The sequence below is a fragment of the Corynebacterium durum genome (assembly GCF_030408675.1).
Classification (GTDB): Bacteria; Actinomycetota; Actinomycetes; order Mycobacteriales; family Mycobacteriaceae; genus Corynebacterium; species Corynebacterium durum.
On sequence record NZ_CP047200.1, the window covers coordinates 2,017,479 to 2,248,164 of the forward strand.

Annotated in this window: 191 protein-coding genes, 7 tRNA genes, 1 pseudogene and 1 CRISPR repeat array (1 of these 200 running past the window's edge); of the genes and pseudogenes, 83 read left to right on the forward strand and 116 right to left on the reverse strand. The window is 57.7% G+C overall.

The features are described from left to right. Positions 1 to 154: 154 nt before the first annotated feature. The 3 genes from aceE (at position 155) to CDUR_RS09405 (ending at position 3,808) form a co-directional block, all read left to right on the forward strand. Positions 155 to 2,893: a pyruvate dehydrogenase (acetyl-transferring), homodimeric type gene (gene aceE, locus CDUR_RS09395; protein ID WP_179418003.1), complete on the forward strand. Its 2,739-nt coding sequence runs from the start codon at positions 155 to 157 to the stop codon at positions 2,891 to 2,893. A 71-nt stretch (positions 2,894 to 2,964) separates the two neighbouring features. Further along, entirely contained in the window at positions 2,965 to 3,558 is a 594-nt protein-coding gene (locus CDUR_RS09400; protein WP_040360199.1) for a LiaF domain-containing protein, read from the forward strand. Next, positions 3,551 to 3,808 (forward strand): acyl carrier protein, encoded by a 258-nt coding sequence (locus CDUR_RS09405; protein ID WP_179418004.1) that lies wholly within the window; start codon positions 3,551 to 3,553, stop codon positions 3,806 to 3,808. Before CDUR_RS09400 ends, CDUR_RS09405 begins: the two co-directional genes overlap by 8 nt. Before the next feature lie 9 nt (positions 3,809 to 3,817). Here the strand turns inward: CDUR_RS09405 and CDUR_RS09410 are convergent, their stop codons facing one another. Continuing rightward, on the reverse strand, positions 3,818 to 4,153 hold the full coding sequence (locus tag CDUR_RS09410; RefSeq protein WP_051033984.1) for a hypothetical protein: 336 nt from the start codon (positions 4,151 to 4,153) through the stop codon (positions 3,818 to 3,820). Positions 4,154 to 4,400: 247 nt separating this feature from the next. Then, on the reverse strand, positions 4,401 to 5,222 hold the full coding sequence (locus tag CDUR_RS09415) for a serine hydrolase domain-containing protein (RefSeq protein ID WP_179418005.1): 822 nt from the start codon (positions 5,220 to 5,222) through the stop codon (positions 4,401 to 4,403). 57 nt (positions 5,223 to 5,279) lie between these two features. Between CDUR_RS09415 and CDUR_RS09420 the strand changes: the two genes are divergently transcribed. Beyond that, positions 5,280 to 6,482, forward strand: a complete 1,203-nt coding sequence (locus CDUR_RS09420) for an alpha/beta fold hydrolase (protein ID WP_179418006.1) — start codon at positions 5,280 to 5,282, stop codon at positions 6,480 to 6,482. Here the strand turns inward: CDUR_RS09420 and CDUR_RS12935 are convergent. From CDUR_RS12935 to CDUR_RS09445, 6 genes and pseudogenes are all read right to left on the reverse strand, one after another. Further along, positions 6,463 to 6,822 carry an STAS domain-containing protein gene (locus CDUR_RS12935; protein WP_325064671.1) on the reverse strand — a complete coding sequence of 120 codons (360 nt, stop codon included), beginning with the start codon at positions 6,820 to 6,822 and terminating at the stop codon, positions 6,463 to 6,465. The two genes, CDUR_RS09420 and CDUR_RS12935, sit on opposite strands and share 20 nt — an antisense overlap. Continuing rightward, a pseudogene (gene glsA / locus CDUR_RS09425) lies at positions 6,820 to 7,725 on the reverse strand (glutaminase A); the annotation flags it as partial. The pseudogene glsA and the gene CDUR_RS12935, both read right to left, overlap by 3 nt. A 77-nt stretch (positions 7,726 to 7,802) precedes the next feature. Continuing rightward, positions 7,803 to 8,207 (reverse strand): DUF5360 family protein, encoded by a 405-nt coding sequence (locus CDUR_RS09430; protein ID WP_179418007.1) that lies wholly within the window; start codon positions 8,205 to 8,207, stop codon positions 7,803 to 7,805. A gap of 116 nt (positions 8,208 to 8,323) precedes the next feature. Beyond that, on the reverse strand, positions 8,324 to 9,616 hold the full coding sequence (locus CDUR_RS09435; protein WP_179418008.1) for a dicarboxylate/amino acid:cation symporter: 1,293 nt from the start codon (positions 9,614 to 9,616) through the stop codon (positions 8,324 to 8,326). A gap of 83 nt (positions 9,617 to 9,699) precedes the next feature. Beyond that, on the reverse strand, positions 9,700 to 10,377 hold the full coding sequence (locus CDUR_RS09440) for a trimeric intracellular cation channel family protein (protein WP_179418009.1): 678 nt from the start codon (positions 10,375 to 10,377) through the stop codon (positions 9,700 to 9,702). A gap of 67 nt (positions 10,378 to 10,444) precedes the next feature. Next, positions 10,445 to 11,842 (reverse strand): LssY C-terminal domain-containing protein, encoded by a 1,398-nt coding sequence (locus CDUR_RS09445; RefSeq protein ID WP_179418010.1) that lies wholly within the window; start codon positions 11,840 to 11,842, stop codon positions 10,445 to 10,447. Between the two features lie 45 nt (positions 11,843 to 11,887). Between CDUR_RS09445 and CDUR_RS09450 the strand changes: the two genes are divergently transcribed. The 4 genes from CDUR_RS09450 to CDUR_RS09465 all read left to right on the forward strand — a co-directional run bounded on the left by CDUR_RS09450 (position 11,888) and on the right by CDUR_RS09465 (position 16,521). Then, positions 11,888 to 12,343 carry a hypothetical protein gene (locus tag CDUR_RS09450; protein ID WP_179418011.1) on the forward strand — a complete coding sequence of 152 codons (456 nt, stop codon included), beginning with the start codon at positions 11,888 to 11,890 and terminating at the stop codon, positions 12,341 to 12,343. Between the two features lie 193 nt (positions 12,344 to 12,536). Next, on the forward strand, positions 12,537 to 14,606 hold the full coding sequence (locus CDUR_RS09455) for a ligand-binding sensor domain-containing protein (RefSeq protein ID WP_179418012.1): 2,070 nt from the start codon (positions 12,537 to 12,539) through the stop codon (positions 14,604 to 14,606). A gap of 222 nt (positions 14,607 to 14,828) precedes the next feature. After that, positions 14,829 to 15,983 (forward strand): ATP-binding protein, encoded by a 1,155-nt coding sequence (locus CDUR_RS09460; protein ID WP_179418013.1) that lies wholly within the window; start codon positions 14,829 to 14,831, stop codon positions 15,981 to 15,983. Between the two features lie 43 nt (positions 15,984 to 16,026). After that, complete coding sequence (locus CDUR_RS09465; RefSeq protein WP_179418014.1) at positions 16,027 to 16,521, forward strand: GtrA family protein; 495 nt, start codon at positions 16,027 to 16,029, stop codon at positions 16,519 to 16,521. Between the two features lie 26 nt (positions 16,522 to 16,547). Here CDUR_RS09465 and CDUR_RS09470 read toward each other — a convergent pair whose 3' ends face one another. The 4 genes from CDUR_RS09470 to CDUR_RS09485 form a co-directional block, all read right to left on the reverse strand. Continuing rightward, positions 16,548 to 17,471: a trypsin-like serine peptidase gene (locus CDUR_RS09470; protein ID WP_155862225.1), complete on the reverse strand. Its 924-nt coding sequence runs from the start codon at positions 17,469 to 17,471 to the stop codon at positions 16,548 to 16,550. Between the two features lie 242 nt (positions 17,472 to 17,713). Then, positions 17,714 to 18,439, reverse strand: a complete 726-nt coding sequence (locus CDUR_RS09475; RefSeq protein WP_179418015.1) for a hypothetical protein — start codon at positions 18,437 to 18,439, stop codon at positions 17,714 to 17,716. A 91-nt stretch (positions 18,440 to 18,530) separates the two neighbouring features. Then, positions 18,531 to 19,448 (reverse strand): virulence RhuM family protein/type II toxin-antitoxin system death-on-curing family toxin, encoded by a 918-nt coding sequence (locus CDUR_RS09480; RefSeq protein ID WP_179418016.1) that lies wholly within the window; start codon positions 19,446 to 19,448, stop codon positions 18,531 to 18,533. 264 nt (positions 19,449 to 19,712) lie between these two features. After that, a tRNA-Asn gene (locus CDUR_RS09485) sits at positions 19,713 to 19,785 on the reverse strand. Between the two features lie 132 nt (positions 19,786 to 19,917). Between CDUR_RS09485 and CDUR_RS09490 the strand changes: the two genes are divergently transcribed. The 4 genes from CDUR_RS09490 (at position 19,918) to CDUR_RS09505 (ending at position 22,242) form a co-directional block, all read left to right on the forward strand. Further along, positions 19,918 to 19,994: transfer RNA gene (locus CDUR_RS09490), tRNA-Ile, on the forward strand. Between the two features lie 482 nt (positions 19,995 to 20,476). Further along, positions 20,477 to 21,046 (forward strand): dihydrofolate reductase family protein, encoded by a 570-nt coding sequence (locus CDUR_RS09495; protein WP_179418017.1) that lies wholly within the window; start codon positions 20,477 to 20,479, stop codon positions 21,044 to 21,046. 420 nt (positions 21,047 to 21,466) lie between these two features. Then, a complete protein-coding gene (locus CDUR_RS09500) occupies positions 21,467 to 21,913 on the forward strand; it encodes a putative immunity protein (RefSeq protein WP_179418018.1) in 447 nt (148 codons plus the stop codon). A gap of 86 nt (positions 21,914 to 21,999) precedes the next feature. Beyond that, positions 22,000 to 22,242 carry a hypothetical protein gene (locus tag CDUR_RS09505; RefSeq protein WP_179418019.1) on the forward strand — a complete coding sequence of 81 codons (243 nt, stop codon included), beginning with the start codon at positions 22,000 to 22,002 and terminating at the stop codon, positions 22,240 to 22,242. A gap of 26 nt (positions 22,243 to 22,268) precedes the next feature. Here the strand turns inward: CDUR_RS09505 and dnaG are convergent, their stop codons facing one another. Beyond that, the gene (gene dnaG, locus CDUR_RS09510; RefSeq protein ID WP_179418020.1) at positions 22,269 to 24,194 is read right to left on the reverse strand and encodes a DNA primase; all 1,926 of its coding nucleotides are present in this window, start codon (positions 24,192 to 24,194) and stop codon (positions 22,269 to 22,271) included. A gap of 38 nt (positions 24,195 to 24,232) precedes the next feature. On the opposite strand from dnaG, the gene CDUR_RS09515 reads away from it, so the two are divergent. Beyond that, positions 24,233 to 24,781, forward strand: a complete 549-nt coding sequence (locus CDUR_RS09515; RefSeq protein WP_233452932.1) for a guanyl-specific ribonuclease — start codon at positions 24,233 to 24,235, stop codon at positions 24,779 to 24,781. Here the strand turns inward: CDUR_RS09515 and CDUR_RS09520 are convergent, their stop codons facing one another. The 6 genes from CDUR_RS09520 to CDUR_RS09545 all read right to left on the reverse strand — a co-directional run bounded on the left by CDUR_RS09520 (position 24,782) and on the right by CDUR_RS09545 (position 30,367). Further along, positions 24,782 to 25,429: a nitroreductase gene (locus tag CDUR_RS09520; RefSeq protein ID WP_179418022.1), complete on the reverse strand. Its 648-nt coding sequence runs from the start codon at positions 25,427 to 25,429 to the stop codon at positions 24,782 to 24,784. A gap of 523 nt (positions 25,430 to 25,952) precedes the next feature. Then, positions 25,953 to 26,396: a MarR family winged helix-turn-helix transcriptional regulator gene (locus CDUR_RS09525; RefSeq protein ID WP_179418023.1), complete on the reverse strand. Its 444-nt coding sequence runs from the start codon at positions 26,394 to 26,396 to the stop codon at positions 25,953 to 25,955. Between the two features lie 6 nt (positions 26,397 to 26,402). Next, positions 26,403 to 26,762: an ArsR/SmtB family transcription factor gene (locus tag CDUR_RS09530; RefSeq protein WP_179418024.1), complete on the reverse strand. Its 360-nt coding sequence runs from the start codon at positions 26,760 to 26,762 to the stop codon at positions 26,403 to 26,405. Positions 26,763 to 26,771: 9 nt separating this feature from the next. Further along, on the reverse strand, positions 26,772 to 28,067 hold the full coding sequence (locus CDUR_RS09535) for an MFS transporter (RefSeq protein ID WP_179418025.1): 1,296 nt from the start codon (positions 28,065 to 28,067) through the stop codon (positions 26,772 to 26,774). 407 nt (positions 28,068 to 28,474) lie between these two features. After that, entirely contained in the window at positions 28,475 to 29,716 is a 1,242-nt protein-coding gene (locus CDUR_RS09540; RefSeq protein WP_179418026.1) for a deoxyguanosinetriphosphate triphosphohydrolase, read from the reverse strand. Continuing rightward, entirely contained in the window at positions 29,717 to 30,367 is a 651-nt protein-coding gene (locus CDUR_RS09545) for a YdcF family protein (RefSeq protein WP_179418027.1), read from the reverse strand. It lies immediately after the preceding gene. Between the two features lie 26 nt (positions 30,368 to 30,393). Here CDUR_RS09545 and CDUR_RS09550 point away from each other — a divergent pair, with 26 nt between their 5' ends. Further along, positions 30,394 to 32,445: a TPM domain-containing protein gene (locus CDUR_RS09550; RefSeq protein WP_179418028.1), complete on the forward strand. Its 2,052-nt coding sequence runs from the start codon at positions 30,394 to 30,396 to the stop codon at positions 32,443 to 32,445. Between the two features lie 61 nt (positions 32,446 to 32,506). Here the strand turns inward: CDUR_RS09550 and CDUR_RS09555 are convergent, their stop codons facing one another. The 6 genes from CDUR_RS09555 to CDUR_RS09580 form a co-directional block, all read right to left on the reverse strand. Further along, the gene (locus tag CDUR_RS09555) at positions 32,507 to 35,365 is read right to left on the reverse strand and encodes an SNF2-related protein (RefSeq protein WP_290207389.1); all 2,859 of its coding nucleotides are present in this window, start codon (positions 35,363 to 35,365) and stop codon (positions 32,507 to 32,509) included. 3 nt (positions 35,366 to 35,368) lie between these two features. After that, the gene (locus CDUR_RS09560; protein ID WP_179418029.1) at positions 35,369 to 38,335 is read right to left on the reverse strand and encodes a restriction endonuclease; all 2,967 of its coding nucleotides are present in this window, start codon (positions 38,333 to 38,335) and stop codon (positions 35,369 to 35,371) included. 16 nt (positions 38,336 to 38,351) lie between these two features. After that, positions 38,352 to 40,229, reverse strand: a complete 1,878-nt coding sequence (locus tag CDUR_RS09565) for a site-specific DNA-methyltransferase (protein ID WP_179418030.1) — start codon at positions 40,227 to 40,229, stop codon at positions 38,352 to 38,354. Positions 40,230 to 40,420: 191 nt separating this feature from the next. Then, on the reverse strand, positions 40,421 to 40,969 hold the full coding sequence (locus CDUR_RS09570) for a hypothetical protein (protein WP_233452933.1): 549 nt from the start codon (positions 40,967 to 40,969) through the stop codon (positions 40,421 to 40,423). Next, entirely contained in the window at positions 40,970 to 41,533 is a 564-nt protein-coding gene (locus tag CDUR_RS09575) for a hypothetical protein (protein WP_179418031.1), read from the reverse strand. It abuts the gene before it with no gap. Positions 41,534 to 41,569: 36 nt separating this feature from the next. Further along, positions 41,570 to 42,955, reverse strand: a complete 1,386-nt coding sequence (locus CDUR_RS09580; RefSeq protein ID WP_006064045.1) for a glycine--tRNA ligase — start codon at positions 42,953 to 42,955, stop codon at positions 41,570 to 41,572. A 295-nt stretch (positions 42,956 to 43,250) separates the two neighbouring features. Between CDUR_RS09580 and CDUR_RS09585 the strand changes: the two genes are divergently transcribed. After that, a complete protein-coding gene (locus CDUR_RS09585) occupies positions 43,251 to 43,679 on the forward strand; it encodes a Fur family transcriptional regulator (RefSeq protein ID WP_006064047.1) in 429 nt (142 codons plus the stop codon). A 549-nt stretch (positions 43,680 to 44,228) separates the two neighbouring features. On the opposite strand, the gene CDUR_RS09590 is transcribed toward CDUR_RS09585, so the two are convergent. From CDUR_RS09590 to hrcA, 10 genes are all read right to left on the reverse strand, one after another. Then, complete coding sequence (locus CDUR_RS09590) at positions 44,229 to 45,353, reverse strand: VIT1/CCC1 transporter family protein (RefSeq protein ID WP_179418032.1); 1,125 nt, start codon at positions 45,351 to 45,353, stop codon at positions 44,229 to 44,231. Then, positions 45,354 to 46,091: an isoprenyl transferase gene (locus tag CDUR_RS09595; RefSeq protein ID WP_179418033.1), complete on the reverse strand. Its 738-nt coding sequence runs from the start codon at positions 46,089 to 46,091 to the stop codon at positions 45,354 to 45,356. Continuing rightward, positions 46,088 to 46,870, reverse strand: a complete 783-nt coding sequence (gene recO, locus CDUR_RS09600) for a DNA repair protein RecO (RefSeq protein ID WP_179418034.1) — start codon at positions 46,868 to 46,870, stop codon at positions 46,088 to 46,090. Before recO ends, CDUR_RS09595 begins: the two co-directional genes overlap by 4 nt. Next, positions 46,871 to 47,785 (reverse strand): GTPase Era, encoded by a 915-nt coding sequence (era, locus tag CDUR_RS09605; RefSeq protein WP_179418035.1) that lies wholly within the window; start codon positions 47,783 to 47,785, stop codon positions 46,871 to 46,873. A 10-nt stretch (positions 47,786 to 47,795) separates the two neighbouring features. After that, complete coding sequence (locus CDUR_RS09610; RefSeq protein ID WP_179418036.1) at positions 47,796 to 49,112, reverse strand: hemolysin family protein; 1,317 nt, start codon at positions 49,110 to 49,112, stop codon at positions 47,796 to 47,798. Beyond that, complete coding sequence (gene ybeY / locus CDUR_RS09615; protein WP_179418037.1) at positions 49,113 to 49,772, reverse strand: rRNA maturation RNase YbeY; 660 nt, start codon at positions 49,770 to 49,772, stop codon at positions 49,113 to 49,115. Continuing rightward, positions 49,772 to 50,773 carry a PhoH family protein gene (locus tag CDUR_RS09620; RefSeq protein ID WP_179418038.1) on the reverse strand — a complete coding sequence of 334 codons (1,002 nt, stop codon included), beginning with the start codon at positions 50,771 to 50,773 and terminating at the stop codon, positions 49,772 to 49,774. The genes ybeY and CDUR_RS09620 overlap by 1 nt, the downstream gene beginning before the upstream one ends. 48 nt (positions 50,774 to 50,821) lie before the next feature. Further along, entirely contained in the window at positions 50,822 to 51,571 is a 750-nt protein-coding gene (locus tag CDUR_RS09625; protein ID WP_179418039.1) for a 16S rRNA (uracil(1498)-N(3))-methyltransferase, read from the reverse strand. Position 51,572: 1 nt separating this feature from the next. After that, positions 51,573 to 52,706, reverse strand: a complete 1,134-nt coding sequence (dnaJ, locus tag CDUR_RS09630) for a molecular chaperone DnaJ (protein WP_006064059.1) — start codon at positions 52,704 to 52,706, stop codon at positions 51,573 to 51,575. Between the two features lie 73 nt (positions 52,707 to 52,779). Further along, positions 52,780 to 53,796 carry a heat-inducible transcriptional repressor HrcA gene (gene hrcA / locus CDUR_RS09635; protein WP_179418040.1) on the reverse strand — a complete coding sequence of 339 codons (1,017 nt, stop codon included), beginning with the start codon at positions 53,794 to 53,796 and terminating at the stop codon, positions 52,780 to 52,782. Positions 53,797 to 53,954: 158 nt separating this feature from the next. Between hrcA and CDUR_RS09640 the strand changes: the two genes are divergently transcribed. Then, a complete protein-coding gene (locus tag CDUR_RS09640) occupies positions 53,955 to 54,758 on the forward strand; it encodes a class I SAM-dependent methyltransferase (RefSeq protein ID WP_179418041.1) in 804 nt (267 codons plus the stop codon). A gap of 154 nt (positions 54,759 to 54,912) precedes the next feature. On the opposite strand, the gene CDUR_RS09645 is transcribed toward CDUR_RS09640, so the two are convergent. The 5 genes from CDUR_RS09645 to CDUR_RS09665 form a co-directional block, all read right to left on the reverse strand. Beyond that, positions 54,913 to 55,734 (reverse strand): hypothetical protein, encoded by an 822-nt coding sequence (locus tag CDUR_RS09645; RefSeq protein WP_179418042.1) that lies wholly within the window; start codon positions 55,732 to 55,734, stop codon positions 54,913 to 54,915. After that, on the reverse strand, positions 55,734 to 56,423 hold the full coding sequence (locus tag CDUR_RS09650) for a hypothetical protein (protein ID WP_179418043.1): 690 nt from the start codon (positions 56,421 to 56,423) through the stop codon (positions 55,734 to 55,736). The genes CDUR_RS09645 and CDUR_RS09650 overlap by 1 nt, the downstream gene beginning before the upstream one ends. Before the next feature lie 817 nt (positions 56,424 to 57,240). After that, positions 57,241 to 58,386, reverse strand: coding sequence for a radical SAM family heme chaperone HemW (hemW, locus tag CDUR_RS09655; RefSeq protein ID WP_218865436.1), 1,146 nt, complete (start codon positions 58,384 to 58,386; stop codon positions 57,241 to 57,243). Then, a complete protein-coding gene (locus CDUR_RS09660; protein WP_006064069.1) occupies positions 58,383 to 59,096 on the reverse strand; it encodes a hypothetical protein in 714 nt (237 codons plus the stop codon). Before CDUR_RS09660 ends, hemW begins: the two co-directional genes overlap by 4 nt. A 165-nt stretch (positions 59,097 to 59,261) precedes the next feature. Beyond that, positions 59,262 to 61,109, reverse strand: a complete 1,848-nt coding sequence (locus CDUR_RS09665; protein WP_179418044.1) for an AMP-dependent synthetase/ligase — start codon at positions 61,107 to 61,109, stop codon at positions 59,262 to 59,264. Between the two features lie 119 nt (positions 61,110 to 61,228). Between CDUR_RS09665 and CDUR_RS09670 the strand changes: the two genes are divergently transcribed. Further along, positions 61,229 to 63,403 (forward strand): 4-alpha-glucanotransferase, encoded by a 2,175-nt coding sequence (locus CDUR_RS09670; protein WP_179418045.1) that lies wholly within the window; start codon positions 61,229 to 61,231, stop codon positions 63,401 to 63,403. A gap of 534 nt (positions 63,404 to 63,937) precedes the next feature. Here CDUR_RS09670 and CDUR_RS09675 read toward each other — a convergent pair. Together CDUR_RS09675 and CDUR_RS09680 are read right to left on the reverse strand one after the other, a co-directional pair. Next, positions 63,938 to 64,246 (reverse strand): hypothetical protein, encoded by a 309-nt coding sequence (locus CDUR_RS09675; RefSeq protein WP_179417161.1) that lies wholly within the window; start codon positions 64,244 to 64,246, stop codon positions 63,938 to 63,940. Between the two features lie 10 nt (positions 64,247 to 64,256). Further along, positions 64,257 to 66,302, reverse strand: a complete 2,046-nt coding sequence (locus CDUR_RS09680; RefSeq protein WP_179418046.1) for a M3 family metallopeptidase — start codon at positions 66,300 to 66,302, stop codon at positions 64,257 to 64,259. A gap of 38 nt (positions 66,303 to 66,340) precedes the next feature. On the opposite strand from CDUR_RS09680, the gene CDUR_RS09685 reads away from it, so the two are divergent. From CDUR_RS09685 to CDUR_RS09695, 3 genes are all read left to right on the forward strand, one after another. Beyond that, the gene (locus CDUR_RS09685; protein WP_179418047.1) at positions 66,341 to 67,432 is read left to right on the forward strand and encodes a carboxylesterase family protein; all 1,092 of its coding nucleotides are present in this window, start codon (positions 66,341 to 66,343) and stop codon (positions 67,430 to 67,432) included. 212 nt (positions 67,433 to 67,644) lie between these two features. Continuing rightward, complete coding sequence (treS, locus tag CDUR_RS09690; protein ID WP_179419102.1) at positions 67,645 to 69,327, forward strand: maltose alpha-D-glucosyltransferase; 1,683 nt, start codon at positions 67,645 to 67,647, stop codon at positions 69,325 to 69,327. Then, positions 69,276 to 70,409, forward strand: coding sequence for a phosphotransferase (locus tag CDUR_RS09695; protein WP_290207416.1), 1,134 nt, complete (start codon positions 69,276 to 69,278; stop codon positions 70,407 to 70,409). The genes treS and CDUR_RS09695 overlap by 52 nt, the downstream gene beginning before the upstream one ends. Here the strand turns inward: CDUR_RS09695 and idi are convergent. After that, positions 70,398 to 70,955, reverse strand: a complete 558-nt coding sequence (idi, locus tag CDUR_RS09700) for an isopentenyl-diphosphate Delta-isomerase (RefSeq protein WP_179418048.1) — start codon at positions 70,953 to 70,955, stop codon at positions 70,398 to 70,400. The two genes, CDUR_RS09695 and idi, sit on opposite strands and share 12 nt — an antisense overlap. 36 nt (positions 70,956 to 70,991) lie before the next feature. Between idi and CDUR_RS09705 the strand changes: the two genes are divergently transcribed. Genes CDUR_RS09705 through crtI form a run of 3 tightly spaced genes read left to right on the forward strand, consistent with a single transcriptional unit; the run spans position 70,992 to position 74,532 of the window. Then, a complete protein-coding gene (locus CDUR_RS09705) occupies positions 70,992 to 72,056 on the forward strand; it encodes a polyprenyl synthetase family protein (protein WP_179418049.1) in 1,065 nt (354 codons plus the stop codon). Further along, positions 72,046 to 72,930 carry a phytoene/squalene synthase family protein gene (locus tag CDUR_RS09710; protein WP_233452934.1) on the forward strand — a complete coding sequence of 295 codons (885 nt, stop codon included), beginning with the start codon at positions 72,046 to 72,048 and terminating at the stop codon, positions 72,928 to 72,930. The genes CDUR_RS09705 and CDUR_RS09710 overlap by 11 nt, the downstream gene beginning before the upstream one ends. 12 nt (positions 72,931 to 72,942) lie before the next feature. Further along, entirely contained in the window at positions 72,943 to 74,532 is a 1,590-nt protein-coding gene (gene crtI, locus CDUR_RS09715; RefSeq protein WP_179418051.1) for a phytoene desaturase family protein, read from the forward strand. On the opposite strand, the gene CDUR_RS09720 is transcribed toward crtI, so the two are convergent. After that, positions 74,533 to 75,066: a hypothetical protein gene (locus CDUR_RS09720; protein WP_179418052.1), complete on the reverse strand. Its 534-nt coding sequence runs from the start codon at positions 75,064 to 75,066 to the stop codon at positions 74,533 to 74,535. A 67-nt stretch (positions 75,067 to 75,133) separates the two neighbouring features. Between CDUR_RS09720 and CDUR_RS09725 the strand changes: the two genes are divergently transcribed. Next, positions 75,134 to 76,258 carry a MalY/PatB family protein gene (locus CDUR_RS09725; RefSeq protein ID WP_179418053.1) on the forward strand — a complete coding sequence of 375 codons (1,125 nt, stop codon included), beginning with the start codon at positions 75,134 to 75,136 and terminating at the stop codon, positions 76,256 to 76,258. Between the two features lie 2 nt (positions 76,259 to 76,260). On the opposite strand, the gene CDUR_RS09730 is transcribed toward CDUR_RS09725, so the two are convergent. After that, positions 76,261 to 77,172, reverse strand: coding sequence for a hypothetical protein (locus tag CDUR_RS09730; protein ID WP_179418054.1), 912 nt, complete (start codon positions 77,170 to 77,172; stop codon positions 76,261 to 76,263). 59 nt (positions 77,173 to 77,231) lie between these two features. Here CDUR_RS09730 and brnQ point away from each other — a divergent pair, with 59 nt between their 5' ends. After that, the gene (gene brnQ, locus CDUR_RS09735) at positions 77,232 to 78,605 is read left to right on the forward strand and encodes a branched-chain amino acid transport system II carrier protein (RefSeq protein ID WP_179418055.1); all 1,374 of its coding nucleotides are present in this window, start codon (positions 77,232 to 77,234) and stop codon (positions 78,603 to 78,605) included. Between the two features lie 18 nt (positions 78,606 to 78,623). Here brnQ and CDUR_RS09740 read toward each other — a convergent pair whose 3' ends face one another. Next, positions 78,624 to 79,181: a hypothetical protein gene (locus CDUR_RS09740; protein WP_179418056.1), complete on the reverse strand. Its 558-nt coding sequence runs from the start codon at positions 79,179 to 79,181 to the stop codon at positions 78,624 to 78,626. A 16-nt stretch (positions 79,182 to 79,197) separates the two neighbouring features. Beyond that, complete coding sequence (locus CDUR_RS09745; RefSeq protein WP_179419104.1) at positions 79,198 to 80,427, reverse strand: alpha/beta fold hydrolase; 1,230 nt, start codon at positions 80,425 to 80,427, stop codon at positions 79,198 to 79,200. A gap of 185 nt (positions 80,428 to 80,612) precedes the next feature. On the opposite strand from CDUR_RS09745, the gene thrC reads away from it, so the two are divergent. After that, on the forward strand, positions 80,613 to 82,037 hold the full coding sequence (thrC, locus tag CDUR_RS09750; protein WP_179418057.1) for a threonine synthase: 1,425 nt from the start codon (positions 80,613 to 80,615) through the stop codon (positions 82,035 to 82,037). Here thrC and CDUR_RS09755 read toward each other — a convergent pair. Beyond that, on the reverse strand, positions 82,012 to 82,917 hold the full coding sequence (locus CDUR_RS09755; RefSeq protein ID WP_179418058.1) for an ADP-ribosylglycohydrolase family protein: 906 nt from the start codon (positions 82,915 to 82,917) through the stop codon (positions 82,012 to 82,014). The two genes, thrC and CDUR_RS09755, sit on opposite strands and share 26 nt — an antisense overlap. Before the next feature lie 24 nt (positions 82,918 to 82,941). Between CDUR_RS09755 and CDUR_RS09760 the strand changes: the two genes are divergently transcribed. Beyond that, positions 82,942 to 83,103: an antitoxin gene (locus tag CDUR_RS09760; protein ID WP_179418059.1), complete on the forward strand. Its 162-nt coding sequence runs from the start codon at positions 82,942 to 82,944 to the stop codon at positions 83,101 to 83,103. A gap of 30 nt (positions 83,104 to 83,133) precedes the next feature. Here CDUR_RS09760 and CDUR_RS09765 read toward each other — a convergent pair whose 3' ends face one another. Beyond that, entirely contained in the window at positions 83,134 to 83,646 is a 513-nt protein-coding gene (locus CDUR_RS09765; protein ID WP_179418060.1) for a hypothetical protein, read from the reverse strand. Between the two features lie 121 nt (positions 83,647 to 83,767). Here CDUR_RS09765 and CDUR_RS09770 point away from each other — a divergent pair, with 121 nt between their 5' ends. From CDUR_RS09770 to CDUR_RS09800, 6 genes are all read left to right on the forward strand, one after another. Beyond that, positions 83,768 to 84,955, forward strand: a complete 1,188-nt coding sequence (locus CDUR_RS09770; protein ID WP_179418061.1) for a DUF418 domain-containing protein — start codon at positions 83,768 to 83,770, stop codon at positions 84,953 to 84,955. 203 nt (positions 84,956 to 85,158) lie between these two features. Further along, entirely contained in the window at positions 85,159 to 85,917 is a 759-nt protein-coding gene (locus CDUR_RS09775) for a PTS sugar transporter subunit IIAB (RefSeq protein WP_179418062.1), read from the forward strand. Between the two features lie 8 nt (positions 85,918 to 85,925). After that, positions 85,926 to 87,488 (forward strand): PTS ascorbate transporter subunit IIC, encoded by a 1,563-nt coding sequence (gene ulaA, locus CDUR_RS09780; RefSeq protein ID WP_179418063.1) that lies wholly within the window; start codon positions 85,926 to 85,928, stop codon positions 87,486 to 87,488. Positions 87,489 to 88,219: 731 nt separating this feature from the next. Next, positions 88,220 to 92,167, forward strand: coding sequence for a Pls/PosA family non-ribosomal peptide synthetase (locus CDUR_RS09785; protein WP_179418064.1), 3,948 nt, complete (start codon positions 88,220 to 88,222; stop codon positions 92,165 to 92,167). 15 nt (positions 92,168 to 92,182) lie between these two features. Further along, positions 92,183 to 93,850 carry a heparan-alpha-glucosaminide N-acetyltransferase domain-containing protein gene (locus tag CDUR_RS09790; RefSeq protein WP_179418065.1) on the forward strand — a complete coding sequence of 556 codons (1,668 nt, stop codon included), beginning with the start codon at positions 92,183 to 92,185 and terminating at the stop codon, positions 93,848 to 93,850. A gap of 504 nt (positions 93,851 to 94,354) precedes the next feature. Continuing rightward, positions 94,355 to 96,049, forward strand: coding sequence for a pentapeptide repeat-containing protein (locus CDUR_RS09800; RefSeq protein WP_179418066.1), 1,695 nt, complete (start codon positions 94,355 to 94,357; stop codon positions 96,047 to 96,049). A gap of 120 nt (positions 96,050 to 96,169) precedes the next feature. Here the strand turns inward: CDUR_RS09800 and CDUR_RS09805 are convergent, their stop codons facing one another. Beyond that, the gene (locus tag CDUR_RS09805; RefSeq protein WP_179418067.1) at positions 96,170 to 97,027 is read right to left on the reverse strand and encodes a hypothetical protein; all 858 of its coding nucleotides are present in this window, start codon (positions 97,025 to 97,027) and stop codon (positions 96,170 to 96,172) included. A gap of 236 nt (positions 97,028 to 97,263) precedes the next feature. Here CDUR_RS09805 and CDUR_RS09810 point away from each other — a divergent pair, with 236 nt between their 5' ends. From CDUR_RS09810 to CDUR_RS09825, 4 genes are all read left to right on the forward strand, one after another. Next, positions 97,264 to 98,004: a hypothetical protein gene (locus CDUR_RS09810; protein ID WP_179418068.1), complete on the forward strand. Its 741-nt coding sequence runs from the start codon at positions 97,264 to 97,266 to the stop codon at positions 98,002 to 98,004. Then, positions 98,001 to 98,780: a hypothetical protein gene (locus CDUR_RS09815; RefSeq protein WP_179418069.1), complete on the forward strand. Its 780-nt coding sequence runs from the start codon at positions 98,001 to 98,003 to the stop codon at positions 98,778 to 98,780. Before CDUR_RS09810 ends, CDUR_RS09815 begins: the two co-directional genes overlap by 4 nt. Before the next feature lie 438 nt (positions 98,781 to 99,218). Further along, the gene (locus CDUR_RS09820) at positions 99,219 to 99,899 is read left to right on the forward strand and encodes a hypothetical protein (RefSeq protein WP_179418070.1); all 681 of its coding nucleotides are present in this window, start codon (positions 99,219 to 99,221) and stop codon (positions 99,897 to 99,899) included. Positions 99,900 to 100,087: 188 nt separating this feature from the next. Next, positions 100,088 to 101,869, forward strand: a complete 1,782-nt coding sequence (locus CDUR_RS09825; RefSeq protein ID WP_179418071.1) for a hypothetical protein — start codon at positions 100,088 to 100,090, stop codon at positions 101,867 to 101,869. A 76-nt stretch (positions 101,870 to 101,945) separates the two neighbouring features. Here the strand turns inward: CDUR_RS09825 and CDUR_RS09830 are convergent, their stop codons facing one another. Next, on the reverse strand, positions 101,946 to 102,473 hold the full coding sequence (locus CDUR_RS09830) for a hypothetical protein (RefSeq protein WP_179418072.1): 528 nt from the start codon (positions 102,471 to 102,473) through the stop codon (positions 101,946 to 101,948). A gap of 796 nt (positions 102,474 to 103,269) precedes the next feature. Between CDUR_RS09830 and CDUR_RS09835 the strand changes: the two genes are divergently transcribed. From CDUR_RS09835 to CDUR_RS09855, 5 genes are all read left to right on the forward strand, one after another. After that, the gene (locus CDUR_RS09835; RefSeq protein ID WP_179419105.1) at positions 103,270 to 104,442 is read left to right on the forward strand and encodes an alpha/beta hydrolase; all 1,173 of its coding nucleotides are present in this window, start codon (positions 103,270 to 103,272) and stop codon (positions 104,440 to 104,442) included. An 83-nt stretch (positions 104,443 to 104,525) separates the two neighbouring features. After that, a complete protein-coding gene (locus CDUR_RS09840; protein WP_179418073.1) occupies positions 104,526 to 105,278 on the forward strand; it encodes a cyclase family protein in 753 nt (250 codons plus the stop codon). A 9-nt stretch (positions 105,279 to 105,287) separates the two neighbouring features. Continuing rightward, positions 105,288 to 105,695 carry a carboxymuconolactone decarboxylase family protein gene (locus tag CDUR_RS09845; RefSeq protein WP_179418074.1) on the forward strand — a complete coding sequence of 136 codons (408 nt, stop codon included), beginning with the start codon at positions 105,288 to 105,290 and terminating at the stop codon, positions 105,693 to 105,695. Between the two features lie 10 nt (positions 105,696 to 105,705). Beyond that, entirely contained in the window at positions 105,706 to 106,473 is a 768-nt protein-coding gene (locus CDUR_RS09850; protein ID WP_179418075.1) for an SDR family NAD(P)-dependent oxidoreductase, read from the forward strand. A 211-nt stretch (positions 106,474 to 106,684) separates the two neighbouring features. Next, on the forward strand, positions 106,685 to 107,434 hold the full coding sequence (locus tag CDUR_RS09855; RefSeq protein ID WP_179418076.1) for a DUF6882 domain-containing protein: 750 nt from the start codon (positions 106,685 to 106,687) through the stop codon (positions 107,432 to 107,434). Positions 107,435 to 107,477: 43 nt separating this feature from the next. On the opposite strand, the gene CDUR_RS09860 is transcribed toward CDUR_RS09855, so the two are convergent. The 3 genes from CDUR_RS09860 to CDUR_RS09870 all read right to left on the reverse strand — a co-directional run bounded on the left by CDUR_RS09860 (position 107,478) and on the right by CDUR_RS09870 (position 113,771). Further along, positions 107,478 to 108,320: a hypothetical protein gene (locus CDUR_RS09860; RefSeq protein ID WP_290207437.1), complete on the reverse strand. Its 843-nt coding sequence runs from the start codon at positions 108,318 to 108,320 to the stop codon at positions 107,478 to 107,480. A gap of 89 nt (positions 108,321 to 108,409) precedes the next feature. Further along, complete coding sequence (locus CDUR_RS09865; protein ID WP_179418078.1) at positions 108,410 to 109,153, reverse strand: DUF4178 domain-containing protein; 744 nt, start codon at positions 109,151 to 109,153, stop codon at positions 108,410 to 108,412. Positions 109,154 to 109,271: 118 nt separating this feature from the next. Next, the gene (locus CDUR_RS09870) at positions 109,272 to 113,771 is read right to left on the reverse strand and encodes a PDDEXK-like endonuclease domain-containing protein (RefSeq protein WP_179418079.1); all 4,500 of its coding nucleotides are present in this window, start codon (positions 113,769 to 113,771) and stop codon (positions 109,272 to 109,274) included. Between the two features lie 165 nt (positions 113,772 to 113,936). Here CDUR_RS09870 and CDUR_RS09875 point away from each other — a divergent pair, with 165 nt between their 5' ends. Further along, positions 113,937 to 114,152: a hypothetical protein gene (locus CDUR_RS09875; RefSeq protein WP_179418080.1), complete on the forward strand. Its 216-nt coding sequence runs from the start codon at positions 113,937 to 113,939 to the stop codon at positions 114,150 to 114,152. Positions 114,153 to 115,189: 1,037 nt separating this feature from the next. Here CDUR_RS09875 and CDUR_RS09880 read toward each other — a convergent pair. Both CDUR_RS09880 and lepA read right to left on the reverse strand, forming a co-directional pair. Then, on the reverse strand, positions 115,190 to 116,953 hold the full coding sequence (locus tag CDUR_RS09880) for an AAA family ATPase (RefSeq protein ID WP_179418082.1): 1,764 nt from the start codon (positions 116,951 to 116,953) through the stop codon (positions 115,190 to 115,192). Between the two features lie 5 nt (positions 116,954 to 116,958). Then, entirely contained in the window at positions 116,959 to 118,833 is a 1,875-nt protein-coding gene (lepA, locus tag CDUR_RS09885) for a translation elongation factor 4 (RefSeq protein ID WP_006064123.1), read from the reverse strand. Positions 118,834 to 118,875: 42 nt separating this feature from the next. Between lepA and CDUR_RS09890 the strand changes: the two genes are divergently transcribed. The 3 genes from CDUR_RS09890 (at position 118,876) to CDUR_RS09900 (ending at position 121,107) form a co-directional block, all read left to right on the forward strand. Next, a complete protein-coding gene (locus tag CDUR_RS09890; protein WP_179418083.1) occupies positions 118,876 to 119,457 on the forward strand; it encodes a type II toxin-antitoxin system PemK/MazF family toxin in 582 nt (193 codons plus the stop codon). Between the two features lie 131 nt (positions 119,458 to 119,588). Beyond that, on the forward strand, positions 119,589 to 119,852 hold the full coding sequence (rpsT, locus tag CDUR_RS09895) for a 30S ribosomal protein S20 (protein ID WP_006064125.1): 264 nt from the start codon (positions 119,589 to 119,591) through the stop codon (positions 119,850 to 119,852). An 859-nt stretch (positions 119,853 to 120,711) separates the two neighbouring features. After that, positions 120,712 to 121,107, forward strand: a complete 396-nt coding sequence (locus CDUR_RS09900) for a putative endonuclease domain-containing protein (protein ID WP_290207442.1) — start codon at positions 120,712 to 120,714, stop codon at positions 121,105 to 121,107. Between the two features lie 123 nt (positions 121,108 to 121,230). Here the strand turns inward: CDUR_RS09900 and holA are convergent, their stop codons facing one another. The 11 genes from holA to CDUR_RS09955 form a co-directional block, all read right to left on the reverse strand. After that, positions 121,231 to 122,190 (reverse strand): DNA polymerase III subunit delta, encoded by a 960-nt coding sequence (gene holA / locus CDUR_RS09905; RefSeq protein WP_179418085.1) that lies wholly within the window; start codon positions 122,188 to 122,190, stop codon positions 121,231 to 121,233. 56 nt (positions 122,191 to 122,246) lie between these two features. After that, complete coding sequence (locus CDUR_RS09910) at positions 122,247 to 123,875, reverse strand: ComEC/Rec2 family competence protein (RefSeq protein ID WP_179418086.1); 1,629 nt, start codon at positions 123,873 to 123,875, stop codon at positions 122,247 to 122,249. After that, positions 123,872 to 124,537 (reverse strand): ComEA family DNA-binding protein, encoded by a 666-nt coding sequence (locus tag CDUR_RS09915; RefSeq protein WP_179418087.1) that lies wholly within the window; start codon positions 124,535 to 124,537, stop codon positions 123,872 to 123,874. The genes CDUR_RS09910 and CDUR_RS09915 overlap by 4 nt, the downstream gene beginning before the upstream one ends. Before the next feature lie 67 nt (positions 124,538 to 124,604). Continuing rightward, the gene (locus CDUR_RS09920; RefSeq protein WP_179418088.1) at positions 124,605 to 125,420 is read right to left on the reverse strand and encodes a DegV family protein; all 816 of its coding nucleotides are present in this window, start codon (positions 125,418 to 125,420) and stop codon (positions 124,605 to 124,607) included. Positions 125,421 to 125,448: 28 nt separating this feature from the next. Next, positions 125,449 to 126,165, reverse strand: coding sequence for a histidine phosphatase family protein (locus CDUR_RS09925; protein WP_179418089.1), 717 nt, complete (start codon positions 126,163 to 126,165; stop codon positions 125,449 to 125,451). Then, a complete protein-coding gene (gene rsfS / locus CDUR_RS09930) occupies positions 126,162 to 126,629 on the reverse strand; it encodes a ribosome silencing factor (RefSeq protein ID WP_006064133.1) in 468 nt (155 codons plus the stop codon). Before rsfS ends, CDUR_RS09925 begins: the two co-directional genes overlap by 4 nt. A 37-nt stretch (positions 126,630 to 126,666) precedes the next feature. After that, entirely contained in the window at positions 126,667 to 127,263 is a 597-nt protein-coding gene (nadD, locus tag CDUR_RS09935; RefSeq protein WP_179418090.1) for a nicotinate-nucleotide adenylyltransferase, read from the reverse strand. Beyond that, positions 127,260 to 128,555 (reverse strand): glutamate-5-semialdehyde dehydrogenase, encoded by a 1,296-nt coding sequence (locus tag CDUR_RS09940; RefSeq protein ID WP_179418091.1) that lies wholly within the window; start codon positions 128,553 to 128,555, stop codon positions 127,260 to 127,262. Before CDUR_RS09940 ends, nadD begins: the two co-directional genes overlap by 4 nt. A 174-nt stretch (positions 128,556 to 128,729) precedes the next feature. After that, positions 128,730 to 129,827 (reverse strand): glutamate 5-kinase, encoded by a 1,098-nt coding sequence (gene proB / locus CDUR_RS09945; protein WP_179419106.1) that lies wholly within the window; start codon positions 129,825 to 129,827, stop codon positions 128,730 to 128,732. 50 nt (positions 129,828 to 129,877) lie between these two features. Next, positions 129,878 to 131,407: a GTPase ObgE gene (obgE, locus tag CDUR_RS09950; RefSeq protein WP_179418092.1), complete on the reverse strand. Its 1,530-nt coding sequence runs from the start codon at positions 131,405 to 131,407 to the stop codon at positions 129,878 to 129,880. A 178-nt stretch (positions 131,408 to 131,585) separates the two neighbouring features. After that, on the reverse strand, positions 131,586 to 131,876 hold the full coding sequence (locus tag CDUR_RS09955) for a hypothetical protein (RefSeq protein ID WP_179418093.1): 291 nt from the start codon (positions 131,874 to 131,876) through the stop codon (positions 131,586 to 131,588). A gap of 248 nt (positions 131,877 to 132,124) precedes the next feature. On the opposite strand from CDUR_RS09955, the gene CDUR_RS09960 reads away from it, so the two are divergent. The 6 genes from CDUR_RS09960 to rbsD are packed head-to-tail and all read left to right on the forward strand — an operon-like array spanning position 132,125 to position 137,983. Next, positions 132,125 to 133,156: a LacI family DNA-binding transcriptional regulator gene (locus tag CDUR_RS09960; RefSeq protein WP_273114069.1), complete on the forward strand. Its 1,032-nt coding sequence runs from the start codon at positions 132,125 to 132,127 to the stop codon at positions 133,154 to 133,156. 2 nt (positions 133,157 to 133,158) lie between these two features. Continuing rightward, positions 133,159 to 134,736, forward strand: coding sequence for a sugar ABC transporter ATP-binding protein (locus CDUR_RS09965; protein WP_179418094.1), 1,578 nt, complete (start codon positions 133,159 to 133,161; stop codon positions 134,734 to 134,736). 16 nt (positions 134,737 to 134,752) lie between these two features. After that, positions 134,753 to 135,724 carry an ABC transporter permease gene (locus CDUR_RS09970; protein WP_179418095.1) on the forward strand — a complete coding sequence of 324 codons (972 nt, stop codon included), beginning with the start codon at positions 134,753 to 134,755 and terminating at the stop codon, positions 135,722 to 135,724. 30 nt (positions 135,725 to 135,754) lie between these two features. Continuing rightward, complete coding sequence (locus tag CDUR_RS09975) at positions 135,755 to 136,708, forward strand: D-ribose ABC transporter substrate-binding protein (RefSeq protein WP_179418096.1); 954 nt, start codon at positions 135,755 to 135,757, stop codon at positions 136,706 to 136,708. Further along, a complete protein-coding gene (locus tag CDUR_RS09980) occupies positions 136,705 to 137,607 on the forward strand; it encodes a ribokinase (RefSeq protein WP_179418097.1) in 903 nt (300 codons plus the stop codon). The genes CDUR_RS09975 and CDUR_RS09980 overlap by 4 nt, the downstream gene beginning before the upstream one ends. A 4-nt stretch (positions 137,608 to 137,611) precedes the next feature. After that, positions 137,612 to 137,983, forward strand: coding sequence for a D-ribose pyranase (gene rbsD / locus CDUR_RS09985; protein WP_179418098.1), 372 nt, complete (start codon positions 137,612 to 137,614; stop codon positions 137,981 to 137,983). A 139-nt stretch (positions 137,984 to 138,122) separates the two neighbouring features. Here the strand turns inward: rbsD and CDUR_RS09990 are convergent, their stop codons facing one another. Next, positions 138,123 to 139,001, reverse strand: coding sequence for a ketopantoate reductase family protein (locus CDUR_RS09990; RefSeq protein WP_179418099.1), 879 nt, complete (start codon positions 138,999 to 139,001; stop codon positions 138,123 to 138,125). Positions 139,002 to 139,312: 311 nt separating this feature from the next. On the opposite strand from CDUR_RS09990, the gene CDUR_RS09995 reads away from it, so the two are divergent. Next, positions 139,313 to 139,987, forward strand: a complete 675-nt coding sequence (locus CDUR_RS09995) for a GPP34 family phosphoprotein (RefSeq protein WP_179418100.1) — start codon at positions 139,313 to 139,315, stop codon at positions 139,985 to 139,987. A gap of 28 nt (positions 139,988 to 140,015) precedes the next feature. On the opposite strand, the gene CDUR_RS10000 is transcribed toward CDUR_RS09995, so the two are convergent. The 8 genes from CDUR_RS10000 to CDUR_RS10035 all read right to left on the reverse strand — a co-directional run bounded on the left by CDUR_RS10000 (position 140,016) and on the right by CDUR_RS10035 (position 147,348). Then, complete coding sequence (locus CDUR_RS10000) at positions 140,016 to 141,578, reverse strand: alpha/beta fold hydrolase (protein WP_179418101.1); 1,563 nt, start codon at positions 141,576 to 141,578, stop codon at positions 140,016 to 140,018. A gap of 25 nt (positions 141,579 to 141,603) precedes the next feature. Continuing rightward, a complete protein-coding gene (locus tag CDUR_RS10005) occupies positions 141,604 to 141,957 on the reverse strand; it encodes a hypothetical protein (RefSeq protein ID WP_179418102.1) in 354 nt (117 codons plus the stop codon). Positions 141,958 to 142,482: 525 nt separating this feature from the next. Further along, positions 142,483 to 142,896 carry a hypothetical protein gene (locus CDUR_RS10010; RefSeq protein ID WP_179418103.1) on the reverse strand — a complete coding sequence of 138 codons (414 nt, stop codon included), beginning with the start codon at positions 142,894 to 142,896 and terminating at the stop codon, positions 142,483 to 142,485. Positions 142,897 to 142,898: 2 nt separating this feature from the next. Continuing rightward, a complete protein-coding gene (locus CDUR_RS10015; RefSeq protein WP_179418104.1) occupies positions 142,899 to 143,390 on the reverse strand; it encodes a hypothetical protein in 492 nt (163 codons plus the stop codon). Beyond that, complete coding sequence (locus CDUR_RS10020; protein WP_006064163.1) at positions 143,377 to 143,625, reverse strand: helix-turn-helix transcriptional regulator; 249 nt, start codon at positions 143,623 to 143,625, stop codon at positions 143,377 to 143,379. Before CDUR_RS10020 ends, CDUR_RS10015 begins: the two co-directional genes overlap by 14 nt. Before the next feature lie 237 nt (positions 143,626 to 143,862). Beyond that, positions 143,863 to 144,129, reverse strand: a complete 267-nt coding sequence (gene rpmA / locus CDUR_RS10025; protein WP_006064164.1) for a 50S ribosomal protein L27 — start codon at positions 144,127 to 144,129, stop codon at positions 143,863 to 143,865. Between the two features lie 42 nt (positions 144,130 to 144,171). Continuing rightward, positions 144,172 to 144,477, reverse strand: coding sequence for a 50S ribosomal protein L21 (gene rplU / locus CDUR_RS10030; protein WP_006064165.1), 306 nt, complete (start codon positions 144,475 to 144,477; stop codon positions 144,172 to 144,174). A 168-nt stretch (positions 144,478 to 144,645) separates the two neighbouring features. Next, the gene (locus CDUR_RS10035; RefSeq protein WP_179418105.1) at positions 144,646 to 147,348 is read right to left on the reverse strand and encodes a translation initiation factor IF-2 N-terminal domain-containing protein; all 2,703 of its coding nucleotides are present in this window, start codon (positions 147,346 to 147,348) and stop codon (positions 144,646 to 144,648) included. A gap of 252 nt (positions 147,349 to 147,600) precedes the next feature. Between CDUR_RS10035 and CDUR_RS10040 the strand changes: the two genes are divergently transcribed. Then, the gene (locus tag CDUR_RS10040; protein ID WP_179418106.1) at positions 147,601 to 148,221 is read left to right on the forward strand and encodes a hypothetical protein; all 621 of its coding nucleotides are present in this window, start codon (positions 147,601 to 147,603) and stop codon (positions 148,219 to 148,221) included. A gap of 158 nt (positions 148,222 to 148,379) precedes the next feature. Here CDUR_RS10040 and CDUR_RS10045 read toward each other — a convergent pair whose 3' ends face one another. From CDUR_RS10045 to CDUR_RS10070, 6 genes are all read right to left on the reverse strand, one after another. After that, entirely contained in the window at positions 148,380 to 152,855 is a 4,476-nt protein-coding gene (locus tag CDUR_RS10045; protein WP_179418107.1) for a DUF5979 domain-containing protein, read from the reverse strand. 690 nt (positions 152,856 to 153,545) lie between these two features. Next, positions 153,546 to 153,956 (reverse strand): nucleoside-diphosphate kinase, encoded by a 411-nt coding sequence (ndk, locus tag CDUR_RS10050; protein ID WP_179418108.1) that lies wholly within the window; start codon positions 153,954 to 153,956, stop codon positions 153,546 to 153,548. Positions 153,957 to 153,979: 23 nt separating this feature from the next. Further along, positions 153,980 to 154,456: a DUF4233 domain-containing protein gene (locus tag CDUR_RS10055; RefSeq protein ID WP_179418109.1), complete on the reverse strand. Its 477-nt coding sequence runs from the start codon at positions 154,454 to 154,456 to the stop codon at positions 153,980 to 153,982. Then, a complete protein-coding gene (gene folC, locus CDUR_RS10060; protein WP_218865439.1) occupies positions 154,453 to 155,931 on the reverse strand; it encodes a bifunctional tetrahydrofolate synthase/dihydrofolate synthase in 1,479 nt (492 codons plus the stop codon). Before folC ends, CDUR_RS10055 begins: the two co-directional genes overlap by 4 nt. Positions 155,932 to 155,935: 4 nt before the next feature. Beyond that, positions 155,936 to 158,635, reverse strand: a complete 2,700-nt coding sequence (locus CDUR_RS10065) for a valine--tRNA ligase (RefSeq protein ID WP_179418110.1) — start codon at positions 158,633 to 158,635, stop codon at positions 155,936 to 155,938. 81 nt (positions 158,636 to 158,716) lie between these two features. After that, complete coding sequence (locus tag CDUR_RS10070; protein ID WP_179418111.1) at positions 158,717 to 159,697, reverse strand: malate dehydrogenase; 981 nt, start codon at positions 159,695 to 159,697, stop codon at positions 158,717 to 158,719. A 715-nt stretch (positions 159,698 to 160,412) separates the two neighbouring features. Between CDUR_RS10070 and CDUR_RS10075 the strand changes: the two genes are divergently transcribed. Next, on the forward strand, positions 160,413 to 161,168 hold the full coding sequence (locus CDUR_RS10075) for a TetR/AcrR family transcriptional regulator (RefSeq protein WP_179418112.1): 756 nt from the start codon (positions 160,413 to 160,415) through the stop codon (positions 161,166 to 161,168). 68 nt (positions 161,169 to 161,236) lie between these two features. On the opposite strand, the gene clpX is transcribed toward CDUR_RS10075, so the two are convergent. The 6 genes from clpX to CDUR_RS10105 form a co-directional block, all read right to left on the reverse strand. Further along, positions 161,237 to 162,511 carry an ATP-dependent Clp protease ATP-binding subunit ClpX gene (gene clpX, locus CDUR_RS10080; protein ID WP_179418113.1) on the reverse strand — a complete coding sequence of 425 codons (1,275 nt, stop codon included), beginning with the start codon at positions 162,509 to 162,511 and terminating at the stop codon, positions 161,237 to 161,239. Positions 162,512 to 162,785: 274 nt separating this feature from the next. Next, positions 162,786 to 163,406, reverse strand: a complete 621-nt coding sequence (locus tag CDUR_RS10085) for an ATP-dependent Clp protease proteolytic subunit (RefSeq protein WP_040360448.1) — start codon at positions 163,404 to 163,406, stop codon at positions 162,786 to 162,788. A 47-nt stretch (positions 163,407 to 163,453) separates the two neighbouring features. Then, on the reverse strand, positions 163,454 to 164,044 hold the full coding sequence (locus CDUR_RS10090) for an ATP-dependent Clp protease proteolytic subunit (RefSeq protein ID WP_179418114.1): 591 nt from the start codon (positions 164,042 to 164,044) through the stop codon (positions 163,454 to 163,456). Positions 164,045 to 164,275: 231 nt separating this feature from the next. Continuing rightward, positions 164,276 to 165,628, reverse strand: coding sequence for a trigger factor (tig, locus tag CDUR_RS10095; RefSeq protein WP_179418115.1), 1,353 nt, complete (start codon positions 165,626 to 165,628; stop codon positions 164,276 to 164,278). A gap of 71 nt (positions 165,629 to 165,699) precedes the next feature. After that, positions 165,700 to 165,773: transfer RNA gene (locus CDUR_RS10100), tRNA-Pro, on the reverse strand. Between the two features lie 1,479 nt (positions 165,774 to 167,252). Next, positions 167,253 to 167,327: transfer RNA gene (locus tag CDUR_RS10105), tRNA-Gly, on the reverse strand. A 573-nt stretch (positions 167,328 to 167,900) separates the two neighbouring features. On the opposite strand from CDUR_RS10105, the gene CDUR_RS10110 reads away from it, so the two are divergent. Further along, positions 167,901 to 168,134 carry a helix-turn-helix transcriptional regulator gene (locus CDUR_RS10110; protein WP_006064186.1) on the forward strand — a complete coding sequence of 78 codons (234 nt, stop codon included), beginning with the start codon at positions 167,901 to 167,903 and terminating at the stop codon, positions 168,132 to 168,134. Between the two features lie 229 nt (positions 168,135 to 168,363). Next, positions 168,364 to 169,158, forward strand: a complete 795-nt coding sequence (locus CDUR_RS10115; protein ID WP_179418116.1) for a DUF1542 domain-containing protein — start codon at positions 168,364 to 168,366, stop codon at positions 169,156 to 169,158. 46 nt (positions 169,159 to 169,204) lie between these two features. Here CDUR_RS10115 and CDUR_RS10120 read toward each other — a convergent pair whose 3' ends face one another. Then, the gene (locus CDUR_RS10120) at positions 169,205 to 169,675 is read right to left on the reverse strand and encodes a ribose-5-phosphate isomerase (protein ID WP_179418117.1); all 471 of its coding nucleotides are present in this window, start codon (positions 169,673 to 169,675) and stop codon (positions 169,205 to 169,207) included. A 177-nt stretch (positions 169,676 to 169,852) separates the two neighbouring features. Here CDUR_RS10120 and CDUR_RS10125 point away from each other — a divergent pair, with 177 nt between their 5' ends. Both CDUR_RS10125 and CDUR_RS10130 read left to right on the forward strand, forming a co-directional pair. Continuing rightward, positions 169,853 to 171,001: a TIGR04053 family radical SAM/SPASM domain-containing protein gene (locus CDUR_RS10125; protein ID WP_179418118.1), complete on the forward strand. Its 1,149-nt coding sequence runs from the start codon at positions 169,853 to 169,855 to the stop codon at positions 170,999 to 171,001. Positions 171,002 to 171,120: 119 nt separating this feature from the next. After that, positions 171,121 to 171,888, forward strand: coding sequence for an HNH endonuclease family protein (locus CDUR_RS10130; protein ID WP_325064664.1), 768 nt, complete (start codon positions 171,121 to 171,123; stop codon positions 171,886 to 171,888). Here the strand turns inward: CDUR_RS10130 and CDUR_RS10135 are convergent. Beyond that, a complete protein-coding gene (locus CDUR_RS10135; protein ID WP_179418119.1) occupies positions 171,885 to 172,505 on the reverse strand; it encodes a mycothiol-dependent nitroreductase Rv2466c family protein in 621 nt (206 codons plus the stop codon). The two genes, CDUR_RS10130 and CDUR_RS10135, sit on opposite strands and share 4 nt — an antisense overlap. 128 nt (positions 172,506 to 172,633) lie before the next feature. Between CDUR_RS10135 and pepN the strand changes: the two genes are divergently transcribed. Next, complete coding sequence (gene pepN, locus CDUR_RS10140; RefSeq protein WP_179418120.1) at positions 172,634 to 175,249, forward strand: aminopeptidase N; 2,616 nt, start codon at positions 172,634 to 172,636, stop codon at positions 175,247 to 175,249. A gap of 26 nt (positions 175,250 to 175,275) precedes the next feature. On the opposite strand, the gene CDUR_RS10145 is transcribed toward pepN, so the two are convergent. Then, entirely contained in the window at positions 175,276 to 176,274 is a 999-nt protein-coding gene (locus tag CDUR_RS10145) for an acyl-CoA thioester hydrolase/BAAT C-terminal domain-containing protein (protein WP_179418121.1), read from the reverse strand. A gap of 602 nt (positions 176,275 to 176,876) precedes the next feature. On the opposite strand from CDUR_RS10145, the gene CDUR_RS10150 reads away from it, so the two are divergent. The 6 genes from CDUR_RS10150 to CDUR_RS10175 all read left to right on the forward strand — a co-directional run bounded on the left by CDUR_RS10150 (position 176,877) and on the right by CDUR_RS10175 (position 183,309). Further along, the gene (locus CDUR_RS10150) at positions 176,877 to 177,425 is read left to right on the forward strand and encodes a lipoprotein LpqH (protein WP_179418122.1); all 549 of its coding nucleotides are present in this window, start codon (positions 176,877 to 176,879) and stop codon (positions 177,423 to 177,425) included. Between the two features lie 222 nt (positions 177,426 to 177,647). Next, positions 177,648 to 178,034: a hypothetical protein gene (locus tag CDUR_RS10155; protein ID WP_179418123.1), complete on the forward strand. Its 387-nt coding sequence runs from the start codon at positions 177,648 to 177,650 to the stop codon at positions 178,032 to 178,034. A 25-nt stretch (positions 178,035 to 178,059) separates the two neighbouring features. Next, positions 178,060 to 179,565 (forward strand): sensor histidine kinase, encoded by a 1,506-nt coding sequence (locus CDUR_RS10160; RefSeq protein WP_006064199.1) that lies wholly within the window; start codon positions 178,060 to 178,062, stop codon positions 179,563 to 179,565. 33 nt (positions 179,566 to 179,598) lie between these two features. Continuing rightward, complete coding sequence (locus CDUR_RS10165; protein WP_179418124.1) at positions 179,599 to 180,258, forward strand: response regulator transcription factor; 660 nt, start codon at positions 179,599 to 179,601, stop codon at positions 180,256 to 180,258. Between the two features lie 6 nt (positions 180,259 to 180,264). Further along, positions 180,265 to 182,037 (forward strand): SLC13 family permease, encoded by a 1,773-nt coding sequence (locus tag CDUR_RS10170; protein WP_233452937.1) that lies wholly within the window; start codon positions 180,265 to 180,267, stop codon positions 182,035 to 182,037. 48 nt (positions 182,038 to 182,085) lie between these two features. Next, positions 182,086 to 183,309 carry a glycerate kinase family protein gene (locus CDUR_RS10175; RefSeq protein ID WP_179418125.1) on the forward strand — a complete coding sequence of 408 codons (1,224 nt, stop codon included), beginning with the start codon at positions 182,086 to 182,088 and terminating at the stop codon, positions 183,307 to 183,309. A gap of 1 nt (position 183,310) precedes the next feature. Here CDUR_RS10175 and hutI read toward each other — a convergent pair whose 3' ends face one another. The 4 genes from hutI to CDUR_RS10195 form a co-directional block, all read right to left on the reverse strand. Continuing rightward, positions 183,311 to 184,498 (reverse strand): imidazolonepropionase, encoded by a 1,188-nt coding sequence (gene hutI, locus CDUR_RS10180; RefSeq protein WP_006064203.1) that lies wholly within the window; start codon positions 184,496 to 184,498, stop codon positions 183,311 to 183,313. A 4-nt stretch (positions 184,499 to 184,502) separates the two neighbouring features. Next, on the reverse strand, positions 184,503 to 186,182 hold the full coding sequence (hutU, locus tag CDUR_RS10185) for a urocanate hydratase (protein WP_179419111.1): 1,680 nt from the start codon (positions 186,180 to 186,182) through the stop codon (positions 184,503 to 184,505). A 265-nt stretch (positions 186,183 to 186,447) separates the two neighbouring features. Continuing rightward, positions 186,448 to 187,992, reverse strand: coding sequence for a histidine ammonia-lyase (gene hutH, locus CDUR_RS10190; RefSeq protein WP_006064205.1), 1,545 nt, complete (start codon positions 187,990 to 187,992; stop codon positions 186,448 to 186,450). 104 nt (positions 187,993 to 188,096) lie between these two features. Further along, the gene (locus tag CDUR_RS10195; RefSeq protein ID WP_179418126.1) at positions 188,097 to 188,831 is read right to left on the reverse strand and encodes an IclR family transcriptional regulator; all 735 of its coding nucleotides are present in this window, start codon (positions 188,829 to 188,831) and stop codon (positions 188,097 to 188,099) included. A 33-nt stretch (positions 188,832 to 188,864) separates the two neighbouring features. Here CDUR_RS10195 and hutG point away from each other — a divergent pair, with 33 nt between their 5' ends. Together hutG and CDUR_RS10205 are read left to right on the forward strand one after the other, a co-directional pair. Next, positions 188,865 to 189,782 (forward strand): formimidoylglutamase, encoded by a 918-nt coding sequence (gene hutG / locus CDUR_RS10200; protein ID WP_179418127.1) that lies wholly within the window; start codon positions 188,865 to 188,867, stop codon positions 189,780 to 189,782. Positions 189,783 to 190,131: 349 nt separating this feature from the next. Further along, the gene (locus tag CDUR_RS10205) at positions 190,132 to 190,527 is read left to right on the forward strand and encodes a globin (RefSeq protein WP_006064208.1); all 396 of its coding nucleotides are present in this window, start codon (positions 190,132 to 190,134) and stop codon (positions 190,525 to 190,527) included. 6 nt (positions 190,528 to 190,533) lie between these two features. On the opposite strand, the gene CDUR_RS10210 is transcribed toward CDUR_RS10205, so the two are convergent. From CDUR_RS10210 to CDUR_RS10235, 6 genes are all read right to left on the reverse strand, one after another. Continuing rightward, complete coding sequence (locus CDUR_RS10210) at positions 190,534 to 192,135, reverse strand: TIGR04028 family ABC transporter substrate-binding protein (protein ID WP_179418128.1); 1,602 nt, start codon at positions 192,133 to 192,135, stop codon at positions 190,534 to 190,536. Positions 192,136 to 192,203: 68 nt separating this feature from the next. After that, positions 192,204 to 193,352: a cystathionine gamma-synthase gene (locus CDUR_RS10215; RefSeq protein ID WP_179418129.1), complete on the reverse strand. Its 1,149-nt coding sequence runs from the start codon at positions 193,350 to 193,352 to the stop codon at positions 192,204 to 192,206. Between the two features lie 43 nt (positions 193,353 to 193,395). Continuing rightward, the gene (locus CDUR_RS10220) at positions 193,396 to 194,052 is read right to left on the reverse strand and encodes a DUF8185 domain-containing protein (RefSeq protein WP_179418130.1); all 657 of its coding nucleotides are present in this window, start codon (positions 194,050 to 194,052) and stop codon (positions 193,396 to 193,398) included. Between the two features lie 2 nt (positions 194,053 to 194,054). Then, entirely contained in the window at positions 194,055 to 194,522 is a 468-nt protein-coding gene (locus tag CDUR_RS10225) for an acyl-CoA thioesterase (RefSeq protein ID WP_179418131.1), read from the reverse strand. 570 nt (positions 194,523 to 195,092) lie between these two features. Then, complete coding sequence (gene ettA / locus CDUR_RS10230) at positions 195,093 to 196,763, reverse strand: energy-dependent translational throttle protein EttA (protein WP_040360249.1); 1,671 nt, start codon at positions 196,761 to 196,763, stop codon at positions 195,093 to 195,095. A 107-nt stretch (positions 196,764 to 196,870) separates the two neighbouring features. Beyond that, positions 196,871 to 197,383, reverse strand: a complete 513-nt coding sequence (locus tag CDUR_RS10235) for a single-stranded DNA-binding protein (RefSeq protein WP_179418132.1) — start codon at positions 197,381 to 197,383, stop codon at positions 196,871 to 196,873. Between CDUR_RS10235 and CDUR_RS10240 the strand changes: the two genes are divergently transcribed. Then, positions 197,382 to 197,528 carry a hypothetical protein gene (locus CDUR_RS10240; RefSeq protein WP_179418133.1) on the forward strand — a complete coding sequence of 49 codons (147 nt, stop codon included), beginning with the start codon at positions 197,382 to 197,384 and terminating at the stop codon, positions 197,526 to 197,528. The genes CDUR_RS10235 and CDUR_RS10240 overlap by 2 nt on opposite strands. Before the next feature lie 87 nt (positions 197,529 to 197,615). Here the strand turns inward: CDUR_RS10240 and CDUR_RS10245 are convergent, their stop codons facing one another. Then, on the reverse strand, positions 197,616 to 199,838 hold the full coding sequence (locus tag CDUR_RS10245; protein ID WP_179418134.1) for a bifunctional copper resistance protein CopD/cytochrome c oxidase assembly protein: 2,223 nt from the start codon (positions 199,836 to 199,838) through the stop codon (positions 197,616 to 197,618). 146 nt (positions 199,839 to 199,984) lie between these two features. Between CDUR_RS10245 and CDUR_RS10250 the strand changes: the two genes are divergently transcribed. Next, positions 199,985 to 200,058: transfer RNA gene (locus CDUR_RS10250), tRNA-Arg, on the forward strand. Positions 200,059 to 200,893: 835 nt separating this feature from the next. Beyond that, positions 200,894 to 202,088: a CRISPR direct-repeat array (repeat unit 36 nt; unit sequence GCCTCAATGAAAGTCTTCCGCATAAGCGGAAGAGAC). A gap of 187 nt (positions 202,089 to 202,275) precedes the next feature. Here the strand turns inward: CDUR_RS10250 and cas2 are convergent. The 8 genes from cas2 to CDUR_RS10290 form a co-directional block, all read right to left on the reverse strand. Beyond that, entirely contained in the window at positions 202,276 to 202,578 is a 303-nt protein-coding gene (gene cas2, locus CDUR_RS10255) for a CRISPR-associated endonuclease Cas2 (RefSeq protein WP_179418135.1), read from the reverse strand. After that, a complete protein-coding gene (gene cas1 / locus CDUR_RS10260; RefSeq protein WP_179418136.1) occupies positions 202,575 to 204,179 on the reverse strand; it encodes a CRISPR-associated endonuclease Cas1 in 1,605 nt (534 codons plus the stop codon). The genes cas2 and cas1 overlap by 4 nt, the downstream gene beginning before the upstream one ends. Then, positions 204,176 to 205,243 carry an aldehyde dehydrogenase gene (locus CDUR_RS10265; protein ID WP_233452938.1) on the reverse strand — a complete coding sequence of 356 codons (1,068 nt, stop codon included), beginning with the start codon at positions 205,241 to 205,243 and terminating at the stop codon, positions 204,176 to 204,178. The genes cas1 and CDUR_RS10265 overlap by 4 nt, the downstream gene beginning before the upstream one ends. Then, positions 205,240 to 207,999 carry a type I-G CRISPR-associated helicase/endonuclease Cas3g gene (gene cas3g / locus CDUR_RS10270; RefSeq protein ID WP_179418137.1) on the reverse strand — a complete coding sequence of 920 codons (2,760 nt, stop codon included), beginning with the start codon at positions 207,997 to 207,999 and terminating at the stop codon, positions 205,240 to 205,242. The genes CDUR_RS10265 and cas3g overlap by 4 nt, the downstream gene beginning before the upstream one ends. After that, positions 207,989 to 209,554, reverse strand: coding sequence for a type I-G CRISPR-associated protein Csb2 (gene csb2 / locus CDUR_RS10275; RefSeq protein WP_179418138.1), 1,566 nt, complete (start codon positions 209,552 to 209,554; stop codon positions 207,989 to 207,991). Before csb2 ends, cas3g begins: the two co-directional genes overlap by 11 nt. Before the next feature lie 2 nt (positions 209,555 to 209,556). After that, positions 209,557 to 210,768 (reverse strand): type I-G CRISPR-associated RAMP protein Csb1/Cas7g, encoded by a 1,212-nt coding sequence (cas7g, locus tag CDUR_RS10280; protein WP_179418139.1) that lies wholly within the window; start codon positions 210,766 to 210,768, stop codon positions 209,557 to 209,559. 1,450 nt (positions 210,769 to 212,218) lie between these two features. Then, positions 212,219 to 212,638, reverse strand: coding sequence for an excalibur calcium-binding domain-containing protein (locus tag CDUR_RS10285; RefSeq protein WP_290207494.1), 420 nt, complete (start codon positions 212,636 to 212,638; stop codon positions 212,219 to 212,221). Positions 212,639 to 212,668: 30 nt separating this feature from the next. Continuing rightward, positions 212,669 to 213,391, reverse strand: coding sequence for an excalibur calcium-binding domain-containing protein (locus tag CDUR_RS10290; RefSeq protein WP_233452939.1), 723 nt, complete (start codon positions 213,389 to 213,391; stop codon positions 212,669 to 212,671). Positions 213,392 to 213,679: 288 nt separating this feature from the next. Here CDUR_RS10290 and cmrA point away from each other — a divergent pair, with 288 nt between their 5' ends. The 4 genes from cmrA (at position 213,680) to CDUR_RS10310 (ending at position 216,570) form a co-directional block, all read left to right on the forward strand. Beyond that, positions 213,680 to 214,480: a mycolate reductase gene (cmrA, locus tag CDUR_RS10295; protein WP_179418140.1), complete on the forward strand. Its 801-nt coding sequence runs from the start codon at positions 213,680 to 213,682 to the stop codon at positions 214,478 to 214,480. A gap of 21 nt (positions 214,481 to 214,501) precedes the next feature. Beyond that, positions 214,502 to 215,125, forward strand: a complete 624-nt coding sequence (orn, locus tag CDUR_RS10300; protein WP_233452940.1) for an oligoribonuclease — start codon at positions 214,502 to 214,504, stop codon at positions 215,123 to 215,125. Between the two features lie 48 nt (positions 215,126 to 215,173). After that, positions 215,174 to 215,249 (forward strand) — tRNA-His (locus tag CDUR_RS10305). Between the two features lie 331 nt (positions 215,250 to 215,580). After that, positions 215,581 to 216,570, forward strand: a complete 990-nt coding sequence (locus CDUR_RS10310; protein WP_179418142.1) for a hypothetical protein — start codon at positions 215,581 to 215,583, stop codon at positions 216,568 to 216,570. 12 nt (positions 216,571 to 216,582) lie between these two features. Here CDUR_RS10310 and CDUR_RS10315 read toward each other — a convergent pair whose 3' ends face one another. Further along, a complete protein-coding gene (locus tag CDUR_RS10315) occupies positions 216,583 to 217,758 on the reverse strand; it encodes an alpha/beta hydrolase-fold protein (RefSeq protein WP_179418143.1) in 1,176 nt (391 codons plus the stop codon). A gap of 33 nt (positions 217,759 to 217,791) precedes the next feature. On the opposite strand from CDUR_RS10315, the gene CDUR_RS10320 reads away from it, so the two are divergent. Together CDUR_RS10320 and CDUR_RS10325 are read left to right on the forward strand one after the other, a co-directional pair. Next, positions 217,792 to 218,724 carry an alpha/beta hydrolase gene (locus tag CDUR_RS10320; protein WP_040359605.1) on the forward strand — a complete coding sequence of 311 codons (933 nt, stop codon included), beginning with the start codon at positions 217,792 to 217,794 and terminating at the stop codon, positions 218,722 to 218,724. A gap of 65 nt (positions 218,725 to 218,789) precedes the next feature. Then, positions 218,790 to 220,244 carry a peptide MFS transporter gene (locus CDUR_RS10325; protein ID WP_179418144.1) on the forward strand — a complete coding sequence of 485 codons (1,455 nt, stop codon included), beginning with the start codon at positions 218,790 to 218,792 and terminating at the stop codon, positions 220,242 to 220,244. A 114-nt stretch (positions 220,245 to 220,358) separates the two neighbouring features. On the opposite strand, the gene CDUR_RS10330 is transcribed toward CDUR_RS10325, so the two are convergent. After that, positions 220,359 to 221,555 carry a L,D-transpeptidase gene (locus tag CDUR_RS10330; protein WP_179418145.1) on the reverse strand — a complete coding sequence of 399 codons (1,197 nt, stop codon included), beginning with the start codon at positions 221,553 to 221,555 and terminating at the stop codon, positions 220,359 to 220,361. 185 nt (positions 221,556 to 221,740) lie between these two features. On the opposite strand from CDUR_RS10330, the gene CDUR_RS10335 reads away from it, so the two are divergent. After that, a tRNA-Lys gene (locus CDUR_RS10335) sits at positions 221,741 to 221,813 on the forward strand. Between the two features lie 59 nt (positions 221,814 to 221,872). After that, positions 221,873 to 222,436 carry a nicotinamidase gene (locus CDUR_RS10340; RefSeq protein ID WP_179418146.1) on the forward strand — a complete coding sequence of 188 codons (564 nt, stop codon included), beginning with the start codon at positions 221,873 to 221,875 and terminating at the stop codon, positions 222,434 to 222,436. On the opposite strand, the gene CDUR_RS10345 is transcribed toward CDUR_RS10340, so the two are convergent. Further along, positions 222,433 to 222,708, reverse strand: a complete 276-nt coding sequence (locus CDUR_RS10345) for a DUF3618 domain-containing protein (protein WP_179418147.1) — start codon at positions 222,706 to 222,708, stop codon at positions 222,433 to 222,435. The two genes, CDUR_RS10340 and CDUR_RS10345, sit on opposite strands and share 4 nt — an antisense overlap. Before the next feature lie 104 nt (positions 222,709 to 222,812). Between CDUR_RS10345 and bcp the strand changes: the two genes are divergently transcribed. Further along, positions 222,813 to 223,286 (forward strand): thioredoxin-dependent thiol peroxidase, encoded by a 474-nt coding sequence (gene bcp / locus CDUR_RS10350; protein ID WP_179418148.1) that lies wholly within the window; start codon positions 222,813 to 222,815, stop codon positions 223,284 to 223,286. Between the two features lie 7 nt (positions 223,287 to 223,293). Then, complete coding sequence (locus tag CDUR_RS10355) at positions 223,294 to 223,932, forward strand: TetR/AcrR family transcriptional regulator (RefSeq protein WP_006063105.1); 639 nt, start codon at positions 223,294 to 223,296, stop codon at positions 223,930 to 223,932. A gap of 189 nt (positions 223,933 to 224,121) precedes the next feature. Here CDUR_RS10355 and acpS read toward each other — a convergent pair whose 3' ends face one another. Then, a complete protein-coding gene (gene acpS / locus CDUR_RS10360) occupies positions 224,122 to 224,547 on the reverse strand; it encodes a holo-ACP synthase AcpS (RefSeq protein ID WP_179418149.1) in 426 nt (141 codons plus the stop codon). 65 nt (positions 224,548 to 224,612) lie between these two features. On the opposite strand from acpS, the gene CDUR_RS10365 reads away from it, so the two are divergent. From CDUR_RS10365 to CDUR_RS10375, 3 genes are read left to right on the forward strand one after another with little or no spacing between them, the layout of a single operon-like run. After that, positions 224,613 to 225,074 carry a hypothetical protein gene (locus CDUR_RS10365; RefSeq protein ID WP_179418150.1) on the forward strand — a complete coding sequence of 154 codons (462 nt, stop codon included), beginning with the start codon at positions 224,613 to 224,615 and terminating at the stop codon, positions 225,072 to 225,074. A 50-nt stretch (positions 225,075 to 225,124) separates the two neighbouring features. Continuing rightward, positions 225,125 to 225,586, forward strand: coding sequence for a hypothetical protein (locus CDUR_RS10370; protein WP_179418151.1), 462 nt, complete (start codon positions 225,125 to 225,127; stop codon positions 225,584 to 225,586). After that, on the forward strand, positions 225,583 to 225,894 hold the full coding sequence (locus CDUR_RS10375) for a winged helix-turn-helix domain-containing protein (RefSeq protein WP_179418152.1): 312 nt from the start codon (positions 225,583 to 225,585) through the stop codon (positions 225,892 to 225,894). The genes CDUR_RS10370 and CDUR_RS10375 overlap by 4 nt, the downstream gene beginning before the upstream one ends. On the opposite strand, the gene CDUR_RS10380 is transcribed toward CDUR_RS10375, so the two are convergent. Both CDUR_RS10380 and CDUR_RS10385 read right to left on the reverse strand, forming a co-directional pair. Then, positions 225,891 to 227,258, reverse strand: coding sequence for an Ig-like domain-containing protein (locus tag CDUR_RS10380; RefSeq protein ID WP_179418153.1), 1,368 nt, complete (start codon positions 227,256 to 227,258; stop codon positions 225,891 to 225,893). The two genes, CDUR_RS10375 and CDUR_RS10380, sit on opposite strands and share 4 nt — an antisense overlap. Before the next feature lie 454 nt (positions 227,259 to 227,712). Beyond that, on the reverse strand, positions 227,713 to 230,686 hold the 3' portion of the coding sequence (locus tag CDUR_RS10385; RefSeq protein WP_179418154.1) for a DUF5979 domain-containing protein. Its footprint extends 440 nt past the window's final position; only the last 2,974 of its 3,414 coding nucleotides appear in the window; its start codon lies off the right edge, out of view — the gene reads right to left on this strand; its stop codon occupies positions 227,713 to 227,715.

The window sequence follows — 230,686 nt, forward strand, 5'->3', positions numbered from 1 at the left end:
TGCACCCCCTTATGTCCGCCCAAAACAACGCTTTGTGAGAGGAAAAATAAGCATTAAAACCTCTGTGCCCGTATTGTGTTGTATAGACCAGTGCGGCTTTCCATCAACCTGGAAAAGACGCATCGACAGGAATATTCCTACAGGAGGATTTAGGATGGCTGACCAAAAACTGGGTGGCTCGCCAAACGATGACAGCAATTTCGCGCTCATTCGTGACGGCGTTGCGTCGTACCTTAACGACGTTGATCCGGAGGAGACCGCCGAGTGGATGGAATCCCTTGACGGGCTGCTTGCCGAAGCAACACCGGATCGCGCCCGCTTCTTAATGTTGCGCATGCTTGAGCGTGCTACTGCCAAGCGTGTCGCATTGCCGCCTTTGACCTCCACCGACTATGTGAACACCATTCCTACGTCTATGGAACCCGATTTCCCGGGCGATGAGGAACTGGAAAAGCGCTACCGCCGGTGGATGCGATGGAACGCGGCCATCATGGTGCACCGCGCGCAGCGCCCCGAAATTGGCGTTGGTGGACACATCTCCACCTATGCGTCCTCTGCGCCGTTGTATGAAGTCGGCTTTAACCACTTTTTCCGCGGCAAGGACCACCCAGGTGGCGGCGACCAGGTGTTTTTCCAGGGTCACGCCTCACCCGGCATGTACGCCCGCGCATTCCTAGAGGGCCGACTCACGGAAGACGACCTTGATGGCTTCCGCCAGGAAGTATCCCGCCCGCAGGGCGGTATGCCGTCTTATCCGCACCCCCACGGCATGCCCGAATTCTGGGAGTTCCCCACCGTGTCTATGGGACTCGGTCCTATGGATGCCATTTACCAGGCCCGGTTTAACCGCTACCTGCACAACCGTGGCATCAAGGACACCTCTCAGCAGCACGTGTGGGCGTTCCTTGGCGACGGCGAAATGGATGAGCCGGAATCCCGCGGCCTAATCCAGATGGCTGCCCTGCACAACCTGGACAACCTGACGTTTGTGATCAACTGCAACCTGCAGCGCCTTGACGGCCCGGTGCGTGGCAACACCAAGATCATTCAGGAATTGGAGTCCTTCTTCCGCGGAGCAGGCTGGTCTGTGATCAAGGTCGTCTGGGGCCGCGAATGGGATGAGCTGTTCGAAAAGGACAAGGACGGCGCCCTGGTCAACTTGATGAACACCACGCATGATGGTGATTTCCAGACCTTCCGCGCCAACGACGGTGCCTACGTGCGCGAGTTCTTCTTCAACCGCGACGAGAAGACAAAGAAGCTCGTCGAGGACATGACCGACGAGGAAATTTGGAAGCTCAAGCGCGGTGGCCACGATTACCGCAAGATCTACGCCGCTTTCAAGCGTGCAATGGAGACCAAAGACCGCCCCACCGTCATTTTGGCCCACACCATTAAGGGCTACGGCTTGGGCCACAACTTTGAGGGCCGCAATGCAACCCACCAGATGAAGAAGCTCACCCTGGAGGACTTGAAGCACTTCCGTGACCGTCAGGGAATTCCGATCAGCGATGCTGAACTCGAGAAAGATCCTTACCTCCCGCCGTATTACAACCCCGGCCCCGACTCGCCGGAAATCAAGTACATGCTGGAGCGTCGCAAAGAGCTTGGCGGTTTCCTCCCAGAGCGCCGGACCAACTACGAGCCCCTCACCGTGCCGGACGTAGGCACCATGAAACCGCTGCTCAAGGGGTCTGGCAAGCAGAAGGTGGCTACCACCATGGCCGTGGTACGTACCTTCAAAGAACTCATGCGGGACAAGGAACTATCAAAGCGCCTCGTACCGATCATTCCTGACGAAGCTCGCACGTTCGGTATGGACTCCTGGTTCCCCACGTTGAAGATCTACAACCCGCACGGCCAGAACTACACGCCGGTAGATAATGACTTGATGCTGTCCTACCGCGAAGCCGTCGATGGACAGATCATGCATGAAGGCATCAATGAGGCTGGTTCTGTGGCATCGTTCATCGCCGCTGGTACCTCCTACGCCACCCAGGGCGTCGCCATGATCCCGCTGTACATCTTCTACTCCATGTTCGGTTTCCAGCGCACTGGTGATTCCATCTGGGCAGCAGGTGACCAGATGACACGCGGTTTCCTTTTGGGCGCAACAGCCGGACGCACGACGCTCACAGGCGAAGGCTTGCAGCACATGGATGGACATTCCCCTCTCCTCGCAGGCACCAACCCCGCCGTGGTGTCCTACGACCCCGCATTTGCCTACGAGGTCGCACACCTCATCCGCGAGGGCATTGACCGCATGTATGGACCTGGTCGTGGCGAGAACGTGATGTACTACCTCACCATCTACAACGAGCCCACGCCTCAGCCCGCACAACCGGAGAACCTGGATGTTGAAGGTCTGCACAAGGGCATCTACCTGTACTCGCCCGCAGAGAGCGGCGGACACCAGGCATCCATCCTTGCCTCCGGTATTGGCATGCAGGCAGCACTGCAGGCACGCGATATACTTGCCGAGGAGTACGGCGTTCACGCCAACATCTTCTCCGTGACATCGTGGAATGAGCTCGCCCGCGACGGTCAGCGTCACGATTTGGCGCAGCTCCGCGAACCTGCGGCACAGATTGCCGAACCGTTCGTCGCCCAGAAACTTTCTGGAGTTTCCGGTCCGTTTGTGGCTGTGTCTGACTTTGCTACTGCGTTGCCAGAGCAGATCCGCAAGTGGGTTCCAGGCGACTACACCACTCTTGGTGCAGACGGTTTCGGTTTCTCCGACACCCGCCCCGCCGCACGCCGCTACTTCAACATCGACGCCGAATCGGTCGTTGTAGCTGTGCTGTCCGCCCTGGCCCGCGAGGGCAAACTTGATATTTCAGTGGCTGACGACGCCGCGAAGAAGTACAAGCTCACCGACCCAACCTCTGTATAAGAATCAGGGTTTTATTCCCCCTTTCCCACCGGAAAGGGGGATTTTTTATGAATCTGGGTAGATTTATTACTATGACGTCTCCGGTTCCATTTCAAGACAAAAGAGAATACGCCCAGGCACAACTCACCCAGGCTGTGGGCGATGGTCGACTGGACCTTGGCCGATTTTCTGACCTTGTGGGCACAGTGTGGGAAACCGACGATATTGCCACCATTGACCGCATTACCCGTGAAGTAGCTGTGGTGCCGAACTCGTCGGTGGAACAAACTGTGCAGACAGCACCTGCTACTCCGCCGACAGACATACCAACACGACTGGTAGCCATCTTTGGCACCCATAAACGGAAGGGTAGATTCCGCCTGCCCGGCATGGCGCAAGCATTGTGCATATTTGGCGATGTGACGCTGGATTTGAGTGAAGCTTCGCTCACCGCACCCGAAACGCTTGTGGACGTGACGTGCATATTCGGCACGATTAAGGTGATTGTTCCCCCAGGTGTGATGGTGGAATCCCAGGTGGCTTCGGTGTTCGGTGAGGATAAAGTAACTATCTCCGAAACGACCATCCCCAATGGTCCGCGCATCACACTGCGCGGTGCGAATATCTTTGGCACGGTGAAAGCCAAGAATCCCGGCAAGTCATGGTTTACTAAGTTTTATGGGTGAACAGCATAAAGCCACCGAGCAGGGACCAAATGCTGCGGTGGCTCAAATTATTGCTAAAGCTGCGGGCGTCGAGGCGGAGGATATTGGCCCTGAGAAACGCCTCGTCGAAGATCTAGGGATTGACTCGCTCACAGCTATCACGCTTGCGGTGCAGCTTGAGCAGAGCACGAAAGTGCGCATTGAGGAGTCCGACGCGCAGATGTTCCGCACTGTTGACGATATCTACGCTTTCCTCAGCTCACGCCCCTAGAGACACGCTTTAGAAACGGCGTACTGTCGCGGTGAAGCCTTGCTCGTAGGCGAACTTGGCCAGCGCATGCTCCAATTCTTCCAGCTCGGCAGGGTGCGCCGACAGGGTTTGACGGCAGGACACAGTACCTGGGTTGGAGCGGGAGCGACGCCACTGGGTGAACCATTCGGCGCTGAGAGCGTCAATGGCGGCGTAGTCGCGGGTATCTTCAGAGGGCGCGGGGCTGGGCAAATACTCCACAAACAACTGCTCAACATCCAGGCGGAAGCGCTTAGGCATGTCGGAGATGTCAATGATTCCCCAGACGAGGTTCGGGGTACGCGGTGTCAAAGTTTGTTGGGTCACGGTGGTCCTCAAAGAGTAAAGGCAGCACTGACACACCATTTTTGCGCATTGCTCATACAAGTACCCCTCTGGATAAGGTACTTATATAACACAGCCAAAAACACAGTGGTGTGTAAGACGAGGTTCGTCTTCCCCAACGGCCTCGCGGTACTGCACAGTTTCCAGCACAACACGCCCCCAAGGCAACCCTCAACCTCTACTTGACACCCCCATTTATTAAACCTCAACTTTAGATTGAGGCCCCGACTTAACCCTCGTTCATGCGCCTCCAGATCGCATCATTCGTCTCAGACCACAATGGTTTTGCCCACGTCCCAAAAGCATAATCCGTGAGCACCGCCATAGCGCGCATGCTAGGCCGATGAACCCACAAAAAAGTCCCTGACTGCCCAAAATGGCCAATCGTGTCCGGGGGTAATAGGGTGCCTGTCCAATGCTCCCTCGACGCCCCCTTCGAGCCTTTTACCTCAAAGCCCAGGCCCCATGGACAGGGCTTAAACATGCCATAACCAGGGACAATACCGGAAAGATCCGGAAACTGAACACTGGCAGCATCGGCAACGGTCTGGGCGTCGAGAAGCGTGGGCTGTAATACCTCAGCGACAAAAAGAAGCAGGTCATGAACGGTAGAGGTGGCGCCGTGCCCCGCCGAGCCGTAAAGGTTCGTGTCGCGCATGCCCAGCGGATCAAAGACGGCTTCTCGCAGGTAATCGGGGAAATCGATGCCGGATTCCTCGCCAATGGCGTCAGCAAGAATCTCAAAGCCGGCCGAAGAATAGATCCGCCTCTCCCCCGGCGCGCGTTCAGGCTCGCGGGAGGCAAACCCCACCCCGCTGGCGTGCGCGAGCAAGTGCCGAACAGTCGACCCCGCAGGCCCCAACGGCGTATCCAGATCAAACACGCCTTCTTCAACCGCGACCAACACCCCATAGGCGACAATCGGCTTGGTCACGGACGCCAGCTCAAACACGCGGTGAACATCACCCGTCGTTGACGTGTTAGCCCCGTTCACCACACCCGCCGCAACATTATGCGCAGGCCATTGCTGCAATGCATCAAGTTCATTCATGGTTACATGCTAATCGCTGCTAGATTGCGGTTTACCAACAACCCGAAAGGTAGCACCATGCCTTCTCGCCGAGTTATAAGCGTGTGCATCTGCGCCCTCCTTCTGCCAGTTACCGCCATCACCGTGCCCACCGCCGCCAATGCCCAGAGTCGCGGGGCAGTTCAAGACACCCGACCACTTCACACATTTGTGGACAACACTCCCTTCGACCTGAGTGATGCCACATGGTTCGCCTATGACACTCGCGACAGCTTCGGTCGTGATATTAGCGCAACAGCTACTCTTTTCCGTGCGACACGCCCGTGGGATAACACCAGCGAAAGACCTGTGGTGATTATCACACCCTTTACCCAGGGTGGCGACGACCCCTGCGCCTTCTCCCATACCATCACCCAGGGCACCCACATTGACCCCACCAATCCCGGCGAAAGTGCCGTGGCGTCCCAGTACTACGCCATCCACTCCATGCTCGAACAAGGCTGGGATGTGGTGGTGCCGGACCACCCGGGCCTGGGCACCCCCGACCAGCACTCTTACATGGACAACGTCGCCTCTGGGCAGGCGCTTCTCGACGCCGCGACTGCGGGACTTTCCCTCCTCGACAGACCCCACGCTCCCATCGCCCTCACTGGGCATTCCCAAGGCGCAGGGGCCAGCGCCTGGGCGGCCGAAAACGCACCGCACTACGCCCCGAAGCTCAACATCAAAGCTGCGGCGCTATCCGCGCCGCCCTACAACCTCCCCCACCTGGCACAGGACGTAGACGGGAAACAAGAAGTGGGCATGCTCTTCATGGCCGTGAACACGCTCTCCCGGCAGTACCCTGCAGTCCAAGCCGAGATAGATCGCGTGTTCACCCCAGAGGGCAAGGCCCTGCTCGCTAAGGCTGACACGATGTGTGTGCCCGCCATGTTCGCCGTAATTGGCAAACACAACACTCGGGACCTCACCACCACCGGCGAATCAGTCTTCGACCTGGTCAATCGTCTCCCCGACGTGCAAAAAGAAATACAACGGCAGCGCATCGGGTTGCGGGCTCCTCAGGTCCCAGTGCTCATGATCTATCACCAGTCCGACCCTCTCGTCTCATGGGAAGACAGCCGCGCTCTCGGGGAAAACTGGCAGCGCGAGGGCGGGACTGTGCGGTTTGTGGACTATCCCCGCAACCCCGTGGCTGACACCCTAAAATCAGCACATAGCGAAACCGCACTCACGCCAGTCCCTGACATCGTGGCGTTCTTTAAACAGGAATTTCATTAAGACTACGCACCACCGTGACATGGCCGCCGCCACCAGGATCCGGGTTGGGCACCACATCCTCGGGATCAATCAGGTAGGCGGTATAGCCATTCAGAGACAACCGCCGAATAACCTCCATTAGCATCCGGTACGCCACCGGATTCAGCGAATGCACGCGGCTGACATCAATGGCCACGCTGGGTTCCTCCGCGACGGTACTCACAATTTCACGGATAAGCCGCTCAGCGCCAGCAAAACGAATATCGCCCTGCAGCTCCACAACCCGGATGCCACCCGTCACCCTATTGGACCGGACAACCGCCTGAGACACCGGCGGCATCTCCATCAGATGCAAATCCATGTCCTCCGAAATCCGCTCAAACAGTGCGATACCACGAACGCTGTTGCCGTGGGCGTCGAGACGCGGTGAAAACGTGGCCAGCCCCACCTGACTAGGCAGGACGCCAATCAAGCCTCCAGCCACACCGCTCTTTGCTGGGATGCCCACCTGGGTGGCTCAGTCCCCAGCGGAGTCATACATGCCGCAGGTAGACATGACAGTCACCACCTGACGAATCACCTCCGGCGGCACAACCTGCTCTCCCGTCACCGGATTCAACCCCTGATTAGCCAACGTCACCGCCATGACAGCCAAATCCCGGGCAGACACCAATAACGCGCACTGCTTGGTGTACCCCTCCACCACGGCAATCGGATTCTCTTGCACAATATCGTAGCTACGCAGCATATAGGCGATGGCAATATTACGGTACGCGTGGTCCATCTCCGAGGTGTACACCGCCTCATCCACCTCAAGCCTACGGCCAGCAAAAGCCGACAACCCAGACATCACGCGCTCAAAACGCTCCTCCGGGGTCGAGTCTGGCCTACCCACCAGCGAATGTATCGTAATCGCGCCAGCATTAATCATCGGATTGCGAGGTTGGCCCGTATTCCCCTCCAACGACAACTCGTTAAACGCCTCACCCGACGGCTCCACATCTACCTTGAAAAGCATGTCATCAAAACCACGATCCGCCAACGCGAGCGCATACACAAAAGGCTTAGAGATGGACTGGATAGAAAACTGATGGTCAACATCGCCCACCCCATACACCTGACCATCCAGAGTGGCGAACACAGCGGCCAGACGATCCGGGTCAGCGGTTGCCAGCTGTGGAATATAGCTGGCAAGCTCCCCGGACTGATCCAACCGCACCGTCTCAAGGACTTCTTCAAGATAATCAGGAATAGGCGATTTCATGCACTCTGTGTATCACACCGCCAGGATGCGTTGTGGCAGGTTGGGTTGGGCGCTTCTACTGCCCTACCGCACCGCTTCTACTGTGCCGCTGGTTTCATGCGCTCACAGACCATGCCAGCAAAAACAACAAGCGGCACAATCATGAGCAGCGCGTTACTTCCCCACCAGAATGGCTCAAAATCGCCATAGAACGCCCAAAAAGATATCGCCATAAAACCCGCACAGAACGTTAACGTCAACCCAAGCACCAGCACGATATCGCCTGCCACGACATTACGCTTTATCAAAAATGCACCAACAAAGACCGTCAAGGCAGCAGCAACATCCAGCGGGAAGAAAGACCAGTTCCAGGCCTGGATGACTTGGTTACTGTAATCGCGAAAGCGCATGCTTTCGGGAAATACATCCGTGATGACCAGGCACCAATAGAGGAGCAATCCGGCGTCAACCACAACAAGCAAAGACTTAGAAAAACTTTTCATCGGTGCGCCCTTCCTGTGACGTTCTCTAGGCGTTATACAGAAAGATACTATCGTGGGGCGTGAGTAAGGACTGGGGATTTTGAAGCAAGAACAGCTGAAAACCCAGTCACCCACATCTACGACACCAGCGCCGGTTCTTTCTTGGGTGCGGCGAAAGTGTCCGTTTCCAGGATGCCCTCGCGCTTGGACACAACCAGCGGAATGAGTGCCTGACCGGTGACGTTCACGGCTGTGCGCCCCATATCCACAATCGGCTCCACTGCCAGCAATAAGCCGACGCCTTCCAGCGGAAGCCCCAGGGTGGACAGCGTGAGTGTGAGCATCACGGTCGCACCGGTGGTGCCGGCCGTCGCTGCGGAACCAATCACAGAGACAAACACAATGAGCAGGTAGTCGGTGATGTTCAAGTCAACACCGTAGAACTGCGCCACGAAAATCGCCGCCACCGCCGGGTAGACGGCAGCGCAGCCATCCATTTTGGTGGTGGCACCCAGCGGCACAGCAAAGGACGCATAGGAGCGTGGCACGCCGAGTTCCTTCTCTGCGGTCTGCTCGGTCACCGGCATCACACCCATGGAGGAACGGGTAACAAATCCCAGGGAAGTGACGGGCCATATTTTGCGGAAGAATTGCGTAATGCTCAGGCCGTTAAATTTCAGCACCAGCGGGTAGATCACGCCGATGACCAGCGCCAAGCCGATGTAGATGGCGATGACAAACTTGCCCAGGCTCCCCAGTGATCCCCACCCGTATTCGGCCACGGCATGGGCGATGAGAGCTGCGGTACCGATCGGCGCGAGTCGGATAATCCACCACAGCACCTTCTGGATAATCGCCAGGAAGGATTCAGCAAACGCCAGCACCGGATCGGCGGGCTTACCTACCTTGATCGCTGCGATACCAAAGGCAATGGACATGAGCAGTAGCTGAAGAACGTTAAAGCTCGGGGTCGCGGCCAGCGCACCCTCTGAGGACTCCTTCAGGCTGACACTCAGGCCCAGAATGTTGTCGGGAACCAATCCCTGCAGGAAGGCCCACCACGAGCCGACGGTGGAGGGTGCCTTGGCCGCCGCGGCGTCGACACCCGCGCCCACTCCCGGGTTAATGATCAAGCCGACAACGATGCCGGCAGAAACGGATGCCAGCGCGGTAATGGCGAACCAGAGGAGGGTTTGCCAGGCGAGGCGGGCGGCGTTGGTGACTTGGCGCAGATTGGCGATGGAGGTAACAACGGCGGTGACCACCAGCGGGGGAACCAGCAGTTTGAGCAGGCTCACGTAGGCCGAACCAACCTCATCAACACCAACCGCAAGCCAGCTACCTTCGCCGAGATTGCGCGCCACCAACCCCAGCACCAAACCAACAATCAGGCCATAAATGACCTGCGCACCAAAACTACGCAGCTTCATTGCGTTCCTTCTTTCACGTATTTTTTATTCAACGAGCGAAGCATACATAGAAAGATCGGTACATACAAAATAGACTACCCAGTCTAGGGTTGTTTTCCTTTCCCCGCTTTTCGATGCCGCCGGGCTTGCTCCTGCTCGATAACCGTCGGCAGCACCCACCCCCGCCAATACGCCAGAATGGCAAAACCCGCACCTAAGGTTGTGGCAGCGATCATGCCCACGGCATCGTGACCTGCGGCGTGAAAACCCACCATGATCGCTGAACTGAAAATCGCCGGGGTGGCGTACAGCGTATTACCGCCGAAAATTGATGGAATGCTTCCCGTCGCGATGTCGCGAATCATGCCACCGCCCACCGCCGTTAACATGCCCATAAACATCGCCGATGCCCACGGCATGCCGTAGGTGAGCGCCTTCGTGGTGCCGGTTACCGCCCATACGCCCAAAATAATCGCATCCCCATGCACCCGAAACAGCTCCCAGGCGCGCCCTTTCAAATGGATCACCATGGCCAACAACCCACCCAAAATAGCCATGCCCATATACATCGGCTCCGCAATGGCGGCGGGAGTGCCACGCTGCATCAACGTGTCGCGAAGCATGCCCCCACCCAGCGCCGAAAACAACGCCAAAAAGGCAAAACCAATAATGTCGAAATTGCGCTGTCGGGCTATCGATCCCCCAATCGCGCCATTCAACACAACACCAATCAAATCCAACGTCTGATACAACGCCAGGATTGTGGGATCAACAGTGGCCATACCAGCAATCCGACCACGACACCACGGTGCTGCACAAGACAGGTACACCCAGAGTTCACGCAGGGTTCTAGTACTGCCCGTGCACCAGCGTCCTCCTGCGGTACACCCACTGCTGCACGGACGTACTAGACAAAGCCAGCAACGCCAGGATATTCAGCGGCAATGTGTCTTTGAACAGCACATACTGGATATCGGAAGGGTTGGTACTGATCAAGTGCCTATCGCTAAACACTTCCAGCAACACAAACGCCATGAGAATCAGCCGCGTGCGGTTACTGCCCTTCCAGGTGAACCAGCATCCCACGAGCAACACCGCGTTGGGAATCGCTGCAACCACGGCAGCCCATGCCCATGGGAACGGCATCGTTCCTTCGAAAAAACCGACCGCCGATACCACGTCATTGCGAAAGCTGAACAACGCCAACAACACGACGCACGCAACACCTGCAGTCAAGGTAACCGGCCGATGCAGGACAGGGACGTAATTATCATCCACGGCATCCGGGTCAATTTTCACCGGGCCACCCGGCTCTTTGCGCGAATAACCGTACGCGGCGCGCTCCACGCCCTCTGGAATAACAAGATTTGGCGAAAGCGCCACGGCGTCGAGGTCCACAATCGGCAAATGACCGTCCGTGGCCACACGGTCCCCACCACCATTACGCGAGTGATAACCAGTGGAGAAATTCTCCACTATAGTCACCTTTGCCTCCGGGTTAGCATGTTGCAGGGAATGCACAATGTAATCACGTTCAATATCAATATTTGCGTCGATTTTGTGCGTCACCTGCAGCGTAAACAGTGACAACCCCACCGAACGGTCGTAGGTGCCAGCCGCAATCCAATCCACACGCTTACCACCAGGCAAAAGCCAGCCATCCGGGCAGCGCCACAACCGTACATGGTGGCGCTGGGAGGCGTTATCCTCCACCTCTTGTTGATAGGCCAAGCATTGAACACGGCCAAACACCAACAACGGACTCACCGGTGCCGCAGGGTAACTACGACGAAACAGCGAACTGACAATAATTCCCCACGACGATGTGAATGTCACATCGTCAGCGAGCGTCCATCCCGCCTTTGTCATGGCCTGATGAACTTCCTTCGCGGTGCCGTCAAACGCCAAGTTAATGGGATCACCCAACAAACCATCCGAGGTGCGGGCGCGCCCAATGAAATAGCCCGGCACATAAATCTGCGTCAGCATCATATGCACGCGCGGAAGCACCAAATACGCAGTAACGACCCAAAACGGAATCAGCAACAAAAGGTGCTGCCAGTCAATCCGCCATGATGCGGTAAGCAGAAGCAACGCCAGCCACCCGGCAAGCAGAGTGGCAATAAGGAAAAAAGCGGCGTTAAGAATAATCGACGCCCGTGGTCTACGCACCTGGTCTTCACGAACCTTCGGCGACACATGAATATACTGCGGTTTGGTCCTCCAGTTCCGGCGAAATCTGACCATGCCCGCCAGTCTAACGATGCGACGAGGTTGGGTACGGTAGGTCACATGAGCAACCGTCGCAGAAACACATCCCAGACCGCCACATTTGTGCGCATTGGCGGCCAAGAAGCAGGCGGCCTGCTCCTTGGAGCCAAAGGCGCGGGTGCCGCAGCTGGCTCCTGGATTCTTTTGGTTGCGCTGCTGGTGGCGTGCCTATTTTTCAACTGGCTGGCCATCCTGCCCGTACTCATCCTTATCGGCGGCGCAATCATCGCGGCAGGCCGACACACGTGGGCTAGCATCCTGACCATCATGCTTCTAGCCCTTCTCGGGTTCAGTAGCGGCCTGTTCTTCTGGTGGTCTTATTATGTGCGTATCGACGCCGCACGCACCAACGAACCCACGCCCGTCGCCGCCGATTGGAATCTGGTCAGCCTTGCAATCTTTGGGGCATGCCTCGCAGGCATGTATGGCATTGGCGTCTGGGGGCGCCGCAGAAAGCAGCAGCACAACCGCGTATAGAAATAATGCTTTCATTAGGTCGCACATTCGCGTATAGTTGAGGTATCAACATAATAAGGTGCTACCTAAACGATGTGACGCCGGTGGTGGAGGCGCTGCATGGGTTTTCGGGGCGTCGTCACGCGCGCGAGAGGCAACAATGAAGCGAATCAGGGCAATTCTGGCAACCGCACTACTGGGGCTCGGGGGAATAATGACTGCACCCGCAGTGCAGGCGCTGACCATCACACATACGGAAGAGAAAATCGATCTTGGTGCGGCACCGCTCCCCAACACCACAACACTGGGCACCACCGTTAACGGTGCCGGAACACCCATCGGAGTGGTGGTCAGTGGCGGCGCGGGTGGCGTACTCAACATCATCGACCTAAAAACTAGGGCTAACATAGCCAGCCACGTGCTTGACGACTCCGCACGAGACGCCGGTGAAGAAGTCCACGCCTGGGGGTATGTGACGCTTTCCAACGGGCACGTTATGATCGCGACCAGCAACGCAGGGCTTTATGATGTTGACCCGCAGAACTACCAGGTGAAGAAACTGTCTTCTGACGATCAGCCTGGGTACAAAACCAACAAAATCAAAGAAAACGGGAAGTTCTTCTGGGACATCACCAAAGACGACAACGACAAGGTTTACATCGCGAGCTTCAGCAACAATACGGGCGCGGGCGGCCGCGTATTCACCTACGACGGCAAAGCAACCGGCGACAAATGGGGCGACCTCCTTGGGCAAATCTCCCCAGACCAAACCACCGCACGCAGCGTTGCCTACGACAATGGCACCCTCTACATCGGGATGGGACAAACCCGGCCCGAAATCATCGCCGTGAACACCAAAAACCCCAGCGAGAAGCGCACCGTTCCGCTTGAAAATAGTGCCGTTAATGGGGCGCACGAAATCCTCTACCTCGAAGCGCTTGACGGTCGGCTGTACTCCACGGTGGATAGCAAAGACGCATGCAATAGCACCGGGACCTGCGTGATTGATGCAGCAACCGGGAAGGTGAGCGACACGCTCCAGACCTGGAGCAGCCGGACAATCAAACGTGCAGGAGAAAAATCCAAGGTCTACTACATCTACAACTCTGGAAGCAAAGGCGGCATACTCCGCGAATACGACCCCGGCACCAAGTCCACCAAGGATCTGAACCCCAACGGTCAACTTGCGCCTAGGCTCGGGCGCAACAGCTGGGCCACCGACAATGTTCTGCTCACCAACGACATGAACAGCGGTGCCATGACGGTGTACGACTCTGGAAATGTGAGCAACGTCCCCGCAGGCACCCTCAAGGGCAGTGAACGCGGAATTCAAACCCTGACTACCGGCCCAGACGGCAACATTTACGGTGGGTTCTACATGAGCGGAACCCAGATGCTGAAAATCACCACCAGCGGCACTCCCAAGGCCGAGCTGCTTAACGACATGCCTACTGGCCAAGTCGAGGGCTTTGCCAACGTGGGAAACAAGCTCGTGGCAGGCATCTACCCTAGTGCCCGGCTCAGCGTCTTCGATCCTGGGAGCGGTCAGTGGACTGTGCAAGATAAGGCAGTTGATTCAGCTCTTCCCGAAGGCACACGTGAACAAGACAGGCCCTACACCATGACCGCCATCGACAATAACCGCGTCGCTGTCGGCACAGTGCCTAATAAAGACAAAGTTGGCGGGGCATTGGTTATCTTTAATCCACAAACTGGAGCATTTGAAGACAACCCCATTGTCATGAATGACAGCGGACCCGCCGAACTCCGCAACCTTTCCCCCGTGTCCATGGCCTACCGTGACGACAAACTCTACGTGGGAACCTCCATTCGTGGCGGCCTTGGCGTCCAACCAAAAGCCTCCGAAGCAAAGCTTTTCGTCTACAACGTGAAAAGCAAGCAGATCGAAAAAGTAGCCACCATCCCCGGAACCCCCACCGCTATCAACGCTCTCACCTTCGACGACAGTGGCAAACTCTATGGCGTTGCAGGAAAACACATCCATGAGTTCAATCCCACCACTTTGGAAAGTGTACGAAGCTCTGACGACGTAATAACGCCAGATGCCAACCGCAGCCAGTTGCACTACAAAGACGGGATTCTCTACACCGCGACCGGAAACAAAGTTCTAGCCGTCAACGCGGGTGACTTTAAGGATCGGGCCGAACTAGTGTCAACGGATCCGAATAAGGAAGCAAACCCTGACTCACTGACATTGGACAAGGATGGCAACCTCTACTACTCCAAGCGACCAAACATTTACAAGATCACAGTAACTAAGTAGGTTGCACCTCCTCCTTGGGCAGTTGGTGCCCCTGGTGAATGCACATCACGACGCCGCTCACAGGTCGATTAGTCGTACGACCTGGTGATGTGCATTCACCAGGGGCACTAGCTGTTGGGAGGGCATCACTGTAGGTTTTATCGGAAATATCGGGTTTATCGGGCGACAAGCTATTTATCGGAAATATCGACTTTATCGAAGCGCGGGCGGTATCCTGCAGGCATGGACGACGTACGTAGGAACCCATTCCGCCCAGCTTTTGGCATCGCACCACGCGTATGGGCAGGCCGATCCACGATCATGGACACATACGCAGCATCGCTCCATTCCTTCGCCGGCAATCAAGCACGGACATTAGTGATCAGCGGACTTCGAGGAATTGGCAAAACCGCGCTAGTCAATGAGCTGGAAGAGCTCGCCCGCCAGCAAGGATGGGTTACTCTCCGTGCACACTCCACCGACAAAGATCCCATCGCCACGCTTGTTGAAAGTACAATCCCCACGGTCATTCATGAGCAATCTCCACCTGCAAAACGCACAATCACTGGCGCGACCATCGCAGGCATTGGCGCAATACAAACCACTGTGAATGACGATCCCCGTCCTACCCCAACGCTGAACAGCCAACTACGGAAACTCGCTGGACTACTGCAGCCACACGGGACAGGAATAGTGATCTCTATTGATGAGGTCCAACACGCCAATCCTGACGACCTAGCTATCATTGCGACGGCCTACCAGGACCTCATCAGGGACGGCATCGACATCAGCTTTATTGTGGCCGGGCTCAGTCACGGCGTCGATAATCTGCTGCAGCACCCCGGAACAACCTTCATCAGGCGTGGCGTGAGAGTCGAACTACAGCCATTAAGTTTTGACGAGGCGCGTGACCTGCTCATCACAACCGCTGATGAATCCGCCGTAACAATGGACCCGGCCGCCGCCGCTAACGCAGCCAACTTCGCCCAGGGGCATCCCTACCTTGTGCAGCTCATCGGCTCCTTATCTTGGGCAAAAGCCCGCAGCGCACACGCCACGCAGATACGTGACGAACACATTGAAGAGACGAAGGCAACAGCAATCAACTCGCTTGGCTTGCAGGTACACCAACCGGAACTCACATACTTAACCCAGTCCGAAACACGCTTTGTTGAGGCAATGGCCGAAGCCATGGGCGAAAACAACCACGCTGACATCGCCGACATTGCACGCATCCTAGGTAAGCCTGTGACGTCAATGTCGGATGTGCGCTCCAGGCTCCTCCGCAAAGAAGTCATTGACGCGTCAGGGCGCGGAGAAGTGCGGTTTCGGCTCCCCTACTTCAAGGAATACCTACGCCTGCCGGACAGCAGTTATCCGTTTAAGCAGATGCCCTGAGCTGGGATGTGAGGAAAACGAGGCGTCGATACGCGGGGGTTCCATGTATGATCATGTCTGGAAAAGTGAGCGACAGAAAGCGGTTGAGGTGCAGTTTCGTAACTTGCTAAAAAAAGGCATCAACTTCACTCTTGTTGGTGTTGTCGGCGCGATTTTCGACTACGGGACGCGGTTCATCCTGCTGCATTTCGGTGTTCCGGCGTTTATCGCTCGCGGGTCCAGCTACATCGTGGGCAGCACCGTAGCCTACTATCTCAACAGCTTTTTCACCTTCAAGGGTGACCGTTCCGCTGCGGAGAAGACTCGGGCCACCATCTCCTACATTGTGTGCTTCTGTACCGCCGTGTTCGTGGATATGATTGTGCGACACACCATGGCCGATGTGCCGCAAGTACTGACTATCTCCTGGGTGATCTCCCAAGCTGCGGCAACAATCCTGAACTTCAGCATCCAAAACCTGTGGGTGTTCCGGGCTGCGAATACGGACGGTAAACAAGCGGAGCCTCGGAATACAGAAGAGACCGAACGTACACACTAGGCCGCAGGAGCGTTACCAGGATTGCGCTATCGCGATTGCGCCAGATCCTCTGCAGAACGGTTAGTGATATTTGCCAACACATTGAAAATGTTGTGCGTTATGCGCGTTGACACCGCCGATTGTGCATTGCCACCATAGTGAATGCCATAAATAGTTCCCCGTTCATCCAGCACTGACGAACCTGAATTGCCATAGTAGGTGTCCGTGTCGTGGTAGAACAAGCCGCGTTCCTCGCTGAAGATTCGACCGTGACCAACCCACATCGTGTTCTTCTCTTTATCCACCGGATAGCCGATAATCGTGGTTGACTTTCCATAGAGGGATTCATTGTCGGCGGACTTCATGCCAAACCAACCAGCCTTATTGCCCAAAGGCTGATCCAACTTCGCCACAGCCCAATCGCGTTCAATGTCCTGTTCAGAACGCTTATTCTCATCCATCCACACTTGGGTGACATTGGCGGTGCCGAACGGTTTAGAATCGCCGTTCTGACCTGGGCTGAACGTCATGTCCGTGAACTTATCACTCAAACAATGCCCTGACGTGACAACAGAATCAGGACCAATCAACGAACCAGTGCAGGACACGCGTTTCCCCGATTCCAGGGTAAACGTGAGAGTACCGACCCACCGGTAGGGGTATTGAGTGGCGTCCTTCACCTCATAGCGATCATCCGTGCCAATGACATCTTCATTATTTTCCTGATCACCGAAATTCGGGCGAGTCTCAGAATAACCCGGATCAACCAGCAAATCAGGTGCGCTCAACGGGTTTTCTCGATCCTGCTTACCATTCACCATTTTGTAACCAATGGGGGTGATGAGCTGACGAGTCTGCGGTGCAGCCTCTGCGACAGGGGCAGTGACTGTTGAAATAGGGGTCACAGCAGAAACAAAAAGCGCAAGCGTGCCGACACACGACAACATACATCGGAGAGTCTTATTTTTCACGTTCCTATCTTAGATCGGCAAAACTACAAAGTGAACAATTATGAAAATTTTTACATAAATGCAGGTCACCACAAGAACATGCACAAAGTATCATAATCGATAATTGTTTAGGTTGGCGACTTAGGTAGCAAAATGCGTATCGACGCCGCGATGGAACGCATTTCAGGAAAAGTTACTGTGGCGGCAAGGTATTTGTCAGGTGTGGGGGTATTGTGAGGTTTGTTGTGTGGAGTGGGGTGGGACTAAGAACGCACCTCATGGATACGAAATGGGGACGAATTAAACGGCCCCAGACGCGCGCGGATATATGTGAAGGCGGGTTGAGGAATCGCGACATGAGCCTCCCCCAATCGTTGATGCAGAAGCCAGCGATAAGAAAAGCCAACAGACACTGTTGCGTTGGGAATGCCCGAGTTGGGTTGCTGGAATCTGCTTGTCGGAAGCGTGATTGTACTACGTCCCCAGGATGTGTGGGCTACGTCCTCATCAATCCGCACATACGGCCGTGTAAAAACAGAATGAAACGGCCACGCAATAACCGACGGGCGGAGATCGCAGGTGATCGGCGTGACTGGTGTGTCAGTGCTGTGCTGTTCAGAAGGCTTGTTAGGGGTAGTCATTGGCTGCGCCGATTCCGAGCAAGCATCCCCTCGGGTTACCAACACCGATAAGAAAGCACACGCCGCCGCCCCAGACGATAACGTTTGTATGTGTTGTCCAAATAACAGCGACCACGCAATAAGTGCCGCAGCAAGCCCAACGAAAATCCAGGTCCATATGGTTGGCTCATGTGAAGCAAAGCCGCTTGCGTGACGAACCTCGATGATTGTGCCAAGCACCAAATCCAAAGCACCCACTGCGAACAGGATGACAACAAGTACGCTGCTTCCTTGTTTAGCCATATGCAAACTCGCCCACGCCATGAGCGCTGCACCTGCGGCGACTAGGACGATGGAAAACCTGGGCATACATTTATTCAACCCCACACCTATCCATCATAGGAACCGTCCGACGGAAAACAGATGCGTGGGGCCTGGGTAAGCCATCAACGCATTGCCGCTATGCGGTGTTAATCATGCGTTGTATCAGCGCTACCATGAGATCCTTTTCCTGCGGACTACTCATGGCGACCATCAAGGTCATTGCTGCTAATGCATTGTTGGACACCCTTGCCGTGCCGTCGGCTTGATACAACGCTGCGTTACGATCCAGAAACTCTACAAAAAGCGCCGCTGCGCTTCGTTTATTCCCGTCTGCAAGTGGGTGATCCTTCACCACAAGATACAGCAGATTAGCAGCTTTCTCCTCCAGGGTGGGGTACAAATCTTGTCCAGCAAAACTCTGATAGATCGTTGCCACTACCGATTGCAGTCCATCGTCGTTCTCTACGCCGAGTAGTGTGTCGTCGGGGAATTCCTCGCGCAAACGAGCGATGATTGCCTGAGCGTCCTCATGCCCAAGCTCCCAAAGTGGCGATCGCCCCTCAGATTGCTGGGTAATAACTCCGTCGTCGTAGTCTCTAAGAAGCCGCAAACTTGGGAGATAGTAAGTTAACACTTCCCCAAGTCCAACCTCACTTTCAAGACGGTTTTGATTGACGCTGCATTTCTGCACCAGGCGTTCCCGCAAAAGTTTAGCCGCCCAGATACGAAACTGCGTGATCGTGATCGAGTTGACCCGATAGCCCACAGAGATGATGGCGTCAAGGTTGTAGTGTGTGACCAGCCGATTGACCTGCCTCTTACCTTCTTGACGAACCTGTCGGAAATCCCGACAGGTTGTCTCTTTTTCCAGCTCTCCCTCAGCATAGATGTGCCCCAGCTGCTCAACGATGTTCGTGCGAGATGTCTCAAACAACGCTGCCATCTGCCGCTGGCTCAGCCACACCGTCTCACTTTCCACACGTACATCGATACCTGCCTGACCCTCAACAGGCCGATAGATGATGATCGACTTCTCCGTCTCTTTTTCACTCATAGCGCCATAGTGGCACAATACAAATAGAAAAGAAATGATTTTAAACGTCTAATTCGATTACCTGTTTTATTTGGAGTAAAACTTTATTTTCACTAAAAGAAAAAGCGAAAAAGCTATCGCAAAGCTAAAAATAGCACCGCCCAGACCCCACCCAGCATCACCCCACGGAAGCCAGAGACACCACATGGGCGCACTAACAGCAGTGGCGGGGCGTCGATAAGCAGAAACAAAAACAACCCCATGGCTTCTGCCTGGGGCTTCCTGCTCCCCCAACTGGACTCGAACCAGTAACCCTTCGATTAACAGTCGAATGCTCTGCCAATTGAGCTATGGGGGAATGTGTTGCTAGCAACGAGAAGTAACTATATTCCGGAAGCGAAGACAAGGCAAATCAGCAGGTCACAGCGGATGAAGCGGGCGGATAGGGGTAGGTTGTGAATCATGCGCCACAATGTGCTTAAATGTTTTCGGGCCTATAGCTCAGTCGGTTAGAGCCGCGGACTCATAATCCGTTGGTCGCGGGTTCGAGCCCCGCTGGGCCCACCACAGTATGCGCATGAAGCACCCCATCAATCTTCTTATGACTGGTGGGGATGTTTTATGTGAGCAACCCACACGATAGTTGTGTGGGACCTTGGGGGCCTATGTGCGCCCCACACAACTCACCGGACAACCTGTCAAGCGCTAGACGACGGCCCTACCGACTCACCGCCGCCGGAAGTTGCCATTGGAGTGGCGGGAAATATGTACTACTGGTGAGCATTCAGGCAAAATCTTCAAGCAGCAAGGTGGGTGTTAACACACAGCACGATAAGACAAGGAGACACATCCCTAGAGCTTGTGAATGAGCACATAAACAAAGATTACCAAAATCACTTAATACAAGTAAGATAATTTCGTTGACGCTTTATCGTTCTACGTGGCAAAACTAACAACATAAAGAGCGTCAGCCGGTAGCATGAATCTGCCTTCATTAGTAGGATAAATTTTGTTTCTTTCCTCTAACTGTATGAACATGGAGATACATAATGCGCAATTTAACGTACTACGTAGCCACAAGCCTCGATGGGAAAATCGCCAGTCCACAGGGTGATTGGGCAGACTTCCTGAGCGAAGGCGACCACATGAACGTCATCCTCACCGAGTTTGGTGACGCAATTCCAACTCACGTACATGCCCAGATAGGGACATCACCCTCCAATACCCTCTTTGACACCGTCATCATGGGATGGAACACCTACACGCCTGCGCTTGACGTTGGCATTACGAGCCCTTATCAGCATCTTCGTCAGATTGTTGTGTCACATAAATCACATGATCTACCAGCTGATCTGGAGCTAACCCACGACCCAGTCACCACAGTTAAAGATTTAAAGGATCAACCCGGTAAAGACATCTGGTTGGCGGGTGGAGGATTGTTGGCCAGCTCCCTTCTTCCACTTATTGATCGATTGATTCTTAAAATCAATCCGGTTGTTTTTGCAGCAGGTATCCCCCTGTTCGCAGGTGCAGACTATATGCCAACACAATTCGCTTTGACAGAACTCCGCACTTTTTCATCCGGCGTAGTCATTGCCGAATACTCTCGACAGAACTAGTTTGCCCAAAATCTGCGACGCAGGTTCAGAGCGTCGCCGATTTTGCAGCAACTTTACACACATCAATGTCGGCCATAAAAGACGCTATGCGTCGTTATCTTTGAGCCGCTTAACTATACTAGCTGGATCTTCAATTTCGCTAGTATTAATGTAAAGATTAGCAGAATCAACATCGTTTGATTTTAAGGGGAGAAACTCTCGCGAAAGTCACTGGTACTGCATGCGCATTTACCATTTTCAAAAATCGCCACAGGAGCATTTATCTCCGTAGCAGAATGTCCCCACACGTCAATCCGATCACTCCGCTACCTCTACTTTTCACTTCACAACGCGGTATATTTAACATCGCTAGATAATTGCCGCTAGATAGTTGCCGCAGACTTTCAAACACACTAAAGCGTTCAAAGATAAAACCTGCTCATGACCCCCACACCAGACGTACCAGCGACCTCAAATCCCGATCCCACCGACCTCACCCTGTCTGAAGAACACCGCAAGGAGCTAATCGGCTGGGCCGCACGCTGCGTCGCACGCCTGCTTCCGATCTTTCACCAGCACCGTCCTGCTGACCAACGCCTTGATGAAGCTCTTGCCGCCGTCGAAAAGTTCCAAGACAACACGTTTTCGGTTGGTCAGATGCGCACCCTCGCGTTCGGTTGCCACGCCGCAGCACGCGATTGCACAAACGCCCAGGCTAAAGCTGTTGCACGGGCTTGCGGTCAGGCGATTGCCATTGCGCACATGGGTGGTCACGCCCGCAATCTTGCGCGGTACACGCGCCAGGCATTGGCCGATCCGTCGGAGGAGTTGGCCTGGCAGCGCGAACAGCTTCCCTCTCACCTGCAGGACTACGTCTACCGCACTTAAACCGCTTATCGACGCCCCGCACAGTGCCGTGCATTTCGGTAAAGTAGCGGGTGCTAGGTTACGCGTTAGGAAGCGAAAGAAGTCCCATGATCCAATTTGTTGTAGGTGCTGCCGCTGGTTATGTGCTGGGCACGAAGGCAGGCCGGAGGCGTTTTGAGCAGATCAAGAAGGGCTACAACTTGGCGGTGCACTCGAAAGCTTCCCAGGCAGCGTTACAGGCTACTCGCAAGGCGATTGCCAATAAGTTGGATCCGCAGCCACGCATGAAGGAAGTAAAGAATTTGAACCGTGGGGACGGTTCAACGGTGCTGGAACCGGATGAGGACTAGCCCGTCACATCCTCCTCATACAGCACTTACCCCTTAAACGCCCGGTCAAGAAGCTCCCGGCGCGCGGCTTCCAATGCCACGAGGTCGGCAAACAGGGAGTTGTAGGTGGCTTCGTCGTCGGAGGGCCGCATGCGCTGGAGTTGACCTTTGAGCTGGGCGATGTGGTTGCCCACACGGACTTCCTGAAGCCGAGAGAGCACACTGTCGGCGTAACGCGGGAGATCCTCAAGTTCGCAGTGAATGTCTTCCACGGCTAGTTCGGAGACCAGGGAGCGCCCCACAAGGTCGGGTAGTTCACCGGCCACGCTGCTAATCCAGTCGACACCTTCGTTGGCGTTGTCGCACCCTCCAGCGGCGGCGATGGCGACACGCACGGCGTTGTAGGCGGGATGCGTGAAGCAATCATCGGCGAGTCCGTCAAAGTAGGAGCCCGCGATGTCGGGGTACTGTAGCGCGATTTTCAGGCTTTCGCGCTCGGGCCAGAGCCGAGGATTACGGCGGTCGGGCAGCACAAGAGTCGCATCAGGATTCACGCCAGTACCGCCAGCGCCCATACCGCCACCCGCGCTAGCAGCACTATCGAAACGCCGGGCACGACGTGGTTGCTGTTGCGTACGCGGGCGTCGAGAAGCGGTGCGAACCTGGGCGAGGACCTCGGCGGGGTCGGCCCACCCAATCCATCCGGCGAGCTGGCGGGCGTACTCGTTGCGGAGGGTCTGGTCGTGGATGTCAGCGACGATGGGCACGGCGCGGCGCAGCGCCTGGAGGCGACCCTCCACGGAGTCGAGGGGGAAGTCGGCGATCATGGCGCGAACAACAAATTCGAACATGGGCACGCGTCGAGCGACGAGGTCGCGGACGGCGGCATCGCCATGCGCAAGACGCAGGTCGCAGGGGTCCATGCCTGCGGGGGCGACGGACACGTAGGACTGGCCGGTGAACTGCTGATCGCCGTCAAAGGCGCGCATGGCGGCTTTCTGACCAGCCTCGTCACCGTCGAAGGTGTAGATGAGTTCGCCGCGGAAGTAGTTGTCGTCGAGCATGAGCCTGCGCAGAAGTTGCAGGTGCTCCTCACCGAAGGCGGTTCCACAGGCGGCGACAGCGGTGGTCACCCCGGCGGCATGCATGGCCATGACGTCGGTGTACCCCTCCACCACCACAGCCTGATGACCAGCGGCGATGTCCTTTTTGGCGCGGTCCAGCCCGAACAGCACTTTCGACTTTTTATACAGCAGCGTATCGGGCGTGTTCATGTATTTGCCCATGTTGTCGTCATCGAAAAGCTTTCGCGCGCCGAACCCAATCACATCACCCGCGAGATTTTTGATGGGCCACAGCAGACGCCGATGAAACTGGTCGATGGGCCCGCGACGACCCATTTTTGCCAACCCCGCCGCATTAAGTTCCTCGTAGCTGAATCCCTTACGCAGCAGGTGTTTGGTCAGAGTGTCCCACCCCTCGGGCGCATAACCGCAACCGAACTGGTGTGCATGATCGGCCGAAAAACCACGCTCGGTGAGGAAGTTCCGCGCAGCCTCAGCCCCCGGGGTTTCCAGCTGCGCACGGAAAAACTCGTGGGCGGCCTTATTCGCGGCAACCAGCCGCTTCCTGGTTCCGGGTTCCTCCCTGCGGCCCGGTCCCCCACCTTCATAGTTAATGCGGTAGCCAATCTTCTCGGCGCAAATCTCCACCGCCTCTGGGAAGGAAATATGCTCCATTTTCATCAAAAAACTGAACACATCGCCGCCCTCCCCGGAGGAGAAGCAGTGAAAGTAGCCACGGTTGGGCCGCACATGAAATGATGGTGTCTTCTCGTCCTTAAACGGGGACAGCCCCTTCAACGAATCCACGCCAGCGGGCTTGAGCTGCACATACTCACCCACGATGTCTTCGATCGGGGTGCGTTCGCGAATCGCAGCAATATCGCTTTCGGGGATGCGTCCTTTGGCCATGTTCCCTACCTTAGTGCTCGCATGAAAAGATGTTCCACATGAAGAAAAAAACGCTGGCCGCGCAGGTGATCGGCCTCCTCTGCGCCGCCATCGCTGTGTGGACCGGGATCAACGTTTCCAACGATTCCGGGGACTCCACCGCTTCCTCCACGTCCGCAGCCTCGAACGCCGCGCGCTTATCGACGTCCTCCACATCAGCGTCCCCTTCCAGCTCCCGCGCTTCGGGGGGTTCTGGTTCTGGGAAGTCTGGCGGTTCTGGGAGTGGGGGTTCTGGGAGCGCCGGCCTTCCGAGTTGCCCACTTAATTCCCTGCCCACCGAAGCCGACGAGGTAGCCCACGATATCCTCGCGGGCGGCCCCTTCGATCACCCCGACGAAGACGGCAGTCATTTTGGCAACTACCAGCGCATACTCCCCCGCAAGAACAGCAACTTCTACCGCGAATACACGGTGGAAACCCCGGGCGTCGGCCACCGAGGCGCGCGTCGCATTGTGGTGGGCGGCGGCAGCGACACCGACCCGGACGTGTGGTACTACACCGACGACCACTACGAAAGCTTCTGCGAAATCCCCGATGCGGAAAAGTGACTATTCCTTTATCACCAGAATCTGATCAATTGCGGCGCGACCACTTATGTAGTTGTTAATGCGGTCCTGGCTTGGGTATCCGAGGGCGATGCCCGCTACCAGCGCTTCTTCATCAGGAACTCCCATGATTGGCCGCACCACCTGCGGATACTTGACAATTTCATACGCTGGAATTGACCCAATCCCCTTGTTTGCCGCGCTGAATAACAACGACTGCGAAAACGCGCCAAGATCATACAGCGACCAGGGAATAATCTGATTCGGGATGGTCAGGTACACCAGGGCGGCGGCATTGAAGAGACGCCGCTGCGCCAACGCGAAATCGGGCAGATCATCGCCCATATAGCTCTGAATGTCTTGCATGAGCGCGGCCATATTATGTTGCGGGCCTGTTCCCCATTCCGAGCGGCTGCGCACCGGAAGTTCCGATGCTCCAGGCTCCTCATTGCTAGACAGTTCCGCATGTTGACGCTTGATGGCAGCCAGCGTCTCTCCGGTTGCGATGTATACCTTCCACGGTTGCGAGTTTGCCCACGACGGCGTGCGCTGTGCCTGTCGCACAATATCCATGAGCACATCTTTGCTGATAGGTTCAGTCGTGAAATCCCTGGCTGAGCGGCGCTTTGCGATTACCTCATCGAAGTCCATGGTTTCCTTCCTGCGGTTATTGTATGTACATACATATTGTAGCTAGATACGCACATGCGCGCACCTCGCCTCAATCCACCAGCTTCAGCCACACCACTCTGGCGATAATCACAACAAGCCAGAACCGCACACGACAAAGCGCACCACTGAAGCAACAAACGGTGCGCCTATGGGCCGTCCTGCAAAATGTGCTTATGCTCAAGCTCAAAAACACCCCGTTTTGCGACCTGAAGATAAGCAAACTTTTACCCCTGCCATATAGGTCCATCCCCAGGTACACAAACACCCCATTTTCGAACCCAGCGGTAGACCTACTTCTGCGCAAACGTTTGCACTAACGCTGTTCAAGGCTGCCACAAACGCCGCGCTCTACCAAACTGCACGTTTAACCAAGAAAAAGCGGCAGTTTGATAGACCACAAGGAGTCAACACCCAGCCGCGCTCTATCAAACTGCCCACCCCTGCAAAGTTTGTATACCGTCAAGCCCGAAAACACCCCTTTTCGGACCGGAGCGTATACAAACTACACAATCCTCTTCCCCACCTGCATAAACGCCTCCCGAATATGTGCGCCATCCAACCCTGGACATTCCCCAGACTCAGACTCAGACACCTCACTCAAAAGCCTCTCTACCTCTGCCCCGAACGCCTCACTAGCGAAATCAAGCAATTCCTGTCCCTTATCGGTGATCACGGCGAAGACGCCCCGGCCGTCGTGGGGGCAGGTGTCCCGCAGGGACAGTCCTTTTGCCTCCAACCTCCCCAAAAGCCTGGTCACAGAGCTTTGATTGAGTCCGACTTTCGCAGCGAGGTCGTTGACTCGCAGTTCGCGCGTCGGGGATTCCGCCAGGTACATCAGCGCCCAGTATTCAGTCAGGCCCACGCCGTGGTGCGTGGTGAGCCATTTGCCCAGGCGGGCGTCGATAAGCGAGGCGAATACCGACACCTCGGCCCATTTCTTCTCCATCACCGACTACTCGTGCGCCGGCTCGCCGGTCATTTGATGGTCGGCGTGGTTCAGTGATTCGAACACCAATCGGGTGAGGTGGCCGTCGTCAACGCGGTAGATGACGCTACGCCCCACCCGGCGCGTCTGCACCAGGCCACCGAGCCGCAGCTTGGCCAAATGCTGGCTGACCACGGTGCGCGCCACACCAGTGACCTCCACCAGTTCAGTGACGTTGCGTTCCCGTTCCGACAGCAGCCACAGAATGTGCAGGCGCGTTGGCTCTGCAAGAAGTTTCAGCGTGCCAGTGGCGGAGTCGAAAATCCCAGATTCCGCATCAATATCATGGACGAACGATGGTTCGGTGGACTGGGGCTGGGCGCTCATAATGTAAAACTATACATCCTTATCTACATGCACCGACGGCCACACATTCGCCGCCGCGATCAGGGCGAACCCAGCGATCAGCGCCAGCAGCAACGACGTCCACCCCAACCCAAGCGCCGCACCACACCATCCTGCCAGCGGATATGTGAGCATGTAGCACGCGTGCGAGAGGGAAAACTGCGCGGCGAACACTGATCCAAGTTCCTCGTCAGCCACGTTGCGGCGAATCACCTGTCCCATCGGGGTCGCGAGTGCAGACATCGACATCCCCAGCACAAACCACAGTGAGATGAACACGGGCCAGGTGGGCGCGGCGTCGATAAGCAGGAAAAGCCCCAGCAAACCCGCAACGGCGCCGCCCGCGCCGCCGAACAGCGTCACATGCAAACGCAGGTGCGGAATAAGCAGCGCCATCACAATCGACCCAGCCCCGCACGCACCGAGCAGCACCGCCACATCAGATTCGGAACGCCCCAGCTGCCCGCGCACCAGCACCACCGTGTTCACCAGCACCAGCGCCGTCGGCGCAGCCAGCGCAAGATTCAACGCCAGCACCCCACGCAGCTCTGGGAGGCGCAGCATCGTCACCATGCCTTCCCGCACACGTCGCGACACACTTTCCCGCTTATCGACGCCCAGACTCCCCGAGCCTGCAACCATCGTCGCCGACCCCACGAAGCCCACCGCCGCAACGGCAAATACCTGGCCACGGGACGCAAACGACAACAGCATCGCGGCCAACACGGGACTCAAAATCTGCTCAAGATCATAAGCAATGCGCGACAAAGACAAGGCCGAGGTGTACTCGTTTTGGTTATTAATGATGCGCGGAATCAGCGCCTGGAACGTGGGAGTAAACGTCGCGGCAGCCATCTGCAGAACCGCCACCGCCACGTACACCTGCGCCTCCGAGGTGATAAACGGCAAACTACACCCCACCGCTATGCGAATGATGTCGCTGCCCACCAGCACAGCCTTCACCGGGAAGCGAGCAAAAAATGCCGACAACCACGGGCCCGCACACACATAAATCAGAATCTTGATCGTGAGCGCCATCGACACCACCGCGCCCGCGCGGTCGCCCGCTATATCGAAGGCGAGAAGCCCAAGGCCAACGTTTAATAGGCCCGTTGCCGTCAACGCCAACACGTGGGCGGTGAAAAGGCGCCTGTAGATGGAGTTTTTCAGCGGGGTGAGAAGGGTAGTTTTTGTTTCTTGCGAGGTGTGCGTCTGGGTACTTGGTGTGTGTGATTGTGGCGTGTGCGTGGTCATCTGCGCCTCGGTTTCGCGGCCCGTGCGTTTCATGCGGTTTATATTGCTTATGTGCGTAAGTGTGCACTTATGTGATGATTGTAGGCTTACCTTCAATGTCACACAAGGGGCGGGCGCATGGCAGGGGTGCATACTACGTGCTGGGGTTTCGCGATAATTGCAACACACCCTGCGAAGTGTGCTTATACTCAAGCACGACAACGGGGTGTTTTGCGGCTTGGAGATAAGCACACTTCACGATTGTCATCTAGGTCCACCGCGAGGCACGAAAACAGGGCGTTTCCGTACCTGGCAGTAGACCTTTTTCTATGCAAATCTTTGCACTAACGTTGTTCAATGCCCGCCCTGCAAAATGTGCTTACGCCCAAGCCCAAAAACACCCCGTTTTGCGGCTTGAAGATAAGCATATTTCACGCAACCCCAGCAGCAGTCTTCCCCGCTCACCCCAGCAGCAGGTCGCCGCAGTCGCGGGCGAGCCGTTCGAGGCGGGATTCCGTCATGGAGGCGATTTGGTCGATGATCACGCGCTGGCGCTGAGCATCGGTGTCGGCGGAGATGTACCAGTCGCTAAACATGGGGTCGAGCGAACCCGGCGCGCCAAGCGTGAGGTAGTCGTAGACTCGGTAAATGCGGTCGCGTTGCCGGTCTTGGCGTTTTTGATGGAGCGGGTTGTCCATGACGTAGAGAACGGCAATTGTCTTGAGCAGTTGCACCTCGGCGGCAGCCTCAGCCGGAACAACCAAACCACCTCCACCGGCGGCTTTGGTCGCTGCGATGGTTCCGCCGACGTAGCGTCCAACAAGCTCGGACGTCATGGTTTTCAGCGCGGCGAGTGAACGGAAACTGCCGTCGTAGTCGGCGGCGGCCGCAACAACGGGAAGTTGGCGGAGTCGTCCTGCGGCTTCGACGAGCAGGTCGGCAGAACCGCCGAAGGCGCGTTGCCCTTTTTCGGCGAGCGCGGCGAGTTCGACAAGATCCCACAGCACACTGAGGCTGACGCGCCCAGAAAGTATGCCGTCTTCGACGTCGTGGACGGAGTACGCAATGTCGTCGGAGGCATCCATGACCTGGGCTTCCACGCTGACACCCGCAGGCATCGAAGAACCATCCAGTATCCAATCAAGTATGTGCTGGTCTTCAACATAAGCCCCGTATTTCGTGCGCTCCACCCCATCGGAACCAACTTTCGGCCAGGGGTATTTGCTGGCTGCTCGGAGCGCGGCACGGGTGAGGTTGAGCCCGAAGGATTCGTCCTCGTCGGAGATGATTTTGGGTTCGAGGCGGCTGAGTATTCGCAGGGTTTGGGCGTTGCCTTCGAAGCCGCCGCATTGGTCGGCAAGCATGTTCAGGGCTACTTCCCCGTTGTGCCCGTAGGGCGGGTGCCCGATGTCGTGGCTGAGTGCCGCGAGTTCGGCGAGGTCGGGGTCAACCCCGATGCCGCTGCCAATGCCACGCGCAATTTGGGCGACTTCGAGGGAGTGCGTGAGTCGTGTTCGGGGGGTGTCGCCGTCGCGGGGACCTACGACCTGGGTTTTGTCGGCGAGGCGTCGTAAAGCGGCGGAGTGGAGGACGCGGGCGCGGTCGCGGTTGAAGGCTCCCCGGCCGTCGGGGTTGTCGTATTGGCTTTGTTTGAGTGGTTCGGGGTAGCGTCGCTCCACGTCTTTGTCCGTGTAGTGGCGCATTTACGTGTCCTTTCTGCGGAGCGCGTCGTGGCGGGCTTTTCGGGAGGGCCGGAGGGTTTCGGCGATGGTTCGGAGTTGGTTTTCCGCCCATTCAGCCCACCGCACATTGATGAGTCTGAGGTCAAGGACGACCAGGCCGGAGCATTCGTGCAGGACTGTCCATAGCCATCGCTTGCCTATTTTACGGGTCGGCGCGTAAGGGGTCGGCGAGGGCCGCGCGTCCAGGCCCAGGCGACGGGCGATGCTGGTGGCGCGGAGGCTGTGGTTGGGGTCGGTAATCACCAGCACCCGCCCCGAGTTGTGTTGGGCCACCGCGCTTATCGACGCCCAGCTGTCCGAGCCCTCCTCCACCGCAACGATGGCGTCCTCCCGCACGCCGCGTTCTATCAGGTAGCGCTTCCCGACGGCCGCCTCAGTAAACGCATCACCAGGGAGTTTCCCGCCGCAGGTGAATACTCTCTGCCCTGGTTGCCAGATTTCTGCCGCATGGTCGAGGCGCGCCGCAAATTGCCGCGACGGGACGCCGTTGTATTGTGCCGTGCCGAGGATGAGCAGGGCGTCGATAAGCGAGGGATCGTTGCGGACACGGCGGGCGGAGTAGCCGAGGACGCGCGCGGGGTAGCTGAGCACCACGAGCAGGAGAATCTTCATGCTAACAACGATATAATGTGGCAGTTATGAACCGACTTCGTCTTGTCGCTGTCAGTGCCCTCATCGCGTGCGCGCCGCTTGCCGCTGGGCCGTGGATCGCTGAACCGGTGGCGGTCGCGCAGGCCCCCGCCACCTACACGGACGTGGTGACCGACAACGCCGGAGTGCTGAGCGAAGCGGAGAAGGGCAAGCTAGTCGAGGCAATCCAGGACGTGCAGCGGAAAGAACAGCGCAAAATCTATGTGGTGTTCACCGAGGATTTCGGGGGTCTGTCTGGCGAGGAATGGGCCAAGCAGGCGAAACAGCGCAACGACGGCCGCAACGTGCTGGTGTACGGCGTGGCGGTGAAGAGTCGGGACTACGGCTTGGCTTACGGCGCGGACTGGGACAGCGATGCCGACGACATGAAGAAAGCCGCCTACAACAAGCTCGTGGAATCGGACTACTACGGGTCGGCAATGGCGCTGGTGGACGCGTCGAGTACGTCATCTGGCTCTAATGCCGCGTGGCTCGGCGGCGGGGCTGCTGCCGTAGTGGCAACCGGTGCTGGGCTAGCAGCGTATTCCCGGCGCAAGCGCACCAGGCAAACCGCCTCAATGACAGCTGATGCGCGGGCCATCAACCCGAAAGATACTGGTAGTTTGACGGCGCTGCCGATTGACGTGCTGGAAAAGCTCTCGCAGGAGGAGCTGGTGTCCACGGATGAGTCGATACGCAAGGCCCGCGCCGAACTCGACCTGGCCACCGCCGAATTCGGAGCGGAACGCACCCGCAGCTTCGTGCGCGCACTCAACCACTCCACCACTACCCTGCAACGCGCCTTCGGCATCCGCGCACAACTCGACGACACCATCCCCGAATCCGAGGAGGAGCGGCGCGCCATGTTGGTGGACATTGTGTCCAGCTGCGGGCAGGCCGACGACGCTCTGGATGCCGAGGCTGAGAACTTTGCTACACTCCGCGACGTGCTGATCAACGCCGACAGCAACCTGGCCAAGCTCACCCAGACCATGGTTGACCTGCGCGGACGACTCCCCCAGGCCGAACAAACCTTGGATCGTCTGCGGGGCGAGCACCCGGCGAGCATGCTCACCAGCATCGCCGACAACACCCAGTTGGCTTCGGAGCATTTGGAACACGCCGACACCGCGCTGAACGACGCACGCGCACTCACCGCCCAGCCTGCGGGCCAGCAAGGCGGACTTGTTGAAGCCCTCCAAGCTGCCGAAAAATCCACCCACGAAGCCGACAAACTGCTGGCGGGCATCGAACACGCGGAAGAAAACATCCGCATGGCGCAGTCCAACCTGTCCGCGCTGGTCACGGAGGTGGAGCAGGAAATTGCAGAGGCTGGGTCGTTGCGAGCGCGCGGGCAGGAACACGGCACCCAGGCCGACTGGGCATCACTCGACGATGCCGTTACCGCAGCCCAGGCCGCATTATCGACGGCGCGGGATAAAGGTGGGGACGATCCGCTTGGAGCCTACACCGCTCTTGCCGATGCGGATGCCGTGCTGGACGTAGAGTTGGATAAGGTGCGTGAATCCTCCGCTGACCAGGAGCGACGTTTGCAGATCCTGGACAATGCCATGGCCGCAGCGCAATCCCGTATTACCGCTGCTGAGGACCTGATTTCCACGCGCGGGCGGGTTATTGGATCGGCGGCGCGCACCCAGCTTGCCGAGGCACAACGACGCTTCGCTTCCGCGCAGAATCAGCGCACGCGTGATACTGGTGCTGCTGTGGCTGATGCTCAGGCAGCCTCCCAGGCTGCGCAAAACGCCCTGAACTACGCGGAAAACGACATCCGCGACTACCAGAATCGCCAACGCGGTAATGGTTCCGGCTCCGGTGGGACTGGGTCGTTTATTGCGGGCATGGTGGTTAATGAGATTCTGAACGGCGGCCACCGTGGCTACGGCGGCGGGTTCGGAGGGGGATTCGGCGGATTTGGGGGCGGGTTTGGCGGAGGCTTCGGTGGGGGTGGCGGTTTTGGTGGCGGCGGCGGCTTTGGTGGCGGCGGCGGCTTTGGTGGAAGCGGTGGCAGCGGAGGTGGGTTTACTGGTGGGAAGTTTTAGGGGGTGAGCTAAAACAATCAAGAGGTTTTCTCACCAACATGCAGGTTAGACGACCTCACTATTAGCGAACTTCCCAGTTGATAGTGAATAGTTCATTGGTAGATTGTTCTGCTTCGAGGGCTTGTGCGGCATTGTCGAGGTAGGTGTCTGATTCATCGCGGAGTTTGTCGCGCTCGCGGCGGTACTCGTCGTCGGCCTCCTCAGCTCGGCGTTTCCACTGGCGTGCTTCGCGGGTGAGTTTGAGTTGTTCGGCGGTACTGGAGGCTTTGCGTGCAGCCTTGGTAGCGGTGGATTCTTTGGCGTGGAAGTCTCGAATCTTCGCATCAAACGTAGCTTTAAGGTCGAGACGCGCAGCCTCAATGAGGGCTTCTTGTTGCAGGTAGAAGGTAGCGTTACGATCTTGCACATCTATGGCAATGTGACTTCGTAGAGCATCAATCGCTTCGCTGAAACCGTCGGTACTCACAGCTTCTGGCACCACGTCAATACAAGTGAGGTCAAAAAGGTCACGGATCTGCTCGTGATCCATGGGCGTGCCGTCTTCAAAGAAACCCGCAAGCAACAAGTAGGTCTCACGTAGGTTCTGGTTACCAGCTTGCATGGTAAACGTGGCTTCGTGAACAGTGAGCCGACCACTCTTCTTGCGTAGTCGCTTCGAGACGGCAGTGGCACGCACTGAGTCCTTGATCTGGAATGTGAGTCGAGCTGGGGGCGTCTTGTGCATTTTCGCAGAGCTGATCACCCATTGGCACAAGTCGCTGGCATACCGGTACTGGTGGGCACCTTTGCGTGGTTCAGCCTTGAAAAAATACTCCCCAATGGCGATGCCCGGTATGGGAGGCTGAGTGAGCGTGAACTGTGTAGCGGTGTCGTTGAAGGTAGCTAAGTCGGCTAGCTCGTAGCGCGTGAGGGCAATGAGAAGCCGCTCGAAGGCGTTGAGAACCACGCCAGTTTGGGCGTCATAGGACTTGAGTTTGTCGCGGACCTTCGGGTCTAGGTTGTCGAAGACCTTCTTCCGGGTTCCTTTCATCTCACGCGTAATCTGCGCCGCATAGCGCGCCTCAAGCTCGGTAAACGCGGCATCAATCTGCTCGGCGGTAGTACATCGATCCAGGATCGCGGCAATGTTCTTTTCAAAATCCAGACCGTCTTCGATCTGTCCCAGAACCTCATCAGAGGATCCAAAAACAGAAGTAAACAACTGGAATTTCTCAGTGAGAAGCTGTAGGATGCGCTCTTCAGCCAGGTTGCCTTTGTTGGAAAAATTCACGACGACGACATTGTGCTTCTGCCCAAACCGATGGACACGCCCTATGCGCTGCTCCACGCGTTGAGGATTCCACGGCAGATCGTAGTTGACCAGCATGGAACAGAACTGAAGGTTGATGCCTTCTGCGGCCGCTTCGGTGGCAATCATGAGTCGCCCACGCTGACGGAACTCATCAACTAAAGCTTTGCGCCGGTCAGCTGCAGGGATACCGGTGACGATGTCGCCACCTTTGTTTTCCTCCAGCCATTCCCGATAGATCGCGTTGGCTTCAGCAGAGTCATTGGTGCCGTTGAATAGCACCAGCCCCTCACCCCAACCCGCGTCACACAGGGATTGGGCGAGGTAGTTCTGGGTGACAGTCGAGTCGGTGAAAATAATCGCCTTCTCAGGTGCGCCTATCTCGCGCAGTTTCGCAAAGCCTTGCTCAAGAGCATCAACAAGCTTGACGGCTTTCTGATTGACGGTGATTGAGCGCGCCAGCGCAGCATAGTCACGAAGTTCCTGCACCTCAGCCAGCATCTCAGCGCGCTCACCACCCTCTACAACCTCCGTCGAAGCGAGTGTGTTGTCAGCTTCCTCGCGCTCCTCACTGGTCAAATCGCGATCTGCAATGAACGCACCTGCGTCGTTACGGCGTTTACCACTGCGGGTCTCGGCCTCTAGACGGTTCGCAATGCTCTCTAACGTGGAAGCCACCGCATAAGAAGACGAACCAAGACGTTTACGAAGAATGAGGGCAGACAGATGACGTTGAGACTTTGCGAACGCCCACAGAAACGGCCGCTGCAAGTAGGAATTGATGAACTCATAGAGCTGGACCTCATCCTCACTGGGTGTGAAGGCAATGGTCAGTGGCATTCGAGTGGTAAAGCGAATGTACTTATTTGCATCTTTACGCAGTGTTCGCTTCGCAATCCGCGCAACCCTAGCTGCCAGGTCATCATTGCCCACCCCCTCGGGGTTGTTGATGTAGCGTTCTTTGAATGTCTCCAGGGAGCGGAAATAGTCGGGGGCAAACACACTCACAAGTCCGAAAAGTTCCTCAAGGCGGTTTTGCAACGGAGTGGCTGTGAGCATAACGGTTTTTGTAGCAACACGACAGATTCTTGCAATGTTTGCGGCAATTTTCGCCTGCCCTGTCCAGTAGGAGCGCAGCCGGTGTGCCTCATCACACACCACCAAATCCCATGGGCGCGTGAGATTAAGGTGTTGAGAATTGGCAAACTCATAAGAACAGATGAGGATTTGCTCGTGTGCACCCGAGCTGGTGAGTTCATCAAGACTCCCACGTTCGAGCAAAGACGCGGGAAGAGCGAATTTCTCGTTGAGTTCCTGCCTCCACTGCTGGCGCAAAGACGACGGTGCGATGATTAAAATACGGCGTTTGCGTTCAGCCCAATACTGACTGATCACAATGCCGGCCTCAATAGTTTTCCCAAGGCCTACCTCGTCAGCCAAAATCACCCCGGAAGTAAACGGGGTCTGTAAAGCAAATAAAGCGGCGTCAACCTGGTGAGGCTTGGGTTCCACCTGCGCATCAAATAACAACCCAGCTAGGCGGCCAACGTGGTCGGAAGCGTAGGAACGTTCAAGTTCATGAGCGTAGAACTTGGCCTGATAATCGCTGAGCAAACCAGCATTCACCTCCACGTTTTAGATACCCCACTGTTCGGGCGCGCTGACTTTGTAGTCCACACCAATGGCTTGAAAATGCTTGATTGCAGCTTCGATTTTCGCGTTTTCACTTGGGCGGCGTTTGTTCGAATCTAGGCTGCTCTTGGTTTCACGGATCAGGTAGAGGTGTTCGGTTCCGTCTTCGATCTTGATGATCGCCCAATCCGGGTTGTAGTCACCCACCGGGGTGGGGATACGGAACTTGTCGGGCAGTTTCATAAACAGTTTGATATCTTCCCGCCCATCCAGGTACTGAGCGAACTGCCGCTCCACTGCGGAGTCCAACACGAGGTAGTCGAAGTCGGTTTTCTCCGTGTGCGTGACCTTGTAGAGCTGATCGATGAATCTGTCTTTTTCTTCCAAGCCATCAGCCTGCAACTCGCGCAACTCATAGATGGAGCCTCCGATAGCTTCGTACTGGATTCCGTCAATGAGAACTTGGGCGAGTTCAGTCTCAATACAGGAGGAGACCATTTTGATGAAGTCGTTCGGGTTGCCCAAAAACTCCGATAGTTTCCCACTGCCTAGCAGGATGTCGATGATCGTCTTGCGAGTCAGGGATGTTGCTTCTTGGAGTTGGTTGACGATATCCGGCAACGGGTAAGAATCAGTGAGCTGGTGGTCACGGGTTCCCAGGACAGAGCCTTTCGCGCCACCACGGGTGATCTCCACGCCGGTACGTGTGAGCTGGATTCGGATCGGATCGACGCGCGGTGCATGCTGGATACGGTTCACACAATTCGCTACTAGAACATCACGGTCAAAGCAAACCCGGTAGGTAGTGCGCTGGGTTATCTTTTCCCAGAACGCTTCAAACTCAGGTGTGGCATACACCTGCTTGTTGAAGGTACGGGCTACGCGCTTGCGTTTAGGTTTGACCACGGCCTCAATCTTGCAGCTATCAACAATCTTAATTATGTCATCCTCATAGCCTGCATACTGAACAGGTAAACCAACGGTGAAACCAAGTTGCTCAGGAACCCAGGTGCCCATGACTTCACCGGAATCGTTGATATAGCCACGCTCACGCAAGCACTCCCAGATCTCACCTGAACGCCGCGAACCCAGCCTAGATTCCTGACCGTCTTCCATGATAGGCAGGTGGGCAAACTCAGTATGGCGCACGAACCCAATCGCCACACCCGCCTGCTTGTACTCATCTTGCAGTGCAGCAGCAAACGCTTGATATGATTCGTTGGCCACCACCGTCAGTTGTGCAAGCCCACGGTCTGAGACCCGCTCACCATCTTGGTTGACGGGCAGGCGCAGACCACGTCCGATCGTTTGGCGGCGTTCAGTGACTGAGGTCATGTCACGCAACGTGCAGATCTGGAACACGTTTGGGTTATCCCACCCCTCACGCAGAGCAGAATGGGAAAAGATGAACCGAACCGGCTCATCCATGCTCAACAGCCTGGCTTTATCCCGCATGATCAACTCGTAGGCGTCGTCATCAGCCTTCGTCTTACCCGACGAATCCTTAAACTTCATCGGTGCCCCCTTACCTTTGACCTTCATCTGAGCAAAATAACCAGACCGCACTTGAAGCGGGTCACGAGACAAGAATCGCTCAGCATCAGGGAACTTCGCCAACTCCTCCCGGTAGAGCTCATCAAACCAGGCGACAAAATCCCCATTTGCATCAAAATTATTCAATCCAGTACCCAGGTAAGAAGCAACCTTGTCGATAAAGAAAAGAGAAAGAACTTTAATGCCGCAGGCATGAACTTGAAGTTCTTTGCGGATATGCTCGCGGATTGTCTCCCGAATCATCTCCCTGAAGACAGCATCCTGGTTGGAGCCGATCTCTTCACCAACACGCAAGATCCCGTAGTTTGAGAGTTCGATCTGCTCAGGTTGCACACTGATTTCATTAATGCGCCAGTTGCCTTCATAGGCAGGGTTTCCGCCTGAGACGCGCTCCAGATCGTCCCCTTGTGAGACCTTCACCTTGCGCTTGGCATAGGAGCCGTCCTTCTTTCGGCATACCAACTCCAATTTCGCACTAAAAGATGGTTCCCTGCGCACCTCCAACAGTTTCACATACGGCTTAGCGGCGCTACCAAGTTCCTGAGCGTCAGAAACCACGATGGTTTTAACTAGACCTAAGTTGTGAGCATCCAAAGGGTCGAGGCGATACACCACATTACGAGTGGTGCGGTGAGTCGCTGAGTAACGCAACGTACACAACGGGTCCAAGTCTGCAACCGCTGATTGTGCAAGCAGAGACTCCATGTTCTGAGGCTCATCCATGATGACAATCGGACGCGTTGCACGAAGATAGTCCAGTGGACGTAAGCCTGCAAGCTTATCTCGACTCTGGTGCATGATGCGCGTGTTCTTATCCCCACGCAGGGAATCAATCGTCATCACCAAGAATTGCAAGCTCGTGGCAACGGCAAAGTCACGCACCTCTTCAGCCCGCTCACCCGAATACACTGTGGCATCCATGTTGATTTCTGGGTACAAGTGTCGGAAGTGCTCGCGCATCAAGTTGATAGAGGTTTTTACACCTTCACGGATCGCAACTGACGGCACCAAGATAATAAACTTGGTGAACCGGTAACGCTTTACCAACTCGAATGCAGTACGCAGGTAGACGTAGGTTTTGCCGGTACCAGTTTCCATTTCAATGTCGAACTGCAGCCCATCAACCAACTCGTCCGTGACCTCCAGACCATTGCGGTCTTGGACACGGCGGAGATTAGACAAGATCGTGTCCTCATCCAACACCAGATTATTTCCTACAGCGCCGATTTCGGTCGCAATGTCAAACTCGCGTTGACCGGAAAATTCATACTGATCGATCAAAGACGGCTGAGCAGGAAGCAGCCTGAACGAAGTCACTAACTGATCCGCATCCACTGGCTGGCTATCGAAGAGATCAGTGACTGCTTCAATCGCTGACGTCTGATAGGGCTGGTGGGGATCAAACTGAAAACGCATCGAAACCTATACCCCCTTACGCGGTCCACAAGTCCACGCCGTGAGTACGACATTCTTGTACTAGGTTTGTCTTTAGCTCGTCGTCGCCCTGGAAGGCATCTTCTAGGATGACAAGGCGTTCAGGTTCGAGAACGACAAGCGCTCGCAGCTGCTCGAGTGTGGGCTTAGTGTGTTCATCGAGGTAAGCCATAACTAAGCCGTCCAAAACATTGAAGACATGTAAGCCAGCCACGTCCACGCCCGTGACCTGTTCCGTGAGGGAAAAACCAAGTTTCAGCAGAATCTCAGTTAGCAAGGCCTCTGGGCGAGCATGGTCGTCGGCCGACTCGTGCATCTGCGTAAACAAATCAGAAAGTTCATCTGCGTCCAAAGAAGAGTCAGCACGCCACTTGGTGAAATTCGTATCCACCAGCTTGTAGGCACGGAAACCCACATCCAAAGCCTTTGAGCATCCATCCAGCTTCGTTGCTTCTTCCTGAAGAATCTTGGTTCCAGCACGTCGAATGCGCTCACGGGAAATATCCGCGATTGTTTCAAATCCCTGCTCGCGCGCCACAGACCCTGCCGGAGTTGGCTCCGGCAATTGAACAGATATACAGCGCCGATTGCCGCCGTCTTCAGAATTAAGCTGCATGATAGCGTCGGCGGTGGTGCCGGAGCCAGCGAAGAAGTCGAGGACAAGATTGTCATTATTGGGGGAAGTCAGCACTTGCAATAATCGTTTGATCAGACGTGTCGGCTTAGGTGTCTCAAAAATCGCTGTTGTATGGAACAATGCTCGAATCTCTTTTCGAGCTTCATCATTATGACCGGCAAACTCATGCGTCCACCAGGTACTGGGAACAGTCCCCTGCTGCACTTCGCTTAAGTATCTCTTTAATTGCGGTGCTCCAGTACCATTCTTACCCCAGTAGATACGTTTTTCATCGATATAGCGTCGGAGAGTTTCTTCAGAGAACGCCCAACATCGTCCAGTTGGCGGGTTATAAATTTCACCCGTATTGGGGTTAGTTATCGGGAAGTCATTTGCAGCGTTATATGTGCGCACTGAGAGATTATCCGTACGGTAGGGCCCTCGACCATCTCCATCATTATGCTTGTAAGGCTTATTATTCTCAGCCGTGCGCGGAAATAAACCACGCACAAATGCGTCTGACCGGCTGAATAAAATAATAAAATCATGCATGTCTGAGAAGCGTTTCGCATCATTGGCTGGAGCATATTTCTTCTGCCAACAAATGTTTGCATAGAACATATCGGACGAAAAAACTTCTTCCATCATCATGAGTAGTCGAGGCAACTCATCATCATCGATACTGACAGCAATAACCCCATCCTCCCGCAGTAAATTCCTCGCCAACTTAAGCCGCGGATACATCATGTTAAGCCAGTTCGAGTGGAAGCGGCCTACCGACTCGGTGTTGGTGGAGAGTTTGCCATCGCCGTCACGCTGGCCAGTGATGTCCAAATAGGTGCCAATCGGGTCAGCATAGTCGTCTTCGTAGACGAAGTCATTGCCTGTGTTATACGGCGGATCAATATAAATCATCTTGATCTTGCCGTAGTAATGCTTCTGAAGGATCTTCAGGACTTCCAAATTGTCCCCCTCAATGACCACGTTCTGCGTGTTCTCCCAGTCCACGGAGTTTTCATGGTCAGGCGCGAGTGTTGCGGTGGTAGGAGTCTGGGCTGCCGTGATCGCTTGCGATTTACCTGGCCAGAACAAGCCAAAACGCTCACCCCCCGCAGCGTCTTCACCGAGGAGCGTTTGCAGAGCAGCAACGTCAATTTTGCCATCGGCAATCACTTCAGGAAAAAGTGAGGCAAGCTTCTGCGCAACTTCACTCTGGAAGTTAGGTGAGGTAGCGGGCACTTCGTTCATTTGATCACTCATTATCTTCAATTCTGTTTGGATTACTGGCTAGGATTGGAACGTTTTCTAGGCGTGGAGAATTGTCAGTTAGGGAGATACCTCCCGCAGGCCAGCCCTATTATCATAACCTCAAAGATGCCTTTTGAAGGAAGATTGCCACTAGTTCTCACCGACGTCCCCACGCGTGTAGACCTCGTCAACAGTAATCTCCCCTACCCCCTCATCTCCATCTGCGGCATATCCACCAATACACAGCACCAGGTCAAAAACACCACGTCAATCAGCGGCAACCCCTCCCCCTCTGGCAGCTGCACTAAAGAAACACACAGTTCCCTAGCACCAGGCTCAACAACCCCCACCTCCACATCGCCACGCATAATCACCCTCCCCTTGCGCCACGGCGACACCCGCCGCAGCTCATAGCTCCGCCCTGCGCAGTCCCCCACCAGCGTGGATACCGTGAGACCGGGCTGGGTGAGGGTGAATACTTCTCCGCCAGACGTGGTACCACGGCACCGGAAGCGCACGGTGCGGGTGAGACGTTCGATGAGCAGGCTTTCCTCGTCGCCGATATAGATCACGTCGGAAAGCACGTGCGCGAGCTGCGTCCCGCCATCCCCCGCACCAACACCATCAGCCCCAACACCACCCAAACCAGAATCCCCCACACCGGAATCACCACCGCAACCCTGTGCACCTGCGGCGGCGGTCGCGGCGTCGAGAAGCGTGTTTCCGCGCCACACCAACTGCTGAGAGTCCATTTAGATGAAGAAGTACCAGATGATAAACGGGGTCATGGCGGCCAGGGTCATGGTGAGAACCCAGGTGGTGCTCACCAGTTTTTCCTCCAGCGTGAGGCGCGCGATCCAGGCGACAAAGGCGGCTTCGACGGGCGTGAGCTGGGCGTCGGGCTCCATTTCTACGATCACGTGCCGTACGCCGTGGTTGGCACCGCTGAACTGGCCGAGTTTGGTGCCGTCTTGGTCCTCGATAACCCAGTCGGATTTGGCCTCGTTTACCATGCGCAGGGAGCGCTGCCCCAGGTCAAGCATGATTTCGTCGGAGCGGCTGAAGCGCTGCTTGTTGGGGTGCGCGCTAAACGACGCCCCATTCGGCCGGTCCGCTTTCGCCCCACCCTTGCCGTTAAACACCAGGTCAATTTTCTCCGGCGAGTCGCCCTCAAGGGTGGCGAATTGCACGTCGGGTGAGGCGGAGGTGTCGTACACGAAGGTGGCGATGACCTGCCCCTCCGGGTCGCCCAGGTGCAGTTTCATGGACGTGACTTTGCCTTGGGAGTCACGGGCACCCCACACAAGGTTCTCCATTGCGACAATTCCCCTTCTTTTCTTGCAGCCGGTTCTTTAGCAGCCGATCAGGCGTTGCGCGAGGTAAGCCTGCAGCTCCGACAGCGAAATACGTTCCTGTGCCATAGTATCGCGCTCGCGTACAGTCACGGCATTGTCTTCGAGGGTGTCAAAGTCCACAGTCACACAGAATGGGGTGCCGATCTCATCCTGACGACGGTACCTACGCCCAATCGCCCCCGACGTGTCATAGTCAACACTCCAGAATTGCCGCAACTCCGCCGCCACTTTCTCCGCCACCGGCGTCAGCGTTTCCTTCTTGCTCAGCGGCAGCACCGCCACCTTCACCGGGGCCAGGCGGCGATCCAGCTTCAGGACCACACGCTTATCGACGCCCCCCTTCGCATTCGGCGCTTCATCCTCATGGTAGGCATCCACCAGGAACGCCATCAGGGAGCGACCCAGGCCCGCAGCCGGTTCAATCACATATGGAATCCAGCGCTCATTGGAATCCTGATCAAAATACGACAAATCCTCGCCCGACCCCTTCGCGTGGGTGGACAAATCAAAATCGGTGCGGTTAGCGATACCCTCCAGCTCACCCCACTGGCCATTAGCAAAATGGAAGGCATACTCAATATCCACAGTGCGCTTGGAGTAGTGGGACAGCTTCTCCTGCGGGTGCTCGTACAAACGCAGATTATCCGGGTTAATCCCCAAATCCACGTACCAGTTGAAGCGCTGGTCAATCCAGTACTGGTGCCACTCCTCATCCGTGCCGGGCTTGACGAAAAACTCCATTTCCATCTGCTCAAACTCACGGGTGCGGAAAATGAAGTTACCCGGCGTGATCTCGTTGCGGAAGGACTTGCCAATCTGCGCAATGCCAAACGGCGGTTTCATGCGAGCTGTGGTCATCACGTTCTTGAAGTTGACGAAAATACCCTGCGCAGTCTCTGGGCGGAGATAATGCAGGCCCTCCTCATCATCCACTGGGCCGAGGAAGGTTTTCAACATGCCGGAAAACTCTTTCGGCTCCGTCCAGTTGCCTGGCTGTCCCGTCTCAGGGTCGTTGATGTCCGCAAGGCCATTTGCTGGCGGGTGGCCGTGCTTCTCCTCATATGCCTCCAGCAAATGATCCGCGCGGTACCGCTTGTGCGTGTGCAGCGATTCCACCAGCGGGTCCGTGAACACCTCCAAGTGGCCGGAACTCACCCACACCTGGCGAGGCAAAATCACCGAAGAATCAAGGCCAACCACATCCGCCCGCGACGTGACCATGGCACGCCACCACTGCTTCTTGATGTTCTCCTTCAACTCCACACCGAGCGGGCCGTAGTCCCAGGCCGAACGGGTGCCACCATAGATCTCACCACAGGGGTAGACCAAACCACGCCGTTTACACAGGTTCACCACGGTCTCAATCACGGATTGGTTAGCCACGAGACTTAAACTCCTCAAACAAAATCTTGCGCTGCTCTTGCGTTACTCTTGCGGTGATGCTCGGCACCTTGACGAGCACATACCTCTGCACAAGTGTAGCCCACCAGCCCGAGAGGCAATTGCGCAGGTCCACGGGTAAGAAACGTCACAGTTCACTTGGGGCGTTCCTTAAACCTTTCCATTAATTTTTTTTAATGGATATGATGCTACATAAAGTGCAGATACTGAGGTGCTGGCCTGCACATGCTGTGCGCCCTGAAGAGTTGGTTATTTATCGTGGTGAGAAGGATCTGGAATGGTTACTAAGAGCGAAACGGCAGTACCCAAGCTCGGTGCACGCAACACCCGGCAACGAACCGCAGTGGTCAGCGTCCTTCGCGACATGGACTACTTCGCCTCAGCCAAAAAAATCCACGAAGAACTCACCCGGCGCGATTACAAAGTCGGCCTGACCACCGTGTACCGCACACTACAATCCCTGTCCGACATTGATGCCGTAGACGTGCTGCACATGTCCAGTGGGGAATCCCTCTACCGCGCATGCGCCACGGAAACCCACCACCATCACCTTGTGTGCACCGAATGCGGGCGCACCGTGGAAATCGACGGCGGCCCTGTCGAACGCTGGGCCCGCGAAGTAGCCCACAAGCACGGATTCACCCTCACCGGGCACACCGCCGAGGTGTTTGGGCTCTGCAATGAATGCCGACCGGTGGAGGGGTAGGTTGTTGCTTTTGGGGTTTGGGCGGGTACTCCTGGCCTGTGTTTTACCGTAATTACACCGTTCGGGTGGGGATTGGTGTAATTATGATCTGCCCCTGCTGGAAAACCCCAGTTCACAGAAGTAGCACAGAACATAACTACACCGTTTTCGTGAGAAAGGTGTAAAAATGTTCTGCCCTGCAAAGTGTGCTTATGCCCAAGCACGAAAACCGGCGATTTTTGAGCTTGAGCATAAGCAAACTTTCACCCTTGTCATATAGGTCCATCGCCAGGCTCGAAAACGGGGTGTTTCCGTACCTGCCGGTGGACCTACTTGCACGCAAACATTTGCACTAACGTTGTTCAAGAACCGTGGCAGCGCCGTGCTCTATCAAACTGCACGTTTGACCAGGCAAATGCGGAAGTTTGATAGAGCATCACCAACCACACAACCGCCGTGCTCCACCAAAATGCCGCCACCCCGTGAAATTCCCATACACCCAAGCCCAAAAACACCCCATTGCCGCACCTGACGGTATACAAACTTTGCACAACCCAAACGGCTATCCCACTATCCCAGCGCCACCCCGAAGAGGTTGCCCAGCCCATAGGTAATCCCCGCAGCCCCCAGGCCAATCGCGAGTTGTCGCAGCGCCCGGAGTCCAGGCGAGGTGCCCGACAGCACGCCCACGATACCGCCAGTGCACATCAGCGCAATGCCAACGAGCATGCAGGCAAGCACAGCGGCCACCATGGGGCTGGCACCAAAAATGAAGGGCAGGATGGGAATCAGCGCCCCAGAGGCAAAGAAGAGGAAACTGGACAGCGCTGCTGACCAGCCACTTCCCACAACCTCAGCGTTTGCGTGGGGGGCCGCCCCCACCGGCGCACCACCTGAAACACCCCCCAAGCCCGAACCAACACCCGAGCCCCGCACGCTGGATAGCACCTTTCGAGCATGTGCTTCGGCGGCGTCGGGATCCATGCCGCGGGCGCGGTACACCAGGGCGAGTTCGTTGGCGTTGATGTCCAGCTTGGGCAGCGCCCCGTCGGTGTCGGGGCTGGGCGCGGAGGCTTCAAGGAGTTCCCTTTGGGAGCACACGGACACGTATTCGCCAGCACCCATGGACAGCGCCCCCGCGAGCAGCCCGGAAATGCCGGTGAGCAGCACATAGCTGGTGTCTACACCCGATCCGACCACGCCGAGCACCAGTGCCAGGTTGGATACCAGGCCGTCGTTGGCACCGAACACGGCAGCGCGGAAATTGCCGGACATTTTCTCCCGGCTTTTCGCGGCGAGTCCGCGCACCACTTCGGCGTGGATGCGCTCGTCGGCGGTCATCTGGTCTGTAGCGTCGTCGTCTTTTTCGTAGGGGGTGCGTGCCTCGGCGGATTGCATCAGGGCCAGGGTGAACACGGAGCCGAATCGTTTGGCCAAGAACCCCATGAGCAGGGTGGAGTAGTCGGGCCTGCGCGGCATGCCCACGTGGTCGCCAAGGAGGGTTCGCCAATGTTCTTCGTGGCGGGCCTCGGCCTCGGCGATGCCCAGCAGAATTTCGCGTTCCTCACCCTGCTTTTTCAGAGCGAGTTCACGGTAGACGGCAGCTTCGGCGCGTTCGTTGGCCAGGTAGCGCTGCCAGCGTTTGATTTGCTTGCGGGTTGGTGCGGTCGGCGTTGCTGCGGAAGATGCTGTCATCTATTTCACCCCGCCGAATCGGCGGTCGCGCCGCGCGTATTCCAACACTGCGGCGTAGAGGTCGTCAGGGGTGAAGTCGGGGAAGAGTTTGTCCTGGTACACCATTTCGGCGTAGGCCGATTGCCAGAGCAGGAAGTTGGAGGTGCGTTTCTCGCCGGAGGGGCGCAGGAACAGGTCAACGTCGGGCATGTCGGGCTCGTCGAGAAAATCAGCGAAGTTTTTTTCGTTGATGTCCTCGGGCCGGAGTTTCCCCTCGGCGGCGAGGGCGGCGATGCTGCGGGCGGCGTCGACAATTTCGGCGCGGCCACCATAGTTGACGCACATGGCGAGCGTCATGGCGGTGTTGTCTTTGGTGAGTTCCTCGGCGGTCTCCAGCTCACGGATCACGCTGCGCCACAGGCGCGGGCGACGCCCCACCCAGCGGATACGCACGCCTTTGTCGTGCAGGCCGTCGCGTTGGCGCCGCAGCACGTCGCGGTTGAACCCCATGAGGAAGCGCACCTCCCCCACGCTGCGCCGCCAGTTTTCCGTGGAGAAGGCGTAGGCGGAGAGATAAGGGATGCCGAGTTCGAGGCAGGCGTCGACAATGCTGAGCAGCACCGCCTCGCCGCGTTTGTGTCCTTCCGTGCGCGGCAGCCCGCGTTCCTGCGCCCACCGGCCGTTGCCGTCCATGACCAGGGCGACGTGCGTGGGCAGAAACTCGTCGGGCACCGCAGGGGTGGTTGAGAAGACAGTCACCCCCCTATTGTGCCACCACCGTCGACAAAATCCAGAGCCTGCACTTTACGCTCCATGTGCCATTGCACATGCGCCCGGGTCATCTGGTGTACGTGATGTGACACGTCATCGAAAAAACCATCGCCCGCGCTTATCGACGCCTCCCGCGCGGCGTCCACAGCCCGCCACTGGTTGTGCGCCAACCACCACATCACCCGCAGCGCCTCCGGGGGCGGGGTGGCGGATCCCGGCGGACGGCATTCCGTGCACACCGCTCCCCCGGCCTCCGGGTGGAAAGCGCGATGCGGGCCGGGTGTGCCGCACTGCGCGCAGTTGAACAGGCTGGGTGCCCAGCCAGCGTGGTCCATGGCTTGCAGTAAGAAAGCGTCCAATACCAGGGTGGGGTCTGGGTGCTGTTGGATGCGGCGGAGGGTGGTGAGCAGGGCGTCGTAAAGAAATGGATCTTCGCCGTTTTCCGCAACGGCCAGGCGTTCGGCGGCCTCTAGGGCGGCGCAGGCGGTGGTGTAGCGCGGATAATCCTCAATGATGCCGGCCCCGAAATAGGAGACGGTATCGGCGGCGGTGATGTTCGCAAGCGCGCGACCTGGGTAGAGCAACACATCCAGCTCCACAAACAACTGCACGCGGGAACCAAACCTGCTTTTGGAACGCCGAACCCCCTTTGCCACGCCGCGCACCAGACCGTGGCCGCGGGTGAGCAGCACAACAATGCGGTCGGCCTCTGCGAAATCGTAGGAGCGCACCACCACGGCGCGTTCCCGGTAATTCTCCCTAGCCACTTAGAAACCCAGACGTCCCAACGCCTTCGGGTCGGACTGCCAGTTTTTCAGCACCTTAATGCGCAGATCCAGGTAAATGTTCTGGTTCAGAAGCTTAATAATCTCCAGGCGGGCGCGGTGCACGATGCCGCTGAGCCGACGGCCGTCTTTACCCGCAATGATGTTCTTCTGGCCGGGGCGCTCCACGTACAGCACCGCATGCACATTCAGCACACCCTCGCGGTCCTGGTCAGGCAGCACCTCGTCAATCTCCACCGCCACCGAGTGCGGCAGCTCGTGCTTCAGGCCCGACAGTGCGGCCTCGCGGATCAGTTCCGCCATGCGGGTATTCACATCGTCATCCGTGACGTGATCATCCGGGTAGAACTTCGGTCCCTCCGGCAGTAGCGACACAATCACATCCAGCAGCACATCCACCTGTTCCCCGCTCACCGCAGAGACCGGAACCACCTCGCATTCCCCGCCCAGGAGTTCATGCACCGCCATCAGCTGCTCCGCCACCCGATCACGCGACACTTTATCCACCTTGGTCACCACGCCCAGCAGCGTGGTCTTGGGAGCGACCCGGCGCACGGCCTCCACAATCCAGCGGTCGCCGGGGCCGATCTTCTCATCAGCGGGAACCGTCACCCCAATCACGTCCACATCGGCGTAGGTGTCTTTGACCACCTCGTTCAAGCGTTCACCCAGCAGCGTGCGGGGACGGTGCAGGCCGGGGGTGTCCACCACAATCACCTGCGCATCCTCGCGGTGCACAATGCCCCGGATGGGGTGGCGGGTGGTTTCCGGCTGGTCGGCCGTGATGGCGATCTTCTGCCCCACCAGCGCATTTGTCAGCGTTGACTTGCCGGTGTTGGGGCGGCCAACAAAACTGACAAAACCTGACCTGAAACCCTCCGGGGTGTCAGAAAACATGGGGACTCCTTTAGTGTTCGAGTGGATCGGCGGGCTGCTGGACGTCGATAAGCACTGAGGTTACCCGCATACGGCCGCGACGGTCACGCTGGCCCTCCGCGGTCAAGCGCAGGCCCGAATGCTCCACCGTCACCCCCGGCAGCGGAACCCTGCCCAGGGCATACGCCAACAGACCACCGACGGTGTCCACCTGATCCAGGGTTTCGTCGCTGAACACCAGATCCTCATTCAGCGTCTCATCCACCAGATCGTGCAGGTCATCCAAGCTTAAGCGCGAGACCACGCGGAAAGTTCGGGGGCTGATCTGCTCAATCGGGGCGACCTCCGCATCGTCGTACTCGTCGGCGATCTCACCAACGATTTCCTCCAAAATATCCTCAATGGAAATAAGCCCAGCGATGCCGCCGTACTCATCCACCAGCATCGCAATGTGGAAACGCTCACGCTGCATCTGCTCCAGCAGATCATCAAGCTTCTTCGAATCCGGCACAAACGTCGCGGGCCGCATCACCTCCGACACAGACACCCCACGACCCGCATCCGTCTTGTGATACGTCTTTTGCACCACATCCTTCAAATACACCACCCCCACAATGTCATCCACATTCTCCCCCACCACCGGAATGCGGGAATGCCCCGAGCGCACACACAACGCCGTGGCCTGGCCAGCGGTTTTATCCGCCTCAATCCACACCATCTCCGGGCGCGGCACCATCACCGAGCGCGCCGTCGTGTCACTCAAATCAAGGATTGACTGGATCATCCGGCGCTCATCCACCTCCACCACGCCGCGCTCCTGGGCAAAATCCACCATCTCCAGCAACGCCACCTCAGAGGTGTACGGGCCACCCTGAAACGGCTCGCCCGGGACCAACTTATTACCCACCCACACCAGGGCATTCGCCGCCGGACCCAACAGCCACGCCACTGTGGACAACGCCAACGCTGAATTCCTGGCCACAACATACGGGTTCCGGCGGGCCAGCGTGCGCGAGGAAATGCCGATAATCGTGTACATCACCAGCGTCACCCCCGCGATCGCCGCCACCATTGCCCACAGCCTGGACGAAATCAACTGCAGGGCCAACGCGCCCGTCAACACCGCCGCCGTCACATCCAACAAGCGACTAAGCAGCACCAACAAGTTAATGTGCTCCGACTTGCGGTCCAACACCGCCAGCAGGCGCTGCGCGCCCGGCACATTTTCCTTCGCGTCCTCCTCCACCTGGGCGCGGGAAATCATGGCCACGGCTGTCTCCACGGCATTCAACACGCCAGCGGACAACAGCGCGGCCACGGCGCCAACGCCCATCACAAAGGATTCCATCTAGTGCCCGTCAGCTCCTGGGGCGTCGGTGCCTGGATTGGTCTTCGAGTCTTCTTGCATGTCCCGGTCCAGCTGCTCGCGCTCCGCCGCAGTTGGAAACGCGCCCGGATTCATCGGCTTCGGCTGATACACCACCCCGCGCGCGGCAAGATCGTCATACCAGTCCGCCAGAATCTCATTCTGCAGAGAAAACATCTCCTTCTCCTCGGCGGGAGTGATGTGATCGTAGCCCAGCAGATGCAAACAGCCGTGCACCGTCAACAGCGCCAACTCGTGGCCCAGGCCATGGCCCGCCTTTCGGGCCTGCCTGTTCGCAAAATCAGGGCACAGCACAATATCGCCCAGCATTGACGGCCCCGGATCTGGCGCATCGGGACGCCCCGACCCGGGTGCCAACTCATCCATGGGGAAACTCATCACATCCGTCGGCCCCTCCAAATCCAACCAACGAACATGCAGATCCGCGATGGTATCCAAATCCACAATGTGAATGGACAACTCCGCATCCGGGTGCACATCCATGCACTTTAAGGCAAAGGACGCCACATCAACCAGAGCTTCCTCGTTCACGCCCACATCGGCGGAATCCTCCAAAACCTCAGCCTCTCGCTCGCTGGGTGTATAGGAATACCCGGACTCGTTAAACACCTCAATGCTCATTAGCGCTCCTCCCGCTGGACTCGTTTGCCCTGTTCAGCCCGCTCCTGCTTAGCAATCTGGGCCGTCTCATAATCGTCGTAGGCATCCACAATCGCGCTGACCAGCTGGTGGCGCACCACGTCATCGCTGCCCAGCCCCGAGAAATGCACATCATCCACGCCGCGCAGAATATGACGCACCAGCCGCAGCCCGGACTTCTGCCCACCCGGCAAATCCACCTGAGTAATATCGCCCGTGACCACCATCTTTGAGCCGAAACCCAGTCGCGTCAAAAACATCTTCATCTGAGCCGGGGTGGTGTTTTGCGCCTCATCCAGGATCACAAACGCATCATTGAGCGTCCGCCCACGCATGTACGCCAGCGGCGCCACCTCGACAATCCCGGCCTCCATCAGCTTCGGAATCATCTCTGGCTCCACCATGTCCCGCAACGCATCATGCAGCGGCCGCAAATACGGGTCAATCTTCTCATTCAACGTGCCCGGAAGAAAGCCCAGCTTCTCCCCCGCCTCCACCGCCGGGCGGGTCAGAATAATGCGGCTGACCTGCTTGGCGTGCAGCGCCTGCACGGCTTTAGCCATGGCCAAATACGTTTTACCAGTACCCGCAGGACCCAGACCAAACACAATGGTGTTCTGGTCAATGGCATCCACGTATTCTTTCTGGCCCAGAGTTTTCGGGCGGATCGCCTTGCCGCGCCGGGTAATGATGTTCTCCGCCAGCGCCTTTGAGACTGACAAAGGTGCCTCCACCGTCACAATAGCCACGGCCTGCTTCACCGATTCGGGGCTGATCACGTGCCCTCGCCGGGCTATGGCCTGCAGCTCGTCCAGCACCTTGCGGGCGCGCGCAATCTCATGCGTCGGACCGGTCAGGGTCACGGCGGTGCCGCGCACGAAAATATCCGCAGCCAGCTGGTTTTCCAACACTTTTAAATTGTCATCATGCGTGCCCAACACGGTTTGCGCCACTGCTGGCTCCAGCTTGTAGGTCTGGGTCATGATGTCCGACTTGCTATAAATGGCCAAGAAAATACCTCCGCAGCTACTCTACCAGCGCCCCGAGCACACCCCTAAGGCCGCCAACGCCACCATCGCCGCACTCGCCGTGCGCAACACCTCCTGCCCGAGCAGCACCGCCCGCGCCCCCGCCTGGGTGAACTCCGCCACCTCGTCCGGGGCAAGCCCGCCCTCCGGTCCGATCACAAACAGCACCTGCGGGCAGGTGGAAAAATCGATGCTGCTAAACGACGCCGCGGCATCCTCATGCAGCAGCAACGCCAGGCCGCCGTCGGCCACAACCTCACGAATCAGGGCCGCGATACCTGCGGTGTCCTGCACGTCCCGCACCTCGGGAACCCAGCTGCGTCGCGACTGCTTCGCCGCCGACACCGCCATCGCACGCCATTTAGCCACGCCCTTCTCGCGCTTCGCCCCCTGCCACTTGGCCACGCACCGCGATGCCTGCCACGGCACAATCACATCCGCCCCGGCCTGAGTGGCCAAATCCACCGCCAACTCCGAACGCTCCGACTTCGGCAACGCCTGCACCACAATCGCCTGCGGCGTGGGTTGTGGCACCTGCGTCCGCTTCTCGACGTCCCCCACAAGACGATCCTTGCCACTGACGGCGGTGACCAGCACCTCGGCGGTGGTGCCGCGGCCGTCGACAAGCATGATGCGCTCGCCAACGCGCAAGCGGGTAACCGTCACCGCGTGGCGTGCCTCCGGGCCGGTCAGCTCTATCTGCGTGCCGTCGGAGGGAATTGGGGCGTCGAAAAGAAAAACCGGAAGCGACATGCTACCTGCGGAACCTGTTGCGCAGGCGGGAGAACAGATTCTCCTGCTCCGCAGCCGCCAGGCGCACCTCAGACGTTTCTTCGCGGTGCGTGCGCAGCTGCTCCAGAAGCTTGCGGGACTCCGAATCCAGATCCTTCGGAACCGTCACCTCAACATGCGCAATCACATCGCCCGTGCCATCGGCGCGCAGCTTCGGCATACCCGCGCCCGGCAGGTGAATCTGATCCGAGGGCTGTGAACCCGGCGCGACATGCACCGTCAACTGCTCGCCGCTCAAAGCCTCTACTTCAATATCAGTACCCAGGGCGGCGTCCACCATGGGGACGGTGAGCGTCATGTGCAGATCATCACCATCGCGGCGGAACACCGGGTGGGGTTCCATGGACACCTCAACGTACAGGTCGCCAGCGGGGCCGCCACCAGCACCAACCTCGCCTTGACCCGCCATGCGGATGCGCATGCCGTCGTTGATACCGGCGGGAACATTCACCACCAGATCGCGGCGCGCCCGCATGCGACCGTCACCGCCGCACTTGTGGCAAGGGTCGGTGATGCGCTCCCCGAAGCCCTGGCACGTGGGACAGGGCCGGGAGGTCATGACATTACCTAGGAAGGAACGCTGCATTTCCTGGATTTCGCCGGTGCCCTGGCAGCTGGCACACGGGACGGGCTTGGCTTTCGACTCCGAGCCGGTGCCCGAACAGTGATCGCACAGGACGGCGGTATCCACCGTGATGTCCTTCTTCACGCCGCTATACGCCTCACCGAGGGTGATGGTGGTGCGAAGCAGGGCGTCGTTACCCGGCTGGACGCGGGAACGCGGGCCGCGGCCACCCGCAGCAGCCCCGAAGAACGCCTCGAAAATGTCGCCCAGGCCGCCGCCGAAACCACCGAAACCGCCGCCCGGGGCCGCAGCCTGCTCCAACGGGTCGCCGCCCATGTCCACGATGCGTCGCTTCTCAGGGTCAAGCAGAACTTCCTGCGCAATCGAAATTTCCCGGAATTTCGTCGCGGCTTCCTCCGTGCCATTCACATCCGGGTGGTACTTGCGGGCCAGCGAGCGGTACGCCTTTTTAATCTCAGCGTCCGAAGCCGAACGGTCAACTCCGAGAATGCCGTAATAGTCACGAGCCACAGTGAAAACAAACTTCCTTTTATTTTGTTGGTTCTTAAAATAACGTCACCACAGTGTACTGCACGGGAGTGGTTTACTGCCCAGCGAGTACCCGGCTGACATAGTGTGCAACAGCTGACACCTTAGACATTGTTCCCAAATAGTCCATGTACGTGGGGCCCACCACACCCAGCCCGCCGAACGTGGCCCCCGTCGCACCGTAGCCAGTGGTGACAATCGAGGTGGTGTACAAATCCTCGTCCTCGTTCTCCTCGCCGATGCTCACCTGCACCTCACCCAAATCCCGGGCAGTAGACAGCAGTTTCAGCACCACCACCTGCTCTTCCAGGGCCTCCAGGACCGCAGGGAGATCCCCGCTCATGCGGCTCAGATTCGACGCCCCCGCCAAAATCAAGCGATCACTCGGGGCCTCCACCAGCGTTTCAATGAGCACTGTCGATGAGCGAATCACGGCATCCCGAATATCCTCCGGGGCGTTGCTGGCGAGATCCGCCAAAGACACACTCGCGTCCGACAGGGTTTTACCCACCAGCGCCTGATTCAGCACCTCCTTCAACCGGGCAGCCTGCTCCATTGACACCGCGGCTCCCAGCTCCACGTTGCGCTGCTCCACCCGGCCTATGTCCGTGATCAACACAAGCAAAAGCCTGAGTTCGGAAATAGTGACCACCTCGCAATGCCGCACCCGCGACACCTTCAACGTGGGCAACTGCACCACCGCCGCCTGGCGAGTCAGCTGGCTCAGTAACTGTACCGAACGGCGCAGCACGTCCTCCACGTCCACGCCCTCGTTCAAGAACCTAGAAATAGCAGCGTGCTCCGCCTGGGATAGGGGCTTTACCTCGTTGATGGAATCCACAAACAGGCGGTACCCCTTCTGCGTGGGAATCCGACCCGAACTGGCGTGCTGCTGCTCGATATAGCCCTCCGACTCCAGCGCAGCCATATCATTACGGATTGTCGCCGAACTCACGCCGAGGCTGTGGCGATCTACCAACGTCTTCGACCCCACCGGCTCCTGCGAGGCAATATAGTCCGCCACAATCGCACGCAAAACCTCATGGCGACGACGCTGCGTAGCACTAGACATAGCAGGCACTCCTTGCGGTTTGTTGGGTACTTGGGTGGTGCTGGCTTTTTAGTAGGTGTTGGTTCTGGTTGCGGGTCTGGGTTTGGGTTTGGTTCTGGCGACAGTCTACCGAGTCACACCCTCTAGTATGCCAACCAAGCGTCCCCTAACCTACAGACATGGATAACGTATCGCAGACACTGTTCTACCCGCTACTCGGCCGCGCCCTGGCCTCCCGCCAATGGCCCGACCTCTTCCCCGACCCCTGGGCGCGGCAAGCCGAAGAAATAGCCCGCAAAGAAGGAACCACTGCGAAAGCGATGGAGGGATTCCCCACCATCATCTACGGGCTGAGACACCGCATCAGCGTGCTAGAAATTACCCGCTACCTCGACGAACACCCCGGTGCCGCCGTGGTGAACATCGGCTGCGGCCTGGACAGCCTCGCCCAAGACCTAGGCGGCTACGACTGCACCATCTACAACCTCGACTTCCCCGACGTCATAGACATGCGGGCGCGGTGGATCCCCCGCGCTGAGAACGAAAAAGAACTCCCCTACTCCGCCACCGACTTGGAATGGATTGACCACGTTGATGCCAGCCGTGGGGTCATTGCCGTCGCTGCAGGCGTGTTCTTCTACCTCGACATAGACGACGTTCGCGCCCTAGTTACCGCCATGGCCGAACGTTTCCCCGGCGGCCGCCTCACCTACGACGCCGAAAGCCCATCCATGACCGAACGCAGCGAACGCATGGTTGCTAAAAACGGCACCCCCACGCCCATGCCATTCAAGCTCAAAGACCCCTACACGCCCCGCACCTGGAGCGACAACATTGCCGACGTCCACGTCACCTTCAACTTCCTCGACTACTTCCCACGCAGCCTCCGGCGACAACTCCCCCTCTTCACATTCCGTTTCGGCATGTTCATGATCAAACTTGTGCGCGGAATGTACCAGGTGACTATTGACTTTAAGGGTTAGGTTGGGGAGAAAAGCAGGTGAGGGTGGCTTTCCAGAAACGGGTGTTGAACAACATTTGCACAGAAGCTTACCAATCCTCAAGCTCAAAAACGCCATTTTTCACGCCTGAACATGGGTTAGCTTTACGCGGTCCAATCTTTCCCGCATTTAATCGCTAACGTGGCTTGGTCTTGATCTTCTGACTTCCAAGCGACCGCAGAGTGCCGTCCAAGAAATTATTATTTCGTGTCTTTGCCACGCAGAGCCAAGAACCGTTGTGCTCGATTCCTTCGGTTTTTAGCATATCTTGCCATTTGTCTTTATTGGCATCCATATAATCAGCAGCCTTTGCATCACACGATAGGTTTACACCATCACCTCCAGACTGGCTATACACAACTTCCCCAGTATGCGGCTCATTACAGCCAACAACCTGGTCTGCACGATCAGGATTAAAGCAACTCCGCAACCCAGGTAAGTGACGAAGATCCGCGACCCACTTACCCTCTACCGACTCTTCCAATGAGTAAGGAAAGCTAACCTTACATCCGCTAGAGATTGGTTCGTAAGAAATTCCTGGCGAAAGGGTATCAACTGCAACATTCCCGCCCATGTAATTTACCAACACATCCGACCCGCAACTGGAAACGCTTGAGATTACTTCACCATCATGTTGCGTATCACATGGCACAGCTGTTTCCGATGACGATAGACATTTTTGACCCGATCCGTCGCTTGTTTTTTGCGACCCTTCAATCTGCGGAACATTTGCAACTGAAGAAGTATCCATAGTTTGTGATGACAAAATATTATCCCGGGAATCCCTATTACTATCATTAATGATAGTAATAGGGATAGAAATTCCAAAAATTGTAAATGAACACAAAGTCAAAGGAAGTAAGCTCACTCCTAGTTTTTTTATTTTTTCCCAACTTAAAAACCCACCCACATCACTTCCTTTAGAATTTTCTATCTCATTCTTTTCGGCGCTCATCATCACTCAAGAACCGCATCATAGACGACTGCTGTAACTGGCTCATATCCGCAATTCCTCACACCTTCATCTAGGTAAAACTGCAGGAAGACAACATTCTTACCATCAACATCCAGCTCTACTTCTGTGACCTCATCAAACCCAACGCGGGTTATCTCACCAAACTGTTTCTTGTTATCAGTGGAACGAATAAGCACCGTTTGATCAATGCCTTTAGATTCATTTCGCTGCCCGACCTTGAACTTTAACTTCGAATAATTCTTCCCAAGATTAAATCGTAAAACTGCTGGATCATAAGACGACCCCCTAGTGAATCCAACATCTTTAGGAACAGTACACGACCTCAGATCGACACCAAATCCAGTTATCCCCGACTGGTCTGCAACGTTATAATTTCCATCTTTCCACTCACCTTGTTTGTCTGAAAAATCGCCTGCAGTAAGCTTCTTTCCAGAGGGCAAAGGAGCAACAGTGTCCGTAGAACTTACCACGCTAGCACTACCACCACTTTCCTTTACACTTGTCGTAGTAGGAGAAGTTGTCGTAGTAGTGGTGGTTGATGTAGATGTGACCACATCGCTAGTTGTTACAGATGTGGACTCTGCAGCATTATTTCCCCCATTTGAACTGCACCCTGTTACAAGCACAAGAGCCGACGCTAGTACCAACACACAGATAGATGAACGCTTCATGCACAACCCCTTACCAAAGAAATATAGATACCTCCTTTAAATATAAAATCCCAATCCCGCCTTGCCGGCAATACCTTTGTCTGCTACTTGCCCCCGCCACAAGAAGAATCGGTTCTTTCCTACACAACTTTCCACAGGATATTGGCCAGAAAATATAAGAGCATCGCCTACCCCCATTTGTAGCACCATACGTCATAATGATCCGAAAAAATGATTACAGTATCATTATTGCTATAATTGATAAAAATTGCTGACTTGTCATCATGGCAAGCACTCTACATTTTCGATTAATATTCAACATTCAACTGACAACTTTCAACCAGATCATCAATAACAAGGCGGCGTGATCATAGTGAAAACTCCAACGCAGTGCGAGGCATCTTGACAGACCACAATCACGTAGATCGTTAAAACAGTGCCTCCATCAACGCGCCAGAAAATCCGAGAAACGCAAGTTTAATAGGTCGCAGCACCGTTTGGATCATTGAACACCGTTAGTGCAAACGTTTGCATAGAAAAAGGTCTATCGCTGGGTACGGAAACACCCTGGTTTCGTACCTGGCAGTGGACCTATATGACAATCATGGAAAATGTGCTTATCACCAAGCCGAAAGACACCCCATTTTCGTGCTTGAGCATAAGCACACTTGACGAGGTCGATCATAACTACACCGTTTCCCACCCGAACAATGTAATTTCAGCAAAAACCCAGTTCAGAAGACATACCGCACCCCTAGCAACCATTGAGCAACGTTCACACGAACTGAGCAGACCGCAGCTTCAGGAGCTTACCCTGCAAAAACGCTACCAATCCCCCCTATTCCTCCTCAGCAATCAACACATCAGCAATAATCCCGTCGGCGAGGAGGCGGCCGGATTCGGTGAGGTAGACGCGGTCGTCGTCAAGCGTGAGCAAGCCTCGGTCCTGGTAGTGCCGCAGCGCCAGCTCGGCACCCTCGCCAAACAAAGAACGCGCAATCCCTTCACGCAACCTCAACCCCAGCATCACTTTCTCCACGTGCCTGTCGTGGGGGCTTAGGTGTTCTTCTTCGGCAATGGGCAACGCCCCCGCCGTGCAGTGTTGGGTGTAGCGGGCGGGGTGTTTGACGTTGAAGAAGCGTCGGTCGCCGAGGTGGGAGTGGGCGCCGGGGCCTGCACCCCACCAGTCGTGGTCACGCCAATAGCCAAGGTTGTGGCGGCATTCACCGTCGGGGCGCGCCCAGTTGGAGACTTCGTACCAATCGAAACCGGCGACGCTGAGCACCCCATCAATCAGTGCGTAGCGGCTGGCCAGGACGTCTTCATCGGTCACCTGTAGTTCCCCGCGCCGAACTTTGCGGGCCATGGCTGTGCCGTCTTCCACGATTAAGGAGTACGCGGATACGTGGTCTACTTCAGCGGCGAGCACGGCTTCGAGGGTGGCACGCACGTCGTCGTCGGTTTCGCCGGGGGTTCCGTAGATCATGTCAAGGTTGACGTGCTCGAATCCGGCGGCGCGTGCTTCTTTCGCGGCCTCCACGGGCCGCCCTGGGGTGTGGCGGCGTTCCAGTACCTGCAGGACACGGCTGGATGCGGATTGCATGCCCAGCGACACCCGCGTGTAGCCCGCCTCCAGCAGCCCCTCAAAGAATTCGGGAGAGGTGGATTCTGGGTTGGATTCGGTTGTCACTTCCGCACCCGGCGTGATGCCGAAACTCTTGCGCACGTATCCCAGCACTTGTGCAAGCCCCGAAGCTCCGAGCATGGAGGGCGTGCCCCCGCCAACAAACACGGTATCGGCGGGCTGCAACGCCCCGCCGAGGCTTTCCGCAGCTAGCTCCAGCTCAATGTCCAGGGCATTGAGGTAGGAGTCCACACTCGCAGAGGAACCCAGTTCGCCGGGGGTGTAGGTGTTGAAGTCGCAGTACCCACAGCGTGACGCGCAGAACGGGACGTGAATGTACACCCCGAAGGGATTGCTCATGAGGCGTATCCGCCGCGCCTGCCGCTTGCTGCCTGGGCGCGTTTGGCCGCTACCTTGGCCACCACGGCGTCGATACGCGCGCGCTCTAACAGGAACGCGGGAGGGTTCGAACCGCGCATGGTGCGAACGTAGGTGGGGTGTTTGCGGGCTACAGTTTCCAGCCAAGCATAGGCGGCGGATTCCACCAGCTGCTTGGACTGCGTGTACAGCAGCGGAAGGGACAGCACGTCCAGGTCGTCGGCGGCCAGGGCGGTGCATTCCAGCACCCATTCCACGATGTGGTGGCAGTGCGCAATCACCAGGTCCGTGCGCGCGCACAGCGCTGTGGTGAATTCCCGCACGATCACTGGGGTTTCGCCGAGCGGGAATTTGTCGGTCAGCGTGCGGTCGGTGATCAACGTGGGTTTTTCGGTGCGCTTTTCGACGTCGTGCAACCCCCACGGTGCACGCACGCTCACCGTTCCCGAGCGAATGCCGGAGGTCAGGGCGTGGCGCACGCCTGTGAGTTCCGCGACCACGCGGCGGGAGTCGTCTCGCGCTTCGGTGAGGATCACCTCGATTTCCATGAGGCAGTCTTCCACAAGCTCCGCATCCCAGTCGGCGATGGCCTCGGCGAGGTTTTCTACGTATTGCGCCACCTCGTCACCAATGTTGTACACCTCTTGGGTGAGTTCACGGTGGCGGAGCAGGGCATCGTCGGCCAGGTTCAACGGGCTGCTCCTTTACTCTTGCGTGCTTGTGCTGCCGCGCGGGCGCACCATGGTGTTGAGATATTAACGGAGATTCACCTTAAAACACATTCAGCACATTCGGTGTGTGCCGCGCCGGATACGCGACACACGCCGCAACGTGGGTACCAAATGGGGGGTTGTTTCCTACCGCTTATAAATCTGGTCGATCTCTTTTTTGAAGCGGCGAACCACCACGTTACGCTTGATTTTCATGGTCGGGGTGAGTTCGTTTTCCTCCTCCGACAGGTCGCGATCCAGGATGTAGAACCTCTTGATCGACTCGGAATGCGACACCAGCGAGTTGGCGTCGTTGATGGCATCCTGGATCTCCGCGCGCAGTGTCGGGTTCACTGCCAACTCGCTGACCGTGCGGGATTCGGGAATGTTGTGGGTGAGCTTCCACCGCTTCAGCGCGGCCTCGTCCAGTGCAATCAGCACACCCACATAGGGTTTGCCGTCGCCCACCACCAGGGCTTGGCTGATCAGGGGGTGGCTGCGCAGGCGATCCTCCAAGGGACCGGGGGACACGTTCTTTCCTCCGGCGGTGACAATCAAATCCTTCTTCCGGCCGGTGATCACGATATGCCCGGAATCCAGTAGTTCGCCCAGGTCACCGGTGTTGAACCAGCCTTCCTGGTCGATGTTTTCGGCCGTGGCCTCCGAGTTGTTCCAATACCCGTCGAACAGTGTCTCACCCCTGAGCAGGATCTCGCCGTCGTCGTTAATGCGGGCAGACATACCGCCCACTGGACGGCCGACCGAGCCGATCACGTTGTCATCAAAGTTCACGGCGGCCGCAGCGGTGGTTTCCGTCAGGCCGTAGCCCTCGTACACTGTGACACCCATGCCCCGGAAAAAATGCAGCAAATCCGGGCTCATGGCCGACCCGCCGGAAATGCAGTACTTCACCGACGCGCCCATAGCCGCCCGGATCTTTGAGTACACCAGCTTGTCAAACATGGCGTGCTTCATCCGTAGCGCCCGCGACGGCCCTTCTGGGGTGTCCAGCGCCCGGGAATAATCCTGCGCCACGCGCTCGGCCTGGGCGAACGCCGCTGCCCGCAGGGGTCCGTTATCCTGCGCGTTCGCCGCCGCGCCGTTGCGGACCTTCTCAAACACGCGCGGCACACCCAGGATCATGTTCGGGCGGGCGCGTTGAAACTCCACGCTCAGGGACGAGAAATCAGACCAGTGCGACTGGGTCGCCCCGCCAATTGCCACCGCCAACGACACCGCCCGAGAGAGCACATGCGCCAGCGGCAGGAATGTGAGCACCCGCGTACCCGGAACTGCGATGGCACCAATCGGGTGCGTGAGCAGCGCCCGCACCTGCGCCAGCCAGTTATGGTGCGTGAGCCGGCAGCCCTTTGGGCGGCCGGTGGTCCCCGAGGTATACACCAGGGATGCCAGGTCGCTGGAGTCCGTGGCGTCGATACGCGCGCGCACCTCATCGTCGCTGATGCCGCGGCCTTCGAACTTGAGGGTCGGGATCGCCGAGGCGTTAATCTCCAGCACGCGCCGCAGCTTCGACGACGACCCCTTCAACGGCGGGCGGCCTTCCGTATCCAGCTCCAGGCGCTTGACCATGTCCGTGTGCTCCGGGGTCTCCGTCACCGCGAACACCGCGCCCGAATCCTCAATAATCCACTCCACCTGGCTCAGTGACGACGACCCGTAAATCGGCACCGTCACAGCCCCCGCCGCCCAAATGGCGAAATCCAACAGCGACCACTCGTAACGCGTCTCGCTGAGCAACGCCACGCGGTCGCCCTGCGTCACGCCATTAGCAATCAGGCCCTTAGCCACCTCAAAAACCTCGTCCACGAATTCCTGAGCAGTCACATTCACCCACTCGAAATTTTGCGGGCGGGTAAATAGCACGCCATACGGGCGCGCCGCCGCTGTGGCCAGCAACGCCGTCACACACGACTCCTTCGGGCCAATCGTGTACTCCGCCGGAGTGCTGTACTCGCCTGTATGGACGGACGTCATGAGGTTCCTTTCATCAAATTCATACACACAACACACTGTCATGCTTTTATGCAGCCTGACAAGCAGCATGAACCATGCTATCGCGCGCCGCAAAGCACAAGGTGGCAATATATACAGGTGTGACCTATACCGATGCCTCCGCCGCCCTTGCCGCCCTCGCCGACACCTACGGAATTGCCACCTCATACTGGTCGGCAGATGGAGACCACATCACCGTTAGCGACGATACTCTCCTGAAAACCCTGAGAGCTCTCGACGTACACGTTGATCCCACGGAAGAAAGCTGTCGCGCAGCCATCCAACACTTCCACGACGAGGCATTCGCTAGGCCCCTGCCCCCCTGCGTTGTGGCCATCCAGGGCGACGCCCACCACATCAACGTTCACGTTCACGACGGCGCCACCGCCGACGTCACCCTCACCCTCGAAGACGGCAGCCAACGCTCCATACAACAGGTAGAAAACTGGGCAGAACCCCGCACCATCGACGGCATCACCTGGGGCGAAGCCACCTTTGTTTTGCCCGAAGACCTGCCGCTCGGCTGGCACACACTCCACCTGCACTCGGTGGACGGGGGCAGTGAAGGCACGGACGGTGATGCGGGTGATGCGGCGGGCGCCGATAATCAAGGTGTCGAACCCCTGACCGCCAGATGCGACGTGGTGATCACCCCGCGTAGGCTCTCCACCGCCGACCGGTACGTTGAACACCCCGTGGGCGGCGTCATGGCGCAACTGTATTCCGTGCGCAGCGAGGAGTCCTGGGGCATCGGCGACTTCCACGACCTCGCGGAACTTGCGCGCATCACCGCCGAACACGCACACGCCGACTTCCTGCTGATCAACCCCCTCCACGCCGCAGAACCCTTCCCACCCATCGAAAACTCCCCCTACCTTCCCACCACCCGGCGATTCATCAACCCCCTCTACATTCACGTCGAAAGCATCCCCGAATACGCCGACCTGGACAGCGAAACACACGGCCGCATCGACTCCCTCGCAGCGCCGCTGAAAGATGCCAACCACAGCCCCGACTACATCCGACGCGACCCCATCTACTCGGCGAAACTCTACGCACTCCGCCAGATTCACGCCATACCCCGCAGCCCCGAACGCGACGCCGCCTACCAGGACTATCTCGCCCACGAAGGCCACGGACTCGACGACTTCGCGCGCTGGTGCGCCGCCCAAGAAAACCGCGATGACGACACCACCATCGACTTCTACCGCTGGCTCCAATGGATCTGCGACCAGCAATTCCACGCTGCCAGCGCCGCCGCCCACGACGCAGGCATGAGCATCGGCATCATGGCCGACCTCGCGGTTGGTGTTCACCCGGGAGGTGCCGACGCCACCAACCTCACAGGCGTCCTCGCCCCCGAGGCGTCGGTAGGCGCACCCGCCGACGGCTACAACCAAAACGGGCAAGACTGGTCCCAACCCCCATGGCACCCCCGCAAACTCGCCGAAGCCGGATACCGACCCTGGCGCGACATGCTCCGTACCGTCCTCCGGCACTCCGGCGGCATCCGCGTCGACCACATCCTCGGCCTCTTCCGACTCTGGTGGATCCCCCGCGGACAATCCCCCCTCACCGGCACCTACGTCCACTACGACTACAACGCGCTCGTCGGCATCCTCGCGCTCGAAGCCGAACGCGCCGGGGCCGTTGTAATCGGCGAAGACCTAGGAACTTTCGAACAATGGGTCCAAGACGTCCTCGCCGCCCGCGGCATCATGGGCACCTCCATCCTCTGGTTCGAACGCTCCCCGTCCGTAGACGGACCCCGCCACCAGGGCGAATACCGACCCCTTGCCCTCTCCTCCGTGACCACCCACGACCTCCCGCCCACCGCCGGATACCTCTACGGCGAACACATCGCCCTCCGCGACCGGCTCGGGCTACTCACCCGCGACACCGAAACCGAAAACTCCGAGGACCTGGCCTGGCAAAACCGAATACTTGCGCGCATCGGCGAATACGGGCTGTTTTCCGGCACTGCACTGGACGGCCACGATTTCGACGGCGCGGCACGCGACGACCGCGGCGACATCACCGACCTCCTCGTGGCCATGCACCGCTACATCGCTGGAACACCTTCCGCGCTCACCTGTGCCTCCCTCGTGGACATGGTTGGCGACATCAAAGCACAAAACCAGCCCGGCACCACCCATGACCTCTACCCCAACTGGTGCATCCCGCTTTGCGACGCCACGAACACCCCCATCCTCATCCACGATCTGCCCGCATTGCCTTTGTTCAGGGCGGTTGCCGAGGCTTCTAGGAGGAGGTGAGCGCGGGGGTTCTGGGGGTGGCGTGAAGGTTGTATACCGCCCTTCTGAACGTCCCTCGCCTTGGGATTTACCGTAATTGCACCGTTTTCCGTCCAAGTGGTGTAGTTACGGTCGACCCTGCGTAATGTGCTTATGCTCAAGCACGAAAACACCCCGTTTTGCGACCTGAGGATAAGCATACTTTTATGCAACCGTTTGCACTAACGTTGTTCAATGCTTCACGCGCCCCCTCTGCCTACCCCGGCTAACAAGGTCCACCGCCAGGTACGGAAACACCCCTTTTTCCAGCCTAGCGATAGACCTACCTTACATAAACGCCATTCAGGGCTAGAAGAACTGGCCCGCAGCCCAGGAAATGATGACGAGCGCAAGCAAACCAAAGAGGGCAAGCTTCACACGTGACTGGGGATACTTGTTGTTCCGCATGAGGTTAGGGTATCACTAGCACCTAAAGCCACTCTCACAACATCAAAGCGGTGCACAACATGATCAAGCCAGTCGCGCAGGAAACGGCAGCAGGAATGGTACAACCCCCTACCTAGGCTCCTCGTTAATCACGATCCGCGAACCGCCTGGCCGAACACCGGCTGGGCGGTCTCGCTGTGCAGCACCTTCACTGACCTCGCGGCCCCTATGAACTACGGGCCGCCGGAGGAGTTCTTGGCCGTTGAAGAACCGGTAGGTGCGGGCACCCGCAATGTCGATAACCCTGAGCAGCGCAAAAGCCAGAAAAAGGCAGAGCGGAACGGTGCCGCCGAGCACCGCGATTACCTGGATCCACATGGGCGCGGAGGTGAGTTGCTGCCCAACAAGGTCAAGGTAGCGGGTGATCGTCGACATCATAAGTAAAACTTTACAGCGCCCCGCCGAGGCCACGTCGCCTGAGCAAGGGTGCCACGTCCTTCGCGCGCCCGCGCAACGATTCAAAAGCTGCCGCATAATCAGAAGCCCCGCCCCGGGAGAGCACCAGGTCACGGAAGCGCTGCCCCGCAGCCCGCGCGGCCTCGCCACTGGCCCCCGGTCCGGCCGCGCCGGTTTCTGTGAACCAGTCAAAACCGTCAGCGTCGAGGGCTTCCGCCCAAAGGTAAGAGTAGTATCCGGCGGAGTAGCCGCCGCCGAAGATGTGGTTGAAGTAGGTGGATTGGTAGCGGGGTTTCAGGTGTTCAACCACGAGTCCGGCGTCCTGCAACGCGGCTTCTTCAAATGCATGCACGTCGCTCACACCGGCGGCATCCTCGCTGCTCAGGGAATGCCACGCCATGTCGATGATGGCGGCGGCGAGGTACTCGGACGTCGCAAAGCCTTGGCCGAATTGGCGGGAGGCGGTGATGGCGTCGATAAGTTCGGACGGGAGGGGTTCCCCGGTGTCGATGTGGCGGGCATAGTTGCGAAGAACCGCTGGGTCGAGCGCCCAGTTTTCGTTGATTTGGGAGGGGAATTCCACGTAGTCGCGGGGCACGTTGGTGCCAGAGAAGGTGGGGTACCGCACGTCGGACAGCAGGCCGTGGAGTGCGTGCCCAAACTCGTGGAACATGGTGGTCACTTCGTCGAGGGTGAGCAGCGCGGGGCTGCCGTCGGTGGGTTTGGTCACGCCCATGACGTTGATGATCACCGGCCGCAGCCCCAGCAGCCGCGACTGCTCCACAAACCCGGACATCCAGGCGCCGCCGCGTTTCGACGGCCGCGCGTAGTAGTCCGTCAGGAACAGCCCGATGCCGGTGCCGTCTGCTTCCTTCACCTCCCAGACGTCTACATCCGGCGCATATCCCGCCAGGTCAGGGCGAGGTTCCACGCGGATGCCGTAAAGGCGCTCAGCCGCGTAGAACACGCCGTCGCGCAGCACGCGATCCAGCGGGAAGTAGCGGCGCAGCTCCTCGGCATCGAGGGAGTAGTCACGCTCCCTGAGTTTCGACTCCCAGTAGGGCCAGTCCGCGCCGTCCACCTTTTCCTCAGCGGTCGTGTCCGCGAGCTCGGCGATCAGCTTGTACTCCCCCGCCGCATTAGCTGCGGCGGCCGGGGCCAAGTCACGCAACAGGGTGCGGGCGGCGTCGGCACTACCAGCGGTTTCCTCTTCGATCACGTAATCGGCGTGGCTGGGGTAGCCCAGCATCTCCGCGCGGCGGGCCCGCAGCCGCACCATCTCCAACAGCACCGGAACATTACTACCCGTCCCGCGCTTCTGCGACGCCTCATACAGCGCCATGCGTGCCGATGCCCGCTCCAACACCGCCTGATCAGCCTGCACCGTCGGCAAATCCAGTGGGACCACATAGCCGGCCCGGCCCAGCGCGGTGGCTGCGGCGGCAGCGGCTTGCCTGCGGGAGGCGTCGAAACCGGCGAGTTCTCCCTCTGACAGGTCCACTGCCAGGGCGTTCGTCTCGGAGAGGAGATTCTTGCTGAACTCGTCGCTCAGCACAGACAAGCGCTGGTTGATGGAGATAAGCTCCGCCTTAGCATCAGTGGAAAGGTCCGCACCGCGGCGTCGAAAAGCGCGAAGCAGGTACGCATGCAGACGGGAACTTTCCTCGTCGCCGGGCGGGGGCGTGACAGCCTGGATGCGGGCGTACAGGTCCGCGTTCTGGTAGACGGAATCGCTGTGAGCTGCAAGTTTCGGCGTGATATCGGTGGCAACGGCATCCAGAGCCTCCGACGCGTCCGTGCCGTACAGGTTAGCGAACACCGCGTGCACCCGACCCAGCGCCTGGCCCGACCGCTCCAGCGCCTCCACCGTGTTTTCCCAGGTAGCGGGCTCGGGATTCGTGGCGATGGCGGCAATCTCGGCGGTATGCTCGGCGATGGCGGCATCGAAAGCGGGGATGAAATGCTCGTCGCGAATATCAGCGAACCGCGGAAGCTGATACGGCAAGTCGGACGGCACAAGCAGCGGATTAGCGTTCATGCGTACCAGTCTGCCACCCCGATTGTTAGCCTAAACACATGACCCCTCCACGCATCGTGCCCTACTGCACCATCCCCGGTTTGTTCCACGACGCTACCGCCAGGGGCGAGGACGGTGAGCTGCACATATACGTGCCTTCGGGCGCTGTTCCTGTTGACGGGCTCCCCGTCCTCGCCTTCATCCACGGCGGACGCTTTGAAGAAGGCTCCCCCGCCGACATCGACGGCACGGCGCTGGCACGCGAGGGGTTTGTGGTGGTGAGCATCGGCTACCGCCTAGGGCTGGCCGGGTTCGCCCAATTCCACGACGACAACCCCGCCCACTATCGAGGCATCGCCGACGTGCAACTCGCCCTCGAATGGCTGCAGCACAACATCGAAGGCCACGGCGGCGACCCCACCAACATCACCCTCATCGGGCAATCTGCAGGTGCCGCCATCGCCCTCTGGCTCGCCCGCCGCGACCACTACCGTGGCGCTTTTCGACGCCTCGTTGCACTCTCACCCAGCTTCCCTACCGGCGGATTTCCCTCCCGCAAGCGCACATTGCGTCTCCTTCTCGGAGCACCCATCACGCGGGATTCTTTGAGCCGGTTTGGGGATTGTGGCCGCGGAGCTGGACGAGGCAACCGGAGCGCTGCCCGTTTGCGGCGAGCCTACCGGCGTTTTCGCTCGGTGTACTTCGCAGGTCCGGCGCTCGGACCGTGGCCGTGGGACACCAGCGAACTCGCCGACGTGCCCATCTTGGTCACCAGCACACACGACGAATTCCACAACGAACCCATCACCTCCGCACTCGACCGCTGGAAACTCGGCGGGGTTGCCGCGTGGGCGCTGCGGGTGTGCGGAGTTGGGCGTGGGGTATCTGGTGCATCTGGGGCGAGGCAGTTTATCGCTGATACCATCATTCACTGCTGGGTGCGAGACATTACAGCCCATCACGCCGGCCAGGTGTGGCGTGGCGAACTCGTGGGAATGGGCGATGAGCCCGCCGTGCACTGCGATGACCTGCGATTATTGTTCGAGGGTGGCAGTGAGAGCGTTTTCCGCTCAGATGTTCTCGGCTTCGCCCGTTCGGGACGTGTGGATTGGCCAGAGAAAACGTGCAAGCAGTGGACGGTTGACGGCTAGGGTTCGGCTAGGGTTTGGCTGAACTGGGGGTTTACAGAAGGCGCTATCTCACAATGTACATGTTTTAAATTTCAGCGACTTTTTGCACCCACACGACGCACACCCTTGAAGGGCTATTTAAGGTGCACTGCGCTCGCATTTTGCTTACTCTAGTGTATATGAGTCGGAGTCCTAGTTCTGGATGGCAAACATCTCAAAAATCTCAAACATCTGTGGCGAAGCAGTTGGAGGATAATGCTCCCGCTTCGCAGCGTGTGGCACACCGTCATCCGCATGATTGGTATAAGCAGGCAGTGTTTTATGAGGTGCTGGTCCAGGCTTTTAAAGATTCCAACGGTGACGGCATTGGTGATTTTCAGGGTTTGACGGAAATGCTGGATTACCTGCAATGGCTGGGGGTGGATTGCGTCTGGTTGCCGCCAGTGTTTGATTCCCCGCTGCTGGATGGCGGCTATGACGTCCGGGATTTCACTAAGATTTTGCCGGACTACGGCATTGTGGATGATTTGCAGCACCTGGTGGCACAGGCTCATCAGCGGGGGATTCGGGTGATCATGGACTTGGTGATGAATCACACGAGTGATCAGCACCTGTGGTTTGAGCAGTCGCGACGCAACCCGCATGGCCCCTATGGGGATTACTACGTGTGGAGCGACACCCCAGAGTTGTATTCGGATGCGCGCATTATCTTCATTGATACCGAGGATTCAAACTGGAGTTATGACCCGGTTCGCGGGCAGTACTATTGGCATCGATTTTTCTCTCACCAGCCGGATTTGAATTACGAGAATCCCGCAGTGCAGGAGGAGATGCTGAATACGATGCGTTTCTGGCTGGATCTGGGACTCGACGGATTCCGGCTGGATGCCGTGCCGTATTTGTTTGAGGAAAACGGCACAAACTGCGAAAATCTTGCGCCAACACACGAGTTTTTGAAGCGTTGCCGCAGGCTGGTGGATCAGGAATACCCTGGTCGGGTGCTGCTCGCGGAGGCGAATCAGTGGCCGCATGATGTGGTGGAGTATTTCGGGGACGGTCCGATCGGCGATGAATGCCACATGGCGTTTCATTTCCCGTTGATGCCGCGACTGTTTATGTCGCTGAAGGAGGAGTCGGCGCAGTCGGTGATAGATATTTTGGCCAATACCCCGGCTATTCCTGAATCGGGCCAGTGGGGTATTTTCCTGCGCAATCACGATGAATTGACCTTGGAAATGGTCAACGATGTGGAGCGTGCATTCATGTATGAGCATTATGCGCAGAATCCGAGGATGCGTTCTAATGTGGGTATTCGCCGCAGGCTTGCTTCCCTCCTGAAGGGCGATTTGGCGCAGTTGCAGTTGCTTACTAATTTGCTGTTGAGCCTGCCAGGTTCTCCGGTGTTGTATTACGGGGACGAGATCGGCATGGGCGATAATATTTGGCTGCATGATCGCGATGGGGTGCGCACACCGATGCAGTGGTCTGACCAGCGTAATTCGGGTTTTTCGGATACGGACCCCGAGCAGCTTCCGCTACCGGTGATCACGAATTGCCAGTTTGGCCACCAGGCGGTGAATGTGGAGAATCAGTTGCGCAACCCCGGTTCACTGCTGCATTTCACGCGGAATTTGATTGCGGTGCGTAAAGAACACGCCACGTTTGGCATGGGGTCATTCCGGCCGGTTGCCAGCTCGAATCCCGCCATTTTCGCGTTTATCCGCCAGTATCGCGATGAGACGCTATTGTGTGTGAGCAATTTTGCCGCCACGCCGCAGCATACTGAGTTAGCATTGGAGGAGTTTGTGGGCCGCACCCCGGTGGAATTATTGGGCAATACGGCGTTTCATACAATTACGGAGTCGTGGACGTTGACATTGGCGCCGCGCGGATTTTATTGGATGTCACTACGATGAGCAACCTCGCTGAACAGCGCTTTTACGCGGCTAAATCGGAACCAATCACGGCGGTCACGCCCCTCACCCAGGCCCCGGTTGAGGGCGGCACCCTGATGATTGCTCGGGTGGAGCGCCCCTCCGGCAGCGATGTCTACCAGCTGCTTCTCGACGCCGCGGGCAACGACGTCCTGGCCACGCCCGCCGTCGCAACGCCACTTCTGCAGGCACTGGCAAAAGGGCAGCCCGCCGGTTTTGGCACCTTCCACCAGGTCACAGGAAAAATCCCCGAAGGAACACCCCGTCCCATGCCCGGCGAGCAGTCCAATACGTCCCTGATTGTGGGCGACGCGGTGGTGAAGTTTTTCCGTCGCCTGGAACCCGGCATGAACCCGGATGTGGAACTGCTGGTGGGGCTGAGCCGCGAGGGCTGTGAGCATATCGTCCCGGTGCGCGGCTGGGTGGGGTACGAGGATTATGTACTAGCCATCGCCCAGGATTACCTCACCGACGCGGAGGACGCCTGGGAGGTGGCCACCCGTGCCGACCACTTCACAGAGGAAGCCCGCGCGATCGGGCAGGCCACCCGCCGGGTGCACGAGGCACTGGCCACGGCGTTCCCCACGTCCAGCACCACCACCATCGCGGACACCCTGAATCAGCGTCTGGATTTGCATATACAGCGCTCACCGGCCGTGGCAACCTTCGAGGATCAGGCCCGATCCCTGTACGCGCAACTACCCAAGGATCCTATACCCACGCAACGGATTCACGGGGATCTGCATTTGGGTCAGATCCTGCGCACCAACGGTCGTTTCGTGCTCATTGATTTCGAGGGTGAACCCGCGATCCCGCTGGAACAGCGTCGCCAGCCGGACAGCACGCTGCGCGACGTGGCAGGGCTGGTGCGGTCCCTGGATTACGCGGGTCACGCCGACGCCATCCCAGCCCTGTTAGAGGGCTATGGACTGGCCAGCTCTACTCCCCTACTCGACGCGTTTGTGCTGGATAAGGCCCTGTATGAGGTGGCCTACGAGTCGAATAACCGCCCCGACTGGGTGCACATTCCACTACAAGCGGTCAAGCGCATCCTAGGCGAGTAGTGCCTCCCGCAGCGCTGTGTGGTCGATTTGCTCCCGCATCCAGGGGCTGAAGGCGAAGGGCGTGGCCTCGACCGCGCGCAGCACGTCGGCACCTGGCAGCCACTGCCAGGAATCGACCTCCTCGGGATTCGGCGCAATCTCACCAGCAACAACAGCCATGAACACTGGACACACTTCCCACTCCACGATGCCGGAGGAATCGGTGGCGCGGTAGCTGAAGTCCGGGAGGATCAGGCGGGCGTCGTCAAGCGCCGCCGGGCTGATGCCGAGTTCCTGGGACGCGCGGCGTCGTAACGCGGCTTCGGGAGTTTCGCCGGGGCCTGGGTGGCCACACATGCTGTTGGTCCACACGCCGGGCCACGTGGGTTTCGCCAGCGCACGGCGGGTCAGCAGCACCTGGCCATCGGGGCGGGTGAGGTAGCAGGAAAACGCGTAATGCAGTGGGGTGTTCGTGGTGTGCACGGTGGCTTTCGGGTGTGTGCCTGCTGGACGACCGTCGGGACCGATGAGGACAACTAGCTCAGTGTCGCTGGCGGGGGTGCGCATAAAACTCAGCTTAACCGACGTGACAGAATAGGACCCATGTCTGTTGTTGAGTCATCGTTGCTGCTCCGCAGGGACGCGTCCGTTGCGTTCCTCCAGCGGCGATTCGAACAACTCATCCACGACGTTGATCAGGTCAACGGGGACGCCGCCTGGGCCTGCGCCCTCGCCGAGAACATCGCCACCGGCGGCAAGCATGTGCGCTCCCTGCTGGTCCACGTGGGTGCGGACCGCCCCGCCCGCGTCGAAGCCACACCAGACATCGCCGTCGGCGCGGCCTTCGACCTGCTCCACGCCGCTTTCCTGGTCCTCGACGACGTGATCGACGCCGACGAGCAGCGCCGCGGCTCCCCCACCATCCACGCCGCCGCCCGACAACGCGCCACCGATTTGCACGGCCCCATCACACGTGACGACGCCGCGCACTACGGTACGTCCGTGGCCATCCTCGCCGGCACCGCAGCCATGAACGAAGCCTCCCGCATCATTATCGACGCCGGGGCACCCGCCGACACCACAGTGCAACTCATGCGCATCTTCCACACCGCCATCACCGATTCCGTCGTCGGGGAATTCATGGACATCCACCATTCCCTCCCCGGCGTGGACGCCTCAGACGACCTCATCCGCATGGCATCCCGGCTAAAAACCTCCTCCTACTCCTTTGAAACACCCCTGATCAGCGGCGCAATCCTCGCCGGGCGAGACTGGGCCGTTCCGCACCTGACACACCTGGGACGCACCATCGGCTCCGCCTACCAGCTCGCCGACGACATCCAATCCATCTTCGCCCCCAGCTCCATCACCGGCAAAGACCCCGCAGGCGACCTCATCCGGGGCCGCGCAACCCCGCTCATGGCGCTGGCGCAACACACCCAGCAATGGCCGGACATGGTCACCGCCATTACAAGCGGTGACCTCGACCACGCACGCACGCTTCTCCGCCACAGCGGCGCCGTGGACAAAGCCCACGCAGAAGCAGAAGGCTACATTGACGACGCCGCAGTCATCCTGAACACCGAGGGACTCTTCTCTCCCGATGCCCGCACCGCGCTCACCAACGTGGGCACCTACATACGCAGGAGCCTCGACGTTGCCCGATAACCCACTCCACGCCTACAACCACTACTCCCGGCGCGCCGCCTCAATTGTCATTCGTGAGTACTCCACCAGTTTTTCTCTAGCTAGCTGCCTACTTCGGGGTCGGGTCCGCCACGATATTTGCAACTTGTACGCCGTGGTGCGCATCGCCGACGAGATCGTGGACGGTGTGGCCGCCGCAGCCGGGCTGGACACCAATAGCATTGCCGCCGAGCTTGATGGGTTTGAGCAGCAGGTTTTTCGCGCCACCCGCACCGGTTTTTCCACGAACCCCGCCGTGCACGCATTTGCAAGCACAGTGCACCGCTGCCGCATCTTTGAAGAGCATATTCGGGCATTTTTCACCTCAATGCGCCGCGATCTTGACCCCACCGCCTACGACCAGGCCGCGCTGGATGATTACATTTGGGGTTCCGCCGAGGTCATTGGCCTGATGTGCCTGGCCATTTTCACTGCAGACCAGCCGCTGAGTCCCGCCGATCAGAAACGCTGTGAGGAGGGGGCGCGCCGCCTGGGGGCTGCGTTTCAGAAAATCAATTTCCTCCGCGATGTGGGTGACGACACGATAGCCTTGGGAAGGGATTACCTGAACGTCCAGGCAGAGGGCGAGCAGCGGGGCGTCGATAAGCGGCAGATCGTTGCGGACATCACCGCCGACCTTGATGCCGCCTACCCCAGCATCGCCCTGTTGCCAACCGCCGCGCGCGCCGGGGTGCTGGCCGCGTACCTGATTTTCCGGGACCTGTGCGCCCGCCTTGACCACATGACCATGTCGGAGATTATGTCCACGCGGGTGCGGGTACCTGCGGTGATGAAGGCTCGACTTGTGGCGCGGGCATGCGTGCAGGCCCCTCGACTTCACCCACCCACTATGTAGAAGGATCAACACATGAGCGTGCCACCAGCCAGTAAGCCCCTCGCAACGAAACCCCGCGCCGTGGTAATCGGTGCCGGGGTTGCGGGGCTTGCCGCCGCGTGCCTGATGGCCAAGGATTACGACGTGACGGTGCTGGAGAAGAACCCCGAGTCGGGCGGCCGTGTGGGTCGTCTCCGGGACGGCGGGTTCCTTTGGGACACCGGCCCGAGCTGGCTGCTCATGCCAGATGCGTACAAGCGCTTTTACCAGCGCATGGGCACCACCATGGAGGCTGAACTGGACCTGGTTCGGCTGGACCCGGCCTACCGCGTGTTCCACGAGGGTTTCGATCCGGTGGATGTGCGCAGCGGTATCCCCGAGGTGCGCGCGCTTTTCGACGCCCTTTCCCCCGGCGACGGTGAGAAAATCGCCGCCTACCTGGACAGCGCCACCGACACCTACCGCATGGCACTGAAAATGTTCCTGTACACGACGTTTTCCTCCGTTCGGCCTTTTCTCACCCGGGCGATGCTGGGAAGGCTGGGCACCCTGCAGCGTCTGCTGATGACCAGCCTGAAACGCCACGTAGAGCGGGATTTTTCCCACCCCATCGCCCAGAAAATCCTGCAATACCCGGCGGTGTTCCTGGCCACTAGCCCCGCCGACACTCCCGCCATGTATCACCTGCTCAGCCACGCCGATCTGGTGGAGGGCGTCTACTATCCGCGCGGTGGGTTTGGCACGGTTGTGGATTCCCTGGAGCGCCTAGCGCTGGGGCAAGGCGTGGAGTTGCGTTTCGGCTACGAGGCGCGGGCCATTACCTCCACACCCGTTGATGCGAAGGAAACACGGCACAAGGCCACGGGGGTGCGGGTGTGTCAGGTGAACTCCGACAAAGGTGGTGTGAAAGAGACTGAAGTCCTCCCCGCCGACGTGGTGATCGCCGCCGGGGACATGTACCACACCGACACCCAGCTGCTGCCGTCGAAACTGCGCAGCCACCCGGAGCGCCATTGGAAGCACACCAAGCCAGGTATCGGCGTGGTGGTGGCCATGCTGGGCGTGCGCGGCCATCTCCCCCAACTCACCCACCACCAGCTGATCCTCTCCAGCGAATGGGAGGAGGATTTCGATGCGATCTTCAATTCTCCGCACGGGTCGTCGCACTCCATTTACGTGTGCAAACCCTCCGAGACCGACACCGAGACGGCCCCCAAAGGGCACGAAAACCTGTTTATTTTGATCCCTACCAGCGCGAGCACCGACATCGGACACGGCAGCACGTACAACGACGAGCCGACACCCAAGGTGGAGATGCTTGTCGACGCCGCGATCCAACTGATCAGCGACCGCTGCGGCATCCCCGACCTGGAAGAACGCGTGGTCGCCCGGCACACGCTGGGACCTGCGGATTTTGCGCAACGCTACTTCGCCTGGCACGGCACTGCCTTGGGCTACGCCCACACGCTGCGGCAATCCGCCTTCCTGCGGGGCAACCAGGCATCCAAGACGGTGGAGGGCTTGTTCTACGCTGGGAGCACCACCACCCCGGGTGTTGGGGTGCCGATGTGCCTGATCAGCGCCGAGAATGCTGCCTCGCTCGCCGCCGACTACCTGGCGTAATTACTGTAGGTTGCCCTTCCAGGTGACGTTGGCGATGGTGAGTTCCGCATCGGAGGTGGAGCTCACTGTGGTATTGAACTTGTAGCGCACGCTGGTGGTGGCACCCGCACCAAGCGGCAGGTCAAGGCCATTGACGTAGCTGTCATCGGAGTTGGAGTTCGTGTTCATCAATTCCGCGTTGCCGGATTTGGTCTTCAGGGTCGGCTGCCCCAGCGCCGATGGCGGCAACGGCGCATCATTCAAGTTCTTCAGGTTCAGCAGAATCACCACTCCGCCGCTGCTGTCGGAGCTGACGCTACGCAAACGCCAGCGCACGTTCAGCCCTGGGTCTTCTATTTCCTTGGAGGCATCCTGGGTGGTGACGGGGTTGGCTTCCTTCGCCACGAACTCCTTAGCGGTGGAGGGTGTGAGGGTGGTGGATAGGCCGCTGCTGGAGTTTGTTGCCCCTGAGCTGCATGCTGCCAGCGCGAAGGGAACCGTTACGATGCAGATTGCGGCTACTTTTGCCCTATTGCTCAACACTTCGCTGGTCACACCTTTCCTCAATCTCCACAATTGGTTTTCATTCTAGTATGACCAGAATTCAGCTACTGTTGTGGTCATGGATTTTCCGTCATTAACCGAGCTTAAAGCCCGCAACACCCTCAAATGGACCCGCTACGGCGACGACGTTCTGCCCCTCTGGGTCGCCGAATCGGACTTTAGTACCTGCCCCGAGGTGAAAGCCGCCATTATGGACGCTGTGCAGCGAGAATCCTTCGGCTACCCGCCGGACGGCCACGGCCTCGCCCCGGCGCTGGCAGCATTCAGTACAACCCGCTACGGCTGGGACATCAATCCGGCACGCATTTTCCCTGTGCCGGACGTGGTGCGCGGCGTGTACCTGGCCCTAAGTTTCCTGACTAAGCCAGAGTCACCGACGATTATTCCCGCCCCCGCCTACATGCCGTTTTGGGAACTCACTGCCGCCACCGGCCGGGAAACCATGGTCATTGACGCGTACGGCGGATTGGACCTGAACGATATTGAAGACTGTTTTAAGCGCGGCGCGGGCAGCCTGATTCTGTGCAACCCTTATAACCCCCTCGGATACACGTTCAGCAGGGAATTCTTGATTGAACTCGCGGACTTAACGGCACGCTACGATGCCCGCATCATTTCCGACGAAATCCACGGACCGCTGGTCTACGACGGCACCCACATACCCGCCGCCTCCGTGTCCGACACCGCAGCACAGGTGTGTGTGACCGTGACCGCGACGTCGAAAGCCTGGAACATCGCAGGGTTGAAATGCGCACAGATGATATTCACCAACGATGAAGATGTGGCGCGGTGGAATGCCGTGCCGTGGATGCTTCGCGACGGCGTGTCCATCCTCGGCCTCGTCGCGGCGCAAGCCTGCTACGAAGCACCCACCAGTTTCTTAGACGACCAGGTCGCGCAGCTGAAAGCCAACCGGGATTTCCTGGTGGAGGAACTCCCCAAGCGCGCCCCCGGCGTGCTAACTGCCAACCCCGAGGCCACCTACCTGATGTGGCTGGATTTCCGTAACACTCCCCTGGCGGACCAGCCCGCAGCGCAGCTTATGCGGAAGTCCACGATTGCCCTGAATGAGGGCACGACGTTTGGCCAAGGGGGCGAAGGGCATGCGCGCCTCAACTTCGCCTGTTCCCCAGGCACGCTGGAGATCGCCATAGATCGCATCGCCTCTGCAGTGGCCGGATAGCTTTACCCGGTGTAGAGCGCCTCGTACCACTCGGGGCGGGTCTCCCCAAGTGTTTTCACCACCACCACGGTGGCCGCCGCCACAGCCTTAGAACTAGACCCCATCTGGTCGGCTTTGATGGTGGCGTGCAGCTCATTGCCCTTGTCCTCAATGATGCCCTGGGTGACGGCCAGGTCGCGGGCCTCGGTGAGCGGTGCCACAGCATTGTCGCCAGGGGTCTCCGACGTGCGGTCGACGTACCCCAGCACCACACTTTCCTGCACGGCGCGGGTGAGGAAGTCCTTCTTGAACGCACCAGCGCGGGTGAGTTCAATGGGACCGTTGTCGCGAATTTCCTGCACCAGCCACGCCAGGACCTCGCCGAAGGGCGAATGCATCCGGAACAAGGTCTGCTCGCCAGCGGTGAGCTGCGTCATCACGGTGAGCAGTTCCAGGGAGCGGGCAATGGACTCGGCGTCGAAACGCGCACCCCTGCCCTCCAGGAGTTGCATGTCCGTGGTGTAGTCACCCATGCCAGTGACAATGCCGATGAAGGTTTCCCCATCAACATTGACGGTGAAATCCGCACCCAAGCGATCAAACCTGACCCCCTGGGCGTCGAAAAACAGGGTGTCTGCGGGCATGTGACGGGTATCGCCGATGGCGATGGGTTTGGGGCCGAACGCGCCAGCGCCAACCCATGCGGAACGGTAGTCGCTGATATCAAATAAGCGCAGAAGTACCGCAATGACCATATCTACAGTTAGATGCGTGGATAGTTGCACCACGCGGAAAGCCCCACCAGGCTTTTGGAACGTTACTTGGGCAGTACGTTTCGGCCCAGGGGTCCCGGGGAGCAACGCAAGGTCAGAGCTGATCTGGCTATCAGACACAACAAACAGTGACGATGCGATGAACAGTGGATTAGCTGCCATACCATTCAAGTGTACCCCCACAATTGGCTTTTTAAATCCCCCCTTCTAATATTTACCAAATGGAGCAAGTCATCCAAAGTACCCGAAATAAACGACTCGTTTTCTTAGCCACACTCATGTTATTTTCCATGTACTTTGGTGCGGGTAACCTCATTTTTCCACCCATATTGGGTGCACAGTCAGGGGAAGGATTCTCCCTGGCGATCGTAGGGTTTCTGCTCACCGGTGTGGCTCTACCCGTGGTCGCAGTGATCGCCATTGCGCGCACCGGTAGCGACATTTTCGATCTTTCCATGCGCGGCGGGAAAGTCTTTGGCGTGGCCTTTCCCGTACTGGTGTACCTAGCGATTGGCGCGTTCTATGCCCTCCCCCGCACCGCCGTTGTCAGCTACTCGACGGCGATTGTGCCTCTGACCGGGTGGTCCTCCGGGATTGCCTCCACGGCGTTCTTCGTGGGGTTCTTTGCGGTGGCGCTCGCGCTGGCCTTCAATCCGCACGGATTGATCGATAAACTGGGCAAATGGCTCACCCCGGCGCTGCTTATTCTTCTCGTGGTGTTGGTAGCGCTGGCCGCCATGCAGCTGCACCCAACTGAGACGGATGCCATAAATAAATTTGCCACCCACCCCTTGTCCACCGGACTCATCGAGGGCTATTTCACCATGGATTCCCTCGCATCCCTGGCGTTTGGCATCCTGGTAGTTTCCGCACTACGCCACAGCACCAAAACCACAGGTTCCACCCTCGCCCGTCTGGTCAGCATCGCCGCCTGCGGCGCCGGCCTGCTGCTCGGACTCATCTACGTCGGATTGGGGCTAGTAGGGCATCTCATACCAAACTCCCACAGCTACAGCAATGGTGCCGAACTCCTCGCCGCAGCCGCCGAACAAACCATGGGACGCACCGGATTGATCATCTTCGGGGCGATTGTGCTGCTGGCCTGCATGACCACAGCCGTGGGACTCATCGGCGCGACCAGCGAATTCTTCAACCGGCTGCTCCCGGGCGTGTCCTACCGTGCCTGGGCCGTGATATTTTCGCTTGTTTCCTTCGCCGTGTCCACGACCGGCCTGGAAACCGTGCTCTCCATCGCAGGCCCCATCATCGGCTTCCTCTACCCGTCTGCCATCACGCTGGTGCTGCTCACCCTGCTCGAACCGCTGCTACCGGTACGCCTGCACTACGGGTTCCGCTTCGCCCTGACCGTGTCCGTGGTGTGGGCAGCGCTCATGAGCCTCAGCGACATTGGGTTGAGCTTCCTCGAACCCCTGATCAGTTGGTCACCTGCCCACGCCCAGCAGCTCGGCTGGGTCGTCCCCACGCTGGTGCTCGCCGCCGTGGGCTTCGCGGTGGATATGGTGCGCAAGAAGGAAACCACTGAGGCTGAGCCTGAAACGTCAACGGCGGACGAGTCAGCGGAAGCCTCCGTGTAGGCCATTACACACTGCCCGTTACACACTGCCCAGCCGCTCGATGTACACCGTCGGCCGCATCTGCCCCACCATGTCCACCAGCTCATACGCACTGGGCTGAGTGCCCTTGGGGAAACGCACCACATAATCCGTCACCTCCGCCGGTATCCCCCGCTGGCGTATCGACGCCGCGGTCACCTCACCGTCCACGTGGTAGGGCAACAACGCCACATACGTGGTGGTCTTCCGGCGCGGGTCGCAGCGCGTCCACACCTTCACTGTAGACAGTTCCGACATGGGAAAACTAATGCCAGAGTGCGGAATGCTCACCTGCTCCCCGATCACCAGCACCACCCGGCGCGCCCGAAACGCGATGGTCGCCAAGCTGGACAGCGCAATGATGATGCCCGCCGCCGGGGCGGCCATGCCCAGGGCGTACAGCAGGCTGAGGGTGTTGTTGCCGCTTGTGCGGTAGGCCCCCAGAAGCAGCACCGTGATGGGCCCCAGCACAATGACAAACAGCATGCAGATTTTTGCGGCACGCGAGCTGAGGATTGCGGAGTAGCTGCTTCGGACTTTTATCACTGGTGTGGGCATGGGGTTGACTCTGCGGCTAGTATTCGTCGGCTGTTGTGATGAGCCGCGTGATAATCTCCTGCGAACCCCAGTGGATTCCGTCGTGTTGGAACGCGTTGGTGATAAAGGGCCGGAGGTCGCGGAAGACGCGCGCCGTGTTCATGGAATGCTCAAAGGGCACAAACACGTCGTCAACGTAGATCGCGGCGGCCGCCACGGCGGGGCCGTGGCCGAGGCTATTTTTATCGTACAGGCTGCGCCAATCGTCTTTGGCGGCGAGGGCGTGCGCGGCGTCGATAAACGGGCACAGTGCGGGGTCTTCCTCGAATTGCCAGGGGAAAATGTGCTCGCCGGTGAGGTAGAACGGCTGGGTCATGTCGGTGGGGTCGGCGTGTTCCTCAAAGCCGGGTTTGTCCTCACGGATGCGGTGCGCGGACCAGTTGGTGGGGCCTGGGACGGTGCCGCCGTAGATGGATTCGTGCACCACAGCGTACAGCGGCCCCTGTTCGAAGGAGACGCGACTGCCTACGCTGTTGAGGAAGTCGGAGCGTAGCTTCTTCTCGCCTTTCACGGTGACAAATGGGTCTTCAAACAGGTAGGCGAGGGTGTCAAAGCCCCGGTCGCGGCCAAGTTCGATGCCGATGGTGCGCAGCCTACGGGAACTCAGGCGCTCGCCGGTGGGCAGGAGCTCGTCGGAGTGGTCGAGGTGGGCGCACACCTCCCGGATGCGGGCCTCGATCCACGGGAAGTGACGGTAGAGCTGGTCGTGCCGGAACTGCAGCTTGTCAAAGGTGGCGCGGTAGATGTCGTCGGCGTGGCAGTCGATGGCGGGCAGACCGCCCGTGAGAAACACCCTCTCTAGGCTCTCGGGGAACATCGAAGCGTAGGTGGTGATGCAGAAACCACCGAAACTCTGGCCGAACAGCAACCACGTGTCCACCCCAAAAGCATGGCGGAAAGCCTCGCAATCAGCGACGATGGAATCGGCCCGGAGCAGGGAGTAACGCTCGGTCGGCAGCACGTTCACTTTGTCCACCCGCCCCGAACGCCCCGTGCCGCGCTGGTCCAGCAGCAGCACCCGGTAATGCTTCAGGAACTCCCTCAACCAGCCGCTTGCCGACGTCGGTCGGGGTGACGGAAAGCCCGGACCGCCCTGCAGGTACACCAATAACGGCAGCTCCTCCCCCTTCGGGGGCACGATCTCCCGGGCGAAGATGGTGAGGGTGTCGTTTGTGTTGGGGTTGTTGTGGTCCCAGGGGACATCCATCTCCCAGGACTTCAGTGTGTGTCCAAACCGCGTGGTGGAGCCGACAAGCCGTGCATCAGACATAGTTCACCATGCTAGCCGCTGGCGAAGGCTTCAAAGACATGGCGGCAATGCCCATCACGTTCGCAGCTGGCTCATGGTGCGCAATATGCCCCGGCGCAGGGTGAACTAGTACAGTCCTAGGGGTGGACTACATCTCAACACGCGACCCCCAGCGCACCCCAGCGACGTTTACTGACATTCTGCTTGGCGGACTGGCCCCCGACGGGGGCCTCTACCTTCCCGCCGATTACCCCCAGATCAGCGACGACACGCTCACCACGTGGCGTGAAACCCTGGCGGCGAAGGGATACGCTGCGCTGGCCGCCGAGGTGATCAAGCTCTTTGTGAGCGATATTCCCGCCGAGGATGTGGAGGCGATCTGCGCCCGCGCCTACACCACACCGACGTTTTCCACCCCAGACATCGTGCCCGTCACTGAACTGGACGACAACCTCTTTATCGGGCACCTGTCCGAAGGCCCCACTGCGGCGTTTAAAGACATGGCCATGCAGCTGCTCGGCGAGTTTTTCGAATACGAACTCACCCGGCGCGGCGAAACGCTCAACATCCTGGGCGCCACCTCTGGGGACACGGGGTCCGCAGCGGAATACGCCATGCGCGGCCGCCCCGGTATTTCCGTGTTCATGCTGACCCCCGCTGGCCGCATGACCCCCTTCCAGCAGGCCCAAATGTTTGGTCTTGATGACCCAAATATTCACAATGTCGCGTTGGACGGTGTGTTTGATGATTGCCAGGACATTGTGAAGGCCGTGAGTAACGACGCCGAGTTTAAACAGCGCTACCGCATTGGCGCCGTGAATTCCATTAACTGGGCACGCCTCATGGCGCAGATAGTCTATTACATTTCCTGCTGGATTCGCATCACTGACAATAATGCACAAAAAGTCAGTTTCTCCGTTCCCACCGGTAATTTCGGCGATATTTGCGCGGGCCATATTGTCCGCCAGATGGGCGTTCCTATTGACCGCCTGATCGTGGCCACCAACGAAAACAATGTGCTGGACGAGTTTTTCCGCACCGGCGCTTACCGCGTGCGCAGTTCGGCGGACACGCTGGAAACCTCCAGCCCCTCCATGGACATTTCCCGCGCCTCCAACTTCGAGCGCTTCATCTACGACCTCCTCGGCCGCGACGCCACCCGCACCGCTGAACTGTTCAGCCAGCGCGAGGGGTTCACGCTTGCCGACGACCCCGCTTTCCCCGCCGCCGCGCAGCGTTACGGATTCCTTTCTGGCAGCTCCACCCACGCCGACCGGGTAAGCACCATCCGTGACACGTGGGAACGCCTCGGCGTGATGCTGGATCCCCACACCGCCGACGGCGTGCACGTGGCCCGTGGCCTGCGCGACCAGGTGGACACCCCCATCGTCTGCCTGGAAACCGCGCTGCCGGTGAAATTCTCCGACACCATTGTGGAGGCCACCGGACGCGAGCCAGACCTGCCGGAACGCTTCGCCGGCATCATGTCCGCCCCGCGTCACGTCACCGACATGCCTAACGACGCCGCCGTAGTCAAGGACTTTATTCGCCGCACTGTCGCAGGCTAGCTGCCATGTCCTCCACGTTGGCGGGTGGCCAGTATTCCTCTGGTCGCGGGCGCATCGTGCCCGGGCCTGGGGTACATTTTTCCACCGTATCGCGCCACCGTTGTGGAATACCCTCCGAGCCGTACACCCCGCCCAGCACAGCGCCGACGATGGCGGCGTTGGTGTCCGTATCCCCACCGCGCCCGACGGTACGTACCAGTGATTCTTCAAAGTCCGTGCCCGTAGCCAGCTCGTACACTGCGTAACTGAAGGCCAGTTTCACCCAGCCAATGTGTTCTGAGACCAGCGGCCTCTCTGTGGACTGCTCAATGAAAACCCGAAGCTCGGGCGGAGCGAGGTCAAGCAGGGCGTCGATAAGCGCGCTGGCGGTGAGTTCCTGGGCGGCGGCGCGTGCCAAGGCAACGGCGACGATGCGGTTGATGGTAATGCACAGGGGGTGGGTGTGGGTCATGCGGCAGTCGAGTTCCACGAGGTCAGCGAGCGTATCCTCCGGCAGGTTCATGCCCAGGATTGCGAGCGGACTCAGGCGCATCAACGCACCGTTGGCCTGCGAATCGGGATTGATGTACTGATGCAGCAGCGCATTTGCGCAGGTAATGCCAATATCGAAGGGGTCCGACGCCGCCCAGCGTCGGTAGCTTTCCAGCACATCCTGGGCGTCGTAACCGCCCATGCGGATAATGCTGCGGGCCATGGCCAGGGCCATTTCCGAATCATCGGTTGGCTGACCCGCGATCAGCCGAAACACTCCCCCATCCTGTAATTCCCGAACTCCATCGGGGTAGGCGGCGGCAATCTCCGCTGCGGACTGGAACTCCACCAAACTCCCCAGGCTATCGCCGATCAACTGCCCATAAAGAATACCTGCGCATCGAGACATACCACCTAGGGTATCCTCAACACCATGGGTATTTTTGACAAAGCCAAAGAAGCACTCGGCAACGAGGAAAACACCGACAAAGTGTTGGACAAAGCCGAGGACCTGGCCAAGAGCAAACTCGGCGATGACAAAGCCGACCAGATCAGCAAAGTCCGCAAGGTGATTGACGACAAAATCGGCGAATAGCGCACTTCTGGGACGTTGAGAGGGCCGCGTTTAGAAAGCGAGGTAGAGCACGTAGGCAATACCCGCCATCATCAGCGAAATCATCAGATTAGCCACGATTGATTTACGCTTAACAGCGGCCTTGACATGAAAGCCGTAATCCCGCCACCCGGCGCAGTCCTCCGTACCCGGCGGGATAATCCACCGGGGGCGCAGTGTGCAAATGATAAGCCAATCGATAATAAACAAATCGATGAGGAGCATCATCACTTCCATGGTCAACGCCACCGCAAACCCCAAGCGGAAATTCCCGCCGTGGTGCTGCAAAAACAGCAACGTGGAATACACCAGAGTTCCCAGCAGCGTGAGCAGATAGATCCCGCCGAACAACCAACCACGCCGCTGATCCTCTGGGGTGGCAGGTGGCATGTGCTGCTGAATATCCTCCGGGAAATCATTCCGAAATGCCTCATGGCTTGCGCTTAGGGCGTACAACAACATCAACGTGGGGAAAATAAGAAGGGGAATGCTGACCAACAGAGTGTGGTTGACAACATCGTTCATACTTCTAGACTTCCAGAGTCATGCAGATCAGCGCTAGCCCCGGCCCGTGCGGCAAGTGACTACACTAATTTTGCTGGCCCAACTTATGCAAACCCAGTCAACTTTCCGAGGAGAGCCGCAGTTGTCGAACCAACGTAACACTACTGGCCGTCGTCCACGCATCACGGGTATCGACGCCGCCCGCGCCATCGCCATCATCGGCATGGCCTACGCACACCTCGGCCCCATATTCTTCTCCAGCGACATTGACACTGTGGCTTCCCTACTGACCACCGGCTTCGCCTCCGCGCTCTTCGCCGTGCTCGCCGGGGTTTCCGTCTCCATCATGAGCCAGCGCGGCGTCGAAAAGGGTGGCGTGGAACTCGCCCAAAGCCGCCAACAACTCATGCTGCGCGGCACCATCCTCATCGGCATTGGCCTGGTGCTTTCCATCGCGCAATACAACATCGCTGTGGTGCTCTCCGCCGTCGGCGCACTCTTCCTGGTGCTTCCCCTGGTGGCGCGCTGGTCTAACCGGGCACTTTGGGCGCTTCTTGTTGAGCTTTTGGTGCTCGGGCCGTTTGTGATCGTCGCCTCCGACACTTTTAACACCTACGTTGACATCATTTCCGGCAGCTACCCGCTCACCGCCTGGTTCACCTACGGCGTCGCCGGAATGCTCGTCCACCGCTACCTCATCCACTCGCACATGCTGCAATGGATAAGTCTTGTTGCGGGTGTGGTACTCGCTGTTATTGGGGTCAACGCCCGCAGCTGGATCAGCGACCAGCTCCCCGCCCCCGAAGACCCGAAAATGTACGACCAGCTCACCACCGATCCAACCCCCGCCGCCGGGGTGGCTGGTGGCGGTCCAGGTGGAGCGATGAATTCCAACCCCGATATCCAGAGCACCTGGTGGTACACCTACCTCGGGCCGGAGCCGCACATGGGCGGGCTTATCGACGTCGCGACATCCATCGCCGTCTCCGTCGCGGTCATTGCCCTCTGCCTGCTGATCACCGCTCTTCCTTTAGGGCGCACAATCCTCTATCCCCTCCGTGCCATGGGATCCATGTCACTGACTGTCTATGTTGCACACGTACTCACCGCCGCCATGATCCTGACAAACGACAACAACAACCCCGCCTGGTCCAGCAGCGAACAACCCGCAACACACCCGCTGGCGCTCGGGGTGACCATCGTTGTCGCCATAGTGTGCGCCATGATCTGGAAACAATTCTTCCGGCGCGGACCCCTTGAGTGGGTCATGCATGTATTGACGGTGAAAGGGGCGCGGGTTGATATGGAGGGCGTAGAGCGCACACGTTGATCCAGTGCCATTCAAGGGTTGAAACATCCAAAATTTGACAATATCAGAGCTCCACTGCTTAACAATATTGAATTGCGAAAAGCGCGCATCATTATTTGAAATATTCAAACTAGAAGACGGTACCACCATTATAAAACGCTCCCATCATTCGCTATTTTGTTCAACAAAATAGCGGCGCGCGGCATGAAGCGTAGACTTGATACATGAGTGCCTTAACGCGTCTTCTCTCCCCCGAATCCATCGTCCTTGATGCTTCCGCTGCTGATTGGCGCGACGCCATCCAGCAGGCCGGATCACTCCTGGAAAGCGCAGGTCACTGCACACCCGACTACACGCAATCGATGATTGATACGGTCGCCCACAACGGCCCCTACATTGTTCTCACGCCGGGTTTGGCACTCGCCCACGCCCGGCCCTCCGCCGCCGTTCAGTCCACTGGTTTGTCGTTTCTGCGCCTGTCGACGCCCATTTCATTTGGCCACCCCAAAAACGATCCGGTCAGCATTGTCATAGCTCTCGCGGCGGCTGACAAAACCCAACACCTTGACGCCCTGAGTTCTCTATCCACGGTTCTTGCCAATTCAACAAGAAGAGCTGGCTTGGATAAGGCAGCAACGGTTGAAGAGGTGCTGGAGTTACTGGACGTCGATAAGCAGCATCGTTCAGAACCGCAGGCTCGAAACAAAATACTCACGGTGTGCGGCAACGGCTTGGGAACGTCATTGTTTTTGAAAAACACCCTCGAATCCGTGTTGGAAGCCTGGGGCTGGGGTTCCTACATCACCGTTGAGGCCACGGACACCATTTCTGCAAAGGGAAAAGCCAAAGAGGCCGACTGCATTCTCACCTCTGGCGAAATTGCTCGCACACTTGGCGACGTCGGAATCCCTGTGCGCGTCATTGACAATTTCACCTCGCAACGAGAGATCGACACCGCGCTCCGCGAACTCTACGACATTTAGGACACGCCATGCTTGCCATCAATTTTCTTGTCAATGAAATACTCGCAGTCCCCGCATTCCTCATCGGCATAATAACCGCGGTGGGACTGAGTGCACTACGCAAACCCGTCGGCACCGTCATCGGCGGCGCGCTGAAAACCACACTCGGTTTTCTCCTGATCAGCGCTGGTGCCACGCTGGTCACCGCCTCGCTCGAACCGCTCGGGACCATGATCACTGGGGCAACCGGGGCGCACGGTGTGGTGCCCACCAACGAAGCCATCGTCGGTATTGCCCAACAGCACTACGGCTCCCAGGTTGCGTGGCTCATGATCGCAGGCTTTGCCGTCAGCCTCCTTCTGGCCCGCATCACACCCCTGCACTATGTATTCCTCACCGGACACCACGTGCTGTTCATGGCCACCCTGCTCACCATTGTGCTCGCAACCGCCGGGTACAGCGGCTGGGTGGTGATCGCTTTTGGGGCGGTGCTGCTCGGCATCCTCATGGTGTCCCTCCCCGCGCTCGCGCAACCCTGGACTAGGAGCGTCACTGGCGACAACAGCATTGCCATCGGGCACTTCGGCACCGTCGGGTACATCGCGGCGGGGGCCGTCGGCAAAGCCGTTGGTAACCGGCGCGGGCATGAAAGCCCCTCCACCGAAAAACTCACCCTCCCCGAAGGACTCCGATTCCTCCGCGACTCCATGGTGGCCACCGCGCTATCCATGGCGCTCATGTACGTCATTTTGGCCATCATTGTGCTCTTGCGGGCTGGACGTGCCGAAGCCTACAGTGCCTTTGAAGACGGGGCCACCAGCGTAGGCAACTACATCATGCAGGCCGTCACCCAAGGACTCCAATTCGGTGTAGCCGTTGCCGTGATCCTCTTCGGTGTACGCACCATTCTTGGCGAACTCGTGCCTGCATTCCAAGGCATCGCCGCCAAAATCGTGCCCGGCGCCATCCCCGCACTCGACTGCCCCATCGTGTTCCCCTACGCCCAAAACGCCGTGCTCATCGGTTTCATCGCCTCCTTCGCAGGCGGACTCGTAGGCTTGGCGGTGCTCTCCACCTGGCTCAACCCGGCCTTCGGAGTGGCGCTTATCCTGCCGGGACTCGTACCGCACTTCTTCACTGGTGGCGCTGCGGGTGTCTACGGAAACGCCACCGGCGGGAGGCTCGGCGCTGCATTCGGCGCCTTTGTCAACGGGCTGATCATCACCTTCCTGCCTGCATTCCTTCTCGGCGTGCTCGGGGCATTTGGATCAGAAAACACGACCTTCGGCGACGCAGACTTCGGCTGGTTCGGCATTCTTATTGGGTCCGCCGCCGGACTGCCGTCCGCTCTGGGCTTGGTGCTTATTGCGGCTAGCGGCGCGGTGATCCTCGGTCTGGCGATCGTGGTGCAGAAGAAGCTCGTTGATGGGGGTTGGGATCCGGCACCGGGACGCGGGGTTGGCGGCACAGGCGATGGTGACACTGCCGAGAGTGCTGGCAATGCCGAGGGCGAGGTTGTTGGGCGCTCCTATCCCAAGATCACTCCCCCAGTCGGTGCGCCCACTCCACCTGCGCACATCGACTTTGATTAGAGAACGGTGCACTGCAAGGTGTGCTTATGTTCAAGCACGACAATGGGGTGTTTTTCGGCCTGGAGATAAGCACACTTTCACTCCTGTCAGGTAGGTCCACTGCTAGGTACGCAAACACCCTGTTTTCGGCCCCAGCGGTGGACCTATTTCTACGCAAACGTTTGCACTAACGGCGTTCAAGACGTAGCGGCGACCGCAGCGATCCATCACCCCTCCACCCCCTCACCCCCGATATTGATCTGATGAAAAAATATTAATCTGAAAAATAATTAATGTGCGACATCCGGCAATCACATTAAAATGGGAACGTTGTATAAACGTCGACACACCTACTGATCGATTCAGATACCAGCTAAATAGCGCCTTTGAGGCACAAACGGAAAATCAGGACTATCTAAGACCGCAGAGCGCTGCAAATGCGATGAACGTGATGCGCACAGACCGGACAGACGCCCTACATAGCCGCTGCACATCCGCCACTACACACCACATATCAGCTCAAATACCAAGCTTGGGCGATATTTCCACCTCACACTAAGCCTCCCCTACCTTCACCCCCAACACATCCCCCAAACACTCAACCCCACAGCCCCAAAACCTTACATAAACCTTAAAAGTTGACATGCCAGCAGTAAACTTTCGCCTAAGAATTTTAAGCTGTATTAAGGCTTAAGTTTCGGTAAAAATGAATATTGGATACCACCCCCTTTCATGATCTATATTTCATCTTTATGAGAGCAATCGTTGATCATCCAGAGCTGGCGATTTTTGGTGTAGAAACCGAACCGCCTGCGCGAACGTTGGTTGACATTCTTAGCGCAACCATGGATGCGCATCCCGAGGAGGTCGCCATTGAAAGTGCGACCGCTACAATCACATATTCCCAGTTAAGGGGCCTCTTGGATGAGCAGGCCGCCCGGCTGCACGCGAAGGGAATCGGCCCCGGCGATCGCGTGGGTATCCGTGTCCCCTCAGGCACCACTGATTTGTATGTGGCTATCCTCTCCACACTGTGGGCCGGTGCCGCCTACGTCCCCGTGGACTGGGATGACCCCGATTCCCGCGCAGACACCGTGTGGGAAGAGGCCAGCGTTGCGGCTGTCTACGGCAAGGATCTCGCGATCGTCGATAAGCATGGTGGCGGAAACCCAGACCATCACGTGCCCACCCTGGACGATGACGCCTGGGTGATTTTCACCTCCGGTTCGACGGGCAAGCCGAAGGGTGTGGCGGTGCAACATCGTGCAGCGGCGGCGCTGGTGGATGCGGAAGCCCGCATGTACCTAACGGATAATCCGCTGGGTCCCGGTGACCGCGTGATGGCGGGCCTGTCGGTAGCATTCGACGCCTCGTGTGAGGAAATGTGGCTGGCCTGGCGGTACGGCGCGACCCTGGTGACGGTGCCTCGCGATGTCGTGCGTTCCGGCGAAGACCTGGGTGAATGGATCGTTTCACAAGGCATCACCGCCGTGTCCACGGTGCCCACCCTCGCCTCCTTGTGGCCCGCCGATGCTCTTGAGGCTGTGCGTCTGCTCATTTTCGGCGGCGAAGCCTGCCCCGCCCCGCTCATCCAGCGCCTGTCCCGCCCCGGCCGCGAGCTGTGGAACACCTACGGCCCCACGGAAGCCACCGTCATTTCCACTGGTGCGCTGATGATTCCCGACGTCCCGGTGCGCATCGGCCGCCCCGTACCCGGGTGGGCCTGCGCCGTGGTGGATTCCGAGAATCAGCCAGTCAAGTGGGGCGAAACCGGCGAACTCATCGTCGCGGGCGTGGGCCTGGGCCGCTACCTCGACCCAGTGAAAGACGCCGAATGCTACACCGAGTTCCCTGCCTTGGGCTGGGAGCGCGGCTACCGCACCGGCGACCTAGTACGCGCCGAGCAGGAGGGCCTGATTTTCGCGGGCCGCGCCGACGACCAGATTAAATTCGCTGGTCGCCGCATGGAACTAGGCGAGATCGACGAGCACCTGACCAACCTCCCCAACGTGAATGTTGGCGCCGCCGCGCTGCATAAAACCGAGGCGGGTTCACCGGTGCTGGTGGGCTATTTGTCCGCCAAGCAGGGCGCCACCATCGACATGGCAGAGATCAGGAGAATTCTGCTCAAGCGCCTGCCCGGCGGCATTGTGCCGCTGCTGCATGTGGTGGACGAGATGCCGATGAAAACCTCCGGCAAGGTGGACCGCAAGGCCCTGCCGTGGCCGCTTCCCAGCGCCGGGGACGACGCCTTTGCGGGCATTGATCCCTCGCTGCATTGGCTGGCGGAGCGCTGGCACGAGCAACTTGGCCCAGTGCCGCTGGATGATCACAGCGACTTCTTTGACTTGGGCGGCAGTTCCGTGGCCATTGCCAAGCTGGTGGTGGCGCTGCGGGAAGCCTACCCCAACGCCGAAATCGCGGAGCTGTATAACCACCGCAGCCTGCGGGACATGGGCCAGTACCTAGAGAGCCTGGACGTCAGCACCGAGGAGCGCCCACTTGCCCGCCCGATCCCCTGGTATTCGGGCTTTGTGCAGGCCGCGTTTGTGTGCTTCCTGCACCTGATCAACGGCTTGCGCTACGTAGTTGGCTCAATCATTGTGGTGTGGGTGCTGGCCGCGATTTTCAACGCGGGCTGGGTTCCCCAGCCGCCGGTGCTGCCACTGATTGTCGGCTGGCTGTTGCTGTTCTCTATTCCCGGTCGCATGCTGCAAACCGCCATTGGCGTGCGCCTTCTGTGCTTCCGCATCAAACCCGGCGAGTACCTGCGTGGCGGGCTGACTCACCTGCGCATTTGGGCCGCCGAGCGGCTGCTCATCTACGAGAACCTAGATATTATTTTGGGCAGCCCGGCAGCCGTGGTGATGAACCGCCTGCTGGGCAACCGCGTGGGACGGCACTGTCACCTGCATCAACAGCCCTGCGTCACGGGCCTGGTGAGCATTGGCGATAACGTTTCCATCGAGCACGAAGCCGATGTGAGCGGGCACTGGCTTGACGGCGACACCCTGCACGTGGGCACCATCGACTTGGAGGATGGGGTGCGCATCGGCACCCGCACGCTGGTCTCCCCGAACAGCAAGGTCGGGGCGGATTCGGAAATCCTGCCCGGCTCGCACGTGACCGGTAGCATCCCCAGCGGACAGTTTTGGGGCGGCTCCCCCATTTTCTACTGGGGCAAATCCGGCGAAACCTGGCCCAGCGAAACCCCCGAAGAAGTCGAAGAGTTGGAGCGTTGGGGCAGCCTGCGGTCGTGGGGAGCCTACTCACTGGGCATGTTCCTGGTGGAATTCCTGCCCATCCTGGCGGTCTTTCCCGGCGGCCTACTGGTGTTCCAGCATGTGCGCACCCTCCAGCGCTATGAGGAAGTGTTCCCCATCTTGGCGCTCTACGTGCCGATTTTCACGCTGCTGACGGTAGCCAGCTGGCTGGGCTTGGTCATCCTGTGCGTGCGCACCGTCGCACCGCTGATCGCCCTGGGGTACTTCCCTAGTTCCAGTTCCACGGGCTGGGCGGTGTGGCTAACCCACACGCTGCTGCAGCGCACCCTGAAATCCGCGTATTTTCTTTATGCATCCTGCTACACGCCCATGTTCCTGCGGGCACTGGGCGCCACGGTGGGCAAGAACACGGAAATCTCCACGGTGGAGACCATTCCGCACTTGACCTGCATCGAGGACGGCAGCTTCCTCGCCGACCACGCCCTGGTCAACTGCGCGCGCTCCCGCGGCGGCTGGATTCACATTGGCAGCGCCGTGATTGGCGAGCGCAGCTTCGTGGGCAACTCCGCCATCGTCGGCCCGGACCGCGACATCCCGAGCGAATCCCTGATCGCCGTGCTCTCGTCCACGCCGTACCAGCCGGAATCGGGGACGTGTTGGCTGGGACGCAAAGCCACCGCCATCCCCCGCGTGACCGTCGCCTCCGATCAGGAGAAAACCTACAATCCGCCACAGCGCCTGAAAATCGCGCGCGCCCTTGTGGAAGCCTGCCGTGTGATCCCGCTGTTCATCGCGGCGTGGCTGGACCTAGCCATCGTCTACGCAGGCACCTTGGCCTACATGTCCGCCGGGGGCATTTCTAATCACAGGCACGGCCTGATATTGGCGCTGCTGTGGTCCGGCCCCATCGTTATCGCGGCCGCCACCGCCGCCTCGATCATCCCGATTATCGCGAAATGGCTGCTCGTTGGCTCGTTTAAGCACACGCAGGTGCCGCTGTTTAGCACCCTGGTGTGGCGCAGCGAACTTGCCGACACCTTCGCTGAAATGCTCGCCGTGCCCAGCATGATCCGCATGAGCCTCGGCTCCCCGCTGTACAACGTGTGGGCGCGCCTGATGGGTACCAAGATCGGAAAGTCCGTGTGGTGCGAAACCTGGTGGCTGCCGGAATTCGACCTGATCAGCATCGACGCCCGCTCCACTGTCAACCGCGGCACCGTGCTGCAAACCCACCTCTTCCATGACCGCGTGATGGCCATGGAACCCGTACAGCTCGGCTCCGGCGCGACCCTCGGCCCGAACAGCTTCATGCTGCCCGGCTCCAGCATTGGCGAGCGATCCACAGTGGGCCCCGGCTCCCTGGTGCTTCGCGACGAGCAGTTGCCACCCAACTCCCAGTGGGCAGGAAACCCTGTTCGGCACGTGGACAAGATCATCCGCAGCACCAACGCCCAGCTCACCATCACCCACCACTAGCGTTCGAGAGGGCATATGCCTAGCAACAGCTTCGATCCCATTCCCCTGCGATCTACAACTGAGGGACAGGTGCCTGAAGGGCATTTGCCCCCAGGCACGCGCCCCAGCCCTGGGCGTCGCCCCAGCCGTGAGGCGTGGCTCGGCAAGCGCAAGCAGGCGGTGGAGGCGCGTGACGACGCCGCGGTAGAGGAGACGTCGCAAAGCACATCCATGCCGAGCGGACCCGACCACCCGGTGATCCGGCACTTCCGGCACCGCGTGGAGCGCTTCACCAACGACGGCCGCGCCACCGGGCGTCTCACGGGTATCGACGCCGCGCGCGGCCTAGCCATGGTCGGCATGGTGGCGATCCACACCTTGCCGGAGCTGAACGAAAAAACCGGCCGCCCCACTATGAACTGGAACCTCTTCTCCGGGCACGCCTCCGCCCTCTTCGCCGTGCTCGCCGGGGTGACCATCTCACTGCTCAGCGGCGGCAACAACCCCCACACAGGCGACAGAATGCAGCAAACCCGGATCATGCTGGGGACCCGTGCCCTCGTCCTACTGCTGTTCGGGCTGACCCTGAACTTCATGGACTTCTCCGCACACAACATTCTGCTGTACTACGGACTGTACTTCCTGTTGGTCATCCCCTTCACCACCATGACCTCCGGGCAGCTGTTCGTCATGGGCGGATTCTGCGCCATCTTCGGGCCACTAGCCATCCAAGCCACGCGGCTTGTCACCGTAATCGATCCCAGTCCCAACCCCTCCCTCGAGCAAGCCATCAGCGACCCCATCGGTACCGTCCTGGCGCTCTTTGCCCTGGGAACCTACCCGGCGTTTACCTGGCTGACCTTCATCTTCATCGGCATGGGCATTGGCAGGCTACAGCTCACCCGCGAAAAAACCCAGACCAAGCTGGTGTTTTACGGACTCACCATCGCTCTAACAAGCTCCATCGCCTCCCAAATGCTGCTCTACCAGTTCGGCGGGCTGGAAGCCATCCAGCGGGCCAACGCCAGCATGAGCGGCGACAACATCCAATCCATCATCGACTTCGGCGGCGGCAACGATCAGCTTGAAACAACCATGTGGTGGTTGGTCATCCCCACCCCACACTCCAACACCACCTTCTCCGTCCTGATCAGCGGCGGCATCGCCATCGCATTGATTGGAGTGTTCCTGATGCTGGGCAAACAAAAAGTCGTGCCGCTCGCACTGCTCGCCGACATCGGCTCCATGACCCTCACCCTGTTCACTCTCCACCTCACCTTCCTCAGCATCGTGGACGTGGACGCCAAGCCCGTGCTGTGGTTCGTCACCCAAATCGGCGTGGCCATCAGCATCGCCGCCATCTGGAAACGCATCTGGAAACGCGGCCCCCTCGAATACATTGTCACCACCGTCTGCGGAAACACCGCACGCATACTCCAGCCCAAAGTCGCATCACTCCTGCGGCGTGGTGGAGCAAGCGGAGACGAGGCGCAGCGTGAGGGCCTAGACGGCGCGGAATCGGAGTCGGACGCGGACCTGGAGGACTCCGAAGAACTGATTCCTTCCATCGAATCGGTCTTCCTGCCCGCCCTCCACGACGTGAACACCACCATGCAGTACAAACAAGGCAAAAACATTAACCGCGCAAGCCATGTCCGACTTTTCGGGCAGCCCGTCCACACGACGCATCACAAGAAGAAGTGAAGGGTGAGCATATGCGCTATAGTGATGGCTGGTTCTGTCACACCTAAAGCGCACGAAAGGAGGCACAGGCGCAATGGCTGCTCGAAAACGCAGGAGGAAGCGCAATCAGGACTGGGATCCCAGCTTGTTTGCCATGAGCCCAGAACGGCTTGAAGAACATCTCAAGCTCAGGACCAGGGCACGAAGAATCCCAGACAAGAAGAAGCAAGCAAACAAAATGGCCTGTCGCCGCTCGGCGTCAGGCCATTGGCCGTTTATGGGGCTTGTGACACACCACTCCTTTTTCGCAGGGCATAAGTGGCATTAAATCTGCGAACATACCTAAGACCTGCCGGAAGCATGGGATGATTTATTGTCAGCAAACATGCGTAAATTGTTAGTTTCTATTGACAATTGTTGACCCTCCCCCAAATGAGTGCCAGTTTGGTATTAGTGCCCCGACCCTAGTAGTAAACTAACTAAGATGTAATCCTCTTGAATAAAGGAACCCAATTAGGAGGCGTGATGACGCACCGTGAAGACCCCACTGGCGACGAACTCGTCGGCAGCAACATTGCTGCTGTGGAGCAGGTGGACGGGCTGACCGCGAGCAGCGGACCGTCTGGCGACAGTGCGAGCCGCCAGCAAGCGCACCCCGCCCCCAGCCCCTACAAGCGCAGCACCATACCCGAAGTGATGATTCTGGGGCTTGCCGGCATTGCGTTTGTGGTTGCCCTGTTCATTCTGCTGTGGTCGGGGTTCAACGATGCCATTGGCTCGCAAGCTGGGCTTTTGGTGGGTTCTTTTGTTCTGACCTCCGGTTTCCTTGTCATGTCATGGGCGTTGTATCGACGCGCGCTCAGCGAGCAGGACACGGCTGTGACGCTGGATCGGGAGCGCCGCCAGGAAACAGCCGCGCTGGATCGCCTCAACCGGGAGGAAGCCGCCAAGCAAGCACAACTTGAGCGCGACGAACAATCCCGCCAGGCGGGCGAGCACATTCTGTTGGCCAGCGAACAGGATCGGAAATTGCATGCCTCTGCGCGGCGCACTGAATTGTCCACTCGACTGAATGCCACATTGCCGCGTTTGTGTAGTGAAGACTCCACAATGCAGGCCGCAGCCATCACCGAATTGCTTTTCCAAATTGATGATTGGTCGGCGCTTATCAACACCGAAATTGACGCCGAATTTGCCCCCGAGAAACGCCACATTCTTTCCGAAGAAGGGCGCAGACGCCGCCAGGAATTGTTTAATCTTGCCTTTAATAATGAGATTAACAATAACGAAGTGTTGAAAACACGATGCGATGGTCTTGTCCAGCGCCTGCATAAGGATTCCAACCTCCGCACCCTCGACGACCTGGACAAAACCCGCCTCGCCCTGGGCATTCAGCTCATCGCGCAGCGCGGAAACAATGGCGGCGTAGTGAGCACCCAGGCACAATTTGAAAACGTGAAATTCCCGACCGGGCTGCGCCTTTCCGGCAACTTGAGCGGCCTAAACTTCCGGGGCGCGGAACTCCCCAAAGCCAACCTACAAGGGGCGGACTTGCGCGGATGCGACCTGCGCGACACAAACCTGCAAGGTGCTGACCTGCGCAAAACCAGCTTGCTCGGGGCAGACCTCATGTCCGCCCACCTGGAAAACTCCAACCTGCGCGGCTCTGACTTGCAGAAAGCCAACCTGCACAAGGCGGTACTCCGCAACGCCGACCTGCGCGACACCGATCTCGAAGGTGCTTACCTTGTTGGCGCGGACCTGCAGGGCGCTAACCTGCAGAAAGCCAACCTGCGGCTGGCCAACCTTCAGGAATCCCACCTGCAACAGACACACCTCCAGCAGGCCAACCTGCAGCAAGCCGACCTGAAAAACACCTCCCTGGCTTCCGCGAAAATGGACAGCGCGAATTTCCAGGAATCCCGCTTGCAAAACTCCGACCTACAACAAAGCGACCTGCGCAATGCGAATCTCCAAGGCGCGGACATGAAGAATGTGGATTTGCAGTGGGCGAAACTCCAGGGTGCCAACCTCCACAAAGCCAACCTCTGCGAAGCCAAGGCGCTCAACTCCGAATTCAACGAACACACCAATTACGACAGCGCAATGTACAACATGTCCACAATATTCCCCGAAGGGTTAAGCCCCATCACCACGCGCATGGTGTTCATTGACGAAGACGGCCGCCCCACCGAAATCCGCGAGGCCGAACTGGCTTAGCTGCTCGGGGAGCGTGAGATAGGTCCACTACCAGGTACAAAATTGGGGTGTTTCCGTACCTGGTAGTGGACCTACTTTTATGCCAACGCCGTCCTCAAACCCCGCCCGGCCAGGCCACACCTAACTCGCCACGATATTGTCGCCGTTGCGGCAAATGCGGGACGCGCCGGTTGAGCGTACTTCGTCGTTGGAAGCCTGCGCGCAGGACCAGCCATCGTCAAAGGTGATGTGCCGCGAAGCACCCTGCCCTTGAGACTCAGCGACGGTGCCGTATTGTTCCATCAATCCGATGGCTTCTTGGCAGGGAGTGGACTTGGTTGCCATCACGTTCTGCCCGTTGTGGGTCACTCCGCACGCCACGAAATCAGCAGCGCTGGGCTGGTGCCGCGCGGATGTGGTGGGGGTTGCGGTGCTGGTTTGGGTGGTCGTCGTGGTTACAGGCGTTTGCACGGTTCCCTTGGTGGTGATGGTGCGCGCAACACCGGTGATGGTGAAGGAATTGTTGCCAGAACCGCAGTTCAAGGTCGATGAGCGCAGTTCACATGTCACCGATCCCAGGAACACCTTCTGGTTATCGCGCAACGGCACCAGGCGGTCCGGTTGTGCGTGGTCAAACATGCCGTAGGTGAGTCCGCTTGTCGACGCCGTGATTGCATCCGGCGATGCGCTGTAGGTTGAGGTTTGCACCTTGGGAACACCGGATTCTGGGGTTCCTTGGCAGGTAACCTGCTGGTCGTTGAACACACACATGCCTTGCGCGCCGGTGGAGTAGGAAAACACATAGCCGTCGGCGGTTCGGAATTTTTCCGCGTCCTGCACAATGGCTTTTCCGCTGGCGGGGGTCGCGGTGACAACTTTTGTCGAAGTAACCACAGGGCTTGCTGTCAGCGTGGGTGCCGCGTCACGCGAACCGCAGCCTGCCAGGGTACCCGTCAGAATCACAGCCGCACACGCAGCAGCGCACCCAACCCACTTCATGCCTTGTACTACCTTTCCTGACACCATCTCCTACTTGAGAGAATCTTAATTGCTACATAGCCCAATGTAAGATTTTGTGTCATGTAGCACCCCTGTTTTTCACCCCACCCCACAGCCACGCATCTGCGGGTAGCAGTGGCGTAATCGAACATCTATATGATAGACAGGATGAGGAACGCGCGGAGATCAGAACAAGAGATGTGGGGACAACAATGACGCAACGCAGGTCACCGGGCATGCAGCTAATCTCCCTTGACGCTGACAGCACCTACGAGCAACCCATGGGCTTGGGGGAATCCCGTTGGGGCACGGTGGCGGTGCATGTGAAAACAGCGGACCACTCGGGACAGCGCGGAGCCAGTGGTGCGCAGCTAATGCTGGCGCACGAGTTCATTGCGACGCGACTAGCTGGAGCTTTGGGCCTGCCGGTGGTGTCCGGCGAGGTGGTCACCCTCCCCGACCGCAATGGAACAGCCTGGGCATCCTTGCAGGTAGACGCCATCGAGCCGACGTTTCCACCCACTAATCCCGCCGAGCTAGCCAGCATTTTTCCCGAGGTCACGGCCGGGATTGAGGTGTTTGACCTGTGGCTAGGCAACACCACCCGCACCGAACACAACATCCTCTTCTCCCCCGATGTCGGCGCCTGGGTGGTGGGGCATGAGGGCTGCTTCGCCGACCTTGACGGCGAAACACCAGCTGAGGAGCCTTCCGGTTTTCTTCCGCCGCCTGATCCACGCTGCCCACACGTGAAAAAATGGTGCGCACGCGTCCAGTTTTTCCCAAGCGACACTATCGAACACATTATGCAGACCGCGTTTTCGCTACGACTACTTAACGCGCAGACGCGAAACGCCTACAAAAAATATCTTCTTAACCGGCGCGACAGGATTCAGGAACTGGTCAACACCGCCTCCCCTTATGGCGAGGTCGAGGCCAACCAACCCACCCTCAACTTTGTGGGTGCCGACGAATGAGAACCTGGTACCTCATACAATTTACCCCCGACCTCACGGCGCGCGAATCCCGAAACGTCGGCGTTGTGGTGCACGACGATGCCGACAACTGGGCCGTACGCATGCTCTTTGTTGACAAAACCGGTGCCGTAGACCCCGCGCTCTTCCGCCCACTTGGCGGCAGCCTCACCGCCGAGGAATACGCAGGGTGGGTGGGCTACTACAGACGCGCGATCATGGAAGGCCGCTGGGAACAGGCCGTCACCCTGCATCTTCGCCGCAAAGTGAGCTTCCACGTGCTCAAAGGCGGCACCCTCCTCGGCCCTGAACAGTCCGTCACCGCCGACGCCCGTTCACTTTTCGACGCCGTGGTGGCCAAGAAACTGCGTGAACCCGCCGCCGGTGGGCTGGCACAAGTGCGAGCGTTAACAATGCAGCTGCTCGACGAGTGTGGGGTTAGTTATATGGACAATGTTGTATTGCCTGCGCGGTGGGGTGACGACTACTCAGACAGCGTGAGTTTTGCGTTTGGCGTTGGTAACACTGTGGTTGAACCCCTGGCTCTTGGCGGGCAGCGCGGCGGGCTACTCGCCCGAGAATTCTATGCGCGGGCAAGCGCAGTTCGCTCTGCCAGCGACGATGATGCCCCTCATTTCGTAGCAACGTATTCCGGACGGGGGCTCTCAGCGTCGGGGAAAAAGCAACTTCTGCGGCCTGTGATGGCAGCGGCCACAGCGGTGGATGTTGACTCCGATGACGCTGGCGAGGCGCTGCGCAAGGCGATATCGGCTGGATAGTCTGGGCCGTCGATGTAAAAAAAGGGGGGTACTCCACCTTTGATTACACGATGAGACATCTTATTTCCGGAGCATATACTTTTAATTCGCAGGACTGCAATACAAGGCCGCACACCAAAACAGAAATACCGCTATTTCCCACTTACCCCTGAGCTAGATAGACGGCCCCTCATGCTTTCGAGATAACCAACAAACTCCCCACAGAGCTCCGCCTATTTCTTCAAAATATAATCATAGACGCAGGTAAAACACCGAAAGTTACACTCTGCGATGCGATTCACCATAACACCCAGGCGATGCCCAGAAACATGAATAAGTTACACCAAAAACAGGTTTTGTATAAAACGTCTCATTCATTGGAAATAATTACCATATTGGCTCATCACGCAGTATATTTTTTACACATAAATTCCAATAGTGCATGGTGGAGGAACGTTCATGCAATACCACCGAAAAACACTAAGCATCCTTGCTGCCGTAGCGCTTCTGATCGCCGGGGCAACGCAGCTATCCGGCTGCATCTCCGTCCCTTCACGCGAGAGCACTACGGTTGACCAGACATCCCCCACTTCTTCAACGAGTTCAACGTCAGCATCAGCATCGGCGTCCGGCACAAGCAGCGCCGCCAACGGCCCTCTCGACGCTGTGACTTGGAGCTTTCCTACAAACGAATCCGGGTGGCAGATTGACTTCATCGACCAGGAGGGCCGAAATCAGCTGGTCAAGCCCAACGGATGTATGTACAGCACTATGCAGAACCTTTTTTCCGGCCAAGAAGACATTTCCGACAAGACCGAAACCGACTACCAGGTGGAACAGAGCATCAATGGCTTCAAACGACAGATGCGCACCGCTGAGGGCAAAGCAACCCCGTCAACCGACGTGAAAACCTACGAAGGCAAACCCGTTGACATGATGCGTGTGGACATCGACTACACCGGGCAAGACGGCGGAACCTATCGCTCAACTGCGTGGCTGCGCGTCTTCGCACACGAACCCACACCCGTTTTCACCGTAGTCAATTACGCCTGCCCTGCATCGGCCTACTCAGAAGCAGAAATGCGTGACCTATTGAGCCAAACAACACTCGCTAACGTCACACAACCCACCATGAAATAGCAGTTCAGCGAGGAAATTTTAGAGATTTTTCTTCCCAGGGAACCTCCGCCGTTGTACGCCAGTCAAAGTACAGTGAGCGGCTGAATGTACGCGCAGCCGCTCACCATCACGCACTTGGTTTTCGACGCACGGAGAATCACATGGATCTCGACTACAGCATTGGAGCAACATCCTCAATAGGGGCCAGAATGGGAGCCCTCGCAGGCGCCACAGGAAGCACATCAACTGCGGTATCGCGATGTCTTTTCAATGGCGCTTATACTGCAGCTCCCGGTTTGAGTCAGCTCGCCGCTAACCACGCAAGCGTGTTACTCAGCGGTGCTGGCTCAGCCAAGGCCGTGTTGGATTCCTACCAGCAGCAAGTGGACTGGCTACAAAGCTCTCTTCGCGCCAACGTTAGCGCCATTTCCGGCCAAGACGACTGCATGGCGCATGCAATGGAGCGTAATAATGCCTCGCCAGTCCAACAATGCACAGTTGATCCGGCTACTTTCCCCATGCGGCCCGAAGAACACTACGACAATTTCATGTTCACCCCGCCCCTTGTTAACGGTATCGCGCCCTTAAAACCAGTACTCGCAGCATTCGAAGCAACAAATACCGCAATGGTTGATAACGCGGCTGCACAATGGAACAATGCCGCCGACGCCATCGACAAAATTGCTGGTGAACTTGATGGCCTGGCAAAAGAAATCGTTGATGTGAACACGGGCGTGCCGTTTGACGCGGCGTCGGCACGCATTGCCGAAACAGCGCAAACCGGACACAATTTTGCCGCTAACGCCCGAACCATGGCTGCGTCCGTGTCCAAACTCAACGAGATCAAAGATTGGGCGGTGGCCGCACTGCAAAGAATCGACAAAACAGTAAGCACGGTCCCCGACACGCTTGCCCGCAGCACTTTGGAAGCAGAGTTCATGGCAAAGTTCATGAACATGGACCTGCCAGCGGCGATACAACAAGGGGTCCCGCCCATCACCAACCTCATGCAGACACCTCCTCCCCCACCCTCACAAGAAACCACCGCCAACGTCGGCATGACGCAAACCGCCACTGCGGGGCTGCCTCTCGACGGCGCGAACGTCGCCGGTTTCCTTTCCAACGCAGGCACAGCTGTCAACGCGGTAAAAAATGTTGTGGATGGCGTGAACGCTATCGCCGGTGGTGCTGGACCCAACGGAATCGGCGGGGTGGGCGCACTAGGCGGCTTGGGCAACGCGCATACCCTCATGGAAGCGGGACGCCACATGCTCAACCCAGGCAATCTCGCAGCCACAACCGCTGGGCTTGGCACCGCAACGCTCGGCGGCACTAATCCCGCTCTGCCGGGACTCGGCGGGGCGTCGACAGGCATGGGAGCAAGCGGACTCGGCGCGATGGCGCTGGGTGCAGGTGGTTTTGGTGGTGGCCGTGGTGGCTTTGGCGGAGCGCCCGGCGTTGGGAACGTTATTGGCGGGAATATGAGTCCACGATCCGTTGGATCGGTTGCTTCCGCACTGGGCGACAAAGGCGCATATCCTGCGGGAGCAATGACCGGAATGGGTGGTGCATACGGTGCCAACAATCGGCGCGGAGGACGGTCAGGAACTCGCGCTTTCCGCACATCCACGGGCATCAGCGGCGCTGGTGGCGGATTCGACGTGTCTGGACCGGGCGGTTTTGGCGGTTCCGGCGTAGGCGTTGGTGCTGGCGGAGCCAATGGTGGGGCGATGCCACGCGGCGGATTCGGAGCTGGTGGTTCTATGGCTGGCGCTGGTAGCGCGGGCGGGGCTGGTAGCTCGGCTACATCTGCGACTCGTGGCGGGGCACCCATGATGGGCGGCATGCCGATGGCCGGAGGCGGTGCACGCGGCAACAAGAAAGCAAAGGCCGTGACCAGCACAGTTGAGGCCGAAGGCAACGTTGCCGACCTTCTCGGCACGCCACGGCGCATCGTGCCCGGTGTGATTGGTGATTGGGTGCGGGGGTAGGGCCCCTATTTGGCTGTTAAAAAGCTCGTTGAGTCTTTAACAGCCAAACAACTACATTCGACAAGCGGAAGCTATTTTAAGATAACTTCTGCTTGTGTCGTATTCGGGTAATTTTTGACTTCAGCTTCCGTTGTTCACGCTTATCTTGCGCACGAAGTTGAAGTACAATAATGAACAGATTCAAAGACGGAAACAGAAGAAGAGAAGCCAAAGCACCAACACTCAAAACTGCAGACCAACCTGCTTCAGGATACACAGTCCTCAACGTAGATCCAATATAACTCAACAAAACCAGTCCAACTACCCCACCCAATGATGCACTTTTAGGAGCCAATAACATCTTCTCCCTCTCCTTATCCGAAAAAGATCTCGATAGATATTCACCCGCCAATCCAAACAGAGAAGACAAAAGAAGCAAGGACGCCGCAAACAACCTAAGCCAAATCCATAGCCTATTTTGGTCCGTATACACAACGCCCCTACTCTCAAAAGCCACAAACGCAATACACAAAAACACAACCATTGAAGCCACAAGAAGGCCCAAATATACCTTCATTGAAAAACGGCCCCAAGTAAACCTCTTACCTGCGAAAGTTTTAAACACCACAAACTCCTTTCAAATAATAGATATCTCTTTTCAGAATTTCAGCACTACCACCTTAATCACATCACCCCATCTTTCACTGCATACCAACCAAGACAAGCCAACAGTAAGTCACTGACCAGACATGAAAAATATTCTATCGAACCCGTATGCCAAAGTAGCCTAGACAGATAGACTAATATCCGCATAGCGCTATGCCTGAACTCACCTGCACGAATGTCTCTTATTTCCCAAGCATTCATATTGAAATTAATACGCCCTAATCGAATATCTATTCCCCAACCCGACTATCAACCTAGTCGCAGTAGCCCCCCCCCAACCACTGACCAACTTGGCATACTCACCAGCTTTAATAGCATCCTGCAAATTTTAATTCAGGAAGCGCGCAACATCCACATAGAAAACGACTAACTGAACCTCACTCTTTTACCCTAAGGACAGGCCGTCACACCAATCCCAGCCGCACAAAACTTTCGCTACAACTGTCAAACCAACATCGCCCCCATAGAAGTTGCTCACCAAAATATCGTTTTCAGACCAATTTTCCGACCATTTGGTGAGCAACTTCTATGAGTTCTATGCATGAGTTCTATGCACACCCGCCCCTCCATACTGGGGCACCCCCACTTTGCAGATTTTGGCCGAGTATTATTTCTGCTATATCTTCATCATTGATGCCCCTTTGAACATTCATCAAGGTAGCACTATTCAACATCTTTACCTTCCCACTCCCACAACAAACCCAAACCCGCCCCAAAGGAGATCCCATCCAGTGACGCACAATCGTCGTCGTACGGTGATCGCAGCAGCGCTCACTTCGCTATTCACTGCCTTGGCCAGCGTTTTCACTGCCCCGCTGGCACATGCAGCATTAACTCCCCCGTGGCTGGGTTCGGCAGACAGCGCGTTTCAGGGCTTGGTGCAGTCGGTAGCCAATTCGCCGGGGTCAAGTGGCCAGCGGCTGAGTGATTTTCTGGGATCAGCACAGAACGCGGGTCTGGCTGATTTCAGACCTACTGGCCCGCTGACCAGCAGCGACGGCAATTATCCGATTCCCACTAACCCAAATATCAAGGAAACAAAGCTGGTCAAAGTCACGGATGACCCGTGGCAGAGAGTGCAGCGCTGGACTGTGGATTCCCCATCGATGCAGCGCCCGGTGGAGGTGCAGATCATGCTGCCAAAGGATCGAAAAGCACCCGCACCCATGCTTTACCTTTTCGATGGGATCAGCGGCACGGAAACATCGGGCTGGTTGAAATGGGGCGGCTTGGAGAAGGTCTTCGCGGAAGAAAACGTCACCATAGTAATGCCCACGGGTGCGAGCGCTTCTCTCTATTCGGATTGGGTACGTGATGACCCGGCGCTGGGCCGCTACAAGTGGGAAACATTTGTCACAAAGGAGCTGGCCCCGCTGTTGGAAAGGCCGGAGCATGGCCTGAATTTCAATGGTAAACGCGGTGTGGCTGGTCTTTCCATGGGAGCTATTGGGGCTGTTCACATGGCGAATGCGCACTCTGAACTGTTCAATGCGGTGATGGGACTATCCGGCTGTTATTCCACCATGGATCCTATCGGTCGTCAGATTGCCAAGGTAATGGTGGAATCGCGAGGTGGAAACGTGGAAAACATGTGGGGACCGTATGGTTCGGACATGTGGCGGTATCACGACGTCGTTACGCATCCAGAAGGATTGCGCAACATGCGGGTGTACCTGTTCACGGCGGATGGGACGGTGACCCAGGTGGAGCTGGATTATCAGAAGACCAGGCCGTTTTACGAGCTTGCGGCGGGTGCGGTGCTGGAGCAGGGCACGCACCAGTGCACGGTGGCGCTTGATCAGGCGATGCGGAAGGCGGGTATGACGCATCAGACGGTGGAGTACAAGCACGGTGGGGTGCACAGCTGGGATTTGTTTGATCGGCAGTTGCCCACGGCGTGGCAGGCGATCAAGCCGTCGTTGATGTAACAACCACCTTGCCAACCTCCATACGCTCATCTACTATCGGAACAGACCGATTTGTCTACCTGTTTGTCTAGTTAAGGATTGTTATGTCGGATCACGAGCTTTGGAACATCGCCTCCCACCTGCGCACAAACTTCCGCTATGTGGATCTCACCCACGCATTTTTCCCTGGACAACCGAAGTTCAGCATGCTTGAGGACCAAGTGACGACTCGCCTGTTCACCGTGGACGAGCAGGGCTTCACGGTGGATCGATACGAAATTGTTGGGCAGTGGGGCACGCACGTGGATCCGCCAATCCACTTTGTCAATGACGCCCGCACTCTCGACGAGCTGCCCGTCGACGAGATGATTCTGCCACTCGCGGTGCTTGACCTGCACAAAGAGGCCGAGGAGTTCCATAACCTGGCCGTCACCGTGGACCACATCAAGGCGTGGGAGGAGCGCAACGGCCGCATCCCCGACGGCGCTTTTGTGGCGCTGCGCACGGACTGGTCGAAACGCTGGGAGACCGACGACCTGTACGGCATCGACGCGGAAGGCAAGCGCAACTGCCCCGGCTGGTCGCTGGAGGCGCTGAAATTCCTGCGCAACGAGCGCGGCGTGGTAGCCATCGGGCACGAAACCACCGACACGGACCCCGGGGCGTCGATAGATGCGGGCAATTTCGGCTGCGAGCTGTACTGGCTGCAGGAGGATCGCTGGCAGATTGAGCTGCTGAACAACCTCTCCGAGGTTCCGGAAACCGGTGCGCTGATCGTGGCGTCGTGGCCGAAGCCGAAAGGCGGCACCGGCTTCCCCGCCCGCGTGTTCGCCATCGTCCCCAACAACGCTGAATAGAGGATAATCATGACGCAACCCGATCCAATCCTGCCGGTCCTCGCCGACGATGAGCTTTCGGAACGCGCGGCGGCCGTGTTCGATGACATCCGCGCCACCCGCAACACCGACTTTGTCAACAACATCTGGCGCGTGCTGGCCAACGACCCCAACCTGCTGGAACAGACCTGGTCAGAGGTGAAAAACACCCTCACCGAGGACAGCGAACTGGACGTTTTGACCAAGCAGCTCATCTACATCGCCGTCTCCGTGGCGCAGAACTGCAACTACTGCATCCGCTCCCACACCGCCGCCGCCCGCGCGCTCGGGCTTACCGACGCCCAGCTCGCCGAACTCCACACCGTGATCGGCCTGGCCGCGAAAACAAACCGCCTGGCCCAGGGCCTGCAAGTGCCCATCGACGAGGCTTTTCTGTAAAGGAACACTCATGGATTTAGGACTCAACGGCCGCACCGCAGTGGTCACCGGCGGCAGCAAAGGACTCGGCTTCGCCACCGTTCAGGCACTTATCGACGCCGGGGCACGCGTTGCCTTCTGTGCCCGCAACGCCGCAGAAATTAAGGAAGCCGAGGAGGCGCTTGGAAGTGGGGCGCGGGGTTACGTTGTGGACGTGACCGACGCTGAGCAGGTAGAACACTTTATTTCCGAGGCTGCCGCGGACTTTGGTGGCATTGATGTGCTGGTGAACAACGCAGGTGGTGCGCACCCCGGAACCGGGGAAACCATCACCGACGACGCGTTCCAAGCCGACTTCAACATCAAAGTCCTCTCCTGGCAGCGCACCATCAAGGCCGCGCTCCCCCACCTGCGCAAGAGTGACCAAGCGCGCGTGATCAACATCGGATCCGTGTACGCGCACTCCCCCTCCCCCGCGTTCTTCTCCACCTCCGTGCACCGCGCCGCCGGAGTGAACCTGACCAAAGCGTGGGCAGTGGAACTCGCGCCAGACAATATCCTGGTCAACGGCGTAAACATCGGCGTTATTGAAACCCCGCAATGGGCCAACATTCGCGACAAACGCGCGCCCGGTGCCACCATGGAAGAGTTCTTCCAGGCCACCGTTGATGCGGACATTCCGCTCGGGCGCATCGGCCAGCCGCAGGAACTCGCCGATGTTGTGGCCTTCCTGGCCAGCGCCCGCTCCTCCTACGTCACCGGCACCATCATTGATGTTGCTGGCGGGATGGGGGTTTAGGGGTTGGCCGCTGGGGTGTAGCGCGTGTAGTTCCGGGCTGATGCCGTAGTGTTCGCTCATCAAACTGTCGTTTTTAGGCTCCAAAAACGACAGTTTGATGAGCATCTTCTATGGGCGCTTGTCTAACCCCACCGTCAGATCATGGTGGAGATCCCAGCAAGAAAATCCCTACACTGGAAAGGCATCCCAGACCATCGTATGGAGGTTTACCTTGCACACCCGCATTCGACGTATCGGCCAGCGCACAGTCATCTACGCTTCACTCCGCCAAGAGCTCATGAAGCAAATGTTTGATGAGAAAGTTGGGACTGACGACTCAGTAAATTACGATGTTGACCTTGGCATACAGCGTTTCGCCATGGTGTCAAACACTGGTGAAGTCACCGCAAAAGCACACCTATTGGCGTCAATCGCGGCACAACCACCAACAATTTTGTGGGCCTACGCAGAGCTACTGGCCAGCCACGGTGCCGCAGTAGAACGCGCACAGAAAGTACGAGATTACGGTCTCGCGCATAACGAAGACGAACTCAGCAGTGAAGAGGTCGCCTACACGTTCCCCGCCGGTGCTGACCAAGGAGATGTGATTGCTAACGTCGCCCACGACATTGGCTCATTAGCGTTGACGGTTTTCGGCACCGACTATTACTACTACAGTGCCCCTATTGGTGGTGGGTCGCGCATGGTGCTTTTGCTTGAAAATCTCTCCGAGCCTGTGCCCCCGATCACGCTCAATGAGCTCTACGCCAGGCTGCCACGCTACCTTCAGCAGGTCGACGACATCCCGTGGTCACTGGAAGGTTTCGTAGAACTCATGCCCGGTTGGAGCCTGGAGCTCAACAACGACGCCGACGCACACCATGCCCGCATCACAGACGACGCCGGCAGAAGCATCCGCGTTACCTACCAGCTTGATCAATACGATCGGCTCACGAGGCTCGAAATGGGACTCGACGACTAGATCTGGCGGCGGGGCGGGGAATATAAACTTATTTTCCCGCCCCTCACTCCTCTGAAAGTATCTCTTCAACAAACCAAATTAAATCTTCAATTAACCATTCAGGTATCAATTCTAAATAATAAAGCAACGCTACCATGGCAGTAAATACTAAGACCTTGGAGGCGAAATTGATCTTCTCCAAACATATAATAGCTTTACTAAGTTTCCCAGGTTCTATCCCAGGTCTTTGCACAGCTGATGGACGAATCACCACATCGTCCATCCCCATACACTCGCTAATAAACATTTCCTTAAAATTTTTTCCAGGACGATCCCACGACAGGGACAGCAGCCAGCGAGGACTATCCGCCACTTTCGAAAGAAGAGGAACACGTTCTAACAATTCATGACGACAAACCGCATATGGAGGACATTCCGTTGATCCCAGCGATATGAAACGTTTATCCCCCCATGTCTCTCGAGCATATCGACCACCACCAAATTTCTTTATTAGAGCCGAGCGCTTTTTTGAATCATTCATTGCGCGGCGTTGTTTATTTTCATCACCCCACCACCAGCATAAGCGCAGTTTACCATCGCGAGTTGTCACACTGAGAGCCGCTTTACCCCCATCATCACAAGAACGTAATCTATAGAATAGCCATCGCTTACAGTCGATCACCATAACCACAACGCTAGATACTTCATAGATTTGCTTATTATAAATCACCTTTGCGCCATAGTTCAGAATATCAGGGAGAAACTTTACGCCGTAAGGAACACGGTATAACTCATCATCCGAAGAAAGTTGCAAGGACCTGAGCTGCAACCGTTTCGTTCCATAAATACATAGGACAACTATCACCATCAAGCATGGAATCGCATAGTTCAATACAGACAACACCATATCAAAGCCCCAATACTACAACAAAAAAACGTAGATGACACTAAAAAGGAAGTGCATTTTCGGAATAACTACACATGACATATGCAACCCTAAAATAAACCTGCAGCCAGCACAATAGCCTTGGCTCCAGAAAGAATTGTTCCAACCCCCGTTATTGCAGTGAGCACCGCCCAACCCATCTCGGCGTCAAAGCCTTCGCCGTGCCAATCAGATTTTTCTGGCGGAAGTATTGTGACGTCATTGGCGGACACACGCGTTCCCACAAATAGTTCTTCCGTGTCGTGGTCGCTTCCATCCCAGTTGGCAAAGAACAACCAGCGCTGGCGCATATCATTGTTAAACAACTTGTACGCAACCGCTCCCCTGCGCCCGTGTGTCAATTCCCCTTCTGCACGATAGTCGCTTGCACCTTCCGTGCAGGCGGTATATTTCGAGCCGTCGATAGTAATAGCGAGTTCTTCTGCGCGCTGTCGGGTATCGCCACGGTTCCACCAGCAGACGTGCAGTTCCCCGTTGTCTATGTGCACACTCAGAGCGTCGTTTCGCAGAATGCCGCCTTCATTACTGTGCAGGGCATAGAAGTACCAGGGTGCATCGTCGATGGTAAAGACGTACACATCACGCACCACATACTGCACTCCCGAATAAATAACTCGAGCGCCGCAGCGCATGCGTTCTGGCAGAAATTTGGAAACACAGGGAATACCCGAAAGTTCGCTATCAAGCCCCAGCTGAGGAAGCATGCCCCGTGCACGCCAGAATCTACGCAAACTCACTACCGTGCATGCCGCCAGCAACGGCGTGATCACGCACAAGGTGTATAAAAGTCCCACAGCATTCCTCCTGCGGTTGTTGCTTACATGGCGCCCTCCCACTCACTGTCCTCAAAAGGATTGTGAGCGGGAGGACTCCATAACCGCCGTATGTGGGATGCTCTGGGGGTGCGAAAAGTTACATGGGCGCGCTTAACACCATGATGCTGTCGCTGGGGTCGACCTCATTGTGAATGTGATGCGGAGTAATACCCATATCGTCAAGGGCACTCCAGATTTTCTCCAATTGGGCTTGTTTATCCAGGTAGTAGTCGGACTCAAATATGCGAACAAAGCGCCAGCCCAGGCGTTCTAAATCGCGCTGCCGTCGCAGGTCTTTGTCAATGTATTCCAGCCCGCGCCAATGGTCGCCATCGCATTCAACGGCAAGGCGGGCATCGGTTCCTTGCACAACAAGGTCGATGCGGTAGGGGTGGGCATCGAATTGCGGAATGACACGGTAGCCGCGGTCCACAATGGCGTTGTACACGCGCTGTTCAAAGAGCGAATTGAAAGGCCCCACGCGGTCATCGTCGGATACGCGTTCGGATTTCTCATCGCTCACGGTGTGGGTTGCCACGCCGTAGGCGTATTTCAGCAGTTTGTAGCGCACGTCCTCGGGGTTAGTCAGCTCGTCCATGCCCACGGAATGGAATAGCCATACCTGGTCTTTGGCGCGACTGACCGCAACGTTATAGCGCTGAACATATACGTCTGAGGTAAGGGCGGGCAGACGCTTGTTTTCGTCTTTTGCGGCAACCATGCTGAGGAACATCACATCGCGTTCGGCGCCCTGGAATTCCGCCGGTGTACCCACCCGCAGGTTGTGTTTTTCCCACACTTCCGCCGGTAGTTGTTCCATCAGCCGTGTTTGAATGTAGTCGGCTTGCCGAGAGGAACTGAGCAGCGAAATCACGCCAATTGTTTTATCGGCATAGGTGGGGTCATTAATGCATTCGCAGAGCTGCGCTATCAGCGCATCCGCTTCGCCTCGGTTTATTTTGCCGCTCCTTTCTTGGCGGCCGTACGGTGTGTGCACAATCTTGAAAGGCGCGAGCCGATCTGCGGGGACTTCCCGGACGGGAGTAAGGGTAATGTCGTCCGGCTCGTAGGTGAGTTGATTGGAGAACCCGATAATCTCGGGTACGCAACGCCGATGTTCAGTGAGGGTGAGCGTGCCGCCGAACCTGGCCGACGCGACGTCGAAAAGCGAGCGTTTCGGGTCGGCCCAGCCTGCTTTGTCTTCATCATCGTCCAGATAGTGGTCGGCGAGTTTGCGCATGTCTTCCTCCCTCACGCCGACGGCGGAAGGCGAGACTTGTTTATCATCGCCGATCACGATAATGCTGGGTGCGAGATATTGCAGGAAGCAGGCTTCCGCCCCGGCTTGCGACGCCTCGTCCACCATCACCACGTCAAACATATTGCTCTGCACATCCAGCTGGTCAATAATGCGGTGCAGCGGCATAATCCACACCGGAACAGCCTCGCGGCAATTATCCAGCGCCCGGCGAACTTCCCTCAATTGCTGGTCCGCATATTTACCGGTTCCTTTGCCCAGGCGTTTCACGCTTTGCGCGTATTCCACCAGGTTTTTACGCATCCGGGCGGTAATGCGATGCCCGCTCAAAGCGTGGTCCCATGCCCGTGCCGCCGCGAGGGTACGCACCTCCTGGTAGATTTTCTCTTCCAGCAACGTGAGTTCTTTATCCAGCTGGGCTATATCCGCGCCTGGACGAATATCCACTTGCTGCGCCGCACGGAACCAGTTCAGCGCAGGACGAACAGTGCGCAGCCTTTCTATCATCTTGTCGCTGCCCTCGGAGGTGCGAAGGTCCTTGGCAAACTGCGGCGACCATTCGGATAACACACCATCGAGCCTATGGAACTCGGCAAACGCCTGATGCTGGCGCATATAAGCCTCGCCCACGCTCAAAGACTCACGGGCGGCGGCAAAATCACCATCCAACATCACGCTGCGGTAGCGCTGTAGCCAGGGAACATCAGGGTGTTTATCGGCCACTTTATTCGTCTGGCGGTGCACAATCTGCAGCTGGGCTTTCTTCTGGTCAATCTGCGCCATCAATGCTGGGGCACCCGCGTATCTTTCCAGCCCTGCGATCAGTTCTGGCAGCTTAGACCCCTCTGGAGGAAACGCAAACGGCGCGAGCAATTGCCGTGCCGGCGGGTAGGCGCTCACGGCATCAATGCACTGGGTGATCTGCGCAAGATCCGCTTCCATGCGAGCCACCATCACGGCCGTTTTGACGTCATTGGACACCGGCAGCCACTGCGGAATTTCCTTGCGCAGCGCATCCAATTCCCAGTGCACTTGGATATGCGCGATCACTGCCTCAACCTGCTCTGCCGTGGAGGGCTGTTCCCCTTCCACACTCACGGCAGCAAAGAACTCCTTACCGTCTTTGAGCAGCGCTGGAGCGAATACGCCGAGTTTCACTTGTCCATGCGCGTCGGTTTTCAGTGGTCCTTTTTCATTGAGGTAATCGCGCAGGCGTTTGGCGTACGGCAAATACTTTTCCATGTCAGCTGCGTTGTTGCCCACGCTGATTTTCTTTACTGCCCCTATGGTGAGAAGCAGCCGCTCTATGGTCTGAACGCGAGTAGACAACTGTTTAATGCTGGTCCGCCATGCCTCCAATTCGGCCGCGTCATAGGCTTTCATAAAGTCAGCAACCCACGCGCTCCCCGACCGGTTGATCCGCTCAAGCTGCTCGTTCAATTTCACGGCTTGCTCACGAGCAGCAACCCGCGTTTCCTCTGTGGAAGCCTGCAGGGCTGCCCATTGTTCCTCAGTCAATCCGGTTCGATGCGACTCCAGTTGCGCATCCAGGCCCGCCAGCGCCTCCACCACGTATTCGCATTCATCGGGCTGCGGCAGCGCATCGAAATCCACCCGCCGCGTCATCTCGATCTGTTCCTTATCAGCGTCACGATAAGCGATGAGCTGCTTGCAATAGCGGTCAATATCTTTCAGGGACAGCGGGAACTTCTTCACCCCGCCAGCGCCCCTGGCCACGATCACTTCAATGGCGTAATCCCAAATCCAGCCGTAGCGTGCGGAATCCTCCTGGACCTGCGCGGCCAGCAATCCCGGTGGCAGTTCGTATCCGGGAATGTGCGCAGGTTCGGTTTTCCGGCGAATTTCTGCGGATATCTGTTGTAGCAGCTCCGCACGGCGCTGTTGGAAGTGGTGGAGGTTATCCACGGCGTCGTTAATAGCACGGCGGGAGACTGTCTGATCAAATTCGGCGGCGGACCGGGCAATGCGGTTCACGGCCAGCCGCAGATCGGCCATATCGTCCGCCGATGTGCCGATCACCGACACCGCCAATTCCCTAATTTCCTCCGGGAGTTTATCGCGGACCTCGTACAATGCGCGGTCCGCCTCGGCGGTCACAAGCACCCTTTTACCCTGGGCCAGGAAATGCGAGAGCAACGCGGCGGCCATGTGGGTTTTACCCGTGCCGGGCGGGCCCTGAACCACCACTTGACTGTGCTGATCCACGCGTTCAATAATGCGCTGTTGAATGTCATTGAGCGGAAGCGGGCTGAAAATGTCATCGCCAAAAGGCACCACCGCGCCCGGCTCATCAGATGCCACGACCGGCGGTTCCTGGTCCGGGTCCAACAACGACAACAAGCCCGCAGGAACGGTCCCGGATTGCTCAATCTCGGCGGCAATTTTCTCGTACGCCACGGCAAAGCCCGTGTTCTGGCGCTTACGCAGAATCAGGGCGGGTGCCCAGTTAATCACCGGCGTTTCCTTCGGTTGCGCGCCCCGGCCACGCGGCAAATACACCGCCGACGTGGACAAACTGTTGGCGGTAAACACGCCGAGATCATCAAACAGTTCAATATCAAAAATATGGCCCGCGTACTCGGCGGCCTTGGCGGTTATGTCCTTGACAAACGAACGGTCTTGAAGAGCCTCCACCGGAATGAAATCCACTTCGGCCTTCAACGGTGCGGCACCATCGGCCAGCGAATACCGAATCTCCCCGGTCGTCTTATCCAGCGCAGACGTCACCGTCACCGTAAACAAATGCCGGTTAATCTGCGTGCTCTCGGCCCGCTTCCCACCGGGTGCCCACGCCAGCAACCCCAAGCCCAGCACCAGTTCGAACTCCTCGCTGGATTGGCTGGCGTTGATGTGCGCGTCAAACAGCGTGTTATACACGTCCTGATACTGCTTCGCCGCGGCCCAGGCATCCCATTTTTCCAGCCAGTAGTTGGCCTGCTTCGTGGTCTCCTCGTCCGCGTCCGGCTTCACCGACGGCCGACGCCTGTGGTTGTGCGACGCGCCCTCAATCCACGGCTTCAGCTTCTCTGGCAGCCTGGGGGCCTCCATATGCTTCGGGCGACCCGCCGCAATGATCACCGCATCCCCCGTGCGGCCGGGATCATCGTCAGCATCCAACAGGCCCAGACGCTGCCACAACAGCGCATTCACACGCACCGGCCACCCATTGGCCGCCGTATTGTGCGCCACATCCGACAGCCACACCACGCCGCCCCGGTCCTCGAAGCCCTTGATATCAGTGGTGGTGTGTTCACGCAGGCGGCGGACCTGCGCAAGGAACTGGAAAAGCCGCGCTGCTTTGTCCGATTGAGTGGTCACGCCATCACTCCGATCACAGGTTCACAAGATGCTTATATGTCCCTTATATTTTTACTACATTTATGCAGCAAAGCTTCACCAAAACCGAAAAAGCACCCCCTATCAGCGGTTTAAGCACACGCCTACCTTAAAAAAGCTCAGGCACATGTCGCGCAATTAGTGGACATGTCCCGCACCCCCGCATATCGACGCCCGCCCCCGCACGACGCCCCACGAGAAGTTGCGGTGAGTGCCGTTTTGGGGCGCCTACTCCCCGAGCACACACGTAGCGATCAGCGTACCCAGCCGTTGGACGTCGACCTGCTTGTGCAGCAAAATTACCCCATCGTTACTCAATCACACGTGTCGGATGTCATTCTAAATGCCGCACTGCCAGCATAAAGGCCTACAAAAACAACAACACAATCGACCCCTCGCCACAGACTTAATGGATAAATGGAGTTGCTGTAGTTATAGCAGCTTAGAGGGTTTCTCACCAGGGCGCAGACTAGAAGCCCCATAAACACCTAAAACCCCAGGCCAACATGCGTGTCGCAGACATAGAAGAAAAGACCCAACTGCTAGGTTAGCCATTAACCAAAAAACAACCACGCAGAAAGGCCCTTTCGGTGCGCTAGCCTACCGCGCCTACCTTGATATTCCGACCCACATCGCTGACACAACCTGCTGCTGGCTTAAATGTTCATCGCCTGGCCTGCGATGACCGCAGCTACCAACATGCCGCCACCTGCAGAAACCAAACACTGCTGGTACTGCGCTGGTTGATTGACGCCACACCTGTACATCGCTTGGCCTTTGATAGTGGGATTAGCCAAGCCAGAAGCCTACCGCTACCTCCATGAAGCGTTAGAGGTTACTTTTTCCCGCGTCCCTAGCCTGCATAAAGTATTAGCTGACCAGGAAAAAGCAGGCGAGCTGATCTTGCGCTTGGATGCCACGCTTATTACTGGAAAAGTCACAAGTCGTGACGACGATGGTGCTAGCATGATTGGCTGGTTTTCCGGCAAACACTACTGCTTCGGAGGCAACCTGCAAGTCTTATCCAACCGGGAGGGTAGGCCGCTGTATATCGTCCCGGTTGAACCTGGGCCACACGCGATATCACCGCCGCGTGAAAGCACATCCTTAGTGCTGTGTGGGCGACCGAGTTGTGGGTTTTCGCTGACATAAGGCTACGCAAAGACATCGCCTAAATACAACCACGTGAACCCTGATGACGAAACGATCAGGGAGATCATTACCGGCATCAGAGCACCCACTGAGGGTGGGAATACTGCATTAAAGCACTACAAGGTACTCAGACATGCCAGCTTATGCCCAACAGCGATCACGAAGATCGCTAGGATTGTCGTGGTGTTAATATCGCTGCATTATGATCCTGATTGGCGATCCTGCTAAGAAAACCTATTGAACCTATTTCAAGCATCAAGCCACTTTCGAAGCTCTGAAAATAAATCCTCAAATCCGCCAAAATATGACTTGCAAATATTCCCATAATTGGCAGAAATATAATCGGCAAATTGCCCTTTATCAAACTTTCTTCGAGTGCAACTAAAGCCACCACCATCTGAAAAATTTTCTTCATAGATAAATTCACTACAAAAAACTTCTTCAGGGTATATATTTTCGATCCCTTTCGACATTATTTTATTACTTTTATTTGGCGGGAATATATATCTGCGAAGATTTCCCTCAAGAACACAATCGTAACTAACGTCGCTATCAAAAATCGTAAATATTTTCCTTGATGTGAGATTTACGTTTTTCCTTGCCGTTTCATATAATTTATTTAGATTTTTTTCGCCGCCGCCTTTTTCGTCGCCATTAGCGCATAATTCTATCAAATCTAATACATCAGAATATCCTAGAACTTTACCCGCCGCTTCTATATGCTTGACATCTGTGGCACCTTCGCAGTAAACTATCGGCTTAGTTGTATTTTTGATTTCCTGTTCTACTTCTTTTTTAAATGATGTTAACTCGCGAAATATATTAAGCGCTTTTCCAAATTCACTAAAGTCTTCTGCGTTGATCCATTTACCCTCAGGCAACTTTAGTATTTTTACTCCATCAGCGCCAAACACCTCGCACATTCCTGAAATAAAAAATGGGGAATGTGATGATAAGATGAACTGCACCTTAGGAAAAAGTTTGATCAGCTGGGGCAATGCTCGATTAACTAAGTCAATATGCAAATGAGAATCTATTTCATCAATTACAACGCTGCCCGAAACTTCAAAAGGGTTATTGATGTAACACTGGTCAGCGTACATAATGATAGTTCCAAAAAGCGAGAAAAGTGTGGATTGTCCAGTAGATAAACTGCTAAGCGGAAACTCCTTCTCTTCATTACTTATAATTAGATCTGAAATGAGTCTATCGCGCCAAAATATTTGCATTTCTTTATCATCTAATATTATCTGAAGTATCTGATTTATCGCTAGACGATAACGTAGAGCGCGTTTTATAAGGCCAGATTGATATTTGAAACTTCTTTCATTTAGCATAGTGCTATCGTCGTCCTGAATGGATACATCAATTCGGCTATCAAGAATAATCTCAGTTATCCATTGGCTAACGCGCGGAAGCATTTGCTCCCAAATTATTTTCCTTCCCAGGTTCCCATGTATTTTTGAAAAGACATATGGATTTAAGTTATCGATACTCTTCGCATTAAACCAGTGTGGTATCTCATTTCTCGTAGTAGGACTAAAACCATACACACCTGACTCATGGATCTTTGTACTCAGCTCTCTTGATATCGAAATATTTTTATCAGCTGGAATTTCATCGATATTAATTTTTTCATATCTATCATCAGGAGGAAGCTCGTCCAAACTCAAATAATTTACGTCTCCAGATTTTACAGAATATCTAATATCTTCGTCAGCATCGATAAACTGGACCACATTTAGATATCCACTTGCCCCTCTTCTTTTAATGTTACCACCAACATATCGAAACCAGGACCGCCCATTTGAAGAATTATTAACTATATCATTATGGCCTTGAGCAGCAGATTCTATGATCGCGTCAGCAAGTACTGAAAGAAGATTAGTTTTCCCAACTCCGTTTTCGCCAACTATGATCACAGGATGTGGAACGCCATCTACTATAGGGAACTCTACTTCAATATGCTCTATCGGACCATCATTGTGCATCAAGAGCTTACTGAAGTACATTTCCTCTACCCCTCATCTGTTGACAAAGCAGCAACAAACGCTTCTTGAGGTACGGAGACTGACCCGATACTCTTCATGCGCTTTTTGCCTTCTTTTTGTTTTTCCAGAAGCTTGCGCTTCCGGGAGACGTCTCCACCATAACACTTTGCGAGCACGTCTTTGCGTAAAGCGCGAATATTTTCTCGGGCGATGATTTTGGAACCGATGGCGGCTTGGACTGGAACCTCGAATTGTTGACGTGGAATCAATTCTTTGAGCTTAACGGTCATCTTGTTTCCGTACCATTGCGCATTGTCTCTGTGCACGATGGCAGAGAAGGCGTCAACGGGTTCTCCTTGGAGCAGAATATCCACCTTGACCAGGTCGGATTGCTGTTCGCCGGCTTCCTCGTAGTTGAGTGACGCATACCCTTTTGTGCGCGATTTGAGCATGTCAAAGAAGTCGAAAATAATTTCGCCTAGGGGCATCGTGTAGCGGAGTTCTACACGATCTTCGGAGAGATAATCCATTCCCCCCATTTGCCCCCGTTTGGATTGGCAGAGCTCCATGGTAGTGCCAACATATTCCGCGGGAACAATGATGGTTGTTTTGACAATGGGTTCCCACACTTCCCGGAGTTTCCCGCCTGGCCAGTCGGAGGGATTGTGCACAATGAGTTCACTGCCGTCTTCGGTAACTACGCGGTAGTTCACGGACGGCGCGGTGGAAATGAGATCCAGGTCGAATTCGCGCTGGAGTCGGTCACGGGTGATTTCCATGTGCAGAAGTCCCAAGAATCCGCATCGGAACCCAAACCCGAGGGCGACGGAGGTTTCGGGTTCGAAGGTGAGCGCGGCGTCGTTAAGCTGTAGTTTCTCCAGCGCGTCCCTTAAGTCGGGATAGTCGGCCTGGGAAATGGGGAACAGCCCCGAATACACCATGGGCTTGGGTTCTTCGTAGCCTTTGAGAGGTTCTTCAGCGCCTTTGGTGGCCCAGGTGACGGTGTCGCCGACTTTGGATTGGCGGACGTCTTTCACGCCGGTGATCAAATAGCCGACTTCCCCTGGCCCCAGCCCGGAACATTTCTTGGGAGTGGGACTTACGATGCCTATTTCCAGCAATTCGTGCGTAGCGCCCGTGGACATCATGCGGATTTTCTGGCGCGGTTCCAGGCGGCCGTCCACCATGCGGATATAGGTGACCACGCCGCGGTAGGTGTCGTAGACAGAGTCGAAAATCATGGCGCGCGCGGGGGCGTCGGCACCCGGGATTCCCGACGCACCGGACTCCGCAACCTCAGAAGACGGCGGCGGCACCAGCTCACACACACGGTCCAGAAGCTCCGGCACGCCCTCCCCCGTCTTGCCGGACACGCGCAGCACGTCCTCCGGCTCGCAGCCAATAATATGGGCGATTTCCAGGGCATACTTGTCGGGGTCGGCTGCGGGAAGGTCGATTTTGTTCAACACCGGGATGATTTCCAGGTCGTTTTCCATGGCCAGGTACAGGTTCGCCAAAGTTTGAGCCTCGATGCCCTGCGCGGCGTCAACAAGCAAAATAGCGCCCTCACACGCCTCAAGCGCGCGGGAAACCTCATACGTGAAATCCACGTGGCCGGGAGTATCAATGAGGTGCATGACAATCTCCTCCCCCGCATGCTCCCCACTGCGCGGCACCCACGGCAAACGAACATTCTGCGCCTTAATAGTAATGCCGCGCTCGCGCTCAATATCCATATTGTCCAAATACTGATCGCGCATATCACGCGCCTCAACAACACCAGTAAGCTGCAAAATACGATCCGCAAGCGTGGACTTACCATGATCAATGTGGGCGATGATACAGAAGTTACGAATCCTGCTAGGGTCCGTGAAAGTCTTCTCCGCGAAATTCTGGGCCATAGCTGTTGACACTACCGAAACAAACCCAGCTAGGCTAAACCCATGGACACACCAAGGGGCACCAACGGCCTGCACAAACCCCGCAAGCCACTCCGCCGCCGAATCCGGCGCACCCTCAAACGCATCCGGCGCCCCGAAGCCATCACCCTAGAAGAAGGACTAGACAAACTCGCCGAACTTCTCGGCCTCCACGACACGCGTATCGACGACCCCGAAGAACGCGCCGCCGTCACCACCGTCCGCCCCACCGAACACCACGCGCGCTCCATCTACTACGCGCCAGACATGGACGGACAAGCCGACCCCGGGGAAGTCATCTGGGTGTGGATCCAGCCCAACCTGCCCGGGCACCCCGCCCGCGAACGCGCCATGGTTGTGGTCGGGCGCTCCCAACACCTACTCCTTGGCCTGCTCATCTCCCCCAACCCCGAACACGCCAACGAAGACAACTGGATAGACATCGGATCCGGCGGCTGGGACGTCGCCGGACGCCAATGCTGGGTGCGACTCGACAAAATCCTCGAAGTCCCCGAATCCACCATCCGGCGCCAAGGCGCCATCATGCCGAAAAGCCGCTTCGAACGCATCGCCCAACGCCTCCGCAGCGACTACAGCTGGGTGTGAGTTGCTTTTTGCCCTGGGAGTTTGTTACATTTTCAGACTGTTGTTGAAAAGACGGTGCCGCCCCTAAAGACGCAGGCAGGACCTTGGGTCTGCGCAGGTGACACCCCCAGATAGCTAAGAGGTAACACGCTATGGCAAACATCAAATCCCAGATCAAGCGCATCCGCACCAACGAAGAACGCCGACTGCGCAACAAGTCAGTCCGCTCCGCAGTGCGCACCGAAATCCGCAAACTCCGCGAAGCCGTTGACGCAGGCGACAAAGCCGCCGCCGAAGCCCAGCTCCGCGTCGCATCCCGCGCCCTGGACAAGGCCGTGAGCAAAGGCGTGTTCCACCGCAACAACGCAGCCAACAAAAAATCCAACATGGCTAGCGCCGTGAACAAGATGGGCTAGTTGCTGGCGCTGTGGCGCTCTGTTGTGACCCGCTTTCAGGCTTGGTTTTCCTGCCTGGAGGCGGGTTTTTGCGTGTTCGGTGTAAGGTAGGTCCATCGCTAGGTTCGAAATCAGGGGTTTTTCGTGCCTGGCGGTAGACCTATTTCTACACCAAGCAGAACCCATCCACTATGGTGACCAAATGTCAACTCTGCCCATCCTTCATCTGTGGACAACTTGACTTATCCACAGATGCACTCCTCTCGCCATGCAGCACAGGTAGCAATCCTGATGTGATGGAATCATGTACCCACATGATGTTCCTGTACTGCGACAAGAGCTTCTCCGTACACTTTCACGCCGCCAGATTGAAAGAAACTATCTTTTTGTCTCACACTTCGCCATGGTCCCGTGCACACTTAAGCGCACAGACTCTGATATTTCCCTAGGTGCCAGGTCCCATCCCCGTCATCTACGTTTCCTGTTTGATGCAATAACTCGCGCACGTGCGCATCACCTAAGCTGCCCAGATGGAATTATTTCTAGCTGGGCAGCTGCCGCTTATGCGGGATTACCTTTCTGGGCGGACAACGCGCACACGACCCTCATGGTAAAAAATGGAAAGCGGAATTCCACCTCTCCCCTGCTCCCCCACAGGCGGATAGTCGCATCACATATACTCACCTACCAGCCGGATCCCGAGTTTCCATCACTGCAGGTCATGCAACCCGCTGTTGCCTCTGCTTACTGTTTACGCGACATCTATCGAGGGCACCACGCCTGGTGGGTAAACAAAATACCCGATTTAACATTCCGCGAAGTGCGGGCCATACAGTTTTTGGATGCTATGCAATTCCATACCAGCCTAAATACAGACAGTTTGCTGGAAAACGCTCATGGCATCTTTGACCGTAGAACGCTTCGGCGGCTCATCCGCCTTTCCGACGCCGGGGCAGAGTCACCACCCGAGACAATTTTGCGTCTTATCGCGGCCCCGTTACGCCCCGGACTGACAACACAAATCCCCATCTTCACAACAGGGTGCCTCCGCAAACTACTCACCGTTGTTGATGCAGGTTGGAAAGATATACGCGTTGGCCTGTTCTACGACGGCGAACACCATCTACACCGCAACCAGCGTGACTACGACTCCGAAGTGTGGGCGACCATGCGCGAACTCGGCTGGGAATGTCTTCGCGTCACCCAAGGCATGCTGGGCCAACCGAAGCGCCTGCAACAACGCATAGAAGCGATCTTGGTCAACCGTCGCTGTTAAGTAGGTCTACCGCCAGGTACGCAAACACCCTGTTTTCGAGCCTAGCAGTGGACCTACTTAACATCAGTGCGTTTTTGGTGCGTTTGTCCAGCGCAAACCCCACGCCCCCAACCACTCCCAACCCTACGGCGCCAGCTCCGCAATCTGGCGCACGGCGTTTTCGATGGCATACCCGGGGTCGCCGCCTTGGCCTTTGGTGGCGGCGTCGAGTTCCGCGATGATGATGACGGCTTTGCTGATGTTGTCGCCGTCCCAGCGTCGTGCTTTTTTGTAGGTGGATTCGATTTTCCAGGGCGGCATTTTCACCACCCCGGCGCGGTCTTTGGCTTCGCCGACGCTGCGGGCGCTGTAGAGCCGGGCGATGGCGGCGATGTTGCCGCCGAGGGCGGCTGCCAGCACGATGGGGTCGATGCCGAGTTGGAGGGCGCGTCGTGTGCTGGCGATGGCGCGTTGGGTTTCGCCGTTGCAGGCGAGATCGGCAATGTCGAAGCCGCTGACTTCTGCCACCCCGGTGAAGTAGGTGCGCACGTGGTCGACGGTGACGTCGCCACCGGTGTCGGCGACGAGTTGGCTGATGGCGGCCGCGAGTTCCCGCAGGTCGGAGCCGACTCCTTCGAGGACGGCGCGGGTGACGTCGGGTGTGGGTCGCACGTTGTGGCGCCGGAATTCGTTGGTCACGAATTGCCCGCGCTGGCTGGCGTTGAGTTTCGCGGCGTCGTGAACCACCCCGAGTTTGCTGAGCGCCTTGACCATGTTTTTTGCGCGCCCTTTGCCGGTGTGCTGGATGATCACGTAGATGCCGGGTTGGTCGTTGCGGGCGGCGAGGAGGAGGGCGTCGTGGGCGTCTTTGATGGTGTCTTCGGCGTTGGTGATTACCAGGATGCGTTCTTCGCCAAACAGGCTGGGACTGAGGTGCATGGCCACCTCGCCTTCGGTGAGGTCGCTGGCCCGCATGGTAATAATCCCCACGGCCCCGGGGTCGGCGCTGGTTTTTTTGATGGCGTCGATGATGTCGCGGCGGGCGCGTTCGGTGAGGAAGTCGTCTTCACCGAGGATGAGGTGCACGGGCGCTGGCTGGTTCACGCACCCACTATAGCGCGCCCAGGCCAAGCCGCCCCAAGCCAAAACTCACCCAGGCTTCAGAACCTACCGTCCGCCGCGTGCTGTGTCCCGTCGCGGTATAAGGCAACGTGCCCGTCGCGTTCGGGGAAGAGCACGGGTGTGCCGTCGGGCAGGGTGCTGGGCCGGTCGCGTGGCGAGCCGTGCGGGTCGTGCACCACCAGCACCTGCGTGCCCAGCGGCGGCTGGTAGCTGTCTTCCCAGTGGTCAATCTCCACCACCCGCAAGGACGTAAGCGGCACCTCCGCCGAGCCACCCTTCCACGAAACCCCCACAAGCAGCACAAACCCCAGCACAACGACCTGCCATCGCCCCGCCCAGATGAGTGCCAGCACCCACAGGCACACCAGAACAACCAGGCCAACACCCAGCCACCCGGGCGGCACATGGATCACGGCGCCGGGCAGCCGGGTACTCCACAGGGCGACGTGGTGCACCCACCAGACGAAGGGCTGCACAATCCACAGCACTAACCCCCGAGCCGGGCCGGGCAGCAGCACGGCCACAAGCCCCAGGATGGTTATCGGTGTTACGGCCGGTTCAGCCAGGAGGTTAGCCACCACGGACACCGCAGAGATTTTCCCGCTCATCAGCGCCACGATGGGCATGGTCACCAGGTCCGCCGCGATGGCGACGGCGAGGCAGCGCGCCAGAATCTCCGGCATCACCACACGCCCCAAGCTCACCCGCGCCAGCGCCCGAAACAACAGCGGATGCAGGGCCACGATCCCTGCGGTCGCCACCACAGACAAGGCAAAACCGTAGGAGGCCGCCATGTCGGAGTCCCACAGCACCAGCCCGATGACGGCGAGGCTGAGGGCGTGGATGGGTTGGCTTCGCGAGTTCGCCAGCACCGCCACCAGCCCGACCACTCCGGTGACGGCGGCGCGCAGCACGCTGGGTTCCAGCCCCACAAGCAGCACGAACCCCACCAAGGCCGCACCCGCCATCGAGATTTGCACACGCGGCCCGAGGGTCAGAGCCCGCGCCAGCAGCACCATGCTTGTGGTCACGATCGCCACGTTCGACCCGCTCACCGCGCTGAGATGCGCCAGCCCCGCCCCCGCATACAGATCCATGTTCAGCCCGCGCGTGTCCCCCAGCACCATCGCCGGCAGAAGCTGCGCGCTGCCCTCCCCCAACCTGCTTATCGACGCCCCGTAAAACCCCTCCCTCACCCCAGCCATCCAGGCTTGTATTCCCCCAGCATGCTGGGTGATGTCCAGGTGAGTGGCACTGGCAACGTGGCTGCTCGCCCCAATGCGCTCACTGGCCCGGGCGGTCACACGCACCTGCACGGTGTCCCCCACTTTCGCGGCGCAAGTCGCGGCCCGGTAGAACACGGTTTCCCCGTGAATGCGCAGCAGCCACACCCCGTCGTGCACGGGGCGGGGCACCGCCTCCACACGTCCCATCAGCAGCGGCGGCAGCGGACGCGACCCGGCGCGAACCCGCAGATAGGTCAGCAGAACGGCGGCACTCCCCAGAGCGCCAAGGACCAATGCCTGGCCGCTGTGCCGCAGCCACCACGCAATCCCGGCCGTCACCGCAACCAGCAGCAGCGGCAACGCCCACCCCCGATGCGCCAGCACGGTCCAGGTAGCCGCCCAACACAGCAGTGCTGCGGGGACGAGCCGGAGTTCGCTCACAGTGTCACCTGTTTTTCCAGTTCGGCGTATTTGGCCGGTCCGATGCCTTTGACGTCTTTGAGTTGTTCCACGGAGGTGTATCCGCCGATGCTGTCGCGGTGGGCGATGATCGCGGCGGCTGTTTTCTCACCCACCCCGGAGAGGGCGATCAGGTCGGCGGCGGTGGCCGTGTTCAGTGACACTTTCCCGCCGCCAGCGCCTGAGCCACCTCCAGGATTACCGGCCGGGGCAGGCACCGCCTCCCCCTGTTTGGGAACGACGATTTGCACGCCGTCGTTAAGCTTCTGCGCCTGGTTGATGCCGAGTAGTTCCGCCTCGGGCAGCGGCCCTGCCTGCGCCAGGGCGTCGGCGGCGCGTGCCCCGGGCGCGAGGGTGGTAAGGCCCGGGTGCGCGACCGCGCCAACCACGGACACCACGATCTCCCCCGGCGGTTCAGCGGCGCTGCTGGTAGCCAGCGGAAACGTCACCGGAGCCTCCTCCGCAGGCTCGGAAGCAACCAGGTAGCGCCCACCCACCACGGCACAGAGCACGGCCGCGGCAGCCACGACGAACAGCCCGTGGCGTGGGGTGATGCGGAGTCGGGGCGTCGGATAGCGGACGTTAAGGAGTTCTTCTTCGCCGGTGGGGGCGGTGAGGTCTGCGAGTCGGTGTGCCAGGTCCATACCCGAAGGGTAGGTCGCGGCGTCGATACCCGGCGCGCATCAGCTGCGCGCCTGTGGATAACCTGCGTTACTCGTCTTCGTCTGTGGATAACTCGGATTCATCGGCCTGGACGGCGGACACCGCGATCGCGCCGGGGCCGGAATGCACCGCCAGAACCGGGTCCATGTCCACGGCCATGAAGGTCGTACCGTCGGGCAGTGCCTCCTCCAGCTGGAGTTGCAGGTGCTTGGCGGTTTCGCGGGCTTCGTGCTGCTGGATGGCTATGAAAAGCGGGTTGGTGTCGGCGTAAGCACCCACCAGTTCCACGATTTTGGCCAGTGCCTTGGAGGGAGTGCGGGTTTTCGCCGCGACGTCCAGCCGCCCGTCCTTGAGGTGCATGATCGGTCGCATGGCCAGAGCGGTGGACATGAGCGAGGTGGTGGCGGAGAGCCTGCCGGATTTGCGGAGTTCGTCGATGCGGTGCACGTACAGCCACATTCGGGATCGTTCTAGGGTGCTTACGGCGGCCTTGTAGCAGTCTTCCAGCGTGGCACCATTCTGCGCCATGGTTGCTGCGGCCATGGCGGCGGCCCCGAGTCCCATGCCGATGCAGTTTGTGTCGATGACGCGCACCATGTCGTCGTCAAACACCGCCGCCGCGGCCACCGCGTTGGACCAGGTGGAGGAGAGTTCCTTGGACAGGTGCAGCGCCAGCACCCCCTCGTCGCCGCCGCGTTCCAGCTGGCGGGCATAGCAGGCGACCAGTTCCAGGGAGGACAAACCGGAGGTGGAGCGGTCGTCTCCGCGGTTCATCATGTGCAGATCAATGACAGTGATGTCCAAGTCCTCGATGATGCTGTCCGGCAGGCACGCCGACGAGTCAGTGACAATCCGAACCGGCACGTACGATCCACTCCTTCAACTGTTGCGACTAGCCCGCTTCCAGGCCAGGGGCAACACTCATGTTCCAACCGTCAAGGTACCACTGGGCATCCCCCAGGGTGTCCGGTGTAAACCGCGGCTGCGGAACCACCGGCGGGTCGCCCTCCCCGTTGGCGTTGGGTTCCTCCGAATACCGGGGGCGTGCGGTCAACCGCGCCCAGTTGGTGTTTTTCAGGCCGGTGAACATGTGATGCTGCTCGATGCTCAATTCTAGAAGATCTGATGTCAGCGACCCAATGGTCCCCCCATGTGCTACCAGGAGCACGGCCCCATCGTCCCAGCCGGGATGGGCGAGCATCAGCTCATTAATCACGTCACGGGCGCGCCGGGCAACCTCGATTCGGGATTCGCCACCGGGGGGTGCCCACAGCGCGTTATGGCGCCACTGGGCCCGCGCCCCCGGGTAGTCCCGGTCCACGTCCTCGCGGGATTGGCCCTGCCAGTCCCCCAGGTTGGTTTCCCGCAGCCGGGGGTCCAGGTGCACCGGCAGCCCGCGTGACGACGCCACGATCCTCGCCGTCTCCGCCGCGCGCGACAGGTCCGACGACACGACGTACCCAATATTCACGCCTTTCATGTAGCGTGCCACCGCCTCAGCCTGACGGATACCCACGTCGCTGAGTTTGGTGTCCATCTGCCCCTGCATGCGGCCAGACGCGTTGTATTCCGTCTGGCCGTGCCGCAGCATGATGAGCTTGCGGGTCACAGTTCGTCCGCATCCGGCTCGGTGTCGGCAAGCGGGATCTCATCAATGGAGGTGACGGCGCGTACGTCCACGTCGTCGGCCCAGCTAGCGGGGCGTTCCAGCGGCTCCACGCCCTCCACCTCAATGAGCGGGCAGTCCCGCCACAGGCGGTCCAGCCCGTAGAATTCGCGCTCCTCGGCGCGTTGCACATGCACCACCAGCTCGCCGTAATCCAGCAGTGCCCAGCGACCCTCGCGCACACCCTCCTTGCGGATGGGGCGCGCCCCGGCCTCACGGAGCTTGTCTTCAACCTCGTCCACAATGGCGCTGACCTGGCGGTCCGTCTCCCCGGAGGCGATGACAAAGCAGTCAGTAATCACAAGCTGCTCGGAGACATCAATCACGGCGATCTCCTGCGCCAACTTTTCGTCGGCGGCCAGCGCCGCAATGGACGCCAGCTTCACAGCATGGTCAGAAGCAGTCATATTTTTCCTTCACATTAAAACTAAAAAGCCATCCTACCTACCCGGAGGTAGACACATACAACCCGTGCTTAGCGATGTACTGCACCACACCATCCGGCACCAAATACCACACCGGACGTTTCGATGCCGCCCGCTCCCGGCAATCCGTCGACGAAATGGCCATGGCAGGAATATCAACCAGCGACACCCGCTCCCGATGCACCTCCGGCAGAATCGCATCATCTAACTCATACCCCGGCCGGGTCACCCCCACAAAACGAGCATGCTCAAACATGTCCTCCCAATCGCGCCAGGTCACGATGCTCGCCAGGGCGTCCGCGCCCGTAATGAAGAACAATTCCGCACCCGGGTAGAAGCGACGCAGATCCCGCAGCGTATCCACCGTGTAAGTGGGGCCACTGCGATCAATATCCACGCGGCTGACCTTAAACCGGGGATTCGAGGCGGTGGCAATGACCGTCATCAAATACCGATCTTCTGCGGCCGAGACCTTCTTTCCCGACTTCTGCCACGGCTCCCCCGTCGGAACAAAGACGACCTCATCCAGGTCAAACATGTTCGCCACCTCCGAGGCAGCCACCAGATGCCCATTATGGATCGGGTCAAACGTGCCGCCCATGATCCCTACCCTCATGGCCGGGTGTGCCCATCGCCAAACACAATCCACTTCGTGGACGTCAACTCTGGCAATGCCATCGGGCCGCGCGCATGCAGCTTCTGCGTCGAAATGCCGATCTCCGCGCCGAAACCAAACTGCTCACCATCCGTAAACGCCGTCGACGCGTTCACCAACACCGCAGCCGCATCCACCTCAGCCGTGAACTTCTCCGCAGCGGCGAGACTCCGCGTGGCAATCGCCTCCGTGTGCCCCGACGAAAACTCCGCGATATGCGCGATCGCGCCCTCCACGCCATCCACCAACTTCACCGCAATGTCCATGGACAAATACTCGGCGTGCCAATCCGACTCATCCGCAGGAACCACGCCCTCACCCAATTCCTCAGGCAGCCCATGAACGGTCACTCCTGCCTCCTGAAGTGCGGAAACAATGCGCTGGCGTGCCTCGGCCGGGAGCGCGACGTCGATAAGCACCGTCTCTGTGGCATTGCAGACGCTCGGGCGGCGCGTCTTGCCGTTCACAGCCAGCGCAATCGCCTCATCCACATCCGCTTCCCCATCCACATACAAGTGGCAATTACCCGAGCCCGTCTCAATCGTCGGCACCGTGGCATTTTCCACCACCGCCGCAATCAACCCAGCGCCACCCCGCGGAATCACCACATCCACCAAACCCCTGGCGGTAATCAAATCCTGAACACTCTCCCGAGTCTCGCACGGCAACAACTGCACCACCTCGCGGGGAAAACCATGCTCCGCCAGCGTTTCCTGCAGGATCTCCACCAGCTGCTTGTTGGAATGCCACGCCGACTGGGAACCCCGCAGCAACGCCACATTCCCAGACTTCAGCGCCAAACCAAACGCATCCACCGTCACATTCGGGCGGGCCTCATACACCATGCCCATCACCCCCAGCGGCACCCGCACCTGACGGATCCGCAGCCCATTAGCGAGCGTCCTACCAGCAACAACATCCCCCACCGGGTCCGGCAGCGACGCCACCTGGCGCAAACCATCCGCGATGCCTTTTACGCGCTCCGACGTCAGCGCCAAACGATCAATCAGCGCCTCCGACAGGCCAGCCTCCCGACCCGCGCGAATATCCCGCTCATTCGCCGCCATAATATCCGACGCCCGCGCCTCCAGCGCCGCTGCGGCATCGTTGAGGATTCTATTCTTATCCTCGGTGGAGGCGTTTGCTAGTGCCTGTGCGACATCCTTCGCCGCTCGGGCCATCCTGATGACCTCGGCACCTTCTGTGGTTGTGGTTGTTGTGGCTTTTGTGGTGGTACTCACTTCCGCGCTCATAGCCACCCAGTGTAGCAACGCTCACCTGGGGAACCCTAGCCTGAAAATTCGGCTTGAACAGCGCTGGTGCAGGGGGCTATCAGTGTGGGTCTGCACAGTGTGCTTATCTCCAGGCCGCACAAAGGGGCATTTTTGAGCTTGAACATAAGCACACTTTGCGGGACTAAACAGCCCTCACATATTGGACAGGTAATCGGCGTGTACGACGGGCCGACGCTTGTCAGCAGGCAGGTCGCTCGTCCGACGTCCCAGCATGTTGGCAAGGTCGCCGTGGCTGTAGTTGGTTTCGCCGCGCCCGATAATCTGCCCGTCAGGGCCCATAATTTCCACGATGTCGCCGGGGTGGAATTCCCCCTCGCAGGATTGGATGCCTATGGGAAGCAGCGATCGGCCACCCGAGGTGACGGCGGTGACGGCCCCGGCGTCGATACGCAGCGTACCTGCGACTTCGGCGGCGTAAAGCGCCCAGAATTTCCAGGCGGAGAGGCGACGGCCGTTGGCCGGGTGGAACGCGGTACCCACGTGGGCGTCGGACAGCGCATCGGAAATGTCGGCGGCGGAGGCGAGCAGGACGGGCACTCCCCCGCAGGCGGCGAGGCGAGCGGCGGAGACTTTGGAAGCCATGCCGCCGGTGCCCACGACACCGCTGTCGCCTGCAACAACGCCGTCGAGGTCGTGGTCGTCGCGGATTTCGGGGATGAAGCGCGCGCCGGGGTCTGCGGGGTTACGGTCGTAGAGCCCGTCAACGTCGGAGAGCAGAACCAACGCGTCAGCGCTGATGAGGTGCGCGACCAGGGCGGCGAGCCGGTCATTGTCACCGAAGCGCATTTCGGTGGTGGCCACAGTGTCGTTTTCATTCACGATGGGCACCACGCCGAGTTGCTGCAGGCGGTTGAGGGTGCGCTGCGCATTGCGGGCACGGTCGCGCTGGCCCGTGTCGGACGCGGTGAGAAGCACCTGCCCGACGGTGGTGTCGTAGCGGGCAAAGGACCTGCCCCACTCCTGCGCGAGATGCACCTGCCCGACGGAGGCTGCGGCCTGTTTCGTGGCCAGATCAGCGGGCCGCGCATTCAACCCGAGAGGCGCGAGACCTGCGGCGATGGACCCCGAGGAGACGATGATCACGTCCGAGCCACGGGCGATGCGCGCGTGCACCGCATCCACAATACGGTCAATGTTGCGGGGGTTGATGCTGAAATCCGGCCCGCCGGTCAGCGACGACGACCCAATCTTGACCACCACGCGCTTCGCCAACGCGAGCCGCGCCCGCATGTCCTCCTCGCCGGGCGTATCGATGCCCAGCTGCTCACCGTTATCCACTACTACCCCTGCCAGCGTTCGCGGTCTGCGACCTGGCCGTCGCCGAAGTCGTACTCGTCAATCAGGCCGCGGCGCACCTGGGATTCGCGTTTGCGCTGGGCGGCGGACTTGCGCTCGGTTTGTTCAAGACGAATATCGGTGCCGCGTCCAGTGAGCTGCGTGTCCACGCCCGCGATGGTGAGGGGTTCCCACTCGAAGGTGACATGCCCGATGGTTACGTCGCAGCCGGGTGTCGCGCCCGCCTTGTACAGGGCCTCCTCGACGCCGAGCCTCGCGAGACGGTCGCCGAGGTAGCCCACGGCCTCGTCGTTTTCGAAGTCGGTTTGCAGGATCCAGCGTTCGGGCTTCTCACCGCGGACAATGTAGCCGTCCTCGTTGTCGGGATCGGCTTCAATGACAAAGTCTCGTTTTCCGGCCACGGCCTTGGGGCGCACGATAATGGGCTGCGCAGTTTTCCCGGCGCGCCCGGCACTTTTACCCTTTGGACCGGCCTCAGCCTTGCGGTGTTCCTGCACAATCTCCATGAGCTTGTATTTCAGGGGTTCGAGTCCCTGGTGCGCGACGGTGGAGATGATGAACACGGGCCAGCCGAACTGTTCTTTGAGGTCGTCGAGCACGAACTCTGCGAGTTCGCGGGCTTCGGGCACGTCGGCTTTGTTGAGGATGATCACGCGGGGCCTGTCGCGGAGGTCGCCAAGCCCGGTGTCGGCATCAAGCGCGGATTCGTAGGCGGCGAGTTCCGCTTCGAGGGCTTCAATGTCGCTGCCGGGGTCGCGTCCGGGTTCGAGGGTGGCTGCGTCTACCACGTGCGCGAGCACGGCGGTGCGTTCGATATGCCGTAGGAAGTCGAGCCCGAGTCCTTTGCCTTCCGATGCCCCGGGAATGAGCCCCGGCACGTCGGCGATAGTGAAGGTATCGTGACCCACGTTGACCACGCCCAGGTTGGGTTGGAGCGTGGTGAAGGGGTAGTCGGCGATTTTCGGTTTTGCCGCAGATAGCACAGAGACCAGGGAGGATTTGCCCGCAGAGGGGAATCCCACCAGGCCAACATCAGCCATGGATTTCAGTTCCAGGATGACATCGTGTTCTTCCCCGGGTTCGCCTTTAAGCGCAAAACCTGGGGCTTTGCGGGCCCGGCTGGCCAGGGCGGCGTTGCCGAGGCCGCCGCGCCCTCCGGCGGCGGCGATGAAGCGCATGCCGGTGGTGGTCAGGTCGGCGAGGGTTTCCCCTGCTTCGTTCAGCACAACGGTGCCAGCGGGGACGCTCATCACGAGGTCTTCGCCGCGCGCGCCGTTGCGGTGGTCCCCCGCGCCGTCGGAACCCCGGGAGGCTTTGATGTGGGGGTGGAAGTGAAAGTCAAGAAGGGTGTGCACCTGCGGGCTGACTTCCAGGATGATGTCGCCGCCGTGTCCCCCGTTCCCACCATCGGGCCCGCCGAGTGGTTTGAATTTTTCGCGGTGGATGGATGCGCAACCGTTGCCACCGTCCCCGGCTGACAGGTGCAATACAACGCGATCGACGAAACGCGACATCAGGATTCCTCCACTACAACTAGAATCACTTGATACTAGCAAACAGAGGCGACACACCCAGTGAGCCGCGATTATGCCTTGTTCACTGACGACGCCGCCCGCGTCGTGCTCGCGTGGACCAACGGCGAGTCCAGCTTCCGCATGCTGGATTGGTGCAGGTTGGAGTTTTAGTGGGGTTCTAGGCCCGCGCGAGCGCCCATCCTTGGCTGACCGCAAACGCGGCGATATCGAGGGCGAAGGCTAAGACGGTGAAGGTGACCCCGACTCCGGCCAGGGTTGCAGAGAAGGTTGCCACCGCGATCGTGGACATAATATTCACGATCATGACGGTTGTGAGGGCGGTGGCGAGTGGAATGGTGCGCATCATCCCCACAATGCCGATACCCCACACTGTTGTTGCACACCCGATAGCAATGGTAAGAAGAACTGGTATCCCAATTATGGGGGCAACGTAGGTGGCAGCTAGCATGATCCCTATGCCGACAGTTATGCAATAAATTGCATCGAAAAGCAAACTAATTATGCCTATTTTGTGCGCTTTCATGGTTGATAGAGTAACAAAACCTGATAGCCGACGGGGGTAAGAGGGCGAAGTAATACGAACGTGACCTTTTCAACTCTCTTGACTTCCTAATAAGAGTCCCTTATGCTTGATTTAATCTATTATGCAAACGTTTGCATACAGGTTAGAAGGTTCCATAAGGAGGTGCATTCGAGGTGCGCATACCTAACCCTACGTTGAAAGATATTGCTGCTGAGGTGGGGGTTTCAATCAGCACGGTTTCCCGCGCGCTGGCCGATCACCCCGCCATTCCGCAAAAAACTAAACAACGTGTTCTGAAGGCCGCACAAAAACTTAACTACCGGCCTAACGCGCAGGCACGAGCGTTGAGAAACTCTAAAACCAACACCATCGGATTGGTCATTCCCAACCTTTTTAACCCTTATTTTGCAGAGCTAGCTGCTGCCGTGCAGAACGCTGCGATAGATGCCGGATTGTACACACTATTAGGCATCTCCAATGATGACCCCAAGGGTCTCATTCAGGCTGTTGAAATCATGCAGCATCAGCGCGTCGACGGCATCATCGCCGTGCCGCACATTGGCACGGAAAAGGAATTGACGGCTCTGGCAAAACAGAACGTCCCGCTGGTGCTGGTTGACCGCGAGCTTGACATTGTCCCTGCCACCTCGGTGAGCACTGATCCTGCGGAAGGCATCAAGGCCGCCGTATCCATGCTGGTCACGGGCGGACACGAGAGCATCGGCTATCTTGCGGGTCCACAGGACACATCCACCGGCGTGGACCGCCTGGAGGCGTTCCGCTCAGCCTGCGGGAGTTTCGGCATTGACCAGTACCCCATGCTTTTGGGCGGATACGTCGAAGAGCAGGGCTATGTGGGCACCCAAGAGCTGTTAAAGCTTGGCGTTTCGGCGATCATCGCCGGGGACTCCATGATGACCGTTGGTGCGCTTCGCGCGTGCCACGAACATCGGCTCACGCCCGGCTTCGACATTGCCCTTGTGGGTTTCGACGATTTTCCAGTATTCCAACTACAGAATCCACCACTCACTATCATTAACCAGCACGTTTCTACGATGGGGGCGAAAGCTTTTGAGGAACTACATAAATTGCTTCGCGGAGACTCCGCTCAGCACAAAATTAAACTACCCACCACTCTCATCGTACGAGGTTCCACTCCCCCTAAAGACTCGGCCAGCGATTCATCCGGACAAGGAGGGCACTAGTCATGTCTGTTCAGCCGGTATTACAGCTTGATCGAGTCTCCAAGTCGTTTGGCCCCGTCAAAGTCATCGACTCGGTGAGCATTGACGTCCACGCCGGCCACGTCCAGGCTTTGCTGGGTGAAAACGGCGCAGGCAAGTCAACCCTGATCAAAATGATGGCGGGTGTGTACCAGCCCGATTCGGGCCGGATCCTCGTCGATGGCACCCCCACTACCCTGCCCAACGTCAAGGCCGCGGAAGCCCACGGCATTGCCACCATCCACCAAGAACTCAACCTTGTGCCCACCATGACGGTGGCGGAGAACCTGATGTTGGGCCGCACGCCGTCACGGTGGGGCTTGGTCGATTACAAGGCACTGCGGAAAAAGGCGCTCAAGGCGCTACGCATGATCGGTGTAGACGTGTCGCTGGACACCCCCGTCGGCGAACTAGGCATTGCCCGCCAACAGCTGGTGGAAATTGCCAAGGCGCTGTCTATGAATGCGCGTGTGCTCATTTTGGATGAGCCCACCGCCGCGCTGACCGGCAGGGAGATTGACCAGCTGTTTAGCGTGGTCAATGACTTGAAGGCCAAGGGCGTGGGCATGGTGTTCATTTCCCACCACCTGGATGAAATCGCTCGTATTGCAGACTCGGTATCGGTACTGAGGGATGGCGGCTTTGTCGCGGAAGTCCCGGCGTCGACACCCGAGAAGAAACTGGTGACACTGATGGTCGGCCGCGACATTGACGACCAGTTTCCTCGCGTCGTACCGCAGAAGCGCGGCAAACCGCTACTGGAGGTGCGCAACCTCACCTCTGCGGGTAACTTCCAGGACGTCTCGCTGACGGTGCGCGCCGGCGAGGTTGTTGGCCTTGCGGGCCTGGTCGGTGCCGGCCGTACCGAGCTGGTGCGCGCCATCGCCGGTGCAGACCGCGTCGATTCCGGCGAGGTTCGGGTTCGCGGCAAGCGCCTGCCCAACGGCGACATCTCCGCCGCCATCAGGCACGGCGTGGGACACGTTCCTGAAGACCGCAAAGCTCAGGGCCTGATTCTCGACGCCCCGGTGCTAGAGAACCTCGGCCTGGCCACTCTCCGCTCCACCTCTCGTTATGGCCTCGCCGATCTCGCGGGACAGCGGACCCGGAGCACAGCCGTTTCCGAAAAGCTTAGAATCCGCATGGCCAGCATTGACCAGCCGATTCGTGACCTGTCCGGCGGTAACCAGCAAAAGGCGGTCTTCGGACGCTGGGTACTCGCCGGATCTAAAGTACTACTGCTCGATGAGCCCACGCGCGGAGTCGATGTCGGGGCGAAGGTAGAGATCTACAACATCATCAACGAGGTCACCGCACAAGGCGGGGCCGTGCTGATGGTGTCGAGCGAACTGCCCGAAATTCTCGGCATGTCGGACCGCGTGGTGGTGATGTCCGGCGGCCGCATCGCAGGCGAAATGGACGCCGCAGATGCGACCCAGGACAGCATCATGCAGCTGGCCGTCGCTCAAGTAGAAGACCACCTGACCGCCGCCGCGACAGCGCACGCCAAAAAGGCGGCGCGCACTGAGAAAACCGCGCATTCTGGCGCAAAGCGCAGATAGGAGATAAGGAAAATCCATGAAAAAAACCGCTTGGGACCCAGTGCTCCGTTGGATGCTCAATAATGGGGCGCTGGTTGGTCTGATTGTGTTGTGCGTCGCGATGTTCATTGCGACACCGCACTTTTTGACTGTCTCCAACCTCCTCAACGTGGGAGTTCAGGCCGCCACTGTGGCCATCCTCGCGTTTGGTATGACCTTTGTTATCGTCGCCGCTGGTATTGACCTGTCGGTGGGTTCGGTCGCAGCATTAGGCGGCATGGTCTCCGCCTACTCGTTTAGCAGCCTTGGCTTGCCGGGATGGTTGACCCTGCTCATTGGCCTTGGCACCGGCCTACTGGCTGGCCTTATCAGCGGCATCTCGATTGCATATGGAAAGCTTCCAGCATTCATCGCCACCCTGGCGATGATGTCCATCGCCCGCGGCGCAACCCTGGTGATTTCCCAGGGCTCCCCCGTGCCGAGTTCTAAGTCGGTGAACACGCTGGGTTCCAATCAGTACCTGTTTGGAACTGGGGTTCCAGGGCTTCCCATACCTATCGTGATGATGGCACTGGCCGGTGTGATCTGCTGGTTCATTCTGAGCCGGACGGTCATTGGTCGGTCCATGTACGCCGTCGGCGGAAACGTCGAGGCAGCTCGTCTGTCCGGGCTTCCCGTGCGGAAAGTCCTGATCACGGTGTACACGCTTTCTGGGTTGTTTGCCGCTTTGGCAGGGTTGGTGATGACTGGCCGCTTGTCATCAGCCCAGCCTCAAGCAGCGGTTGGTTACGAACTTGACGCTATTGCCGCCGTGGTCATCGGCGGGGCGTCACTGAGCGGTGGCTCCGGTAAAGCCACCGGCACACTCGTCGGCGCGATCTTGCTCGCCGTTATCCGTAACGGTTTGAACATTCTGAACGTGTCGTCCTTCTGGCAGCAGATTGTCATTGGCTTTGTCATTGCGATCGCTGTTGGTTTTGACGTGATTCGTAACAAAACAGCTCGTTAAACGTCTCTTTTAGGAAAGGTTGTCTACGTCATGTTCACAAAGAAAACTCTCAAGAAAGTCACGGCCGTGTCGGCGGCACTGGTGCTTGCATTCGGTGCCGCTGCCTGCAACCGCGATTCTGGCGACTCCGGCTCCGGCGGCGGTGACAACTCCGTCACGCTGGCGCTGTCCACCCGGACGAACCCCTTCTTCGTGCAGCTGCAGGAAGGCGCACAGAAGAAAGCTGATGAATTGGGCATCAAGCTCAACATCCAGGACGCATCCGACGACGCAGCCAAGCAGAACGACCAGCTCAACAACGCTGCGACTACTGGCTCCAAGGTCGTCATTGTCAACCCCACGGATTCCGACGCCGTGGTAGCCGCCGTTCAGGCCCTCAACAACGCCAACATCCCGGTCGTTGCTGTGGACCGCTCCGCAAGCGGCGGAACCGTTGACTCCTTCATCGCCTCCGACAACGTTGCCGGTGGCAAGCAGGCTGCCGATGCACTCGCCCAGTCCATCGGCGACGAAGGCGAGGTTCTGGTGCTCCAGGGCATCGCAGGCTCCTCCGCCTCCCGTGACCGTGGCAAGGGCTTCACCGATGGCATTGCCACACACCCCAACGTCCGTGTTGTTGGACAGCAGACCGCTAACTTCGACCGGACCGAAGGCCTGAACGTGACCACCAACCTTCTCCAGGCACACCCAGATGTCAAGGCCATCTTCGCCGAAAACGACGAAATGGCTCTGGGCGCCATCGAAGCTTTGGGCGAGCGCGCCGGACGCGACATCAAGGTCATTGGCTTTGACGGCACGGAAGATGGCCTGAAGGCTGTCACCGACGGCAAGATGGCCGCAACCATCGGCCAGCAGCCCGCAAAGCTTGGCGCACAGGCTGTTGAGCAGGCTTCCAAGCTGCTCAAGAAAGAACAAGCTCAGTCTGAAATCCACGTTGAGGTGGTTACCGTCACTCAAGACAACGTGAAGGACTTTGGCAAGTGACATCTCACATCACCGTCGTCGGATCCATCAACGCCGACTTAAGCGTCCGGGTCAACCGGCATCCGAAACCGGGTGAAACCATCTTCGGAACCGGTGGCTCCATCAGCCCAGGCGGCAAGGGGGCCAACCAGGCCGTCGCTGCTGCCCTTCAGGGCGCCAAAGTCGCTTTCGTCGGTGCCGTTGGAAACGATACCTATGCCGCCCCCGCAACAGCCTTGATGGTTGCGGCGGGGGTGGATATGGAGGGCGTCGATACGCGCGACGAAACCACAGGTCTCGCCGTGATCACTGTCGACGCCGACGGTGAAAACAGCATCGTCGTCGTACCCGGCGCGAATGCTGATGTCACTGCAGCATATGTGGACGCCCATGCCGAGACCGTTCGGACGGCGGACATTGTGCTGCTCCAAGGGGAAATCCCCGCTGATGGTTTTGAGGCCGCTGTCAAGCACGCCACCGGGCGTGTTGTGGTGAACCTTGCACCGGTCATTCCGGTGCCGCAGGCCGCACTGCTGCAGGCTGATCCACTGCTGGCCAATGAACACGAAGCTGGATTAATCCTTGAGCTACTTGGGCACCCCGCAGAGGGCGAACCGGAGGTCATGAGTGCCGCGCTCGTTGACGCCGGTTTCGCCAGTGTGGTGCTCACTCTCGGCGGTAGGGGTGCGATCGTTGCCACGCACGACGATGTGACCCACATTCCTGCCGCCCATGTCACCCCCGCGGACACGACCGGGGCCGGTGACGCGTTTGCAGGTGCACTTGTAGCCCGCCTTTTGGCAGGCGAGACACTTATCGACGCCGCGAGTCACGCCGCGCGCGTCGCTGCTTACGCCGTCACCGGCGCTGGTGCGCAACCTTCCTACCCAGATTTGAACGATTCTCTCCCGGAGATATAACACTATGAAGAAAACCGGCCTACTCAACCCGGCACTCAACCACATGATTGCTCGACTAGGCCATACACACACCTTCGTCATTGCTGACTGCGGCCTCCCCATCCCGGAGAACATTCCGGTGGTGGACCTGGCACTCACCTTCGGAATACCGCGTTTCCAAGATGTTGTCGCCGCAGTCTTTGACGAAGTAGAAGTTGAAAGCGTTGTCCTTGCTCAGGAAACCCCCGAGGAAGTACGAGCGCTTTTCAGCTCCCCCACAACCTATGTGGACCATGAGGCACTGAAACGACTGATACCCGAGGCGTCGTTCGTGATCCGAACTGGGGAGGCCACTCCCTTCGCCAACGTGATCGTCAGAAGTGGGGTGCCGTTTTAAAATAACTCAGCCATAAGCCGCCCCACCGAGTTCTGGACATTCAGCTCTCGGTGGGGCGGCCTATTGTTATAAAAGTATGCTTATCTCCAGGCTGCACAACAGGGCATTTTCGAGCTTGAGCATAAGCACATTCTGCGCCCTATATAATCCCTTCCATCTCTGCCACAAGCCGACCAACCGCGGGAACAATAATCCCGTGAGCGGCGGCGTGACGAATCACCGCGCCACCAATGGCATCCAGCTCGGTGGGTCGGTTTTCTTCAATATCCCGGAGCATGGACGACTTCGCGCCGTATTCGAACTTCTCATACAGGCCCATGGCATCGCTGGAGGTGTCGGGGCCGCCACAGGCAACGCTCACGGCAGCGCACTCCCCCACTACCTCTTCCAACTCCTGGCGTCGGGTTTCCAGGACTTCGCCGAGTGGGATGCGGTAACGTGCGGTCATCAGGGCAAACGGCGCTAGCACTGCAAGCTTGCTCCACAATAGTTCGTCCTGATTTGGGGTGGTGATGGTGGTGACGCGGGCGTCGAAAAGCGGCGGAAGCGAGGCGCTGGTGGTGAGGCGCACAAAATCACAGCCATGCACAATCGTGCCGTCCTGGTCGCGGCTGGACTCCACGTGAATCGAACCAGCCAGCAGCGAATCGAACTGGGCGCGCAGCACCTGCATGTGGTCCACGCCGTTGAGCAGTGGAATCACCGTGCCCGCGTACTCGGCGGGAATGGTGCGCAGAGCGTCGGTGAGATGCGGTTGTTTGACCGTAATAAAGGTGAAGTCCACCGGCTCTTCTAGTTGGGTGACCGCGCGGACCTGGTGCGTGCTGTCCCCGAACAAGGGGCTTGTCAGGCGTAGCCCCTCGGCCGTGATGCGGCGGGCGCTGCGCGGAGTGGTGACCACGATGGGTGTTGTTTCTTGTGTTGTGGTGGTGTTTGCAGCAGCAGTGGTTGCAGCGCATACCGCCGCCAACAAGCCACCAATGCCACCCGACCCGACAATTGCAACTGACTGCGTCATGCGAGCCAGTGTAGCGGTCGGGGGTGGTTAGTGCGGGTGATCTGCCTGGCGGGTGTTTACCTCCCTAGCAGCCTTCTTTTGTTATGGCGTAGGCCAGGGTGCCGGGTAGCCAGTGGAAGAAACTCGTTGGCAAAAAAGAGGAAACAAAATGCGGCAGCAATGGGCATATGTGGTTTTCCATGACGAGGCGGGAGCGAGATATGGAATCTTCTTTGAACTGCGGTTTGTCGCTTGTACCCTTCCACTAAGAAGGCGAAAACTATTACACTAATAAGTGAGAAGTATGCAGCCGGTCCCGAAAGGACACGCACATGTACAACCTCAGCCTCTCCCAACAATTCCTCATGTTTGCAGTAAATAAGCAGGGGAAAATATCAAGCCTCGATACCCGAACCTGGGTGTGCTGCGTCACCAGCGCGGTGATTGATCTTCACCTTAACGACTGCGTGTCAATCAGCGACGAAAAGCGCCCCACAGTCAGCACCACCGCCGAACTGCCATCGACACTCCACCACCTTCTCCCCATCTACCAGCGCATTTCCGAAAAGGGCCCCATAAAGCTCAACAAGCTTGTCGAACAGTACATGATGGGCAGGTCCGGCCCCCGCACTCAGCTCTTTGACTCTCTGGGAAATAGTCTGGTTGCCGCCGGCGCTGCCACGCCACAGGTCAGTGGGATTCTGAAGCGTAGCACCGGCTATGTTCCCGATTCGCACAATCTGGATCGTTTGAGAAGCGCAATCAGTGCAGAGACCTCGTCCACTGATGCCCCCACGAGAAACACCGTCATCCTGGCCACCTTGCTGGAACGCAGCAAGCTGCTGAAGGAGTACTTCACGCGCGACGAGCGGGCGCCCATCAAGGACATGGTGAAAAAGCACGCCGATTCCCAGGCAGACACCCTAATCAAGAAAACCATCGCGCATATCGACGCCCTGATCACCCTGCTCATCACCTCAGCATCGGTGTCTGCATCGCAGGGCTAATCAGGGCGACTAATCAGGGCGCTCTCCCCTACCCCGCGCTAATGGGCTCGCCCGGAGCTTCGGTGATGGGCGAGTTTCCGGTGCGCAGGTATTCCACTACTGCCTTATCAACGGCATCGTTGCCCATACCCACATGCCCGTGGCGGAAACTATTCACTGTGATCAGCTGGCTGTTCATGCGCTGCTGCATATTCGTGAAATTGCCATAAGGAGTTTGCGGGTCATGAATGCCCTGGATTTGCAGCGGCCGGGTTGCGAGCTTGGAACCATCGGGCTGCGGGACCGTCGCTACTGGCTGGATTCCACCGCACGAAACACCCGATGAGTAGAAGATAAACTGGTCGAATGCGTCACCTTTAACAAAGGTGTTCCACAAGAATGCGGGAACCTGTTCCGTGTGGGCTGGCGTATGATTCTCATTGCACAAAATAATCTGCTGCATTTGCTGAGAAGTCTCGTTGACACGCCTCAGCTCGGAGTCTTGCTGTTGCTTCTCCGCAATTTCGGTGAGGGACGGCCCAGTTCCATTTAGCGCCCGTGCCATTCCATTCCAGGTGTTCGTCTGCGGAACCAGCATGCGGGTCAATTGCAATGTTGCCGAGCGCTGCTGGCTGGCACCAGGCTGGGTGATAGTGGTCAGGAAGTTCTGAATCTGCACTTCCAAAGGCTTTGTCGCATTGGCCAGGTCGGATGATCCCAGCGGAGCCTCGGAAGGTTCCATCGCTGGCGGCTTTACCGTTGGGTTTGCACCACTTTCTTTAACCACGGCAGCAGCCCATTTTTCGTACACGGCGTAGGGTGTTGCGCCCAGGTGGTACGTGGCATCGTTACGCGCAATCCAGGCGAAGTACTCGTGCAGACTGCGCACATAGGCAGGGCGCTGAAGGTCAAACACCGAATTCCACAGCAATTCCGTGTCAATGCCGGAATCCAGTATCACTTTGTCGGTGTGCTGCGGGAACAGCGTGGCGTACGTGGAACCAAGAATAGTTCCGTAGGACAGACCCATGATTCCGATTCGATTCAGTTCCAGCGCTTTACGCACTTCGTCCCAATCGCGTGCGGTGTTCTCCGTGGTCAGCGAATTCAAAAATGCTGTGGAACTTTTTGCCGCACACGCGTCGTGATACAGTTTGCCCACATTGGACACCATATCGGTGGGTGAAGGCTGGTCTACGTTTTCACATTCAACAGGCGTGGACCCCACCAAACCGCGCGGTTGCACGCCAATTAGATCCCATTCCGCCCGCATCTCCGCAGGCCACGCAGCACCAGCTTTACTTGCTGTGTATCCATACACATCGCCGCCGGGGCCACCTGAATTGATGAACAACGCCCCACGCTTTGCTCCTTGATTTGTTGCCGGGACCTTCACGAATCCCACGCTGATTTTCTCGCCTGCTGGGTTGCTGTAATCCATAGGAACCTCAATATGCCCACATTGCGCACCCTCAGTGGTGACCATGGAAGGACAATTTTCCCAGGTGATTTTCTGCGCTTGCGCAGTTGCCGCCGGGACTGTCATTCCCGCAGCAAGAACAAACAATGCCGACACCGCGCACGCCGACACGTGTTTCACCGAAATATTCACATTTTCTCTTTCTATTATATGGCTATTAAGCCTTAGCTACCGCATCATTCGCCGCAGTGAGAGCGGCGACAGCCATAGCAATCTGAACAACAAGAACAAGGAGGGGAACTGCCATGAGTATCCATGAGAAACCCATCACGATCAGCAGCACCAATGACGCAACGACCCCTACGATACCACAGATGCTATCTATTTTCAGGCACGCAACAGCAGCTTTGTGGTTTTTCTTCCGGGCTTCTTCGGAGGCGATGGTTCCAGACGTATCGAAACCCGCCTTAGAATTTCTTTCCGCCATTTCTTGAGAAATTTTGCGACGCATCCCCTCAGCAATTGTTATCTGAGTTGACATTACCACAATAAGCATGAAATAGATGACCATGATCCTCTCCTTACTCTCAATGCCTCCACCCGTCTTATTCTATATCTCCTAACCGCTTTCTATCCCACGCGCGGGCACGTTCATTGACCCATTTCAAAATTGCCATTATCATAATAAAACCGACAATGGAACCAATTATCGTCGCGCGAGTCGCAATAGGACTTTCAGAATAAGCTGGAAAACGCATCAAACCCGCCATCCAGGCAATTCCCCATATTATGGTCAACACAAGTTCCAGGCGTGAATAACCCCATATACTAATACGTGGCCGAACTACCCGCTTCTGCATATATAGCGCTACCACAGTACTACCAGCAAATACCGGGACACACATAATTTCCGATACCAACACATAGTTCGGCGGAAGAACCCACGCAAGCACGGCCGCGCATGCAAGACAGAGATTCGTCATAACGGCTGAAGAAATTACATGAGCCCGGTACGTTACGTCCAGCTGATATTCATCATCCATTCTGTCACGGAACCGCTCCAAGTATCTATCCATTGTCATTTATACTTCACCTCTCATTCTCTACCAGGCCGCAACAAGAACACAGCCATAACACCCGCAAGTGCAATCACGGGAACCATAAACCGAAAACCATCACACAGTGGATGCCGCGCTAGCCCAACTATCCACACAAACGCAATCAGCCCCAGTGCACCATGTCCCATGCTTATCGATGCCCCCTTGTCCCCCGAACGCCGCCGCACATACTGCGCGGAAGAATACTCGCCCACAAACAACGGGATAAGTGTCAACAGGGAACACCACACATACGCAGGCGGAACCGCCCATGCTAATACGGCACCTACACTCAGCAACGTCCATGTGTATATGACATTGTCAATGGTCAGGGAGCGATACATCACGTCTAACTGATGCTCATCATCAATAGCGGATTGAAAACGCGCGACATATTTGTCAAAAATCTTCATTACTAATCCTCCGGGAAAGCGGCCTCTAGTCGGCGTTCATCCCTGCCGCGCAGCCAGCCGTTCAGCTGTTTCACCATCGGTGGGACGACAACAGAAGCCGCAACATATGAGACAAACATGATGATCAGCGCCCGCGACCCCTGTTGCCCGATAAACTCCCACCGCAGCATCCCAACAAGAAATACTGCTGCTATGGCGGTATAAGCAAGCTGTTCACTGATCGTCATTGTCGACCCCGCAGATCGGGGTCTCACTGCCCTATTACGCATGTACATCCATGCGCCACATTCCGAGACAAACATGGGTAAGAAAAACACAATGAGCGCCCACCACACCAGATTTGCGGGAAGCGTCCACGCCAGCGCCGCGGCCGCTACTTCCGTTCCCCAAAAGAGAGTTATCCGGCGGATAATCATGGAACGGTACATAACGTCGCGTTCATACTCACCCAGGGAGCCAATCGCGTGCGACACGTATCTATCAAGAAGTTTCACCTTTCACCACCTCCATACTTTGCTCGTCGCCAAACACTTCCTCAACCGTCGCCCCTAACTCGCGGCAGATCGCCAACGCCAGATATACGGACGGCGAATAGCTGCCCTTCTCCACATTGACAATCGTCTGCCTGGATACATGAGCACGCTCAGCAAGCTCAGCTTGGGACAACTCACGCCAACGCCGGAGCTTCCGCACCAGATTCGTTGGCTTCGCTATCAACGTCGCATCCATACGACATAATGTACAGCAAACTTTACATAGCGTCAACCATGTATCCCATAACGTCAAAAATTTTCCCCTGAACTGCAGCTTGTCTGGACGCACCCCACCGTTGATGATCTGCCACTCCCCTTCTCGCCGCAGCAACGCCGCGCACTCATCACCACACCCCAGCGCATAACAAAAGCGCCGCCCCCAACACCAAACATGCTGGGAGCGGCGCTCACAAAGCTCAATCAGAGCTACAACCTACGCAGATACTGCCTCGTTTTCCACGATGCTGATCAGCTTGCGGTTACGGCGCTTAGAGAACTGCACTGCGCCGGGCTTCAGGGCGAACAGGGTATCGTCGCCGCCGCGGCCTACGTTCTCACCGGGGTGGTATTTGGTACCGCGCTGACGGACCAGGATTTCACCGGCTTTGACCTGCTGGCCACCGAAACGCTTGACACCGAGGCGCTTGGCGTTTGAATCGCGACCGTTGTTGGAGCTTGATGCACCCTTCTTATGTGCCATGGTTTGTTTCCCTCCTTTGGAAGTTCTTGTGAGCCTGCAGGCTTACTTGATGCCGGTTACTTTGAGGACAGTCAGCGGCTGGCGGTGGCCTTGACGCTTCTTGTAGCCGGTTTTGTTTTTGTATTTCAGGATCTTGATCTTCGGGCCTTTGGTCTGCTCGACGATTTCGGCGCTGACGCTCACTTTGGCGAGTTTGTCTGCGCTGGTGGTTACTTCGGCACCGTCCACGAGCAGGATCGGGGTGAGGGCCACGGACGAACCTGGCTCACCCTCGATCTTCTCGACCTTGACGAGGTCACCTTCGGCAACCTTGTACTGCTTTCCGCCGGTCTTGACGATCGCGTACATAGGAGGGCTACCCCTTTATCTCTAAACTCGGTTCAGGCACCCGCGTCTTGCCGCAGAAACCTGATTGGGTTGATTTCTTCATTGGCTTTTCGGGGGCAGCACTAGGCCCCACTGAAATAGCGACTGTCCAAGACTACCCTTTATCACGGCAAAAAGACAAACCGCATTTTAGTTGGTCGCGCGTTTGCGCACGGCCCTACGCCGCCCGCGTCCGCGCGTGCTGCTTTCCGACGCCCGAACTCCCGCATCACCCTGGGTTTTCTCCTGGTTGTTGGGTTGCTGCGCGGCGGACGACATGCGACGGACGGCGCGGCGACGGTGGCGTCGAGAAGCGGTGGTGCCCACCTCAACGTCACCCTCCACGACCTCGGCGACCTTCTCAGCGTTGCGTTTGACAGCGCGACGGCGACCCCGGCGCGGTTTGTCCTCTTTTTCAGACTTCTCGGGTTTTTCCAGCTCGGGCGCGGGTTCGGGTTCCACAAAGTCCTCGGGCCGCGGCGGCACATCGGAGCGCGAGTTGCCCCTAGTGGCGCGCTTGCGGCGCGGGGAGGTCTCGTATTCTTCGAGCGCCTGCTCGTAGGTCTGCGCGGGCTTCTCGTCAACGACAACGGCAGCGGCGAGTTCTTCAATGCTGCGCGCCGCCTCACCGGCAACCTCAGCATCCGTGGATTCCTCAACGACCTCGGCGTCGATAATCTCGTCTTCGGTATCGTGCATGGCCACGACAACGGGGTGTTGTGCGGCTTTTTTGCGTTTGCGCCCGTTGCCGTTGGTCTCGCGCTGTTCGACGGGGTCACTGTGGACGATGATGCCGCGGCCTTCACATTCCTGGCATTCGGTGGCAAAGGTTTCCAGCAGCCCGGACCCGAGTTTTTTGCGGGTCATTTGGACGAGCCCAAGGGAGGTGACTTCGGAGACTTGGTGCCGGGTGCGGTCGCGCCCGAGGGCTTCGGTGAGGCGCCGGAGCACGAGTTCCTGGTTTGCGGGCAGCACCATGTCGATGAAGTCGATAACGATCATCCCGCCCAGGTCGCGGAGCCGGATTTGGCGGACGATTTCTTCGGCGGCTTCGAGATTGTTGGAGGTGATGGTTTCTTCGAGGTCGCCACCCGCGCCGGTGAATTTGCCGGTGTTGACATCAATGACGGTCATGGCTTCGGTGCGGTCGATCACAAGCGTGCCGCCGGAGGGCAGCCACACTTTGCGCGACATAGCTTTCTCCAGCTGCTCGTCAATGCGGTAGTGCGTGAAGGCGTCTTCCCCGTCGTGGTCGTCGGGGTTGTAGCGCACTAGGCGGTCGAGGAGGTCGGGCGCGACGGATTGCACGTAGGCGTGCACGGTGTTCCAGGCGCGTTTGCCTTCCACAACCAGGTGCGTGAAGTCTTCGTTGAACACGTCACGTACGACTTTGACCAGCATGTCTGGTTCTTCGTACATGGTGACGGGCTTGGCACCTTTGCTGTTTTTCTCTTCGTCGGTGCGCTGCTGGATTTGCTCCCATGCGTTGTGCAGGCGGCGCACGTCGGCAGCGATTTCGGCTTCATCAACGCCTTCGGCGGCGGTGCGGATGATGGCTCCGCCTTTGTCCGGCACCACGTCTTTGACGATGTTCTTCAGGCGTTTGCGCTCGTTTTCGGGAAGTTTCCGGGAGATGCCGGTAGCGCGCCCGCTAGGCACGTACACCAGGTAGCGGCCAGCCAGGGAGATTTGCGTGGTCAGGCGTGCGCCTTTGTGACCGACGGGGTCTTTGGTGACTTGCACCAGCACCTGGTCGCCGCTTTTGAGGGCCTGTTCGATTTTCCGGCCGCGACCCCCAAGCCCACGGGCGCGCCAGTCCACTTCCCCGGCGTAGAGCACGCCGTTGCGGCCTTTGCCGATGTCAATGAAGGCGGCTTCCATGGAGGGCAGCACGTTTTGCACGCGCCCGAGGTAGATGTTTCCTACCAATGAACTCTGGGATTCGGATGTGACGAAGTGTTCGACCAGCAGGTCGTCTTCCAGCACGCCGACTTGGGTGACCAGTCCGGGGTGGTCGTTGCGTTGGCGTTCGCGCACCACCATGGTGCGGTCCACGGATTCACGACGCGCCAGGAATTCAGCCTCGCTGACCACGTGCCGCTTCTTGCGTTCCTCTTCCCGGCGTTCGGTGCGGCGTCGGCGCTGCGCCTCCAGCCGAGTGGAGCCTTTGATCCCCACGGGCCCCTCAGGCACATCCCCATCTTCGGTCTGTTCGGCCTCGGCACCGCGCCCACGACCCTTGCCGCGCCGCCCGCGCCGCTTGCGTTTCGACGGTGCGCCGTCCCCATCCTCGCTGGTATCGTCCGCGTCCCCGCTGTCTTCCTCGTCCTCATCGCTTACCGACGCCTCGATCTCCAGGTCCTCCTCCACTGCTTCCGGCGCGAGGAACACAGGGGTGGCGAAGGGGTGCACCTGCGTGACTGGCTCTTCAGTAGGTTCTGGAACCTCTGGTATCAGTATGGCCAACGCCTCAGCGTCGATTCCTTCATCCTCGTCCAGCAATTCGGACAACTCCCGATCCACTTTTTCTTCAATCTGGTGGATCTCATTGGCCACATTCTTTTCCACACGCTTGCGGATCTTATCCTCAGGCTGCTTTTTGGCCTTCTTCTTGCCTTTTTTCTTTGGCTTTTCCTCGACGGCGGGTTCAGAAGGTTCGGCGGGTTGCAGGGCGTCGAGAAGCTTGTTGGCCTCGTCGAGGCTCAGGTTCGATTGGGCGACTTTCACCAGCCCCAAGCCATCCAACGCAACAATGAGTTCCTTCGACGTCATGCCCAGCTGCTTCGCCAGCGCGTGAACCCGGGTTTTCGGCCCCAGAGTACTGCGATCAAATTCTTCGATGGTTTGTGCCATAGCACTCTCCTTGAGTTGTGGTCGCGGTCTTCCCGGGCGCTGGCACTGCTATGTGTGCCGCCGCCGCGCGGGTGAACCGCAAAAACGTATGTAAATATCGTGTGCTCGTCCCGTTGCAGCGATTCCGGTAACCCAGAGCGAACGTTCGGAGCCAAACCATTATTCTTCCACATTTTGCGCGCAACAACGATTCCCACAAACCATGCACGTCAAATTCTTGAAAAACGGTGTTTAGGACCTTAGGTTAGAGTTATGAGTGACAAGCGATCAATAGCCGCCATGGCCATCTTTGCTGGAATACTGGGAGCCTGCGTGATCATCGGAAACTGGTGGCTCACCGGCGCTGTCCTCCTCGCAGCTATCGTGCTGATCTGGCGAGTCCCCGAACTCCGCAGGGGAACTAACACCGGCTTGGTCATCAACAAAGTCCCCTCCACCAGCCGCACATTCAGCGCCAGGGCCTTCCTCCCCTTCATCACGGTATATGCCCTGATATACCTCACCGTCACCTTCGCGCCGGGCATGAACGGCTGGGCCTACCTGCTCATTCCCCTCTGGATGCTGGCCGGAGGATTCTACGGCTGGGCCGACGCCACCAACTTCGCAGGCAAACCCATCACTCTCCCCAGCGACAGCCCCGCCATGCTCATTCACCTGGGAAAACTCAGTGCCTATGACGGCACACTGGTCAAAATCTGGCGGCTCGCCCAGCTTCTCGATCAGCCCGAAGACACCATCATCGAGGAAGCCACCACTCTCCAACGCGACGGCCTGGTTTACATCTCGACTGTAGGCTTCAGCGACAATCCCGCGCAGTGGAGTGTACAACTCCAACCCAAAGCCTACGAACATGTGGCACAAAGTGTGGCCTGACTTGCGTAAACCCCCGAGAACGATGACGCCAAAGATACGAACTTAATGCCGCGTACAAACAGGCACGTAAAAAGACCGCGTTCCCCGGTAAGAAACGCGGTCTTTTTATTCTTTTAGGAAGCTACTGCGGTGTTATCCGCCGCATTATCGTGAATGCGTTACTGCGAACGGCGTCCACGCAATGCAAGCACCAGTCCGGCGATCAACAGAAGCACGGCAATGACGATAATTCCTATTACTGATGCACCTGTATTAGCCAGTACCTTCTGCACGGCACGTGCAGGGCCGGACTTCTGGGCGTCGTCCTTCGGCGTCGCACCCGCTTGACCCGGTTGTCCCTGATGGCCCTTCGGAGTGCCCTTCACCGGCGTCCCATCCGTAGCCTTGGTGGGCTGGGTCGGCGCAGGATCGTTCTGGCGAGGTCCGGCTGCCGGGGCGGTATGACCCGGTGCGGTTAAGCCGGACCCACTGGAACCCGGCGCGGTCGTCGGCAGGTTCGGGATGATCGCCGCTGGGATCAGCGGAACGAAGATCCACCACCACGGGACGTTTGCGGTGTTGGTCAATGTCACCGCAACGGCCGAGCCGTCGGCAGGGATGGTCACGGTCGCGGTGCCGTCACGGTTGTCCTTCACCGCAGCTGCTGGGTCCCCAGTGTAGCCGGGTGTCGACCACGATGTGATCGCCGTATTTTCTGGCTTCTTTTCCTTGAGGGTAATCACGGTGTGAGCTGGCAGTTCAGGCAGCTCCGCGAACGTGCCGTTGGCAACTTTGTAGGTTTCGGTCTTGGTGTCCCCGCTCTGTGGGTCTTTCCAGGATGCCTCGATCTCGTAGTCGCGGCTCTTGTTGCCGTCCACACCTGCGGCGAGTCCTTCAACGGCCTTGGTCAGAGTAACTTTGCCCTTCACGTTGTACACGTTCACCAGGTTGGCCGTGGCGGCGGTGTCCTTACTGCTGATCGTCGCGGTTGCGCTGGTCACGGAGCTGTTCTTGTCGAACATAGCGCCGGGGACCTCTGCGTTAGCAGTATCTTCGGCGAACTCACAGGTGGCACCGTAGCGCACGTCGTCGATCGTGGCCGGAGTACCAGCGATGACCTCTACTGTGCCTTTTTTCACTTCTTTTTTGTCAGTGCCGAGGGCGCACACGTAGCTGACGTTGAACTTCTTGTCCTTCACAGCGGCGAGGTCCTTGCCGGAGCCTGCGAGCGTCTTGGACAGTTCCACGGATCCGCGCCACGCACTGTAGTCGTTGGTGGCGATGACGTCGTGGGTCTTCCCCTTCACAATGACCACACTGTCCAGCCCAGAGGTGGCGAGGTCAGCGCCCTTCACATCTGCGTCTTTTTCGATGATCGTGCAGGTGGACTCGGCGGCGATATCGTCGATGGTGGTGGATTCACCAGCGCCCAACTGGAAGGTGCCTTCCTTACGCTGCGCGGGGTCTTTGTGCTCACACACGTAGGCGAAGTTGAACTTCTCGCCTGCGGCCACCCCATCGGGGTCCTTCAGGGACTTGGTCACGGACAGCGAGCCAGTATCTTTGGTGTACACGTTGGTGAACAGCATGGTCGTGGGTTGTGTACCCTGATCAAACTTCTGCTCGGCATTGTCCACGACCAGCGTGTAACCGTCCTGCTTCGCCGCATCTACGTTTTCCGTGACGGTGCATTCCGAGCCTGCGGGAACGTCCTCGACCGTGGTTTCACCATTGCCCTTGACCTTAATCTCATCGGCCTTAATGTCTTCGCCGTATACGCATTTGTAAAGGAAAGAGAATTCCTTGGCCCCTGGGTCCGGTAGCCCTTCAACCTTCTTCTTCACGGTAAAGCTACTGGTTGCTCGCGTGTACTTGTTAGTCACCGTCACAGGGGTTGTGGTGTTTTCAGTGATCACTGCCGGACCACTCACCTTCACATCCAGCACGGCATTATCGACGGCCCCGCGTGCCGACGCCTCGTCTTCCGTCACCGTACACGATGCACCCACCGGAATATCCGGGGATTTCACGGTGTTATCGCCATTGACCTTCAGCTCTCCCTTGGCAACCTCGGCACCATCTTTGGTGCAGACATAGTTGAAGGAGTATTCATGGTCAGGATTCAGATCAATGATAGTGGGGTCAGCAGTAACAACCTTGGTTACTGAGAAGGAACCCACCTGCTTGGTGTAAGTGTTGGTCACGGTGGCTATGTTGTTGGCAACCGTGCCCTCGGTGATGGTGACCGGCTGAGTCAAACCTTCCGGAACAGAGTTATAGCCGGCTACAGCGTGTTCGGATTCTTGAGCCACGACGCATTTGGTGCCCACGGGGAACTCAGAACCATCAACGGGAGTATCGCCAACGGGTACCGATATCTCAGTGGCAACACCAGCCTTGACTGTTTTATCCACGGAGTCGGCGTTGCAGGTGTAGGTGAACTTCACCGTCTTGGGTGCCACGAAAGCAGCGTCATCGGCGGGTGCGTTGATCAGCTTCTTCATCTGGAAGGTGCCAATCTTCTGGGTGTAGGTGTTGGTCACGGTCGCGATATTGTCGGCAACCTTGCCTTCTTTCAGCGTGACAGCGGTGTTTAAACCATCTGCCTTCACAGTGTGATCAACGACAGCTTCATCCGCCTCACGAGTGACTTTGCACTCCGTGCCCACTGGGAAGCTTGCTCCATCAACGGCGGTGCCGTCAGTATTGGCAGTCAATTCAGTGTCGGTGTTAGCTTTCACCGCGCCATCGACAGAATCGGCGTTGCACTGGTAGAACAACTTCACCGATGCGGGTGCATCTGCCGGCTTCGGGTCAGCAACCACCTTTTTCACCTGGAACGTACCCGCTTGCTTGGTGTACGTATTGGTCACAGCAGCGATATTGCTTGCAGCTTTGCCTTCGGCAATGGTCACTGCGGTGTTCAAACCGGTAGCGGCAATGCCATAATCAGCGATATCAGCATTGGCCTCGCGGGTGACCTTGCACTCGGTACCTGCGTGGAACACCGCGCCGTCGACAAGCATGCCATCGGTGTTCACCGTCAGCTCGGTGTCAGTATTGGCTTTCACCGCACCATCCACCGAGTCGGCGTTGCACTGGTAGAACAACTTCACCGACTGTGGAGCATTCGCAGGCTTCGGATCAGCGATGGTCTTCTTTACTTGGAACGTGCCATCGGCGTATTGTGCGACGTTGCTTACCGATAGCTCAGATTGCTGCTTTTCCTGGACTGTCAGCGTCTTGGGTTCAAATGTTGTTTTTGCGGTGTTCCACTGTATGTTCGGGACTGCCGGAGGGGTTTCTTCAAACGTCATAGTTGTGCCGGCTGGGAAGGTGTTCGGCACGTTGGTGAAGGAACCTGCAACCACTTCACTAAAAGTCACCGAGCCCGAGGTATCGGAAGGGTTGAGGCCCGCAGGTTTATCAGTCCATTCGGGGAAATCCGCGACAGTTTTACCATTGGGCAGAGTGAAATTGATAGTCACCGGGTATTTGGTAGTAGTTGGCACAGATGCTGCTGCCGGTCCCAAAACTCGCTTCACAATAGAGACCGCCCCGTAGCCATCACGCATGGCTAAAATAACCTTCGCGGTTTTGATGTATGAGATCGTACCGCTGGCGGTCTCGTTAGTACCATCAATATGAACATCATTAGTGTAGGCAATACCAGGAATTGCGGTACCAGGAAGCTTCCCGGGGACGGAAAGCCGGTAGTTAGTATCAGGCTGGAACGGACCAGTCACGGTGACTTCGCGGTTACGCCCACTGCCTGTCACAGTGATGCTAAAGCCTGGGTAGTCTGGGTCAGAAGCACCATTGGTATCTGCAAGTCTTTTTGCCGGCATGCTTGGATTATCCTGGCTATTCACCATCTGCAGCGTCCATGGATTTCCTTGAAGAAGGGTTTCATAGTCGTAGCCTTCACCCATAGTATCGATGAAGCGATAGGTGAGATTACCGTTACCGGGAGTACCCAAGGAAGGAACCGTTGCCGCCAGCAAGGACGGATTAAACGCAATAGACCATGGAACAGCTTTATTGCGTTCACCAATGGGAGTGCTGTACTTACTCAGTTTGGAGGGCTGGTACCGAGCATCGGCGGCCTTAGCAATACCTCCAGGAATGCTGGCTGCTACAGGGGTACCATTAACCTGAAAGTCAATGGTGTCTGCGGTGTAAGCTTCGCGACGGGCAGTACTGGCAATCACCTTCAGCTCACCGGAACCTTTGACCTCCTTGGAGGTAATGTCATTAACTCCCGAGTCAAAAACACAGGAAATCAGTGATGTCGCACCGTTTGAGAGATTACAGTCACCGATTTTCTTGCCTTCGAATATCAAATCAAGTTTGCCAAGGCTACTCCCCGCGATTTGAAGCTGGGGAGGAAAAGCAACTTCAAACCCCTCCCCCTCTTTAGGAGTACGGTTGAGAGCTTCGCCACTCCAGTCGAAAGTCATGGGGGTAAGCTGACGGCGCACGTTCTGACCTGCAGCCAGAGCCTTGTTATTAACCACGATATTGGACACTGTGTACCCAGGTGTTTGCACTGCATGAGCAACACTTGGGTTCACCAATGAGGCACCAAGCAAGGACACGATCGTCAGGATCGCCGCGATCACTGCACCTAATTGCCGGGTCATCGGCTTTATCATTTTTCTCCTAGATTGAATCCTTAAACAGCTGAATTGACGGTGTTGTGAGCACCGTCAATTCCGTAGAAAACCTGCAGACATGCAAAACCGAAATGGCTTACGCGTTAACCTTACAAAAAACTTATGATCTTATGAAAGTATACTTATATTTTCTAAACATAATATGTTTGCCACATACACCTTTTTAGGGAGTGATGATTGAAGACAAAAGGGTGGCTTTATTTAGGACCCGGAAGTTCAGTCGGGATAGAAGTTGTGGACGGGCGGCTTGATAGAGCACGGCGGCTGTGCGGCTGGCGATGATCTACCAAACTGCCAAAAAACCCAGGAAAAATGGCATTTTGATAGAGCGCGGCGCCGCCAACAGTCTTGAACACCGTTAGTGCAAACCTTTGCATAAAAATAGGTCTACCGTCAGGTACGGAAATGCCTTGTTTTCGTACCTGGCAGTGGACCTACATGACAAGCGCGTAAGGTTTGCTTATCCCCAAGCCGAAAAACACCCCATTTTCGTGCTTGAGCATAAGCACACTTTGCAGGGGCGACCCCCGGACACAGCCCAACACCCCACCTTTCCCCCAACCCCATCCCCTCCACTACCACCCAAACAAAAAACGAGACCCCGCAGCACTGCGCAGTAGTGAGCGGCAGTACAGCGGGACTGCAAAGCTTACAAAAACGAACCTAGTTTTATAGGTTCGGGAACCAGATGGCGATTTCACGCTCGGCGGATTCCGGCGAATCCGAACCGTGAACAACGTTGGTGGATACTTCGAGGGCGAAGTCGCCACGGATGGTGCCGGGGGTCGCCTTGGATACCGGATCGGTGCCGCCTGCCAGTTGGCGCCAGGCTTCAATGGCGCGGGGGCCTTCCACAACACCAGCGACCAGTGGTGCGGACGTAATGAAGTCCACCAATTCGCCGAAGAAGGGCTTGTCAGAATGCTCGGCGTAGTGTTTTTCAGCGGTTGCTTTGTCGGCGACGCGCAGGTCCATGGCGGTGAGCTTCAGGCCCTTGCGCTCAATGCGGGAGATGATCTCGCCGATGAGTCCACGTTCAACGCCATCGGGCTTGATCAAAATCAGGGTACGTTCAGTCATGTCGCTCAGTATATCGGACTGCCTCAGGTGTGTTGTGTGGTCAACAGTCCACGCTTCATCCGGGCAATGAGGTTTTTCCGCAGGTAGAAAATGTACCACCATACGGCGGCGAAGATGAGCGCCATGATGCCCATGGAGGGATGTACAAAGAAGCCCGCCACAGCGAACACCTGCAAAACCGCATTGGCCGCCAGCGCCCATCTACGTTTTTGCAGGAAGGCCACAACAAACATGGCAACACCAACAACGGTGACGTATACCCAGTTGAAGGTGGTCCAGTAGGCACCTTCGTCAATGCGAGCGATCACGGTGAGCACCAGCAGCAGCGCAATGGATTCCATGACCAGCGTCCCCGCCATCACGCCGCGAAGCCCTTTAAGCGGGTCCTTGACGGGTGTATGGCCAGGCCCGAGCGGCCCGTACTCCGATGAACCAGCACTGCCATCAGCACCGGTGCCCCCAGCTGAGCCGCCAAAACCCCCATCAACCTTGTCGCTCACGCCGGCTCCTTTCCAAACAGGGTGCGAGCTTCACCGGCGGTGACCACGGATCCGGTAATCACCACGCCGTTGCCGGACACCATCTCGCCTTCTTCAGCCAGTTCCACCGCCAATTCCACCGCAGAAGGCAGAGTATCGGCAACGTGGACGCGCTCCTCGCCGAAGATTTCTCGCGCGTGTTCTGCCAGTTCATAGGCGTCCAATGCACGCAGGGAGCGTGTTTGGGTGCACACGATCTCACCAAACACAGGCTCCAGTTCGGTGAGCACCCCAACGTAGTCTTTGTCGGAGAGCACCCCGACCACGCCGATGAGCCGGTTGAAGGAGAAGTCCCGTTGTAGGGCGCGCCCGAGTGCGCGGGCACCGTGGGGGTTGTGCGCGGCGTCGATAAACACGGTGGGCGTGGCGCGGACACGTTCGAGCCTTCCTGGGGATTCCACGGAGGCAAATCCCTCACGGACGGTGTCGATGTCCAGCATCCGGCCGGATCCAGCGCCGAAGAATGCTTCCACAGCGGCCAGGGCGACGGCTGCGTTGTTGGCTTGGTGCTCCCCGGAGAGCGGCAGGAAAATGTCAGTGTAGTCCCCACCGAGTCCCCGCAGGGTGAGTTGCTGCCCACCGACGGCGATGGTGGATGAGACAACGCCGAATTCTGAGCCTGCGCGGGCCACGGCGGCGTCGGCACGCACGGCTTGTTCCAGGATCACTGTCATGGCGGCGGGGTCCTGGTCCGCCACGATGGCAACGTTATCCGGAGGTGTCAGCAGGTCGTCAAGGTCCCAGCGCGGTTTGATAATACCGGCTTTTTCCCTGGCCACTTCCTCCAACGTCGAACCCAGGTAATCGGTGTGGTCCAGTCCGATGGGGGTGATTACGGCCACGTCGGCGTTGATCACGTTGGTGGCGTCCCACAGCCCGCCCATGCCTACTTCCACCACGGCGACGTCAACGGGGGCGTCGGCAAACGCGGCGTAGGACATGGCGGTGAGCACCTCGAATTTGCTGAGTTTCGGTCCGCCTTCCTTTTCCGAGGCCACGTCCGCCATCTCTACGTAGGGTTGGATTTCGCGCCATGTTCGCACGTAGTCGCGGGGGTGCAGGGGCTGGCCGTCAATGGCAATGCGTTCGGTGGCCAGCTGCAGGTGCGGGCTGGTGGTGCGCCCGGTACGACGGTGGAAGGCACGCATCAGGGCTTCGATCATGCGGACTGTGGAGGTTTTGCCGTTGGTGCCTGCCACATGGATGGCCGGAAATGACCGTTCTGGGTTGCCCAGCAGGTCCATCAGCAGTTCCATGCGCGTCAGCGTCGGGTCGATTTTTACCTCTGACCAGCGCTGATCCAGCTCGGCTTCCACCTCGGCGAGCGCCCGCAGATCCTCAGGCGTGATCTCGCGGGTTTCCGGCTCTTCCACCGGCGCGTTCACGTCAATGGGTAGGGTGAGGCCGCTGTCGTCTACCGATACCTCATCGCTCATCAGCTCACCCCAGTTCCTTCAAACGGGCCGTCACGCGGGCAATTTCCTCCTCAGCCACCTGGTGACGCTGGCGAATCTTCTCCACCACCGCAGCCGGTGCCTTATCCAGGAAGGCGGCGTTACCCAACTTCTTTTCCGTTCCTTCCAGTTCCTTCGTCGCCGCGGCTAGCTCCTTGTCCAAGCGTTTCCGCTCGGCAGCCACGTCGACGGTGCCGGAGGTGTCCAGTTCCACCAGCAGGGTCGCCTGGCTCAGGCGCACTTCAATGCTTGCCGACGCCTCGAATCCCTCAGCTGGCTCCTCTACCCGCGCCAATGCCTGAACAATGCTTTCCTGTTGCTCAAGGTCCGCGTCGGCGAAGCGCAGGCGGGCGGGAACCTTCTGCGATGGTTTCACGCCCTGGTCGGAGCGGAAACGGCGGAGTTCCGTGACCAATTTTTCCACGTCAGCCATGCGGCGGGCTGCCGTGTCGTCGGCAGGGGCGTCGGTGATGGCGGTAGGCCACGACGCGATGACCAGGGATTCTCCACCCGTGAGCACGGTCCACAGGGTTTCCGTCACAAACGGCATGACCGGGTGCAGCAGTCGCAGCACCGTGTCCAGCGTGTTCCCCAACACCAGCTGGGTGTTTTCGCCACGTCGCTGCTCCTCTGGGCTGGCAGACCCGCCGTCCCGCGGGATCTGCACCTTGGCGATTTCCACGTACCAGTCGCACAGTTCGCCCCAGGTGAACTGGTACAGCAGCTCGTATGCCTTGGCGAACTGGTAGCGGTCCAACAAGTCATCGATCTCTGCGCGAACGGCTTCCAGGCGATCCAGAATCCAGCGGTCCGCGTCAGTGAGTTCGGCACGGTCCGGTAACTCCCCTACTGTCGCGCCGTTCATCAGGGCGAATCGGGTGGCGTTGAACAGCTTGGTGGCAAAGTTGCGGGAGCTTTGGGCGGAGTCGTCGCCCACGGGCAGGTCCACGCCTGGGTTCGCGCCGCGTGCCAGGGTGAATCGCAGGGCGTCCGCGCCGTACTGCTCTACCCAGTCCATGGGGTCGATGCCGTTGCCCAGGGATTTGCTCATCTTGCGGCCTTTTTCGTCGCGGACCAGGCCATGGAGGTAAAGGTCCGTGAAAGGAACCTTGCCCAGGGGCGAGCCGGGCAGCGATGCCGCAAAAGTGCCGAACATCATCATGCGGGCGACCCAGAAGAACAGGATGTCGTAGCCGGTGACCAGCACGGATGTAGGGTAAAACTTCGACAATTCGGGGGTTGCGTCCGGCCAACCCATGGTGGAGAACGGCCACAACGCCGAGGAGAACCAGGTGTCCAGAACGTCCGGGTCCTGCACATAGCCTTCGGGAGCCTGTTCATCGGGGCCGACACACACGACATCGCCGTCGGGTCCGTACCAGATCGGGATGCGGTGCCCCCACCAGAGCTGGCGGGAGATGGTCCAGTCGTGCATGTCGTCCACCCACTCGAAATAGCGTGGGTTCTGGCTCGCGGGGTGGATGGTGGTGTCGCCGTTGCGCACGGCGTCGCCAGCCATGCGGGCGAGTTCATCAACCTTGACAAACCACTGCTCAGAGAGCCGGGGTTCTACGGGCTCGCCGGAGCGTTCCGAATGCCCCACAGAGTGCAGATAGGGGCGTTTTTCCGCGACGATGCGGCCCTGCTCGGCCAGTGCCTCGCGGATTTTCACCCGGGCTTCAAAGCGATCCATGCCATCGAACTGGGTGCCGGTGTCGGCGATGCGCCCAGTGGTGTCCAGGATGGTGGGCATGTCCAGGTTGTGGCGCAGACCCAGCGCGTAGTCGTTGGGGTCGTGCGCGGGGGTGATCTTCACGGCACCGGTACCGAACTCGGGATCCACGTAGTCGTCGGCAACAATAATAAGCTCCCGACCAGGGATGAAGGGGTGCGGCAAGCTGGTGCCCACCAGGTCTGTGTAGCGGGGGTCGTCGGGGTGAACGGCCACCGCGACGTCGCCAAGCATGGTTTCTACGCGGGTTGTGGCCACCACAACGTGGGGTTCGTTGTCATCTAGGGAGCCGTAGCGGATGGACACCAGTTCGCCTTCGACGTCCTTGTACACCACCTCAATGTCGGAGACGGCGGTTTCCAGCACCGGCGACCAGTTGACCAGGCGGTGGGCGCGGTAGATCATGCCTCGGTCAAAAAGTTCCTTAAAGATGGTTTGCACCGCGCGCGACAACCCCTCATCCAGGGTAAAACGCTCGCGGGACCAGTCGACGGAATCCCCGATGGCGCGCATCTGCTCGCCGATTTTGCCCCCGTATTCGTTCTTCCACTCCCAGACCTTGGCGACGAACTCATCGCGATCGTAATCGTAGCGATCCTTTCCCTCCGTCTTCTTCAGCATCGCCTCGACTTTGGTCTGCGTCGCGATGCCCGCGTGATCCATCCCCGGAAGCCACAGCACCTCAAACCCCTGCATGCGCTTCCTCCTCGCCAACGCATCCATGAGCGTATGGTCCAGCGCATGCCCCATATGAAGCTGCCCCGTCACGTTCGGCGGGGGCAGCACAATCGAAAAGGGCGGCTTCTCCGACGTCACGTCGGCGGTGAAGTAGCCACGATCAAGCCACTGCTGGTATAACGCAGCCTCAACGGCCTTCGGATCCCAGCTTTTCGGCAGGGCGTCGGCACGGCTTGTGGAATGGTTCAGGGTGTTTTTGTCAGTCACCCTTGCCATAATAGCTTGTGCCCACCTCGCCGAACTGCCACTGAGGGGCTTATCGACGCCGCGGGCACACGCACCGCGCCAACTGCAGGTTTACAGCAGGCCGAGGGAGGCAACGGCGTCGCGTTCCTCCTGCAGTTCCGCGATGTTGGCGGCAATGCGCTCCTTCTGGAAGTCGCTGAGTTCCAGGCCCTGCACGATCTCCCACGCACCATTGCGGGATACCGTGGGGAAGCCGAAGATCAGGCCCTCGGGCACACCGTAGGAGCCGTCCGACGGAATGGCTGCGGATGCCCACTTCTCGGTGCCCTGAACCCAGTCGCGCATGTGATCAATCGCGGAGGAGGCAGCGGAGGCTGCGGAGGACTTACCACGCACCTCAATGATCTCAGCGCCGCGCTTAGCCACGCGCGGAATGAACTCATTCACGTACCAATCCTGGTCCACCAGATCGGACACCTTGTCGCCACCAACGGTGGCGTAGGTGATGTCCGGGAACTGCGTGGCCGAGTGGTTGCCCCAGATTGCCACCTGTTCAAAATCGGTGGAATCCTTGCCCAGCTTCTCGGCCAGTTGGGAAAGGCTGCGGTTGTGGTCCAGACGCATCATGGCGTTGAAACGTTCCGCCGGAATGTCCTTGGCGTGAGCCTGGGCAATCAGGGCGTTGGTGTTGGCTGGGTTGCCCACCACAAGCACGCGAATATCGTCGGCCGCATGGTCGTTGAGGGCAGTGCCCTGGGGGCCAAAGATCTTGCCGTTGGCGGCGAGCAGGTCAGAGCGCTCCTCACCCTTGCCACGTGGCTTGGCGCCAACCAGGAAGGCGGCGTTGGCACCGTCAAATGCCTTGTTGGCATCGTCGGTGACGGTGATCTTCTTGACCAATGGGAACGCGGAATCCAGCAGTTCCATGGCCACACCCTCTGTCGCACCAAGCGCGGGGGTGATTTCCAAAAGATTCAGCTCGATAGGAGTGTCCTGCCCGTACACATCACCGTTGGCGATGCGCCACAGCAGGGAGTAGGCGATCTGGCCGGCAGCTCCAGTCACAGCAATCTTTTTCGGGGCGGCAGTCATAGTCGAGACAATCCTTACTTTTTAGCGAACACGGGGCGTGAGACGGCCCACTATCCCAGGAAATTCGAGCATGCCGTCACACACTGCTTTCTACACTAGCGGGTGTTTTACCATCACGTCACTGATCGCGCGCGAAAAGCTTGCGATGAACATGCACTTAGTTGATATGTCATCTCGCGTCAACGAACTGCTGATACCACATTTTGCGCATGCCCGCTACTCCACGTCACAGCGATATCCCACATCGATACCCCTTTCGGACTGTCCGGTTTTTTCTGAACAGACACCCACAACAAACATCACCAAAAATTTTTATCGGAAAGATTTCCCGATTCGGGTGTGATTTTATAGACAAGAGGGCATTTTTCACCCCGGCCAGTGAAGTCACTGCATGTGATTATTATTACCTTGCAGCTCAGGCGTGTATTGAATCGGTTCATTACTAAAACGTCGGCATATATTTAACAGTTTCGCGGAACCCCCTAGACACCCCAAAATATTGCGAGAAAATGATGCCGGTTTAGCTCGCGAAAACATCATACACGTGCCATAATTTTATGGTCTAGTTACAAAATCACCCCCGTTACACCCACACGGTCACCCGTCACAACCTGCGGTTTTTCCGAAATCAGAAATCGATTTCCCACTGAACAATAAATTCAGGCACGATTAACTTAGCTGGTAAAACCAGCATGCCTCCAGGAAAGGAACAATCATGAACCGCCCAGCAGCGGACCAAGATACAACCACGTCAAACATAGACAAGGTCGTCGAGGTCGCGCTGGAAACATTCGCCCGTCAGGGGTTCGAGGACACACGTTTGGAAAACATCGCCCACGATTCGGGCATGTCCAAGCGCATGATCCACTATCACTTTGGTGACAAGCGGGGTCTGTATATTCGCGCTCTACGGTTAGCAATCTCACAGCTCCGCCCGGAACCCCAGGCGCTGGAGTTGGATTCAACCGTGCCTGTCGACGGTGTGCGCAAAGTAGTGGAAGCCATCTTCCGCCAAATGGCCGCACACCCAAACGCTATCCGTCTTCTCCTTCTAGAGAACCTTTTTGGCCAAGCTGATATGGCCAATTCCAACCCATTAGCCGACCAATCCAGCGTCCTCCTGCAAATGGACAAACTACTTATGATGGGTCAGGACGCCGGTGCCTTCCGCCCCGGCATTTCTGCGCTGGATGTGTATACCATCATCTCCTCCATGTGTGTGTTCAGGATCGCTTACCCAGCGGCCTTCAAGAACTTGTACCACATCAACTTGAAGGACGAGGAAAACAATGTGGGTATGCAACGACTTGTTGTCGATGCCGTCCTCGCTTTCCTCACCTCAAACATGCGCAACTCGGGCGGGATGAGCTACCTGACTGTCGAAACCTCGAATGACTTCAACGGCCACGACGGCAACGGCAGCGGCAACATCTACAACGAACTCGACGACGCCACCAGCTTCATCGAATAACGCTGTAGAGAACAACACACGTGGCCCCGCACGCTTTCACAACGTGCGGGGCCACGTGCTTATTGGTTTTAGGCCGTCTTTTCTGACGACGCCGCGACCAGCTCCGGTGCACCCAACTTCCGCGCCGCCCCCTCGGTGATAATCACCTCACCAATATCTTCACGATCCGGCAGGTCATACATGATGGGTACAAGCACTTCCTCCATGATGGCTCGCAGACCACGAGCGCCGGTATTGCGCTCCAACGCCTGATCTGCAATGGCCTCCAGTGCCTCTGGGGTGAAGGTCAGTTTCACGCCATCCATCTCAAAAAGCTTCTCGTACTGCCGCACCAAGGAATTCTTCGGCTCGGTGAGCACGCGCACCAACGAGGCTCGATCCAGGTTGGTCACCGTGGCCACCACGGGCAGACGACCAATGAACTCGGGGATCAGACCGAACTTCACCAGATCCTCCGGCAGCACGTCTTTAAACACGTTCACCGTATCGACGTCCGTGACTGACCGCACCTCTGCACCAAAGCCCAGGCCCTTTTTGCCCACGCGATCCTGGATCACCTTCTCCAGGCCAGCAAACGCGCCAGCCACCACAAACAAAATGTTGGAGGTATCCAGCTGAATAAAATCTTGGTTCGGGTGTTTACGCCCTCCCTGCGGCGGCACCGAGGCGGTTGTGCCTTCCAGAATCTTCAACAACGCCTGCTGAACACCCTCGCCGGAGACATCGCGAGTAATCGACGGGTTTTCCGACTTCCGGGAAATCTTGTCCACCTCATCGATGTAAATGATGCCGCGCTGCGCACGCTGCACATCGTAATCGGATGCCTGAAGCAGTTTGAGCAGAATATTTTCCACGTCTTCGCCCACGTAGCCAGCTTCAGTCAGTGAGGTGGCATCGGCGATGGCGAACGGGACGTCGAGAAGCTTGGCCAGCGTTTGAGCAAGGTAGGTTTTGCCGGAACCGGTTGGCCCGAGCAACAAAATATTGGACTTTGCGAGTTCAACCTCGTCATCCTTGTTGATCTTCGCCGTCTGCTGCTCCTCGGCGCGAATCCGCTTGTAGTGGTTGTACACCGCCACCGCGAGCACACGTTTGGCGTCGTCCTGACCGATCACATACTGGTCCAGGAACGCCGAAATTTCGGTCGGACGCGGCAGCTTGTTGTCGTTTGCGGTGTCACCAGCGGAGGCGTTGAGTTCCTCCTCAATGATCTCATTGCATACCTCAATGCACTCGTCGCAAATGTAGACTCCACCACCCGCGATGAGCTTTTTCACCTGTTTCTGACTCTTTCCGCAGAACGAGCACTTCAGCAGGTCAGAGCTTTCTTGCATAGCTGCCATGTATCTTCTTTGAACTCACAATCTTCTCACGTGTGGACACCACTCGATGTTCCACACTACTGCTTTTTCGCCACAATGGTGGGACCACCTCTCGTGGTTTCTCCCCCGAATAGGAAGATCCTCCCCCGGTTCATCTCTGCGGATTCAGTCGGAGGAGGATCGTGAGCACTTAATTATCAATTAAGCCATAACTTAATAAATTTTAAGAATTGCCACCCCTTTGCAGGGGTACTTCATGCAAAACCGCAGTTACGGCACGGCAAAAAGCAACACATTAAGATTGAGCTGAGAGCTTACGGTAGTCAAAGACCTGATCGATGATTCCATAATCCACAGCCTCAGAGGCGGTGAGGATCTTATCGCGGTCAGTATCAAGACGGATCTGCTCAGCAGGACGGCCAGTGTGCCGCGCCAAGGTCTCCTCCATGAGCTTGCGCATACGCTCAATTTCTTGAGCCTGGATCTCCAAGTCAGACACCTGGCCCTGCACGCCACCGGTGGCGGGCTGGTGAATCAGCACACGCGCATTCGGAAGCGCCGCGCGCTTACCGGGGGCACCAGCGGCCAGCAGCACGGCTGCGGCGGAGGCGGCCTGTCCGAGGCAGACAGTCTGGACGTCGGGGCGAACGTACTGCATCGTGTCGTAAATCGCCATCAATGAGGTGAAGGAACCACCGGGAGAGTTGATATACATGGTGATGTCGCGGTCAGGGTCCTGGCCCTCAAGGACCAGAAGCTGCGCCATAATGTCGTTTGCCGAGGCGTCGTCAACCTGGGTACCCAGGAAGATGATGCGCTCCTCAAACAGCTTGTTGTACGGGTTGGACTCCTTCGCGCCGAACGCCGAGTGCTCCACGAAAGACGGCAGCACATAACGGGACGAAGGCATCTGCATTTCACTGCTCATGTTTGTTTAAAACTCCTTGCTTGTTCTGTACCGCGTTAAGACTGCTTAGCAGAGCTGACCACGTGATCCACGAAGCCGTAATCCTTGGCCTCCTCCGCCGTGAACCAGCGGTCACGGTCAGAATCCTTGGTGATCTGCTCCACGGTCTGGCCGGTGTGCTGGGCAATAAGCTCCGCCATCTCCCGCTTGGTGTGCGCAAACTGCTCCGCCTGGATGGCAATATCCGCAGCGGTACCGCCCACGCCCGCAGACGGCTGGTGCATCATGATGCGCGCATGCGGCAGGGCATAACGCTTGCCTTTGGTGCCCGCCGAGAGAAGGAACTGACCCATCGACGCTGCCAGCCCCATGCCGTAGGTGGCAACATCACACGGGGAGTACTTCATCGTGTCATAAATAGCCATGCCGGCGGTCACGGAACCACCAGGCGAGTTGATGTAAAGGGAAATATCGCGATTCGGATCCTCGGCACTGAGCAAGAGGATCTGGGCGCACAGCTTGTTAGCGATCTCATCATCCACCTGGCTGCCCAGGAAAATAATGCGCTCGCGCAGCAAACGCTCAAACACTGAATCGCTAAGGTTTAACCCGGCAGGTGCTGAGTGCATCCGGCTGATATCAGTCATGGGTGTACACAACCTACTTTCTTTAAATCGTGACGTACAAAGACGATAGCCCCTACAGTACAGCCGCGCTGCCGCCATGGTGGCCTCTGTTCGCTGACAGCGTCGAATCTGCATAACCCCCGGTTCGCGTGCTGCCCACTGCGGGAGTCGGGGCGTCGATAAGCGGTAAAACCTGCAGCACACAGCACAAAAGCCCAGCGGCAGTGCTGGGCTTTTTGTGATAGTACAGGCTTAGGACTCGTCGGAGTCCTGGGCGGTCTCTTCCTCGTCGCCGAAGTAGATCTTCGGGTCAACGTCATTGCCGTCGGAGTCCTTAACCGTGACGCTGCAGATGGCGTTGGCTAGGGCCTTGCCGCGGCGAACATCGGAAACCAGGTTCAGCAGTTGACCGCTCTGCTGCAGCTGCATCAAGAACTGCTGGGGCTCCACGCCGTAGCGGCGAGCGGTAAACACGATGTGGTCGTTCAACTCGTCCTGAGTCACCTCAGGTTCTTCCTTCTCCGCAAGCACGTCCAAGAACAGCTGCGTGCGCACAGCCTCCTCGGCGCTGGTGCGGGTCTGCTCGTTGAACTCCTCGCGGCTGGTGCCTTGAGCCTCAAGCAGCTTCTCAAACAGGGCTTCATCGCCACCAAGCTGACCCATGAGCTGCTGCACCTGGGCGTTGACCTGCTCGTCAACCACGGACGCGGGCAGCGGGAACTGCGTCTTCTCCAGGGCGACCTTCAGCACCTCTTCGCGGATGCTGGCAGCCTGCTCGGCCTTGGCAGATTCCTCCGCGCCGGAAGCCAGGTCAGCGCGCAGTTCCTCCACGGTGTCAAACTCGGAGGCCATCTGAGCGAAATCGTCATCCAGCTCGGGAAGCTCGCGCTCCTTCACTGCGGTCACCGTGACGGTCACCTCGGCGTCCTTGTCGGCGTACTCACCGAACACCAGCTTGGACGTGAAAGTGGCGGACTCGTCGGCCTTCAGGCCCTTCACTGCTTCATCAAGGCCCTCAATGAGGTCGCCGGAACCAACGCGGTAGGACATGTCTTCGACCTTGGCGTCTTCAATCTCTTCGCCATCAACCGTGGCGGACAGGTTAAGGGTGATGAAGTCCTCGTCGCCAGCCTCGCGGTCAACGGTCTTCAAGGAACCAAAACGTTCGCGCAGGTGCTCCAGCTCGTGATCAATGCGCTCCTCAGTGGAACCCAAGGCTGGAACCTCGACGGAAATATCGGAAAAGTCTGGAAGGTCGAACTCGGGGCGAACATCAACCTCGGCGACGAACTCGATCACGTCGCCGTCCTCCAGCTTGGTGATGTCAATGTTCGGCTGGCCGAGCGCCTTAATATCAAGCTCCTCGATGGCCTGGCCGTAGCGCGTAGGCAGCATGTCGTTCACAACCTGCTCCAAGACAGGGCCGCGCCCGACGCGCGCATCAATCAACTGGCGGGGTGCCTTGCCGCGACGGAAACCCGGAATGTTGATCTGCTGGGCCAACGCCTGGTACGCCTTGTCCAGTTCGGGTCCGAGTTCGCTAAAAGGCACCTCAACTGTCACCTTCACGCGGGTGTCATTGAGCTGATCAACAGAGCTCTTCACGAGTCATTCTCCTGGAACATGGTTTGTGAAATGAATAAGACAAAAGGACCCTTCAGTACGAAGGATCCCAGTCGGGGCAACAGGATTTGAACCTGCGACCCCCTGCTCCCAAAGCAGGTGCGCTACCAAACTGCGCCATACCCCGTTATGTAGTTACACACTGTAGCCGTGCCACAACAAACGCTGTAAACGTGCTGTGTGCGGGTACGAAAATGCAGTTTACATAGTTTTCCGTTCGAGCACATACACCGGGGTAGCCTAACACACCGTTTTATGCCTTCACCTGCGATTTTCAGGACGCTTAGCGCTGGGCTTAGCACTGGACTTAGCACCGGGCTTAGCGATGCCCGCGCAGCCTCACCATCGCACGCATCAACACCGCAAGCAATCCCACGGCGATCCCAGAGCGTGATCCTGCAGTTTTCCTACGTGTTTGTAGTGATCTGCTCGTAGGCTTGTTCGGCAACTATTCTGCACTCCCTCCCCCGCCCAAAACGAACGTAACGGCGAGACAGTTCTGGGCGATATATAGAGAGAGTAAGGAAAGGTGCCACAGCGCCCGTGGCCGACCGAAGGCGACTTGCGGGCGCTGTGGTGATCACTGTTAGTTGACATCGCCTAGCTGGCATCACCACCTCCAGCCCTTCCAGCGAAAATTGTTCAACAATTCCCATAAAACACTGGCGGACCTTCCACTTTTAGCGCTTACCCCATATCGCAGCTCGCTGGGGTGCAACACGCGGGGTGTAACACATCAACCCGAGCAGATAACCAATAGATCAGCACAAAAGCTAATAACGGCTACATTACAGTGCTGTAACGATCACATAACAGCGCTATCCCGTCAACAGAGTGTCGAGAATGCTATAGATATTACCATTGAAAAATTCCCTGCATTCGGCCCGCATAGTAAATGTGATGACTATCCAATCCGACTTTTTCTCGCTCCACTGCCATGGCCAGAACCAGACAGTGACACAACTCTTTTCGCACTTCACCACAAAGATGCCAGTGATTAAAATCACTTCTGAAGCACGGCAATCCCCTCCCCCGAAAGTAGTGACCCCCACCCCAAGCTGCCACACCACAACACTCACCCGCAACGCAAATATCCCCAACTACCAGCACTCTTGCTAGCCCGACACCTCTAGCGAGCAATGGGACATAGATCAATTACATGAAGAACATTTAATATTTTCTTCTCCCACACTTTGCGGACATATTCACATCTCGCGCACCGGAGACTTAGTTTAACAATTAAACAATCTCCACCCCAAACATATTCAAACCGGACAATCACGCCTAACCCACAGTACCCACTTACGGACACAAGCAGAATAGCTAACCCCTATAGCAATTTCGATAGTTATCATTGTGATGTTCTCCGCGAATTGCTGACGCGTTTCAAAAATGTTGACACGTCTTACAGTTTGCTCTCGGTTGTATAACGGTTTTATATCGAAGCTAGGTTGTTGATGCGTCAATAAATTAGGCCGCAAAAGCATCGGGGCAATCATTGGAACAAAAGAGAAACGCCCCCAGAGCTTGCACAATGAGTAATACTTCATTTTCATAAACAATAAAATCGCCCCCTACCACATCACTGCCGGTAGGGGGCGATCCTTGGAGGGAACGACGGGAATCGAACCCGCGTCTTCAGCTTGGAAGGCTGAGGTATTAGCCACTATACGACGTTCCCCTTGCAGGTAGATACCCTATCTCACGGCACGTTCTTTGGCAAAATAGCACCACAGGACGCCCATTCGAGGCCAACGGTATGTCGTTAGGCTGCAGCCACACGGCACCCCAAGACGCCTCGTTAACTCCATCCACTAGCACTATCGGCGATGGCTAGCACCCCCTTTCACTGCACCGATAGCACCCCCGCTGCATCCCCCATCGAAACTTTTTTTCGCGCACCATCCGGCACCACCGGAGCCTTGTACACCACCTAGATCGATCATCAAACCACCCCAGAACGTCATCAATTAAGTCCAAAACATGACGCGATCCAAAAACTTTCAGACGCGACGCAGATGCTCAATTTGTCTGACCTTGCTGGAAAAACCCACCGTAGTATGGGTGTCACCCGCACGAGACGAAAAGTTGTTTCTGCCCCCACAGAATTACCCCATGTTTTCATCTGAGATGAACCTTGGATTGAGTATAAGTTGCCAAAGGGAACATTCCCGAACAAACCCACTCGGAATCACAGGGGACTTTATTTAGTATTTTAAGACTTTTCTTAGTTGCACCGTCTACTGTAGTTTGCATGCAACCTAAAATTGTAGATTCCGAAACCGGACGTGAACTCTGGACAGCAGTGGAATGCGCTGAATTTTCCGGCACAGCTCGTGGCACTTTCACAAGCTACGCGGGCCGCGGCCGCGCCCCGAAGCCAGTAGCTAAGCTACATGGCCTCACCCTTTGGGATTCCAAGACCATCCACGAGTGGGTGGAAGATCGCAAGAAGGGCATCTTCGTGCCACAGGGTGAAGCTCAGTAGTCCAGCACTACTGTTATTCATCGGCCTGTACCTGAGGCAGCATCATCGTGGTGCGGCAAGGGACCGTATGTACTCCCTTTGCGCGTCTTTTACCCTTTGGTTGGTGCATTATCGCCTGATTGGTGACCTTCCCACCATGTGGCGCACACGCTAAGCGACTGGAACTTTTCGGGAGTGGCTGTCGTTGAGTGCGTGTAGTTGTCCATCAACCAAATGGAAATGAGACCTTGTGCTTGCACTCATTCTTGTCCTCCTCGCCGTTGGCGGTGTCGTCTTCTTTATGTCGCGACGCAGCGCGTCGAACACTAAGGCGATTCAGGAAACGGAACTTGATGATGCCATTGCGGATGCACGGCGCTGGATTGAGCGGCTAGGTTCACAGGTGTTGACCATCGCGGGAACTGACACCGCATCCACTCAGGCCATTGCTGATGCTTCGGAGCGTTATAACGCAGCGTCGTCTCAGATCAGCACCGCTACAACAGTGAAACAGGCTCAGCTTGCACGCGAGTCCGCTCTTGAAGGCTTGTATTACATCAACGCAGCCCGAGAGATGCTAGGCATGCCCGCAGGACCCGAGCTCCCACCGCTGGAGGGACAGCGGCAGGCAGGTAAAGTTACCGAGCAACGCACCATTTCGCATGAGGGGCATGACATCACTGCCTCGCCGGTTGCTTCGGAGCAGACGCCTAACTACTACCCTGGTGGCACCGTTGCTGGCCGTCCAGTTCCTGCTGGGTGGTATTCCGAGCCTTGGTGGGCGGATGCGTTGCGCACCGGTTTGTGGACTGCTGGCTCAATGATGCTGTTCAACGCGTTGTTTAATGGCATGTCCGGAATTGGGTATTCGGCTGCGGCCTTCGCCAACGGAATCGGCGATTCCGCAGGGGATGCCCTATCTGGTATCGGCGATGCCTTTGGGGGCGATGGTGGGGGATTCTTGGACGGACTTTTCGGCGGCGATAGCGATGGCGGCTTCCTTGATGGAATGTTCGACGGCGGTATTGGCGACATTTTTGATTAGGTCGTCGCCCCGCGCTTCACCCCCCCCGCGCCCCTAATTGTGCCTATTATTTGGGCAGGTTGGGGGCGATTCCTGTTTTTTCGTAATCGGCGATGACATCAATGCGTCGTTGATGCCGTTCTGCTTTGCTCCATTCTTCGGAAAGGAAGGCGTCGACAATTGCCAGCACCTCGTCCTCGCTATGCATGCGTCCGCCGATACCAATGAGCTGAGCGTTATTATGCTCCCGGGCAAGGCGCGCAATCTCAGGCGACCACGCTAGGGCGCAGCGTGCACCTTTAACCTTGTTGGCCGCAATCTGCTCACCATTTCCTGAACCACCCAACACGATGCCCAACGAACCAGGATCATTCACTGTGCGATACGCCGCTTCGATGCAGAATGCTGGGTAATCGTCTTCAGGATCGTAATCGTGCGCCCCACAGTCGATAACTTCGTGCCCGGCATCAGTGAGGTACTTGGCAATAACATTCTTCATCTCGAACCCTGCATGGTCCGCTCCAAGGTAAACACGCATATCTCCTAGTGTAGCCGACTCGTTTTACTCCCTGTTGGCTTCGGCCAAGAAGGCGTAAGAACTCAACCAAAAAAGCGCCACGTGACATTTTCTCCAACTTTTGGTGGATAACTGGAGGTATCCGGGGCTAACGTATGTAGGTGAAGACGCACGCTTAAGTATGAGCAGGAGCACACCATGTCACACGCGCCGACGGTTCGCACCGTTCGACATGACATCAACACCAAACCCTTCATCGTCATTTGGGAGGTCACGCGAGCCTGCGCCTTGGTGTGCAAACACTGCCGTGCCGACGCCCAACACCACGCCAACCCACGTCAGCTCAGCACCGAGGACGGCCTCAAGCTTCTCGACGCCCTGGCAAGCTACCCACGCCCCTATCCCCTGGTGGTTCTGACCGGCGGTGACCCCTGCGAACGGGAGGACTTGGAACAACTGGTGGAGTACGGGACGTCGTTAGGCTTAAACGTCTCCATCTCACCATCAGTGACCCCGAAACTCACTCCCGAGCGCATTTCCTCGCTGCGGGAGGCTGGGGCAAAGGCCATGTCTATGTCCCTTGACGGCGCCACCGCCGCCACCCATGATTCTTTCCGCGGCTTCCCCGGAACATTCGATGCGACGCTGGCATTGGCTCCACATGTGGTGGGATGCGGCTTCCGACTGCAAATCAATTCCACCTTGACGCGCAGCAATATTCACGAAGCTCCGGCGCTGTTGAAGCAGGTCATCGATATGGGCGCACACATGTGGTACACCTTCTTCCTCGTTCCCACCGGTCGCGGAACGCAGCTTCACTCCCTCTCCCCCACCGAGCGTGAAGACGTGCTGCACTGGCTGCATGATGTGTCAGACCGCATCGCTATCAAAACCACTGAAGCCCCGCAGTATCGCCGCGTCGCACTGCAGCGCAAACAACCTGACTACGCATACTCCGGCGGCGACCTGTACCAACAACTGACCGCACAAACCCACAAGCTTTTGGGGGAAGTGCCCGTGAAACCACGCCGTCCTCGCCCTCCCATGGCGGTAAATTCCGGGTCAGGCTTCGCGTTTATCGACCATATAGGTGATGTCTACCCCAGCGGCTTCCTGCCACTGCACTGTGGAAACGTCACCGACACCTCCTTCGCGGACATCTACGAACACTCCCCCGTATTCCAGAACCTCCGCGACCCCGACCACTGGGAAGGCAAGTGCAGCGTGTGCGAATTCCACACCGTCTGCGGCGGTTCCCGCTCGACCGCCTACGCAATGACCGGCAACTATCGAGCCTCAGATCCTACCTGTTCATACGTGCCGCCTGCCTGGAAAAAGTCCAGCTAGAAGCATTCCTCTTCGCACACATGTACCCAGATGGGGGAGGCATGTCAGCGCAATGTCTACCGCCGATACTATTGTGGGGAAGCACATTAATGAAACGGCGACATGTGTAGAAGGACATAATGCGAGAATCTGTGCCGAGCAGGCACATCAGAACGGTACTGGGCTTGGTGATGGCCCTGTGCTTGGTCGGCGGCATTGCTGCCTGTGAGTTCCCCACAGAAAAACAACTCGCCAAACCTTTAGGCAGCTCGGATGGGTCTGGATCCTCTGGTGGCACCACTCCTGGCTCGGCTTTCAGCGAGGCTGATTCCGCCATCGCTGTATTGCAGTCACTTCCCGTCAAAGGGCGTGCGCCAAAGACAGGCTACAACCGTGATCAGTTTGGGCAGCGCTGGTCAGATAACGTCTCGGTTGAGAGCGGACACAATGGGTGCGACACACGCAATGACATTCTTCGACGCGACCTCACCAACGTGGAACTTAAGCCTGGCTCGCGGGACTGCGTTGTGGTGAGTGGACTCCTGCACGACCCATACACAGGCAAAGACATTCCTTTTACCCGTGGCCAAGGCACCTCGGAGGCGGTGCAGATTGATCACGTGGTGGCTATGTCCAACGCATGGCAAACCGGCGCGCAGCAACTCACGGCAGAAGAACGCACCAACTTTGCCAACGACCCATTGAATCTTCTGGCTGTGGATGGTCCCGCAAACCAAAAGAAGGGCGACGGTGATGCCGCAACATGGCTACCGCCGCAGAAAAACTATCGCTGTGCCTATGTCGCGCGCCAGATTGAGGTGAAGGCGCGGTACCGCCTCTGGGTTACTCAGCCAGAGAAAGACGCGATGCTCTCAATTCTGGATACGTGCGACACGGACACAAGTTAGTTGAATTCAAGGCCCTCGGTGCGGGAGCGCTTGAGCTCGAAGAAGTGTGGGTACTTGGCTAGGAGCACTGCCCCGTCGAAGATGCTCCCGGCATCCTCGCCGCGTGGAATACGGGTGAGCACTGGCCCGAAGAAGGCTGTGTCGCCCAGGGCAACGACCGGGGTGCCTACCTCGTCGCCCACGCGATCCATCGCGCCCTGGTGGTAGGCACGGAGCTGGTCATCAACCTCGGTGGTGGAAGCGACATCGAGAAGTGACGCCGGCAGGCCGACAGCAGCGAGGGATTCCGCAATGAGGGCTTCGTACGCGCCGTAGCCTTCCTTGCCACCTTGCTCACCGTTATGGATGCGGGTCCCGAGGTCGGTGTACAGGGCGTCCACCTTGTCAGAGTGATTGGCCTTGACGGCCGCGAACACACGCTGTAGAACCCAGTTGGCTTCCATCTTCCGGCGGTAGTCCTCGGGGAGGTAGTCACGCCCCTCGTTGAGGACAGACAAGCTCATCGGGATCCACTCAACCTCAATATCACGAACTTTTTCTACTTCTTTGATCCAGCGGGAAGTCACCCAGCAGTAAGGGCAGGAGACATCAAACCAGAATGAGACTTTTTCAGACATAGTGCTTTCCTCACAATTGATGATGGTGTGATTACTCAACAACCACACCATCCTAGGCGCAAGATTAGTCTGGAAGCCACTAACCGCAACACAACAACACATGGTTGTTCATGTACAGAAAGGCCGTCATGACGTCCCTCAATCTAACCCGGGTCGAAGCCGCAGAACGGGCCCGTATGCTCAGCGTCCAGCGCTACGACATTGCGCTGGACCTCACCCACGGCGACAAGGAATTCGGGTCCATCACCACGGTGAAATTCACCGTCAAGGAACCCTGCGACACGTTCATTGATCTGCGGGCCGCGCGCGTTCGGGAAGTCATCCTTGATGGTAACGACATCACCGAAGGTGCCATCACCCTGGACGAGAAAGGATACGACCCAACCCACGGCGTGGCGCTGCGCGACCTTACCACTGGCGAACACACTCTCCGCATCACTGCGGACTGCGAGTACTCGCGCACTGGTCAGGGGCTGCACCGCTTTGTTGACCCGGCTGACGGGGAGACCTACCTGTACACCCAGTTTGAAACCGCCGACGCCAAGCGTGTGTTTGCCTGCTTTGACCAGCCGGATCTGAAGGCACGATACAAACTGACTGTGCGCACGCCAGACAACTGGAAGGTTATTTCCAACGCGGAGCAGGACGTTCAAAAAACCGCCGACGGTGAGGTCCATATTTCCCGCATTGACTATCCCTTATCCACCTACCTGGTTGCGCTGTGCGCTGGGCCTTACCACGAGGTGCGGAGTAGTTGGACGGGCACGCTGACCCGGCACCCGGAAACCCCTGAGGATCAGCCCGACACGATCACCGCGCCGTTTGGCCTGTACTGCCGCGCATCCCTGGCACCACATCTTGATGCGGAACGCATCTTCGAGCAAACCAAGCAGGGTTTTGACTGGTACCATCGCAACTTTGGCATGGCCTATCCCTTTGGCAAATACGATCAGGTATTCTGCCCCGAATACAACATGGGGGCCATGGAAAACGCAGGGTGCGTGACATTCCGCGACGAGTACATATTCACCTCCAAGGTGACGCGTTACCTCTATGAACGCCGCTGTGACACGATTCTGCACGAACTGGCGCACATGTGGTTCGGCGACCTGGTCACCATGGAATGGTGGGGCGATTTGTGGCTGAACGAGTCCTTCGCCACCTGGGCAGCGGCGATCTCCCAGGCGGAAGAGACGGAATTTGATACCGCCTGGGTCACCTTCGCAAACATTGAAAAGTCCTGGGCCTACCGGCAAGACCAACTTCCCTCCACGCACCCGGTGTTCACGGACGCCTCGGACGTGGAGACGGTGGAGCAGAACTTTGACGGCATTACCTATGCAAAGGGGGCATCGATACTCAAGCAGTTGCAAGCATATGTGGGTCGCGACGCCTTCCTGGCCGGCGTGAGGCGGCATTTTGCGAACCACGCGTTCGGCAACGCCACTTTTGACGACCTGCTGGCTGCGCTGGCGGAGGCATCCGGCCGTGATCTGCTGGGGTGGGCTGATCAGTGGCTAAAGACCACCGGTATCAACACCATCCGCCCGCGTTTCACTGTGCAAAACGGCAGTTATCTCACCTTCGAGGTGGAGCAACTGGGTGCCGCGCCCGGCGCAGGTGAGCTGCGCGACCACCGCATCGCCGTGGGCTTGTATTCGGTGGTGCCGGACACGGGCAAGGTGGTGCGTACCCACCGCGTGGAGCTGGACCTGTCGGGGGCCTCCACTCCGGTTCCTGAGTTGGTGGAGATACCCGTGGCGGACCTGGTGCTGGTCAACGACGATGACCTCACCTACTGTCTGATGGGTTTGGACCAGGATTCCCTGCACTTTATCACTCACCACATCGCTGATATTGAGGACCCGATGGCGCGTTCTCTGTGCTGGTCGGCGGCGTGGCAGATGACCCGAAACGGCGAAATGAAGGCACGCGACTTCCTGACCCTAGTCGCCCAAGGTGCCGCCACAGAAACCGAGATTGGTGTGCTGGAGCTGATTCTGGCGCAGGCCCGCGAGGCACTGGCCAGCTACGCCGATCCGGATTGGACTGAGGCCACCGGCCGAAAACTGCTTGTTGACGCCCTGCTTCACGGCGCGCGCTCGTCCGCTCCCGGTTCCGACTACCAGCTGGCCTTTGTGAAAGCGCTGGCACGGACCCGGCAAACTGAGGACAGCATCGCGTTTTTCACCTCCATCCTCGCCGATGAGCCACCAGCTGAGGGCTTGGTTATGGATACGGAACTCCGCTGGGCGGCATTGTCCATCCTGGTTGGCGCCAATGCCGTTACTGAGGTGGAGGCGGCGATTCAAGAGGAATTGGGTCGCGATAGCTCCGCCACCAGCCATAACTATGCCCAACGCACTCGTGCTGCGGTGAATACCCCTGAAGCAAAGCAGGCCGTGTTTGCGGAGTTGACGGACGTGAGCAGCACCTTGTCCAACCTGGATCGTCGCCACAAGCTGGACGGCTTTACCTATCCGGGTTCCGCACCGTCGCTCACCGACCTTGGTCCGCGCTACTTCGAGGTCGCGGCGGACCTGTGGCGTGGATTCTCCTCTGAGGTGGCACTGCAGGTACTCACGGGCCTCTACCCCACCTGGGACATTTCGGAGGACAGCATTGCCGCCGCCGATGTGCTGCTCACGCAGGATGATCTTCCCGCAGGGCTGGCGCGCGTGGTGGTGGAGAATCAGGACCGCGTGAAGCGTGCGCTGCGCAACCAGCGCTTTGATGCCGCATAGTTGATAAGCGCACAGTATGCCTCTCCTTACTGTGCTTCTGACTGCGCTTCGTGCCAGTCAACAATGTGCCGCATGATCACCTTGTCAGAGTCCTGATGAGCGTGCTTGTTGGCGTCCTCGTTGCCGCCCAGGTCAAGGCCAGCGATGTAGCGTGGGCCGCCAAGTGCGTGCCCGGCCCCTGGATAGGTGAAGCTTTCGACGGTGCCGGATCCATCGGGGCGTCGTGACGCGTGATCGGCAATGATGGAGGCCGCGCCTGCGGAATCCCACATCCTGTCATCCTCGCCTGCCAGCAGCAGGATATTTCCCTTGAAGTTTTCCACCTTGATGCGGGCGGTTTCACGGTCCGACTCGGATGCCTTATTCAGGCTGGCGTCGTACATGGCCCGGAAGGAGGTGGGAAACCCCAGGAGGCTACCGCCGATGGTGCGCATCATGATGGTGGCATCAGCGGCAAACGGAACATACGGCACGGGCTCGCCCCGCCACCTCCACGAGGAATGCGGGCTGCGGTCCGATGAGGAGGTGTTGTCAAGCCCGTTGAAGCTGTAGGCGCTGGGTGCAACCGCGATCACATTGTCGATCTCCGGGTAGCGGGCCGCCAGGTTCAGCGCCAGTTCCGCGCCTTTCGACGCCCCGCGCACCGTGATCGGGTGTGGGGCCTCAGGCAGGACTTCCTCAATGAACTCCAAGGGCACCTCCATGAGGGCGCTCTGCTGACCGTCCTGGCCGAAGAAAAACAGCGAATACACCTCCACGCCACTACGGGCGAGTTCTGCGGCGTCCCCGAAGTCCGAACTTCCCTCTGAACCGCCAAAGACAATCACGCTGCCCGCTTTGGTCCGGTGCGTGGGCACAAGGTGAAAGCCGCGCACATAGGTACGGTCATAACGGGACACTGTGACGCCCTCGACAGTGGTGTTGTAGGTTGCTGGATCGGCGAGACTGGCGGCATCATCGGACGACATCGAGCCGTACGTGTGAATGTTGTAGGCACGCAAGCCGAACACCATGGCAATAATCACACAAAGGACACCTAGAAAAACAAGTAGTTTACGTTTTCGTCCAATTTTCCTCGACATCACAACACCCTTCTGCATCACCGCGCACTGTGGCGTACCCTGGTGAATCCAGCATACGACCTTGACACAGCGGCAATGTGAAAAACGAATAGGGAAAAATCGATACAGGAAAGAAAAATCGATACAGGAAAGCAGTATCAGTCAGGCAAGTAGACTCTCAGGCAGTTCGGGGCAAGAAATCGAGTCGACCTGCATCGTCTTTGATAAAAGGTCACACTTAGCAAATAAAATGACAACTTTTTAATAAACTTTTGCTTGGTTACCCAGGGTAAACCTTCTAAAATTTTCATCATGAGCACCCCGCATCGCGCAACAGCTACAGCATTCCTGTGCGCGCCTACTGCCTTCGCGGTGCAACAGACTCCATTTCCCACACTCAGCGCACAATGGACGTTAAAACAACGACCTCCCGTATTCCGTGCATTCTTAACTCCACATAACACTTCAAGCCCCGCCCCCTTTCGCCCCATTCCTGTCGCGTTTTATGCTCGCATTGTTCTTCGTACTGTCCCCAGTACAAGGCGTGAAGAGAAAGTAGTCCCCTTATGAACACCACACTCCGCGTAGGCGCAGCACTTGTAGCAGCGTCTGTCCTTGTTATTGGCTTGGGCGCCTGCTCCTCCAACGGCAACAACACAGCTTCCAGTAGCGTCACCGTCATGCCACTGCCCAGCGACGATGGGACCAGCGGCATTCCCACCTCAACGGTCACCCCCACGGCCTCCACAGAGCCAAACACTACCGCCGCACTGCTAGAGATTCAGATTGCGGGCAACCAGCTAAAAGATGCCTTCGGCCCGGTGATATGCGTTGATGAGGACGCAGACGGCGACCTTGATGTTGATGCGGGCGTCGACAAGATCAGTGGCGAGCTAGAGATGGACATAACCTCGCCAGACAACAACCCCCGCCTGGATGAACTCCACATTGAGACCCCCAGTGTGAACATCAAGATTGACGACGATGTCCCTGGTTCAATTGAGCACACAAAAGTAACACATGAGGGCAATACCTGGATAGTAGAGGGGACAGGTTTTTATGAAGCTGATCACAGTCGAACTGATAGTATCTTCGTGAAGGCAACCTGCCCATAGTTCACATGTCCACTACCCCCGTTGGACTTTTTCACTGATTTCATTGACGCACCGCACACTTATGGGAGGTTTTCTGACCGATAACGCCCGAAGACCTCCGGCGTGTACCCCCAAATTTGCAAGCAGAAACACTATAGTCATACCAGTCCTGTACTGGGATGATGAAAATTTTTCACGTATGAATTAACGAGCCGCCTACCCTCTAGATTATTACTGGAATACATGGATGACATTCGCCGGTTCCTCCCCCTGGTCGGAACCTTAGTAGCGCTGATCGGGCTTGCCATCGCCGGCGCAGCGCTTACTAACAACAAGCAGATACCGCGCGTGGACCCCTCGCCGGTAGTTTTGCATACCCAGATCCAGAAGTCGTCTGAAGGTGCCACCCCATCCACCACACCCGGGGAACCACAAAGCTCGGAAGTGCATTCGCAACCGCCTGTGGAGGCCGACACCGCGCAAAGCCCCGCAGCGAACCAAAACCCCGCCCCACCACCACCGCCCGCACTGCAACTCCCTGGCATCCCCCCGGTCGTACTGCCCGTTGTCCCACAGGTACCGCTCAACTATCAGCCGCTTGACGTCATTGGTGACGTCCTTGGCAACTAGCGCAGCGGGGGCTTGAGGTACGACCATGAAGCACCAAACTTCCGCCCGCTGGCGTATTTCCTACTGGATTATCGCCACGGTGTTGTTGGCGTTGCTTGCCGTCATTTTGACCACACGAACGTTCCTGTTTTCGCGCATTGAAGAGGACGCGAACGCAACGGTAGAGCAGGAGGTTTCGGAGTTTCGGGCATTCGTGGAAAGCGGCACAGACCCCCAAACGGCGGCGCCGTTTACGACGTCCCGGCGCATGATGGAGGTGTATCTGTCCCGCCAGATTGTGTCCAACAATCAGGCTATTTTCGGCATGGTGGACGGTCAGCTGATCCAGATGGATTTATCGGGCAACAGTGGGTCGCATGTGCGTGAGGTGCAGTCCAACAGCCCGCTGGTGAGTAGTGTGTTGCAGTCGGACAATCCTTCAGGCGTCTACAAGGATAGTGAGCTGGGCCAGGTGCATTGGGGACGGGTGGCGGTGACGACCTCTGGCCCACATGGCCAGCCGGAAAGCCATCAGGACCAAGGGCAGTTTAAGTACCAGGGCTCGGAAAGCGTGTTTGTGGTGGCGGTGTTTACCGAACCATCACGGTCCGAGGTTTCTGGGCAGATGGGGTCGATTGCGCTGGTGGGAGCCGGTGGTTTGGCCGTGACGTCGTTTATCGCGTGGCTGGTGGCAGGTCAGATTCTCGCACCGTTGCGTGATTTACGCCGGGTGGCGGCAAGTATTACTGATTCGGATTTGTCGCAGCGCGTTCCCGTGGTGGGGCATGACGAAATCGCGCAGTTGGCGCAAACGTTTAACGGCATGCTGGATCGCTTGGAGCGCTCTTACCGCGACCAGCGGCAGTTTGTGGACGACGCGGGCCATGAGCTGCGCACCCCCATTACGGTGATCCGGGGCCAGCTGGAACTACTCAACGACGCGAGCTACGAGGAACGGGAACGATCCATTTCCCTGACCATCGACGAGCTGGACCGCATGGCGCGCATTGTTAATGATTTGCTCACCCTGGCCATTGCCGACTCCGCCGATTTTGTGCACCCCACCATGGTGGATGCCGCCGAGTTGACCATCGATATTGAGGATAAAACACATGTGATGGCAACGCGCACTATCCGCTTAACTGCGGTGGCGGAAGGCATGGTGTATGTGGATGAGCAACGCATCACACAGGCAATGTTGGAACTTTTTAATAATGCTATTCGCCACACCACAGATAACGACGCCATTGAGATTGGTAGTGCGTTTATTGGCCAAGGTGAGAACCGCATTTTACGCCTGTGGATTAGAGATTTTGGCCCCGGTATTCCGGCCGACGTTCTTCCGGGGCTATTTGAACGTTTTAGTCGCGGACGTGGCTCCATTAAACGGCATAATGGGGCAGGATTAGGTTTGTCTATCGTTCGGGCCATTGCGGATGCGCATGATGGTTCTGCGTGGGTGGAATCTTCTGAGGGCTACGGCGCGACATTTGGGCTTGATTTGCCGGCTGGTCGTCCATACGACGGGGATGACCAGGGCACAGTGAGTTAATTGGGATGGGTTGATCATGAAGGAGACGAGACTATGAGTCGTATTTTGATCGCTGAGGATGACAGAGGCATCGCGGACTTCATTGACCGCGGACTCACCGCAGCGGGCTACACCTGCGACATTGCAGAAAACGGGGTTGATGCCTTTAATCTCGCGCGCACCGGCGCCTTTGACCTCATGGTCCTTGATCTGGGCCTGCCTGAGATTGATGGGGTCGAGGTGCTGCGGCAGCTTCGTGCTGTGCAGGAGATACTCCCAGTGATCGTATTGACGGCTAGGACCAACATTGAGGACCGGGTGCGCACCCTAGAGGGTGGGGCAAATGACTACATGCCTAAGCCGTTCCAATTTGCGGAACTTTTGGCCCGCATTCGTTTGCGCCTCATGGATCGTTCCGAAGGTGATTCCTCCCACATTCTAACTCGCGATGATTTAACCCTGGATCTACGGACTCAACGGGTCAAAGTGGGGGGTAAATGGCGGGATGTTTCTCGCCGTGAAATGGGTTTATTAGAAACTCTGATGAGAAACCCAGGTGAGGTGATGTCACGCGCTCAACTCTTGAGCAAAGTGTGGGGCATGGATTTTGATCCTGGCTCAAATGTTGTTGACGTGTATATTCGAACATTACGAAAGAAGATTGGTTCAGAAAGAGTAGAAACAGTTCGTGGTGCCGGTTACCGATTGAGGTGATTTTCTTTGCATGAATCCGCTGAACGCCGAAGCGGCCAGACAGCCGACCATCCTGACGACGCCCCGCGTCCCACATCCCCGTCGCCCGCACCGACCGCACAGTACGAATCGGTGCTGTACGACTCACCGCAGTTATCGCGCGGGCGACACCGCGCCCCAGAGACGGAGGCGGAGGAAGAGGATCTTAACGACTTCCCGAGCGCGACCCAGGCCAGCGACAGGCAAGCGGATACACCAGATGATGCCTCCCACTACGCCACTACTCCCCCATCGGTACACACCTCCAAGCGGTTGGACCAGGAGCTGGGTTCGCGACGCTTCGCATGGGGGAGAGAGGCGTTTCACGAGTACGTACTGCGCAAAGATCGCATCGCCCCCATCGTGTCGGCCCTACTGCTGGCCTTGGTACTGTGGCAGCTGCCTGATTCCCTCCCACGGGACGCTCGCACCACATTCGCGGTGTTCGGGGTGGCGGTGTGGTTTTGGGTATTTTCCTCCATTGACGACACCTACGTTGCCCTAGGTGGCTCCAGTATCTTGGTGCTCACGGGCGTCATCACAGTCGACGAGTTTTTCGGCCCGCTGGGCGACACAACAACGTGGCTGCTCATCGGCGCTTTCATCATTTCGACAGGTGTGGCCACATCCGGCTTGGCCATGCGTGGAGCGGTCATCGTCACAGCCGGGACGAAGAACCCGCGCATGCTGGTGCACGCGGTGACACTGGCCACCGTGTGCACGGTGTTTGCAGTGCCCGCAACGGCTGGGCGAGCGGCGCTGTTGGTGCCGGTGTTCGTCGCCTTGGGCAGGGTCCTTAAAGCCCAACATTCGTGGCTGGTGGTCACGCTAAGCTTGTTGTTCCCGTCGGTGATTCTGCTTTCGGCGGTGGGTTCGCTCATCGGTGCGGGCGCGCACCTGATTACTGACCAGATTCTGCAGGACAACAACCTGAAATCAATCGGGTTTGCCAGCTGGCTGATTGCCGGTTTGCCTTTGGCTATAGTCACCTCGCACCTGGCCGCGGAGGTGATTTTGTTCGCGACGTCGTCAAGCAGGCAGCGGGGCGAGAAGCTGGATCTCAGCCTGGAATCCCTTGCGGAGCATGCGGGCGGGGTACACAAGATCAAAGGTCCACTGTCGCAGTCGGAATCACGGTCGCTGCTGGTGTTGTGCCTGGCGGTGCTGCTGTGGAGTACGGAGTCGCTGCACGGCATCCACCCGGCCCTAGTGGCGCTGCTTGGCGGCCTTGTGGTGGTGGCACCTGGGTTTGGGCTGATCTCGCTGGATGATGCCATCAAGAAGGTGCCGTGGACGCTGCTGCTGTTCATGGCCGCCACCCTGGCCATGAGCCATGCGCTCACCAACTCGGGTGCCGCGCGATACGTGGCGGAGCACACTCTCAACGCGGGATCTGGGACGGCGCGGGCGGTGTTTGTGCTGCTCATCATCGTGCTGTCGACGCTGGCGCATATTCTCATCCAGTCCCGGTCGGCACGGTCGGCGGTGCTCATCCCCATGATCGTCATGCTCGCCCCCACGGTGGGCGTGAACCCGGTGGCTGCGGCGTTCATCTCCACCGCCGCCGCAGGCTTCTGCCATACCCTGCCCGCCTCCGCAAAGCCGCTGGCCATGTTCAGCACCATCAAGGAAGACATTCCGGTGTTTACCAACCAGCAGCTCCTGCGCGTGTCCATGCTGCTACTGCCAGTGCACATCGTGAGCATCATTATCTTCTCTTTCTGGATCTGGCCTCACCTCGGGCTTCCGCTATACCTCTAAATGCCACCTGTACCTATGCACGGCACAGACTCCACGAAAGGATCCATCATGCCCATGTACATGCCCGAACGAATCCTTGTGGCACCCAGCGGATTCAAGGAAAGCCTCAGCGCAGTGGACGTCGCAGACGCCATCGCCGCAGGAGTGCGCCGCGTCTATCCCGGGGTACGCATTGACAGACAGCCCATTCCCGACGGCGGGGAGGGCACCATCGAAATACTCTCCACCCGCCCCGATGCCATCCCCCACCACAAGAAAGTGCAGGGTCCGATAGAGGGCCAGAGCGTCGCCGCCACCTGGCTGGAGCTGGCCAACAAAACCGCCGTGGTGGAAATGGCCTCCGCAGCTGGGTTGTCGCTTGTGCCCAGTGACATGCGCGACCCGGGCATGACCAGCACCGTTGGTGTCGGCGAACTCATTGCCGACGCCCTGGACAAAGGCATGCGTACCATCATCATCGGCTGTGGCGACTCGGGTACCACCGACGGCGGGGCCGGGGCGCTCACCGCACTGGGCGTCCGCATCCTCGACGAGAATGGCGCGGACATCGGCCTCGGCGGGAACTCCCTCCACAATGCCGCCAGCATCGACACCACCAACCTGCACCCCCGCATCCACCAGGCGCGACTCCACCTGGCCTGCAACATGCACAACGTACTTACCGGCGACCACGGTGTCGCCGCCGTGTTCGGGCCGCAAAAAGGCGCCACCCCGGAACAGGTGGACAGCCTAGGTCGCGCCCTGACACACTGGGCTGACCTGCTGGTTCAGACCTTCAACCCCGACACCAACATCCACACCGGCCCCGGTTCCGGGGCATCCGGCGGCCTGGGTGCCGGGCTCATGGCGCTCGGCGCGGAGGCCCACAACCGTTTCGACGTGTTCCTAGGCTCCATGCTGAACGGCCACGCCGAAACCCTCGACGATCTGTTTGAAGAAGCCGACCTGGTCATCACCGCAGAGGGTGCCATTGACTACCAAACCCCGCACGGCAAAGTCCCCGCCGAAATCGCCCGCCGCGCCCAGGCCACCGGCGTGCCCGTCCTCGCCCTCGCGGGTTCGCTCGGGGAGGGCGCTCCCCAGGTCCACGACATCGGCATCGGGGCCGTCGCCTCCATCATGACCGTGCCCATGCCCCTGGAACACGCCGTCCGGGACGGGCGAGAACTGCTTTCCAACGCTGCGGAACGCACCATGCGCCTGCTACAACTCGGATCCGTCATGTCGGGGCGCTGCGAAAACAAACTCCGACGCCGCTTCGGAGCTGCCTAAATCAGGCCACCCGCACTCCGGCCACATAGGTGGAATGTGTGAGCGGCATACCCGGGCGATACGCCAGGTCAATCGCGTGAGACGTGTCCAGCACATGCAGGTCACACGCCGCACCAGGCACCAGCGTACCCACAGCCGGGCGGCCCGTGCGATCCTTGCCGCCCCGCACATCATGGCGCCACAGTGCCCGCGCACCACCCCAGGTGGCGGCGCGGATCGCCTCATCCAGGCTGAGTCCCATCTGCAGCACCGCCGTCCCGACACAAAAATTCATCGACGACGTGTACGACGTACCCGGGTTCAAATTGCTGGCAATCGCCACCGTTGCACCAGCATCCAGCAGCCGCCGCGCCGGGGCGAGGGGCTGCCGGGTGGACAAATCACAGGCAGGCAGCACCGTGGCCACCGTATCTGACCCCGCCAGGGCCTCCACATCAGCGTCGGTCAGGTAGTTTACGTGATCCACGCTGGCCGCGCCGAGCTCCACCGCCAACGCAACACCCGCGCCCTCACCCAATTGGTTGCCATGCACACGCACGCCCAGGCCACGCTCTTGGCCAGCACGAAGTACCCGGCGCGACTGGTCTTCGGTGAAGGCACCGCGTTCACAAAACACGTCAATCCACTGCACGTGGGGGGCCACCGCATCCAGCATGTCACCGGTGACCAGGTCAACGTAGTCTTCCGGGTCCGCGCCGGGCGGGACGACGTGCGCGCCGAGGAAGGTGACATCGCCTACGGCATCGGCCGCCAACTGCGCGGCTAGGGCTTCGCTCTCTACGTCGAGGCCGTACCCGGTTTTGGTTTCCAGCGAGGTGGTGCCGCCGAGGTGCGCGGCGTGGACGCGGGCGTCGAGAAGCTCGCGCAGGCGTTCGGGGCTGGCGGCGCGGGTGGCGTTCATGGTGATGGCGATGCCCCCGGCGGCGTAGTCCTGCCCGGCCATGCGGGCTTCGAACTCGGCGGCGCGGTCGCCGTCGAAAATCATGTGGGTGTGGGAGTCCACCCATCCGGGCAGCACCGCCCGCCCTTCGAGATCCACCTGGGTGTCGCAGGCGGGGGCGTCGGCGGCGGCGCCAACCCAGGTGATGATGCCGTCCTCGGCGACGAGCGCGGCGTCGTGAAGGGTGCCCAGGTCGCTGACGGTACGGAGCTCGCCAATGTTGGTGAAAAGCGTGGCGGTGCTGGTCATGGTGTTAGTCCTCCCTGGAGACGAACGGCATGGGCACGCGAACGCCGCGTTCCTTGGCCACCTCGGCGGCGCGATCGTAACCGGCGTCGAAGTGGCGGATCACGCCCATGCCTGGGTCGTTGGTGAGCACGCGGTCAATCTTCTGTGCCGCCAGGTCGGTACCGTCGGCAACACACACCTGACCTGCGTGGATGGAGCGTCCGATGCCCACGCCGCCGCCGTGGTGGATGGACACCCAGGTGGCACCGGAGGAGGTGGCGGTCAGGGCGTTGAGCAGCGGCCAGTCCGCAATGGCATCAGAACCGTCCAGCATGGATTCGGTCTCGCGGTACGGTGAAGCCACCGAGCCGGAATCCAGGTGGTCGCGACCAATAACAATCGGGGCCTTGACCTTGCCTTCCTTGACCAGCTGATTGAACAACAACCCGGCCTTGTGGCGCTCGCCGTAACCCAGCCAGCAAATGCGGGCGGGCAGGCCCTCAAACTCCACGAACTCCTCGGCGGCGTCCAGCCAGCGGTGCAGGTGCTCATTGTCGGGGAAGAGTTCCTTCAGCGCCTGGTCAGTGACCCGAATGTCCTCCGGGTCGCCAGAGAGTGCAGCCCACCGGAACGGGCCCAGGCCCTCACAGAACAGGGGACGAATGTAGGCGGGCACGAAGCCGGGGAATTCAAACGCGCGGTTGTAGCCGGCGAGGCGGGCTTCGTCGCGGATGGAGTTGCCGTAGTCGAACACCTCTGCGCCCTCGTCTTGGAACTCCACCATGGCCTGCACCTGTGACGCCATCGACTCGCGGGCTTTCTTGGTGAACGTCGTGGGGTCTTCGGCTGCTTCCCGCTGCCAATCCTCAAACGCCACCTCGCTGGGCAAGTAGGCCAGCGGGTCATGCGCGCTGGTCTGGTCGGTGACAATATCCACCGTGAACTCCCCGGCGCGATGCCGCAGCAACATTTCCGGGAACACCTCGGAGGCGTTGCCCACAACGCCGACGGACAGCGGCTTCTTCTGCTCTTTCGCCTCCGTGGCCAGCGCAATCGCCTCGTTGAGGTCTGTGGCCACCACGTCCAGGTAGCGTTTGGCTTGACGGCGCTTCAGCCGGGCTTCGTCCACATCGGCGATGATGCACACCCCGCCGTTCAGGGTCACGGCCAGTGGCTGCGCACCGCCCATGCCGCCGCACCCGCCCGTGAGGGTCAAGGTGCCCGCGAGGGTACCGTCGAAGCGCTTCCGCGCGATCGCGGCGAATGTTTCAAACGTGCCCTGCAAAATCCCCTGGGTGGCGATGTAAATCCACGACCCGGCGGTCATCTGGCCGTACATGATCAGGCCCTCGGCCTCCAGCTTGCGGAACTCCGGCCAGGTCGCCCAGTCCCCCACCAGGTTGGAATTAGCGATCAGCACGCGCGGTGCCCACGGGTTCGTGCGCCACACCCCCACCGGCTTACCCGACTGCACCAGCAGAGTCTCGTCGTCCTCCAGGTCTTTCAGCGTCTCCACAATCGCATCAAACGCCTCCCAGCTGCGGGCCGCGCGACCCGTGCCGCCGTACACCACCAGGTCCTCCGGGCGTTCCGCCACCTCAGGATCCAGGTTGTTCATCAGCATGCGCAGCGGTGCTTCCGTCTGCCAGCTCTTCGCGTTGAGTTCCGTGCCGCGCGGGGCACGCACCTCCCGTGGTGCATTCATCATTGTCCCTCTTTTCAGCTCTTTACCGTCTCTGCTTATCGACGCCGCGCCTGCCGCAGCAGCACAGTCCGACTCACCCTCAGGTGAGGGAACACGTCGGGGCTGTCACCGCGCCACCACGCCCGGCTGCGTCGGAGATAACATGTGCGCTTGAGTGTAATCACGAACACAATCAGGCGGGATAGCGGGACGGGGGAATTTGTCTGGAATACCAGACACTAGCGTAGTGGAGGGCAACGCACCGGAGAGGTGGGTTCTGGGCGGGCTACCCCAGCTCACCCACCGCAGCGCGCACGGCATCCACCACCGCGCCGGACGCCACCAACTCCACCGCCTTCTCAATCTCCGGCGAGAGGAAACGGTCCGTACCAGGGCCTTCGATCACCTCGCGCAGGCAGGCCACCACGGCGCCCGTCCCCACGGCAGGTGTCAACGGCGCACGCATGTCAATTGCCCGAGCTGCGGTGAGTACCTCGATGGCCAGAACCCGAATCAACCCATCTACACTCCGGCGCAGCTTCCGGCCCGCCGACCAGCCCATGGACACGTGGTCCTCCTGCATCGCCGACGACGGAATAGAATCTGCGCTCGCAGGAGCCGCATTACGCTTCAACTCAGACACAATCGCAGCCTGCGTATACTGCGCAATCATGTGACCGGAATCCACGCCCGGATCATCAGCCAAAAACGCATTCAACCCGCGGTTCCTGGCAACATCCAAGAAACGATCCGTCCGGCGCTCCGACATGCTCGCCACATCAGCCGCCACAATAGCCAAGAAATCCAGGACATACGCCACCGGCGCGCCATGGAAATTCCCGTTCGACGCCACCCGGCCATCCAACGCCACCACCGGGTTATCCACTGCGGCAGCAAGCTCCCAGTCCGCGACGCGCCGGGCGTGGTCGATAGTATCCCGGAAAGCGCCGGTGACCTGCGGTGAACAACGCACCGAGTAGGCATCCTGGACGTGGCTGCGGCTGAAATCCTCCCGGCTTTTCGCCAGAATCTCCGAGTTCCCCGCCACCAGGCGCACGTTCGCGGCACTCACGGCCTGGCCGGGGTGCGGACGTAGTTGCTGCAGGTCATCATCAAACACGCCCAGGCTGCCGCAGAGCCCTTCCACCGTCATGGCGGTGGAAATATCCGCGACCTGCGCCAGGCGCGTGAGGTCATGAATAGCCAGGCACAGCATACCCAGCATGCCGTCAGTGCCATTGATCAGCGCCAGGCCCTCTTTTTCTTCCAGCACCAGGGGTTCGATGCCATGATCGGCCAGGGCGTCGGCGGCGGGGATGACGGGGCCGTCGGCACCCACGCGCACAAACCCCTCGCCCATGAGTGCCAAGGCGCAGTGCGCCAGCGGGGCCAAATCCCCCGAGCAGCCCAGCGACCCGTACTCATGCACCACCGGAGTGATTCCGGCGTTGAGCACGGCAGCATAGGTGGACGCCACCACTGGGCGCACACCCGTGCGGCCCGTGGCCAGGGTGGACAAGCGCAGCAGCATCAGGGCGCGCACAACCTCGCGCTCCACCTCGGGGCCGCTACCCGCAGCGTGGGAACGCACGAGGCTGCGCTGCAGCTGGGCGCGAAGATCCTTGGGAATGTGACGGCGGGCCAACGCGCCGAAACCGGTGGAAATACCGTAAACGGGGGTGGGGTCGTTGGCTAGTTCTTCGATGCGGTGGCGGGTGTCGGCGATGGTGGCCAGCGCTTCATCGGTGAGTTCGACGGGGGCGTCGAAACGCGCGACATTGACCACATCATCAATGCTCAACGGCCCGACACCAACAGAAACAGCGTTCATGATAACCTGCGCTCCTTACAGTGCATAACAATCCAGCAGAAATGTGACGTCTGCGCGACAGCCAAGCGCAGTGAGCACCAGCTTAACAAAACACCTATCGGTACCTACCGCCCAAACAGTGCCGACTCCAGCATCGCCGCCCGGGACTGCAACTGCTCGATCACCTCGTTGACCCGGTTTTTATCGAGGCTGCCGACGCGAAACGTGACCGCCAGCGCCGCAGCCGGACGGCCCATATGATCCACCACCGCCACCGCGAGGCTTTCCTGACCGGGGCTGACCTCCTCGGATTCCGACCCCCAACCACGATGTTTGGCCTCGGTGATCGGTACCAGCCACTCCCTGTACGACCCGTGCCCCACCACGCCATACAGCGCCTTCAACTCTGCCGCCGGAAGCTGCGCCAACATCGCCCGCCCACTCGCAGTGGCGGCTGCAGGTAGACGCACCCCCACATCCGTGATCAAGGACACCCCCCGCGGGGAACGTTCCTCCAACAAATACACCACCTCACCCCCGACGAGCCGCCCCACGTGCGCGCTCCCACCCACCAGCTTTGCCAACTCCCTGGCATGCTTCGCCGTCGCCCGCACCAGCGGCTGCTGAGTGGTATATGCGCTGGCCATGCTATACGCCGCCAGCCCCAAACCATACGTCCGCGTGTCCGGGAGGTAAGTCACAAAACCGGCGTCACGCATCACCGTCAGCAGGTGATAGGTAGTTGAACGTGGCAGCCCCAGCTCCGCCTGAATGCGCGCCGCCGAAATCGGCACATCAATATGGCTGAGCAACGCCAAAATCTGCAATGTCTGCGCCGCCGCCGGAACCTTCGAAGCCACGCTGACTATCCTATATGGCCTATCCTTGCGGTTATGAGCGACTTCACTTCATCCCCGTGGGTTGGCCGCAACGACGGCCCCGGCCCCGAACACGCACGCTGGCACTCCACCATCCAGGACCTGGACGAACTGGAGGACGCGCCCGGCGTGGCACTCATCGGCTTCGCCTCCGACGAGGGAGTACGCCGCAACCACGGACGAACAGGTGCCTCACGCGGCCCAGAACACATCATGTCCGCACTCGCCGGACTGGCGGTCCACCACGACACACCGCTCTACGATGTGGGCACCATCACCGTCCACCACACCAACCTTGAAGGCGGCCACGACAGCCTCAGCTCCGCCGTTGACGCTTTGATTAGCAAAGGACACACCGTGATAGTGCTGGGCGGCGGGCACGAAACGGCCTTTGGCTCGCACCGTGGACTCCGCCGGGCCACCGGGGGGAGCGTGGGAATCATCAACATTGACGCCCACTTTGACCTCCGCGTTGCCGACCAACCCACCTCCGGCACCCCCTTCCGGCAAATCGCCGACATCACAGGCAAAGACTTCAACTACACCGTCTTCGGCATTTCCCGACCCAATAACACCCGGGCACTGTTCAACGAAGCCGAAAAACTCGGGGTCAGCTACTACACCGACGACGAACTCGCCAGCATGACACCCGCCCAGGCAGCCGGCCTGATCCGGGAAGTCGCTGCGGGTGTAGACACACTGCACCTCAGCATCGACCTTGACGCCCTCCCCGCCTCCGTTGCCCCCGGCGTCAGCGCCCCCGCCGCCGTGGGTATCGACCTCGCTCTCGTCCGCGCCATGGCCATCGCCGCCGCCGAAACCGGCAAACTCGCGCTTGTCGACGTCGTGGAACTCAACCCCCGCTACGACGTTGACGAGCGCACCGCCCGCGCCGCCGCCCGGCTCGTCGACGATATTGTGAACGCGCTGTAGGTTTTTAGCGAGTTTGCATGCGTTGGAGTCCTGCACAATGTGCTTATGCTCAAGCACGAAAATGGGGTGTTTTTCGGCTTGGAGATAAGCACACTTTACGTGCTTGTCATATAGGTCCACCGCTGGGCTCGAAAACGGGGTGTTTCCGTACCTGGCAGTGGACCTATCTTTATGCAAACATTTGCACTAACGGCGTTCAATTCCTTTGGGAGCGCCGTGCTCTATCAAACTGCCATTTTTCCAGGGGTTTTTGACAGTTTGATAGAGCATGAGCAGCAATCTGGTTGTTGTGCGCTATGAAATGCACACTCGCCCCGCCCGGCGCGCTCATCCGATAGAGTTAATCACCATGACTGAACCAGCAACCAGCTTTTATGACGCGGTCGGCGGTGAGGAGACGTTCTCCACCTTCGTGCATCGCTTTTACCAGCAGGTCCGCGAGGATGACCTGATCGGCCCGATGTATCCCCACGACGATTGGGAGGGCGCTGAGCAGCGTCTTAAGTGGTTCCTCGCGCAGTATTGGGGCGGCCCGCAGACGTTTAGCGAAAATCGTGGACATCCAAGGCTGCGCATGCGCCACCACCATTTCAGCATTGGGCAAGCCGAGCGGGACCGCTGGCTGGAACTTATGTCCAACGCCATCAACACCATCAGCGAGGATCAGCTTGACGACGCCCACCGAGCCGCCCTGTGGAATCACATGGAGCGGGTGGCGGACATGCTGATCAATAAGGACCAATAAGCAGGATTAGCGGCCGAGCCTGGATACCTGATAGAAGGACGGCAGCCCGGTCGGGTCGGTGTCAAAGCCGTGCACATGCGTGCGCAACCCATATACCACTGGCTGCTCCACGAGGGGAAGCACATACACCTGTTCGGTCAGGTAGTCTTGGGCCTGCTCCACCGTTTGGGGTGCAAGAAGTTCCTCAAGCTGTGGGTCGAGCAGGCTGCCATCGGAGTGGGTGTTGTGCGCGGCGTCGATACGCGAGGTGGAGAACTGCTGGTATAGGGTGCCGTCGGACATGGAGTGGAACAGCTGGATCTTGTTGGGGTCTTTCACGGCTTCAACCTGGTCGGCGAAGTCCCCGGGGTAGAAATTGATTTCCACGCCGATGTCTTTAAGCTGCTCTTGCAGCATGGCCACCACCTCTTTGGAGCGCGGGAGGGGCAGGGCATCGTTGACGTTGAGGCTGAGGCGCTGGCCGTTTTTCTCGCGGATGCCGTCGTCGGGGTTGCGCACCCAGCCGGCCTGGTCGAGAAGCGTGTTGGCGCGGGCAGCGTCGTGCTTGTAGGCCTTTTGTTTCTTGTAGCCGGGGGCCCGCTCCGCCAGTATGGAGGTGGCCAGGGGGTAGCTGTCGGTGAAGAGGTCGTCGCGAATGGCCTTGCGATCGACACCCGCGATGATGGCCTGCCGCACCCGCTTATCCTGCAACAACGGGTGGCCCGGGCGGAAAGTGAGACTGTTGTTCACGCCCCTTGTCGACGCCGCGACCAGGTTCAGGCGTGCCTGGCGCACCTGGGACTCGTCGGAGGGGTCGATGCGTGCGGCAATATCAGCCGCCCTGCCCGTGACCAGACCCACGCGCTCGGTGTCCTCCTGGTTGAACACCACCCGCACGGAATCGATCGCCGGGCGGCCCTCGTGCTCACGGACGGCGGGTGCCCAGTTGTAATCATCGCGGGCGGTGAGGGTCAGCTCCTCCCCCACGCGCTCATCCGACACCACAAACGGACCCGAGGCCACAATGTCGGTGGCGTGCCCCGGGCCGAAGCCCTCCATTGTGCGCTTCAGGGTCGCATCGGCAAGCAGACCCGCGCGGGGCATGGACACCGCCTGCGGGAACTCCGGGGTCGGCTCAGAGAAATAAAACTTCACCGTGTACGCGTCCAGAGCCTCCGCGCGCTGGTAGTGGGGCAACGCGGGGCTCGGCGCAAAACGACGCCCCTCATCCCCCAGCCCAAACAGGTCAAAATTACGCACCACATTCGCCGCGTTCACGTGACTACCGTCGGAATAGGTGACGTCTTTACGCAGCTTAAACGTGAACTCCGTAGCATTCTCATTCACCTCCGGCAAGGCTGTGGCGATCCACGGGTACAAATCCAGAGTCACCGGGTCCTGAAACAACAAGCGGTCCGTGATGTTGTGAACAATCCCGCCATTCGGGTAAAAATCCGCCGCAGGCGGGTACAGGGAATCGAACTCCTGGGCCTCCACATAGGTAATCGAGCCACCAATATGCTGCCGTGGCTGGTTGGCGCAGGCGGAGACCGAGGCCACTATCAACAACGCCACAATCACTATGATTGCCGCCGCTTTGCAGTCTGTGCGCCTGATGCCCATAACCATGCGATGCCCACCTAAAAAGAGATGATGCCGTACCCTGTCCGCCAGATTACCTACATGTGTGCGGTTTTCTAGCGCACGGCCTCCAGCGCGGCCCGAATATCGGCGAGGAGATCATCAACATCCTCAATGCCCACGGAGATGCGCACCAGGTCACGCGGCACCGCCAGTTGCGACCCCTCCACCGACTGGTGAGTCATCGATGCCGGGTGTTCCAGCAGCGATTCCACCCCACCCAGCGACTCCGCAAGATAAATCAGCGTGGTGTTCAGGCAAAACGCCCGGGCCGCGTCCTCGTCATGGAACCGCACCGACACCATGCCGCCGAACCCCCGCATCTGACGGGCCGCCACCTCGTGGCCTGGATGACCAGCAAGCCCCGGGTACAGCACGGAAGCAACCTTCGGGTGAGAGTCCAACAACTCAGCCACAGCCTGCGCGTTTGCGCAGTGCCTATCCATGCGCAGATTCAGGGTTTTCAATCCGCGGATCGTCAGAAAGGCGTCAAACGGGCTGGGGATCGCGCCTGCGCCGCCTTGCAGAAACTGGATTTTCTCATCCAACTCGGCGTCGTTACACACCACCACGCCCCCGACAACATCCGAATGCCCGCCCAGGTACTTAGTCGTGGAATGCACCACCACGTCCGCACCCAGCGCCAGCGGCTGCTGCAGATACGGGGTGGCGAAGGTGTTATCCACCGCCACCAGCGTGCCGTTCGAGTGAGCCACCTCGGCCAACGCCGCAATATCCGACACGTTCAGCAGGGGGTTCGTGGGGGTCTCCACCCAGATGAGCTTGGTGTTAGACTGCAACGCCCCGGCGATCGCCTGCGCATCGGCGGTATCCACCACCGAATACTCCACACCCCACTGGCCAAACACCGTATCGATCAGTCGGAACGTGCCGCCGTAGGCATCATTGCCCACGATCATATGGTCCCCTGGTTGCAGCACCGCGCGCAGCACCACATCCGTCGCCGCCATCCCCGACGAAAACGCCCGACCGTACTCGCCGCCCTCCAGGGTGGCCACCGCCTCCTCCAGCACGGCGATCGTCGGATTGCCGCAGCGCGTGTACTCGAAACCACCGCGCAGCTCGTTCAATCCGTCCTGCACAAAGGTGGTGGAGGCGTAAATCGGCGGATTCACGGCCCCCACATTCGGGTCAGGCGCGTAGCCCGCATGGACGGCGTTCGTGGCAAAACCTCGCTGGGACACTCTTCCTCCAAACAACGGTACGGACAGTACAGTAAACCACAGTCTAGACTAAGCGGTCTACGAGCGAAAAACCGCCAGCTGAGAAGTAAACGGAACCAAACGGGGCGTCGATACGCAACCAGCGCCCCACCGACGACACCCGCAACTGCCTGGGAATCTCCTCCGGTGCCGACCCACCCGGAATCAACTGCAGGGCAGTGCACGCAAACACCGCGCGCATTGGCACCTCAACGCTCGTGTCACCGCTTGACGACGTCGCGGTAATCACCGTCTGATCCATCAACGACGCCGGCGGGCCCATCGGACCCGAAAACTGCCTGGCTAAGGCGCGGCCCTGATCCGCAAGATCACGGACAACCCCCACCGGAAGCTCATCAACCAACACAAACCCCGACGCCGGCGGAAGCGCGCCGGGAAACATGGCGTCGCGAGCCGGACCTAAAGAAGCGTTTTCCGGGGAGCTATCCAGCGCCTCCAGCACCGCCGACACCCCAGCCGCAGCGCCATCCCGTGAGACCTCCCCGACCACGCGGCGGCTCGCCAGGACGCGGAACGGAGTGGTGACAAAACAATCAACCTGCTCCCCCAGCTGACGGAAACGCACCGTCGCCTGCTCATCCAACCCACGAGCACGCAACAACAACGCCCGCAAGCCCGACTCGCCCGACGTAATGGTCAAATGATCCTGGGTTGCGGACATGGCTAGCCCTGGCCCTCTTCACTGCCTTCTGAGCTCTTGCCGCGGGCGAGCACCTTCATCTCATGCGCCTCAATCGCGCGCGGCGATGCCGTCTTCAAATCCACCGCAATCTGCACGCACTCCACCACACACGCAGCCTCGCCCTTCTCATTCTTAATAGTCTGGCGGGTGGTAAACGACGTGGTTTTCACCTGCACAACCTCGGTTTCCACCTGAACCTCAGTCGCCGTGGGCAAAATCGGAAGACGATAATCAGCAGTAATATGCCGCACAAAAACAGATGGCACATCCATGCCCTTCTGTACAAACTCCTGATGCGCCCAATCCAAACGCGCCTCCTGCGCCACCTCCACATACGCGGAATTAGTTAGATGGCCAAAACGATCAAAATCCGACCACCTCACCGGAATCCGACACACATGCACCACAGCGCCCTCAGTCACGTCATGCTGATTACCACGTTCGCCCATATCCGAGCAGCCTTCCCTTCACCAAAAAACCTGCGCAACAACCGCGCCACAGAACAGCACGGCCCCTACGCAAGAAAACAGTCCCCCCTTTTCTACCACAAATCGGGCCAGGAACTCAGGCGATAGAAAATATGTTAACGCTAGGGGTATTGGACATATGCGCAGGTTAATCGATGATGAGGTTGGTGGCGGGTTGGGTGTGGGGTCGGTGGTGCTAGGGCGGGGTTGATGCGAAGTGTGTATACGCTCCGGTTGAAAATGGGACGTTTTCAGACTTGACGGTATACATACTGTGCAGGGGTGGCGGTTTGGCAGAGCGCGGCAGCTGTGCGGCTGGTGAGCAGGAAAACCTTGAACACTGTTAGTGCAAACGCTTGCATAGAAAAAGGTCTATCGCTGGGTACGGAAACAGGGTGTTTTCGGACCTGGCAGTGGACCTATATGACAAGCACGTATGGCAAGCACGTCAAATGTGCTTATCTCCAAGCCGAAAAACACCCCATTTTCGTGCTTGAGCATAAGCACATGTGACGTGCCGGTACATAAACCCCGCCCCGGCAAACCTCCGCTTTAGCGAGTGAGTTTCCTGTGAGTCACGCGGGACGGACGGGCAGCCTCGGGGCCAAGGCGGTCGACCTTGTTCTTTTCGTATTCCTCGAAGTTGCCTTCAAACCAGAACCATTGCCCTTCTTCCACGTTGCCTTCCCACGCGAGGATGTGGGTGCAGGTGCGGTCAAGGAACCAACGGTCGTGGGAGATCACAACGGCGCAGCCGGGGAATTTCTGCAGGGCGTTTTCCAGGGAGGAAAGGGTTTCCACGTCGAGGTCGTTGGTGGGCTCGTCGAGGAGGATGAGGTTGCCACCTTGTTTGAGGGTGAGCGCGAGGTTGAGGCGGTTGCGTTCACCACCGGAGAGAACCTTGGCGGGTTTTTGCTGGTCGGCACCTTTGAAGCCGAAGGCGGAGAGGTACGCGCGGGAGGGCATTTCGTTTTGGCCGACCACGATGTAGTCCAGACCGTCGGAGACTACTTCCCACACGGTTTTTTCCGGGTCGATGTTTTCGCGGTTCTGGTCCACGTAGGAGAGCTGGACGGTTTGGCCGACTTTCACATCGCCCTCGTCGGGGTTTTCCAGGCCAACGATGGTTTTGAACAGCGTGGTTTTGCCCACGCCGTTGGGGCCGATCACACCGACAATGCCGTTGCGGGGCAAGGTGAAGGAAAGGTCCTTGATGAGGACGCGGCCGTCGAAACCCTTGTTCAGGCTGCTGACTTCCACAACCTGGTTGCCCAGGCGCGGCGGCGTCGGGATTTGGATTTCTTCAAAGTCGAGTTTCTTGTACTGCTCAGCTTCGGCGGCCATTTCTTCGTAGCGCTGCAGACGGGCCTTGTTTTTGGCCTGGCGGGCCTTCGCGCCGGAGCGGACCCAGGCGAGTTCTTCCTTGAGTCGTTTTTGCAGCTTCTGGTCTTTTTTGCCTGCGATGTCGAGGCGTTCGGCTTTCTTCTCCAGGTAGGTGGAGTAGTTGCCTTCGTAGGGGTAGAGCTTGCCGCGGTCGACTTCGCAAATCCATTGCGCGACGTGGTCGAGGAAGTAGCGGTCGTGGGTGACGGCCAGGACGGCACCGGGGTATTTGGCCAGGTGCTGCTCCAACCACAGGACGGATTCGGCGTCGAGGTGGTTGGTGGGCTCGTCTAGAAGCAGCAGGTCAGGCTCCGAAAGCAGCAGCTTAGCCAGCGCGACGCGGCGCCGCTCACCACCGGAAAGGTGGGTGACGGGCTCATCGCCGGGCGGGCAGCGCAGAGCCTCCAGCGCCTGCTCGATCTTGGAGTCAATCTCCCAGGCATCGGCGGCGTCGAGATCTTCCTGCAACTTGCCCATTTCTTCCATGAGCTCGTCGGTGTAGTTGGTGGCCATTTCTTCGGCGATCTCGTCGAAACGCTTCTTCTTGGCAAAAATCTCGCCAAGGCCCTCTTCCACGTTGCCGCGGACTGTTTTTTCCTCGTTCAGCGGCGGCTCCTGCAGCAGAATACCCACGGTGGCACCCGGGTCGAGGAATGCCTCACCGTTGGAGGGCTGGTCCAAACCAGCCATAATTTTAAGGATGGAGGATTTACCGGCACCATTCGGGCCAACAACACCAATCTTTGCGCCCGGAAAGAAGGCCATGGTGACATCGTCCAAAATGACCTTGTCACCGTGTGCTTTGCGCACGTTTTTCATCGTGTAGATGAACTCACCCACGACAACCCCTTTTATTGTTGCAACTTTTAACCTCCACAAAGGGTACATGAAGTGGGTTCGGGAGGCGTCATCAGCCACTCCCCCAGGTGCGCGTATCGACGCCTCCGCTAAAACGGCGCTTCCTCAACCTCCCCCGCCGCCCCTACCGCCGCGAGTTCTTTATCGACATCCTCCGGCTTATAAGAGGAGGAATCCACCCATTGGCTCGCATCCGTCGAGGCGTCGGGCATCTCCGCTGTGGCATCGGCCTGCACCACGGCGTGCTGCGGAACCACAGTGTTGGTGAGGTAGCGGTTCAGGTCGGGGCCGATATGCGATGCCTTGACCACCATGTAGGACTGAAGCTCCCCATCAGCGTCCCGCCAGGAATGCGTCACCAGCGTGCCCACCACAATCACCGCCATGCCCTTGGTCAGGGAACGACGCGCGTGCTGCGCCAGCGGCCCCCAGCACTCAACATTGAGCCATACCTGGTCGACGGAATACCACACGTTGTCCTCGCCACGCCGCTGACGGCTGGCGCCCAACCGGAATTTACACACCCCCTGGTTTTCCCCCGTCTGGCGGTAATGCGGATCGGCGACAAGATTGCCGGTCACAGTGTAGGAATGCTGAGCCATGATGCCCCTCCTCATTGTCGGCGCCGAGTGCGCCGTCGAACACGAACGTAGTATCAGCCCCGGCGGGAATGGTCCCCTCGAACCCCCGTCTCCCCGATCCCCCGGTGTCATTCCCTGGGGCCGTGATCCCTACTCTGCCACCTGATCCAGGGGTTGCGCATCTGCCGTCAGAGCCTGCCTGTGGATAAACCGAGTTATCCACAGACGGCCAGGTGAGGCGTTGCGCAGCAGGCTAGGTGGAGCTATCATTTCTGCCCCTCATATCCTGCGCATAGTACTCCTCGAAGGGGTTCTCACCAGCGTTGATCTGCGCCAACATGGCGTTGTAGGCGGCCATGTCCTCGTCGTCGGTTTCGTCGGCATGTTTGTCGTAGGTGCGCATCTGGCGGTGATCGTCCCGGTACCACGCCAGCACCACGGCCCCCACCACAATCATCAGTGGGAACTGGCCTGCGGCCCAGGCGATGCCGCCGCCCACGTTCTGGTCCCGCAGCAAATCCACGTGCCACGGCAGTCCCAGTGTGGAGTAGAAATCGTAGGCCAGGATGACTTGCATCTGCATCAGCGCCACCCCGAACCACATGTGGAACGGCAGCGACCCGAACAGCCACGCGCCCTTGCCCATGGGGTTGCGCTCCACCGGGACGGGATCCACCCCAATGACCTCCCAGTAGTACATGAAACCGGACCACAGAAACATGATGTTCATGGTGAGGTGACCGGCATGCTCGGACACCGCGACGTCGTAAAGCGGGGTGAGGTACAGGATGTAAAACACCACCAGGAACTGGATGGTGTTCACCGCGGGGTGGGTGATAAACCGCACCACCGAGTTGTTGATGGCCACCTCAAGCCACTCGCGCGGCCCCGGCTGGCCCGGCTGACCTGGGTTGATCGCGGCGAGCCACAGGGTGAACGGACCGCCCAGCACCCAGAACACCGGGACGCCCATGGAGAGAATCATGTGGCCAACCATGTGCATGGAAAACGTGGCGGGCATGTTCATACCGATGCCGGAACACATGGTGACCAGCAACATCACGCAACCTGACATGAACCAGGCGGTGCGGTACCACGGCCAGGGTTCGCCACGCAGGCGCAGGCGGCGCACACCCCACATGTAGGCGACGGCGAGGAGGATGGCGAGGGTGCCGAAAATGATGTCGAAACGCCACATCGTCCACACATTCCAGATGGTGGGTTCCACAAACAACTTGTAGCCCAGCTGAATATCCATCGTGTTCAAATCCGGTTCGCGCGGCGGGGGCGGCGGAGTGCGGCCCAGCGACACCGCCACACCCGTGATCGCCGCCATCACCAGTACTTCCACAATCGCCACCCGCTGGAACAGGCGTGGCTGTTTCTCCAACTTCGGGATCGTGGCCTGGCGGTGCAGCCAGCCCATCATGATGAGCACCACCACACCAACGGTTTTGGTGAGAATCAACGTGCCATAACTTGTGGTAAACCAATCCGACCAGTGGATACGAATCGCGGCGTTGATCAGGCCCGACAGCGTCATCACCAGCGCCGACGCCAACGCCACCGCCGAATAACGACGCACCGCCACCACCATGCCCGGCCCCCGCCGCCGACCATGCGCGATCAGCGCCATCAAACCCCCAACCCACAACACCATGAACACCGCATGCCACAGGTAAGAATTCGTGCCGTAATCATGATCGCCGCCGCTCGCCGAATGGCCCTCCAAGCCCAACGGCACAATCATCAGCACCGCCCCGCACAACCACACCGGTTGCATGATCCACCTGTGCGTAGTCAGCGCCGCAACGCCCGTGACCAGCGCAAACACCGCCGACCACTGCCACGCCAACGATGTAGACACCTGGTTTATTGCGGTTGACCAATTCTGTGGCTGCATCGCGTCCGCCAACGGCTGGCCTGACACATCCGACAAATACATCGGCACCATCAACAAGGCGATGAGACCAAAACACAACGCCGCAACCGCACCCGTTTTCGACGCCACCGTGCCGTCCGCGCTCAGTATGGCGAAGCGGAGGGTGGGGTGGGTGTTGTGGGTGTTGTGGCTGTTGTGGCTGTTGTGGCTGTTGTGGGGTGTGGTGGGTGTTCGAGGTGTGGTGGCGCGGGGTGCGGTGGGTGTTCGGAGCTCCCGGGGCGAGCACAGGAAGCCCGCGAACAAAAACGACCCCACCGACAACGCCGCCAACATCCACGCCGCCGCCCGGAAAAACGGCAAACCCGCCGTGGTCAACGGACCCGGATCAGGAATACCCAACGCCGCCAACGACTCCCCCAAGAAACCCGCCGACACCACCGCACCCACAACACCCGCTGTGACACAAAACAACACAAACAACGGCCAGGTCACGCGGGCACTGCTTGACGACGCCGCGGCGCGCTCAGTGTCTGTTGGGGTGGAGGTGGCACCGATTGAGTTTGACGTGGGGGTGACCGAAGAAGATGACGTCATGCACTAAACACTAATAGGTGGGGCAGACACGAAGGTGTACAGGCGGGGGTGGGTGGACGGTCTGGTGTGGGTTGTGTGGTGTGGGGTCATGTGGTGTGGGCGCGGACAGATGCGGTAAAGTTCCCTGATGGAAGAAATCCTTCCATGCCTCCGTAGCTCAGTGGATTAGAGCATCCGGCTTCTACCCGGCTGGTCGCGGGTTCGAATCCTGCCGGGGGCGCTTTTTGTTTGTGTGGGTGGGGTGCTGGGGTGGATTTTTGAGTGCCGGAGTTCCAGATGAGTACAACGACGGAGCCGCTCTAGAATCCGAAATGAGATAGGTCAACTGCGAGGGAAACCGTCAAAAGATACAACATCTCAGCAGATGTTCCACCAGAAGCCTTTCTAACTATTCTTCGAGAATTGAATATATTCACGCTTGATGTCATAAGTAAATCTGCCATAGCTGCCACTAGTTATGAAAGACAAAAGGCGACGATCACAACAAGAAAGAAGCATTTTAGAAGCACGCGAGCATGAAGGTAATAAAAACTGCAATGCAAAACCTTTGACACACTAGAAGAAAATTAGAAATACACGTTAACTTGCAATCCTAGTGCATTTGACAATTCTGGGCAGGAATATAATTTTCGCCAACACCAAACCACAACGGGCTACGCAGGTGAAACGATTAACAGCCACATATTGAGTCACAGTTGCAGCCATCTACGATTTCATCGCCACTAAGGATACGCACCAACTATGCAACTTGAGCATCATTTGCTACACAAATCACATCTACTGTAGACGCCTTATTATCCGAATAAGACATTTTCAAAATGCAATGTAGACCATATTGACGGTGTCACAACTAGCGCTAGACCAATGCCCAAGATAATTGCTTTTACGCCTATAGGGCAAACCTTTCCAATTCCTTGCAGTATCGCATGTGCAGAAAAAACAGGGCTGACTTTTAATTTTCTTGATACTGCGACAACTTTATTTTATTACAAATGAAAGTCTGCTACATAGGCAGCGAAAAAACCAAAACTTAGGATAAATTCGCCCTTCCCCTGCCCTCAATGAAAGTCTTCCGCATAAGCGGAAGAGACGCCCATGGAAGACGCCATCAACCACATCACCAGCGGGCCTCAATGAAAGTCTTCCGCATAAGCGGAAGAGACGCTTTCGCCACGGTCTTTATCAGGATCAGACGCCACCGCCTCAATGAAAGTCTTCCGCATAAGCGGAAGAGACAACAGTCCCAGCTGGGGTTACCGACGCCGCCATACTGGCCTCAATGAAAGTCTTCCGCATAAGCGGAAGAGACACGAAACCTGTCTTGGCGACAACAGCGCCCTTCTTGCCTCAATGAAAGTCTTCCGCATAAGCGGAAGAGACGTGGGAGCCGCAGGCCCCGGAGAACGATAGAACGCTGCCTCAATGAAAGTCTTCCGCATAAGCGGAAGAGACTCAGCCGCACATCCTGCCGCTCTTCCAATGCGTCGATGCCTCAATGAAAGTCTTCCGCATAAGCGGAAGAGACGTCTGCGTGCTCGGAGAAGATGGATTCCACAGCGCCGCCTCAATGAAAGTCTTCCGCATAAGCGGAAGAGACTGCGTATCTGCTTCATTATTGAGCGGAATATGCGGGCCTCAATGAAAGTCTTCCGCATAAGCGGAAGAGACCGAAAGCCTCATTATCAAGGCAGGGAGCCTATATCTGCCTCAATGAAAGTCTTCCGCATAAGCGGAAGAGACGCTGCTCCGCGCTAGGTACCAGACACGTGATAGTGCGCCTCAATGAAAGTCTTCCGCATAAGCGGAAGAGACTAAGTTTGAGGCCGAGAACCGGCGTATCGAAAAGGAGCCTCAATGAAAGTCTTCCGCATAAGCGGAAGAGACCGAAGGTTGGCAAGGATCGTAACGGTCGTGTCCGCTGGGCCTCAATGAAAGTCTTCCGCATAAGCGGAAGAGACTTTCCATGCTAGAATGGCATCGCGGCAAGTCTCCCAGCCTCAATGAAAGTCTTCCGCATAAGCGGAAGAGACCCAAAGACAATGGTATCTCCGTTGGCGGGTACTCTGTGGCCTCAATGAAAGTCTTCCGCATAAGCGGAAGAGACCCCTCCCGAAGTCATCAGCAAGCTGCCAAAGACCTATGCCTCAATGAAAGTCTTCCGCATAAGCGGAAGAGACCGTTCTATACCGGAAATGCTCCTACGGCTTATCGTTGGCCTCAATGAAAGTCTTCCGCATAAGCGGAAGAGACAGCCCCCAAATTTTAGTAGCTTTGAACTGCTAAAACTAAGGGCTTCGCGAGCGTGAGGCGAATGGCTCGCGATGTATGATCAACCGTACACGAATGCACAGCGCTAGAAGCTAGTTTGAGGTGGATTTTTTGATCGCGAGCGAAACCCAGGTTTTACGTGAAGTACCTGAAGCTCGCCGGGAGCAGACTACATGATAATCACATCATTATCTGTTATTTCCCTACACAATCCAACATAGCTAAACTTCTGTTGCCCCAGGTCGGCTAGCCTTCCCAAGTCGCAGAATAGTATCGAGTCTTCGTCCAGTTGAGCAATCTTGCCAATCTCATCCTTCAACCGTAGAAGCTTCGAAGGAATGATATCAACCACAAAGACGCTGTATTGTATGCGATCTCCATAGGTTTCCAGCAACTTCGCTATCTTTCCACGCCGTCTATCGTTAGGAACATCATACGCAATTAGTGTGCGCCGTGTGTCGTCACGCCTCATCTTACTTTGACACCTACATAGCTGGGGTGGCTACCATTTAGTACTCCAAGAATCATTCGCGCTTGGATCTCAATTGCACGTCTCCATGTCACTGAATAACCGAAGAAAGGATGCTTGAATTCCGCGTTGATCCGCCGCTCAAATGCTTTGATAATTGCAGTACGACCTGTGGGTGACAACCTCAGACTATCACCAGCCGATAAAAAGCTTCCCCCACTAATTTGCCTCCGATTAACTAGTGTCAAAACAACAGAATCTGCTACAACTGCGCGAAATTCCTCCATAAGATCAAGAGCAAGCGCTGGTTTATTCCGATTGCTGCTATGCAAGAATCCCGCATGAGGATCCAGTCCACAAGTGAGGATTGCACGGATACACTCCGACGAGAGTAAGCCATACGCGTAGTTTAACAAGATATTTAGCGGATCCGTTGCTCCACGTCCGGTCCTACCCTGCCACCACCAACCTAGCGACCGCAAAGTGGCTGTGCTCAGCATCGTTTCAAAGCCACCAAAATATAAGCTTGCCGCATCACCCTCAATCCCGAATAACTCGGGCAACGATGCAGCTTTGAGTGCATTTTGCTGCAACTTTCGCAATTCTTTGACCGCATGATCAGCATCGCCATTTCGCCGAAGCAGCGTTGCTTGATTTGCTATCTTACTTGAGATCATCTCTGTAGCAATCGGCACGCTTCCACGCGCCGACAAGACATGCTGTTGGACCCTCGCCAAACCATTTGGTCCTGTTCCGGGTTGCGACCAGCCATAGACACGACCACTACTAGAACACCAAATGACAGTGTAATCACGCCACATAAGATCCCGCAGCAGTGCGGAGGAAAGGTCAATATTGCCATGGATGACAACACTATGAATCCTCTCCAAGGGAACATCACCAATCTGCTCACCTTTGGATTGGACTATCATCCTTCCCTTTCGCACTGATGCGCGGGCACCCTGCACAGTCAAATGCACGACCTGGCTATCGGGTTTCGACGGAACGATCTTCTGGGAAGTCACACGTCCTAGATGCTCATCTGGAAGACAGACACTAACATGTGAACACCAACTACACTTAGGTGAGTCTTCGAGTGGACCAGGAGCTATGGTGCCTTCAATAATATTACGAGTTCTATCAACAAAGCTTCTCGCCAAGTTGAAATCTTTTTCAGTGAGTTCAACAGGCATCTTCTTGTTATGATCAGTAAAATAAACTGCATACTCAGTTATATTTTCACCTGATTCCTTAAGGCATATACCTTGAAGAGCCAGTTGAATACGGTTAGCTTCAGTGACTTGTGGAGTTTTCCTGACCGGAGTGGATTTATATTCCACCACCCTCATCGAGTCGTTGTCAACAGGTTCAACGACATCACATCTGCCAATAATACCTAACTCATCGGACTTGACCTGAACTGAACGACGTTGTTGACTTCGCGAGGTCGCCGGATCATCTACTCCGTGATGTGACGAATGTCCATGCTGCATCTGTGACGTGTCGGTCACTTCACCATTTGCTTCTAGCCAAGCTCGACGCTCGCAATACACTGTTTGCGCTACCAAAGAAATGGGAAGCACAGCATCTTCGCGGTAACTCATAATGGCACCGCCGTACCATACTGAACTTGACGTTCAGGTGCCGATGAGCTTCCCGCGAGCAAAATCGGAAACCTCGCTACAGCCTTCACACCACGATCTTTAAGCCATACAGCCGAACGAGCAGAGCCAAGCACACTTGCCGTGTTATTTTCCACAATGCCAGCCTCAACACCACACACTTGCTCCACTGCCTCTGCAAATGCCTGGCTGCGTAATATTGCGCGTAACCTGGCTGGTGTTATCTTCTGAGCAAAGATTGGAAGAACCATATTATCTGGGTGAAGTACGTCGGAAGGCCAGGCCCCCGGAGTGATACTCAGCTGATCAATCTTCCTCACTACAGGAAAACATGCAATCCCTAAAAGAGCAGCGAATGTTAACGCAACATCGGCAGGACCTGGTGGGGTAAAACCAGTTGATGTACGTGAATCAATTGCATTTTTTCCTATAGTATCGCGAAGAGTTACGCCGGTAATGCCAGAGGAAATATCACTTATACTCCATTGAGAAAGTTCAATACACAGCGGTCGAAGCCGATACTGAACAAATTCCTCTCCTTTGTTCCTCGTTTTCATCTCCCACCTGGACGCACCATGATCTGGCCGGTTTTCCTTACGTAAAAAACGCCAGTACGCAGCTTCACCAAGACCAAATATCCAGCGAAGCGAAAGCAAATCACCGTCCAAAGTCAATTGGTTTAGCGCATGAAACCTGGCCTTTTGATGATTATGCCAATCGTATGGATTAGCTTGAACGTCAATACCACGTATGCGCGGCGAAAATGGAGAAAATATTGCTTTCTTTTTTCCGCTTCCATACTCATTATTGACAGTAACCCAACTATCAACTGAACTTAATTGAACCGAATACTGCAAGATATATTCAGCCACGGCATCCAAGCCCACACCTTCAATATCAAGCTGCGCTTTAGGTATGACTTCATCACTCCATCCGAGAGTTACAGCGCCTGGATGGTGTGTCTCAGCTAGCATTGCTAAACCATACAGTGCGAAATGAGTGAGCGCAGAACGGTAGTCGCCCGCGAGAGTAATTGTAGACATCATTTTCCTTCCGCCGAAATTTGAACGTCAGCCGCCCGTTCAAGCGCCTCAAGATATGCCGTCATATATGGACCAAATTCGACGTCGGTTCGTTCGATTAACTCTTCCCATCGACCGGTGAAAAATAGCTCATGCGCTTGTTCCTGCAAAGTATCGGAAATGGGATCCTGACTATTTTGCGGCAACAGAATGCGATCTGTATGCGCAAAAGAATTTCTCCCATGTCCGTGGCTGCATCCGATTATTCGCAAAGCAAGATCCGAACACTCTAGTTTCCCCTGCGCTCTTTCATTGGCGACTAAAGCAACCGACATTTGTTCATGCCGCCACCCTTGCGGCAGGCCACTTCGTTGCCTAGCAATTTTCGTTTCCTGACGAGTTCGAACTTCACTCTTTGCTAGACTCTTTTCAGATTTTAGTCCTCCAAGCATGCTCTGGAATCGGCTATCAGATTTACCGTCATCATGATGTCGAGCAGCAAACACCACATCCTCAGCAAAATCTTCTTTCAAACCAACAACACAAGCGATCTTTTCGGCACGTGCAGCTACATCACGCTGATGATCTTCGAGAAAGATTTTCCCCTGCGTATAAGTCCACTCTTGCCGAATATCACTATCTTCTTGAGGCTCTTCTTTACGCGTAACGGCGTACCATGAAACAACCTCGCCAAATCTTAGATCATCTTGAATCGAGCTTGATAGGACAATATCATCATCTACATTGCCAAATTCGCGCCAGATACTGGTTGCCTCGTCTGGCGTTAATCCGCAAAATTCCCTGAAAATTTCAGCTTCAGATTTTGACATACCAGCATCGAAAGTTAGGATCTTAGTATATTTATCTTTTACAGCCTCTGGTGGCTCTTTGTCGCCAGGATTTCCTGTCACCGCTACTTTTTCGGTGGTAAAAGGAATCCCTCGATCGATGATGATCAAGTCGCCAGGACGGGACCTATGTCGTGGTGTGCAGATTTCGATCTCACCATCGCGAAGAAAGAATGCTCGTCGCAGAATATCAGGTTCGCTTCGTTCCAGCCTAATCCTCTGTTTATCGTCAACAACAAGTTGAGATAGAATGTGGTGTAACACATCCAAACTTGCCGGAAAAACTTCATTATTTTTTGGAGGAAACGCCTTCAAAAGTTCGAGAGCGACGAAATCATCCCCTGGAAGCTGTTCTCGCACAACAATTCCGCCAATTGCCATCTGCTCCTCCAGAGAATCATGCAGCCATAAATCAAGATCTGGTTCTGCATATGCGTCTTCAGAGGTTCGTGAAAATTCGAGAAGATCCGTCAGCTCGGGACGTTGATAGAGCAACCGAGACGGCAATGTTTCTGGTGGAACACAGGCTAACATTGCTGCTGGATTTGCGTTACCTTGCTGCGATAATGCATCCAACCAATTATAAGATTCGCGCAGATCATCGCCTTTGTATGGCGGCATTAAATCTTTAACTTTTGCCAAATCCACTGGCTCAAGAACAACAATTTTTGAATCTGTTCTTTTCCCCAAACGATTAACTCTGCCAAAACGCTGCGCAAGCGATGAAGCGGGTGCCAGCTCTGTAACCAGGGAGTAAAAATCAATATCAATTCCCACTTCCAGCGTCTGAGTAGCTACCACTACGTCAATTTCACTATCGCCAACACAGGTGAAGAGCAATGGATGTTTTTCACGCAATTGTTCTAGATCATATGTTCGCATTCGGCCAACGATGAGCTCAACGTTAAGTTTTCTTTTTTTTAGCTCATTCGCAATTTTGACAGCAGTATCAACATGATTAACAATGCATCCGATTGTACGACTTTGCTCGACTCCGGAACCTGTCTGATCATTTCGCAAATTATGTATTTCAGCTACTGCATGCGCGACTACCTCACTATTACCCGGTGCACCGTTCCACTTTTCTACTGATACGCGACGAAGTTCTTTGACGGAGTTAACCCTTCGTAGAAGTTCCGCATCATCAGCGCCGCCAAGGTTAGAAACATCAACTCCAACCTCAGTTTGTCCCTTTTTAAGTTCAGACGGAGTCGCTGTCGTTTCTACGACCTGGAGCCGTGGCACGCCTATATCAGCGCCAAATTCCTGCAACTTAGCCACTCGCCGGGCAGTCACCAGTAGCTGTTGGTTAAGGTGAGCCTCATCAAGGACAAAAACGGAGTCCATTGCAATCAAGGCTGTTTCACGAGGACGGGCTTGTTTCGAACTGCCGTAACCTTTAAACAGTAGGCGCGACCCCCACATATCTGGTGTCGCAGCAATTACTGCGCAGACTGAGAGTTCATTGACTGGCAAGGAGCGATTGCTGAGCTCACCACGTATGTGACCCACCAAAAAGGGCTCAGTTACGTCATGCACGTGAAATGATGAAAGCAGCTTTGCAACACGGTATATGATGTCACTCTCATCATTTGCGGCATCGTTATTAAGCACATCTACCATGGTGCGTTGAATATTCATCGCTCTATCTGCCTGACTGTCTACCAAAGCGCGGCGACCAACAACCACGCATAGCCGACGTGGTACCCTTGGCCCATTCCCGCTGGCAAATAAGGCGTTAACAAAAAGATGGACATCCACTACTGATGATTTTCCAGCACCTGTTGGAGCAACAATCCTCTCCGGCCAGGTACCTGTGGTTACTATTTGATCAACCAAGTCTTGTTGCCAGCTAAAAGGAGCATGCCCTCCATTGAGTGCGGCAAAGAACGCGGAGAAATCACTGCGTTTTACTGTTTGTTTATTTATCATTGCTGTGCTTTTCCTTCTGAATCATACGCTCAAAGTCGTCCTTCAAGACATCATGAGGAACTAATAGCCCACCACCGAGATGACGTGACTGACCGATAGCTACAAGTGTTTTATCTGTAGCTAGTGTTCCGAGAGACAACAGACCACGCCATGGTTGTGTGACAACACTAGCGTGTGTTCTATGCGCATACTTTCTAGGATTTGCGTTTACCGTTCGTGCTTTAAACACCATCGCATCTTGCGTCTTCACTTGATCACGCAGTTCCAGGTAACGTTGCTCGCCCTTTTTCTCAGAGTTGAATCTATCGCGCCATACGTATGCGAGGGAAAGCAACCCAGAATCCGCGAGGGTCCAGCGTCTAGTACCATCTTTAGGCTTCACTGGACGAGTCTCTGGAACTATTGCTGTAAGAGGTTTCCACAGCCGAACGCAACCCTGCTGCGGCTTCGGCCAAAACGCATCTGCTTGAACGGAGATCCCACTGAAGTAGACATGTCGTCGACCAAAATCCCTACTGTACAGTTGTTTTACGGCAGCCAGTCCCTTAGCTAACTGGCTCAGGTCTTCCGTGTTCGCTGCAGCCGGAATCATTATTGCGATGGCTGCGCCTTTGAGACCGAGGTGTTGCGTGTACTGCCCAGGAAGGTACTGGAATGCCAATCTGTTTGCTGGTATTTTAGCTACTGCCTTGTCGTATTTTCCGGTGATGAAGCTGGATGCCCCAAATCCAATAGCCGAAATAATCGCACGATGAAGAGCGACGCAAATAGCTACGTACTGGCGAGGCGGAAGATCTTCTCCTGCAACCTCAAGCAAGACAATTTGGGACCATGGCGCATCACACACTGTAGGTTCCTGACGCGAATATTTGACGTTACCCAAACACTCGTGTGTCACTGGCGTGTTTAGTGGTTCCTCATTTTTTTTAGGTCTATCCGCTGCCTTAGTAGGTATTTTACTTGGATTGTTACTCCGGTACGTCTTGATCAATGCATCAGTTCGCCCATCAATGGGAACTCGAAGCATCATCCCACCGCTAACTAGAGGACTCCCCTGAGCATCAAGATGAAGATTTGGGTTTACCACTCCGCCTTCAAGGATAGCCACGCTGACTGATTCGCCCAGGTGAGGCACATCATCACACAACTGCTCCAATGTTTCTGCAACATCATCAGGTACGTTATCCCAATGCCAGCCAACATGACTAGCCAAAGCGATGCCGTCTGACAGCGGGCGTTGCTCCGTTTTCCTTCCTCCTGAAGACTGAGCGACCTCGCGGTGCATAAAGCGTTGTCGTCCGGTAAAGACTGGTAGTGAGGTTGGTTTTTCGATTCCATCCGGCGGATTCTTTTCCAACCATTTCAAGGCAACAAGTGCCGATTCACTTGGTTCAAGCCCATGTTTGCCCTGAATAGCGTGAGTTCCTTGTGTTGCCGAGTTAAGCAAAGCAGCATGCAGTCGTGCTGGATCTGGAAACTCATCACTGCGTCGATCGGATTTGTGTCCTACGTAAACCCCCAGTGGGAACCTCGCAATGATGTTGAGGCTCCGCATGACTAGTCCTCGCTTTCAGATTCATCGGAAGCACCCTGCAGAATCACTTGATTGCCATCCACATGCAATATCTGACCGTTCCAGTCAGCAACGCCAGTAGAGCGTGCATGGTTGATTGCCTGTTCCAGCAGCTGGTCAGCAAGTTCTACAGTGATTGGATCAAGGATGCGTTTATTTCCATAGCGCTCGTCCAGCGTGACAACAGGTGCTCCTGCCTCAACAAGATCGCAGTTAGCGCGGAGATACAGCTCGCGTTCAGCACGCGCAATTGCCACCAAACCAAACGCCGCAAGAAGGGCTCTACCAGCAACATTTGCTTCTTCATTGCCACCAAAGCGCAGCTGCCGTAGCGATGCAAAACTCAACACCCACGAACGAATAATTTTACCGCAGGCTACCCCTCCAAGAGCATCAAGCTTTGGTGGAATACCGCCAAGTCCGAGCGGCGATGCTGATAGTTTTTTATCCTTCTTGGCTTTCTTTATCTCACCACGAAGCTTGTCAATCAGCTTATCACTGAGTTCAGCCTCTTGGGCATCAATCAATTTCTCCATCTCTTTGGGGTCAAGCTGCACACTCATAGCAACCGTATCCACACGAGCTCCACCTCGACGTGATTGCTGATCCTGGCCGCTACTATCCTGATCAGCAAGAACACCAATAATCTCACCAACAAGCGCACTACGAAGTCGTACTTGATTCTTCTTACGAGTAGAATCCCATCCACCAAAAACAGCCGCAGCAGGAGCAGTATTGAGGATTGCACTCATGTCGGCAGGAGTGGCATTGCGAACTGCTCGGTATGCTTCGTTTGCAGTGGTCGGCTCACCATCAATAGTCCCCGCACGGACATGCCCATCAGCAAAACGGTGAGGCAACTCCATGTCACTAAATTCTTGACCATCACTGTAGGTGACCAGAATCCGGGGAATTTTCCCCAACAAAGGATGCTCAGCACGAATATCCTGCATGATGGCACCTTCCGCACGATTAAGTTGCGACTGCTTGCTGTCCAACAAGACAGCTCGAGCTGCCAAGCCATCAATAAAACGAGTCTCAAAAGCAAACACGGAGCTACGCCCATCTACAAACTTCGCTGGTGCGACTGATGCATGCGCTCCAGCTGCAGGTTCAAGTTCCGTCACTGACACCAGGGTTGAAGCACCTCCGCTGGTGCATGCCTTGAGTAAATCTTCAAAGATCATGATGGTCATGAGACTTCCTTTCAAATATTGGAACTTCAGTTCCAAGTCGAAATTTTGATGTCGCTGCCACTCACTAGAGTGATGATCATCGCGATGACCTCCTCAAATGGTGGCAACAAAACTGATAATACGCCTCAGAAAAGTCAAGTCAATTTTGGCTCATACAAAGATAACTAACCATTACCCCCGATGTATCAACCAGAGCTTTCACCAACACCAGCTCGAGCGGTGCAGCATCGTAGTGAGCCAAAGCTCGTACAAATAGGACCAACCAGCCCCAATGAAAGGCTGCGGCACCTTCAGCCACCCTACCCGAAACATCTCAATAACCCCGAGAAGCCAGCCTTCAGATTGATACTTTCGAAATGCACACTTACCCCCGAATGCCTGATTGAACACATTTATTCCGCCTTTCACTCAGACACTGAGGAAAAAGTCTCCTACGGGGTAGAGAGGTGCACTTCAGCTTCAATACCTTCATCGCGGCGCGTTTTTGCACTTGCGTTTTCCACCCCATCATTATTGATAAATCACGCCGCCATTGTTACTTCCAAATCAGGAAGAGTAGGGAAGTTCACCACAGCGAATGCGGGTACATCCTTCCCTGAGTAGTTTTTAACGCAGTCACCTTGAGAGATCAGGGTGGGCGCATAAACTACTATCTACGCCAGAGCAGGGGCAAGTATCCGGTGCTACACCAAGGATGACAACAGCGTCTCGTTGTGGAGCAAACACCTGCACTGGAGCGGGGGCAAGTACCCGCACCGGAGCAGGCACAATAGACGAATCTGGAGCCTGGGAAAACACTACACAAAGGAATACAACCATGGCCATAGTCGAAGCCAAAACTGAGCGGGGAATCTTAAACACAGACACAGAGCTACGTTCAACTACAAACTTAGCTGACGCAACTAATCCTTGTGCTTCCGCTGCAGGTTCGAGTTCCGTCGTTGAAAAGCGCCTCGAAACGGCACGGCTAGTAGAAGCTTTGGGTCGATTGTTAAATCGTTTCATTAAACTCACTTCCAGTTCTTAGAAAGTACGTATTATTTATGGACGGTTATGTCACCACCACCCACTAGAGTGATGATCATCGTGATGATCTTCTCAAATGATGGTAACAAAACCTATACTACACTTCAAAAATCTTGATTCAAGCTTGGCTCGTACAAATACTACAAACCAGTACCCCAATTTCTGCAACCGACGCTCCCACCAGGACAGACCAGGGCGGTGCAGCATCGTTTTGAGCCAAGGCTCGTACAAATAGGACTAACCAGCCCCAATGAAAGGCCGCACCGCCCTCCGACACTCTACTCCGATCACCTCAATATCCCATAAGAGGTTATTTGTAGATCTGTGCGCCTGACATTCATGCTTACCCCCGATTGTCTGGTTAAACACACTTATCCCACCTCCCCATCACGCGAAAAACCCCGCCGTAGCGGGGAAAAACACCTCACTCCCCTCGCTCACACGCAATCCCATCTTTGTCGTGGTCTAGGGCGGGTGAGTAGCCAGGCTGGCCTTGGTGGATGGGCGTCGTTAAGCCTGCGCGGCGTGCGGCGTCACAGGTCGGGAAGCCATCGCCAGTAACCCCTAGTACGGGCAAGCCATCAGGGACAGACGCCCCAGTTATAGAAATGATACTGCGGTGCAGTGCCCAGGCGGTGATGATGCCGATCATTCCACCTGTAGCGATGTGGGTAACGGCGGAATCAACCCGGTCATTGCTACTACCACCAGTGCCTCCAGCGGCGGACCCACCAGCAACCTTCCCGTCAGCGGCAGCCTTTACCTCCACCCCGGAAGTCTCGGCAGCCGCAGCCGTGCCACCACTGCCGAGCACCAGCGTCATAGACAACGCCACCGCCGTCACTACACTACCTAGGCCACCCAGCCGCAGAACTTACCGCTCGCAGGCCACGCCGTCGTTGTCGCGATCCAGGTGCGGCGCGTAGGCGGGTTCACCACGGTGAATGGGGGTGCGCACTCCGGCCGCGCGGGCTGCTGCGCAGTTCCTGAAGCTACCACCCTGCGGGGCAGGTGCCGGTGCAGGCGCAGGGGCTGCCTGAACTGGAGCAGGGGCCGGGGCTGGCGCAGGTGCGGGAGCCGGGGCCGGGGGAGCTGGCGGATTGGGGATGATTCCCGGCAGCGGATTAGCGATCAGCCGCTGCTGCACCGCCCAGGTGAGTCCCGCAGAGATGAGGCCGCCAATGCCCACGATCCCGGCGATAATGCCCAGAAATTTCAGGGTTTTATTATCTTTGTTCTCAGCAATGGCACTGCTCCCCGCCTTGCCGCGTTCGCTACTCCCCTTGACCTTGTCGCTGCTGCCGCTGACTTTTGCACTGCTTCCACCAGCTTTTTCACCAGGCTTCCCGGCAGCACCCGCGCCAGAAGCTGCATCCACACCAGAAGCGGCGCCCTTGCCCGCCTCAACCTGATTTCCACTGGCCTCATTTCCAGCAGCGGCATTACCAGCCTCACCGTTTGCCCCAGCAGCGGGCGCAACCACCCCGGTCTCCTGCTTTCCCTGAGCTGGTTTTTCTTCAGCTCCAGCATTCACCATTCCAGCGAGCGGCAGGACCACTGCCAGGCTCAGACTTACAAGTTTTGTGCGTGTACGCATCGCAGACTCCTTTTTCATAGGCTTATATTTGGAAATTCTTATATTTTCTTCCTGCTTTTCTCAAATAACGCCCTTCGGAGCTACCCCAGAACCACCCCCAACACCGCTCGCGCCCCGCCTGCACCCATACCCGATCCATACCCGTGCCCTAAAGCTACCCCGCACCTCACGCCGCCATTTTTCGGCCAAATCACCTCACACCGGTACGATGGACACCAAACCGAACTATCTCCCATATTTTTAGCTAGCTGCCCCAGAACTATTTTCGATTAAAGGATTACTGCAACTATGCCCCTCCCCTCCCCTAGCCCCGATTCTCGCGCACTTATTACTGGCGCTAGCCAGGGAATTGGCATGGCTATTGCGCGTAATCTGGCCAAGCAGGGCCACCATGTGATCTTGGTGGCGCGTCGTAAAGATGTGCTGGAGCAGTTTGCTGCGGAATTAACGTCGCGGTACAACGTCACGGCCGAGGTTTTTCCCTGCGATTTGTCGGATGAGCAGCAGCGCCACAAGCTTATCGCAGACATCAAAGACCGCGACATCAGCATCATTATCAATTCTGCTGGCATTGCGAGTTTCGGCCCGTTCATGGACCAGGAATGGGAGTATGAGACCAATCAGTTCGAGCTCAATGCCACGGCTGTTTTTGAACTCACCCGCGCCGTGCTGCCCCGAATGCTGGCAAATAGAAAAGGTGCTATTCTCAATGTTGGTTCGGCTGCTGGCAACCTCCCTATTCCAAATAATGCGACCTACGTGTTCACCAAGGCGGGCGTGAATGTATTCACGGAGGCCCTGCATTATGAGTTGAAAGGTTCGGGGGTCAGCTGCACGCTTCTTGCACCTGGTCCAGTGCGGGACGCGGTAATCCCGGAGGAGGAGAAATCTATTGTGGATAAGGTGGTACCGGATTTCCTCTGGACCACCTATGAATCCTGCGCAAAAGAGTCCCTCGAAGCGTTGGCAAAGAATAAACGCCGTGTGGTTCCGGGTCCGCTGAGTAAGGTGTTGAATGTGGCGTCGCTCGTCGCGCCGAGGGGTATTGCCTCCCCACTTATTGGTTCGTTTTATAAGAAAATGTCGTAAAAAATGATGTCGGAAAGTGCTATGTCGAAACATGACCGTTTGGTGTGGATTGATCTCGAAATGACGGGTCTTGACCCAGATCATCACGTCGTTGTGGAGGTGGCGGCGCTGGTCACGGACGCGGACTTGAACATCCTCGGTCAGGGCGTCGATATTGTGGTCCACGCCACGGAGGAGCAGCTGGCGGGCATGAATGAGCTCGTGGCAGACATGCATGGCTCATCGGGCCTGACGGAGGCGATTCGCACATCGACCACCACAATTGAGCAGGCTGAGCAGGCGGTTCTTGACCTCATAGCCGAGCATTGCGATCCCGATCATCCCGCGCCGCTGGCCGGAAATTCCATTGCCACGGACCGTTCCTTCATTCGCAAGCACATGCCTCGGCTGGACAGCGCCCTGCACTACCGCATGATCGACGTGTCCACCCTGAAGGAGCTCGCCCGCCGCTGGTATCCCCGCATCTATTTCAATCAACCGGAGAAGGGCCTCGCCCACCGCGCCCTCGCCGACATCGTGGAATCCATCCGCGAGCTGGACTATTATCGACGCTCGTTCATCACACCCGATCCAGGCCCCACCACCGCCGAATGTATCGACGCCGCGAAGGAATCGATGGCCTCGTACCAGCGCTTTTTGCAATAACGCACGAGTGAGTTATTATAGTCCTCGCTGCTTTTAACAGCAGCAATGGTGGCTGTAGTTCAGCTGGTAGAGCACCAGGTTGTGATCCTGGGTGTCGCGGGTTCGAGCCCCGTCAGCCACCCCAAAGACAAAAACCAGGTTTGATAATACAAACCTGGTTTTTGTGCGTGCGGATGAAATTCTTTTAATTACTATTCAATTAAACGTTCTTTAATGGTTAACTAAATAGTATGAAAGGAACACGCAGAAGACGCGCTGCGGCACTTCTCTGCACCCTTGGTATTTCACTATTCAATGCGCTACCGGCGCCCGCCACTGAATCGATACCTTTCTTACAGGTCGGCGGTGTAAAAAATGGACAACCAGACCCCACTCGTCACCACGCTATTCTCCCGCCAGAGCAGTCACTACGTTGGAAAGTCGAATTAAAACATGGTGATCAACTGGCGTTAGGAATGATGGTCACGCCACCGGAAGACGCGGCGTCGATACCCGGACTGGCGCGAATAACAGCCGACATTATCGACCCCGCCGGAAACCACTGCGTCTCCGAATCCAGCGACGGAACAGCCGCCAATGAATTCACCCAACCCATCAGCGGATTCGCAACGTCTTACGTGGTTGGCGACACTTTCGGCAACTGCACACCCGGCGCCTACGACATTGTGATCACCCGAAAAGGCACACTCGGCGGCGCACACGAACTCCCACTCGACTTCACATTATGGAAAATCCCAACAGCGGCAACCGACACAATAGCTACCTCCGCGCCACCGCCCGAACTCAGCATGGACATCAACAACTCCGCCGCAACTCTTCACACCGCCACCACGCTTAACGACGCCCCGACAGTACACGCAGGCAGCTACGAAACAACACTCCATTCCGGCACAACACAATGGCTCCGAATTCCCATTGCCGAAGGGCAACGACTACAAATAGCCATAGAAGCCCCGCCCACACAAGGAACCATCAACTGGGCGGTCATTGGGCCCAACCTCTACCCCGTTGACATCGAAGAAGGCACCAACAATTACGGCGAAACAACCATCCCGTACCGGCTCAAACTCGACGCCATGGAAGTCCGCAAAGTCACATCCATCACCCAAGAAATACGCTGGGGAAACATTATCGAAGACACCGAATTCGACCACAAAGGGGGATTCCTCGCCGGCGAACAGAACGTAGCCCTGCGCTACAGCGCGGACACACCGCAGTCCACCACTATCCGCTTAGCTCTGCGCGCCGTGGGCAACGCCGAACCAGGACCCAAGCTTTCCTACGGCGTTGCGGGCGAGGCTGTGGAGGTTTCTGACGCGATCAGAGCACGAAAAACATCCAGAAACAACCAGCCCACAAGCCCTTTCATCCCGATTGCCTCTGGAGCGCTCCTCGCAACCGCGATTCTTGTGCTCGGAATGCTGTTCATGCTGCGTCGGCGGTGAACTCCAAGCACATCACACCTTCCCCGCAACCTCCGCGAGAACCTCCGGCAGAAGTGCCTGCCACCACAGCGCGTCATGGCCACCTGGATAAATATCAAAGCCGAGGAGTTTCCCCTGGGCGCGGAGCAGCGCGGCGGCGTGGTGGACATCCCGTTCAAGATCCCATTCGTACGCCCCTACCTGCAGATATGCGGGCGCGCCGTCCTGTCGGCTTCGCTCGTCAAACCATGCGCCGCCGTTCCACCACAGCGAGGGCGATTGCGCGATGGCAGCCGCCACGAGGTCGGGGTGCCGCATACCGGAGAGCAGGGCACACAACCCTCCCATGCTTTGCCCCACAACAATCACTGGTGCATCGCTCCCATCCCCCAGCAACCCCAGCGCCCGCTCGATGAAGGAACGCCCAGCAGCCGCGTCGCTGGTGTAATCGAGTTGTCGTTGTTGGGGGCCACCGGATTCGATAAACACAGCATGGATAGGCACAGGCACTTCCTGCAGGGCGCTGACCAGTGGATACTGATTCACCCAGGTCTCCCCGTCAAGAACAACCAGCCGCGCCACGGGAGCAGCATCATCCGCTGGTCTCCAGGTCCAGGCGGTGAGTTCTGCCCCATTCACCGGGCTCACAACCTGAGCTTCCTCAATCCCCTCCGTATCCCCCGACAAAACCGCCCGGTCAGCGTCCCGCCCACGCGCCACAGCCAGCCGCGCATTACCTAAGAAACCAACGTATTCGCGAGCACGTGGGTCCTCAACCGCGCTAGCGCGGAGCATCCCAAACATCTCACGGTCTGCCCCGCCATGCAGCGCGGGTGCCGGGAGTTCAGAACCAGGAACGCTGTAGTTGTAGCTTCCCATCCACTCGGTGGGCATATCCAGAGTGAGGGCGTGCAGCCCGGTCCCCGCGATGGATTCCAGCCGCGTATCGGCGGGATCAAGCATGTCACTGACCTTGTTCAGGTTCAGAATCACCCCGTGGGGAGCAACGCCGTACCACACAAACGTAACCAGCGTGTTTTCCACAAGCGGCGTCCCGGTTGCCGTGAGTTCCTTGTATATGAGCTCCGCGCGTTCCTCGCGTTGCTGGGTGTCGGGGATGGCTGCGAGGGCCGTGCGGGCGGCGTCGATAAGCGGTGAGGAGGCTCGTGGAAGTGGCCATGGTCGGATAGTATGGGGTGGCGTCAGCATGTCCGCCACCTTACCCGCGCAAGGAGGGGCACTTTGAATAATTACACCTCAGTTACGTTCACCTGGGAGGGCGAGCAGCAGCCGGGTCTGTGGTGCCCTGCGTTGAGTTCTAACGTGATTCCGATGGAACGGTCGGGGGACGGCTGGTCGTTCACGGCTGAGCTACCCAATGCCTCGGGCGTGTCGTGGGCGATTGTTCCGAATGTTACTGAGGTCACGGCTCTTTCCCCCGCGCTTCTCGACGCCGCCCTTTCCACACCAAATCCGACGGTGCCGAGCTTGTATCGGCTGATCGGGACGGATCCGATGACGCGCGCGGAGCCGAATATTTCGGTGCTGCAGCAGCCTGACGCACCGGAATATGATTGGGCTGATCTGGGCAATCCTGCCCCGCAGTTGGCGGGCGAGAAGCTGGCGACGGGACATAAAATTCACTACGCGCTGGAAAATCCGAACCAGGTGTTGTTCCTGGACGGTGAGGTGATGCAGCGCATCCATAATGATTTCCTGGACCTCAACATCGCCCCGATTTACGTGCATAACAGCGGCATGGCGCAGCGTATGGGCGATTTTGCCGACCCGATTGGCTTTGCCCACGCCGTGGGCGCGCACATTGAAGAACAGCCCGACGTGATTGTGGGCATGTCTGCGGGCGCGCTCGCCGCCTGCGCCCTGGCTGTGGAGTTGGGTGCGCAGCGTGTGGTGCTGCTCTCCCCCGCCGTGGTTGCGGGTATCGACGTCGCGCGGGAACTCATGTCCTCCCTGCTTGCGAACAACATTTCCGTTGACATCGCAGTGGGTTCCGAGGAGAACCGCGGCGACCGCCCCGAGCAGTCGATCTTCACGATTGCGCAGGGCCTGGCCGACGGAATCGAATCCGCAGGCGGGCGGTCCACCTTTACCGTGTTCCCCGGCGGGCACGATCTCGCAGCGTGGCGGCCCGTGTTGGCGCGAATGTTAAGTTGATAATTTTCCGGTCGCGTTTGTGATAAGTATCCCACTTACGGGGGCTTTTACCCTACTGTGGAGACATGGCAACAAATGAGCGTACCTTTTTCGGGCACCCCTGGGGGCTAGCCAACCTATTCGGCGTGGAAATGTGGGAGCGTTTCAGCTTCTACGGACTCCAAGCAATCCTGCTCTACTACCTGTACTACCAGACCACCGACGGCGGCTTAGGCATCGACGAGTCCATCGCCACCGCCATTGTCGGTGCCTACGGTGGGCTTGTGTACGTGGCAGCCATCGGCGGCGGCTGGGTTGCCGACCGCGTGCTCGGTGCCGAACGCACCCTGTTTTATTCAGCCATCATCGTCATGCTCGGCCACGTCTCCTTGGGCCTGCTCCCCGGCATCCCTGGACTGACGGTCGGTCTGATGCTGGTGGCTCTCGGCTCCGGCGGCGTGAAAACCACCGCCTCCACCGTCCTCGGCGGACTCTACGAGGAAGGCGATCCGCGTCTCGACGGCGGCTACTCCATCTTCTACATGGGCATCAACATCGGCGCGCTCTTCGGTCCACTGGTCACCGGCTGGATGTGGGGCCAAGCTGGATTCCACTGGGGTTTTGGCATGGCTGCATTCGGCATGGCCATCGGCCTCATTCAATACGCCGTCATGCGCAAAGACACCATCGGTGCCGTGGGCAGCACCGTGTTGAACCCCGCTCCGCGCAGCCAAATCCTCAGCGTTCTGGGAATCACTCTCGCGCTTGTGGCCGTGGTCGTGGTGCTTTTTACCACGGGAATCTTGAAAATCGGGTGGCTCTCCAACTTTGTCAGCATCGTCGGCGGTATCGCAGCCGTCCTGCTCTTCGTCCAGATGTACAGCTCCCCCAAAACAACCCGGACCGAAAAACACCGCCTCCTGGGCTTCATCCCCATGTTCTTCGCCTCCGTGATGTTCTGGTCCATCTACCAGCAACAATTCACCGTTATTGCCATCTACTCCGACCAGCGACTCAACCGTACCTTTGGCGGCTTTGAAGTAAGCCCCGCCTGGGTCGGATCCATCAGCCCCATCTTCATCATTGTCTTCTCTGGCATCTTCGCCACCATGTGGCTCAAACTCGGCGAACGGCAGCCCTCTACCCCTATGAAATACGCGCTCTCCCTCATGCTCACCGGGCTCGCCGCTTTCATATTCATCCCCTTCGCGGGTGGCGGCCCCAACTCGACGCCCTTCTTCGCCATGGTGGCCATCCTCTTCCTGTTCACCATGGCCGAGCTCATGATCTCCCCCGTCGGCCTTTCCCTAGCCAGCCGACTCGCCCCGGCGCGATTTGCCACTCGTATGATGAGCCTGCAGTTCCTCTCCTTGGCGGTTGGGACCGCCCTGTCCGGAACCTTCGCCGGGTACTACGACGCGGGCGACGCCGGTGCCGAACGCACTTACTTCCTCGTCATCGGTGCCGCCGCTATTCTCGGCGGCCTGGTCATGGTCGCGCTGCGACGGGGTATCCTCACCGCGTTTGAGGGAGTGCAGTAGCTGGACGTGCTGGCGAGCGTGCCGCGTAAGCAATGAAAAACCCGCCCCCCCCTGCAATCACGCGGGGTGGGCGGGCTCCTCCAAGCAAGTCCAAGCAAGCCAGGCTCAAGCAACCTACCAGGCTGAGGTTTCGTTGACGTTGCCCTTGCTCCAGGTTTCCCAGGGGATGTTCCAGTCGCCGAGTCCGTCGTAGCCGGAGAGTTCTTCGCCGATGGTGTTGCGGACTTGGACAATATCGCCACGCTTCAGGTTGTCTTGGAACCATTGGGCGTTGTCGGTGCTGACGTTGATGCACCCGTGGGAAACGTTTTCAACGCCTTGGGATCCCACCGACCAGGGTGCCGCGTGGACGAAAATGCCGGAGTAGGACATTTGGGTGGCAAATTGCACGTTGGTGCGGTATCCGTCGGGCGCGTCGATGGCGAGTCCGTAGGAGGAGGAGTCCATGACGATGGTGGGGTGCTTGTCGCCAATGATGTAGGTCCCGTGCGGGGTGGGGTATTTGCCGGATCCCATGGAGATCGGCATGGTTTTGAGCACTTCCTCGCCACGCTTGATGGTCATGGTCTTGGTGTTGTCGTCGGCAACAGCAACAACTTTGTCGCCGATGGTGAAGTTGGTGTTGTTGTTTTCTTCACCGTAGACTCCGCCGCCGAGGTCAACACCGTAGATGTCCACCTTGACGTCGACTTTGGTGCCGGGTTCCCAGAAGTCTTTGGGCCGCCACCGGACTTCGCTGTTGTTGAGCCAGAAGAACTGGCCCTCAACTTTGGGTTCGGTTTTGACGGTGATGGCGTCTTGCGCAGCTTGACGGTTTTCGATGTTGGTGTCGAATTTGATCCCGATTGTTTGACCGACACCAACCGTGGATTCGGGAAGCGGCGAAAGGGCCGCGGTGGTGGTGTTGGTCGCATCGATGGTGCTGAAGCTCATTTCCTGCTTCTTCTCACCCTTGGCCTCAATGGTCAGGGTGTAGGTACGGCTGTAGCCCAGCGGTTCGGTGGTTTCCCACTTCTTTTTGTCTTTGTCCAGCGATGCTTCGACGACTTTGCCGTCTTCGTTGGTCATGGTGACTGTGCTGAGTTCACCATCCCCGATCTTGACGGTGATGGGTTTGGCGGGGTTGACGTCCTTTTGCCCGTCTTTGACGTTGGCTTCAGGTTTTTTGTTTTCGGCGCTTTTCGACGCCTCGGCTGCCGCATCGACAGCTTTGTCGCCGCTGTTCTGACCAGCGGCGCATCCACCTAGGATGAGGGCCCCGGCGAGGAGCCCGACCGCTCCTAGCGCGGTGAGGGGGCGAAGTCCCGGCATTTTTCTCCAAACACTATGATTTTGCAAGTCTCTAAGCAGAGAGTACACGTTTTTTGATGACAAAACCGTAACTCCTCTTATCGTGTTCCCAGACACCCATGATACTGGACGTTATGCGGGGAGCTAGCAGTGGATTTGCATATTTTTTAGCAATGTTGTTATAGTTTCCTTCGTTGCAAAGAACGGCGCCATTAGCTCAATTGGCAGAGCAGCTGACTCTTAATCAGCGGGTTCGGGGTTCGAGTCCCTGATGGCGCACATATGTCCCCCTGTATGGTTCACGCCTACTGGGGGCTTTTGGTTTATCATTGGTTGTCATGCGAGCTTTGATCATTGTTGACGTCCAAAATGACTTCTGCCCAGGCGGCCCCCTAGCCACAGCCGACGGCAACAACGTAGCCCGGCGAATAGCCACCTTTGTCAAAGATCACGGCAAGGATTACAGCGCCGTGGTGGCCACAAAGGACTGGCACATTGACCCCGGCGAACACTTCTCCCCCACCCCGGATTTTCTGGATACCTGGCCGGTGCACTGTGTTGCCAACAGCGACGGCGCAGATTTCCACCCCATGATTGACCCGAGCGTTTTCGACGCAGTGTTCCTCAAAGGCCAGTACACCTCCGCCTACTCCGGGTTTGAAGGCGCGACAGAAGACGGTACTCCCCTGGCCACATGGCTGCGTGACCGGGAGATCACGCACGTGGACATTGCGGGCATTGCCACTGATTACTGCGTGCGCGCCACCGCGCTGGACGCGTTAAGCGAGGGATTCACAACCCACGTGCTCACGGATCTGTGCGCCGCCGTTGCCCCAGACACTGGGCGCGCAGCCTTGGAGGAGCTGGCTGCGGAAGGCGCGAACGTCGATAAGCAGAACTAACGGTTGGACAGCAGGCGCTGGAGTTCCTTCATGTCCTTTGAGCGTCGGCGGGAGCGGGCGAGGCCGATGAGGACGCCGACAGCCACAACAGCAGCAACACCTGTGAGAATTTGCTTCACCTGCGGCTCCTGGAGGCGTTGGAGGGCAGACTTCTTGGCGTCCTCAACGATGGTTTGGGGGCGGGTGCGGTAGGCCAGCCGATCCAAAGTACCCGCCAACTGACGACGCGTACGCTCGATGTCCTGCTGGATGTCTTCAATGTTGCGGGCCACGAACAATCTCCCAAAGTTGCGAAACAAACAATAAACAACACTAACGCTAGTGGATAACCCGAGCACGCGCACGCAGAAACAGCAACATGAGTATTCTTGTCACTATGACTGAGCAAAAACGCCTGGAAATCGGTGACCAAGCCCCGGCCTTCACCCTGCCCAACGATAGCGGTGAAACGACGTCACTGTCCGATTACCAGGGTAAACGCGTGCTCGTCTACTTCTACCCGCGTGCCAACACCCCCGGATGCACCACAGAAGCCTGCGACTTCCGCGACAGCCTCACACAACTCAATGACCTGGGGATAGAGGTGGTGGGCATCTCCCCCGATACGGTGGATAAACTCGTGGCCTTCCGCGAGAAAAACAACCTCACCTTTCCCCTGCTCGCCGACCCCGACAAAAACGTGCTCAAAGAATGGGGTGCCTTTGGGGAGAAAAAGAACTACGGCAAAATCGTCGAAGGCGTGATCCGCTCCACCTTCCTCGTCGGTACCGACGGCACCATCGAACTCGCGCTCTACAACGTACGCGCCACTGGACACGTCGCCCGGGTCATCAGAGAACTGGAAAAATAACCGCCGCATGGACCAAGACGCCCCGGACATACTCCTACCGCGCCGACGCCCCGCGCAACAGCGAAGCCGCGAACGCTTCAACCGCATCCTCGCCAGCGCCCGCGCGGTCCTTGTCGACGTCGGGTTCGAATCCTTCACCTTCGACGAAGTCGCCCGGCGCGCCGAAGTACCCATCGGCACTCTGTATCAATTCTTTGCCAACAAATACGTGCTCATCTGCGAACTCGACCGGCAAGACACCGCCGAGATTGTCTCCGAGCTTCAGGACTTCTCCTCCCGAGTGCCGGCGCTGCAATGGCCCGACTTCCTCGACGAATTCATCGACCACCTCGCGGGACTCTGGCGCGATGACCCCTCCCGCCGCGCCGTCTGGCACGCCGTGCAATCCACCCCGGCGACCCGTGCCACCGCCGCCGCGACCGAGCAGGAAATGCTCGACCTCATTGCCCGCGTGATGAAGCCCCTCGCCCCCGGCTCCCCCGATATTCTCCGCCGCGAGCTCGCCGGGATTCTGGTGCACACCGTCAGCTCGCTGCTCAACTACGCTGTCCGCGATAAAGAGCTTGACGACGCCCGCTTCTCCGGCACCGTCGCCGAAATCAAGCGCATGCTGGTTGCGTATCTGTTTGCTGTAGCGACGGGGTAGGTTGTTGGGGGCTTGGTGGCATTTGGTGGGGGGCTTAGCGACTATTGAACAACGTTAGTGCAAACTTTTGCGTAGAAATAGGTCTATCGGCAGGCTCGAAAATGGGGTGTTCGCGTACCTGGCGATGGACCTATATAACCAAGGCGAAAAACAGGGCATTGTCGTGCTTGAGGATAAGCACACTGTGCACTACCCCACCATCAACGCGATACAGCAGGTGGCCGTGGCGTAGTCGCCGTCGTGACTAATGCTGAGGCTGATGTGGGGCGTAGCGCCTCCCATAGTCTCCGCAACCTGCTCGGCAACCTCCCCGATCAGATGAATAGCCACACGCCCCCACTGGTCGGGAACAACTTCTACCTGCGACCAGTCAAAATCTTCCAGGTCGATCACGGGCGGGGTGCCGTAGAGGGCCTGGGACCAGGCTTTAACAAAGGCTTCTTTAGCGGCCCATCGCCCGGCGAGATGCTGATCAGGGTCGAGTTTTTGGTTGGCGTGACGTCTTTCGAAGGCGCTGAATACGCGGTGAAAGCGACTGCCAGGTTGCTGGAGCTGTTCGGCAAAACTGGGGATATGGACGAGGTCAATACCGATGGCGGGGGTGACAGGGGGCATGCCCTCAATAATAATCCGCGGAAAGTACTTGCCAAAGTGGAAAGTACTTTCTTAAAATCAGAGGCATGAACACCACAACACCACAAGAGGCGCAGGCCCAGCTCACAGAGGCCCGCCTGCGCACGCAAGGCATCAGTGGATTTAGCCCCGTCTGGGTCGCCTACGAGATCATCCTTATTGCTATGACCTTCGGAGTGCTATGCGCGTACTTTGATGGACATCCCGATTTTCAATCCCTACGCACCCCATTCTTTGCCATGGGGATGGCATGGCTGTTCGGAGGCATAGTCATGCTCATACTTACCAAGACCATCTCAAAACCCATCCGCTTCGGCTTCGAGCGTCGCTGGGACATTATGCATTACCTCATGGCAGGCGGTTTCTTTGCTTCGACACTCATCGTTGTTTTTGCGCCGCTAGAACTGTGGCATGTCCTTGCCATCATCTCCACCTACCTGCTCTTGGGCATCGCAGCCCCTGTATGGGAGGTGATCACTGTGCGCAACCTTTACAGAAACGCCCAATAAAGTCCACATTTCTGTAACCGAATTCTTCTCAAAGATGGGATTTCTCTGACATGAACGCACTAACACCACATGAAGCGCAGGCTCAACTCACGGAGGCTCGCATGCGCACGCAAGGCATCAGCGGTTTCACCCCTGCGTGGGCCTCTTATGAGATCATAATTGCCGCCATGGTCTTCGAAGTTCTAGCCAATTACTGTGACGGGCACCCCGAATTTCACGCCCTTCGCATGCCGTTGTTCATCACAGGATTTGTGTGGCTCGCTGTCGGAGTCGGCTTATCCACATTCACGGTGATTGTCGCTAAAACTGCCCTCCGTGGTTTCGGACTTCGTTGGGGCATCATGATTGGGGTCTGGTCCGTTTGCTACTTGGCACTCATGCTTACTACGACCTTCACACCAGTGTCCCTGACGCAGCTTTTCATCATGCTCTCCATAGTCCCACTCCTAGGCATCGCAGGTCCCGTGTGGGAAATGCTCGCCCTGCGCAAGAACAGAAAGAGCATCCGATGAGCACCCACCCTCGCAATGACCTCAACCCGGCGTTCACTAATCCGCTGCGGTTTTCCCTGATGGCTACGCTCGCGGGCGTCGAGAAGCTGCCGTTCAAGGATGCCCGGGATTACCTGGGCACCACCGATTCGACGCTTTCTAAGCACGCGAGCGCGTTGGAGGAAGCGGGGTTCGTCACCATCATGAAAGGGTTTTTGGGCAAAAAGCCGCAGACAACCCTGAAGCTCAGCAAACAGGGCCGCACGGCGTGGGCGGCGCATCTCGACGCCCTGCGACAGATCGCCTTCCCCCAAGACACCGAGAGTTAGTGGTCCTTCGATAGAACCCGCACCAGCGCACACACTATAATCCCCAGGAACAGTAAAGCTAATGGAAGAAACACGAAGGCACCGACATCCTTGAGGCTCTGCGCCTCCGATGCGGTGCGTATCGGACTAACACGATTCACGGCGGGAGCGGCGGGGATAGCGGGGGCGGTGGGGTTAATGGGCGTCGAAAAGCGGAGAAGGGAATCCTGGGATTCAGCTGCGGCGGGGGCATCGGGTTGGAACACCGTTTCCGTCACAATGCTGTCCATGATGTCCTGCACCACCCCATAGGACGTGAGATGAATGGGAGATGCCACGGGCTGAGCGTCGGCAGTGGTTGAGTAGAAAACCACCAGGTAATAGTGGTCGGACTTCCATCCACCCGATGGAGGTTCGGCAACAATGGATTGGGCGAGACCGCCGTCTTTAATTCCCTGGGTAATGCTAGCCGCATGGTGCTGCTCATCCGGCACCGAAAAGGGATCGTCCCGTTGCTCAGCGGTGTATTCGATCAATTCGTCCGCATCGGAATTGATATAGACATGGCCAACAGCGTTGCGCGGCCCCGAAAGGCGGCTATCAAATCGCAACGACCGCTCCCCCAGCTTGTCATGCAGTAAGGCACCCGGTGCACTGACCACCCAGCGAATAAGTGTGCCGTTAATCTGCTGGCCTTCCACCGTTATGTGAGCAGGAAGTGTGGGGGCCGCTTTCACAATGCCGGAAGGGCCATCGCCCGGCAGAGTAATACTCTGGTCAGTGCCGTTGATATTGAAGTCAATGTCCATGGAATCATAACTGCTCAAAGCTTTGACTTCCGTGGTGAGCGTGCCAATAGCATTGTTATGACCGGCCAGGGAATCATCAAAAGTGCAGGTGACCAGGTTAGTGCGACGGTCTGAGGTGCAGTCGCCAACCGTGCGCCCGCTACTGTCGTGCAGGGCATTGAAAAACGTGGCCGGAACTCGGAATTGCTTGGGAAATTGAATGGTGAATTGTTGACCTTCAAACTCCCCGCCCGACAGCGACCATGGCCAACTGAATGTCACTTCCGAATTTTCCGTTATAGGGAGGGCAGATGCCGTGATAATGGGGGCATCAATGTCAATGAAGGTGGGCGCATTGGCGGCGGTACCGACGTGATTTACCTGGGCAGTGTTGTTTGCTTGGGCTTGGACGATGACATCGGATTGGTGGTGAGAGGTTGCTGCGTGAGCTTCGGCGAGCTGCATTTCGACAAACGAAGTTCTGGCAAAGTGGGCTCCAGCGAGGTCGGCGAATGCCCCGCTGACGTTAATACCGATAGATAGCAGCAGTGCAACGCCAAGCAGAGCGCAGCGTCGAGCATTCATCAAGCGACTCACAGATCCTCTTCACCCCTTGCGGCTGAGTTATAGCATGAACCAATCACATTTAATGCTCAGGATTTTATCATCTTAAACCTTCATTTCAAAGGCAATATTTGAGGCAATCCTCACTTTTTGACCACAGATGGGGGCTATCCAGGGGTTGAGCAAGTGATGATCCGGTAGTGAGCAGGGAAAATTGGATAACAACCAGCACCCAAATCCGAAATCGATGCCCAGCACGCCACCAAAGCCAGCAAAGAATAAAAGTGGCTACGCTTACAATTTTCTTAACATTGACGCGTTGTGGCCGGCACCCAGCACTGTGGAGCGCTGTGGAGCACAGTAAAACACTGTGGAACATGCAAAGCGCAAACACAGAGCGCAAAAGGAAGCCCCGGCTCCACCATTACATGGAGCCGGGGCGCAGGTGCGCTAGGCCATTAAAGCCCTAGTGCACTACGTCGGGATGTTACGAGCGGCGGCTACGAATGATCATCGCAGCACCAGCTGTGACAACCAGAAGCGCTAGCATGCTAACACCGATGACCGAGGCACCTGTGTTGGCCAGTTTCTTCGGGTTCTGCTTCTCGGGTGTCGGGTTCCCTGACTGTGCTTTGGCAGGGATGCCCTTCTGCGGAACACACGGGACACCCTTGTCATTACCGTTGGCACCGTGTCCACCCGAATATCCACCCGGTTCACTCGGGGTACCCGACGCGGGAGCGTGAGGATCACACGTCTTGGGTGCGGGCACCGAGGGGGTCGGTGTCGCGGACAGCGGCGCGGGCGGCTTCTGCACTGACGGTGCCGGAGGTGTGGGTAGCGGGATCAGGGGAACGATAGGGATGACAAACCACCACCATGGAATGTTGGCACTGTTCGTGACCTTCACTACCGTTGCTTTGCTGCTCTCGGCTTTGACAGTGATGGTTGCTGTGCCATCACCATTGTCTTTCACAGCCCCAGCGGTATCACTACCGAAGCGTGGTGTAGCCCAGGAGGTAAAGGTGTCCGATGCCGGCATTGTTTCCTTCAGCGTCACCATCGTGCCCACGGGCATCTGCGGCAGCTTATGGGTGTCGCCATCCTTGAGTGTGAACGTCTCCTTCTTGGACTCGTTACCAATGCCCCACGTCGCGGTGAACTGGTACTCCTTCGACTTGTTGCTAGAGGAACCTGCTACAAGCCCCACGACTTCCTTGGTAATTTCAACGGTTCCAAGTTTGTCGTAGCTGTTCTTGATGCGCGCAGAGGCTTCACTGCGCTCATCCTCAACTGTTGCTTCTGCACGAACAATGGACTCGTCTTCGACGAAGATCGCGCCGTCAACTGCCACGTCCTTGGTGTCCTCTGTGAAGGTACAGCGTGATCCAACAACGATGTCCTTGATGGTTGCGGGTTCATCAACCTTCAGCTTCACCTCGCCTTTCGACGTCTCTTTGCCTTCCTTGGTGCAGACGTAACCAACGGTGAAGGTCTTGTGCTTGATGACGTCCAGATCCTTGGCCGATCCAGCCAGCTCCTTGGTTACCTTCACACTGCCCTTCAGCGCAGTGTATGTGTTCGTTGCAGTAACGGACTTGGTAGCACCCTTAACGATAGTGATCTCTTCCAAACCACTCGTCTTCAGGTGAGCACCAGCAACACCAGCACCCACTTCGTTGACTACACAGTTAAAGTCGTGCGGAATCTTCTTGCTGGTCGCAGTACCATTGGCCTTCACCACAAGATCACCCTCGACCTTGGTGGCTTCGGTCTTAGCTTTATCCGTGCACACGTAGTGGAAGGTAAATTCCTTATCTCCCACTGCGACATTGTCAGGGTTCACTAGCTTCTTGGTGATGGTGAAATCACCCAACTTAGAAGCGTAGACATTGTTCACGGTGAAGATCTGAACCTGATTAGCCGAAATCTTCACCGACTTCGGAGTGATATTCGTCGTACGGGTTGCGTCCTTCACATCAGCAGAATCAGCACGCTCGGCAATTTGACACTCGTACCCAACCGGAATCTCAGGGGACGTCACTTCACCGGCACCATCAACAGTCAAGGTGAACTGTAGTGGCGCAGGTTCATTGACATCCTGAACTTCAACACGCCCTCCTGTGTTTGGTTGCGAAAGAGCAGGCGGAGTACACACGTAGTCAAAGACATAGCGCCTATTCTCGTTCTGCGGAATCACCTTGTGGGGGTCTTCAACGGTCTTGACGATCTTGAATTTACCCATCGGCGTTTTAGTCGGAGTGAACTTATTGGTTACCCGGAGATGCTGGCGTTCATTGGTGACAGTGTAGTTAAAGACGTTGGGGGTTTCGGGGTGGTTTTGAAGCAGGTCTCCCTGCTGGTTTTTGCGGATGTGATAGTGCCACCTATAGTCAACAGCCTGCACGTCTTTTTCAGTAAAACTGCACTGTGCGCCCACCGGGATGTTGTTGACGGGTTGCGAGGGAGTGCCATCGCTCTTGATTGTCACATCACCGTCGTAGTCTTTCCCTGCAGTGGTACAGGTGTAGTGAACCGTGAATTCGGGGAACTGTTTCTTCAGCTCAGCGATTTCTGCGTCTTTACCCTCTGCAACATGTGTGCCATCTTCCGTCATGACCGCAATGACCTTGTCAAAGTAAAAACCACCAGTCAGCTTTGGGGTGTTGGTCAAAGTCACGCCAATATTGCGGTCTGACACCGTAGTAACGGTTACCTTCGACGAACCAGCCCCCTCGAGATTCGGGGCGTCGGAAGTGTTCGTTGCAGTGAACTGCGGAGCGTCATATGTGACAGCACCACCTTGAGGTATGACCTCCTCCAAGGTGACCTTGGAGCCAGCGGGCAGTTCCTTGTTTCCCTTCACCACGTCACCATTAAGAGGAACATTCAGAGTGTAGGTTTCATCGAATTTATCGTCAGGAGAATCAACAGTCACGTTAACGGGGAATGTCGTTCCATCCTTGAGACCCTCTGGACGTGTCGCAGCAGGATTCAGCACTTTCTTCAGCTCAAAAGTACCACGATTTACACCAGTGATGGTGCCTCGAGCATCCTGTTTAAATTCAGAAACTGCGGTTGACACAAGTGCTGTACCACGCAGGCTGGCCTTATTTGAAATATCAGTGTTTTTAGCGGGGATAGCACCGTCTGCGGAAATTGATGTATAAGACACTTGGTAGAAGCGATCAGCCTTCCAGCCGTCATTTGGACGCTTCAGGGTAATAACCTGCTTGGTTTCCCCCGGCTGAATATCCTGCTCGAACGCAAGAGGCTTGCCCTTGAATCGCGGGTCATCCAGCTGGTCTTTGGTGTATTCTACAGCGTATTCGCCCCAACCTTTGATAAACTTGTGCCCGACATCACCGGTGACAAGCTTCAGTTCATCTTCAATCACAACATCGCTATTGATGCTGTGTTTTACCAGCTCAGAGCCAGGAACCGAGATAGTCCAGCGGGCG

Coding starts and splice junctions, on each gene's coding strand:
- aceE (WP_179418003.1), top strand. CDS start 155: ATGGCTGACCAAAAACTGGGTGGCTCGCCAAACGATGACAGCAATTTC.
- CDUR_RS09400 (WP_040360199.1), top strand. CDS start 2,965: ATGACGTCTCCGGTTCCATTTCAAGACAAAAGAGAATACGCCCAGGCA.
- CDUR_RS09405 (WP_179418004.1), top strand. CDS start 3,551: ATGGGTGAACAGCATAAAGCCACCGAGCAGGGACCAAATGCTGCGGTG.
- CDUR_RS09415 (WP_179418005.1), bottom strand. CDS start 5,222: ATGAATGAACTTGATGCATTGCAGCAATGGCCTGCGCATAATGTTGCG.
- CDUR_RS09420 (WP_179418006.1), top strand. CDS start 5,280: ATGCCTTCTCGCCGAGTTATAAGCGTGTGCATCTGCGCCCTCCTTCTG.
- CDUR_RS12935 (WP_325064671.1), bottom strand. CDS start 6,822: ATGGATTTGCATCTGATGGAGATGCCGCCGGTGTCTCAGGCGGTTGTC.
- CDUR_RS09430 (WP_179418007.1), bottom strand. CDS start 8,207: ATGAAAAGTTTTTCTAAGTCTTTGCTTGTTGTGGTTGACGCCGGATTG.
- CDUR_RS09435 (WP_179418008.1), bottom strand. CDS start 9,616: ATGAAGCTGCGTAGTTTTGGTGCGCAGGTCATTTATGGCCTGATTGTT.
- CDUR_RS09440 (WP_179418009.1), bottom strand. CDS start 10,377: ATGGCCACTGTTGATCCCACAATCCTGGCGTTGTATCAGACGTTGGAT.
- CDUR_RS09445 (WP_179418010.1), bottom strand. CDS start 11,842: ATGGTCAGATTTCGCCGGAACTGGAGGACCAAACCGCAGTATATTCAT.
- CDUR_RS09450 (WP_179418011.1), top strand. CDS start 11,888: ATGAGCAACCGTCGCAGAAACACATCCCAGACCGCCACATTTGTGCGC.
- CDUR_RS09455 (WP_179418012.1), top strand. CDS start 12,537: ATGACTGCACCCGCAGTGCAGGCGCTGACCATCACACATACGGAAGAG.
- CDUR_RS09460 (WP_179418013.1), top strand. CDS start 14,829: ATGGACGACGTACGTAGGAACCCATTCCGCCCAGCTTTTGGCATCGCA.
- CDUR_RS09465 (WP_179418014.1), top strand. CDS start 16,027: ATGTATGATCATGTCTGGAAAAGTGAGCGACAGAAAGCGGTTGAGGTG.
- CDUR_RS09475 (WP_179418015.1), bottom strand. CDS start 18,439: ATGCCCAGGTTTTCCATCGTCCTAGTCGCCGCAGGTGCAGCGCTCATG.
- CDUR_RS09480 (WP_179418016.1), bottom strand. CDS start 19,448: ATGAGTGAAAAAGAGACGGAGAAGTCGATCATCATCTATCGGCCTGTT.
- CDUR_RS09495 (WP_179418017.1), top strand. CDS start 20,477: ATGCGCAATTTAACGTACTACGTAGCCACAAGCCTCGATGGGAAAATC.
- CDUR_RS09500 (WP_179418018.1), top strand. CDS start 21,467: ATGACCCCCACACCAGACGTACCAGCGACCTCAAATCCCGATCCCACC.
- CDUR_RS09505 (WP_179418019.1), top strand. CDS start 22,000: ATGATCCAATTTGTTGTAGGTGCTGCCGCTGGTTATGTGCTGGGCACG.
- dnaG (WP_179418020.1), bottom strand. CDS start 24,194: ATGGCCAAAGGACGCATCCCCGAAAGCGATATTGCTGCGATTCGCGAA.
- CDUR_RS09515 (WP_233452932.1), top strand. CDS start 24,233: ATGAAGAAAAAAACGCTGGCCGCGCAGGTGATCGGCCTCCTCTGCGCC.
- CDUR_RS09520 (WP_179418022.1), bottom strand. CDS start 25,429: ATGGACTTCGATGAGGTAATCGCAAAGCGCCGCTCAGCCAGGGATTTC.
- CDUR_RS09525 (WP_179418023.1), bottom strand. CDS start 26,396: ATGGAGAAGAAATGGGCCGAGGTGTCGGTATTCGCCTCGCTTATCGAC.
- CDUR_RS09530 (WP_179418024.1), bottom strand. CDS start 26,762: ATGAGCGCCCAGCCCCAGTCCACCGAACCATCGTTCGTCCATGATATT.
- CDUR_RS09535 (WP_179418025.1), bottom strand. CDS start 28,067: ATGAAACGCACGGGCCGCGAAACCGAGGCGCAGATGACCACGCACACG.
- CDUR_RS09540 (WP_179418026.1), bottom strand. CDS start 29,716: ATGCGCCACTACACGGACAAAGACGTGGAGCGACGCTACCCCGAACCA.
- CDUR_RS09545 (WP_179418027.1), bottom strand. CDS start 30,367: ATGAAGATTCTCCTGCTCGTGGTGCTCAGCTACCCCGCGCGCGTCCTC.
- CDUR_RS09550 (WP_179418028.1), top strand. CDS start 30,394: ATGAACCGACTTCGTCTTGTCGCTGTCAGTGCCCTCATCGCGTGCGCG.
- CDUR_RS09560 (WP_179418029.1), bottom strand. CDS start 38,335: ATGCGTTTTCAGTTTGATCCCCACCAGCCCTATCAGACGTCAGCGATT.
- CDUR_RS09565 (WP_179418030.1), bottom strand. CDS start 40,229: ATGAGTGATCAAATGAACGAAGTGCCCGCTACCTCACCTAACTTCCAG.
- CDUR_RS09570 (WP_233452933.1), bottom strand. CDS start 40,969: ATGGACTCTCAGCAGTTGGTGTGGCGCGGAAACACGCTTCTCGACGCC.
- CDUR_RS09575 (WP_179418031.1), bottom strand. CDS start 41,533: ATGGAGAACCTTGTGTGGGGTGCCCGTGACTCCCAAGGCAAAGTCACG.
- CDUR_RS09585 (WP_006064047.1), top strand. CDS start 43,251: ATGGTTACTAAGAGCGAAACGGCAGTACCCAAGCTCGGTGCACGCAAC.
- CDUR_RS09590 (WP_179418032.1), bottom strand. CDS start 45,353: ATGACAGCATCTTCCGCAGCAACGCCGACCGCACCAACCCGCAAGCAA.
- era (WP_179418035.1), bottom strand. CDS start 47,785: ATGTTTTCTGACACCCCGGAGGGTTTCAGGTCAGGTTTTGTCAGTTTT.
- CDUR_RS09610 (WP_179418036.1), bottom strand. CDS start 49,112: ATGGAATCCTTTGTGATGGGCGTTGGCGCCGTGGCCGCGCTGTTGTCC.
- ybeY (WP_179418037.1), bottom strand. CDS start 49,772: ATGAGCATTGAGGTGTTTAACGAGTCCGGGTATTCCTATACACCCAGC.
- CDUR_RS09620 (WP_179418038.1), bottom strand. CDS start 50,773: ATGACCCAGACCTACAAGCTGGAGCCAGCAGTGGCGCAAACCGTGTTG.
- CDUR_RS09625 (WP_179418039.1), bottom strand. CDS start 51,571: ATGTCGCTTCCGGTTTTTCTTTTCGACGCCCCAATTCCCTCCGACGGC.
- hrcA (WP_179418040.1), bottom strand. CDS start 53,796: ATGTCTAGTGCTACGCAGCGTCGTCGCCATGAGGTTTTGCGTGCGATT.
- CDUR_RS09640 (WP_179418041.1), top strand. CDS start 53,955: ATGGATAACGTATCGCAGACACTGTTCTACCCGCTACTCGGCCGCGCC.
- CDUR_RS09645 (WP_179418042.1), bottom strand. CDS start 55,734: ATGATGAGCGCCGAAAAGAATGAGATAGAAAATTCTAAAGGAAGTGAT.
- CDUR_RS09650 (WP_179418043.1), bottom strand. CDS start 56,423: ATGAAGCGTTCATCTATCTGTGTGTTGGTACTAGCGTCGGCTCTTGTG.
- hemW (WP_218865436.1), bottom strand. CDS start 58,386: ATGAGCAATCCCTTCGGGGTGTACATTCACGTCCCGTTCTGCGCGTCA.
- CDUR_RS09665 (WP_179418044.1), bottom strand. CDS start 61,109: ATGACGTCCGTCCATACAGGCGAGTACAGCACTCCGGCGGAGTACACG.
- CDUR_RS09675 (WP_179417161.1), bottom strand. CDS start 64,246: ATGATGTCGACGATCACCCGCTACCTTGACCTTGTTGGGCAGCAACTC.
- CDUR_RS09680 (WP_179418046.1), bottom strand. CDS start 66,302: ATGAACGCTAATCCGCTGCTTGTGCCGTCCGACTTGCCGTATCAGCTT.
- CDUR_RS09685 (WP_179418047.1), top strand. CDS start 66,341: ATGACCCCTCCACGCATCGTGCCCTACTGCACCATCCCCGGTTTGTTC.
- idi (WP_179418048.1), bottom strand. CDS start 70,955: ATGCGCACCCCCGCCAGCGACACTGAGCTAGTTGTCCTCATCGGTCCC.
- CDUR_RS09705 (WP_179418049.1), top strand. CDS start 70,992: ATGTCTGTTGTTGAGTCATCGTTGCTGCTCCGCAGGGACGCGTCCGTT.
- crtI (WP_179418051.1), top strand. CDS start 72,943: ATGAGCGTGCCACCAGCCAGTAAGCCCCTCGCAACGAAACCCCGCGCC.
- CDUR_RS09725 (WP_179418053.1), top strand. CDS start 75,134: ATGGATTTTCCGTCATTAACCGAGCTTAAAGCCCGCAACACCCTCAAA.
- CDUR_RS09730 (WP_179418054.1), bottom strand. CDS start 77,172: ATGGCAGCTAATCCACTGTTCATCGCATCGTCACTGTTTGTTGTGTCT.
- brnQ (WP_179418055.1), top strand. CDS start 77,232: ATGGAGCAAGTCATCCAAAGTACCCGAAATAAACGACTCGTTTTCTTA.
- CDUR_RS09740 (WP_179418056.1), bottom strand. CDS start 79,181: ATGCCCACACCAGTGATAAAAGTCCGAAGCAGCTACTCCGCAATCCTC.
- CDUR_RS09745 (WP_179419104.1), bottom strand. CDS start 80,427: ATGGATGTCCCCTGGGACCACAACAACCCCAACACAAACGACACCCTC.
- CDUR_RS09755 (WP_179418058.1), bottom strand. CDS start 82,917: ATGTCTCGATGCGCAGGTATTCTTTATGGGCAGTTGATCGGCGATAGC.
- CDUR_RS09760 (WP_179418059.1), top strand. CDS start 82,942: ATGGGTATTTTTGACAAAGCCAAAGAAGCACTCGGCAACGAGGAAAAC.
- CDUR_RS09765 (WP_179418060.1), bottom strand. CDS start 83,646: ATGAACGATGTTGTCAACCACACTCTGTTGGTCAGCATTCCCCTTCTT.
- CDUR_RS09775 (WP_179418062.1), top strand. CDS start 85,159: ATGAGTGCCTTAACGCGTCTTCTCTCCCCCGAATCCATCGTCCTTGAT.
- ulaA (WP_179418063.1), top strand. CDS start 85,926: ATGCTTGCCATCAATTTTCTTGTCAATGAAATACTCGCAGTCCCCGCA.
- CDUR_RS09785 (WP_179418064.1), top strand. CDS start 88,220: ATGAGAGCAATCGTTGATCATCCAGAGCTGGCGATTTTTGGTGTAGAA.
- CDUR_RS09790 (WP_179418065.1), top strand. CDS start 92,183: ATGCCTAGCAACAGCTTCGATCCCATTCCCCTGCGATCTACAACTGAG.
- CDUR_RS09800 (WP_179418066.1), top strand. CDS start 94,355: ATGACGCACCGTGAAGACCCCACTGGCGACGAACTCGTCGGCAGCAAC.
- CDUR_RS09805 (WP_179418067.1), bottom strand. CDS start 97,027: ATGAAGTGGGTTGGGTGCGCTGCTGCGTGTGCGGCTGTGATTCTGACG.
- CDUR_RS09810 (WP_179418068.1), top strand. CDS start 97,264: ATGCAGCTAATCTCCCTTGACGCTGACAGCACCTACGAGCAACCCATG.
- CDUR_RS09815 (WP_179418069.1), top strand. CDS start 98,001: ATGAGAACCTGGTACCTCATACAATTTACCCCCGACCTCACGGCGCGC.
- CDUR_RS09820 (WP_179418070.1), top strand. CDS start 99,219: ATGCAATACCACCGAAAAACACTAAGCATCCTTGCTGCCGTAGCGCTT.
- CDUR_RS09825 (WP_179418071.1), top strand. CDS start 100,088: ATGGGAGCCCTCGCAGGCGCCACAGGAAGCACATCAACTGCGGTATCG.
- CDUR_RS09840 (WP_179418073.1), top strand. CDS start 104,526: ATGTCGGATCACGAGCTTTGGAACATCGCCTCCCACCTGCGCACAAAC.
- CDUR_RS09845 (WP_179418074.1), top strand. CDS start 105,288: ATGACGCAACCCGATCCAATCCTGCCGGTCCTCGCCGACGATGAGCTT.
- CDUR_RS09850 (WP_179418075.1), top strand. CDS start 105,706: ATGGATTTAGGACTCAACGGCCGCACCGCAGTGGTCACCGGCGGCAGC.
- CDUR_RS09860 (WP_290207437.1), bottom strand. CDS start 108,320: ATGGTGTTGTCTGTATTGAACTATGCGATTCCATGCTTGATGGTGATA.
- CDUR_RS09875 (WP_179418080.1), top strand. CDS start 113,937: ATGTCCCGCACCCCCGCATATCGACGCCCGCCCCCGCACGACGCCCCA.
- CDUR_RS09880 (WP_179418082.1), bottom strand. CDS start 116,953: ATGTACTTCAGTAAGCTCTTGATGCACAATGATGGTCCGATAGAGCAT.
- lepA (WP_006064123.1), bottom strand. CDS start 118,833: ATGGCCCAGAATTTCGCGGAGAAGACTTTCACGGACCCTAGCAGGATT.
- CDUR_RS09890 (WP_179418083.1), top strand. CDS start 118,876: ATGGACACACCAAGGGGCACCAACGGCCTGCACAAACCCCGCAAGCCA.
- rpsT (WP_006064125.1), top strand. CDS start 119,589: ATGGCAAACATCAAATCCCAGATCAAGCGCATCCGCACCAACGAAGAA.
- CDUR_RS09915 (WP_179418087.1), bottom strand. CDS start 124,537: ATGGACCTGGCACACCGACTCGCAGACCTCACCGCCCCCACCGGCGAA.
- rsfS (WP_006064133.1), bottom strand. CDS start 126,629: ATGACTGCTTCTGACCATGCTGTGAAGCTGGCGTCCATTGCGGCGCTG.
- nadD (WP_179418090.1), bottom strand. CDS start 127,263: ATGAGGGTAGGGATCATGGGCGGCACGTTTGACCCGATCCATAATGGG.
- CDUR_RS09940 (WP_179418091.1), bottom strand. CDS start 128,555: ATGAGCGCGGAAGTGAGTACCACCACAAAAGCCACAACAACCACAACC.
- proB (WP_179419106.1), bottom strand. CDS start 129,827: ATGCGGGCGCGGCTCGCGTTGGCGAAGCGCGTGGTGGTCAAGATTGGG.
- obgE (WP_179418092.1), bottom strand. CDS start 131,407: ATGTCGCGTTTCGTCGATCGCGTTGTATTGCACCTGTCAGCCGGGGAC.
- CDUR_RS09955 (WP_179418093.1), bottom strand. CDS start 131,876: ATGCTAGCTGCCACCTACGTTGCCCCCATAATTGGGATACCAGTTCTT.
- CDUR_RS09965 (WP_179418094.1), top strand. CDS start 133,159: ATGTCTGTTCAGCCGGTATTACAGCTTGATCGAGTCTCCAAGTCGTTT.
- CDUR_RS09970 (WP_179418095.1), top strand. CDS start 134,753: ATGAAAAAAACCGCTTGGGACCCAGTGCTCCGTTGGATGCTCAATAAT.
- CDUR_RS09975 (WP_179418096.1), top strand. CDS start 135,755: ATGTTCACAAAGAAAACTCTCAAGAAAGTCACGGCCGTGTCGGCGGCA.
- rbsD (WP_179418098.1), top strand. CDS start 137,612: ATGAAGAAAACCGGCCTACTCAACCCGGCACTCAACCACATGATTGCT.
- CDUR_RS09990 (WP_179418099.1), bottom strand. CDS start 139,001: ATGACGCAGTCAGTTGCAATTGTCGGGTCGGGTGGCATTGGTGGCTTG.
- CDUR_RS09995 (WP_179418100.1), top strand. CDS start 139,313: ATGTACAACCTCAGCCTCTCCCAACAATTCCTCATGTTTGCAGTAAAT.
- CDUR_RS10005 (WP_179418102.1), bottom strand. CDS start 141,957: ATGGTCATCTATTTCATGCTTATTGTGGTAATGTCAACTCAGATAACA.
- CDUR_RS10010 (WP_179418103.1), bottom strand. CDS start 142,896: ATGAAGATTTTTGACAAATATGTCGCGCGTTTTCAATCCGCTATTGAT.
- CDUR_RS10020 (WP_006064163.1), bottom strand. CDS start 143,625: ATGGATGCGACGTTGATAGCGAAGCCAACGAATCTGGTGCGGAAGCTC.
- rpmA (WP_006064164.1), bottom strand. CDS start 144,129: ATGGCACATAAGAAGGGTGCATCAAGCTCCAACAACGGTCGCGATTCA.
- rplU (WP_006064165.1), bottom strand. CDS start 144,477: ATGTACGCGATCGTCAAGACCGGCGGAAAGCAGTACAAGGTTGCCGAA.
- CDUR_RS10035 (WP_179418105.1), bottom strand. CDS start 147,348: ATGGCACAAACCATCGAAGAATTTGATCGCAGTACTCTGGGGCCGAAA.
- CDUR_RS10040 (WP_179418106.1), top strand. CDS start 147,601: ATGAGTGACAAGCGATCAATAGCCGCCATGGCCATCTTTGCTGGAATA.
- CDUR_RS10045 (WP_179418107.1), bottom strand. CDS start 152,855: ATGATAAAGCCGATGACCCGGCAATTAGGTGCAGTGATCGCGGCGATC.
- ndk (WP_179418108.1), bottom strand. CDS start 153,956: ATGACTGAACGTACCCTGATTTTGATCAAGCCCGATGGCGTTGAACGT.
- folC (WP_218865439.1), bottom strand. CDS start 155,931: ATGAGCGATGAGGTATCGGTAGACGACAGCGGCCTCACCCTACCCATT.
- CDUR_RS10065 (WP_179418110.1), bottom strand. CDS start 158,635: ATGGCAAGGGTGACTGACAAAAACACCCTGAACCATTCCACAAGCCGT.
- CDUR_RS10070 (WP_179418111.1), bottom strand. CDS start 159,697: ATGACTGCCGCCCCGAAAAAGATTGCTGTGACTGGAGCTGCCGGCCAG.
- CDUR_RS10075 (WP_179418112.1), top strand. CDS start 160,413: ATGAACCGCCCAGCAGCGGACCAAGATACAACCACGTCAAACATAGAC.
- clpX (WP_179418113.1), bottom strand. CDS start 162,511: ATGGCAGCTATGCAAGAAAGCTCTGACCTGCTGAAGTGCTCGTTCTGC.
- CDUR_RS10085 (WP_040360448.1), bottom strand. CDS start 163,406: ATGCAGATGCCTTCGTCCCGTTATGTGCTGCCGTCTTTCGTGGAGCAC.
- CDUR_RS10090 (WP_179418114.1), bottom strand. CDS start 164,044: ATGACTGATATCAGCCGGATGCACTCAGCACCTGCCGGGTTAAACCTT.
- CDUR_RS10110 (WP_006064186.1), top strand. CDS start 167,901: ATGCAACCTAAAATTGTAGATTCCGAAACCGGACGTGAACTCTGGACA.
- CDUR_RS10120 (WP_179418117.1), bottom strand. CDS start 169,675: ATGCGTGTTTACCTTGGAGCGGACCATGCAGGGTTCGAGATGAAGAAT.
- CDUR_RS10125 (WP_179418118.1), top strand. CDS start 169,853: ATGTCACACGCGCCGACGGTTCGCACCGTTCGACATGACATCAACACC.
- CDUR_RS10130 (WP_325064664.1), top strand. CDS start 171,121: ATGCGAGAATCTGTGCCGAGCAGGCACATCAGAACGGTACTGGGCTTG.
- CDUR_RS10135 (WP_179418119.1), bottom strand. CDS start 172,505: ATGTCTGAAAAAGTCTCATTCTGGTTTGATGTCTCCTGCCCTTACTGC.
- pepN (WP_179418120.1), top strand. CDS start 172,634: ATGACGTCCCTCAATCTAACCCGGGTCGAAGCCGCAGAACGGGCCCGT.
- CDUR_RS10150 (WP_179418122.1), top strand. CDS start 176,877: ATGAACACCACACTCCGCGTAGGCGCAGCACTTGTAGCAGCGTCTGTC.
- CDUR_RS10155 (WP_179418123.1), top strand. CDS start 177,648: ATGGATGACATTCGCCGGTTCCTCCCCCTGGTCGGAACCTTAGTAGCG.
- CDUR_RS10160 (WP_006064199.1), top strand. CDS start 178,060: ATGAAGCACCAAACTTCCGCCCGCTGGCGTATTTCCTACTGGATTATC.
- CDUR_RS10165 (WP_179418124.1), top strand. CDS start 179,599: ATGAGTCGTATTTTGATCGCTGAGGATGACAGAGGCATCGCGGACTTC.
- CDUR_RS10175 (WP_179418125.1), top strand. CDS start 182,086: ATGCCCATGTACATGCCCGAACGAATCCTTGTGGCACCCAGCGGATTC.
- hutI (WP_006064203.1), bottom strand. CDS start 184,498: ATGACCAGCACCGCCACGCTTTTCACCAACATTGGCGAGCTCCGTACC.
- hutU (WP_179419111.1), bottom strand. CDS start 186,182: ATGAATGCACCACGGGAGGTGCGTGCCCCGCGCGGCACGGAACTCAAC.
- hutH (WP_006064205.1), bottom strand. CDS start 187,992: ATGAACGCTGTTTCTGTTGGTGTCGGGCCGTTGAGCATTGATGATGTG.
- hutG (WP_179418127.1), top strand. CDS start 188,865: ATGAGCGACTTCACTTCATCCCCGTGGGTTGGCCGCAACGACGGCCCC.
- CDUR_RS10205 (WP_006064208.1), top strand. CDS start 190,132: ATGACTGAACCAGCAACCAGCTTTTATGACGCGGTCGGCGGTGAGGAG.
- CDUR_RS10210 (WP_179418128.1), bottom strand. CDS start 192,135: ATGGTTATGGGCATCAGGCGCACAGACTGCAAAGCGGCGGCAATCATA.
- CDUR_RS10220 (WP_179418130.1), bottom strand. CDS start 194,052: ATGTCCGCAACCCAGGATCATTTGACCATTACGTCGGGCGAGTCGGGC.
- CDUR_RS10225 (WP_179418131.1), bottom strand. CDS start 194,522: ATGGGCGAACGTGGTAATCAGCATGACGTGACTGAGGGCGCTGTGGTG.
- CDUR_RS10240 (WP_179418133.1), top strand. CDS start 197,382: ATGATGCCCCTCCTCATTGTCGGCGCCGAGTGCGCCGTCGAACACGAA.
- CDUR_RS10235 (WP_179418132.1), bottom strand. CDS start 197,383: ATGGCTCAGCATTCCTACACTGTGACCGGCAATCTTGTCGCCGATCCG.
- CDUR_RS10245 (WP_179418134.1), bottom strand. CDS start 199,838: ATGACGTCATCTTCTTCGGTCACCCCCACGTCAAACTCAATCGGTGCC.
- cas2 (WP_179418135.1), bottom strand. CDS start 202,578: ATGAGGCGTGACGACACACGGCGCACACTAATTGCGTATGATGTTCCT.
- cas1 (WP_179418136.1), bottom strand. CDS start 204,179: ATGAGTTACCGCGAAGATGCTGTGCTTCCCATTTCTTTGGTAGCGCAA.
- CDUR_RS10265 (WP_233452938.1), bottom strand. CDS start 205,243: ATGATGTCTACAATTACTCTCGCGGGCGACTACCGTTCTGCGCTCACT.
- cas3g (WP_179418137.1), bottom strand. CDS start 207,999: ATGATAAATAAACAAACAGTAAAACGCAGTGATTTCTCCGCGTTCTTT.
- csb2 (WP_179418138.1), bottom strand. CDS start 209,554: ATGCGGAGCCTCAACATCATTGCGAGGTTCCCACTGGGGGTTTACGTA.
- cas7g (WP_179418139.1), bottom strand. CDS start 210,768: ATGACCATCATGATCTTTGAAGATTTACTCAAGGCATGCACCAGCGGA.
- CDUR_RS10290 (WP_233452939.1), bottom strand. CDS start 213,391: ATGCGTACACGCACAAAACTTGTAAGTCTGAGCCTGGCAGTGGTCCTG.
- cmrA (WP_179418140.1), top strand. CDS start 213,680: ATGCCCCTCCCCTCCCCTAGCCCCGATTCTCGCGCACTTATTACTGGC.
- orn (WP_233452940.1), top strand. CDS start 214,502: ATGTCGAAACATGACCGTTTGGTGTGGATTGATCTCGAAATGACGGGT.
- CDUR_RS10310 (WP_179418142.1), top strand. CDS start 215,581: ATGATGGTCACGCCACCGGAAGACGCGGCGTCGATACCCGGACTGGCG.
- CDUR_RS10315 (WP_179418143.1), bottom strand. CDS start 217,758: ATGCTGACGCCACCCCATACTATCCGACCATGGCCACTTCCACGAGCC.
- CDUR_RS10325 (WP_179418144.1), top strand. CDS start 218,790: ATGGCAACAAATGAGCGTACCTTTTTCGGGCACCCCTGGGGGCTAGCC.
- CDUR_RS10330 (WP_179418145.1), bottom strand. CDS start 221,555: ATGCCGGGACTTCGCCCCCTCACCGCGCTAGGAGCGGTCGGGCTCCTC.
- CDUR_RS10340 (WP_179418146.1), top strand. CDS start 221,873: ATGCGAGCTTTGATCATTGTTGACGTCCAAAATGACTTCTGCCCAGGC.
- bcp (WP_179418148.1), top strand. CDS start 222,813: ATGACTGAGCAAAAACGCCTGGAAATCGGTGACCAAGCCCCGGCCTTC.
- CDUR_RS10355 (WP_006063105.1), top strand. CDS start 223,294: ATGGACCAAGACGCCCCGGACATACTCCTACCGCGCCGACGCCCCGCG.
- acpS (WP_179418149.1), bottom strand. CDS start 224,547: ATGCCCCCTGTCACCCCCGCCATCGGTATTGACCTCGTCCATATCCCC.
- CDUR_RS10365 (WP_179418150.1), top strand. CDS start 224,613: ATGAACACCACAACACCACAAGAGGCGCAGGCCCAGCTCACAGAGGCC.
- CDUR_RS10370 (WP_179418151.1), top strand. CDS start 225,125: ATGAACGCACTAACACCACATGAAGCGCAGGCTCAACTCACGGAGGCT.
- CDUR_RS10375 (WP_179418152.1), top strand. CDS start 225,583: ATGAGCACCCACCCTCGCAATGACCTCAACCCGGCGTTCACTAATCCG.